This window comes from Methylobacterium sp. E-012 (assembly GCF_057836545.1).
The window spans coordinates 2,814,318-3,032,895 of the sequence record NZ_JBYQEY010000001.1 but is presented as its reverse complement, the minus strand read 5'-3'; the positions used below and the strand labels follow the sequence as shown (position 1 = coordinate 3,032,895).

The window sequence follows — 218,578 nt, the reverse complement described above, 5'->3', positions numbered from 1 at the left end:
CCGCCGGGTCCAGCCCCCCGCCGGTCTGCGCGTAGGCGGCGAGGTGCTTACGCGCGTGGCGCACGCCCATGGCGCGGCCGTAGAGGGACAGGAGCCCGGCATAATGCTCGGCCGCCAGGGCGGCCTGCTCGGCCCGCGACGGCGCCGGGGCCGGCCGGCCGGCGAGCGCCGCCGCGACCTGCCCGACCAGCCAGGGACGGCCCGTGGCGGCCCGGCCGATCATCACCCCCGCGGCCGCCGATTCCGCCAGGCAGGCGCGGGCGCTGGCGAGGTCGGTCACGTCGCCGTTGGCGATCACCGGGATCGACACCGCCTCCACCACCGCGCGGATCGCGGCCCAGTCGGCCGTGCCCGTGTAGAATTGCTGCCGGGTCCGGCCGTGGACCGTGACGGCGTTGAGCCCGAGGCGCTCGGCGCGGGCCGCGAGGTCGGCGGCGTTGCGACTCGCATCGTCCCAGCCCAGGCGCATCTTGACCGTCACCGGCACCGAGACCGCCCCGCGTACCGCGGCGAGCAGCCGCGTCGCGTGGTCGAGGTCGCGCATCAGGGCCGAGCCCGAGGCGATCCCGGTGACGATCTTGGCCGGGCAGCCCATGTTCACGTCGATCACGTCGGCGCCCCCGGCCTCCGCGAGCCGCGCGGCCTCGGCCATCGGCCCGACCTCGCAGCCCGCGAGCTGGACCACGTGGAGATCGACGCCGGAGCCCTCCGCGCGCAGGACCGCCTCGCCGGCGCCGCGGGCGAGCTCGCGCGCCGCCACCATCTCGGAGACCACGGCATCGGCGCCGCAGCGGCGGGCGATCCGGCGCATGTGCAGGTCGGTGACGCCGGACAGGGGGGCGAGCAGGCAGAGCGGAGCGCGCTCCCCCTCCCCGTCCACGGGTCGTCCCCGGCGCAGCGCGCTCAAATAATGATCAGTCGCCATTCTGCACAACAATGAGGCAAACGCGGCCCGCTGGCAAGCGGGGCGACGCGTTGATTTCGGGCCCTCCCCCGCTTAAACGACGGGCATCCTCACCGGCAGGGCATCGGCGGACCGTCTGGCCTGCGTCCGGGCCCTAGCCTGCTCTCCAGATCCCACGAGTTTGCCGCCCATGTCCGCCACCGGCACGCCTGCCAACGGACCCGCCCGCGCGGGGGCCGGTGTCGCCGCGGTGGTGGTGGCGGCCGGGCGCGGGATCCGCATCGGCGGCGGTACGCCCAAGCAGTATCGGCGCGTGGGCGGTCAGGCGGTCCTGACCCGCACGCTGGCCGCCCTTGCCGCCCAGGATTCCATCGACCGGATCCAGCCGGTGATCGCCGCCGACGCGGCCGCGTTCTTCCAGGAGTGCCTCGCGGAACTTGCCGCCGAACTCCGAGACAAAATCGCCGTGCCCGTGGAGGGCGGCACGACGCGCCAGCTCTCCGTCCGGGCCGGACTCGAAGCCCTGGCCGCCGGCGCAGCGCCCGAGATCGTGCTGGTGCACGACGCCGCCCGCCCCTACGTCGACGCGGCGCTGATCGCCCGGGCGATCGGGGCCGGGCGCGACCACGGCGCCGCCGTGCCCGGCGTGCCGGTGACCGACACGGTCAAGCGCGTCGTCGACATCGCCCCGGGCATCGGCCGGGTTCATGAGACCCCGCCCCGCGAGCATCTGCGCGCGGTGCAGACGCCGCAGGCCTTCGCCTTCGCCCCGCTGCTCGGCGCCCATCGCGCGGCCGCCGCGGCGGGGCTCGACGGCTTCACCGACGACGGCGCCCTCGCCGAATGGGCGGACCTGCCGGTGGTGGTGTTCGCCGGCGACGTCGCCAACCGCAAGATCACCCAACCCGCCGACCTCATCGAGGCCGAGCGCGCCTTCGCGGCCGGCACCGCCGAAACCCCAGCGCCGGGAGCCCGCCCCATGACCGCCTACGTCACCCGTGTCGGCACCGGATTCGACGTGCACGCCTTCACCACCGGGGACCATGTCTGGCTCGGCGGCGTGAAGATCCCGGCCGACCGGGGGGTGCTCGCCCATTCCGACGGCGACGTGGCCCTGCACGCGCTGACCGACGCCCTGCTCGGCGCCATCGCGGACGGTGATATCGGCACCCACTTCCCGCCCTCCGAGGAGCGCTGGCGCGGGGCCTCGTCCGATCAGTTCCTGGCCCATGCCTGCGGGCTGGTCCGCGCCCGGGGCGGCCGGATCGACCACCTCGACATCACCGTGCTGGCCGAAGCACCGCGGATCGGCCAGCACCGGGAGGCGATCCGGGCGCGCATCGCCGCCATCGCGGGCGTGCCGCTGACGGCGGTCTCCATCAAGGCGACGACCACCGAGAAGCTCGGCTTCGTCGGCCGGGCGGAGGGGCTCGCCGCCCAGGCCGCCGCGACGGTCCGGCTCCCGGAGGAGGACGGCCCCGCACTCGACGCCGAGGCGGAAACCGCCATGCGCCAGGGGTGAGGCTCAGGCCACCCGCAGCAGCAGCGCGATGGCGGCGATGCCCAGCGCCGCGAGGGTCAGCAGGATGCCGCCGCCCCGGCAGGCGAACTGGCGCGGGGAGTTCGGGGCCGCGAACATGCCGATCGGGTGCAGGATCCGTCCGACCAGGAGGGCGACCAGCAGGCCCTGTACGAGCCCGTGGCCGGCGCCCCCCGCCTCCAGCAGACCGACGAGGATCAGCGTCAGGGGCACGTATTCCGAGAAGTTGGCGTGCGACCTGGCCCGTTTGAGCAGCGCCGCGTCACCCCCGTCGCCGAACAGCACGTTGCCGGAGACCCGGCTCGCCATGACCCAGCCCGAGAGGCCGAGATACACCAGGGCGAGCAGCGCGCCGTAGAGCGCCGTGGTCGCGGGGAAGATCATCGCGTCGTGTCTCCTGTGGAGCCTGCCGGTCCTTGAGCCGGCACCGGCCATACGTCACAACACGAGATAGGGCGACGGCGCCCGAGGGGAGCCCGTTCGCGATGATCGACGACGCAGAGCTTCTCGCGCGCGCGGAGGCGCTGGTGGCGGCCTACGCGGCGGCCGGCCGCACGGTCGCCACGGCCGAATCCTGCACCGGCGGCCTCGTGGCCGGCCTGCTCACCGCAGTACCGGGCTCTTCGGCCGTCCTGGAGCGCGGGTTCGTCACCTACTCGAACGCCGCCAAGGCCGAGGCGATCGGCGTGCCGATGGACCTCATCAACAAGCACGGCGCCGTCAGCGCGCCGGTGGCGCGGGCGATGGCCGCGGGGGCGCTCTCCGCCTCCCGGGCCTCCGTGGCGGTGGCGATCACCGGTATCGCGGGCCCCGGCGGCGGCAGCGCCGAGAAGCCGGTCGGGCTGGTCCATTTCGGGCTCGCCCTGGGGGATGGCGGCGTGCGCCATCTGGAGCGGCGCTACGGCGATCTCGGGCGCGCGGGCGTCCGCCGGGCCGCCGTCGCCGACGCCCTCGGTCTCCTGGAGGAGGCCCTCGGGGCCTGACGATGGAGGGACGGTCCATGGAGACGGTGACGACCCGCCTCTGCATCGTCGGCGGCGGCCCCGCCGGGATGATGGCCGGGCTGCTCTTCGCCCGCGCCGGGCTCGCCGTCACCGTGCTGGAGGAGCACGCGGATTTCCTGCGTGATTTCCGCGGCGACACGATCCATCCCTCCACCCTCGACCTGATGGACGAACTCGGCCTGTCCGAGCGCTTCCACGCCCTGCCCCAGCGGCGCGTCGAGCACTTCTCCGGCGTCGTGAACGGCCGAAGCTATCGGGTCGCCGATTTCAGCCGGCTGCCGACCCGCAACCGCTTCCTGTCCTTCATGCCGCAATGGGATTTTTTGGACTTTTTGGCCGGTGAAGCGGCCGGCTATCCGGGGTTCCAATTGATCCGCCGGACCGAGGCTCGCGACCTCATCGAGGCCGAGGGCCGGGTCGCGGGCGTGCGGGCCGAGGGGCCGGACGGGCCGGTGGAGGTCCGCGCCGATCTGGTGCTCTGCGCGGACGGGCGCCACTCGCGGATGCGCGAGCGTGCCGGGTTCACGCCCCGCGCCTTCGGTGCCCCGATCGACGTCCTGTGGTTCCGTCTGCCGCGCCGGGACGGCGATCCGGAGGCGGCGGCCGGACGCTTCGGGCCGGGACGCATCCTGATCACCCTCGACCGGGGCGATGCCTGGCAATGCGCCTACGTGGTGCCGAAGGGCGGCGATACGGCCCTGCGCGCCGGGGGCCTGCCGGCCTTCCGGGCGGCGGTCGCCGAGATCGCGCCGTTCCTGGCCGACCGCACCGATTCCATCGCCGACTGGGACTGCGTCAAGCTCCTGACCGTCACGGTCGACCGGCTGGACCGCTGGCACCGGCCCGGCCTGCTCTGCATCGGCGATGCCGCCCACGCCATGTCGCCGGTGGGCGGGGTCGGGATCAACCTCGCGATCCAGGACGCGGTGGCGGCGGCCAACATCCTGGCCGGGCCCCTGCGCTCCGGGCCGGTGGCCGATTCCGTCCTCGCCCGGGTCCAGGCCCGGCGGATGGTCCCGGTGCGGGTGACCCAGGCGCTCCAGCGGGTGATCCAGTCCCGGGTGATCGCGGCCTCGCTGGCCGCTCACGCCCCGTTCCGGGCGCCCCTGGCGCTCCGGATCCTCGACGCGCTGCCGCCGCTCCAGGCCCTGCCCGCCCGGATCATCGGGATGGGCGTGCGGCCGGAGCACGTGCACGCGCAGGGCAGTCCGTGATCCGTGTTGACCGCCCTGCCGGCCCGCACGACGCCTACAGCAGGTGCCAATCGGCCAGACGGTCGTTCACGAAGATCAACTCCAGCCTGTTGCCGGCGCCCCGGGCCTTGGCGGATTGGGCCGCCGAGGCGGCGGCGATGGTCTCGACACCGTCGACGGCGCTGCCTGCCCGGTAGAGGGCTTCGCCCGCGCTCGACCCGAGAGGAGTCAGGGACGCGATGACGCCGAGGGTTTCACCGACCCCAGACTTCACCGCCTCGGGCCGGATATAGGTCATGACGCTCCGGTCTCCCGACGGGGAGGCGACGTTGTCCCGGCTCGCCGGAGGCCCGTACAGCGCGAGGACCTCGCCGACCGTGGTGCGCCTGACCTTGAGATGAGCGTGAATGAAGGACGGGCTGAATCGGTCGCCGGCCAGGACGACGGCGCCTGCCGCGGGGGCCGCGCCGGCGGCGGCCGTCACCGGCGCGGAATTCGATCCCGTGCTGTTGCAGGCCGACAGGGCCGTCATGGCCGCTATGGCGAGCGGAATGGCGAACAGTGTCTCCCCGTATTTCATGGTATAACCCCCAACAAATGAAAATACAGCGCCAGATTGGATCCGGTCACCGCGCGTTCTGCTGGCATGGGTTGATCGATCTGTAAAGTTGAAGGTCGCAGCGTGAGCTACGAGTCGACGGCTATGATCGATATAATAATTTACCGATAGCGCGTAATTGCTTATTTATTCTGCGAATTGAATTTTGATATTCATCAAACGAACATGCGGCGTGTACAATAACTGAAAAGCGGCTGTCTCAGATGGATGTCTTTGTCAAGTCGGTCGCCCGGTCTATGCCGCGGAGACCTTAATCTCAGGGCGGTGTGGCAGTCGGGCCCGCTCGGGGGGTCGGATGTAGGGCTCACCGATCCTCGAAGCCGACACCGCACCGCCCGGTCTGCCGCCGCGGTCAGTAAAGGCGCCAGCCGATCCGTTCAGAGTTCAGGAATACCATCTGCAGCCTGTCCCCCCGGCCCTGGGCATGGGATGCGGAAAAGCCGGATGTCGGGTCCATCCGCCTGCCATCCTCGACCACGCTGCGAGTCCGATGGGGTGGGTCACCGTCGGGCATGTTCGGGGACGGGTGGGCACCGAGGGCGCGGCTGGGCGTGTTCGGCACCGGTTTGGTGCAGAGGTTGGTCAGGATCGTCACATCCCAGCCGGGAGGGATGTCTCGGCACGACGGATCTCCATCGAGGGCGTCAGCCCAAGAGATGGTCGTCGATCCGATCGGAAGATACGCATTGCTGCATGCGTCGCTGAACCGGTCCTCATACGGGACCGTGCTGGCCGGGCTTCGGTCGACCGCTTCTTCGGAGGGCGCCTCCGCGGGGCGGATGTCGTCGGCGTCGCTGCATGACGACAGGGCGTGCGTGGCCATCAGCGCAAGGGCCATGGCGGCGAGAGCGTGTCCGTATCGCAAGGCCAATCCCCGCCGCTCTCGGCTCAGTCGCAAATGGCGTGCGTCCGTGGCCTGGCTCGGTGTCGGGGGGGCGGAGATGTGAATTCGACAGCGGCGGCAGTTTTAGAGAGGTTCTGCAGCAGAGAGAGTAAAGCTCGTCAGAAACAGAATGGAATTTGCAAAAATACGAATATCAAATCAACATGATATCAGCCCTTGCTCTGCTGGCGTGTCTCCCCCTGGGGCGCTTTGCCGTGTCAAGGCGGTCCCCCGCTCCAGGCCGCCGGCATGGGATCCTGCCGGCGGCCTGCCGGCTGCGACCGCTCAAGCGGCTCCGTAGATCCGGTCCGCCCGGCCCTCGAAGGCGTCGGTGAACTTGCGGAAGGCGCGGTCGAACATCGTACCCATCAGCAACCCGAGGGTCCGGCTCTTGAACTCGTAGGTGATGAAGAAGTCGACGGCGCAACCGCCGTTCGGCGCCTCCTTGAACGACCAGCGGTTCTCGAGGTGGCGGAACGGGCCGTCGATATACTCGGCGACGATCTTGTGATGGGCCGGATCCAGGCTGACCCGGGTGGTGAAGCGCTCGCGGATCGCCTTGTAGCCGACGCCCATCTCGGCGATCAGCACCTGCCCGCCCTCCGGCATATCCTGGTGCTGGACATCCTGGCGGCGGATCACCCGCAGGGATTCGCACAGCGGCAGAAACTCCGGGTAGCGCTCCACATCGGCGACGAGATCGTACATCTGCTGCGGCGAATGCCGCACCATGCGGGTAACCCGGAAGGACGGCATTTCTGTTCCGACGTGCTCAGGCCGAGAGGGCGGGGGCGTGCGAGGACGCATGTTTGGCGAGCCGGGCCGCCCGAAGCTTGGCGAAGTCTTCGCCGGCATGGTGCGACGAGCGGGTGAGCGGCGTCGCCGAGACCAGCAGGAAGCCCTTGGCGTAGGCGGTGGTCTCGTAGGTCTTGAACTCGTCCGGCGGCACGAAGCGCACCACTTCGTGGTGCTTCTTGGACGGCTGCAGGTACTGGCCGATGGTGAGGAAATCGACCTCGGCCGAGCGCAGGTCGTCCATGAGCTGAAGCACCTCGTTCCGCTCCTCGCCGAGTCCGACCATGATGCCGGACTTGGTGAAGATCGTCGGGTCGAGCTCCTTCACCCGCTGGAGCAGGCGCACCGAGTGGAAGTAGCGGGCGCCCGGCCGCACCGTCAGGTACTTGGCCGGCACCGTCTCCAGGTTGTGGTTGAACACGTCGGGCTTGGCCGCGACCACGACCTCGAGCGCCCCATCCTTGCGCAGGAAGTCCGGCGTCAGGATTTCCACCGTGGTGCCGGGGCTCGCCCGCCGGATCGCCGCGATGGTCTGGGCGAAATGCTGGGCGCCGCCATCCTTCAGGTCGTCCCGGTCCACCGAGGTGATGACCACGTGGTGCAGGCCGAGCTTGGCCACCGAGTCGCCGATTTTTTCCGGCTCCAGGGCGTCGAGGGCGTCGGGCAGGCCGGTGCGGACGTTGCAGAAGGCGCAGGCCCGCGTGCAGGTGTCGCCCATGATCATGAAGGTGGCGTGGCGCTTCTCCCAGCACTCGCCGATATTCGGGCAGCCGGCCTCCTCGCAGACCGTGACGAGACCGTGCTCGCGGACGATCTTCTGGGTCTCGGTCCAGGCCTTGGAGCCGGGCGCCTTGACGCGGATCCAGTCCGGCTTCTTGGCCTGGACCGGCTGATCCGGCCGGTGGGCCTTCTCCGGGTGGCGCAGCCGCGCGGCGCGCGGATCGTTCATCAGGATGTCGAGGACGACGGCCATGGGTCGGGGGCTGCCACACCGCGGGGAAGCGCCCGGGGGCGCGGTCGGGATCGCCTTGACTTAAGGCGCCCGGCCCCGCGCCGCAAACCGCCGCGACGCCGGGACGCCATGCGGCGGTTGAGGGTGTGACGGTTCCGTCAGATCCCGAGCCCCCGCACCAGCAGCCCCGCCAGCGCTGCCCCGACCACCGGGCCGGCCACCGGGATCAGCGCGTAGCCCCAGTCGGAGGAGCCCTTGCCGGCGATCGGCAGCACCGCGTGGGCGATGCGCGGCCCGAGGTCGCGGGCGGGGTTGATGGCGTAGCCGGTGGTGCCGCCGAGCGAGAGGCCGATGCCCCAGACCAGCATGCCGACCATGTAGGGCGCGACGCCCCGCGGGATGGCGCCGCTGGCGCCCAGGGTGTTGGTCACCAGCGCCGAGATGGTGAGGATCAGGAAGAAGGTGGCGATGATCTCCGAGGTCCAGTTGGCCTTGGCGTCCCGGATCGCCGGCCCGGTGCAGAAGCAGGCGAGCTTCAGGTCCTGTTCCGGGGTCGCCGCCCAGTGCGGCAGGTAGTGCAGCCAGACGATCGCCGCGCCCACGAAGGCGCCGAGCATCTGCGCCGGCACGTAGACCGCGAGCTTCGAGACATCCCCCGAACTGACGGCGCCGGCCACGGTCACGGCCGGGTTGAGATGCGCGTCCGGGCTGCCGGTGGCGGTGGCGACGAAGATCCCGGCGAGCACCGCGAAGGCCCAGCCGGCGGTGATGGCGATCCAGCCGGCGTTCTCGGCCTTCGAGCGCTTCAGCAGAGTGCCGGCGACGATGCCGTCTCCCAGCACAATCAGCGTCATCGTGCCCAGGAATTCGCCCAGGAATGGTGAGGTCATGGTTTGGTCTCCCCCGTTTGTTGTTGCTTTTGACAGTTCCGGACCCGCGCGGTGCGCGAGGCCCGGTGGTTGCGTACCGGTCTCCGGCTTGGCGCCTGCCCTCCCTCGCAGAGCTACGCCCACACAGGGCTCCATCTTTGAGCCGACAACGGCATGACTCATGACCGGCGCAGGTCCCCCCTCTCCTGCACGGGAGAGGGGGGGGCGTTGCGGTTTGCAGGAGCGACAGCGCCCCGGCCCGGGTCGGCGGTAGCCCGCTAAGGGGCGTGGGAAAGGGGCCCGTCCTCCTCAATCCTCGTCGCGCTTCCAGTCGAAGGAGCGCTGCACCGCCCGGCCCCAGGCGGCGGCGATCTTTTCGCGTTGGCCGGCATCCATCTTCGGCGTCCAGCGCTTGTCGACGCCCCAGTTGCCCTTGAGGTCGTCGATGCCCTTCCAATAGCCGACGGCGAGGCCGGCCGCGTAGGCGGCGCCGAGCGCGGTGGTCTCGGCCACCTTCGGGCGCACCACGGGCACGTCGAGCAGGTCGGACTGGAACTGCATCAGCGTGTTGTTGGCGACCATGCCGCCGTCGGCGCGGAGTTCCTTGACCGGGATGCCGGAATCCTGGGCCATCGCCTGCAGCACCTCGCGGGTCTGGAAGGCGGTCGCCTCCAGCACCGAGCGGGCGATGTGGCCGCGGTTGACGTAGCGGGTCAGGCCTATGATCAGGCCGCGGGCGCCCTCGTTCCAGTGCGGGGCGTAGAGGCCCGAGAAGGCCGGCACGAAATAGACGCCGCCGTTGTCCTCGACGGTGGTGGCGAGGGTCTCGACCTCCGCGGAATCCTTGATCATGTGCAGGTTGTCGCGCAGCCACTGCACGAGGGCGCCCGTGATGGCGATGGAGCCTTCGAGGGCGTAGGCCGGCTTCTGGCCGTCGAGCCGGTAGGCGAGCGTGGTGACGAGGCCGGCCTTCGACGGGACCGGCTCGGTGCCGGTGTTCATCAGCGCGAAGCAGCCGGTGCCGTAGGTGTTCTTGGCCTCGCCCGGGCTGAAGCAGGTCTGGCCGAACAGGGCCGCCTGCTGGTCCCCGAGGATGCCGGCGATCGGCACGCCCGAAAACGGCGCCCGGGTCTCGCCGTAGACCTCGCTCGACGAGGCGATCCGGGGCAGCATCGCCCGCGGGATGCCGAAGGCCGACAGCATGCCGTCGTCCCAGTCCAGCGTCTTGAGCGACATGAGCTGTGTGCGGCTGGCATTGGTCACGTCGGTGACGTGGAGGCCGCCCTCGGTGCCGCCGGTGAGGTTCCAGACCAGCCACGTGTCGATGTTGCCGAACAGCACGTCGCCGGCCTCGGCCTTCTCCCGGGCGCCGTCGACATGGTCGAGCAGCCAGCGCAGCTTGAGCCCCGAAAAATAGCTCGCCAGCGGCAGGCCGGTGAGGTCGCGGAATCGGTCGCGGCCGCCGTCGCGGGCGAACTCGGCCACCAGCCGGTCGTTGCGAGTGTCCTGCCAGACCAGGGCGTTGTGCAGGGGCTTGCCGGTGCGCCGGTCCCAGATCAGCGTGGTCTCGCGCTGGTTGGTGATGCCCACCGCGGCGAGATCGGAGGGCTGGAGCCCGCCCTTCTCCAGCGCCTCGCGCATCACCCCTTGCGTCTTGGTCCAGATCTCGGCGGCGTCGTGCTCGACATGGCCGGGGGCCGGGTAGATCTGCGCGTGCTCGGCCTGGGCGAGCGTGATGACGCTGCCCGCGCGGTCGAACACGATGAATCGGCTGCTCGTGGTGCCCTGGTCGATGGCCCCGACGTAACGGCTCATCGTTCCCTCCCGTGTTAAGCCCGACCGGTCTCTCGCCGGCTCGGGTCCGAAAAAATCAGGCCGCCTCGGCCCTGCGGTCGAGATAGGCGGAGAGACGGGCGGCGCTCTCCGCGCCCGTGCGCAGGCCGAGCTTCGAGCGCCGCCACAGGATATCCTCCGCGGTGACGGCCCATTCCTCGGTGCGCAGGTAATCGACCTCGGCCGCCGTGAGGCCGCCGTCGAAGGCCTCGCCGAGATCGGCCAGGGACTGCGCCGTGCCGACGATGTCCCGCGCCCGGGTGCCGTAGGCGCGGGCGAGCCGGCGCGCGGTCTCCTCCGGCAGGAACGGCTTTTCCGCCCGGAACTCGGCGAGGAACGGGTCGAAATCCACGTTCGTCATGGCGCCGCCGGGCAGCACCGCGTCGCCGGTCCAGGGCGTCTTGAGCGCCGGGAAGTACGGGGCCAGCTTGTCCAGGGCGTGCTCGGCCAGGCGCCGGTAGGTGGTGATCTTGCCGCCGAAGACCGACAGCACCGCCGCCTTGCCGCCCTGGTCCTCCACGTCGAGGACGTAGTCGCGGGTCACGGCGGAGGCGTTCTCGGCCGCGTCGTCGTAGAGGGGGCGCACGCCCGAATAGCTCCAGACCACGTCGGCCGGGGTGATCGTCGCGTCGAAGGAGCGGTTGATGCAACCGCAGAGGTAGTCGGTCTCCTCCGGGGAGATCGAGACCGGCCCGGGCTCGCCGTCATAGGGCACGTCGGTGGTGCCGATCAGGGTGAAGTCGCGCTCGTAGGGGATCGCGAAGATGATGCGCTTGTCGGGCTGCTGCAGGATGTAGGCCTGGTCGCCGTCGAACAGGCGCTTGACCACGATGTGGCTGCCCTTGATCAGGCGCACCGCCGCGCGGCTGTTGATGCCGAGCGTGCCGCCCAGCGTCGCGCTGACCCAGGGGCCGGCGGCGTTGACCACGGCCTTGGCCCGGACAGTCCGCTCGGCGTTGCTGCGCTCGTCGCGCAGGGTCGCGATCCAGCCGTCACCCGCGCGCCGCGCCGAGACGACGCCCGTGCGCGTGAGCACCGTGGCGCCGCGCTCGCGGGCGTCCATGGCGTTGAGGACCACGAGGCGGCTGTCCTCGACCCAGCAGTCGGAATAGACGAAGCCGCGGGTCAGCCGCTTCTGCAGCGGGGCGCCGTAAGCCGAGCGGCGCAGGTCCACCGAGGTCGAGCCCGGCAGCGTCCGCAGCCGCGCGAGATGATCGTACAGGAACAGGCCGAGCCGCAGCATCCAGGCCGGGCGCAGGCCCTCGTCGTGGGGCAGCACGAAGCGCAGCGGCCAGATCACGTGGGGCGCCTGCCGCAGCAGCCGTTCGCGCTCCGCCAGCGCCTCCCGGACGAGCCGGAACTCGTAATATTCCAGGTAGCGCAGGCCGCCGTGGATCAGCTTCGTCGAGGACGAGGAGGTGAAGCCGGCCAGGTCCCCGCGTTCGGCCAGCAGGACCGACAGGCCGCGGCCGGCGGCGTCCCGGGCGATGCCGGTGCCGTTGATGCCGCCGCCGATGACCAGCAGGTCGTAGGCGTCGGCCGGCTCGCGCTGGCGCGTTGCTGCCGCCATGGGTCCTCCAATCCCGCCCTCGCGGCGGGTTGGAACTATATTGAGCCGGCCGCGAATTTTCGCAAGCGAAAAAACGCGTGTTCGTTACGGTTCGTCGGCCGCCCCGGCGACCACCAGGGCGACGCCCAGCCGCCCGAGCAGGGCGGCGATCTCGGGCGGGGGCTGCCGGTCGGTGAAGAAGGTGTCGATCTGGTCGAGCCGCCCGACCTGGACCATCGGCCGGCGGGTGAACTTGGTGTGGTCGGCCACCAGGAAGGTTTTCCGGGCATGGGCCAGGATGGTCTGCGTCGCCCGCACCTCCTCGTAATCGTAGTCGAGGAGCGCCCCGTCCGCGTCGATCCCGCTGATTCCGATCACCGCCACGTCGACCCGGAACTGGCTGAGCGTATCGCAGGTGAGCTGGCCGAGCACGGCCCCGTCGCGGTTGCGCACGGTGCCCCCCGCCACCACGATCCGGAACTCCGTGGCCTCGGCCAGCGACAGGGCGACATTGAGGTTGTTGGTGATGATGCTGAGGTCGTCGTGCCGGGTCAGCTCCCGGGCGACCGCCTCCGGTGTCGTGCCGATGTTGATGAAGACCGAGCAATGCGACGGGATCCGGCTCGCCGCCAGGCGCGCGATCCGGGTCTTCTCCGGCAGCAGGGTCACCCGGCGGTCGGCGTAGTCGATGTTCTCGACGCTCGAGGGCAGGCCGCCGCCGCCGCGGTAGCGTTCGAGCCGGCCCTCGGCGCTCAGCTCGTTGAGGTCGCGGCGGATCGTCTGGACGGTGACACCGAACTGCGCGGCCAGCGCTTCGATGGTGACGAAGCCCCGCTGGCGCACCGCCGCCACGATGGCGCTGCGTCGCCCCTCGACTCCCGTCGCCTCGATCCTGTCCTCGGACCTGCGGTCGAGCGGTCGCGACATCGATTACCCCTCAAAGCTGTCCCTGGACCGATCGTCTGCCCACCTTCCGTGCGGCGATGTTCGTTTTCGAACATCTTTCGACTGCGTTCGCCGGAGGCGGTGCGCGAACGAACCTGGCCTGCGGGCGCGTGACCGGCAAGACCCCGTCCTGATCGGCGTCGGTACCAGCGGGAGGAATTATGGTTCCGGCAGGCGCGCGGAGGACCGGACATGAAAAAGGCCTGCCGCGGATGCGACAGGCCGGATCGTTCGCGCTCGGCCGCCCTTCGGCGGCGAAGCGGGACCGATCACATCTGGTGATGCATCCGGTGATGGTGGCGCATCCGCTTGTGCTTCATGCGCTTGCGCATCATGGGCCGGGGCGCCGGCGCAGCGCCCTGCTCCATCGCCGCACCCTCGCCGGCGCGCTCCATGCCGCCGCGCGGGCCGCCGGCCTGCGAGCCGGAATTGTTGTAGGGCGCGTTGCCCTGGGCGTAGGCGGAGCCCGCCAGGAGCGTCAGCGACGCGGCGGCCAAAAGAAGTTTCCTCATCGTCAATCCCTGGCATAGACCGGCGCAGGCGAGGCGCCGCCCCTTGTCGGGAGCGTTGCCGCTGCGTCGGAAAATAAGCGGCTGAGGCGAGACTTGGTTCCCCGCGTTCGGTCGCGGGGAGCGGGCGGGGGAGCGGGCGATTGCCGCCGGCACCAACTCGGCCTATGTCGCGACCCGGCTCGGACCGGGCAAGGACAGGGAGGGGTGGCGTTGCCCAGCAGCGGTTCGGCCTATCTCCTCCTCGACGTGGCGGGCACGCCCTGCGCCCTGCCCCGGGCCGCGGTCGCGGAAGTGCTGCCGCTGCCGGACCTCCACAGCCCGCCCGCCGCGGGCGGCTGGCTCGTCGGCTTCCTGAATCTCGGCGGGCGCCCGGTCCCGGTGATCGACCTCGCGGCCCTGCTCGGGCTCCGATCGGACGCCGCCGAGCCCGGCCGGTACGCGCATCTCGTCCTCACCCGTGGAGAGGGCCTCGCCTATCGCGTCGACCGGGCCGCCGACCTCGTCACCGTGCCCGCGGACGCGATCCGCCCCGTGGTCGAATCGGGGACCTTCAATGGCTGCGTCGCGGCCGAACTCGTCCTCGGCGAGCGCCTAATCCATGCCCTGGCGCCGGAGCGCCTCATGACCGTCGAGGAACGGGCTCGGGTCGCGGCGCTGTCGCGGACCGCCGCCGATCGCCTCGCCGCCCTGCCCGAGCCCGTCTGACCCCGCGATGCCCCGTCCGGGTCCTCCCCGCCCCGATCCGGGTGCCGATCCCGCCTACGCGGCCCTGAAGACGCGGATCATCGCGCGCACCGGTCACCATTATTATGCCGACAAGGACGATCTGCTGATCGAGCGCCTGCGCCGGCGCTTCCGCGACGCCGCGGCGGCCGATTGCGCGGCCTACGCCGCCCTCCTGTCGGACGCGGTGCTGGGCGAGGCGGAATGGGCGCGCCTGGAGGCCGAGATCACCGTCGGCGAGACGTTCTTCTTCCGCTATGCCGAGCAGTTCCAGGCGCTCCGCGTGCGGATCCTGCCGGCGCTGATCGCGGCCCGGGCCTCCGAGCGCGTGCTGCGGATCTGGAGCGCCGGCTGCTCGACGGGGGCCGAGCCGTACTCCCTGGCGATCCTGGTCCAGGAACTCCTCGGCGACGCGCTGCCGGACTGGCGGGTCTCGATCCTCGGCACCGATATCAGCCACGAGGCGCTCGCGGTCGCCCGCTCCGCCGAGTACGGCCGCTGGGCCCTGCGCACGATGCCGCCGGCGGAGCGGCTGCGCTACTTCACCCGGCTGCCCGCCGCCCCCGGGATCCGGCGGGAGGGCGGCTACGCCCTGCGCCCGGAATATCGCGGTCTGGTGCGGTTCGAGCGCGGCAACCTGCTGACGCTCGTCGAACCGGTGCGGCCGGAGGGCGAGCGATACGACCTGATCCTGTGCCGCAACGTCCTGATCTACTTCGACGCCCGGACGGTCGCGGCCGTGGTGCGCGGCCTGGCCCGCCGGCTCAAGGAGGACGGCTGGCTGCTCCTCGGCCACGCCGAGCCGAGCCCGGCCTTCTCGGGATTCCTCGACGCCGTCAGCCTGCCCGGGACGGTGGCCTATCGCGCCCGGTCGGAGGCGCCGCCGCCCCTCGCCCCGCCGGCCGGACCGGCGCAGCCGGAAAGGCCGCCGGGCGGCCGCGGCGCGGACGTGGCGGATCGGGACGCATCGGCCGGCCCCGGTGACGAATCCCCGGTGATCCCGGCCGACGAGCCGGCGCCGCGCGATGCCGCACCGGCCGTCGCGTTGGCGCGCCCACCGGATGACCCGCCCGACCGCGCCGAGCCCGTGGACCCCGCGGAGGACTCGGACGCCGTCCTCGACCGGATCCGCATTCTCGCGGATGCCGGGGAGATCGGCGCCGCCTGGCGGGCGTTGCGCCGCGCCCTCGACCGTGACCCGACCGATTCCGGCCTGCGCTTCTACGAGGGCCTCCTCGCCCGGACCCTCGGCCGCGACGCGGAGGCCGAACGGGCGCTGCGGGCGGCCCTCTACCTCGACCGGGGCTTCGTGATGGCCCACTACCATCTCGGGCTGCTCCTGATCGCGCGCGGCCGTCCGGCCGATGCCGCCCGCGCCCTCGACAACGCCATCGCCCTCAGCCAAGCCCTGATCCAGGTTCTCGGGCCGGATACGGCGCTGCCCGAGGGCGACGGCGCGTCCGCCGGGGAGATCGCCGCCGGCGCATCCGCGGCCCGCGCCGCCCTCGACCGCGGCAGCAGGAGATCCTGATGGAGGCAACCCCGAGCCCGCAGGCGGGCCGCGCGCCGACGCGGCCCCGCACGGAGCGGGACCTCCGGGCCGAGCGCACCGCGGCGCTGGCCCGGCGCGGCGTCGCCGCGGCGTCCTCCGATGCCGGCCTCGAGCACCTCGTCTGCGCCTGCGGCGGCGAGCGCTACGGCCTGCCCCTGACGGCCGTCGCGCAGATCCTGCCGATGCGGCCGAGCACGCCCATGCCGGGCGCGGTGCCGGCGCTGATCGGCCTCATCGCCCTCTCGGGCCGGATCGTCGGCGTCCTCGGCCTGGCCCGGGCCCTCGGCCGGCCGGATTCCGAGACCGAGACGGGGCATCTCGTGGTGCTGCGCGGGGCCCCGGCCCACCAGCCCATCGCCCTGGCGGTCGACCGGGTGCTGGGGATCGCCCGCGCCCCCGGTTCCGCCGCCGTCAGCCCGCCGGCTGCCGCGGATCCCGACGGGTTGGGCAACGAAGCGACTTCGGGCTATGCCCCCGGGGCGGCGGGCGGCAGCGGCCCGGATTTCGTCATCGTCGACCTGCCCCGCCTCCTGCGCCGCGCCCTGCCCTGACGGCCCCCGCACCCCCAAACCGGAGCCAGCCCCGCCCGTGATTCTGTCGATCGGACGACGCATCCTCCTCGGCTTCTTCGCCGTCACGGTGGTGATCATGGCGCTCGGGCTCTACGCGCTGGAGCAGATCGGGGCGGTGCGCGACACGACCGACGCGATCGTACGGCGCGACATGACCGTGCTGCGCCAGCTCGACGACCTCGGCAACGAGGCCCGCGACCTCGGGCTCCTCCGCCGCAGCGCCGTGATCGCCATGCTGACCCAGAGCCAGGGGCGGCCGGCCCGCACCGACGACATCGCGGCTGCGTGGCGCCAGACCGCCACCCAGGTGGAGAATCGGCTCGCCACCACGGTCCAGCTCGCCACCGAGTACCGGGCTGCCTCGGCCTCCCCCGAGCGCGTCGCGTCCTGGGATCGGATCATCACGGCGGTCGGCGAGGTCCAGCGCGCCTTCCGGGACGTCAGGAGCCTCAGCGAGCTGCAGTTCGCCGCCATCGCCGCGCGGGATGCCGCCGCGGTGGAGGCCCGCAACGACGAGATCACCCGCCTCCAAGCGCCCTTCCTCGATGGGATCAAGACTCTCAGGAGCCTGCTCGACGGCGGCATGGCCCTGGGTCAGCGCGCCGTCCAACAGGTCTACGACCGCTCGCGTCTCTCGATCTACCTGACCCTCGCCGCTGCGGTGCTGCTGGCGATCCTGATCACGTGGCTGATCAGCCGCGCGGTGGTGCGCCCCCTGGAGACCGTCATGGCCTTCGTGGGCCGGGTCGGGGACGGCGACCTGTCGGGCCGGCTGGAGAATCTCGGGCAGGACGAGGTCGGTCGTCTAGCGGGGACGCTGAACGCGATGGTTTCGGGGCTTTCGGAGCTTGCGCGGACCAACCGTGCGGCGACGGCCGACCTGAACGCGGCGGCGGCGGAGATCCGGGCGTCGGCGCAGGAGCAGGCGGCCTCGGTGGAGCAGCAATTTGCGGCCGTTCAGGAGACCGCCGCTACGGTCGACGAGATCACGCATTCGGGGGCGCAGATCAGCAAGCGGGCGACCGAGGTGATCGCCACCGCCCAGGCGACCGCGCAGACCTCGCGGCAGGGCCTGCGGGCGGTCTCGGACACCGCCCGGGCGATGGAGGCGATCCGGGAGCAGGCGGAGGCTGTGGCAGGCAACATCGTCGGCCTGTCGGAGAAGACCCAGACGATCGGGGACATCATCGAGACGGTCAACGACATCTCGGAGCGCACGCACCTGCTGGCGCTCAACGCGGCCATCGAGGCGGCCGCGGCCGGGGAGAGCGGGCGCAGCTTCGCGGTGGTGGCGTCCGAGATGAAGCTTCTGGCCGACCAGGCGAAGGCGGCCACCGGGCAGGTGCGCGGGCTTCTGGGGGAGATCCAACGGGGGATCAACACCTCGGTGATGCTCACCGAGGAGGCGGTCAAGCGGGCCGCGTCCGGCAAGACCCGCTCGGACACGACGCAGCGGACCATCGAGGAGATCACCGCCCGGGTGGAGGAGAACGTGCAGACCTTCCAGCAGATCGTGGCCTCGACCAACCAGCAGCAGCTCGGCATCGAGCAGGTCATGGGCGCGCTCCAGAACATCCGGCAGGCCAGCCAGCAGACCGCGGCCGGCACCCGCCAGGTCGAGACCGCCTCGGCCAACCTCACCGAACTCGCCCAGGCGCTCATGGCGCTCGCCGAACGATACCGCCACTGAGGTTGGCCGCGCCTTGCCCGAGGACATCCGCCAGCTCCTGCTCGCCGCCTTCGATGTCGAGCACCGGGAGCACATCACGGCGATCCGCGGGGCGCTCGGCAGCGCCGCCCCGGACTGGAACGACGTGTTCCGCCGCGCCCACAGCCTGAAGGGCGCCTCGCGCGCCGTCGATCTGCCCGCCGTCGAGGCGGTCGCCCACCGCCTGGAGACGCTGTTCGAGAAGGTCCGGACCGGCGCGACCGCCCTCGACCGGGACGCGGCCAACGCCGTCCACCTCGCCCTCGACCGGATCGAGGCCTACGTGGCCGGGCTCCAGGACGGCGCCGGACCCGCCATGCCGGCCGATGCCCTGGCGGCCCTGGGCCAGGTCCTCGGGCTCCCGGACGAGGCGTCGCAGGCCGCACCGGCGGCCGGGCCGCCGCCCCAACCGCCGCGGCCCTCCGGCCCGGCTCCGGAGCCGGTCGCTCCCGCGCCGCCGCCGGAGCCGGCCGATCCCGCCGCCGCCTTCCTGCGGGTGCCCGGCGAGGCCGTGGAGGCCGTGGTCCGGGCGAGCCACGACCTCACCAGCACCCTCGCCGGCCGCCTGTCGGCGGCCGAGAGCCTCGCGCGGCTGGCCCGGCTCGCCCGGGACCTGCGCGCCGGCGCGGAGGCGCTCGCCGCCGGGGCGGAGTCGGAGCGGCCCGAATGGCGCGCCTTCGCGGCCGAGATCGGCAGCTTCGCCCGGGAGGCCTCGGACCTGTCCCGGCGCCAGGCCGCCGTCGCCAGCGGGATCGAGGGCGCCGCCGCCCGGGTCCGCACCGCCGCCGAGCGCCTCGCCCTGGTCCCGGCCGAGACGGTGCTGGCCCCGCTGGCGCGGTCGCTGCGCGAGACCGCCCGGGAACAGGGCCGCGAGGTCGATCTCGACCTGCGCGGCCTCGACCTGCCCGTGGAGCGCGGCACCCTCCAGGCGCTGAAGGACCCGCTGCTCCACGCCCTGCGCAACGCCCTGAGCCACGGCTGGCAGAGCCCGGAGCGGCGCCGGGCCGCCGGCAAGCCCGAGGCCCTGGCGCTCGGGCTCGAGGTGGCGGTGCGCGGCGCCCGGCTCCAGGTCACGGTGTTCGACGACGGGCCCGGTCCGGATCTCGCCCGGATCGAGGCCGTGGCCCGGCAGAGCGGCCTCCTCGCCCCGGGGGCGGGCGCCGATCCCGAGACCCTGCTGCGCCTCGTCTTCGAGCCCGGCTTCTCCACCGCGGAGGCGGTCGACACCCTGTCGGGGCGCGGCTACGGACTCGCGGTGGCGGCGGATGCGGCCCGCCAGCTCCTTGGCAGCGTCCGCCTGGAGCCGCGCGCACCCGCCGGCACCGCCCTGGTCTTCACCCTGCCGCTCTCGGCCGCCCGGCGCAGCCTGCTCCTGGTCGAGGCGGGGGGCCGCAGCTACGCCCTGCCGGGGGGCAGCGTGGAGCGCCTGCTGCGCCTGAAGCGGGCCGACCTGCCGGTGGCGATGGGACGCACGATCCTGCGGCTCGGCGCGGGCGACGCGGCCACCAGCCACCCGGTCAGCGCGCTCGCCGCGCTCCTGGGCCAGCCCGCAGCGCCGGAGGAGTCCGAGACCCTGCTGGCCGTCGTGCTGCGGGCCGGGGGCGGCCGGCTGGCGCTCGCCGTCGATCGCCTGCACGATGTCCGTTCGCTCCTCGTCCTCCCGGCCCCCGCCTTCGGGGCCGATCCGGGCCTGATCGCCGGCACGGCCATCCTGCCCGGCGACGTCCCGGTGCTGGTCCTCGACCCCGACGGGCTCGCGGCGCGGGCGGCTGTGGCACCGGCGTTCGGAACGATGGGGCAAGCCCCACGTTCGACGACACGCGCGACGGGTGATGCCGCATCGCGGGCCGCCGCGCGGGCGACCATCCTGGTCGTCGATGATTCGATCACCACCCGGACCTTGGAGAAGGGCATCTTGGAAGCCGCCGGCTACCGCGTGGTCGTCTGCGTCGACGGCCAGGACGCCCTCGAACGGCTGCGCGCCGAGATCGAGCCCGTGGACCTCGTCCTCGCCGACGTCGAGATGCCGCGCCTCGACGGGTTCGGCCTGGTCCAGGCGCTGCGGGCCGACGAGCGGTTCGCCCGGCTGCCGACGATCCTGATGACCTCCCGCGGGGACGCCGCCGACGTGGCCCGGGGCCTCGACCTCGGCGCCGACGCGTACCTGACCAAGCAGAAATTCGACCAGCGCCAGCTCCTCGACACGATCGGACAGCTCCTGTGACCCCGGTCCGCGTCATGCTCGTGGAGGACAGTCTCGTGGTGCGCGAGCTCCTCCGCCACATCGTCTCGCGCGATCCGCGGCTCGAGATCGTCGCCGCGGTCGCCTCCGGCGAGGAGGCGCTCGACCGGCTCCGGACCGCCCGGCCCGACGTCATCTCGATGGATATCCGCCTGCCCGGCATCGACGGGCTGGAGACCACCCGGCGGATCATGGCCGAGCATCCGACCCCGATCGTCGTGGTGGCGGATTCGGTCGAGGATTCGTCGCTCCGCATCTCCATGAACGCGCTCCGGGCCGGGGCCCTGTCGGTGGTCGAGAAGCCCGTGGCCACGACCCATGCCGGCTACGAGGGCGTGGCCGGCGAGATCTGCACGCAGCTGCGGATCATGGCCCAGGTGCCGGTGATCCGCCGCCGCCCGATCGGCGCGGAATGGGCCGGACGCACCACCGCCGCGGTCTCTCCGATGCCGGCGGAGATGCCCGGACAGGCGCCCAGCCTCCTCGGGATCGCGGCCTCCACGGGCGGCCCCCCGGCCCTGGCCCGGGTGATCGGTGCCCTGCCGCGGACCTTTCCCCTGCCGGTGCTGGTGGTCCAGCACATGGGCCCCGCCTTCATGGACGGGTTCGCGAGCTGGCTCGACAGCGTCGTGACCCTGCCGGTCGGGCTGGCCCGGGACGGGGAGCGGGCCGAGCCCGGCCGCGTCTACGTGGCGCCGGGGGACCGGCATCTGGAGATCGGCTCGGGCCGGATCCTCCGGGTGATCGATTCGGCGCCGGTCTCGGGGCAGCGGCCGGCCGCCACCGTTCTGTTCCGCTCGATGGCCCGGCAGGCCGGAGCCTCCGGGATCGGCGTGCTCCTGACCGGCATGGGCGAGGACGGGGCCGTGGGCCTCGCCGACATGCAGAAGGCCGGCGCCCAGACCGTGGCCGAGCACGAGAGCACCGCGGTGGTCTACGGCATGCCGGCGGCGGCGGTGCGGCTCGGAGCGGCCCGGGCCATCCTCCCCCTCGACCGGGTCGCCGACCACGTCCTGCGCCTCGTCGAACCGGGGGCGCGGCCGTGACGGAATCGGCCGGTTCGCCCGAGGGGCCCGCCCGGATCCTGCTCGTGGAGGATTCGGAGACGCAGGCCCTGGAGCTGCGCCTGCTCCTGGAGGCCCACGGCTTCTCGGTGGAACGCTGCGCCTCGTCCGAGACCGCCCTCGATCACCTGAATCGCAGCCAGCCCGACCTCGTGGTGGCCGATTACCACCTGCCGGGCATGAACGGCGACGAGCTGATCCGGCAGATGCGCCTGTCCCTGCGCACCCGGGCGCTGCCGGTGCTGATGCTCACGGGCGGCACCGGCGGCGAGCGCCAGGGGCTGGAGAGCGGCGCCGACGCCTACCTGCCGAAATCCGCCGACCGCGACCTGATGATCCTGCGCATCCGCGCCCTGCTGCGCGAGCGCCGCTCGGCCGGCGACGGCGAAGGCCCGGGGGCGGCCGCCTTCCGGCGCGGCCGGATCCTGGTGATCGACGGCAGCGCCACCTACCGGACCTTCCTGGCCGGCCTGATGAGCCAGGACGGGCACCACGTGACCAGCGCCGACGGGCCGGAGGCGGCGCTCGCCGCCCTGGACGGGGATGCGGGGGGCGAGGCCTTCGACTGCGTCACGGTCGATCTCCTGGGCCACGCCTATGACGGGCTCGCCCTGTGCCGGGCGATCAGCCAGCGCCGGGCCGGCCGGGCGGCCGGGGCCGGCTTCCACCTCGTCGGCATCGCCGGCAGCGATCCGGCCAAGAATTTCCTGGTCGAGGCCTTCGCGGCCGGCGCCGACGACGTCATCGCCAAGACCGATGCCGAGGTCCTGGCGCTGCGGGTCCGCGGCTTCGTGCGCCGCCGCCTGCTGGAAGAGGACGACCGGCGCATCGCCGGCCAGTTCGGCGAGCGCGAGCGGGCGGTGGAGCGCGCCCGGGCCGAGGCCGAGGCGGCGGAGGCCCGGGCCCGGCTCGCCGACGCCCTGGAGCGGGCCAACCGCGACCTCGCCGACGCCAACCGGCAGCTCACCGACGCGCAGGCCAAGCTGGTCCAGGCCGCCAAGATGGCCTCGCTCGGCGAACTCGTGGCCGGCATCGCCCATGAGATCAACAATCCCCTGGCCTTCATCCTGGCCCATCAGGGCACGGTCGAGCGCCTGCTCGGCGACTTGCCCGAGGCGCCGCCGGAGACCGCCGGGCGCCTCGTCGAGAAGGCGCGCCAGCGGGTCGGCTCGATGCGGATGGGCCTGACCCGCATCCAGGACCTCGTGCTGAACCTGAGGAAGTTCTCGCGCCTCGACGAGGGCGAGCGGGCGCTCGTCAACGTACCGGAGGCGATCGAGACCGTGCTCGCCCTGATCCAGCACAAGCTCGGCGACCGGATCGCGGTGGAGCGCACCTTCGCGGGCCGGGCCGAGATCCACTGCACCCCGGCGCTGCTCAACCAGGTGGTGATGAACATCCTGGGCAACGCCGCCGACGCCATGCCGGCGGGCGGCACGGTTCGAATCACGACCTGCTCGAGCCCGGATCTCGACGAGATCCGGATCAGCGATACCGGTCCCGGCATTCCGGATACCCTGCGCGAGAAGATCTTCGAGCCGTTCTTCACGACCAAGCCGGTGGGATCGGGGACCGGCCTCGGCTTGGCGATTGCCTACAGCGTCGTTCAGGCGCATAGCGGCTCGCTCACCGTGGAGACGGCGCCGGGTGGGGGAGCCTGCTTCGTGATCGGGATCCCGCGGCAGGCAGCCAGTGCATGAGTGACGGTACGGCAGGTGTAGGGACGATCCTGGCCGTCGACGACGAGCCGGACATCCTGATCGCCCTGGAGGACCTGTTCGAGGATTCCTACCGGGTGCTGACGACCTCGCGCCCCGCCGAGGCGCTGGAGATCCTGCGCGCCGAGCCCGACATCGCCGTGGTGCTCTCGGACCAGCGCATGCCCGGCCTCACCGGCGATGCTCTGCTCGCCGAGGCCCGCGGCTTCCACGACGCGCAGGCGATCCTGCTCACCGGCTATGCAGACATCACCGCGGTGATCGCCGCCCTCAACCGCGGCGGCATCGTCGGCTACGTGACGAAGCCCTGGGATGCGGGCCTGCTGCGCTCGACCGTGCGGCAGGCCTTCGAGCGCCACCGCCTCGGCCGGGACCTCGCCACCGAGCGCGCGCTGCTCCGCGGCCTCCTCGATCACGCCCAGGACGCGATCAGCTTCAAGGACGCGGACGGCCGCTTCGTGCGTCTGAACGCCCGCAAGGCGGCGCTGCTCGGCCGTGACGTCGCCGCCTGCCTCGGGCGGCGCGAGGACGAGGTCCTCGGCGCTCCGGGCATTCCGGCGACCGAGGCGGACGCGGCGGCGATCCGGGCCGGCACGGTGGCCGAGACCCTCACCAGCGACGGCCCGACCGGGGCCGAGCAGTGGAGCCACGTCACCCGGGTGCCGATCCGCGACGCGGGCGGCGCGATCAGCCACCTGGCGGTGATCGAGCGGGACGTCACCGAGCAGCGGAGCCTGGAGGCGCGGCTGCGCCAGTCCGACAAGATGCAGGCGCTCGGCACCCTGGCCGGCGGCATCGCCCACGACTTCAACAACCTGCTGACCGCGATCCTCGGCAGCCTGGAACTGGCCGCCCCGAAGGTCGCGGGCGAGCCCCGGGTCCAGCGCCTGATCGAGAACGCCCGCGGGGCGGCCGAGCGCGGCGCCTCCCTCACGAAGCGGCTCCTCAGCTTCAGCCGGGCCCACGATCTGCAGGCCCGGGCTGTCGACGTGAACGCCCTGATCGTCGGGATGAGCGACCTGTTCGGGCGCAGCCTCGGCGGCCTCGTCACCGTGCGGACCGACCTGGAGGACGGCCAGCCGGCGGTCCAGGTCGATCCCGAACAGCTCGAACTCGCCGTGCTCAACCTGTGCATCAACGCCCGGGACGCCATGCCCGAGGGCGGCACCATCACGGTGGCGACCCGGCGCCTCGGCATCAGCGGGGATCCCGAGATCGCCGACGGCGCCTATCTCGGCATCAGCGTGACCGATGTGGGCACCGGCATTCCGGAGGAGATCCTGCGCCGGGTGTGCGAGCCGTTCTTCACGACGAAGGCGGTCGGCCAGGGCACGGGGCTCGGGCTCGCCATGGTGTTCGGCCTCGCGCAGCAATCGAAGGGCCGGCTGGTGATCGACAGCGCGGTCGGCCGCGGCACCCGCGTCGAGCTGGCGCTCCCCTTCGCGGAGGCCGGGCCAGAGCGGGTCGCCCCGGTGGCCGATCCGGCGCCCATCTCCGGCCGGCGGGCACGGATCCTGATCGTCGACGACGATCCTCAGGTCCGGCATGTTACGGCCTCGTTCCTCACCGGCTTCGGCCACAGCGTGACGGAGGCGGCCGACGGCGCGGCCGCCCTACGCGACCTCGACCGCGACCGCTTTGACATCGTCGTGGCCGACCTGGCCATGCCGGGCATGAGCGGCGTCGAGCTCGCCGCCGCGATCCGCGACCGGACCCCGAGCCTGCCGGTGCTGATCCTCACCGGCCATGCAGACGCCATGCAGATCCCCGATGATCTGCCGGTCCTGTCCAAGCCGTTCCGCTCGGCCGACCTCGCCGACCGGGTCGGCACGCTCCTCGATCAGGCCGATAGCCGGCCCCGCTGAGCTGGCCCATTTGCCCGGTTCAGCGTCCCTCCGCGGGCCCTGTAGCGCCCGGGTTCCGGAGACATGGTGGACCCTCAAACGCGAGAAGCCGCCCCGGATGGCCCGGAGCGGCTTCTCGCGTTTGACCAGGGACGCCGAATGGCGCCCCCGTGATGGATCAGGCCGCCTCGGCAACCTGGCTCGGACCGGAATCCTTGCCGCGGGCCTCGACGTCGCGGTCGACGAATTCGATCACTGCCAGCGGAGCGTTGTCGCCCTGGCGGAAGCCCGCCTTCATGATGCGGCAGTAACCACCCGGACGGCCCTTGTAGCGCGGGCCGAGCACGGTGAAGAGCTTCTTGACCATGTCGGCATCGCGCAGCTGCGCCATGGCGAGACGGCGGGTGTGGACGCTGTCGATGCGGCCCAGCGTGATCAGCTTCTCGACCACGGGACGTAGGTCCTTGGCCTTGGGTAGGGTGGTGACGATCTGCTCGTGCTTCAGCAGCGCGACCGACATGTTGGCGAACATCGCCTTGCGATGCTCGGCGGTGCGGTTGAAACGGCGACCGCGATAACCGTGACGCATGGTTCTGGCTTCCTTCTGGTCTCGGCCGCCGTGCCACGGTACGGCCGGGCGCCCCGAGAGCGGGGCTGTTCATTCCGCATGACCCCGCGGCGGGAATTCCAACCCGGAACCCTCATCCTGCGGTGCCCGCGTCAGCGGGCCTCGAAGGAGGGCTCCAGGGATCGCTGTGGTTACCGGAGGCCTTCTTGGAGGCCCCCGCTGCGCTCCGGCACCTCAGGATGAGGGCGGAGCTGGGAAGTCCGGCCTAATAGTGCTCCTCGAAGCGCTTGGCGAGATCCTCGATGTTCTCGGGCGGCCAGCCGGGGATGTCCATGCCGAGGTGCAGGCCCATGCCGGCGAGCACTTCCTTGATCTCGTTGAGCGACTTGCGGCCGAAGTTCGGGGTCCGCAGCATCTCGCCCTCGGACTTCTGGATGAGATCGCCGATGTAGACGATGTTGTCGTTCTTCAGGCAGTTCGCCGAGCGGACCGACAGCTCCAGCTCGTCGACCTTCTTGAGCAGCGCCGGGTTGAAGGGCAGCTGCGGCGCGAGCGGAGCGGCCTCTTCCTTGCGCGGATCCTCGAAGTTCACGAAGACCTGCAGCTGGTCCTGGATGATCCGCGCCGCGTAGGCGAGCGAATCCTCCGGCGAGACCGCGCCGTTGGTCTCGACCGTCATGGTCAGCTTGTCCTTGTCGAGATCCTGGCCCTCGCGGGTGGTCTCGACGCGGTAGCTGACCTTGGTGACCGGCGAGAACAGCGCATCCACCGGGATCAGGCCGATGGGTGCGTCCTCCGGGCGGTTGCGCTCGGCCGGGACGTAGCCCTTGCCGGTGGCGACCGTGAACTCCATCCGGATCTCGGCGCCGTCATCGAGCGTGCAGATCACGAGTTCGGGGTTCAGGATCTGGATGTCGCCGACCGTACCGATGTCCCCGGCGGTGACGAGGCCCGGCCCGGTCTTGCGCAGGGTCATGCGCTTGGGTGCGTCCGTCTGCGAGCGGATCGCGATGGTCTTGATGTTGAGGACGATGTCGGTGACGTCCTCACGCACGCCCGGGATCGACGAGAACTCGTGCAGCACACCGTCGATCTGCACCGAGGTCACGGCCGCGCCCTGGAGGGACGACAGGAGCACCCGGCGCAGGGCGTTGCCGAGCGTCGTGCCGAAACCGCGCTCGAGCGGCTCGGCGACGACGGTGGCAACCCGCTTGGGGTCGTCGCCGGTCGTGACCTGCAGCTTGTTCGGCTTGATCAGTTCCTGCCAGTTCTTCTGAATGACCACGATCCTACCTCTCGTCCATGCCCGGGACCCGCGACGCCCGTCCCCCGTGCTTCGGCCGTCCGGCGCAGTCCCCTGGCGCTCCGGACGGTCCCTGAATTCACTGTCTGTTATTCGCCGCCGACCCAGAGGGCCGGCACGAAGCTGTAGCCCGCCCCGTCCCGGTCGACGTAGCCGAGGGCCGGGAATTCGAGATGGCCGCCGGCGATGAGCGTCCGCTCGTGGGCCACCTCGTCCAGGATCGTCTTGCGCGTCTCCCGCGCCTGATCGCCGTCGACATCGAAGCCGACGCCGGCCTCCGGGTTCTTGAACTGGATCGCCGGCATGTGCACCACGTCGGTCCACATCATCAGCGCCTGTCCACCGGAGACGATGCGGAACCCACAATGGCCCGGCGTATGGCCGGGCAGGTGGACCGCCGTGATCCCAGGAAGCACCTCGCCGCCCCGGTGCTCGCGCACCCGACCCGCATAGGGCGCTACCGCCTTCCGCGCGCCCTCGAAATAGGGCTTGGCTCCCTCGGGCGCCTTGGCGAGCGCCTCGTCCGGAAGCCAATGCGCGGCCTCGTCGGCGTGCAGCACGATCTCGGCGTTCGGGTAGCGCGCCGCCCCGTCCTTCACGAGCCCGCCCACATGGTCGGGGTGCAGGTGGCTGACGAGCACCGTGCCGATCTCTTCCGGCGCGACGCCGGTGAGCGCGAGCGCCGCCCCGGCCCGGCCGAGGGTCGGAGCCGGCGCCAGATCGCCGTAGCCCGTGTCGATCAGGGTCGGCTTGAGGCCGGGGCCCGTGATCAGGAAGGCGTTCAGCGTGATCTTGGGCTGCTCGGTGCGAAAGCCGGCCCGCTGCAGCCGCCCGGCCTCCTCCTTCGAGATGCCCGTGACCAGATCGAGGCTCGCCTGAAACCAGCCGTCGTTGAGCGCGGTGACCGTGAGGTCGCCGAGGTTCCAACGCAGCACGCCCGGAAGCGGCTTCGATCCTGTCATGTGCTTCTCCGTCAAAGGGTTTCGCCGGCTTCGATCAGACCCGGCGCCGCTTGCGCGGGCGGCAGCCGTTGTGCGGGATCGAGGTAACGTCGCGGATCGAGGTCACCGTGAAGCCCGCGGCCTGGAGGGCGCGCAGGGCCGATTCACGACCCGAACCCGGGCCCGACACCTCGACCTCGAGGGTGCGCATGCCGTGCTCGGAGGCCTTGCGGGCGGCGTCCTCGGCAGCGACCTGCGCGGCGTAGGGCGTCGACTTCCGCGAGCCCTTGAAGCCCATGGCGCCGGCCGACGACCACGAGATCGTGTTGCCCTGCGCGTCGGTGATGGTGATCATCGTGTTGTTGAACGAGGCGTTCACGTGGGCGACGCCCGACACGATGTTCTTGCGTTCGCGGCGACGGACGCGTTGCGGTTCCTTGGCCATTCGGGTCTCACTCTTCCTTCAAGCGCGCCCGTAATTCCAGGCGCTCGGGATTCTTCTTGGGACTTGGCTGCGGCGCCCGTGCAGGGCGGTCGAGCCTGTGCCGGGGCCGTTGCGGGACACCCAGCGCGACGGAAGAAGGCCGCGCGACGCACGACCTTCCAGGGGCAGGACTTACTTCTTCTTGCCGGCGATCGGCTTCGCCTTGCCCTTGCGGGTGCGGGCGTTGGTGTGCGTGCGCTGGCCGCGGACGGGCAGCTGCTTGCGGTGACGCAGGCCGCGATAGGCGCCGAGATCCATCAGGCGCTTGATGTTCATCGAGACTTCGCGGCGCAGGTCGCCTTCCACCAGGTAGTCCCGGTCGATCGTCTCGCGGATCTGGAGAACCTCGGCGTCGGTCAGCTGGTTGACCCGGCGCTCGGCGGGGATGTTCACCTTCTGGGTGATCTCCTCGGCCTTCTTGGCGCCGATGCCGTGAATGTACTGGAGCGCGATGACGACGCGCTTGTTGGTCGGGATATTGACGCCTGCGATACGAGCCACGATCACTCTCCATGTCGGGCCCGGGGATCCGGGCCGGTGCCGTGCGCGTCCGGTGGAGGCCGGCCCCTGCGCACGTGAAACGACGACGCGGCCCGCAGGCAGCCCTGGACAGGGCACCGCAGACCATCGTTCGGCTGGACGAAGGAGGGCCTGCTAGCGTGCGTGCGGGCCGATGTCAACGACTGAACCCCGAATCCTCGTGCCGCCATGCGTCGCGTGCGGGGCCGAAGCGGGGAAACGGGAGCAGGGATGACGATTGTGACCAGTGACGGCGCCACCCTGCGGGCCTTCGCGGAGGCCGTGCTGCGGGCTGCCACTGAAACCCTGGACGAGGTGGCGCCGGTCGTGATGGCGGTGATCGGCGGAATCCTCGCCGAGGCCGAGCCCGGCTCCATCGCGCTCCAGAGCCAGGACGGCGGCCCCGGCCTGCTTTGGGCGACCTTCGCGGGCCGCAGGATCGTATTCCGGTACAACGCCATGACGGCGATGATCGAGCTGCGCGCCGATACGACCGAGGGCTTCCCGCTGCGCCTGTTCGGCCGCCGGTCGCTCCAAATGGATATCGTAAACTTCTTCGGCGCGCTCCACCGCGAACGCCGGTCGGATCTCTGACGGCCGTGCGTCAGCGAAATCCCTGTTTCTGCAAGCGGCAATAGCCGCCCGTATCCCGGTAGCCGGCCGGGCAGCGGCGGACACAGGTCCCCGCGGCGTATTTGAGCGGCGGGCGGCAGGCGTGCTTGAACCGCTTCTGCCCGTAAACGAAGGATTGGGCCGGACTCTGCGCCGCGGCCGGCAAGATCGGGAACGCGACGGCGAACAGAAGGGCTGCAATGGCGACGATGCGCAGGGGCATGGGGGTGTCCGATCGCCGTTGCACCCGTCAAACCCGCAGAGGTGTGACGCGTTCGGAAGAAGGGTCCAACCGGCGATCGGCAGGCCCCTACGAAGCGACCGGTTCCTCGTGCGGCTCCAGGACCGCCATCAGGTCGGCCGTGACCTTGTCGATCGGCTGCATGCCGTCGATGGTCTCGAGCATGCCCGTCCCGGCATAGTAGGCCGAGAGCGGGGCCGTCTGCGCGCGGTAGGCCTCCAGGCGCTGCTTGAACACCTCGGGCGTGTCGTCCTTGCGGACGGCCTGGCCGCGGGCCTGAGTCTCGGCGGCCCGCCGCTCGATCCGGCCGACGAGCGCCGTCTCGTCCACCTTCAACTCGATCACCGCCGACAGGGTGAGGCCCTTGCCGTCGAGCATGGCCTCCAGGGCCTTCGCCTGTGCCACCGTGCGCGGGAAGCCGTCGAGGATGAAGCCACGCCGGGCGTCCGGCTCCTCGATCCGGTCGGCGACGATCCCGACCACGATCCGGTCGGAGACGAGGCCACCCGCTTCCATCACCGCCTTGGCCTCGAGCCCGACCGGGGTGCCGGCCGCGACGGCGGCGCGCAGCATGTCGCCGGTGGAGAGTTGCGGGATCCCGAAGCGCTGCACGATCCGCTCGGATTGCGTCCCCTTCCCCGCACCGGGCGGCCCGAGCAGAATGATGCGCATGGCGTTATCCTCGTCCGTCCCGACACGGTCGGGCACAAGCGGCGGTGGCGAAGCCTCCCTGGCATCGCCTGGGTCTGGGTTTTCTAGCCGGTCCGGGCCACGGAAGCATCCGGACCTTGGTGCCAGAGGCCGGCGCGTTCTTAATGCCGGGCCGCCTCTGTAGCAGGGTCAGCGCCGGCGTTGCGTGGTCGAGGCGCCACGCAGCTTGGCCTTCTTCACGAGGCCCTCGTACTGATGCGCCATCAGGTGCCCGTGGATCTGCGCCACCGTATCCATCGTCACCGAGACCACGATCAGCAGCGAGGTGCCGCCGAAGCCCAGGCTCGCCGAGGCGTAGGACGACAGGATCTCCGGGCACAGGCAGACAAGGGTCAGGTACAGGGCGCCGATCACGGTGATGCGGGTCAGCACCTTGTCGATGAAGGCCGCGGTGCGCTCGCCCGGGCGGATGCCCGGGATGAAGCCGCCATGCTTCTTCAGGTTGTCGGCCGTCTCCTGCGGATTGAACACCACCGCCGTGTAGAAGAACGTGAAGAAGATGATCAGCGCCGCGTAGAGCACCAGGAACAGCGGCGTGCCATGGCCGAGATAGGCCGTGACCGTGCCGAGCCAGCCGGCACTGCCGCCATTGGCCGAGAAGCTCGCGGCGGTGGCCGGCAGGAGCAGCAGCGACGAGGCGAAGATCGGCGGGATCACGCCCGAGGTGTTGAGCTTGAGCGGCAGGAACGAGGTCTGGCCCTCGTACATGCGGTTGCCGACCTGGCGCTTCGGGTAATTGATCAGGAGCCGGCGCTGGGCGCGCTCCATGAACACGATGAAGTAGACCAGCGCCACCGCGGCCACGGCCACGCCCAGGATGATCGCCGGCGACAGCGCGCCGGTGCGGCCGAGTTCGAGGGCGCCCGCGATCGCCACCGGCAGATGGGCGACGATGCCGGCGAAGATGATCAGCGACGAGCCGTTGCCGATGCCGCGCGAGGTGATCTGCTCACCGAGCCACATCAGGAACAGGGTGCCGCCGGTCAGCGTGATCACCGTCGAGGCCAGGAAGAACGGGCCGGGATCGATGGCCGCCGACGAGCTCTGCAGGCCGATGGCGATGCCCCAGGACTGCACCAGGGCCAGGACCACCGTCAGATAGCGGGTGTACTGGTTGATGACCTTGCGGCCGGATTCGCCCTCCTTCTTCAGTGCCTCCAGGCTCGGGATCACTGAGGTCAGGAGCTGCACGATGATCGAGGCCGAGATGTACGGCATGATGTTGAGGGCGAAGATCGCCATGCGCTCGACGGCGCCGCCCGAGAACATGTTGAACAGGCCGAGCACGCCGCCGGACTGCTGCTGGAAGTTCCGGGCGAACTGCTCCGGGTCGATGCCGGGGATCGGGATGTAGGTGCCCAGCCGGAACACCACGAGCGCGCCGAGGGTGAACCAGATGCGCTTCTTCAGCTCATCGGCCTTGGCGATCGCGCCGAAATTGAGATTGGCGGCAAGCTGCTCGGCGGCTGAGGCCATAAGCGTCGCGTCCTGGACATGTCGCCGGGCGATCGGGCCCGGATGAAATGAAAGCGGCGGCCCGCGTGGTCGCAGGGCCGCCGCTCGAAGGAGTGGCTTAAAGGGTGCGCGGAGCCCGCGCAACGGGTCCCGCGGCCGCCCCTTCGGCCGCCGTCAGGCCGTGGCCGCCTCGCTGCCGCCGCGGGTGGAGACACCCTGGGCGTGGACGACGCTGACCGAGCCGCCGACCTTCTCGACCGCCTCGACGGCGGACTTGGAGGCGCGGGTCACCTCGAAGCTGAGCTTCGCGGTGATCTCGCCGACGCCGAGCAGCTTCACGCCGTCACGGCGACGGGCGATGATGCCGGCGGCGACGAGGCTCTCCACCGTCACGGTGGCGGCCTTGTCGAGCTTGCCGGCGTCGACCGCCTCCTGGATCCGGCCGAGGTTCACCTCGTTCAGATCCTGGGCGTAGAGGTTGTTGAAGCCGCGCTTCGGCAGGCGCCGGTGGAGCGGCATCTGACCGCCCTCGAAGCCCTTGATGGACACGCCGGTCCGGGCCTTCTGACCCTTCACGCCGCGGCCCGCGGTCTTGCCCTTGCCGGAGCCGATGCCCCGGCCGACACGCATCCGGTCCTTGGTGGCGCCGGGATTGTCGCTGATCTCGTTGAGCTTCATCGGAACCTCCTCACGCCACGTCGCCGTGGACGCGCACGAGGTGCGCAACCTTGCGGATCATGCCGCGCACGGAGGGGGTATCCTCCAGCTGGGACACGCGGTGGAGCTTGTTGAGCTTGAGGCCGATCAGCGTCTGGCGCTGGCTGGCCTCGCGGCGGATCGGCGAGCCGATCTGTTCGATACGGACGGTCTTCTGTGCCATCGGACCCTCCCTTACGCGACCGCGGCTTCGGACTGGTCGGCCGGGTCGGCATCGCGGCGGCGCGACTGGAGCGTCGACACCTTGATGCCGCGGCGGGCCGCCACGGAGCGCGGGCTGTCCTCGTTCTTGAGCGCCTCGAAGGTGGCGCGCACAAGGTTGTAGGGGTTCGACGAACCCAGCGACTTGGCGACCACGTCCTGCATGCCCAGCGTCTCGAACACGGCGCGCATCGGACCGCCGGCGATGATGCCGGTGCCCTGCGGGGCCGCGCGGAGGATCACCTTGCCGGCGCCGTGACGTCCGTTGACGTCGTGGTGCAGGGTCCGGCCCTCGCGGAGCGAAACGCGGATGAGGCCGCGCTTGGCCGCCTCGGTGGCCTTGCGGATCGCCTCCGGCACCTCACGGGCCTTGCCGTGGCCGAAGCCGACGCGGCCCTTCTGGTCGCCAACGACGACGAGGGCCGCGAATCCGAAGCGACGGCCGCCCTTCACCACCTTGGCGACGCGGTTGATGTGGACCAGCTTGTCCACGAACTCGCTGTCGCGCTCCTCGCGATCGTCGCGGCGGCCGCGGCCCCCGCCTTCCCGTTCACGTGCCATCGTTTTCTACCTGTTCATCTCACTGGCGCAGGCCCGAAGACCCGCTCGCTCGATTTTCCCCTCCCCCGTGTGGGGAGGGGTAAGGGGTGGGGGTGGTGCAGACGGCACCGGAGTGCCTCGCCCGCACCACCCCGACCTCCGGCTCCTCCCCGCAAGGGGGGAAGAGAGGTTCCTCAGAACTCCAGGCCGCCTTCGCGGGCGGCCTCGGCGACGGCCGCGACGCGGCCGTGATAGATGTAGCCGGAGCGGTCGAAGATCACCTTCGTGACGCCCGCGGCCTTGGCGCGCTCGGCGACGAGTTTGCCCACCGCCTTGGCGGCGGCGACGTCGGCGCCGGTCTTGAGTTCGCCCTTGAGTGCCTTGTCGATCGACGAGGCGGCGGCCAGCGTCTTGCCGGCCGCGTCGTCGATGACCTGCACGTAGATCTGCTTCGACGAGCGGAACACCGAGAGCCGCGGACGGCCGTTGGCGGCCGCCCGCAGCGCGCGGCGGACGCGCGCCTTGCGGCGATCGAGGGCTTCGAGCTTGCGAGACATGATGCCCTCCTTACTTCTTCTTGCCTTCCTTGCGGAAGATGAACTCGCCCGCGTACTTCACGCCCTTGCCCTTGTAGGGCTCGGGTCCGCGGTAATCGCGGATCTCGGCGGCGACCTGACCGACCTGCTGGCGGTTGATCCCGGTGATCGTGATCTCGGTGGGCTTCGGGGTAACGATCGTGATCCCCGTGGGGATCGCGTATTCGATGTCGTGGCTGTAGCCGAGCGAAAGCTTGAGCGCCTTGCCGGCCATCGCCGCACGATAGCCGACGCCCGTGATCTCGAGCTTCTTCTCGAAGCCCTTCGACACGCCCTCGGCGATGTTGGCGATCTGCGCCCGCGACGTGCCCCACAGGGACCGCGCCGGCTTGGACTGGTTGACCGGCTCCACGGCGATGGCGCCGTCCTTCATCGCCACGCTCACCAGAGCGGGGACGACGAATTCCAGCTCGCCCTTGGAGCCCTTCATCTTGACGGTCTGGCCCGTGACGGTGGCGGTGACGCCGGCCGGCACGGGAACGGGCTTCTTGCCTACGCGAGACATGGGATAACCTCCTCCGTCCCGATCAGAACACGGTGCAGAGCACTTCACCGCCAACGTTGCGCTCGCGCGCCTCGTGGTCGGCCATGACGCCCTGCGGGGTGGAAACGATGGTGACGCCGAGGCCGTCGGCCACGTGCGGCAACTCGCCGACCGACGAGTAGACCCGGCGGCCGGGCTTCGACACGCGCTTGATCTCGCGGATCACCGGGCGGCCGTCGTAGTACTTGAGCTCGATGGCGAACTCGGTGCGGCCGTTGCCGAGGTCGGTGGCCGCGTAGTCGCGGATGTAACCTTCGGACCTCAGCACGTTGAGGACGCTGGCGCGCAGGCGCGAGCCGGGCGTCTGGACCACGTTGCGACGGCGCAGCTGGCCGTTGCGGATGCGGGTGAGCATGTCGCCCACGGGATCGTTGACCATGGGGACCTCCTTACCAGCTCGACTTGACCAGGCCGGGGATCAGCCCCCGGTTGCCAAGCTCGCGCAGCGCCACGCGCGAGATGCCCATCTTGCGGTAGAAGGCGCGCGGACGGCCGGTGATGCCGCAGCGATTGCGGATCCGGGTGGCCGACGAGTTGCGCGGCAGTTCCGCGAGCTTGAGGCGCGCCTCGAAGCGCTCCTCCATCTCGAGGCCATCGTTGTTGGCGATCTCGAGGAGCGCCTTCCGCTTGGCCGCGAAGCGCTTCACCAGCGCCTTGCGGGCCTCGTTCTTCTCGACTGAGCTTTTCTTCGACATGGGATCTATCTCCGGTGTCCGCGTCTGAGGCCCGAGGGCCTCACTGCCGGAACGGGAACTGGAAGGCGGCGAGCAGGGCCTTGGCTTCGGCATCGGTCTTGGCGGTGGTCGCCACGACGATGTCCATGCCCCAAGTCTGCTCGGCCTTATCGTAGGAGATCTCCGGGAACACGAGGTGCTCCTTGAGACCCAGCGCGTAGTTGCCGCGGCCGTCGAACGAGCGCGGATTCAGGCCCCGGAAGTCACGCACGCGCGGCAGCGCGATGGTGATCAGCCGATCCATGAACTCGTACATGCGCTGCTTGCGCAGCGTCACCTTGCAGCCGATCGGCATGCCCTCGCGGACCTTGAAGGTCGCGATGGCCTTCCGGGCCCGGGTGATCACCGGCTTCTGGCCGGCGATGAGCGAGAGGTCGCCCGCCGCAACGGTGGCCTTCTTCGAATCCGCGGTGGATTCACCGACGCCCATGTTGATCACGATCTTCGTGATCTGCGGCACTTCCATCGGGTTCTTGTAGCCGAACTCCTCGATGAGCTTCTGGCGAACCACCTCATCGTAATGCTTGCGCATACGCGGGGTGTAGGCGTTCTTGTCGGCCTCAGCCATCGATCTGATCCCCCGTGGTCTTGGCGAACCGGACCTTGCGCCCGTCTTCGAGGATGCGGAAACCCACGCGGGTCGGCTTGCCGTTGGCATCCGCGACCGCGATGTTCGAGAGCTGGATGGCGGCCTCCTTGGAGATGATGCCGCCTTCCTGGTTCTGGGTCTGCTTCTGGTGCTTCTTGACCAGGTTGACGCCGCGCACGAAGGCCCGGCCTTCCTTCGGCAGAACCTGGATCACCTCGCCCGAGCGGCCGGTATCGCGGCCGGTGAGCACGACGACCGTGTCGCCCTTCTTGATCTTCGCGGCCATCACAGCACCTCCGGGGCCAGGGAGATGATCTTCATGTGGTTTCGCGCGCGCAGCTCGCGCGGCACCGGTCCGAAGATGCGGGTGCCGATCGGCTCCTTCTGATTGTTGATCAGAACGGCGGCGTTCTTGTCGAAGCGGATCACCGATCCGTCGACGCGCTTCACGGCCTTGGCCGTCCGAACGACGACCGCCTTCATGACATCGCCCTTCTTGACGCGACCGCGCGGGATCGCCTCCTTCACGGAGACGACGATGACATCGCCGACGCCGGCATATTTGCGCTTCGACCCGCCGAGAACCTTGATGCACATCACACGGCGTGCACCCGAGTTGTCGGCGACGTCCAGATTCGTCTGCATCTGGATCACGTGCGGGACTCCTTGTTTCAGGCGGGTTTCCGCACACGGGCGGTATTGCCCGGCGGACGACGCCTGATGGGGATGTTAAATCCCCGGCTCATGTGTTCGACCGCGCTGGCGGTGTCGTGAGACACCGGCGCGGTCACCGCGTTCGCAGGGTGCGAGCACCCATCGGAAATGTCGCGAAGGCCGGGCGCATACTACGCTCAGCCGGCGATGGCAAGCGTGACGGACCGTAATCCGAAGGGCGCGGGCGCGGCGGTGACGCGGTTTTACGGTCGGCGGACTGCGGCCCCGGCCCGACCGGCTACGGGCAATACGCCTACGGAGTCGGCGTTCGATCGTCGGGAAAAGATCGCCGCCGGGAACGGGGCTGGCCCGTTACGCGGGACGCGCCTGGCGGGACAGATATGACCGGCGCGCATCGTGGCGCGTCGAGCCTTCCTGCGGGGGGCCTCGACGAGTCGGGATCGCCGAAGCCCGATAACGGGGGCGATCAGGCAGGCTGGCCGGCCGGCTCGAACAGGAAGCCTTCCAGGCTCGGAATGGTCACCGCCGTGCCGCAGGCGGGTTTCGACAGGCGCCAGGGATGCTCGGAGCGGGCGCGGATCGCCTCGGAGGGACGCAGCCGCCGGACGGTCCCATCCGCCCGCAGCTCCTCGATCGCCAGGAAGCCGTAGACCTGGAGGCGCGAGGCCGTGAGCTTGGTCGCGCGGTCGTCGGCCGCCAGGACCATGCTGCCGGTGGCATAGACCGCGTCCAGCAGCGACCGCTGCTCGCTGCGGCGGCGATCCCGCGCGTCCCGCTCACTGGGGGCCTGGGCGGGGATGGGCCGCCGGAACGGAACGACGTTGCTGACGGCGACGCAACCCATACGCAGAATCCTTGACGCGAACCCGGAGCACCCTTCCGGCCGCCCGACGATCGCGACATTTCGACGGATCGCTTTAATCTTCCGTAGACCGTGACGGCGCGCCCCTGCCCCGATCCGGCACGGTACCGGCGCGACACGCCGTTGCGACCCGGATCCTGCGGCTCCGAACGCGGCACCGCGTGGGGAGATACAACGCGGCGGAGATGGGACAGTCGAAGGCGCCGAGAGAATCGCCGCTCCCCGCCGATCCGACTCACATCACACCGGCCCTCGTGTGCGTAAGCAGTTCTAAAGTCGACGAGAGGTTTTGCATTGAAGATCGTCCGCCTCTCTCGTTCGACCGTCAGATCCCGCGAGCCGAAAGGAGGCCTTTCAACGATACGTGGTGCTGTTCCGGCATTGCCGAATGTGGATCGAGCCGACGCGATCTCCGGAATGAACGTCAGCGTTGTGTCACCGCACCCGGTAAGCGCCAGGGCGTCGCCGAACAGGCTGACGACTCAGATCCGATCCACCCTGCTCAGAACCGCTGGAGTTGCCGGGGCGCGGGCCTCCGGAGGTCCGAAAGGCCGATCTTCGCCAGAACCGGAAAGACCGTGCCGGAGACCGGCCGCTCGACGTGATCCGCCAATGTGCCGGGGCGTACCCCTCCCATCACGCCGTGCTCGCCGGCATCCCACCGCGGATCGAATCGCCCGAGATTGACGACCCCGGTGGTCGCGGCGGATTATTCGAAATCGGGCACGTTCGTCAGGCGCGTCACCGCGCCTTGACCGATCTTTAACCTCCTGCGCGGCGCAGATTTCTGCCCTCGGTGCATTGACCTGCCGGGCAACCGCGTCTAGAAGCGCGTCCACTTCGGACGGCCGTCGGCTGCCGACGGTCCCTCGGGTTTGCCCTCGGAAACCGTCGCCATCGCCCGCGCACCGAGGGATCAAATCGCCTGACGCTGTAAGTCAGATCCGTAGGTACGAGCGCGTCCGTTTCGGGCGTGCTCCTCTACCCACACCGCGCCGAGGGTCCATGACAGGGCCTCCGGCGCATATTCGTTTTGCGGATTGCCCTGGGCAATCCGGCCAAGGTGACCGAGGAAGAGGGCACAGGATGCCGACGATCAACCAGCTGATCGCCCAGCCGCGGAAGATCCAGCGGAGCCGCAACAAGGTTCCGGCGCTCGACGCTTGCCCGCAGAAGCGCGGCGTCTGCACCCGGGTCTACACGACGACCCCGAAGAAGCCGAACTCGGCCCTTCGTAAGGTCGCCAAGGTCCGCTTGACCAACGGCTTCGAGGTGATTGGCTACATCCCGGGCGAGGGCCACAACCTTCAGGAGCACTCCGTGGTGATGATCCGCGGCGGCCGCGTGAAGGATCTTCCGGGCGTGCGCTACCACATCCTGCGCGGCGTGCTCGACACGCAGGGCGTGAAGAACCGCAAGCAGCGCCGCTCCAAGTACGGCGCCAAGCGGCCGAAGTAAGACCGGCGACCGGAGTTTATCCGGTCGTTTCCAAGCGTTTCCACGGCCTCGTAAGGATGTCGCCGGCTTTCTCCGGAAAGCCAAGGCGGCCTGCGCGGGGTGCTTAAGTCAGACTCGTTTGAGAGTTGTAAGAGATGTCCCGTCGCCACTCTGCCGAGAAGCGTGAGATCATCCCGGACCCGAAGTACGGGGACGTGGTGCTGACGAAGTTCATGAATTCGATCATGTACGAGGGCAAGAAGTCGACCGCCGAGCGGATCGTCTACGGTGCCTTCGACATCGTCGAGAACCGCGCCCGCGCCAACCCGATCGAGGTGTTCCGCGCCGCCCTCGACAACGTCGCCCCGATGATCGAGGTCCGCTCCCGCCGCGTCGGCGGCGCGACCTACCAGGTCCCGGTCGAGGTCCGCACCGAGCGCCGCCAGGCCCTGGCGATCCGCTGGCTGATCCAGGCCGCCCGGTCGCGCAACGACCGCACCATGGTCGAGCGGCTCTCCGCCGAGCTGCTCGACGCCGCCAACAACCGCGGCAACGCCGTCAAGAAGCGGGAAGACACGCACCGGATGGCGGAAGCCAACCGCGCCTTCTCGCACTACCGCTGGTAAGCGGTTCCGCCGTCTCTCAGGAGCAATCCGATGCCCCGCACGCACGCGATCGAGGACTACCGCAACTTCGGCATCATGGCCCACATCGATGCCGGCAAGACCACGACCACGGAGCGGATCCTCTACTACACCGGAAAGTCCCATAAGATCGGCGAGGTCCATGAGGGCGCCGCCACGATGGACTGGATGGAGCAGGAGCAGGAGCGTGGCATCACGATCACGTCCGCCGCGACGACGTGCTTCTGGCGCGACAAGCGCTTGAACATCATCGACACCCCCGGCCACGTCGACTTCACCATCGAGGTGGAGCGTTCGCTCCGCGTGCTCGACGGCGCCGTGTGTGTGCTTGACGGCAACCAGGGCGTCGAGCCCCAGACCGAGACCGTGTGGCGCCAGGCCGACAAGTACGACGTGCCGCGCGTCGTGTTCGTCAACAAGATGGACAAGATCGGCGCCGACTTCTTCAAGTGCGTGGCCGACATCATCGACCGCGTCGCCGGCAAGCCGGTGTGCCTGCAGCTGCCGATCGGTTCCGAGTCGAACTTCCAGGGCGTGATCGACCTCATCAAGATGAAGGCGATCGTCTGGTCGGGCGAGGCGCTGGGCGCCAACTTCGACGAGATCGAGATCCCGGCCGACCTGAAGGATCAGGCCGTCGAGTATCGGACCAAGTTGGTCGAGGCCTGTGTCGAGCTCGACGACGAGGCCATGGGCGCCTACCTCGACGGCACCGAGCCGGACGAGGCCAGCATGCGCAAGCTCGTGCGCAAGGCCGTGCAGCTGCGCGCCTTCCATCCGGTGCTGTGCGGCTCGGCCTTCAAGAACAAGGGCGTGCAGCCGCTCCTCGACGCCGTCGTGGATTACCTGCCCTCCCCGGCCGACCGCGGCGAGATCAAGGGCATCGACTTCAAGACCGAGGAAGAGACCGTCCGTCACCCGACGGATTCGGATCCCTTCTCCATGCTCGCCTTCAAGATCATGGACGATCCCCACGTCGGCACGATCACCTTCTGCCGCGTGTATTCGGGCAAGGTCGATTCGGGCGCTAACGTGCTCAACTCCTCGCGCGACAAGAAGGAGCGCGTCGGCCGCATGCTCCTGATGCACGCCAACAACCGTGAGGACATCAAGGAGGCCTTCGCCGGCGACATCGTCGCCCTGGCCGGTCTCAAGGATACCCGCACGGGCGACACCCTCTGCGATCCGCAGAAGGCTGTGATCCTCGAGAAGATGGAGTTCCCCGAGCCCGTCATCGAGATCGCCGTCGAGCCGAAGTCTAAGGCCGACCAGGAGAAGCTCGGCATCGCGCTGGCGAAGCTCGCCGCCGAGGATCCGTCGTTCCGCGTCTCCACCGACCAGGAATCGGGCCAGACCATCCTCAAGGGGATGGGCGAGCTCCACCTGGACATCAAGGTCGACATCCTGCGCCGCACCTACAAGGTCGACGCGAATATCGGCCAGCCGCAGGTGGCCTATCGCGAGAAGCTGACCCGTCGTCAGGAGATCGACTACACGCACAAGAAGCAGACCGGCGGTACCGGCCAGTTCGCTCGCGTGAAGTTCGTGGTCGAGCCGAACGAGCCGGGCGCCGGCTTCGCCTTCGAGTCGAAGATCGTCGGCGGCGCAGTGCCGAAGGAGTACATCCCCGGCGTCGAGAAGGGCCTGAACTCGGTCCTGGGCGCGGGCGTGCTCGCCGGCTTCCCGGTGGTCGACGTGAAGGTCGAGCTGATCGACGGTGCCTACCACGACGTCGACTCCTCGGCGCTGGCCTTCGAGATCGCCTCCCGGGCCGCCTTCCGCGAGGCCCTGCAGAAGGGCGGCTCGGTGCTGCTTGAGCCGGTGATGAAGGTCGAGGTCGTCTCGCCGGAGGAATACACCGGTTCGGTCATCGGCGATCTGAACTCCCGCCGCGGCCAGATCCAGGGCCAGGACATGCGCGGCAACGCCAACGTCATCAACGCGATGGTGCCGCTGGCCAACATGTTCGGCTACGTGAACCAGCTGCGCTCCTTCTCCCAGGGCCGCGCCAACTTCACGATGCAGTTCGACCACTACGAAGAGGTGCCGCGCGGCGAGGCCGACAAGGTCATCGCCAAGTACGCCTAAGGTTTTACGCCTAGACATCTCTTCATCCGCAACACGAATTCGAATTTAGGAGGCTCTGATGGGCAAGGAAAAGTTCGCTCGCACCAAGCCGCACTGCAACATCGGCACGATCGGGCACGTGGATCACGGCAAGACGTCTTTGACGGCGGCGATCACGAAGGTCCTGGCCGAGACGGGCGGGGCGACGTTCACGGCCTACGACCAGATCGACAAGGCGCCGGAGGAGAAGGCGCGCGGGATCACGATCTCGACGGCGCACGTGGAGTACGAGACGGCCAACCGGCACTACGCCCACGTCGATTGCCCCGGCCACGCCGACTACGTGAAGAACATGATCACCGGGGCGGCGCAGATGGACGGCGCGATCCTGGTGGTGTCGGCGGCCGACGGCCCGATGCCGCAGACCCGCGAGCACATCCTGCTGGCCCGCCAGGTCGGCGTCCCGGCGCTGGTGGTGTTCCTCAACAAGGTCGACATGGTCGACGACGAGGAGCTGCTGGAGCTGGTCGAGCTCGAGGTGCGCGAGCTCCTGTCGAAGTACGACTTCCCGGGCGACGACATCCCGATCACCAAGGGCTCGGCGCTGATGGCGCTGGAGGACAAGGAGCCCAAGATCGGCAAGGAGGCGGTGCTGGCGCTGATGGCCACCGTCGACAGCTACATCCCGCAGCCGGAGCGGCCGATCGACCTGCCGTTCCTGATGCCGATCGAGGACGTGTTCTCGATCTCGGGGCGCGGCACGGTGGTGACGGGCCGGGTCGAGCGCGGGATCGTGAAGGTCGGCGAGACGGTGGAGATCGTCGGCATCCGCGACACGCAGACCACGACGGTGACCGGCGTGGAGATGTTCCGCAAGCTGCTCGACCAGGGCCAGGCGGGCGACAACGTCGGCGTGCTGCTGCGCGGCACGAAGCGCGAGGACGTGGAGCGCGGCCAGGTCGTGTGCAAGCCGGGTTCGGTGAAGCCGCACGCCAAGTTCAAGGCCGAGGCCTACATCCTGACCAAGGAAGAGGGCGGGCGGCACACGCCGTTCTTCACGAACTACCGGCCGCAATTCTACTTCCGCACGACGGACGTGACCGGGATCGTGACCCTGCCGGAGGGCACCGAGATGGTGATGCCGGGCGACAACGTGACCATGGACGTGGTGCTGATCGTGCCGGTGGCCATGGAGGAGAAGCTGCGCTTCGCCATTCGCGAGGGCGGCCGCACCGTCGGTGCCGGCGTCGTCGCCGCCATCAACGATTGATAGCAGAGAAGCATCCTTAGCAGGGCGCGGCGGGGGCTTGCCTCCGCACTCCCCGCCGTCCCTCTCAAGGTTCCAGGAACATGAACGGTCAGAACATCCGCATCCGCCTGAAGGCGTTCGATCACCGCATCCTCGATGCGTCGACCAAGGAGATCGTCTCCACGGCCCGGCGTACCGGCGCGACCATCCGGGGCCCGATCCCGCTTCCGACGCATATCGAGAAGTTCACCGTCAACCGCTCGCCGCACATCGACAAGAAGTCGCGCGAGCAGTTCGAAATGCGCACGCACAAGCGTGTGCTCGATATCGTCGATCCGACGCCGCAGACCGTGGACGCGCTGATGAAGCTCGACCTCGCCGCCGGCGTGGACGTGGAGATCAAGCTCTGAGTCCCGCCGGGACTTAGAGCTTACCGTTTCATCGCGCGAGGGAGAGACCTATGCGCTCAGGCGTCATCGCACAGAAGGTCGGGATGACCCGCGTCTTTACGGACGCGGGGGAACATGTCCCCGTCACCGTGCTCAAGATCGATCAATGCCAGGTGGTTGCCCACCGCACCGTCGAGAAGAACGGCTACGTCGCGCTGCAGGTCGGCGTCGGCAAGGCCAAGGTTAAGAATGTCTCGGCTGCCGAGCGGGGCCGCTTCGCGGTCGCCAAGGTCGAGCCGAAGAAGAAGCTCGCCGAGTTCCGCGTGTCCGAGGACGCGCTGATTCCGGTTGGTGCGGAGATCACCGCGGACCACTTCATCCCCGGCCAGTTCGTGGATGTCACCGGCACCACCACCGGTAAGGGCTTCGCGGGCGGTATCAAGCGCTGGAACTTCGGCGGCTTGCGCGCCACCCACGGCGTGTCGATCTCGCACCGGTCGATCGGTTCGACCGGCGGCCGTCAGGATCCGGGCAAGACCTTCAAGAACAAGAAGATGCCGGGTCACCTCGGTGTCGAGCGGGTCACGACCCAGAATCTGCGCGTGGTGCGCACCGATCCCGAGCGCGGCCTGATCCTGGTCGAGGGCGCGGTGCCGGGCGTCGCCGGCGGCTGGATCCAGATCCGCGACGCGGTGAAGCGCAAGCTCCCCGCCGACGTGCCGCTGCCGGGCAAGTTCCGTGAGAACGGCGCTGCCCCCGAGTCCGCCCAGACTGCCCCCGAGGCCCCTGCGGCTGAGGAGACCGCCTGATGAAGCTCGATATCACCACCCTCGACGGCGCCGGCGCCGGTTCGGTCGAGCTGAACGAGGACATCTTCGGCCTTGAGCCGCGAGCTGACCTCCTTCAGCGCATGGTCCGCTGGCAGCTGGCCAAGCGCCGGGCCGGCACCCATGCCGTGAAGAACCGCTCGGCTGTGAACCGGACCCGCAAGAAGCTGTACAAGCAGAAGGGCACCGGCAACGCCCGCCACGGCGCGGCCTCGGCGCCGCAGTTCCGCGGCGGTGGCCGGGCCTTCGGTCCGGTCGTTCGCGACCACAGCCACGACCTGCCCAAGAAGGTCCGGGCGCTGGCTCTGCGTCACGCCCTCTCGGCCAAGGCCAAGGCCTCGACCCTGATCGTCGTCGACGACATCAAGATCGAGGATCACAAGACCAAGGGTCTCGTCGAGCGCTTCGGCAAGATGGGCCTCTCCAACGCGCTGATCATCGGTGGTGCCGAGGTCGACGTGAATTTCGGCCGGGCCGCCCGCGCCATCCCGCAGATCGACGTGCTGCCTGTGCAGGGTATCAACGTCTACGACATCCTGCGCCGCGACACGCTCGTCCTGACCAAGGCCGCCGTCGACGCGCTGGAGGAGCGTTTCAAATGAGTGCCGATCCGCGCCACTACGACATCATCGTCTCCCCGGTCATCACCGAGAAGGCGACGAACCTGACCGAGCAGAACAAGGTTGTCTTCCGGGTCGCCCCCAAGGCGACCAAGCCTCAGATCAAGGAGGCCGTGGAGAAGTTGTTCGACGTGAAGGTCACGGCCGTGAACACCCTTGTCACCAAGGGAAAGAAGAAGATTTTCCGCGGACTCCGCGGACAGCGCTCCGACGTGAAGAAGGCGATCGTGACCCTGGCCGAGGGCCACACGATCGACGTCACGACCGGGCTCTGAGGACGGGTTTTAGGGATCCAAGCCGATGGCCTTGAAGACATTCAAACCGGTCACGCCGAGCCTGCGCCAGCTCGTGCTCGTCGACCGCCGTGAGCTCTACAAGGGCAAGCCGGTGAAGGCGCTGACGGAGGGCAAGTCGTCCTCCGGCGGCCGGAACAACCTGGGCCGGATCACCGTCCGCTTCCGCGGCGGTGGCCACAAGCGCGTGCTGCGCAACGTCGACTTCAAGCGTCGCGAGCAGCTCGGTGTCGCCGCGACCGTGGAGCGGATCGAGTACGATCCGAACCGCACGGCGTTCATCGCGCTGATCAACTTCCCCGACGGGAAGCAGAGCTACATCCTGGCCCCGCAGCGGCTGCAGCCGGGCGACAAGGTCGTGGCCGGCGAGGGTGTCGACATCAAGCCGGGCAATGCCGGTCCGGTCGGCTCGATGCCGGTGGGCACCATCGTCCACAACATCGAGCTGAAGATCGGCAAGGGCGGCGCGATCGCCCGCTCGGCCGGCAACTACGCGCAGATCGTGGGCCGCGACCAGGGCTACGTGACGCTCCGCCTGAATTCCGGCGAGCAGCGCCTGGTCCACGGTCAGTGCTTCGCCAGCGTGGGCGCGGTCTCGAACCCGGACCACATGAACATCTCGCTCGGCAAGGCCGGGCGCAACCGGTGGCTCGGCAAGCGCCCGCATAACCGCGGCGTGGCCATGAACCCGGTGGATCACCCGCACGGCGGCGGCGAGGGTCGCACATCGGGCGGCCGCAACCCGGTCACGCCCTGGGGCGTGCCCACCAAGGGGAAGAAGACCCGGTCCAACAAGCGGACCGACGTGTTCATCCTGTCCAGCCGCCACAACCGCAAGAAGTAATCGCTATGGCACGCTCTCTCTGGAAGGGGCCGTTCGTCGACGGCTACCTCTTCAAGAAGGCCGAGGCGGCGCGGGGCTCCTCGCGCTCCGAGGTCATCAAGATCTGGAGCCGCCGCTCCACGATCCTCCCGCAGTTCGTCGGGCTCACCTTCGGTGTGCACAACGGGCAGAAGCACATCCCGGTCTACGTCACCGAGGAAATGGTCGGGCACAAGTTCGGCGAGTTCTCGCCGACCCGCACCTTCCCGGGCCACGCGGCCGACAAGAAGGCGAAGAGGCGCTGAGATGGGCAAGCAAGCCACCCCCCGCGCGCTCCCCGAGAACGAGGCCAAGGCGGTCGCGCGCATGCTGCGCGTCAGCCCGCAGAAGCTCAACCTCGTGGCGCAGATGATCCGCGGCAAGAAGGTCGACACCGCGTTGGCCGACCTGCAGTTCTCGCGCAAGCGGATCTCCACCGAGGTCAAGAAGTGCCTAGAGAGCGCCATCGCGAACGCCGAGAACAACCACGACCTGGACGTGGACGACCTCGTCGTCTCCCAGGCCTTCGTGGGCAAGGCGCTGGTTCTCAAGCGCTTTCACGCCCGCGCCCGCGGCCGCGGCGCGCGTATCCTGAAGCCCTTCTCGAACCTCACCATCGTGGTTCGCGAAGTCCGCCAGGCCGAAGCGGCCTGAGGAGGATCTGATGGGCCAGAAAGTCAATCCGATCGGTCTCCGGCTCGGTATCAACCGGACCTGGGATTCCCGCTGGTTCGCCACCAAGGGCGACTACGCGAAGCTCATGCACGAGGACGTCGCGATCCGCGCCGCCCTCATGAAGCAGCTCAAGCAGGCGGCGGTCTCCAAGATCGTCATCGAGCGACCGCACCGGAAGTGCCGCGTCACCATCCACTCGGGCCGTCCGGGCGTGGTCATCGGCAAGAAGGGCGCGGACATCGAGAAGCTGCGCAAGCTCGTCGGCACCATGACCAAGGCGGACGTGACCATCAACATCGTCGAGGTGCGCAAGCCCGAGATCGACGCCACCCTGGTGGCCGACTCGATCGCCCAGCAGCTCGAGCGCCGCGTCGCCTTCCGACGGGCCATGAAGCGCGCCGTCCAGTCGGCGATGCGTCTGGGCGCCGAGGGCATCCGGATCAACTGCTCGGGCCGTCTCGGCGGCGCCGAGATCGCCCGCCAGGAATGGTACCGCGAGGGCCGCGTCCCGCTGCACACCCTGCGTGCGGACGTGGATTACGGGACCGCCACGGCGTTCACGACCTACGGGACCTGCGGCATCAAGGTGTGGGTGTTCAAGGGCGAGATCCTCGAGCACGACCCGATGGCCCAGGACAAGAAGGCCCAGGAAGAGGGCGGCCGCTCCGGCGGGCGCCGTGAGCGCGATGGCGAGGGCGGCCGCGAGCGCGGACGCCGCGAGCGCGAGCACGCGTAAGGTAGGAAGCCATGCTGCAACCGAAAAAGACCCGCTTCCGCAAGCAGTTCAAGGGCCGCATCCACGGTGCGGCCAAGGGCGGCTTCGAGCTGAACTTCGGCCAGTTCGGCCTGAAGGCGGTGGAGCCCGAGCGCGTCACCGCCCGCCAGATCGAGGCGGCCCGCCGCGCGATCACCCGCGAGATGAAGCGCCAGGGCCGCGTCTGGATCCGGGTGTTCCCGGATGTGCCGGTCTCCTCGAAGCCGACCGAGGTCCGCATGGGCTCCGGCAAGGGCGCCCCGGACTATTGGGCCGCCCGGGTGCATCCCGGCCGGATCATGTTCGAGGTCGACGGCGTCGCCGAGGCCATCGCCAAGGAGGCGCTCCGCCTTGGTGCCGCGAAGCTCCCGATCCGCACGCGGGTCGTCCAACGCATCGCCGACTGAACGGAGGCTATCGTGAAGTCGACCCAGAGAGTGTCTGATCTTAAGGCGTTGTCGCCGGATCAGCTGAACGACGAGTTGCTGAACCTCAAGAAGGAGCAGTTCAACCTGCGCTTCCAGGGGGCCACCGGCCAGCTCGAGAACGTCGCCCGCGTCCGTGAGGTCCGCCGCGACATCGCCCGCGTCCGCACCCTGCAGCGTTCGAAGACGCTGCAGGCGGCCAAGAGCTGACGAAGGGCTTAGGAGAACATCATGCCGAAGCGCGTCCTGCAGGGCACCGTCGTCAGCGACAAGGGCGAGAAGACCATCGTGGTGAAGGTGGAGCGCCGCTTCACGCACCCGGTGATGAAGAAGACCGTGCGCCGCTCGAAGAACTACCACGCCCATGACGAGGCGAATGTCGCCAAGGTCGGGCAGACGGTGTTCATCGAGGAGTGCCGTCCGTTCTCGAAGACCAAGACCTGGAAGCTGGTCGAGGGCGAGGCTGCCCCTGCTGAGGCCGGCGAAGCCGCCTGATCCGGACGGGGTCGGGTCGCGGGTGGCCCGATGCATTCTGGGCCCGCGAAGGCTCTCGGGAAGCGATCGGTGGAAGCCTCGCGGCGACGCGGGGCTTTCGCGTTTGCGCCGTCGGTGACGGTCCGGATGTCGCGCGCTCCGTCATCGCGAGCGCAGCACGGTGACCGGCGCGCGCGCGGACCGGGACGCGTCTGACGCAAACGGCCCCGGAGAGGCTCCGGGGCCGGCCTAGCGTTCGCGTTGTTAACTCTGCCGCGATCCTCTCGGACTGGCGGCGGCGCGGCTTAAGCCTCGCCCTCGTCGAGCTCGTCCGGCGTCGGCGCCGCGTTCTCGAGGATCTTCTCGGCGACGAGTCCCGAGTTCTGCCGGATCGAGGTCTCGATCTCAGCGGCGATCTTTGGGTTGTCGCGCAGGAAGCCCTTCGAGTTTTCGCGCCCCTGGCCGAGGCGCTGGCTGTTGTACGAGAACCAGGCCCCGGACTTCTCGACGATCCCGGCCTTCACACCGAGGTCGATGAGCTCGCCGACCTTTGACACGCCCTCTCCGAACATGATGTCGAACTCAACCTGCTTGAACGGCGGGGCGACCTTGTTCTTCACCACCTTGACGCGGACTTGGTTGCCGATCGCCTCGTCGCGGTCCTTCAGGGTCGAGATGCGGCGAATGTCGAGGCGCACCGAGGCGTAGAACTTCAGGGCGTTGCCGCCCGTGGTGGTCTCCGGGCTGCCGTACATCACGCCGATCTTCATCCGGATCTGGTTGATGAAGATCACCATGCAGTTCGAGCGGGAGATCGAACCGGTCAGCTTGCGCAGGGCCTGGCTCATCAGGCGGGCCTGGAGGCCGGGCTGGCTCTCGCCCATCTCGCCCTCGATCTCGGCCCGCGGGGTCAGCGCGGCCACCGAATCGACCACCAGCACGTCGATGGCGCCGGAGCGCACCAGCGTGTCGGTGATCTCGAGGGCTTGCTCGCCGGTGTCTGGCTGGGAGATCAGCAGGTCGTCGAGATTGACGCCGAGCTTGCGGGCATAGACCGGGTCGAGGGCGTGCTCCGCGTCGATGAAGGCGCAGACGCCGCCCTTCTTCTGGGCTTCCGCGATGGTGTGGAGCGCCAGGGTCGTCTTGCCGGACGATTCGGGTCCGTAGATCTCGACCACCCGTCCGCGGGGAAGGCCGCCGACGCCGAGCGCGATGTCGAGCCCCAGCGAGCCGGTGGAGATCGTCTCGACCTCCTGCACCTTGTCGTTCTTACCGAGCCGCATGATCGAGCCCTTGCCGAAGGCGCGCTCGATCTGGGACAGGGCGGCGTCGATCGCCTTGGACTTGTCCTTGTCCTTATCCTTGTCCACGGGGGGCATGTCGGCCACTTTCAATGCGGGCTGGGCCATCTGGCGGGCTCCTTATGAAGGGGTTGGGCGCCATTCACAACGCGCGGCAACACCGCGTCTTTGTGCCCGTTTTGTTCTATTTTTGCAAGGGCGCAACGGGGGAGATGGCGCCGCGATGCCGGCGATGCGCCGGTTCTCCACTGCGGCGAACCGCGCCGGGCCGTCCCCGGCCCGGCGCCCTCCCTTTCAATCGGCCATGGTCTTCTTCACGGTCTCGACGAGCTGCTTCAGGCTGAACGGCTTGGGCAGGAAGTTGAAGGTCTCGCCCTCCGGCAGGTTCTTGCGGAAGGCGTCCTCGGCATAGCCGGAGACGAAGATCACCTTCAGGTCGGGCTGGTGCTTGCGCACCTCCCGCAGGAGTGTCGGGCCGTCCATCTCGGGCATGACCACGTCGGAGACCACTAGGTCGATCGGCTGGGCGCCCTCGCGGACGATCGCCAGGGCTTCCAGGCCCGAGGCCGCCTCCAGCACCGTGTAGCCGCGGGCCGAGAGGGCCCGGCTGTTGACCGCCCGCACCGGATCCTCGTCCTCCACGAGCAGGATGATCCCCTGCCCCGTATGGTCGGCGGCGGGCTTGCGCGGCGCGGGCTTGTCGGGCTTGCCGGACGGGTCGCCGGCGGGCGCGCCGGCGTCGCCGCGCCCGCCCTGCTCCGGCGCCGTGAACGGTCCGGTCCGCGGCAGGGCCGCGGCCGGCGGCGGCACCTCCTCCGGCTCGGCCACGGGGACGTGGCGCGGCAGGTAGATGCGGAAGGCCGTGCCCGCCCCCATCGTCGATTGCACGTCGATGGTGCCGCCGGATTGCTTGACGATGCCGAACACCGTCGAGAGCCCCAGCCCCGTACCCTTGCCGATCTCCTTGGTGGTGAAGAACGGCTCGAAGATCTTCTCCATCAGCTCGGGGGGAATGCCCTGGCCGGTGTCGCGGACCTCGATCAGCACGTGGTCGCCCGTCGGTGCCCCGCCGCGCCCCTCGACCGCCGAGGCCGGCCCCGGATCGGTGACGTTCTCGGTGCGGATCACCAGCTTGCCGCCCTCCGGCATCGCATCCCGGGCGTTGACCGCGAGATTCACGATCACCTGCTCGAACTGGTTGACGTCGGCCTTCACGGGCCAGACCTCGCGGCCGTGCTTCAACTCTAGGGCGACCCGCTCGCCGAGCAGGCGCTTGAGCAGCAGGGTCAGTTCCGAGAGCGCCTCCCCGACATTCATCACCTCCGGCCGCAAGGTCTGGCGGCGGGAGAACGCCAGGAGCTGGCGGACGAGGCCCGCCGCCCGGTTGGCGTTCTGCTTGATCTGCATGATGTCCTGGAAGGCCGGATCGGTCGGCCGGTGGCTCGCCAGCAGCAGGTCCGAATAGCCGATGATCGCCTGCAGCACGTTGTTGAAGTCGTGGGCGATGCCGCCCGCGAGCTGGCCCACGGCGTTCATCTTCTGGGCCTGGGCGACCTGCTGCTCCAGCTGGCGCTGGGCCGTGGTGTCGAGGGCGTACAGGATCACCCGCTCGGCCTCGTCGGTCTTCTGCCCCGGGTCGCCGCCGTCGGCCGGGCTGAGCCAGACCCGCGCCGAGCGGCCGCCCGGACCGTTGAGCTGGACCTCGATCGGCTCGGGGTCGGTCCGGCCGCTCGCCGCGCGGGCGAGCCCGGCCTCCAGGGCGGTGCGATCGGTCACCGAGTCGGCGACGTTGGGCTCGGCCCGGGCCGTGCCGTCCCCGTCGAGCGCGCCGTCCTCGGCCTGGCGCGGGACCGTGCCGAACAGCCGGGTGAACGAGGCGTTGGCCCGGGCGATCCGCCCGGTCCGGTCGAGGGTCGCGATGGCGATCGGCGAATTGTTGAGGAACCGGGCGAGGCGCACCTCGGCGGCGCGCTGCGGCTCGTCGGTCTCGGCCCCGGCGGAGCGGTTGATCACGAAGGTCCGGGAGGATCCGGGCTTGCCGTCCTTGCCGAAGGCGATCCGGTGGTAGAGCCGCACCGGCAGGGTGTGGCCGTTGCGGCGGCGCAGGTCGAGGTCGAAGCGGTCGGTGCGGACCTCCCCGGGCAGGCCGGCGGCGCGCACGAGGACATCCGCCTCCGGGGCGATCTCGGTGAGGTGGGGGCCGCCGTGGCCGACGCTCGCCAGATCGTAGCCGAGCCAGGCCGCCAGGGTGGCGTTCATGTAGACGATGGCGCCGGCCGGATCGATCGACAGGAAGCCCGCCGGGGCGTGGTCCAGGTAGTCGATCGCGTGCTGGAGTTCCTGGAAGACGTTCTCCTGCCGCTCGCGCTCGGCGGTGATGTCGGCCACCGTCCAGAGCGAGGCGGCCCGGCGCGGGCGCGCGAGCGGCCGGACCGAGACCCGGTACCATCCGAAGCTGCGCTCGCCGGCGACCGGGCCCAGCGGCGGCGACATCCGGACCTCCTCGGTGTGGGCCCTAGCGTCGCGCGAGGCCTGCGACAGGCGGTAGACCGCCTCCGAGACCTCCGGCGGCCCGACCAGGATGCGCTCCATGGGCACGAGGTTCGAGAAGGTGTCGCCGCCGGCGATCCGCAGATAGGCCTCGTTGGCGTAGATCAGCCGGCCGCCATCCTCGACGACCAGCGCCCCGTCGGGCGAGGCGTCGACGATGCCCTTGGTGATGTCGTCCCGGGCGGCGCTGCCGCTGAGCTGGAGCGCCCCGATCGCCAGGGCGAACAGGAAGAACACCCCCGCCATCGCCAGCAGGGCCAGCAACCAGACGATCAGCGACTGCGCCTGCTCGTTCGCCACGAACGACAGGCCGATGGCGGCCCCGACCAGCAGGCCCGCCAGCACCAGCAGCAGACCGACCCGGCCCGGCTGTTCCGAGCGGTCGATGGATCCGGTCGCCTGCGGCGCAGCCGCCGGCGAACCCGGACCCTGCGTGCCGGGGACCGGCAGCCCGGGATTCTGCGGGCCCGCGGCGGGCGCCGGAGGTCCAGTGACGTCGGCCATCGGCTTCATTCCAGAACGAGTCCCCCGTTAGGCCCGCCGGCCCTATCAGGGCAAGGGCGGCGCGGCACTACGCGCGTCGCGCCAAGTTTCAGTTCAGCCTCGCGAAAAAAGGTGGACGAAGCGTGGCTTTCCGTACCCCGCGTCCGCGGCCGTGATCGTCGCGCGCCTGGACCGGAGGCTAGCGCATCAGGCCGGACACCGGAACCGGCACGATGCGCTAGATTATTGATCGGCATCGTCTTTTTCCGGAAGCCGGCAGCCACCTCCCGGGGTGATGCCCTAGGTGTATGGTCCCGGGATGAGGTGTGACGGGTCGATCCTGAAGCGATTAGGCTCTTTCGTCCAGGCGTTCAGGATGAACTCGGTGGGTGTCTGGCCCCGCAGGGTCTTGAGCCTGCGGGCGTGATTGCAGGGATCGACGAACAGGTGCGGATGCGTTCGAAGCTGGTCGTGGCTGTCGTAGTGGTGGCGCTGGACCGTCGCATCCTTGATCGTGCGGTTCATTCGCTCGACCTGTCCGTTGGTCCAAGGATGGTTCAGCTTGGTCGGCCGATCCCGCGCGGCATGGTGGTCAACCGTATCACCGCACCGCGGGATCAAACACCTTGAGCTTCCTCGGCCGGCCGCCCTTGCGCCCACGGGCGAGCGCTGCCTTCAGGCCCTCCATGGTGCGCTCGCGGTTGAGGTCGAGGAAGTACTCGGCCATGGCCCCGTGCATCTGCAGGGCGAAGCGGCCGTGGGCGGTGGTGCTGTCGAACTGCTCGGTGAGCGAGCGGAAGTGGACGTCCTTCACCCGCAGCCCGTCGATATGAACTCGGTAGGTGTATGGCCGCGTAGGGTCTTGAGCCTATTGGCATGGTTATAGATATTGACAATTAAAGACATTTTATTTCTAAGACAATCATTATTATCATAATAATGATAAAGTATAATTAATTCCACCCGCCGCCCAGTGATTTATAAAGCGTAACGATATTTTGAGCTGCAGCGAGACGATCGCTGATCAGCGTCAGTCGCGCGCTGAACAGGGAACTTTGGGCGACGAGAACGTTGAGATATGTATCGGCTCCCGACTGGAAGCGTGCTTTTGAAAGGTCGGTGTAGCGCGATGAGGATTCAACCAAGCGTTCCTGCGCATTCACCTGTGCCACATAGTTGGAACGTGCAATTAGAGCGTCCGATACGTCGTGGAAGGCCGATTGAATGGCTTTGTCGTAGTTCGCCTGCTCAATCCGTTTCTGCGTCTCGGCGATATCGAGATTAGCAAGGTTGGTCCCAGCGTCGAAGATCGGAACCGTCACGTTGGGCTCGAATGACCATGAGCCCTGGCCGGGCCGAAAAAGTCGCTTTAACCCGCTGCTAGCCGTCCCGCCGCTTGCCGTCAGCGTGACCTGGGGGAAGAACGCGGCCCGGGCAGCACCGATATCGGCATTGGCGCCAATCAAGGTGTGCTCGGCCGCGCGGATATCTGGCCTGCGGGTCAGTAGATCGGCGGGCAGGCCGGGCCGCAGAATTGGAAACCGCGCGCCGGCATCAAGCCCGTGCGCGTGCGACATTCGTCCCACGAGGGCCTCCGGGAGAGAACATCCAACCAGCAAGACAATCTGGTCCAGATCCTGCCCGACTTGGCGGGTATATTGCGCGACGCTCGATTGCGCAGTGCGCAGAGTGATATCCGCCTGGGCCAATTCGAGGTCGGTCGATGCCCCGGTTGTGGCCTTCGCGCGGGTCAGACGCACCGACTCGGTTTGAGCCCGCACGGTGGATTCGGCGACGCTCAATGCTTCACGGTCGGCAAGCCAGGTGAGATAAGCGGAGGCGATCTGCGCGCTCAAAGACAGCTCGGTGCTCCGGCGTGTCTCTACATCCGCGAGGAAGGTCTGGCGCGACTGTTCGGCCTGACTGCGGATACGCCCGAAGAAATCGAGTTCCCAGGAGGCGGCGCTGGCACCGAAGCTGTATTCCCGTATGCGCTGGGGACTGGTGGAGCCGTAGATATCCCCCGGCGTTGTCGACTGCAAGTAGGATGTCTTTGCGTCGATACTTGGAAAAAGGCTTGCGCGACTTACGGCGTAGGACGCCAACGCCGATTGCACGTTGAGAGCTGCGACCCTCAAATCCCGGTTGTTGGCAATGCCGAGGGCAATCAAGTCCTGCGTGGTGGGATCGCGAAAGAAGTCGCGCCAATCGAGAGGCGTGCCCGGCTCCGAGACCACCTCGACCGTCTTTGCCAGCCGTCCTGGATAGTTTGCCGCGACCGGCAGGAGCGGGGACTGATAGTCTGGGACCAAGCTACATCCGGCCAGGGCTAGAGCAAGGCAACTGAGGGGGACGAGGGCGCGCATGTCTCAAACCTCTTCAAGGGCGAGAGCCGGGGCCGTGCGCCGTGGTTTGACGCGGAAGAGGGTGAGGACGCTCACGAAAAAGACCGGCACGAAGAGGATCACCAGGAAGGTTGCGGTGACCATTCCGCCGACCACAGCTGTGCCGATTGCCACGCGGCTCGCCGCGCCGGCGCCCGTCGCGAAGGCCAGAGGGAGCGTCCCGAAGACGAAGGCGATCGAGGTCATCAGGATCGGGCGCAGCCGTTCCTGTGCGGCTTTCAGAGCAGCTTCGGGCAGTGCGGTTCCGGAATCGAAGAACGCCTTCGCGAACTCGACGATGAGGATCGCGTTCTTGACCGCCAGACCCACGGTGGTCAGCAAGCCGACCTGAAAATAGACGTCGTTGGCGAGGCCATGCAGCAACGTCGCAAGGATGGCTCCGAGCGCCCCAAGAGGCACCACCAGCAGCACCGCCAGCGGCACCGGCCAGCTCTCATAAATCGCGGCCAGGCACAGCAGTACCGCCACGAAAGAGATGGCATAGAGCGGAGCTGTCTGCGAACCGGACTGGACTTGCTCGTAAGACAGCCCTGTCCATTCATATCCGATGCCGGGGGGAAGCGTCGCCGCGATGGCCTCGATTGCCGCCATCGCAGTACCGCTGCTGACTCCCGGCGCTGGCATACCGAGGATTTCGCTGGAAATCAGGCCGTTATAACCCTCGACCTTCTGCGCGCCCGTGGTCCAGCTGGCCGATAGAAAGGCGTCGAAAGGCACCATCCCGCCGGAGCTGTTGCGCACATACCAGCGTGCGAGATCTGAGGGCAGCATCCGGCTGTCCGCATTTCCCTGCACGTATACCTGCTTCACGCGGCCGGAGCGGTTGAACTGATTGACGTAGGTCGATCCGAAGGCCCCCTGAATCGTCGCGTTTAGATCTGCAGTCGCGACACCGAGGGCGTTGGCTTTGGCGTGGTCGATCTCGAGCCGGTATTGCGGCGCGTCCTCTAGCCCATTAGGTCGCACACCGACGAGGCCTTGCGTGCGGGCGGCCGCGCCTAACAACTGGTTGCGTGCCGCGATCAGGGCTGCGCGACCGACTTGCCCACGGTCCTCAAGCTGGAGGTCGAACCCTGTCGCGTTGCCGAGCTCCATTACCGCAGGCGGCTGGAAAGCAAAGATCATCGCCTCCCGAGCCGACCCGAAATGCTGCATCAGCCTGCCCGCCACGGCGGCGGCCGCCTGTGCTGGTGCCGTGCGTACGGACCAGTCCTTCAGCTTGACCACCAGGAAGCCGGCATTCTGTGCCTGGCCGGAGAAGTTGAAGCCCACCACAGAGAGCACGGAATCAACATTCTTCGTCTCGGAGCCGAGCAGATAATCTACCACCCGAGCGTTGACGGCGGCGGTTTGTTCGGCAGTCGCGCCCTGTGGCAGCGCCACCTGTCCGAACAACATCGCCTGGTCTTCCTCCGGTAAAAAGCCCGATGGCAGTTTCAGGAACAGCGCTGCCGCGGCCGCGGAAAGGGCAGCAAAGCCGAGTAAGGCGAGGTGGCGGCGGCGCACGAGCTTAGCGACGATGCGCGCGTAGCGGCCGTTGACCGCGTCAAAACCTCGGTTGAAGGCTGCGCCCAGTCCCCTTTCAGTGGACGTTTCGCCATGAGGCTTCAGTAAGGCCGCGCACAGCGCCGGAGTCAGAACCAAGGCGACGGCCACTGAGAGGAGCATCGCCGCGATGATCGTGACAGAAAACTGCCGGTAGATCACACCCGTAGACCCACCGAAGAACGCCATGGGAAGGAACACGGCCGACAGGACCAGACTGATGCCGATCAAGGCGCCGGAGATCTCGTCCATCGACGCGCGGGTAGCGTCACGGGGCGAGAGATTACGCTCCCGCATTAGGCGCTCGACATTCTCGACGACGACGATGGCATCGTCAACGAGTAGGCCGACGGCAAGTACCATGGCGAGCATGGTCAAGGTGTTGATTGAGTAGCCGAATGCTGTCAGGACGCCGAAGGTGCCGAGAAGCACGACCGGCACCGCGATTGTCGGGATCAGCGTGGCGCGAAGGTTCTGAAGGAAGACCAGCATCACCACAAAGACGAGGGCGATTGCTTCAAGCAGCGTCTTCACCACCTCCTCGATCGACAGGGTGATGAATGGCTCGGTGTCGAGGGGATAGACGAGTTCTAGGCCGGGCGGGAAGAAGCGAGATAGGCGATCAAGTTCTGCCTTCGCAGCGCGTTCCGTAGTGAGCTGGTTGGCGCCCGCTGCGAGTTTCAAGGCGAGCGCGCCCGCGGGTTTGCCGTTGTAGGACGAGGTAGTGGCGTAACTCTGCGCGCCGATTTCAATTCGCGCCACGTCTCGCAGGAGTACCTCCGACCCACCCTGCGCGACCTTCAGCAGAATGGCACCGAACTGTTCGGCCGTGGTCAGGCGCGCCGGACCGATGATCGTGGCATTCAGGCGCTGACCGGCCCGCGCGGGGAGGCCACCCAGTTCGCCCGCAGAGACTTGGATGTTCTGGGCGGTCAGCGCCGTGGTGACATCGGAGATCGTGAGCGCGTACTTGAAGAGCTTGTCGGGATCAAGCCATATCCGCATGGCGTACTCGGCGCCGAAAAGAGTAAAATCGCCAACACCGGGAATTCGCGTTAAAGCGTCTTGAAGATTAGAAGCGATGTAATCATTGATGTCGTAGCCGGACATGCTGCCGTCGACGGATCGAAGCCCGACGATGAGCATGAAGTTGCGCGTCGCCTTGGCGACCCGGATCCCCTGCTGCGTGACCTCGCTGGGAAGGCTCGCCTGGGCTAGGGAAAGCTTGTTCTGAACCTGCACCTGAGCAATGTTGGGATCTGTCCCCTGCACGAAGGTGCAGTCGATCTCCATAGAGCCGTTCGCCTGCGTCGAGGAGGCGATGTACTGCAGACCGTCGAGCCCAGTCATCTGCTGCAGGATTGGCCGCACGACGGTGTCGGCCACGGTCTCGGCGGAGGCACCAGGGTAGGTGACCGAAATCGAGATCTGTGGCGCTGCGATGCTCGGATACTGGGCGATTGGCAAACGGGTAATCGATAGTCCGCCGATCAGCATGACGGCAAGGCCCATGACCCAGGCGAAGACCGGTCGATCGATGAAAAAATGCGACATTGATGTCTTCCGACTAATCAGATTCTCGGAGCGACGCTCTCGATTAAGGCTGGAGCGGATCCAACGGCGCACTGGCAGACGGGGCCGGTTGCACCCGGGCACCCGGCCGCACCTTCATCAGATTGTCGGCGATGACCTTGTCGCCGGCCTTGAGGCCGCCGGTGATCAGCCAATCGGTGCCGATAGCCGGCCCGGCCTGGATCGCCCGCAACTGCGCGGTATCGCCATCGCCGAGCACGAGGACTGTGGGATCACCGTGAGCGTTGCGCGACACCACCGTCTGCGGCAGTAGGATGCCCTGGTGGTCGACGCCTTCCTGTATTTCCGCCCGCACGTACATGCCGGGCAGAAGAAGGTGATCGGGGTTCGGGAACACCGCTCGGACGAGCACGGTGCCGGTCCCCTGGTCGACGGTGACTTCACTGAAGGCGAGCTTGCCGGCTTGAGGATAGAGACTGCCGTCTTCGAGCAGTAGGGTTACCTTGGCACCCCCGTCTGAGTCGCGAGCGATCTCGCCAGACGCTAGTTCGCGGCGGAGCCGGAGCAGGGTCACCGTCGATTGATTCAGGTCGACATAGATTGGATCGAGCTTGGTAATAGTTGCTAGCGCGCTGGTCTGATTGGACACGGCAAGCGAGCCCGCCGTGACAGTCGACCGGCCGATACGTCCAGAGATCGGCGCCAGGACCTTAGTGTATTCAAGGTTGATCCGTGCCTGCTCTACACTGGCACGCGCCGTTTGAATATCAGCAGTCGCCTCTTTCGCACTCGCGACGGCGTCATCGTAATCCTGGGAGCTGACCGCCCGCATGCCGACGAGGGACTTGTAACGGCCAGACTTGACCGTCGCCGTGGTGAGGCTCGCCTCGTTATGGGCAAGTGTTCCCCGCGCGCTGTCGAGCGCGGCTTGATAGGTTGCCGGGTCGATTTGATAGAGTTGCTGCCCCTCGGTGACGTCAGATCCCTCGATAAAAAGGCGCCTCAGGATCACACCGCTAACCTGGGGCCGCACGTCGGCCGTCATAGTGGCCGCCGTGCGGCCCGGAATCGTGATTGTGCGTGCAACGGACCGGGGCGTAACCGTCAATACCGATACGTTCGGAGGCCCGCCTTGGCCGTGATCGCCAGGCGGATTTCCGTTGGGCTGGCAGGCAGCCAAGCCGGCAGCCAGAAGGCCGCAGCCGACCAGAACTACAGCGGCTGGATATAAATTTTCGCAAGTAACGAATTTCATCACCCATCACCTCGTGGCAAAATTTTTAGCGGGAGACGCGGCTTAGGAAGCGGATTTGACGCTGATACGCGAAGATCCGCTCAGACCGCTCCCGTTGCGCGATGAGGAGGGGCTCAAAAGCATGCGTGAAGCAGTCGAAAATCGCTGCTCCTGTCTCCTCGCAATTACCAGCTGATATCTCTCCAGCTTGCATGCCTTGCCTAATTAGACGCACGAAAGCTTCTTTAATAGAGGCGCGAAAATCTTCGATGAAGCGCCACTTGTTAGTAAACCGTGCCACTTCGACGTCGATCAATCCGACGATGAACTCGGCGTCAGTCGCCGCGTCAGGTGCCAAGGATTGACGATCGAGAAAGTGATCGAGTCGCATCACGATTTTCTCAATTCGATCCCAAATGGAGGAGTCCATCGCGACGACCAACTCAATCTCGTTCAGGACCACGGCGGTTTTTCGAATACCGATAGCTTCGAGAATTTCACTCTTGCTGCTGAAATGCTTGTAAACATTGGCCGGCGACATGGCCAAGTCACGGGCGATGTCGGCAATGGTCATCTTTGCCGGTCCGAAGCGACGCGCCAGTACATCGGCTGAGTCGAGAATGCGCTCGCGCATACCGACCGCGATAGAGCTCGACTGTACGGGGCTCATGCGTCCGCCTCAGTGTCAGGTGATGAATTTCATCACCTCCCTACAGGATGCGTGGCGGTTTGGATAGAGTGCGTTCGGAGCTGGCCCTGGACGCTTCGGAGTGGGACGTCACCCAGCGCAGGCCCCGTGATGTGATTCCTCCTACGGACCAGGGTATACGAACTGGCCTTCGGCAGCCTCTGTAACGAGGCAAGCGTGCTGGGCCTGTCGCAAACGCGTGGCGTTTACCCCGCGTTGACCATCTGGCCTGCATGGCGCCTCCGTTTTCGGAGACCGACCATGATCCTGTCCGCCGTTGCAGAACCGCCTACTCGAGTTCTGCTTCGGACCTCAGGTGGTTAACAAAACCCAACAACAAGACGGACCTTGCCTCTGCTGCGGCCTGCCTGTCGGTTTGCGACAGGCCCCGCACGATTGCCGGACGCGGGCGGACCGGACGCAATGTGCGTGAATATCGGTTCTGATCCCGAGTTGCCCTGGATATCGCGTGCCGTAAGGACCGCGAGGTGGGTGTCACCGGCGCCGACCCGTATCCCGGGCGTATGCTAACGGGGCCTGCCACGAACGCGGCTGCCGGGGCGCGGTGTGCAACGGATAGTGCGCCTCGTTCCGTAGCGTGCCCTTATGCGAATGCAGCACTACCTAGGCCGCCCGTTTCCGCAGGCGCAGGACGAAGCCGATCACCTCGGCCACCGCGCGGTAGTGCTCGGCCGGGATCTCGCGGTCGATCTCCACGGTCGCGTGCAGCGCGCGGGCGAGCGGCGGGTTCTCGATCACCGCGACGCCGTGCTCGGCCGCCACCGCGCGGATTCGCAGGGCGAGGCTGTCGATGCCCTTGGCGACGCAGATCGGCGCCGCCATCCCGGTCTCGTAGCGCAGGGCCACCGCGAAGTGGGTCGGGTTGGTCACCACCACGGTGGCGGTGGGCACCGCGGCCATCATCCGCTTCTTCACCCGGGCCATCCGCAGCTGCCGCAGGCGCCCCTTGACCTCCGGGTTGCCGTCCGACTCCTTCATCTCCTGCTTCAGCTCCTCCTTCGACATGCGGTGGCGCTTGCGCCAGCGGAACCGCGCGTATAGGGCGTCGCCCAGCGTGATCGCCAGGTGCATGCACAGCATGCCGACGAGCAGCCGCAGGCTGAGGGACAGGATCGCCGGCAGGGACGTGGCGGGGTCGATCTGGGCGAACGCCTCCAGCCGGTCGCGGTCGTTCCACAGGAGGACGCCGCCGACCACGCCCACGGCGCCGATCTTGGCCAGCCCCTTGCCGAACTGGAACCACGCCTCGACGCCGAGCAGGCGCTTCACGCCGGCCATGGGCGAGAGACGCTCGAATTTCGGCATCAGCGTCTCGGGGCTGAAGACCAGCGGGTGCTGCAGGAGGCCGGCGGCGAGGCCTGCGGCGGCGGCGAGACCCACCGGCACGGCCACCGCCTGGAGCCACAGCCAGAGGCCCTGCACCGCCGCCGCCCGCATGGAGGCGGCGTCGTCCGGGAGGGTATGGGCGTTCGCCAGATAGGCCTTGAGCCCGTGCAGCAGGGTCCGGGCGATGCCCGGCGCCGCGAGCATCAGCGCGAGGGTGAAGGCCCCCAGGATCGCGAAGGTGTTGATCTCGGTGCTGCTCGCGACGTCGCCGCGCTCGATCGCCTGGTCGAGCCGCCGCTGGGACGGCGCCTCGGTCTTGTCCTCGTCGTCCGCGCCCTCGGCCATCCCGCGTCTACCTCAGCGCCCCACCGACTCGGCGAGATACCGCCCCATGTCGTCCAGAAAGACGCCCATCATGACGCCGAGGCAGCCGATCAGGATCACCGTGCCGACCAGCACCGAGGCCGGGACCGCCAGGAAGAACACCTGGAGCTGGGGCATCAGCCGCGACAGCACGCCGAGCCCAAGGTTGAACAGGATGCCGAAGGCGATGAACGGCCCGGAGATCTGCATCGCCAGGGTGAAGCCGCGGGCGAGCGCCCGGGTCGCCAGCATCAGCGCGTCCGAGAAGGCCGGAACCCCGTCGGGGGGCAGCACCACGTAGCTGTGGGCCAGGCCCTCGATGGCGAGGTGGTGCAGGTCGGTGGCGAAGATCAGCGTGATCCCGAGGAGCGACAGGAAGTTGCCGATCGCCACCTGCTGGCCGCCCTGGCTCGGATCCACCGTCATGGCGTAGGACAGGCCGAGCTGCGCCGAGATGATCATGCCGGCGGTCTGAAGGGCCGCCAGCACCATCCGCACCGAGAGGCCGAGGACCAGCCCGACGATCGTCTCCCCGAACAGGAGACCGATCAGGCGGGGTCCCGCGAGGCCCTCCGTGCCGCCGAGCAGCGGGCGCACGGTCGGGAACAGCACCAGGGTGGTGAGCAGCGCGAAGGCCAGCCGCAGGCGCGGCGACACCATCTGCTCGCCGATCCCGGGCATCAGCATGATCAGCGTGCCGACGCGCGCGAAGGTGATCAGGAATGCCGAGGCGATCCCGGGCAGGAGCAGGTTCATCGCCGCCCCTATGACACGCCGATTGGGCCCCTGTCGTGACCGGAGCGGGCCTCACTGGCCCGCCGCGATCCGGGCGGCGATGCGGGTCATGTAGCCAGCCATGGCGTCGCCGATGAAGGGCAGCATCAGCAGCAGCGCGGCGAACACCGCCACGACCTTCGGCACGTAGATCAGGGTCTGCTCCTGGATCTGGGTCAGGGCCTGGACCAGCGAGACCGCGAGGCCCACCGCGAGCGAGACCAGCATCAGCGGTCCGGCGATCTTCAGGAACACGAAGATGCCGTCGCGGGCGACGTCGAGGATGGCGAGTCCGGTCATGGTGACGACGGGTCCGAACGGAGGAAAGTCATGGATTCAAAAGGTCCGGGACCCTTTGCGGGAGCAGGGTGGCGCCCTGTTGTCGGCCTATGCCCGACCATATCCGGGCTCCGCCCCGATGCCCCGCCAAAGGGCTTGCCCTTTGGGATCCCCATCAGATCTGCATCCGCATGATCTCCTCGTAGGCGGAGATCATGCGGTCGCGGACGGCGACCATGGTCTGGAGGGCGGTCTCGCTCTCGGCCACGGCGGTGACCACGTCCACGACGTTGGCCTTGCCGGCGGCGGCCGAGACCGCCTGCGCGTCGGCCCGGCGCCCGGCATCGCCGACGCTGTCCAGGGTCTGCCCCAGGAACTGCGTGAAGTCGGTGCCGGTCTCGGCGGCCGATGGCACCTTGGGAACCGGCCGGCCGGCGGCGAGGCCCTGGACGGCCGCGTAGGCGCCCGCGGCGAAGTTGCTCGAAGCCATCGCTACGCGTCCTCCCCGATCACTTCAGGATCCCGAGCGTCTGGGACAGCATCTTGCGCGTGGCGGTGACCATGTTGAGGTTCGCCTCGTAGGAGCGCTGGGCCTCGCGCAGGTCCATGTTCTCGATCAGCGCGTTGACGTTGGGCATCTGCACCTCGCCCCGGGCATTGGCCGCGGGGTTGCCGGGCTCGAACTTGGTCCGGAAGGCCGAGGGGTCGCGCCGGACCCGGCCCGCCTCCACGAGCCGCGCGCCGGTCTCGTCGTCGAGATGGCTGGTGAAGCTCGGGATCTTGCGCCGATAGGGCTCCGCCCCGGCCGAGGCCGGCGCGGAATCGGCGTTGGCGATGTTCTCGGCGATGATCCGCATCCGGCCTGACTGGGCCTTGAGGCCGGCCGCCGCCACCGCCATCGACTTGCTGAATTCCATGGTTCAGGCCCCTCCTGCCGCTCCCGGGCGCTCGACGTCGCGGACGCTCAGCTCTTGCCGATGGCGATCTTCAGGGTCGTCAGGCTGTGCTGGTAGAGGGAGGCGGCGAGCTGATAGTCCGACTGGTTGTCGCCGGCCTTCATCATCTCGTCCTCGAGGTTGACGCCGTTGCCGCTCGGCCGGATCTCGAAGCCCTTGGCGCGCTTGGATTCGGTGCTGTCCCCCCCCTGCCCGGCGGGGGCCAGATGGGCCGGGCTGGTCAGCGCCAGGGTGGTCGAGCCGGAGGCCAGGGCCCCCGTGGCCCGGTCGAAGCGCGGCTCCACGAGGTCGCGCGGCTTGAAGCCCGGCATGTCGGCATTGGCCACGTTCTCGGCGATCAGGCCCTGGCGGGCCTGGGCCCATTGCATCCGGGTGCGCAGCATGCCGAGCACGGGCAGGTCGGTGAGGGCCATGGTCGACTCCGGTCTGGCGTCGCCCCGCGCCGGAACGAGCGGGCTCGGCAAAATCTGCCGTGCCCATGGTTAACGGCGCGTTAAGCCCGCCTCGCCCACGGGGTCGGAACCGGAATCGGCCTCGTCGCAGCGGGCGAAGAAGCAGCCGGGCACGGGGGCGGCTTCGGGCGCGTAATGGCCGAAGGGGCTCGACTCCCCGTAGGGCGCGATCGGCGCGTCCAGGCGCGCGGCGATCGCGACATCCCGGCCGTAGTCGCAATTCGGCGCATAGGCGATCGCGCAGACTGCCCGGACCTGTCGGTTGCAGTCGTTGTAGACCTGGAAGACGTACCACCGGGCATCGCCGGCCCTCTGGGCGCCGCGCCTGTAGGCCAGGCACCGGGCGGGAGCCCCGTCGGTCCGCGCGCCGCGCTCGTAGGTGGTCCAGCTCGGAGGCTGCGGTGCCGCCGCGGCCGGCAGGTTCGCGGCCAGGAGGATGAGGAGAGGGGCCGGGCGGGTGCGGTGCATCTCGGGAGGCTGTCGGCTACCCGCGGGGGCGGGCGAACGCCCCGGGTCTGCCCGCCCGATGTATCGCGGATGTCTCCGGCCTCCGCTGGCCGGGAGCCATGCCGTCCGTCCGTTCCGAAGCCCGCGCGGCTTCGGCAACGCTTCGCCGCCGCGACGGGCGTCGCGCGGCCGATGCCGCTTCGCCGAGACCGCGAGATGACGGCCCAAAGCATCATTTCACGACGTATTGTCTTGATAGCGATGATTTAAAAGGTCTGTTAACGAGCCCTTAACGTCGTTTGCCCTGCAGCCCCCCTGGCGTGGTATGGACAAGCCCTTGCCGGGCGCGGACCTGCGGCGGCCGGAACGTGCGAGTGCGTAACCTTGCGATGGCTGCAATCCGTGTTCGGTTCTGACGGCTCCCCCATCGTGCAATATGTCGTGATCTTCGCCGTCATCTTCACGGCGCTCGCGGCCATCGTCTTCACGGTACGCCGCCTGACCGGTCGCAGCGTGGCGTTGCCCGGGCGCGGCGGCGGCCGGGGGCGCCAGCCGCGGCTCGGGATCGTCGACGTCTACGAGCTCGACCGCGCCCGTCAGCTGATTTTGCTGCGCCGGGACAATGTCGAGCATCTGCTCCTCGTCGGCGGGCCCAACGACGTCGTGGTCGAGCGCAACATCCAGCGCGCCCAGCGCCCGCTGCCGGAGGCGTCCCTGCGCGGGGACGCGGGCACGGAGTCCCTGGACGAGCCGTTGCCGGACCCGCTGGTGCAGGGGGGACGCCTCCCCGAGCCGCCGCGCGCGCTGCCCGAGACGGCCGGGCGGCGCGCCGAGCCCCTGTTCGATCCGGGCTTCGAGATGCCGGTGATCGTGCCGCCCCCCGTGCCGCGCTCCGCGGCCGGCCCGTCCCTGACCCTGCCCCTGGATCCCGCGCTGCTCGGCGGCGACGAGCCGGGCCAGGATGTCTCCGCGCCCCTGTCGCCTGCGCCGCCCGTCGCCGCGCCGCCGGCCGCGCCGGTCCGGGAGCCCGCCGCCCCGCGCCGGATCCTGAGCCGGACCGCGCCGCCCCTCGTCGATCCGCGGCCGGCCACGGTCTCCGAGCGCCCCCCCGAGGCCGTGCTGGCCGCGGAGCCGGCGGCGCGGCCTGCCCCGAGCCTCGCCGTTCCATCCGATCGCCGGACCGTCGATCCGGCGGTCCTCTCCGATATGGCCCGCCAGCTCCAGGCGGCGCTGTCGCGCCCCACCTCCGCGGTCACCCCGGCGCCGCCGCCTGCCCCGCCGCCGGCTGCCCCGTCGCCCCTCGCCCCGGCCCCCCTCGCCCCGTCGCCCCTCGCCCCGGCCCCCCTCGCCCCGGCCCCCCTCGCCCCGTCGCCCCTCGCCCCGCCGCAACCGGACCCTCCCGCCCCGCCGGACGCTGTCGATCCGCTGGCCGCCGCGATGGCGTCCGCCCCGCCGGTCGCGCCGGCCGAACCGGTGCCGACCGTCGCCACCCCCGCGCCGCCGGTCCTCCCGGCCACTGTTCCGGCTGCCCAGCAGAATCCCCCGCCGCCGCAGCCGCCGTCCCCCGTCCCGCTCCCGCCCGCAGTGCCGCCGAAGGCACCGCCGGTGTTCCGGCCGCCACCCGCGCCGCAGCCGGCACCGTCGGCGCCCAAACCCGACGCCAAGACCTCGGGCAACCCGTTCTCCGTCGAGGAGATCGAGGCCGAGTTCGCCCGCCTCCTGGGGCGCCCGCTGGACAAGCAGGGCTGACGGTTTTCTCAGGGCCCGGCGATGTCCGCCTCGGGGACCGGGGAGGCCTCCGTTGGAGGGCTCGGATCGCACCGGGACACGCGATCCCGCACCAATCCGGTCCCCATGGCGGCCGATGTTCACGCGGCGCTGCCGGATGGGGGTGACGGCGGGTGCGAGGCGCGTCTCCCCCTCCCCCTTGCGGGGAGGAATCAGGGGTGGGGGTGGTGCAGACGGCACCGCACCGTTCGATCCTCCACCACCTCCAACGCCTCGGATGGTCCCGGCCGCGCCGATGCGAGCCGGGCGCGCGCCGTTCACGATCGGTTAACCCTCTGCTGGAACGCTCCGGTGCGATGGAGGAGCCGATGCTCGCATTGAATGCCGATACCGCCCGTCGCAGCCGCGCCTATCGGGTGTTCAAGCTCGACCGCGCCGGACGCGTCGCCTCCGCCGAGATCGTCGCGGCCGAGGACGACGGCCAGGCGCGCCGTCAGGTCCGCGCCATGGTGGGGCGCTGCACGATCGAGCTCTGGGAGCGGACCCGGTTCCTCGGCCGCTTCGAGCCCGCCGCGCCGGGGCGGCCCTGAGCCGGGCCGCGCCACTCAGCGGCCGGATGTCTCCGGCATGGCCAGGACCGCGAGGAAGCTGAGGATCGCGGCGGCGGCCAGATAGACTCCGACGAAGCCGATTCCCCCGACGGCGACGAGTTCCTGGGCGATGTAGGGCGCCCCGGAAGCCCCCAGGATCCCGGCGAGGTTGTAGGTGACCGAGGCCCCGGTGTAGCGGACCCGGGTCGGGAACAGCTCCGGCAGGACGGCGCCCATCGGGCCGAACACCCAGCCCATGGCCAGGAGGCTGAGGCACAGGAAGCCGAGGACCGGTGGCCATGACCCGGTCCCGGCGGCCGTGCCCAGCATCGGCCCCATGAGGAAGCCCAGCAGGAACACCGCACCCATCCCGGACAGCAGGACTGGCCTGCGACCGAACCGGTCCGCCGCGGCGCCCGACGCGACGATGCCCAAGGCCATGAAGCAGACCGCGATGCATTCGAACAGCAGGAAGGTCGGCCGCGGGTAGCCGAGGGTGCCGGTGCCGTAGCCCAGGGCGAACACGGTGGAGAGGTAGAACACCGCGTAGACCGCCACCATCGCGAAGGTGCCGACCAGGACCGCGCGCCCGTGCTGCGTCAGCATGGTGGCGAAGGGGACGCGCTCCGGGCGCGCCTGGCTGAGGGCCGCCCTGAAGGCCGGCGTCTCGGTGAGCTTCAGCCGGACGTAGAGCCCGACGCCCACGAGCGCGGCCGAGGCTAGGAACGGCAGGCGCCAGCCCCAGGCCTGGAAGCTCTCGGAGGACAGGCCGAAGCTCAGGGCTAGGAAGCCGAGATTGGCCAGGACGAAGCCCACTGGCGCGCCGAGCTGGGGGAAGATGCCGTACCACGCGCGCCGGCCCGGCGGCGCGTTCTCCACGGCGAGCAACGCCGCCCCGCCCCATTCCCCGCCGAAGCCGATGCCCTGGCCGCAGCGCAGCACGCACAGGGCCGCCGGCGCCCACCAGCCGACGGCGGCATAGCTCGGCAGGCAGCCGATCAGGACGGTGGAGAGGCCCATGATCAGGAGCGAGGCCACCAGGGTTGCCTTGCGGCCGACCCGGTCGCCGAAATGCCCGAACAGGGCCGCCCCCACGGGGCGCGCTACGAAGGCGATCGCGAAGGTCGCGAAGGCGCTGAGCTGCTGCACGCCCGGCGCCCCGGCCGGGAAGAAGACCGGTCCGATCACCAGCGCGGCGGCAGTGGCATAGATGTAGAAATCGAAGAACTCGATCGCCGTGCCGACGAAGCTCGCGGCCAGGATCCGGCCGGCGCTCGGTGCCGCGCCTGTCGCGTCGGCGGTCTCTACGGTCTGCAGCATGGTTCCGGCGGAAACGGATCGGGATCGGTCGCGGCGCTTTCGCACGCGGCGGGGCGCGCGGGAACCCTGAATCCGGCGGCCGGACCTGAGAAGGGCCACGTTCGCGGACCGACGCGCGCCTGCTCAGGGTTATGATCGAGCGCGGGTTCCCGGCGCAAAACCGCGGGGCTCCTGTGCGAAACCCGCTCGGGTCGCTGTGCGGTGCACCCGCGCCGGCCTTGCGTTCCCCGGTCCCGTTCGCCAAGCTGAACGGCCATATTCCGCGACGGATGCCGGCCGCGGCGCCGTCCCCACCACTCGAGTATTGCGATGAGAGTCACTGTCGAGCGCGCGGCCCTGCTCAGGTCGCTCGGCCACGTGCACCGGGTCGTCGAGCGCCGCAACACGATCCCGATCCTCTCCAACGTGCTCCTGCGCTCGGAGGGTTCGAGCCTGCAGCTGCGGGCGACCGATCTCGACATCGAGGTCACCGAGAGCGTGCCGGCCGACGTCGCCGATGCGGGCGCCACCACCGTGCCGGCGCACGTGATCTACGACATCGTCCGCAAGCTCCCCGACGGCGCCCAGGTCTCCCTGGAGACCGGCGGCGAATCCGGCCAGATGACGATCCGCTCCGGACGTTCGCGCTTCGCCCTGGGCGCCCTGCCGGAGGGCGATTTCCCGGATCTCGCCGCCGGCGAGATGCCCCACGGCTTCGAGATCGCGAGCGCCGACCTCAAGCGCCTGATCGACAAGACGCAGTTCGCGATCTCCACCGAGGAGACGCGCTACTATCTGAACGGCATCTACCTGCACACGCTGGAGACCGAGGGCGGCCCGGTGATGCGCGCGGTGGCCACCGACGGACACCGGCTGGCCCGGGTCGAGATCCCGGCCCCGCAGGGTAGCGTCGGCATGCCGGGCGTGATTGTGCCCCGCAAGGCGGTGGCCGAGATCCAGAAGCTCCTCGACGACGGCGGCGAGACCGTGGCGGTCGACCTGTCGCCCGCCAAGATCCGCCTGCGCTTCGCGGGCGGCCTGACCCTGATCTCCAAGCTGATCGACGGCACCTTCCCGGATTACCAGCGGGTGATCCCGGCCAACAACGACAAGCGTCTGACCATCGAGCGCGACGCCTTCGCCAAGGCGGTGGACCGGGTCTCGACGATCTCGTCCGAGCGCGGGCGGGCGGTGAAGCTCGGGCTCAGCGAGGGGCGCCTGGCGCTCTCGGTCAACAACCCGGATTCGGGCAGCGCCACGGAGGAGCTCGACGTCGACTACGAGGCGGCCGGCCTCGATATCGGCTTCAATGCGCGGTACCTCCTCGACATCACCGCGCAGCTCGAGGGCGACACCGCGCTGTTCAAGCTCGCCGATCCGGGCTCGCCGACGCTGATCCAGGACCGCGAGGGGGCGCCGGCGCTCTACGTGCTGATGCCGATGCGGGTGTAGGTGCAGGCTGCCATGCCGAAAACCGTCATCCGCGATCCCGGTCAGGAAGCCTCACGCGATCGCCTGATCGCGGCGGGGCGCGACCGTTCGCCGGAGGAGGCGGTGGCGGCCGGTGTCGCGTTGCTCCGCCCGCACGAGGATCGCCTCGCGACGATGCCTGAGGCTTGGCGGGAGGGCGTCGCGAGTGGAGATCACGAGCCGCTCGGCGCCACGCCGGATGCCTTGGCGGCGCGCTATGCCGCCATGGAAAAGGCCGGCCCTTGAGGCCTGTCGTCGTGTGGCGGCGAGCCCGAACCGATCGGCGCGAGATCGGTGACTTCATGGCGGCCGACAATCCGACGCGCGCCCGCAGCGTCGTCCCGGAGCTGCGCACCCGTTGTCAGGCGCGCGGTCGCCGGCCGATGATGGGCAGGCCCGCCCCGGAGATGGCTCTCACCATACGGATCCTCATATTCCGATCTTCCTTGATCCTTTATCCCAACCTCGACGACCGCATTTCGATCGATCGCGTGCTGCACTCGGCGCGCGACCGCTCCATCGTGCCGCCTTATGAGTGAACTCGACACGGCTCGATCCACACGCCTCACCCGGTTGATCGCCCGCGACTTCCGCAATCACGCCGATCTCGAACTGAACCCCGGCGCCCGCTTCGTGGCCCTGGTCGGCGAGAACGGCGCCGGCAAGACCAACCTGCTGGAGGCGATCTCCCTGTTCGTGCCGGGCCGGGGCCTGCGCCGGGCCGAGTTCGCCACCATGGCGCGATCGGGCGGTCCCGGGGGCTTCGCGGTGTCGCTCACCCTCGACCGGGACGGCGCCGAGCACCGGCTCGGTACGGGGCTGGAGCCGCCGGGTCCGGACGGCCGCACGAGCCGGCTCTGCCGGATCGACGGCGCCCCGGCCTCCTCTCCGGTGGCCTTCAGCGAATTCGTCCGGGTGGTCTGGCTGACGCCGGATCTCGACGGCCTGTTCCGCGGCGCGGCGGGCGACCGGCGCCGGTTCCTCGATCGCCTCGTGCTGGCGGTGGATGCCGGCCACGGCGCCCGGGTCTCCGCGATGGAGCGGGCCCTGCGCTCGCGCAACCGCCTCCTGGAGGACCGGACCGACGACGATCGCTGGCTCGACGCGGTGGAGCGGGAGGTCGCCGAACTCGGCGTCGCGGTGGCGCTCGCCCGCCGCGAGACCGCGGAGCGCCTGGACCGGCTGATCGCCGAGACCCGGGACGATGCGCAGCCCTTCCCCTGGGCGTCGATCCGCCTGGAGGGCGACCTCGACGACCTCGTGGCGGTCTGGCCGGCCATCGAGGCCGAGGACCGCTTCCGCCTCGCCCTGCGCAACGGCCGCCACCGGGACCGGGCGGCGGGCCGCACGCTGATCGGGCCGCAGACCAGCGATCTCGTGGTCCGTCACGGCCCCAAGGACGTGCCGGCGGGCACTGCCTCGACCGGCGAGCAGAAGGCCCTGCTGATCGGCCTCGTCCTCGCCCATGCCCGGCTGGTGCGGGCGATGAGCGGCATCGCCCCCGTGATCCTGCTCGACGAGGTGGCGGCGCATCTCGATCCGCGCCGCCGGGCCGGCCTGTTCGAGGCGCTCGATGCCTTGCCCGGCCAGGTCTGGATGACCGGCGCCGACCCGGCCGCCTTCGCGCAGGCCGGCGACCGGACCGAGGTGCTGCGGATCGGAGCCTAGATTCCCGGCAGAGCCGCCTGAACGGTGGGGGTTGGGTCTCGTGACGCTACGCTAGGCGGCCCGGATCGTGGCCAGGAAGCGGGACACCTCGGCGCTGAGATACTCGGACTGGCGCGACAACTCGCCGGCCGCGCCGAGCACCTGGCTGGCGGCCGCACCGGTGGCTTCCGAGGCCTGGGCCACCCCCGTGATGTTGCTCGTCACCTGATCCGTTCCGGTGGCCGCCTGGGAGACGTTGCGGACGATCTCCTGCGTCGCCGCGCCCTGCTCCTCCACGGCGGCCGCGATGGTCGTGGCGACCCCGTTGATCTCCCGGATGCGCGCGGTGATCGTGTCGATGGCTGAGACCGCCTGACCGGTCGTCCCCTGGATCTGGCCGATCTGCTGGCTGATCTCCTCGGTGGCCTTGGCGGTCTGCGCTGCCAGTTCCTTGACCTCGGCCGCCACCACGGCGAAGCCGCGGCCGGCTTCACCGGCGCGCGCCGCCTCGATCGTGGCGTTGAGCGCCAGGAGGTTCGTCTGGCTCGCGATGTTGGAGATCAGCCCGACCACCTCGCCGATGCGGCTGGCCGCCTGGCTCAGCTCCTGCACGAGGTGCTGGGTCTGGTCGGCCTCGCCGACGGCCGTCTGGGCAAGGTTGGCCGAGCCGAGCACCTGCCGGCCGATCTCCTGCACCGACGAGCCCAATTCCTCGGCGGCCGCCGCCACGGTCTGCACGTTGGCGGAGGCCTGCTCGGCCGCCGCCGCGACGGTGGTGGACTGGTTGGCCGTCTCGGTGGCGCTCGACGTCATGCTCTGGGCGGTGGCCTGCAGTTCCGTGGCCGAGGATGAGACCAGCCCGACGATGCCGCCGACCGCCCGCTCGAACCCGTCCGCCAGCTCCAGCATGGTGCGCTTCCGCTCGGCCATGGCGGCCTCGTCGGCGCGCCGCTTGACCTCCGCCTCCTCGGCCGCCTTCCGCGCCACCATCGCCTTGATGCCCTCGACCGCCTTGCCGACGGCGCCGATCTCGTCGCGGCGGGCCGCTTCGGCGATCTCGGCCTCGATCTCGCCCTTTGCCATGCGCTGCAGAACCTTGACCAGGCGATCGAGCGGTCGCGTGATGCCGAATGCCGCGATGAACACCGCCGCGACCAGGCCTGCCAGCATCCCCAGGGCGCTGAACATCATCAGGTTCTGCCGCGTTTCGTTCGTCTGATTGGTCAGGTCGTCCGACGATTTCGACGTATAGGCTGCAATGTCCAGGGCGAGCTGGCTGCCGTCGGCCAGTAAGATCGAGAAGATCGGATCGATCGCCGCATGGACCAGCGCAATGGCCTTGTCGTTCTGGTTGGCGGAGCCGAGTCGGCGCACCTCGCTCACGTCGCGCAGGTAGCGTTCGATGCGGGTCGCCTGTTCATCGATGCGCGTCGCGAAAGTCGGCGCATGAGAACGCAGGACAGGCAGCAACGCCTTCACCTTGGGCACCGCGGCCTCGAAGCCTTTATTGGCGTCCTGAATCTGGTCCGGTTCGGTCTCCGCGATGACGCGATAGATCCAGTAGTTGAGTTCCGTCATCAGGCGGTTCAGGTAGCGCGTCTCGGCGACGGCCGCCGCCTCGTTGACGATGAAGCTGCTGTATGCGTCGTCGATCTTCGTCATGCGCGATTGTGCGTACCAGACGCATCCGCCGACGATCAGGCTGATCAGTGCGATGACGGCCGCCAGCTTGGGCAGCACCTTGATGTTCGACAGCCGCAGCATAGCCTTGCCCTCCGGGTTTGGCACTCTGAGAAGGATTCCGTCCTTTTTAGATTCTGTATCTTAAAAATCTGCGAAAAATCGAATTATCCGGTCAATATATTTACAAATATCTATGGAGATCTATATCAATTTATACGCTCATGATCGAATGACTTCCGCGATACACCCGAATTTTCTGGAACTTTGACAATTATAAATCCGAAGTCAGACGGTTCTTGCGAAAGAGATACTGAAAACACGCGTTCAGGAACGATCGACCGGCATGCTCGAGACGGACGACAGCGGCTTGTGCCGATCTGTCCGTCCCCTGATGGGCCGGGATGGAGGTGGCGGAACCGGTGCGCGGCCCTCTCACCCGCCGGGCGCGATGATCCTCCGGAACGACCGCTCTTTCCGCCGGCGCGGTCCGGCGCCACATGTGCCGGGCACCGCCCTCTCCGCCAGAACACGGAACTGTCGAAGCATGTCCAAGCCCGTCCACGCCATGATCCGCGTCCTCGACGAGACGCGCGCGCGCGACTACTACGCCCGCGCCTTCGGACTGGAGGTGTCGGACCGCTACGATTTCCCGGACTTCACCCTCCTCTACCTGCGTGATCCCGCCTCGCCGTTCGAGCTGGAGCTGACGGTGAACAAGGACCGGGACAAGCCCTACGACCTGGGCGACGGCTACGGCCACATCGCCTTCGTGGTCGACGACGTGGAGGCCGAGCACGCGCGGCACCGGCGCGAGGGCTTCACGGCCACGGACGTGAAGTCGCTCAAGCACGGCGCGGATGTGCTGGCGCGGTTCTTCTTCGCGACGGATCCGGACGGGTACAAGATCGAGGTCATCCAGCGCGGCGGCCGCTTCGCCTGACCGCATCCGGATCGGCGGCCATCCGCCGGGGAGCCGCGCGCATCGTCCCGAACGGCGGGTCCAGGCCGTCGGGGAAAAGACGGTCTGCGTCGAAAAGCCAGCGCATCGTCCCGGTTCCGATTTTCGGGACGATGCGCTAGCCGGGATCCATGCCGCACAAGACCCGCATCCTCTGCATCCGCCACGGACAATCGACGTTCAACGCCGCCCACCGGCTCGGGGGTGGTGATCCCGGCTTGCCCGACGCGCGGCTGACGCCCGAGGGCCGCGCCCAGGCCCGGGCCGCGCGGGAGCGGCTGCACGCGGTCCCGTTCGATCTGGTGGTGGTGTCGCCGCTGACCCGGGCGATCGAGACCGCCGCGATCCTATTCGGCGACCATCCGCGCCGGCCGCGGGTGCTGGTCGAGGTGCTGCACCGCGAGTGCCAGGAGAGCAGCTGCGATGTGGGGCGGGCCGCCTCGGAGATCGCGGCCGAGTTCCCGCATCTCGATGTCGGGCATCTGCCCGAAGTCTGGTGGCATGCCGAGCCCGGCTGCGAGGTCGGCGGCTATCCGGTGGAGCCGCGTCCCCTGTTCGATGCCCGGGTCGCGGCGTTCCGGGACTGGCTGCGGGCGCGGCCCGAGGACACCATCGCGGTCGTAGGGCACGGCACGTTCTTCTATCACCTCACCGGCACGTTCCTGGAGAATTGCGGCTCCATTGAGCTCGACCTCGACGCCGCACCCGCCGCCGCGTGATCAGGCCGGGGTTAGCGCCCGCGCCGCATCGAGGCGCTCCCGGGCTCCCGCGAGGGCGATCTCCGGCGCCTGCCGTCCGATCGACAGGGCCGCGTCGAGGATCGCGCAGGCCCGAAGCCACGTGTCGGGCATGAAGGGGGCGGCCTCCTCGGCGACCTCGGCGGCGCAGCGCGCATCCGCCCCCGCGGACTGGGCCGCCGTGGCGGTCCGGGAAACGGCCGCGGTCAGGGCGCCGGCGCGCCAGCGCCGTGCCCGGGCCGCCGCCTCGGACAACGTCCCGGCGCGCCATGCCGCCGCCTTGGCGGCCGCCAGCGCCGCTTCCAGGTCCGGCGCTGCGGTGCAGGCCGCCGCGTCCTCGGCCATGCCGGCCAGGACGCAGAGGGGCGCGAGAATCGCGCGGACGCTGTCCAGGGCGAGGCGTCCGGTTCGGGCGCTCTCGACCGCGGGGGTATCGGCGCTGCCCGCGAGGCGCAGCACGAAGGCGATCAGGTGCGGTCGGACCGCGTCCGGCATGGCGTCGTTGAGCCCCAGGGCGTAGGCCGCGATCGGCCGCGAGAAGCACGGCGGACAATCCGCGCTGGAGCGGATCGCCCGGTAGGGCAGGCCCGCGGCCACGATCGCCGCCTCGTTGATGCAGGTCCCGCCGTCCGGGCCGGGGAAGGGATGCGACCCGGGCAGCAGGCGCCAGTTCAGGATCGGCTCGAAGTCGGCGTGCATCGGCGCTGCCCTCGTCGGAGGCGACCAGCCTCGCACGGCGCGGACCCGTTGGCGAGGGCCCTCAGCCGCCCAGGCCCGGCGCGAGTCCGGAGAGCATCGCGACCCCGAGCACCAGCACGAAGGCGGCGGCCAGGAGTTCCAGGCCGCCGAGCGCCAGGATCCCCGCCCGACCCCGCCCGCCGGCGAGGCGCAGCGCCGCACGCTTGGCGAAGACCGCGAGGCAGGCGAGCGCCGTGGTGGTCAGCGCCGTGCCCAGCGCCATGGCCAGGACCGCCAGGATCCCCGCCCCCGGCACGCCCTGCGACACCGCGAAGACCAGGACCAGCACCGCCCCCGCGCAGGGGCGCGATCCCGCGGCCAGGACAACCCCGGCCCGGGCCCGCCAGGTCTCCAGGGTGTCGAGGGCCTCCGGCCCCGGCAGATGGCTGCAGCCGGGGCCGCAGGCGGCGCCGAGTCCGGCGAGGCGCCCGGCCTTGCGCCAGGTCAGAACCAGCCCGACCAGGGCTACGAGCGTGAAGCTCATCGTCTCGATCAGCGTCCCGGCCCGGGTGATGCTCGCCGCGGTGGCGTCGAGGATCAGGCTGCCGATCCCGACGATCGCCCCGGCCACGCACGCCTGGAGCAGGGCGGCGCAGAGGCTCAGCGCGCAGCCGCGCCGGAGCGCCCGCTCCCCCGCCAGGATGTAACCGGCGATCACCGCCTTGCCGTGACCGGGGCCGGCGGCGTGGAACACCCCGTAGGCGAAGGCGAGCCCGATCAGCGGGCGCCAGTCGCCGCCGCCCCTGAGCGCGCTCACCGCGACGTTGAGGCTGCGGGAAAAGCTCGCCTGCAGGGCCAGGATGATTCCGCCGAGGCCGGTCGTGATCGGGGCGGCTTCGCGAAAACCGATCCCGAAGGGCGAACGCGGCGGCGGCACGGCGAGGCCCGGGGCGACGAGCCACGCGATTCCGGCGGCCAGGAGCGCGGCCAGTCCGACGGCGAGGGCCATGAGGCCGAGCCTCAGCGCCAGACGCCCCGTCCCGGCGATCCCGATGCCCAGCGCATCGCCCCCAACCGAAAGCCGGCGGCCATCCTTCGGGGCGATGCCTAGGGACATGCCACCAGCACCCGGCTGGCGAACTGCACCCCGTAGCCGGAGGCGGCGGTGAGCGCCTCGAAGAACGCCTCGGTCATGCCCGGGGACCCGGCCTCCGCGGTCTCGGGCTGCGCGATTTTGGGCGGCTCGGTCTTCGGGCGCGTGACGGTGGCCGCGCAGCCCTGGGGGGCGCCAGCGAGGGTGGCCGCGTCGGACCCGTCCGCGAACGCGAACGCGACGAAGTAGGTCGGGTCGTAGACCTCCAGGGCGGCGACCCCCCGGCCCTGCTGGACCGGGTTCTTCAGCGGCAGCAGGAAGGTCATGACCAGGGCCCCGTCCTCCATCCGCGCCGCCGGCTCCTCCGGTTCGGCGAAGGCCTGTTCCCGGCCGCCGACCTTCAGCTTCGTGAAGTAGCCGAACTCGGCGAGGTTGGCGGCGTTCTCGGCCGCGAGCCCGGCGAGTTCGTCCGGGCTGAGGGTGCCGTCCTTGTTGGCGTCGAGGCCCTGCGTGACGAAGGCGGTGTATTCCGGATCGAAGCGCCAGGTGTCGCGCACGCCGACCAGCCTGCCGTCCGCATAGACGAGCTGCGCCTTGGCGGTCACCCAGACATGGGGATGGGCCGAGGCCGCCGAGGCGGCGCAGGCGAGGGCTGCGGCGAGCAGCGCTCGCAGGGTCGGGCGGTGCGCGGCGATCAGCATGGGGCGGGGGCACGCTCGCGGCGGGTGGGAGGCTGTCGAAGCGGTCCCTCCTCGCCCGCCGGTGGGGCGAAAGCGAGGCGCCCCGGCCGCTCACTCCCCCGTGTCGAGGCCCATCAGCTGGAAGCTCACCCGCAGGTCGTTCGACATCGGGATGTCGAGGCGTTCGCCGTTCGGCAGGCGTTTGAGGAACCAGCGCTCGTAGGTCCAGCGCAGGGCCCGGGATTCCGCCAGCCGGGTGAAGGTCTGACTGACGATCCCGGCCAGTCCCGGATCGTCCTTGCGGAACATGATGCCGTAGGGCTCGTAGGAGAGCTTGTCGGGCAGCACCGTGTAGTTCGCCCCGTCCCGGGCGTCGGTGGCGATCAGCCCATAGAGCAGCACGTCGTCGGTGGCGAAGGCATCCGCCTGGCCGGCCTTCACCATCGCGTAGGAGGCGGCGTGGTCGGGGGCCGTCACCACCTTCGCGTCGATCTTGAGCCGGCCGAGCAGGTCGCGCACGGCCTTCTCGTTGGTGGTGCCGGCGGTGACCACCACGGTCCTGCCGCCGAGGTCGCGATAGGAGGCGATCCCCCCTGCCCGCTTCACGAGCAGCTGCGTGGCGCTGATATAGTCCACCGGCGAGAAAGCGACCTGCCGGCGCCTCTCGGCGTTCGCGGTGGTGGAGCCGCATTCGAGGTCGATCTGGCCGGATGTCACCGCGGCAATGCGGTTCTCGGCGGTGATCGGCGCGTAGCGGATCTTCACCGGCCGGCCGATCGCCGCCTGGACGTCGTCGGCGACCTCGCCGCAGAGGTCGAGGGCGTAGCCGATCGCCCGGGGCGCACCGTCCGGGTTCTTGCCCTCCACGAAGGAGAACGGCACCGAACTCTCCCGGTAGCCGAGCACGATCTCGCCGCGCTCGGCGACGCTCTTGAGGGTGCCGGTGAGCACCTCGACCGCCGCGGCCGGGTGCGCGCCCGCCAGCGCCAGGACCAGAACAGCCACGGACCGCATCGCCATCACCCGCCCTCCCAACCGCGCCCCGCCGCTATTCCGCCGGCGACGGCACGGTGCCGACATGGTCGAGGCGCTGGTCGGTGGCGGTGAGCTGCCCCTCCCACTTGGCCACCGCAACGGTGGCGACGCTGTTGCCCAGCACGTTGGTGGCCGAGCGGCCCATGTCGAGGAACTGGTCGATGCCGATGATCAGCAGCAGCCCGGCCTCCGGGATGTTGAACTGCGCCAGGGTCGCCGAGATGACCACCAGCGAGGCGCGCGGCACGCCGGCCATGCCCTTCGAGGTGACCATCAGCAGGAACAGCATCGTGAGCTGCTGACCCCAGGTCAGCGGGATGTTGTAGGCCTGGGCGATGAACATCACCGCGAAGGTGCAGTACATCATCGAGCCGTCGAGGTTGAACGAGTAGCCCATCGGCAGCACGAAGGACGTGATGCGGTTGGGCACGCCGAATTCCTCGAGGTTGGTCAGCATCTTCGGATAGGCCGCCTCGCTCGACGCGGTCGAGAAGGCGAGCACGAACGGCTCCTTGATCAGGTTGATCAGCCGCATGATGCCGTTGCCCCCGAGCATCAGGAAGCCGACGAACATCAGCAGCGACCAGAGCACCCCGAGGCCGATGTAGAATTCGATGAGGAACTTGCCGTAGGTGATCAGCACGCCGATTCCCTGCGTGGTGATCGTCGCGGCGATCGCCGCGAACACCGCCACCGGGGCGAACATCATCACGTAGCCCGTCACCTTGAGCATGACGTCGGCCAGGCCCTCGATGCCCTTGGCCAGGAATTGGCCCTTCTCGCCGAGCGCGGCGAGCCCCACGCCGAAGAAGATCGAGAAGACCACGATCTGCAGGATCTCGTTGTTGGCCATCGCCTCCACGGCGCTCTTGGGCACGAGGTGGGTGACGAACTCCTTGAGCGAGAGCGAGGCGGTCTTGAGGCCGGTGCCGGCCCCGACATCGGGCAGCGGCAGGTTCAGGTTCACGCCCGGCTGCATGAGATTCACGAGGATCAGGCCCAGCATCAGCGAGCAGAACGAGGCGCCGACGAACCACAGCAGCGCCTTGCCGCCGACGCGGCCCACCGCGGCCGTATCCCCGAGATGGGCGATGCCGACCACCAGCGTCGAGAACACGAGCGGCGCGATGATCATCTTGATCAGCCGCAAGAACACGTCGGAGATCAGCGCGATGTAGCCGGCGATCTCCTTGGCGGTCTGCGGATCGGGCCAGGTGATGCTGCAGGCGTAGCCCACCGCTATCCCCAGGAGCATGCCGATGAAAATCATCGTCGTGAGCCGCGAACCCGTCATCGGTACTGCTCCTCGCCTGGGCTCGGGATGATCGAGCATAAAGTTCGTTAACGTGAAGCACGATCTACGCCATACGCAAGCCCATCCGGGGGATGTTACTCGGCTAGTCGACTGTTTTCACGCGACGCCCGCGCGGGGATGAAACCTGTGGCCCTCGTGCTACGGCTGCGGTACGGGACTTGCCCCGCCGTGCGGCCTGCGCTCCGCGCGGGCGGCACTGAAACCAGCGTGCGCGAGAGTTCATGGACGTCTTCGTACAGCAGTTGATCAACGGGCTGACCCTCGGCTCGATCTACGGCCTGATCGCCATCGGCTACACCATGGTGTTCGGCATCATCGGCATGGTGAATTTCGCCCACGGCGACGTCTTCATGGTCTCGTGCTTCATCGCCCTGATCACCTTCCTGATCCTGACTACGTGGCTCGGGGTCAGTTCCATCGCCCTGGCCTTCCTGGTGGTTCTGGTGGTCGCCATGGTGCTCACCGCCCTGTGGGGCTGGGCGATCGAGCGCGTGGCCTACCGGCCGCTGCGCGGCTCGTTCCGGCTGGCGCCGCTGATCTCGGCGATCGGCGTGTCGATCTTCCTGTCGAACTTCGTCCAGGTGGTGCAGGGCGCGCGCAACAAGCCGACGCCTCCGATGCTGTCGGGGGGGATCACCCTGTTCGAGCGCGACGGCTACGCGGTGTTCCTCGCCTGGAAGCAGGTGCTGATCATGGTGGTGACCGCGGTGCTGCTCACGGGGTTCTGGTACCTCGTGCAGCGGACCCCGTTCGGACGGGCGCAGCGCGCCTGCGAGCAGGACCGCAAGATGGCGGCGCTCCTGGGCATCGACGTCGACCGCACGATCTCCCTGACCTTCGTGCTCGGCGCCGCGCTGGCGGCGGTCGCGGGCGTCCTCTACCTGATGTATTACGGCGTCGTGTCGTTCTCGGACGGCTTCGTTCCCGGGGTGAAGGCCTTCACCGCGGCGGTGCTCGGCGGCATCGGCTCGCTGCCCGGGGCGGTGCTCGGCGGGCTGATCATCGGCCTGATCGAAACCTTCTGGTCCGCCTATTTCTCCATCGAGTACAAGGACGTCGCCGCCTTCTCGATCCTGGCGATCGTGCTGATCTTCATGCCCTCGGGCATTCTGGGCCGGCCGGAGGTCGAGAAGGTCTGATGGCCCGTTCGCAGACTGCGCTCCCCGGCTCGGTGATGGCCGGAATCCTGCGCGACGCCGGGCTCTACGCCCTCGTGGCCTTCGGCCTGTGCGTACCGATCATCGCCTACCGCACCGATCCGGGCCCCGGAACCGACCTGGTGCTGGTGCCGCGCTGGGGGCTCGTGGCGGCCCTGTGCGCGGCGATCTTCGTGGTCCGCCTCATCCAGCGGCTCGTGCTCCTGCGCCGGGACGCCCGGCGGGCCCTGACCCCGGCCCCGACCCAGGCCACCGAGGCGGTTCATGGCGAGCCGGCTGCGGGCCAGAAGAACGCCAAGCTCGGCGTCTGGCTGTTCATCGGCATCGCCCTGACCCTGCCGATGATCGCGGCGCTGGCCACCGGCGGCCTGTCCTCGGCCCGCTACTGGATCGACCTCGGCATCCTGATCCTCACCTACGTGATGCTCGGCTGGGGCCTGAACATCGTGGTCGGCCTCGCCGGCCTCCTCGACCTCGGCTACGTGGCCTTCTACGCGGTCGGTGCCTATTCCTACGCCCTGCTGTCGACCACCTTCGGCCTGTCGTTCTGGATCTGCCTGCCGCTGGCGGGCCTGTTCGCCGGGCTGTGGGGCATGATCCTCGGCTTCCCGGTGCTGCGCCTGCGCGGCGACTACCTCGCCATCGTGACCCTGGCCTTCGGCGAGATCATCCGCCTCGTGCTGATCAACTGGACCGACGTGACCGGGGGCGGGGCCGGCATCTCGTCGATCCCGCGGGCGACCTTCTTCGGGATCCCGTTCACCGCGGGGGAGGACGGATTCGCGGCCCGGTTCGGCATCCCCTACGATTCGATGCACCGGCTCGTGTTCCTGTACTACCTGATCCTCGGACTCGCCCTGATCACCAACTTCGTCACCCTGCGCCTGCGCCGCCTGCCGATCGGCCGGGCCTGGGAGGCTTTGCGCGAGGACGAGATCGCCTGCCGGTCGCTCGGCATCGACACCACGGCCACGAAGCTCACCGCCTTCGCCCTGGGGGCGGCCTTCGGGGGCGTCGCCGGCTCGTTCTTCGCCGTGCGCCAGGGCTTCATCAGCCCCGAGAGCTTCAACTTCCTGGAGAGCGCCATCATCCTGGCGATCGTCGTGCTGGGCGGCATGGGCAGCCAGGTCGGCGTCGCCATCGCCGCGGTGGCGATGGTCGGCGGGCCGGAGATGCTGCGCAACCTCGGCTTCCTCAAGGCCGTGTTCGGCGAGGGCTTCGATCCCAACGAGTACCGGCTGCTGCTGTTCGGCCTCGCTATGGTGGCCATGATGGTCTGGCGGCCCCGCGGGCTGATCTCGGTGCGCCTGCCCTCTGTGTCGCTCGGCGAGCGCCGCGCCGTCTCGGGCGCGCATGTGAGCGAGGGGCACGGCTGATGGCACATCATCCGGATCCCCGGGCGCAGGCGCAGGCCTCCGCCCCGCCGGTGCTCGCCGTGGAGCACCTGACCATGCGCTTCGGCGGCCTGACCGCCGTCTCCGACCTGTCCTTCGTGGCAAGGCGCGGCGACATCACCGCGCTGATCGGCCCGAACGGGGCCGGCAAGACCACCGTGTTCAACTGCATCACCGGCTTCTACAAACCCACCGAGGGCATGCTGAGCCTCGCCCACGCCGACGGGGCGACGCATCTCCTGGAGCGCCTGCCGAACCATGCGGTGAACAGCACCGCCCGGGTGGCCCGCACCTTCCAGAACATCCGCCTGTTCCAGGGCATGACCGTGCTGGAGAACCTGTTGGTCGCCCAGCACAAGCCGCTGATGCGGGCCTCGGGCTACACGATCCTGGGGCTGCTCGGCCTGAAGACCTACCGGGACGCGCAGGCCGCCGCGATCGAGCGGGCCAAGGCCTGGCTCACCCGCATCGACCTGATGGACCGGGCCGACGACCCGGCGGGCGCCCTGCCCTACGGCGCGCAGCGGCGGCTCGAGATCGCCCGGGCGATGTGCACCGACCCGGTCCTGCTCTGCCTCGACGAGCCGGCCGCCGGCCTCAACCCGCGGGAATCGGCGGAGCTGAACGGGCTCCTGCGCCACATCCGCGACGCGCACGACACCTCCGTGCTGCTGATCGAGCACGACATGTCGGTGGTCATGCAGATCTCCGACCACGTGGTCGTGCTGGATTACGGCCAGAAGATCGCCGACGGCACGCCCGCGGAGGTGCAGTCCGACCCGAAGGTGATCGCCGCCTATCTCGGCGTCGAGGACGAGGAGGTGGAGGCCGTGGAGGCCGAGGTCGGCATCACCGTGCCGCATGCCGCGGGCCCGCGGGCCGGCGCACCGGCAGGAGCGTCCGTATGAGCGTCGCCGGCATCAACGTCCTGGTCGAGGAGACCCGGGCGATCCAGGCGGGGGCCAAGCCGCCGCTCCTCGCGGTCCGGGACGTCTCCACCTATTACGGCAGCGTCGCGGCGCTGCGGGGCGTCGATCTCGACGTGGCCGAGGGCGAGATCGTCACGCTGATCGGCGCCAACGGCGCCGGCAAGTCGACCCTGATGATGACGGTGTTCGGCAGTCCCCAGGCGCGCTCGGGGACGATCACCTATGACGGGCGCGACATCACCCGGCTGCCGACCCACGCCATCGCCCGGCTGGGCATCGCCCAGTCGCCGGAGGGCCGCCGGGTCTTCCCGCGGATGAGCGTCTACGAGAACCTCCAGATGGGTGCCGCCCTCCATGACGGCCGCTTCTTCGCAGAGGATCTGGAGAAGGTCTGCACCCTGTTCCCGCGGGTGAAGGAGCGCCTGAACCAGCGGGCCGGCACCATGTCGGGGGGCGAGCAGCAGATGCTGGCCATCGCCCGGGCGCTGATGAGCCGCCCGCGCCTGCTCCTCCTCGACGAGCCGTCGCTCGGCCTCGCCCCGCTGGTGGTGAAGGGCATCTTCGACGCGATCCGGGAACTGAACCGGACCGAGGGGATGACGATCTTCCTCGTCGAGCAGAACGCCTACCACGCCCTCAAGCTCGCCCATCGCGGCTACGTTCTGGTCAACGGCCGGGTGACGATGAGCGGCACCGGGCGGGCGCTCCTCGACGATCCGAACGTCAAGGCGGCCTATCTGGAAGGGGGCCATGCCGGCCCGGTGGGGGCATGAGCATGTTGCAGGGGCTCCTGTACGAGGAGGACTCGGCCTGGCTGTTCCTGTTCGTCACCGTGGTGATGGGCGGCTGGGCCGGCTGGATGGCGGCGCGCGGCATCGCCCGGGGCTGGCGGCCGTTCTGGCACTGCGCCCTGGCGCTGCTGCTCGTGGCGGCCGCCGTGCGCTTCATCCACTACGCCCTGTTTTCCGGCACGCTGCTGTCGCTGCACTACTATGCGGTCGACGCGGTCGTCGTCATGATCATCGGCGCGGCGGGCTTCCGCTACACGCGGACGCGCCAGATGACGAGCCAGTACCGCTGGCTCTACGAGAAGACCTCACCGCTGACGTGGCGTGCGCGTGCACCCGAGGCGGGCGAGGTCGTATGAGTGCGGCCGGATCCGCACGTGCGGTCCTGACAACATGGGGATGTACGCGATGAGATCGATTCTGCTCGCCGGGCTCGCGCTCGGCGCCATGGCGGCGGCCGCGCAGGCCGCCGAGGTCAAGCTCGGCATCGCCGCGCCGATCACCGGCAACAGCGCCGCCATCGGCGCACAGCTCAAGAACGGCGCGAGCCAGGCGGTGGAGGACCTCAACAAGGCCGGCACCCTCAAGGGCACGACGCTCTCCGTCACCGTGGGCGACGACGCCTCCGATCCGAAGCAGGGCGTCTCGGTGGCCAACAAGTTCGCCAGCGACGGCGTCAAGGTGGTCGTCGGGGACTACAATTCCGGCGTCTCGATCCCGGCCTCCGACGTCTATCTCGACGCCGGCATCATCCAGGTCACCCCCGCCTCCACGAACGTGAAGTTCACCGAGCGCGGCATGTGGAACACGTTCCGCACCTGCGGCCGCGACGACCAGCAGGGTGCGGTGGCCGGCACCTATCTCGCCACGCACTTCAAGGACAAGAAGATCGCCTTCGTCCACGACAAGACCCCCTACGGCAAGGGTCTGGCCGACGAGACCCTGATGGTGCTCAAGGCCAAGGGGATCAAGCCGGTGATGTTCGAGGGCATCAATCCCGGCGAGAAGGATTACTCGGCGCTGGTCTCGAAGTTGAAGTCGGCGAATGTCGACGTGGTCTATTTCGGCGGCTATTACACCGAGGCCGGGCTGATCCTGCGCCAGATGCGCGACCAGGGCCTCAAGGCGCCGATGATGGGCGGCGACGGCATGGTCGACCGCGAGCTCGTGTCGATCGCGGGTCCCGCCGCCGAGGGCACCCTGACCACCTTCCCGCCGGACGCCCGCAAGAACCCGAACGCCAAGGGGGCGCTCGCCGCCTTCAAGGCCAAGAACATCGATCCCGAGGGCTACACGCTCTACTCCTACGCGGCCGTGCAGGTGCTGGCCAAGGCGATGGCCGAGACCGGCTCCAGCGACGGCAAGAAGCTCGCCGACTGGCTGCATCAGGGCAAGGCCGTAGAGACCGTGGTCGGCCCGATCGCCTATGACAAGAAGGGCGACATCACCCGGCCGGATTATGTCATGTACGAGTGGAAGAAGGGCGCCGACGGCAAGATCGATTACAGCGGCAACGAACTGACGAAGTAAGCCGCCACGGCGTCCCGCGCCGCCAGCCAGGCCGCCGCCGTCCCGTGCCACCGCGCGGGGCGGCGGCGTCGTTTCGGTTGCGGTGAATTCGTCAGCCTTGATGGGCGATCCGGTCTCGACACCGGGTGCGTCCGCCTAAGAAGTGTGCATGATGCCGCCGGCGCGGGCGACAGGTCGGCTCGGCCGCCGGGAGATGGCCATGGGGACGGCAGGGATCGCCGCGGCGGGCATCCGCATGAGCTTGGCTGCGGCAGCTCCGTACTCGGCCGCAGTTTCCCGCGGCGCCTCGACCCGCCTCCCGGCACCATCATTGCAAAGGCGTCGCCCGAGCGGGCAGGCGCATGCGCCCGGCCGCCAGCCGACGCCGTTCGGCCTGATCCAGGAGTTCCGTACCGATGCAGTCTGATATCGCTCGCCGCGGCGTCGCCGCGGCGCTGGGCTTGGCCCTCGCCTTCGCCCCCCTGAGCCTGCGGGCCGAGGATCTCACCGGCACCCTCAAGAAGGTGAAGGAGACGGGCGCCATCACGATCGGCTACCGCGACGCGTCCGTCCCGTTCTCGTATCTCAGCGGCGACCAGAAGCCGATCGGCTACGCGATGGACATCTGCTACAAGATCGCCGACGCGGTGAAGGCCAATCTGGGCCTTCCCAACCTCGAGGTGAAGCTCAACCCGGTCACCTCCGCCACGCGTATCCCGCTGATGGCGAACGGCACGATCGACCTCGAATGCGGCTCGACGACCAACAACGCCGAGCGCGAGAAGCAGGTGTGGTTCACCAACTCGCACTTCCTCACCGCGACCCGCTACGTCTCGAAGAAATCGGCCAACCTGCACACGATCGAGGACCTGAAGGGCAAGACCGTCGTCTCGACCTCGGGCACCACGAACATCAAGCAGATCAACGAGGCCAACACGGAGCGGAAGCTCGGCCTGACGATCCTGCCGGCCAAGGACCATGCCGAGGCGTTCCTGATGGTCGAGACCGGCCGCGCGGCGGCCTTCGTGATGGACGACGTGCTGCTCGCCTCGCTGGCCGCCTCCTCGAAGGACCCCTCGGCCTACGAGATCTCCACCGAGGCCCTGTCGAAGCCCGAGCCCTACGGGATCATGCTGCGCAAGGACGATACGGCCTTCAAGAAGGTCGCGGACGACGCCACCGCCAAGCTCTACACCAGCCCCGCCGGCAAGGCTCTCTATGACACGTGGTTCACCAAGCCGATCCCGCCGCGCAACATCAACCTCAACCTGCCGATGAGCGCGGATATGAAGAAGCAGTTCACGACGCCGATCGCCAGCCCGGATCCGGCGGCCTACTGAGATCGCGACGACGCAATGACGTGCACCGCGGAGCCCGGCTCCGCGGTGCACCTTTGTAAGATCAGGGCAGAAGCGGCGCGATGAACTACAATTGGAACTGGCGGATCTTCTTCGACGCCTCGCCTGAGGGTAACGGCACCTATCTCGACATGCTGCTCTCCGGGCTCATGTGGACGATCGCGACCGCCCTCTGCGCCTGGGTGATCGCCTTCTTCCTGGGCTCCCTGGTCGGCGTGCTGCGTACCCTGCCGTCGAAACCCGCGAACGCGATCGGCACGGCCTATGTCGAGCTGTTCCGCAACGTGCCGCTGCTGGTGCAGATGTTCCTCTGGTACTTCGTGCTGCCGGAGGTCGTCCCGACCCGGCTCGGCGACGCGATCAAGCAGATGCCCGATGCGCCGTTCTACACGGCGGTGGTCTGCCTCGGCTTCTTCACCGCCTCGCGGGTGGCCGAGCAGGTTCGCGCCGGCATCCAGGCGCTGCCCCGCGGTCAGGGCATGGCCGGCACCGCGATGGGCTTCACCACCTACCAGACCTACCGCTACGTGCTGCTGCCGAACGCCTACCGGATCATCCTGCCGCCGATGACCTCGGAATTCCTCAACAACCTCAAGAACACCTCGGTGGCCCTGACCATCGGCCTTCTGGAACTCACCGCCCGGGCCCGCTCGATGCAGGAATTCTCGTTCCAGGTGTTCGAGGCGTTCACGGCGGCCACCCTGCTCTACGTGATCATCAACCTCGTGGTCGTCACGGCGGCGACCTTCCTGGAAAAGGCGGTCGCCATCCCCGGCCAGCGCTGAGGACCGCCCGCACCCGATCCTCCGGCGCCGCCCGACGGCCACCGCGAACAGGCCCCGATGCTCTCGAATTTCGACTACTCCGTCATCCTGTCGTCCCTGCCCTACCTGTTCGGGCAGGGCATGGTCTTCACCGTGACGCTCACCGCCATGGCGGCCGCGGGTGGCGTGGTCATCGGCACCCTGCTGGCGATGGCGCGGCTCTCGGGCATCCCCGGCCTCAGCCATGTCGCCAAGGGCTATGTCGAGCTGTGCCGCTCGCTGCCCCTCGTGCTGGTGATCTTCTGGTTCTACTTCCTGGTGCCGTATATCGGCGCCTACGTGACCGGCGCCACGACGCCGATCCAGGTCGGGGCCTTCCCATCGGCGCTCATCACCTTCATGGCGTTCGAGGCGGCCTACTTCTCGGAGATCATGCGCGCCGGCATCCAGTCGATCGCCAAGGGCCAGACCGCCGCCGCGCAGGCGCTCGGGATGAATTACTGGCAGACCATGGGCAACGTCGTCCTGCCCCAGGCCTTCCGCAACATGCTGCCGCTGCTGCTGACGCAGACGATCGTGCTGTTCCAGGACACGTCCCTGGTCTACGTGCTCTCGCTCACCGACTTCATGGGGGCCGCCTCGAAGGTGGCCCAGCGCGACGGCCGGCTCGTCGAGATGTATATCTTCGCGGCGATCGTCTACTTCGCGATCTGCTTCTCGGCCTCGTTCCTGGTGCGCCGCCTGCAGCGCCGCGTGGCCATCATCCGCTGACCGACACTGGAGACCGCGTATGACCTCGTCCCCGATGCCGGCCCCGCATGCCGCCGAGCCCGCCCTCGACGCCGCGCACGCCCCGGCGGATGTCGGCCTGCAGCCGGGCGGCCTCGTCTCCGCCGTGCCCGCGGCGGCGCCCGGCGAGACGATGATCGCCATCGACGCCATCAACAAATGGTACGGCGACTTCCAGGTGCTGACGAACTGCACCACCAAGGTCGCCAAGGGCGAGGTGGTTGTGGTGTGCGGCCCCTCCGGCTCGGGCAAGTCCACCCTGATCAAGTGCGTCAACGCCCTGGAGCCGTTCCAGAAGGGCCAGATCACGGTCGCCGGCACCAAGGTCGCCGACAAGGCGACCAACCTGCCCAAGCTCCGCTCGCGGGTCGGCATGGTGTTCCAGCATTTCGAGCTGTTCCCGCACCTGTCGATCACCGACAACCTCACCATCGCCCAGCGCAAGGTCCTGGGACGGAGCGCCGAGGACGCGAAGAAGCGCGGGCTCGACCTGCTCGCCCGGGTCGGCCTCGGCGCCCATGCCACAAAGTTCCCGGGCCAGCTCTCCGGCGGCCAGCAGCAGCGTGTGGCCATCGCCCGGGCGCTCGCCATGAACCCGGTGGTGATGCTGTTCGACGAGCCGACCTCGGCGCTGGACCCCGAGATGGTCGGCGAGGTGCTCGACGTGATGGTGGAGCTCGCCAAGGAGGGCATGACCATGATGGTCGTGACCCACGAGATGGGTTTCGCCCGCAAGGTCGCCGACCGGGTGATCTTCATGGACCGCGGCGAGATCGTCGAGGACGCCAAGAAGGAGGACTTCTTCGGCAGCCCCCGCTCCGAGCGCGCCCAGACCTTCCTGTCGAAGATCCTGCAGCATTGAGGGTCTGAGTTGGTCCAGAGCCAATCGATCGGGATGGCTCGAAACGATGGTGCCGCCACCGCGGAACTTGCCGGGTTTTCCGGCCGCTGTGCGGGTGCGGCCGAAGACGTCCCGGCCCGGTGGTGGTTTGCGGATGCGCTGGAAAGACGCGAGCGGCGCGATCTACGAATGGGACTACCAGCACGGGCACGTTGAGAAATATGATGTGCGCGGCAGCCATCTCGGCGGGTTCGACGCTGCCACTGGTGAGCCGGTGTCGCGAGCTGACAGCAAGAGGCGCGTAGAGCCATGAACGTCGGGCATATCGTGGCCGGATATGACAAGGCCACGGAACGCCTCACCATCGAGCATGATGTTCCTCTCACACTCTTCGCAGAGGTGCGAAGCCTTGCCGAAGTGCCCGATACGGACCGTCAGGCGCTCGGATCGTATCCGCTCAGCCTGTCCGCGGTTCGCAAGATTGCTTCCAAAATGCCGGCTTCCCTGAACGTGGATGCCTACGATTGGTTTTTGGAGCCCGTGCGTTCAGAACTTTGATGGCTCTCAGCGGGAGGCGTGCGACGGTTAAGCCAAAGCCTCCTGCGCAACCCGATAGTCCCGCCCGTGCCGGCAATAGCCCTCGACGATGCGGATCATGGTGGCGCGCTTCTCGGCATCGAGGGGGGCGAGGATCCGCGCCGGACGGCCGCCCCACAGGTAGCCGGCCTCCAGGATCTGGCCGGGATCGGTGGTCGCGCCGGCGGCCAGCATCACGTCGTCGGCGATCAGGGTGCCGGGCGCGATCGCGGCGCCGATCCCGATTAGCGCCCGGGCGCCGATCCGGCTGTCGGCGATCCGCACGTTGTGGGCGATCGTCGTATCGCGGCCGATCACGACGCCGTCGCCCCGTGTGCGGATGACGGTATTGTCCTGGATGTTGGTGTCGGCGCCGATCACGATCGGGCCGACCTCGGCGTTGAGATCGCAGCAGAACAGCACGCTCGAACCCGCACCCAGGCTCACCCGGCCGCGCAGGGTCGCGGTGCGGGCCACGAACACGCTCTCGTCGACCTCCGGCGGCTCTCCGGCCGGCGGAAGGGCGGGGCCGTCGCCCATCCGCTCGCGCAGGCGCTCGGCCCGCTCGGCCACGTCCTCGGGGCTCACCGGCTGGCGCGGCCGCGCCGGGCTTCCCGCATAGGCGTGGCCGCCGGGGAGCTGCGCCCGCGGGAACACCGTGGACCCCGCCTCGATCACCGCACCGTCGCCGATCTCCGCCCCGTCGAGGATCACCACGTCGTCCTCGATCACGACGTCGGAGCCGACGGTGCAGGCATGCACGACGCTGTTGCGCCCGACCGTCACGCGGTCGCCGACCTGCGTGCCCCGCACCAGGGTGCCGATGTGCACCGTGGAGCGGTGACCCAGCCAGAACCGGTCGCCGAGGGTGACGCTCTGCCCGTCCGCCCGGATCACGGCCTCGTCGCCGATCCAGGCCTGCGCGCCGATGCGGGCGGCCCCGATCACCGTGCTGCCGCGGCCGCACCAGACCGGTCGGCTGGCGAAGTCGGGCTGGACGCCGTCGTAGGGCAGGATCAGGTCGGGGGTCACGCGGATATCCTTCTCCACCGCCGGTCGGGGCTCGCGGGGTGATCCGAGCCGGCGGCGAACGATGCGGGGCCAGCGGGGCGCGGCGGACCGTCTCATATAGAGCCGCGCCGCGGTGTGACAGGCGCGGGGCTGGTCGGCGACGCTCCGGACCCCTATGGACCGGAGGATGAGCGCGCCCGTTCCGAGCGTCGGCATCCAGGCCGAGCCCTTCGACACTGCGACCGAGATCGCCCGGGTGAGCGCTGTCCTTGGGGGGCGCGTCGGCGCCATCGTGACCTTCTCGGGCCTGTGCCGCGACGAGGACGGCCGCCTGGCGGCCCTGGAACTGGAACATTATCCCGGCATGGCCGAGGCGGAGATCCTCCGGGTCGCCGAGGAGGCCGCTGCGCGCTGGCCGCTCCAGGCCCTGCGGGTGATCCACCGGCACGGGCGCGTGCATCCGGGCGACGGCATCGTGCTGGTGATCACCGCCTCCAGCCACCGGGTCGCCGCCTTCGAGGCGGCGAGCTTCCTGATGGATTACCTCAAAACCCGGGCGCCGTTCTGGAAGCGCGAGCACCTCGTCGACGGCACCGTCGGCACTTGGGTCGAGGCCATGGCGCAGGACGACGCCGCGGCCGACCGCTGGCGCTGAGCCCGGCTAAACGATCAGCGCGTTGAGCAGCACCGCGAGGGCGCCCCCCGCGATGGCGATGCCCATCAGGATCACGCTGCTGAGCTGATCGCCGGTATCGACTGTCCGGCCGGGGCCGAGGGAGCGGCTCGGCGTCTCGCCATAGGGATCCATCATACCGTCTCTCCTGCCCGCGTCGGCGCTCCGACGCCGGCGACCAACGCGCGAACGGCGTTTCGGTCCCATGCACTGTCGGCGGCCTCGGACGCGCCGGCGGCGCCCCGGCATGCACACGTCCCCCGCCCGCCGCACTTGACCCTGGCGGATCCGCGGCGTTCGTGGGGCCAGGGCTCAGGAGCGGTGATGTCAGACGGACAGGTGCAGGAACTCAAGGGTCCGGTCGGGCCCTGGCGCGGGACGCTACCGCTCGCCGCCTCGGGCATCGCGGTGGTCTGCTTCGCGGCGGCGCTCGCGCTGGCCTGGATGTCGGTGGGCACGCTGCTGCTGATCTTCGCCGGCGTGCTGCTCGGGGTCTTCCTGGACGGTCTGACCCGCGGGCTCGGCCGGGTCCTGCCCCTGCCCCGGGCCCTGCGGCTGACCATCGCCAGCCTCGCGGTGGCGGTCGCGGTGGTCGGCTTCGGCAGCTACGGGGGCGCCACCGTCGTCCAGCAGGGGCGCGATCTCGGCACCACGATCAAGGATCAGGCCGGAACGGTTTCGGGCTGGCTCGCCGAGCGGGGCATCGACGTCCCGAGCCTCGCACCGCAGGGGGGCGGCAAGGACGGCTCGACTGAATCCGGGCAGCGGGAGGGCGGCCTCGGCGGCCTCGCCAACGGCCTGCTGAAGGGCAGCAGCTCGATCGTCTCGGATGCCGGCAGCGTGCTGGGGCCGGCCGCGGCCGTGATCCTCGGGCTGTTCGACGCCCTCGGCAATCTCCTGGTGATCGCCTTCCTGGGGCTCGCCTTCGCGGCCGATCCGAAGGCCTATCGGGACGGGGTGCTGCGCTTCGTGCCGCCGCAGAAGCGCCGGCGCGCGGCCAAGGTCCTCGACGGCGCCGGCGAGACCCTGCGCCACTGGCTGTTCGGCCAGTTGATCATCATGGCCGTGATCTTCCTCTGCACCTGGGCCGGGCTGGCCTTCCTGGGGATCGGCGGCGCGCTGATCCTCGGCCTCCAGGCCGGGCTGCTGGCCTTCGTGCCGACCGTAGGACCGCTGGTGGCCGGCATCGTGATCATCCTGGCGGCCCTGGCCTCGGGCCTCAAGGCGGTGATCGGCGCCGTGGGCGTCTACCTGGCGGTGCAGTGCCTGGAGAGCTACGGCCTGACCCCGTTCATCCAGAAGCGGGCGCTGGACATCCCGCCGGCCACGATCTTCGCCGGGCAGCTGATCCTGGGCGTGATCTTCGGCCTCTGGGGCATCGCCCTGGCGCTGCCGATGATGGCGGTGATCAAGGTCCTGCTGGAGCAGCTCTACGTGGAGGATACCCTCCACGAGCAGCCGAGCAGCTGACCGGCGCGCCGCTCAGCGGCGCAGCGCCGCCTCGATCATCCCGGCGACCGCCAGCGCGCAGCCGTCGTCGCCGAAGCGGCCGATCACCTGCACGCCCACCGGCAGGCGCTCGCCCGGCACCGGTACGTTCACGCAGGGCACGCCCATCAGGGTCCAGAGCTGGTTGAAGCGCGGATCGCCCGTCGAGGCCAGGGTCGCGGGGGCCGGGCCGGGGGCCGAGAAGGTCAGGATCGCGTCGTAATCGGCGAACAGGCCCTTGAGCACCCGGCGGGCCCGGTGGGCATGGCGGCGGGCATCGTCGTAGGCGGCCGGGCCGATCGCCGCGCCGGCCTCGAGGTGCTCCCGGACCCGCGGCGGAAGGGCGTCGGCCTGGGTGTCGTATTCCCAGGCGAGCGCCAGCCGTCCCTCGTAGTTCTGGATGATCCGGTGCCGCTCCCAGGCCTCCGCAAGCTCCGCCGGAAGCGCGAGGTCGGTGACCTGTGCGCCGGCCCGCTCGGCAGCCTGCCGGGCGCGCGTCAGCGCGGCCTCGGCGGCGGGCTCCGGCGCCTCCGCGAAATCCTGCCGCACGAGGCCGATCCGGGGCGCGGATCCGGTCGCGGCGCCCTCGATCTCCGGCCGGCCGGTGACCAGCGCCAGGGCATGGGCGACGTCCGCGACCCCGGCGGCGAACAGCCCGACCGTGTCGAGGGCCCAGGAATAGGTCTTCACACCGACCGTGGGGATCAGCCGGAACGAGGGCTTCACCGCCGCGCAGCCGCAATAGCTCGCGGGCCGGATCACGGAGCCCGCCGTCTGGGTGCCCAGCGCGAGCGGCAGCATGCCGGCGCCGACCGCGGCGGCCGAGCCCGCCGAGGAGCCGCCGGGCGTGTGGCCGGGATCGTGCGGATTGACCGTCTCCGTCGGATCGCTGCTCGCGAAGGCGGTGGTGGTGGTCTTGGCCAGCGCCACGGCGCCGAGTTGCTTCAGCCGCGCCACGATGGCGGCGTCGCCCCGCGGGTGCCAGCCCGCATAGATCGACGAGCCCATCTGGGTCGGCAGGCCGGCGCTGTCGATGATGTCCTTCACGCCGACCGCGATCCCGGCCAGGGGCCCGGCCTCCGGGATGGCGGGCGACGCGTCGAGGGTGACCAGCGCGTGCAGCGCCGGCTCCCGCGCGGCGATCGCCGCGTGGCACAGGTCGATCGCGCCCGTCGGCGTCAGGGTGCCGGCTGCGATGCGGGCGCGGAGGTCAATGAGTGAGAGCATTCTGTATTCACCCGTTGTTCGCTGGGCCTGTCAACCGGCCTGCCACAGGGCGCCGCATTCCCGAAACGCCGTTGACGAACGCTTTACGGGACCGTGCGCATCGTCCGGACCATGTGGCGTGGCGTATCCCTGTTCTCGGCCCTGGCGCTGTTCGGCGCGGGGCTCACCGCCTGCTCGATCAACCATTTCGAGCGGCGCGACCCGTGGCGCGATCAGGCGGAGCAGGTCTGCCTGGCCAAGAAGCTCGTCGAACCCTCGGACTACATCACGCCGATCGCCGCCATGAACGGCCCGGGGCCCTGCGGCATGCAGCAGCCCTTCCGGGTGACCCGGCTGGCCGGCGGCTCCGTGACCCTGAAGCAGCGGATGACCCTGGGCTGCCCGGCCCTCGCCGAGGCGGAGGCCTGGCTGGCCGACACGATCCAGCCCGCCGCCAATCTCTATTTCGGCGTGCCGGTCGCGGAGATCAACGCCGGTTCCTATTCCTGTCGCGGCCGCAACAACCAGCCCGGCGCCAAGCTCTCCGAGCACGGCTTCGGCAACGCCATCGACGTCATGTCGGTGAAGCTCGCCGACGGCCACGTGATCACCGTCAAGGGCGGCTGGCGCGGGACGGAGGCCGAGCAGGGCTTCCTGCGGGAGATCTTCCTGGGGGCCTGCCAGCGCTTCACCACCGTGCTGGCCCCTGGCTCGAACGTGTTCCATTACGACCACATCCACGTGGACCTCGCCCGGCACGACCCCCGCGGCCTGCGGCGGATCTGCCAGCCGCTGATCAAGTTCACCCCGCAGCTCGGGACCGGCATCGAACGGCCCCTGTCTCGCCCGGTGCCGCCGCCGCGCCAGCCGGCCGCGCCGCAGGCCCCGGTGGATATCGAGGAGGACGATCCCTACGGCCTCTCGCCGATGTCGAAGGCCGGGAGCCCGACCCAGGTCGCCCGCGCCCCGGCGCGCCCGCCCGCCGCCTCGGCCTACACGGCCGCGCCGCCGGTGCGGCCGGCGCCGCGGGTCGCCACGGCCGTGCCCGAGGAGCCCGCTCAGGATTACGACGAGCCGCTCCAGCTCGGCGCGCCGCCGCCGAGCACGGGGCCGATCTACTGAACGGGCCTGCGGGCCTCCCCATCGACCCCTCCGCCGGCGGCCGGTCACTGTAGCGGCCGCGCCGCACCGCGCGGCAAAGCGTCGTCGCGGCCGAGCTTGCGCTTGACTGGCGGTGCGGCCGGTTCATCGTTCCGGGATGCAGGACCGCACATCCGCCGAGACCCGCGCCATGCGCCCGATCCGTCACGGCCTCGCCCTCGGGCTGGCCCTCCTCGCCCTGGCGCAGCCGGCGCTGGCACGCACGGCCCGCGAGGATATCGAGCCCGCCGAGGAGCGGGAATTCCCGTTCGACGCGCAGATCCCGGGCTGCCAGGACCCGTCGGTGCTGGAGCGGGTCTCGACCAACTTCGCCGAGAAAGAGGCGAAGTACTGGAACTCGTCGATGACGATCCTGTCCTTCGACACGATCGAGCGCACCGCCTGGCGGCCCTGGGGCCTCGACACCTACCCGCGCCGGTTCTGCAGCGCCACCGTGACCACCTCGGACGGGGTGCGCCGGAAGGTCGACTATTCCGTGCGCGAGAGCCTCGGCATCATCGGCGCGACTTGGGGCGTCGAGTTCTGCGTCCACGGCCTCGACCGCGATCTGGCCTACGCCTACGCCACGGCCTGCCGGATGGCGCGTCCCTGAGGATGCGCGGCCCCGCCGCCTGCCTCGCCGCCCTGCTGCTGGCCGGGCCGGCCACCGCCCAGGATTACGGCGGCTTCACCCGCCGCGGCACCCCCGGCGAGTTCGATTTCTACGTGCTGGCCCTCTCGTGGTCGCCAAACTTCTGCGCCGCGGCGGGCGGGCATCGGGACGACGTCCAATGCACCCCGGGCCGCGGCCTCGGCTTCGTCGTCCACGGGCTGTGGCCGCAATACAGCCGGGGCTTTCCCGCGGGCTGCTCCGCTTCGGTGCGCGCGCCGACCCGACAGGCGATCGAGGTGGCCGGGCAGGTCTATCCGAGCGAGGGGCTCGCCCGGCACGAGTGGCGCACGCACGGCACCTGCTCGGGGCTCGACCCCGTGGCCTATTTCACCGCCGCCCGGGACGCCCGGCTGGCCGTGACGATCCCCGACAGCCTCAAGGGCGGTTCCCCGCCGCAGACCCTGGCGCCCATCGAGATCGCCCGGCAATTCGTGGCCGCCAATCGCGGCCTGCGCCCCGACATGATGGCGGTCACCTGCACGCACGGCCAGTTGCAGGAGGTCCGGATCTGCTTCGGCAAGGATTTGCACGGCTTCACCCCCTGCCCCGAGGTCGCCCGCGGCAATTGCCGGGCGCCGGAGATCACCCTCGACGCCGCGCGCTGAGATTTTTTGGGCCCCCTCGGCGTTCGGCGCTGGACCCGGGCGGCCGGATCGGCTTCACCGCGCTCCCATGAATTATCGGCATGCCTTCCACGCCGGCAACCACGCCGACGTGCTCAAGCACCTCGTGCTGGCGCGGGTGCTCGACCACCTGCGCCTCAAGGACAAGCCGTTCCGCGCGCTCGACGCCTTCGCGGGCCTCGGCGTCTACGACCTCGCGGCCGACGAGGCGACCCGCACCGGCGAATGGCGGGATGGCTGGGGCCGGATGGACGCGCCCTTCGCGCCCGCCGTGGAGGCGCTGCTCGCCCCCTACCGGGCGGCGGTCGCGGCGGTCCGGGCGCGCCACGGCGCCACCGCCTATCCGGGCTCGCCCGCGCTGATCCGCGAGGCGCTGCGGCCCGGGGACAAGGGCGTGTTCGTGGAACTGCACCCGGCGGACGCCGACATCCTGCGGGCGCGGTACGCGCGCGACCCGCGCACGAAGGTCATGAGCCTCGATGGCTGGACGGCGGTCAACGCCCAGGTCCCGCCGCCCGAGCGGCGCGGCCTCGTGCTGATCGATCCCCCCTACGAGGTGCCCGGCGAGATCGAGCGGCTCGGCGCCCACCTCGCCCGGGCGGTGACGAAATGGCCGACCGGCCTGTTCCTGGCGTGGTACCCGATCAAGGATGCGGCCGCCCTCGACCGCATGATCCGGGACCTCGACGGCGCCCTGCCCCGCCCGGCGCTCCGACTCGACCTGCTGATCGATCGGCCGGACGACCCGACGCGCCTCACCGGCAGCGGGCTGATCGTGGTCAACCCGCCTTGGCGTCTTGCGGAGGAGGCGACGGTCTTCCTGCCGGCACTGGCCGAACGTCTGGCTTTGCAGGACTTCGGCGGCTTTCGCTGCGACCCGATCGGCCGGAATGATTGATTCGCCAACATCGAGCCGCGTTCCAGGACGCTGATTCCTTCGATCGGACGAAGATGAGGGTTCGCCCGCGATTCTGATTGTTGCGGCAACGACACATTTCTCCGGCGAACGTGTCCTCGAGCACAAAATTGCTCAAAAAATATGCAACTGCTCCTTGTTTGATTTTGTGTCATTTATCTCTTGATGTCAGCTTGGCCGTGAGTGAACCGGAACGAGCTGCGACCCATGCTGAAGCGATCCACCCTGGCCGGCCTGGCGACCCTGCTGTTGTCCTCGACCAGCATCCTCGCGGCGGATCTGGCGGCGCCCGCCCCCGCCCCCGTGGCGCCCCCGGCGGAACCCTGCAAGGCCACGCTGCTCGGCCCGACCTACGGCGGCGTGATCAAGGCCAACCCGACGCCGACCTGCTTCGCGGCCGGCCCGCTCGGCGACCTCTATGTCGGCGGCGCGGTGACGGGTTACGGCTACGTCCAGACCAACCCGTTCGCGTCGTTCTCGACCCCCGCCGCGCCCAACGACCGGGACCGGGCCGCGCGGTTCGACTTCTCCAACATCCAGGGCGTCATCCAGAAGCCCGAGGGCGGGTTCCAGTTCTACGTCCAGGCGGGCGGCTACTCGATCCCGCAGCTCGGCTTCCCGACGCTGGGCACCTTCACCCAGACCGATCTGCTCTTCGGGCCGGTCCCGGTCGCCTACGGTAAGGTCCAGATCAACGACGAGTGGTCGATCCAGGGCGGACGGATGTTCACCCTGATCGGGACCGAACTGCTGTTCACCTATCAGAACCTGAACATCAACCGCGGCCTGCTGTTCGTGCAGGAGAACTTCATCAACCAGGGCGTGCAGGTCAATTACAGCAGCGGCCCGCTCTCGGTGTCGCTGGCCGGCACGGACGGGTTCTTCTCCAACGAGATCACGTGGTTCACCGGCAACGTCGCCTACAAGCTCGACGACTTCAACACCATCGGCGTCAACGGCGGCCTGAACCTCGGCCGCACCAACGCCCTGGCCCGCAGCCCGCGCTACCAGTTCGCCACGCCGAACCTCCAGCAGAACAGCGGCATCTTCGACATCAACTACACCTACGCGAACGGTCCGTGGATCGTCTCGCCGTACTTCCAGTTCACCAACGTCGAGCGGGATCCGCGGGTGGGGATCTACAACTCCGCCTCCACCTACAGCGGCGCGCTGCTGGCGGCCTACTCGTTCACCGACCACTTCTCCCTTGCCGGCCGCGTCGAGTACATCGAGCAGACGGGCGTGCGGGGCTCCGGCACCACGAACCTGCTCGGCTTCGGCGCCGGCAGCAACGCCTTCTCGGTGACCGTCACGCCGACCTTCACGTTCGACCGGTTCTTCTTCCGGGTCGAGTACGCGCATGTCGAGCTCGGCGGCATCACCCGGGCGAACATCTCGGATACGGGCCTGCTCACGCCCGGCACCGGCTTCGGCCGCACCGGCAACCGCACCGCGCAGGACCGCTACATGGTCGAGACCGGAATCACCTTCTGATCCGATTCGCATCCCGGCCGCGAGGCCGGTTCGGACAAGCCCCCGGCCTGAAGCCGGGGGCTTTTTTGTTGCTTGTAATGGCTCGCACTACATGTGATCCAATATTTCTTAAAGCGGCAGCAATATCTCGGCATTGATCAAGTTAGGCATGCGCGTTTGATTATCGCTGTGGCTCATGGGACGTGAGCTGCGGTGACCGGTTCTGTCGAACACTTGAAATGTCACCGCTCCGCCATGTATTCCTCGCCCTGCGCCGGCCGTTGCCGGATCGGGGGGTTAGTGAATGACTTCGATCGAGGCTCTGTCGGCGACCCTGTGGAGGGTGGCGGCGCCAGGCATGACGCCGAAGGCGCTGCGCGCCGCTGTCCGCGAACACCATCCGGAGGCGTCCAAGAAGCATGTCGTTCGCGCCGCCTTCTACGCCCTGATCGACGCCCGCTCCCAGGATGGCCTGACCTTGGACGCGTTGCATGGGTTCGCCCTCAACGAGCGCACACCCTCCGACGAACCGCCGGTGACGATCGGCAAGTCTCGGAGGCAGAAGCACCGCCGTAGCCCCGAGCGGGCCGTTCTCGAGGCCCCCGCGGTCCCGGAAGCCTCCGAGCGTCCCGAGGCCGCTGCGGCGGCCTGAGGGGCACGGTCGCCGGGTCCGCTGCGCGGAGGCGCGCCCACGCCCTGAACCGGCCGCCGATCGAGGGCGGAGATCGGGGCATCGTCCCGGAGACGAGACCACCCTCCGGGACGATGCGCTAGGCCCGCCGGAGCAAACGGCGGCCGGGGCGGTGGCCCTCCTCGCCCGTATCGCGGAAGCCAAGCTTCTCCAGCAGCCCCCAGGACGCGATGTTGGCGGGGCGGCACTCCGCCACGATGGTGCGGCCGGGGAACCGGCCGCACAGGAGGCCGATGATCGCCGCCACCGCCTCGAACGCGAAGCCGCGCCCCCGCGCGGCGCCGCCGATCCAGTAGCCGATCTCGATCGCGCCCGTTCCCCGCAGGTGCGTGCCCACCACGCCGACGAGTTCGCGCCCGACCGGATCGGATGGCGTCTGCGTATCGCCGTCACCGCGAAGCCAGGCGCCGAGAAAGCAGTCCTGGCCCCGGGCACCGCTGCGGATCAGGTCCTGAGCGTCCTGCAGGGTGAACGGCGACGGCAGGAAGTCCACCGCTGCGGTGATCGCGGGGTCGTCCGTGAGCCGGCGCAGGGCGTCCGCGTCCTGGATGTGCAGGGCCGCGATCGACAGGCGCGGGGTTTCGATCCCGGGCAGGTCGACGAGGCTGGCACGGGCGGCGCGGATGGTAAACATCCCTCGGATGTGGGGTGCCCGCCGGTGCGGAAAAGGCACGTGCATGGGCCCCACTCTCATCCCCGGGACGCGGCGAGGACGCCCTGTTGTCCTTCGCGCGACGGTCGCAGACAGGCCGGACGGGAACGGTTGCTTAACCTGAATCCGTCTTCATTGGGGCATCAAGTTGCGTCAGGCAAACGGGTGCGTCGATGCGGGTGCGCGGTACGGGTCAGATGTTGCGGACGCTGTCGCGCGTCGCCCTCATCGGCATCATCGGCGGGGCTGCGGCCGCCTGTTCGTCGGATGCCTCGCGGCTGAGCAATCCGTTCACGAACCCGTTCGAGGGGGAGCCCGCCGCCACCGGCAGCCTGCCGGACGGCAGCCTCAAGCCGGCACCGGTGATCCGCACCGGCCGCATCCAGTCGGAGGCGCTGAGCCCACCGGCAGCCTCGCGTCCGGTCTCCGCGGCCAATCCGGTGGCGACCCATGCCGCCGCGCCGGCGACCCGCGTCGCCTCGACCGGACCGGTCGGCTGGAGCGCCCAGGGCGGCACGCAGATCACCGTGTCGCAGAACGACAGCCTGAACCAGATGTCCACCCGGTTCGGCGTCCCCGCCTCGGCGATCCTGTCGGCCAACGGCCTGACCAGCGCCAGCCAGATCACCCCCGGCCGGCAGATCGTAATCCCGGTCTACAACGCGTCGGGCATGAATCCCGCCGCGGCCCCCATGACCGCCCGCCCGGCCCGGGCGGCGGAGGAGAAGCGCGAGGACGCCAAGCAGGTCGAGGGCAAGCTCGCCGCCAAGCGCGAGGAGGCCGCCCGGGACGCCAAGCGCGAAGAAGCCAAGCGGGACGAGGCCAAACGCGAGGAGGCCAAACGCGAGGAGGCCAAGGAAGCCGCCAAGGAAGCCACCCGGCGGGCTGCCGACAAGGAGGCGGACCGCAAGGAGGCGCTGGCCCGCGATGCCGCTGCCCGGAAGGTCGCCGACGCCAAGACCCACAAGGAGGTGGCGAAGGCCGACGACAAGCCGCGGCACGTGCGGCCCGGCCAGGTCGCCAAGGCCGAGGAGCCCAAGGCGGATCCGAAGGCGGAGGCCAAGGCAAGCGCCAAGGCGGACGCGAAGGCCAAGGCCGACGCGAAGGCCGCCGAGGCGAAGGTCGAGGCCAAGGCCGCCGCGAAGGCGGAGGCGGTCCAGAAGCTCGCCGAGGCCAAGGCCGCCAAGGAGGCCGCGCAGAAGGCCGCCGCCGCGGAGAAGGTCGCCGCCAAGGAGGCGCCGAAGCCGGTCGCCGCGGCAGCGCCCGCCAAGCCCGAGCCCGCCGCCACCGGCTCCGTCGCCGACGCCACGCCGTCGGAGAGCTTTCGCTGGCCCGCCAAGGGCCGGGTGATCTCGGGCTACGGCACGTCGGGCAACGAGGGCATCAACATCGCGGTGCCGGAGGGCACGCCGGTCAAGGCCGCCGAGGAGGGCACTGTCGCCTATGCCGGCTCGGACGTGAAGGGCTACGGCAAGCTGGTGCTGGTGCGCCACGCCAACGGCTTCGTCTCGGCCTATGCCCATAACGGCGAGATCGACGTGAAGCCCGGCGACAAGGTCAAGCGCGGCCAGACGATCGCCAAGTCCGGCGCCTCGGGCAACGTGACCTCGCCGCAGCTGCACTTCGAGATCCGCAAGGGCGGCGCGCCGGTCGATCCGATGTCCCAGCTCGCCAGCAACTGAACGGCGCCTGCAGTCTGAGATCAGCGGCGGTCCCGGAAGGGGCCGCCGTTTTCGTTGGCCGCCCTAGGATTTGGGCTCCTGCAGCGTGCCGTCGGGGCTGTGGTGATCCACCGCCTGCGGCAGCGTCTGGGCGAGGGTCGGGAACAGCTGATCCACCGGGACGCCGAGCTTCTGCGCCATCTGGCGGACCTGCTCGTTGTCCAGGACCTTGCGCAGGTCGTCGGCGGTGATCGGCTCGTTGGGGCCGCGGCCCAGCCAGGAATTCACCTGGCTCTCGTAGCCGGAGCGGCGGAGCTGGTCGAGCAGCGCGTTGAGGCCGCCGGGCAGCACCTGCTGGATGACGCCCGGCAGCGCCTTGAGTGCCATCTGCCCCAGCGAGCCACCGAGGGAATCGAGCAGACTCATCCTGTTCTCCTGTCGGTCACGCCGTCCCATCGGATTTTAGGGCGGCCTCCGGGAAACGGGAGAGGGCGCGGGCCGCCGCGTCGCGTGAACCGCAATTTAATCGACAGCGCCTGGATGTTGGCCCGGTATGCCGCCTCGGAATCCATCCACGGTCATGCGGTCATGCGATCTCTGGTGCTGTCTGTCGTGCTGATCGTCGCGGCCGACGCGGCGCTGGCGGTGCCCGACGAGATGTCCCGTCCGGTCCACGTGGAGCGGGCCCTCGCGGACGCCGTCTTCGTCCGGCCGCTCTACGGCGTGTACCGGCATTGCGGCGGGGCCTGCCTCAAGAGCGGCGCGCTGACCTGGTACTGCTTCGCCAAGCAGAGCTGCTCCCTGAGCTGTGCGACGGCGCCGCCCCAGATGAAATGCGCGACGCCCTAGTGCCGCGCCCCCGGAACGACGCACGCTTGTCAGGGCCCGCTCAGCGCACCTGAGTGCTGAAGTTCGGCTGTGGCTTCAGCCGGCCGTCCACGCTCTGCCCGGCGACCGCGGCCGGCAGGAACTCCGAGAGGACCGTGGCGACGCGGCCCTCCGGCAGGCCGAGATCGTAGGCGAGGCGCTCGGTGACCGCCTTGGGCAGACAGGTCGCCATGGCGGCGGCCGGGACGGTCTGCCGTTCCCCGGGGGACAGCCAGGAATCGACGGCGGCCCCGTGGCCATCCGCGCGCAGGCGGTCGAGGAGGCCCACGAGGCCCCCGGGATAGAACTTCGCCAGCGCCATCGGGAGCTTGCCGCTGCCGGTCTCCTCGAGCGCGCGGTCGACCGCTGCGACGACATCGCCGATCAGATTCTTCGCACCGTCGAGCAGGCCCATGATTCTCCACCGCATCGCGCTTCGAGGGCTTCGAGAATTCGGGCGTGATTGGCCGCCGGCAAGCGCGTGCGGCAATTGCGCGGTGGATCGCCGCGTGGGTCCCGCGCGCAGGCGAGCACCGGCTCGCTCCGGGCGCGCGACCGATCAAAGGCTTAGCCGGGGTTGCGATGGCAACACATTCGCGCCCGGTTCTGGAGCCTCGTCCCGAAAGGTGGCCGCGGGCGTTCGGAGAAGGACGACGCGGAATCAAGGACCCACAGCCTCGTGCCGGGCCCAGTTCCCGAAAAAAAGATGATGCAGGACCAACGACCTAGCGCATCGTCCTGATTCCGCTGGTCAGGACGATGCGCTAGGATGCGCGCCTCGAAGCTCCGGGAGCCATCCATGAAGCGCGTGCATGCGGGCGTGCTGGACGTCGCCTATCGGGAGGTCGGACCGCCGGACGGGCCGCCCGCGGTGCTGCTCCACGGATTCCCCTACGACGTCCACGCCTGCGACGCGGCGGCCGAGCACCTGGCCGGCGCCGGGGTGCGCTGCCTGATCCCGTCCCTGCGCGGCTACGGGCCGACCCGGTTCCTCGACCCCGCGACGCCCCGCTCGGGCGAGCAGGCGGCGCTCGGGGCTGATCTCCTGGCCTTCCTGGACGCCCTCGGGATCGAGCGGGCCGTTCTCGCCGGCTACGATTGGGGCGGCCGGGCGGCCTGCGTGGTCGCGGCGCTCTGGCCGGACCGGGCCAGGGGTCTCGTCAGCTGCGGCGTCGGCTACAACATCCAGAACATCCCGGCCTCCGGGCAGCCCGTCGCCCCGGAGGCCGAGCACCGGCTCTGGTACCAGTACTACCTGCACGGGGAGCGCGGCCGGGCCGGGCTCGCGGCGAACCGCGAGGCCTTCTGCGGCCTGCTCTGGCGCCTGTGGTCCCCGACCTGGGCGTTCGACGCGGCGACCTTCGCGGCGACCGCCCGATCCTTCGACAACCCGGATTTCGTCGACGTGGTGGTGCATTCCTACCGGCACCGCTTCGGCCTGGTGCCGGGCGATCCGGCCCTCGCGGAGATCGAGGCGCGGCTGGCCGCGCAACCGGAGATCGCGGTGCCGTCGATCGTGCTGCTCGGCGCCGACGACGGCGTCGGGCCGCCGCCCGAGACCGACACCGATGCCCGCCACTTCACCGGCCCGTATCGGCGCGCGATCGTCCCGGGGATCGGGCACAATTTCCCCCTGGAGGCGCCGGAGGCCTTCGCGGCGGCGGTGCGCGCCCTGCTGTGACGGCGATTCGGCCGCGCGTCGCTTCGGCGTTGCTTTCGGGAAGCCCCTGGCTATAGTCCGCGCGCTTTTCGACAGGTCTGCAGACGCCGCAACCGGCGGCAGGCCTGCGTGCCAATCGCAGGAGACGCTCGTTGATCACCCCCGCCTTCGCGCAAGGGGCCGCTACGGCCGCTGGCGGAGCGGAGATCGCCTTTCAGGTGATCCCGTTCGTCCTGATCTTCGTGATCATGTATTTCCTGATCCTGCGGCCGCAGCAGAAGCGGGTCAAGGACCACCAGGTGCTGCTCAAATCCGTGCGCCGGGACGACACGATCGTCACCAACGGCGGCCTGGTCGGGCGTGTGGTCAAGGCGGTGGACGACCAGCCGGAGATCGAGGTCGAGATCGCCCCGAACGTCCGTGTGCGGGTCGTGCGGACGATGATCTCCGAGGTCCGGGCCAAGGGCTCGGTGAAGGCCGCCTGAACTTCCAGTTGAACCGGCCGGCGTAACGCGCCGGCCCACAAGAGAAAAAGACGGCCGATGCTGCGCTTCTCCCGTGCGAAGATCATCGCGACGCTGGGCCTGATCCTGGTCGGCCTGATGCTGGCCGTGCCGAGCTTCTTCTCGCCCGAGCAGCGCAAGGGCTTCGTCGCCAGCCTGCCCTCCTGGTTCCCGAGCTGGGTGGTGCCGACTCGCGCCATCGTGCTCGGCCTCGATCTCCAGGGGGGCTCGCAGCTGCTGCTGGAGGTCGATCAGAACGAGCTGATCGCCTCCCAGGCCAAGGCCCTGCGTGACGACGTCCGCCGGGTGCTCCAGCAGGAGAGCGTCCGCGCCGACGGCGGCATCGGCCTGCTCCAGCGCGGCGTCCAGGTGAAGATCGCGGATGACGCGGCCCGCGCCAAGGTGCTGCCGAAGCTGCAGGAACTGGCCCTCCCAATCACCACCTCGCTGGGCCAGACCGCCGCCCGTACCCTGGACGTGTCCGAGCAGCCGGGCGGCCTGGTCCGCCTGACGCTCACCGATGCCGGCATCACCGACCGCACCCGACGCGCGGTGAGCCAGGGCATTGAGGTCATTCGGCGGCGCCTGGATTCCACCGGCACCACCGAGCCCTCGATCCAGCAGCAGGGCGCCGACCGCATCCTGATCCAGGTGCCGGGCGAGCAGAACCCGGAGCGGCTGGAGAAGCTCCTCGGCTCCACCGCCAAGCTCGAATTCCGCATGCTCGCCGACAGCCCCTCGGGCGATGTCGACATGCTGCCCTCCAAGGACGAGAAGGGCGCCAAGGTCCCGGTCGAGCGCCGGGTCATGGCCGATGGCGGCGAGCTGACCGACGCGCAGCCGGCCTTCGATCAGCAGTCCCACGAGCCGATGGTGAGCTTCAAGTTCAACCTGCGCGGGGCACAGCGGTTCGGCCAGGCGACCTCCGAGAATGTCGGTCGGCGCATGGCGATCGTGCTGGACAACGAGGTGGTCTCGGCCCCGGTGATCCGCTCGGCGATCACCGGCGGCTCCGGCCAGATCACCGGCAACTTCACTGTGCAGCAGGCCAACGACCTGTCCGTCCTGCTGCGGGCGGGCGCGCTGCCGGCGAAATTCACCGTGGTCGAGCGCCGCGTCGTCGGGCCGGGGCTCGGCCGCGATTCCATCGAGGCCGGCAAGCTCGCGACCCTCGTCGCGGCGGGCCTCGTCGTGGCCTTCATGTTCGCGACCTACGGGACCTTCGGCTTCATCGCCAACATCGCCCTGATGGTCCATGTCGGGCTGATCCTGGGCCTGATGTCGGTGCTTGAAGCCACCATGACGCTTCCGGGCATCGCCGGCATCGTCCTCACCATCGGCACCGCGGTGGATTCCAACGTGCTGATCTACGAGCGCATGCGCGAGGAGAGCCACGCGGGCCGCTCACTGATCTCGGCGCTCCAGGCGGGCTTCGACCGGGCCTTCGCCACCATCATCGACTCGAACTCGACCATGGCGATCGCCGCCCTGATCCTGTTCTTCCTCGGCTCGGGCCCGGTGAAGGGTTTTGCCGTGGTCTTCATCCTCGGCATCCTGACCACGGTCATCACCGCGGTGACGCTGACCCGGATGATGATCGCGGTGTGGTACAAGACCTTCCGGCCGAAGGCCCTGCCGTTCTGAACGCGTTCATTTTCGGGAGATCGATCACCGTCGGCAAAGGCTGCTCCAAACCACGCCCTCATCCTGAGGTGCCCGCGCCAGCGGGCCTCGAAGGAGCCCTCCAGCAGGCGCCGTGAGCTCTGGAAGCCTCCTTCGAGGCCTCCGCTGCGCTCCGGCACCTCAGGATGAGGGTGAGGATGGGATGAGCGGGTCGGCGCTGTGACTCCCCAAACGTTAGGTCCGAAACGATGCGCCTGCTCCGCCTCTGGCCCGATGAATCGCATTTCGACTTCATGCGATTCCGGCGCTTCACCTTCCCGCTCTCGGCGGTGCTCTCGCTCGCCACCGTGGTGCTGTTCCTGACCGTCGGGCTGAACTTCGGCATCGACTTCAAGGGCGGCACCCTGGTGGAGCTGCAGGCCAAGTCGGGCACCGCGGATGTCGCGGCGATCCGGCACACGGCCGTCGGCTTCGGCTACGGTGAGCCGGAGGTGCAGGAACTCGGCAACCAGGGCACCGTGCTGGTCCGCCTGCCGCTCCAGCCCGGCGAGCAGGGCCAGACCGCGGTGATGAACAAGGCGCACGCCGCCTTTGATCAGGATTACGATTTCCGCCGCACCGAGACCGTCGGCCCGCGCGTCTCCGGCGAGCTCGTCCAGTCCGGGACGCTCGGCGTCCTGCTCTCGGTCGTGGCGGTGCTGCTCTACCTCTGGTTCCGGTTCGAGCGGGAGCTGGCGCTCGGCGCCATCGTGGGCACGCTCCACGACATCGTGCTCACCGTGGGTGTGTTCATCATCACCCGGATCGAGTTCAACATGACCTCGATCGCCGCGATCCTGACCATCGTCGGCTACTCGCTCAACGAGACCGTGGTGGTGTTCGACCGGACCCGCGAGCTGATGCGCCGGTACAAGACCATTCCCACGGTCGACCTCCTCAACCTGTCGATCAACTCGACCATGTCGCGCACGGTGATGACCTCGATCTCCTCCGGCCTGTCGCTGCTGGCGCTGGTCCTGTTCGGCGGCGAGGCGATCAAGGGTTTTGCCACCGTGATGCTCTGCGGCGTCCTGATCTGCACCTACTCGGCGATCTTCATCTCGACGCCGGTGCTGATCTATCTGGGCCTGATGCTCTCCGGCGCCCGCGCGGCCGCCGAGCGCGCCGGCGTCCCCCAACCGGCGGAGTAGCGTGTTTCGGACATGGCCGAGCAGGAGACCTCGAACGGCTTCGAATCCGGCTTCGTGCCCGGGCGCCACATCATCGACACCTACGGCAACGGCGGCTTCCGCTTCGCCGGGATGTCGCATCGGGGCTCGATCCTGCTCCTGCCCTCGGGGGTGCGCGCCTGGGACGTGACCGCACCCCGGGCGATCGACCGGACGGCCCTGCGCCCGGTCCAGGCTGAGGCCGCCGGAATCGAGCTGCTGCTGGTCGGCACCGGTCTCGACATCGCGGCGATCGACCCGAGCCTACGCGGCTGGCTCAAGGATTTCGGCGTCGGCCTCGACGTGATGCAGACCGGCGCCGCCGCCCGCACCTACAACATTCTGGTGGCCGAGAACCGCAAGGTCGCGGCCGCCCTGATCGTGGTCGATTGATGCCGGAGGTCGGCGACAAGCCCGCGGAGAGCGGCTTGGCCTTCGCGCAGTCCCATTGCGAGCAGCTGGTTCGGGAGGGCGACCCCGACCGCTACTACGCGACCCTGTTCGCCCCGGCCGCCGCCCGCCCGCACCTCTTCGCGCTCTACGCTTTCAGCCTGACCGTCGCCCGGGTGCGCGAGGCCGCCTCGAACCCGATGGCCGGCGAGATCCGCCTGCAATGGTGGCGCGACGCCCTCCAGGGTGAGGCCCGGGGCGATGTCCGTGCCAACCCGGTGGCGGCGGCCCTCGAAGAGGCGATCCGCGTGAACCGCCTCGGCCGCCAGCCCTTCGTGGACCTGATCGACGCGCGGGTGTTCGACCTCTACGAGGACCCGATGCCCCGGGTGAACGACCTGGAGGGCTATTGCGGCGAGACCGCCTCGGCCCTGTTCCGGCTGGCGAGCCTCGTGATCGGCACCGGCGCCGAGCCGGGCGGCGCGGGGGCGGCCGGCCATGCCGGCGTCGCCTACGGGATCACTGGGCTGCTGCGCGCCCTGCCCTGGCACGCCCGTTCGGGCCAGGTCTACCTGCCCGCCGACATCCTCGGCCGCTACGGCGTCACCCGCGAGGACATCACCAGCGGCCGTGGCGGCCCGGGCCTGCGCCGAGCCTGCGCCGAGCTGCGCGACCTCGCCCGGACCCATCTCACAGCGTTCGAGGCCGCCCGCCCGGCCATCGCGCCGCTCGCCGGCACGGCGTTCCTGCCGGTGGCCCTGGTCGAACCCTACCTCGCCGCCATGGACCGCGCCTCCTACGACCCGCTCAACACGCTCGTCGACCTGCCGCGCTGGCGGCGGCTGTGGCGCCTGTGGCGGGCGTCGCGGCGGATCGGGTGAGCGCCTTCGGAGGTCCCACTTCCCGCCTCATCCTGAGATGCCCGGCGGTCGAACATCGCCGCCGGGCGTCGGAGGAGCCCGCCAGGGAACGCCGCGATACCCGGGGGGCCTTCGAAGCCGACGCCACACTTCGGCATCTCGGGATGAGGGGGGATTTGGAGATGCGGATCTCTTGGTCGTCTCCGATGGTAAGGCCCACACCGTCCCTGCGAGCATAGCGAAGCAGCCCAGGGCGGCGCGCGATCTCAGAACGTCGGCGTTTTCCTGTGTCGCGTCGCCGCGCGTGAGAAATGACGGCGCGAAGCAGGCGGTCTTACAGCACCCGCGCCAGCCCCGGCACCAGCGCCCCTAAACGCGTCGGCGGGCCGAGTTCCGGTTCAGCCTCGGGGGTCGCCAGGATCGCGATCTGGCATCGGCCGCCCTGGGTGAGGCCCGTCACCAGCCGTCCGCCCGGTTCCAGGGCGGCGCGCCAGTGCGGCGGGATCGCGTCGACGCAACCCTGGACCAGGATGCGGTCAAAACCCCCGTCCGGCAGCTCCGGGGCGAGGCCGTCGGCCCGGACGACATGCACCTCCGACAGGGCGGCGAGCCGCGCCGCGGCGTCGGCGGCGAGGGTGGCGTAGCGCTCCAGGCTCAGAACCGCGCCGGCCCCGAGCCGGGCGAGCAGCGCCGTGACGTAGCCCGAGCCGGTGCCGATCTCCAGGACCCGCTGGCCGGCCTCGAGCCGCAGCAGCGCCAGCATCACCGCCACCGTCGAAGGCGCCGTCATGGACGCGCCGCAGGGCAGCGGCAGGCCGATGTCCCGCCGCGCGTGATCCCGATGCCGGGGCGGCGCGAAGGCCTCCCGCGGCACCTGCTCCATCGCCCGGAGCACCGCGGTGTCCCGCAGGCCCCGGCCCCGGAGCGCCATCACGAAGGCCGCGTTCCCGGCAGCCGCCTCCAGGCTGCCGAGGTCGATCACGCGTCGAAGGCCTGGGCGAAGCGCGTCAGCGTCGGCTCGTCGGTGAGATCGAGGCGCAGGGGCGTCACCGAGATGCGCTTCTCGGCGATGGCCTTGAGGTCCGAGCCGTGGCCCGGCTCGAACCGGGCCTTGGCGAAGGCCAGCCAGAAATACGGGTTGCCGCGCCCGTCGACCCGGGCGTCGATCGACAGCAGCGCCTGATTGCGGAACCCCTGCGCCGCCACCGCGACGCCCTGCACGGCGTCGGGCTCGCAATCGGGGAAGTTGACGTTGACCAGGATGCCGGGCTCGATCCCGGTCTCCAGGATCTTGCGCACCACCGTCGGCCCGTGCGTCCGGGCGCAGTCCCATTTGAGGGCGCCGCGCCCGCCCGCCCCGTAGGCCTGGCTCATCGCGATGGAACGGATGCCCAGGATCGTCCCCTCCATGGCGGCCGCGATGGTGCCCGAATAGGTCACATCCTCGGCGACGTTCTGGCCGCGATTGACCCCCGACAGGACGAGGTCCGGCCCGTGCTCGGCCAGGATGTGGCGCACGCCCAGGATCACGCAGTCAGAGGGCGTGCCCTTGACGGCGAAGCGCTGCTCCGAGACCGGCCGCAGACGCAGCGGGTCGTTGAGGGAGAGCGAGTGCGACACGCCGGACTGGTCGCTCTCCGGCGCCACCACCCAGACGTCGTCGGACAGCTCCCGGGCGATCTCCTCCAGGGTGGCGAGCCCCGGCGCGTGGATGCCGTCGTCGTTCGTGACCAGGATGCGCATCAGCGGGCCCCTTCGATCCGGTTGAGCCCGCCCATGTAGGGCTGGAGCACCGACGGGATCGTGATGCTCCCGTCCGGGTTCTGGTAGTTCTCCATCACGGCGATGAGCGCGCGGCCGACCGCGACCCCCGAGCCGTTGAGGGTGTGGACATAGGCGGGCTTGCCGTCCTTGCCCCGGTAGCGGGCGTTCATCCGCCGGGCCTGGAACTCGCCGCAGACCGAGCACGACGAGATCTCGCGGTGCGTGCGCTGGCCCGGCACCCAGACCTCGATGTCGTAGGTTTTTTGGCTCGCGAAGCCCATGTCGCCGGTGCACAGCGTCATCACCCGGTAGGGCAGATCCAGCTTCTTCAGGACCGCCTCCGCGCAGGTGAGCATCCGCTCGTGCTCGTTGACGGAGTCCTCCGGCGTCGTGATCGAGACCAGCTCGACCTTGTTGAACTGGTGCTGGCGCAGCATGCCGCGGGTATCCCGCCCCGCCGCCCCGGCCTCGGCCCGGAAGCAGGGGGTGAGTGCGGTGAAGCGCAGGGGGAGTTCGTCCGCGGAAAGAATCGACTCGCGGACGAGGTTCGTCAGCGGAACCTCGGCGGTGGGGATGAGCCAGAACTTTTCGGCGCTGCCCCGCTCGGCTTCCGCCTCAGTCTGGTCCCGCTCCGCTGCCCGCCCGTCCTGTTTCGCAGCGTCGAGGCCTTTGAAAACGGAGAACTGATCGTCTTCAAACTTCGGCAGCTGTGCCGTGCCGAACATGGCGGGGTCGCGCACCAGCACCGGCGGCGCGACTTCCAAATACCCGTGCTCCTGCGTGTGCAGGTCGAGCATGAACTGGCCGAGCGCGCGCTCCAGCCGGGCGAGCTGGCCCTTCAGCACCACGAAGCGCGAGCCCGACAGCTTGGCCGCCGCCTCGAAATCCATCAGCCCGGCAGCCTCGCCGAGCTCGAAATGCTCGCGGCCCTCGGTCAGCCGCTCGCGGGTCGAGGCGTGGCTGCGATAGAGGACGTTGCCGTGCTCGTCCGCGCCGTCCGGCACGTCGGCCTTGGGCCGGTTCGGGATCGCGGCGAGTTTTTCGGCCAGCGCCGCGTCCGCCCCGTCCTGCGCCGCCTTCAGTTCCGGCTCGGCGCTTTTCAGCGCGGCGACCTCCGCCATCAGGGCGGCGGCGCGGTCCTCGTCCTTCGCCTTCTTGGCACCGCCGATCTCCTTGGCCAGCGCGTTGCGCCGCTCCTGGTTGGCCTGCGCGGCCGAGACCGCCGACTTCCGCGCCTCGTCGAGGGCGATCAGCGCGGCCGAGAGCGGGGCGAGGCCCCGGCGGGCGAGGTCGCGGTCGAAGGCGTCCGGGTTGTCCCGGATGGCGCGGATGTCGTGCATGGATTCGGCTCGGGTCGTCGGCGCGGCGTCGGCGCGCGGGCCCCGCTTTGCCGCATCGTGTCCGGTGGGACAAGCGCGTGGGCGTCAGGCCTTCGGGGGCGCGATCTTGAGCTGGTCGATCGCCCAGAGCCAGGTGCCGTCCGCCTGCTCCCGGGCGAGCTCCACCGACAGTGACCCGTTGGGCAGCAGCGCGAAGGTCATGGCGAGGGGACCGTTGCGCAGGGGCGGCAGCGTCTCCGGCAACGCGAAGTCGGATTTCCGCGCCAGGAGGTCCGCGTAGAAGCGCCGGATCTCGGCATGGCCGGTGGCCACGACCCGGCCGGCGGCCAGCACCGCGGCGGGCTCGTAGAGGGCGACGAGACCCTCGACATCGCCCGCATTGGCCCGGCGGTTGAACAATCCGGCCAGCGCCTCCGGCGCGCGGGCTGGCTCTCGCGTCTCATCCGACATGGCGTCTCCTCGTCCGGTCGCCGCGACCGGTTCGTGCTGCGGGAATGCGCCGGGTGGCCGTTCTTTCCGCGGGGCGGGTCATTTCAGGCGCGTGCCGTCGCGATCCGTCACCGAGACAGCCACCGGGATCCCGGCCTTCACGCTCTCCGAGACGGTGCAGAACCGCTCGAACTGCTCCAGGACCCGCTCGATCCGCGGCATCTCCGCGATCGCAGCACCGAGCCGGATGCGCACGTCGATCCCGGCGAGGCGGAGACGACCCTCGGCGTTACGCGCCACCCGGCATTCCGCCTCGGCGGCGACGCCCCGCGCATCCTGCCGGAACTTGCCCAGGGCGAAGACCAGGCTGGCGCAGAGGCAGTTCGCCACGCCTGAGATCAGCAGCTGCTCGGGGACGGGCCCGGTCCCGCCGCCGATCGGAGCCGCCTCGTCGGTGAGCAGGTCGGGCAGGGCGGCGCCGAAATCGACGGTGAAGACGTATGCCCCGACCTGGGTGATCCGAATCGTCGGTCCCGCGTCCATCGGTGCCCTCCCGGGCTCCCGCCCTCGCGCAGGATCCAACGCCCGATCCGGGGCCGCGTTCGGCACCGGGTCGAAGCCATCGTCGGCCGGGTGATTTCCGCAGCCGAACGCCGTAGTACGGTCGCGCGACAGAACCGGCAGCGAACCCCCCGATCCGATGACGAGCCCCGCGACCCTCGACACCCTGATGCCGCTCCTGGAGCGCATCGCCGCCGCGCTGGAGCGGGCCGCCCCCCCTGCCCCGCCGGCCTTCGACCCCGACGCGGCCGACGCCTTCCTGTGGGGCCCGGAGCGCCGGCTCACCCCGGTGCCCCAGGTGGCCCGGGTGGAGATGGGGCTGCTCACCGGCATCGACCGGGCGCGCGACACCCTGGTGGAGAACACCGAGCGCTTCGCCCGGGGCCTTCCGGCCAACAACGCCCTGCTGTGGGGCGCCCGCGGCATGGGCAAGTCCTCCCTGGTCAAGGCGGCGCATGCCGAGATCAACGCCCGCCGCCCCGCGGGCAGCCGGCCGATGAAGCTCGTGGAGATCCACCGCGAGGACATCGAGGCCCTGCCGGACCTGATGGCCCTGCTCCGGCCGGACCCGCATCGCTGGCTCGTCTACTGCGACGACCTCTCCTTCGACGGCGACGACACCTCCTACAAGTCGCTCAAGACCGCGCTCGACGGCGGCATCGAGGGCCGGCCGGCCAACGTCCTGTTCTACGCCACGTCCAACCGCCGCCACCTGCTCGCCCGCGACATGGTCGAGAACGAGCGCTCGACCGCGATTAACCCCGGCGAGGCGGTGGAGGAGAAGGTCTCGCTCTCGGACCGGTTCGGCCTCTGGCTCGGTTTCCACAAATGCAGCCAGGACGAGTATCTGGCGATGATCCGCGCCTATGCCGACCGCTACGGCCTCGACCTGCCGCCGGAGCGGCTGCGCGCCGAGGCGCTGGAATGGGCGACCACCCGGGGCTCCCGCTCGGGCCGCACCGCCTTCCAGTTCATCCAGGATCTGGCGGGGCGGCTGGGCAAAGTGATGGATTGAGACGGCCAGCCGGCTCGACGCGCGAAATCCAACGCTCACCCACGTCCTGTTCCAAGCTCACCCTCCTTCGAGGTCTCCGCCGCGCTCCGGCGCCTCGGGATGGCGGCGTGGATGGGAAGGACCCGTCCGATGCGCGCTTGATCCGGATCGCGCTCCACCGCCGCGTCTCAGAAATCGACCGCGGCCGACAACCACACCGTCCGCGGCGCCCCGAGGATGAAAGCGCCGTTCGGGTTGCCGATCCAGAAGTGGTTGTCGGCGACGTTCGTCACGGTCGCGCGCAGCGTGACCGGCTTGTCCTGCATCAGGGTCGCGTAGCGCAGGCCGAGATCCACCGTCGTCCAATCGGGGATCTTCGAGAAGGCGGCGGCGGTCAGGGTCGTGCCGACGTAGGACTGGCCGGTGTAGACCACCGTGGCGAGGGCCGTGAGACCGCGCAGGAACGGCGTGTCCCATTCGAGCCCGGTGGTCGCCTGGAAGCGCGGTGCGCCGGTGGCGGGGTTGCCGTCGTAGAGGCCGCCCCGGGTCCGGCGCCAGCGGGCATCGAGCAGGGTCGCGCCGGCGATGACGCGCAGGTCCGCGGCGATCTCGCCGAAGACCGTCGCCTCGAAACCGCGGTTGCGCTGGCTGCCGCCGACCCCGAAGGTGTTGGTCAGGGCGTCGATGCTGCCGGCCGGCTGGGTGATCTGGAAGGCGGCGAGGGTCGCCCCGAAGGTCTTGAAGTCGAGCTTCGCGCCGATCTCGTATTGCCGCGACCGGGCCGGCGCGAAGGTCTGGGTGCTGTTGATCGCGCTGCCGGGCGCCCGCAGAGCCGTCAGGCCCTGAACGGCGTTGGCGTAGAGCGCGAGCGCCTCGGTCGGCCGCACCACGAGGCCGAAGGCCGGGGTCGTCGCGGTCTTGTCGTAGGCCGTGTTCAGGAGCCCCGTGGTCGGCGCGTAATTGCCGAGCTCGATCTCCTGCCGCCGCGCCCCGATCATGAACTCGACCAGGCCGTCGGCGACCGACATCGTGTCGGCCACGGCGTAGCTCGTCATCCGGTCGTAGCTCGCTCGGCCGCGGGGATAGGTGCCGTTTGACTTCGGTTGCCCCGGCCAGGCCAGGCGGACCGGCGCGTAGAGGTTCGACGCGTAGTCCGGATAGGTGATCTGGCCGAGCGTCAGATCCTGGTCGAGGCGCGTCGTGGTGAACACGGCCTCGTGCCGGATCCAGCCCGTGTCGAACCGCGCCCGGGCCCCCGCCTCCCCCGACAGCGTCGCGGTATCGCCGGTCTGGAAGACCGAGTTGACCGTGGTGGTGCCGTGGGCATCCAGGAGCGTGAAGGCGGGATTCTCCCGCTTGGCGTAGCTGAAGCGGTTGGCGCCGAGGGCCGCGAACAGCGTGATGTCCGAGGTCAGCTCGAATTCCGCCCGCCCGAGCCCGGTGAGGCTGTCGGCCCGGGAGAAGTCGAAGCGCTGGGACATGTTCCGGCGCGGGTCGGGCGCCCTGGGGATGCGCAGGCCCGGCACCGGGTTACCGCCCCGGGTCTGGCTGTCATAGGCATCGTGCTGATAGATGACGTCGGCGTAGAGCCGGAGCCGGTCGCCGGTATAGTCGAGGGCCAGCGAGCCGACGCCGTTGTGCTGTCCGGTATGGTCGATCGGCGTCTCGCCGCCGAGCCCCGCGCCGTTGATGCGGATGCCGATCTCGTGTCCCTCGCCGTAGCGCCGCGCCACGTCGAACCCGCCCCCGCCGCGGGTGGTCGACACGTAGTCGACGCCCGCCCGCGTCAGCGGCGCGTCGCCCGCGCGCTTGGTGACGACGTTCACCGTGCCGGCGACGCTGCCTAAGATCGGTGTGCCGAACAGGAACGCCGCCGGACCCTTGAGCACCTCGACGCGCTCGAGGGGGGCTGGGTCGATCCGGTAGTCCGGCACGAGGCCGTACAACCCGTTCAGGGCGAACTCCCGGTTGTCGACCCGGAAGCCGCGGATGTTCAGCGCGTCGTAGCGGTTGCCGCTGCCGATCGCGGCGCGGACCGAGGGGTCGGTGCGCGTCAGGAGGTCGCCGACGCTGATCGCCTGCGTGTCGCGGATGGTCGTCTCGGTGTAGCTCGCCGTGCCGAACGGCGTCTCCATGTAGTCCCGGTTGCCGAGCAGGCCGAGCCGGCCGCCGCGGGCCACCTGGCCGCCGGCAAAGGCGGGCGGCAAATCGCCCGCCCTCGCGGGGCCGCGCGCCTCCACGGACAGCGTATCGAGCGGGACCGAGGCGCCGGCCTCGTCGCCGGGCGCGGTCGCGGCCCAGGCCGCGGGCGCGATGGCCGCGACGCCCGTCAACAGCATGGCGCACCGCAAAAACCGTTTGTCTCGTGTCCTTGCGAAGTCGTTTATGGATTTCGGCGCAATTTCGCGCTGCATGTCGTCTCGAATTTCAATGCAAAAGTTCGATCAAGGATTTTTTTGATGCTGCGACCTTGATCTTATCGGCCGGTATCAGCCCATATCCGGGCCGGCAAGATAAAAAACCTAGATTATATTCAAACAAAAAACGAAAGACGGAAAATTATAAAACAAAAATTTGATCAAAATCGAATTTTGAAAGGGATTAATACTGTAAAAAACAACGAGATCGCAGCGACATCAATCGTCGAATTGTCTTGGCGCATCGATCCGAAAAAGCAGCAAGCGGGATCAGACGCTCGATCGTTGTGACGCCTCGGGATGTCTCGAAGGCCGGCACTGCCCCTCGGGGCGACGCATTGTGAGATGGGGGATCATGGTCCCAACCCCGGAGGCCGGCGGATGGGCCGGCCCGACGCATCGGATGCCGCTTGGCGGTGGCGGGGACGACACGAAGCGGCCTCGGCGCACCGGGGAGGGCCGGATCCGGTCGGGCGATGGATCGCCCGAGCCCAGCCGGTGGATCAGCGCCCGCTCGATCCGAACCCGTCCGATCCGCGCCCCGAGCCGGGGCCGGGGTCGCCCGCCAGCACGGTGAGGACCGGCCGGGCGATCCGCGTGAACACGAGCTGGGCGATCCGCTCGCCCGGCTCGATCCGGACCGGGTCCGCCGGGTCCCGGTTCCAGGCGGAGATAAGGAGCGGCCCCTCGTAATCCGCGTCGATGACGCCGGTGCCGTTGCCCAGGACCAGCCCCTCGCGGTGGCCGCGCCCGGAGCGCGGAAACACCAGCCCGCACCAGGCCGGATCGCGGATCAGCACGCAGAACCCCGCCGGGATCAGCACCGGCCGGCTCCGGGGCTCCAGGACCAGGGGCGCGTCCAGGCAGGCATGCAGGTCGAGACCCGCCGCGGCGGCGGATCCCCAGCACGGAAAGCCCCAGCCCGGCAGCCGCGGGTCGAGGAGGCGCAGGCCGATTTCGGGCAGGTTCACGTGGGGCAGGTCGCTCACGCGCCGAGCCGCGCGATCGCGTCGGCGAGGGCCAGTGTCCGCCGGGCCGCCTCGACATGGAGGCGCTCGATCATCCTGCCATCCACCGCGACGACACCGCGGGTGCGGTTCTCCGGCGCTTCGAAGACATCCATCAGCCGGCGCGCCTGCGCGATCGCGTCGGCACCCGGCCCGAAGGCGGTGTTGGCCGGGCCGATCTGGTTCGGATGGATCAGCATCTTGCCGTCGAAGCCGAGATCCCGCCCCTGGGCGCACTCGGCTTCGAAGCCGGCCGCATCGTGGAGGTCGGTGAAGACGCCGTCGATCGCCTCGATCTCGTAGGCCCGGGCGGCGGCGAGCACGGTCATCAGCCAGGGGACGAGGGCCGCGCGCCCCGGCGGCGGGATCCGGGCCGCCTTCAGCAGATCGTTCGGGCCGATCACCAGGGCCGCGAGCCGCCCGTCGACGTCCCGGGCCGCGCCGGCGATCTCGGCGGCGTTCACCACCGCCATCGGCGTCTCGATCATCGCCCAGACCCGGGTCGCCTGCGGCGCCCCGAGCCGGCGCAGGCGCGAGCCCACGGCGATCAGCGTGTCCGAACTGCGTACCTTCGGCACCAGGATTGCGTCCGGGGCGGTCGACGCGAGGGCCACGAGATCGGCCTCGCCGTCGTCGGTCTCGGGCGGGTTGATCCGGACCACGACCTCGCGCTGTCCGAAGCCCCGGGCGGCCAAAGCGGCGGCGACCTGCATGCGGGCCGCCGCCTTGATGTCCGGTGCGGTCCCGTCCTCCAGATCGATCAGGATCACGTCGGCGGGGAGCGTCCGCGCCTTTTCCAGCGCCCGGGCGTTGGAGCCGGGCATCGCCAGGACGCTGCGGCGGGGACGGATCTCGCTCATCACGCTATTCCCGGATCGGCGGCGACGCGCACGCGCTGCGGATAGCCGTCCGCGCCGACCCGGACAAGGACGCAGCGCGGGCCGGGTTCCACGGGGAGAGGATCGCGATGGCGCGGTGGGTGGCGGGGCTGGACGGCTGCCGGGGGGCCTGGGCGGGGGCGCTGATCGATCTCGACGACCCCGCCCGGTACCGCTGCGCCCTGTTCTCGGACGTGGCCGCCCTCCTCGATGGGCCGGAACGCCCCCTCGTGATCGGGATCGACGTCCCGATCGGCCTCCCCGACCGGATCCTCGGCGGCGGCCGCTCCGCCGACCGGGCCGCGCGCGCCCGTCTGGGACCGGGGCGCGCCTCGGTCTTCCCGATGCCGTCCCGGGCGGCCGTCTACGCGCCCGATTACGAGGCCGCCAAGGCCGCCGCGCGGGCCTCGAGCGATCCGCCCTTCGCGCCCTCGATCCAGGGCTACAACATCTTCCGCTACGTCCGCGCGGTCGACGGGCTCCTGCGGGCCCGGCCGGAGCTGCGCGACCGCGTCCACGAGGTCCACCCAGAGGTGGCCTTCCACGCCCTCAACGGCGGTCGGCCGCTCGGCCTGCCCAAGAAGGGACCCCGCGCCCGGGACGGGCTCGACCTGCGGCGGAAGCTCCTCGCCGCCGCGGGCCTGCCCGGCGCCCTGATCGGCCTCCGGACCCGGGGCGTCCCGGAGGACGATCACCTCGACGCCCTGGCGGCCCTGGTCGTGGCCCGCGACATCCTCACCGGCCGCGCCGTGCCGCTCCCGGAGGCGCCGGAGCGCGACGCGTATGGCCTGCCGGTGGTGATCTGGGCGCCGGCCGAGCGGCGCGATGGGCCCGAGACGCCGTAGGGCCGGCCTTTCGCGCGCGACGCGAGTGTCCATCCGCGCCCTGGCGCGCTAGCTGTCTCCCCATGAGCGCATCCTCGCCCCTTCCGATTCGCCACGTGGCCCGGGCGATCGTCCTCGATCCGGAGGACCGGATCCTGCTGATCGCCTACGCTTCGGTCCACGCCAAGGGACCGGACGGCGCGCCGCTCCGGTTCTGGTTCATGCCCGGCGGTGGCCTGGAGCCCGGCGAGGACCACGTCACCGCCTGCCGCCGGGAGCTGGAGGAGGAGATCGGCCGCGGCGACGCTGCGATCGGCCCGCAGGTCGCCGCCTGCGACGGCCCGTTCCACCTGTTTCGCCAGCCCCGGGACGCCCGCGAACGCTATTTCCTCGTCCGCCTGCCCGACGATCGGGTCGATACCGGCCGGCTGGCCGAGACCGAGGACAACCCGGTGCTCGGCACCCGCTGGTGGCCGATCGCGGAGCTGCGGGCGAGCGGCGAACGGGTCGAGCCGGCGGGCCTCGCCGATCTGGCGGCCGATCTCGCCCGCGGGATTATGCCCGCCGCGCCCCGCGTTCTGGCATGGCGACAACCCTGAACTCGGCCGCGCCGAGGCGAATGGTTCAACCGGAGGTGATGCGATGTTTCCCATATACCTGACAGAGGGCTACCGGTCGTTCCTGCAGGAGCGGTTTCCCTCCGAGCGCCGCCGCTTCGCGCAGCTGGCCGATTCGCAGAAGCCGGAGATCCTGGTCATCAGCTGCTGCGACAGCCGGGTCTCCCCCAGCGCGATCTTCGATGCCGGGCCGGGCGAGCTGTTCACGATCCGCAACGTCGCCAACCTCGTGCCGCCTTACATGCCGGACGAGCATTACCACGGCACCTCGGCGGCACTCGAATTCGCCGTCCAGGCCCTGGAGGTGAAGCACATCGTCGTGCTCGGCCACGCCACCTGCGGCGGCGTGAAGGCCTATGCCAACAGGGCCAAGCCGCTCTCCCCCGGCGATTTCATCGGCAAGTGGGTCTCCCTCGTGGGGCAGGCCGAGGCGAAGGCCGGCGATCCCGGGATGCCCGACTATCTCACCCGCCTGGAATACGCCGTCGTCGCGCAGGGGCTCGAGAACCTGATGACCTTCCCGTTCGTGAAGGAGCGGGTCGACGATGGTCGCCTCGAACTGCACGGGGCGCATTTCGGCGTGGCCAGCGGATCCCTGCTCGTGCGCGACGCGCAGACGGGGCAGTTCGTCTCGCCGATCGACCGGACCGGCCTTCCGGTCCGATCGGTCGCCGCCATCGCGTGCGATTGAGAGGCGCCGCGCGCGGAATCACGGATCGAGGTCTTGGCTCTTGCCCGGCGGCCCTCGCTTCGGTTCCCGCGCGGGTGCGGGTATCTCCTCTCCCCGCAAGCAAGCTACCGGATCCACACGGCTCAGTCTGACACCACCACCCTGGAAAAAGAGCGCTTTTCCCCTCCCCCTTGCGGGGAGGGGTCAGGGGTGGGGGTGGTTGAGAAGGCACCGCACTGCTCCATCCTGCACGACCCCCGCCGCCAACGCTTCCCCGCAAGAGTTACTGGCAACACAGGTTTAAGGCACGTGGCCCGAGATGCGGTGTCGAGAGGCCTCCCTCGAAGCCGGCCTCGCCGTGGGCCGGCCGCACGAAAAAGGGCGGCCCGCTCGCGCCGGCCGCCCATTCTTGGGGACCGGCCGGAGCCGGTCCTACGTTGAAGCGCTATGACTTACATCGCGCCCGGCAGGCGCTGGGCCTGATCGTAGTGCATCTGCAGCGCCGGCAGGGCCTGCTGGGCGTAGTTGCGCAGGGCCGGGTTCGGGCCGCCCTGGGCGTAGGCCTGGGTCATCGCGATGGTCATCTGATGGGCCTGGATCTGCTGGGTCGCGTACAGCCGGTCGAAGCGCGGGCCGGCCGGGGTCGCCGACAGCTCGGACAGCATCGCCTGCTGCTCAGGATTCGGCGGCACGATCGTGGAGGCGCCGGTCGCCATCATCTCGCCGCGGCCGAGCTGACCGCCCGCCACAGCCCCGTTCGCCGCACCGGCACCCGCGCCCTGGAGGCCGCCGACCGGACCGCCGGAGAGGGTACCGCCGACCACGCCGGTTGCCGCGCCCACGCCCGCGCCGACGGCGCTGCCCGCCACCGCGATCGGGGCCGTGATCAGGCCGCCGAGGCCCGGATCGCCGGCCGCCATGGCGCCGGACTGACCACCGGCGAGCGCCACATTGGCAGCGCGGTGATCGCGGATCACCTCCTGGGCGTAGGACCGGACCCGCGGGTTGCGCGACTTCGACAGGGCGATCTGCGAGGACTGAACCTCGTAGGCGTTCGCCTGCATCGACTGCACGCGGAAGTCATTGGCGCTCTGCGCCAGAGCCGGGCTCGACAGGGCCAGGACCAGCGCGGAGGCGGCAGCGTAATTCTTCAGCATCAGGAACCTCGTTTCGGAATGGACGCGCGAACTGGCATGGGATGCCACATGCGGAGATCGAGAAACCTCTCGCCAAACGTTCGCGAATTGGTGCGTCAACGGCGCCATCGGCCTATGGTTCCTGTCGTTTTCGCTTCGGACCGTCGCCCCGGATGAGAATCTTGCGCCGCGCGACCCCGGGGGGTGGGACGACGCCGTGGCCCGGTCGCGGCTCGCCGGCGGCGCGACACCGCTCGCAGTTCGACCTGCAGCCGAGCGCCCGATGATCCTCGTCCCGATCCAAATCCTGCGCGCCCTCGCCGCCCTGATGGTGGTCTGGCACCATGCCCGGCACGAGGCGGGATTGCTGGCCGAGCGCGGCGCCGGCCGAGCCCTCGATCCCGGCACGCTCCTGCCCTGGTGGGGCGGCGTTGACCTGTTCTTCGTCATTTCCGGCTGCGTCATCGTCCTGGCGAGCGGGCGCCTGTTCCGGGTGCCCGGGGCCCGGGGCCGCTTCCTCGCCCACCGGATCGCCCGGGTCGTGCCGCTCTACTGGCTGGTGAGCCTCCTCTACCTCGGCCTCGCCCTGGCGCGACCCGATCTCCTCGGCGAGGCCGCCGCCCTGGTCCGCGAGCCCGCCGCGCTCCTGGCCGGCTTCCTGTTCTGGCCGGCCGCCCGGCCTGACGGCATCGTCCAGCCGCTCTACGGGCTGGGCTGGACCCTGAACTACGAGGCCTTCTTCTACGTTCTTTTCGCCGCCGGCCTCGGCCGGCGGGGCGCCGTGGCGTGGCTCGTCGCCGTCCTGGCGCTCCTCGTGGCCGCCGGGGCCGTCCTGCCGGACCTGCCCCTGCCCCTGCGGTTCTGGGCGAACCCGATCGTGCTCGAATTCGCCGCCGGCGCCGGCCTCGCCCTCGCCTATCGGGCGGGTGTCCGGCCAGCGCCGTCGGCCCGAATCGCCCTGGCGGTGCTCGGACTCCTCGGCCTGATCCTGGCGGCCCGCCTGCTCGCCGGCCTCGGCGAGGCCGACGGCGTCCTGCGCCCGCTCCTCGTCGGGGTGCCGGCGGCCCTGCTCGTGGCGGCCGCCCTCGGGCCTGAGCGCGACGCCGCGCAGGTGGCGCGGCTGCCGGGCCCGATGCGTGCCCTCGTGCATCTCGGGGACGCGTCCTACGCCCTCTACCTCGTGCATCCCTTCGCGCTGCGCCTCGTGCGCGAGGGTCTGCTCCGGCTCGGCGTCGCGCCCGCCCTGCACCCGATCGGCGCCATGCTCCTGATGCTCGCGGCGGGCGTCGCGGCCGCCATCCTGGTCCACCGGTTCATCGAGAGGCCGCTGACCCGCCGTCTCCGGGGCTGGCTCGATCCCGGCGACGCGCGAAACCGTGTGCGCGCCGCGCCGGTCCCGGTTCCCCGCGGGGGCCGCCGGGATTAGGGCATCGTCCCGAACGGCGGCCGCCGGCTTTCGGAAAAGCCGATGCGGATCAGAAAGCTACGCATCGTGCCGGTTCCGGTATCCGGGCCGATGCGCTAGCCTCGCCCCCGAGGAGGACATTGCCATGAAGACCCTGCTCGTTCCCGTCGCGATGCACGACGCCCTGCCCTCCGTGTTCGAGACGACGCGGCTCGCGGCGACGCGCTTCGGCAGCCTGATCGAGGGCGTGTCCCTGCGCCCGGCCCTGGCCGAGTACGTGCCGGTCGACATGGTCGGCGGCATGACCTGGCTGCGCGACGAGGAGGCCGACCGGGCCGAGGCCGAGGAGGCGGGCGGGCGCTTCGTCGCCTTCATGGATGCGGCCGGGATTCCCCGTCATGCCCGCGACGGGTTGTGCATACCGGAACGGGTGCCGGATGCCGGACCGCGCTACCGGTGGCGGCAGGACGTGCCGACCGGCGACGCCTTCCTGGGCCAGTATGCGCGGCTGTTCTCGGCGACGGTGGTCGGCCGCCCCGGTACCACCGACAACGCGCCCCGGATGACCACCTTCGAGACCGCCCTGTTCGAGAGCGGCCGCCCGATCCTCCTCGCCCCGCCGGCCCCGCCCGCGAGCCTCGGCACGGCGATCCTGGTCGCCTGGAACGGCTCCACCGAGACCGCCCGGGCCTTGGCCTTCGCGATGCCGTTCCTGCGCAAGGCCGAGCGCGTGCTGGTCCTCAGCGTCGAAGGCGGCATGGTGCCCGGGCCCACCGCCCAGGACCTCGCCCAGGCCCTCGCCTGCGAGGGTGTGGACGCCGCGCACCGCGCCCTGCCGGCAGGGCGGCGCGCCCCCGGCGAGACGTTCCTGGCCGAAGCCCAGGCCTTTGGTTGCGACCTGCTGATCAAAGGCGCCTACACCCAGAGCCGCCTGCGCCAGATGATCTTCGGCGGCGTCACCAGCCACGTGCTGGCGCATGCCGACATGCCGGTGCTGATGGCGCACTGAGCGTCCGGCGGCATCTGCGCGGAACGTCGGTGTTTGGCTTGGCGTTCGGCCCCCGCATCCGGACCGAACCATCAAGAAGGATCCCCGTGACGAGCCCCGTGAAACGCCTCCTCACCGCCCTCCTGGTCATGACCGCCAGCGCCCCCGCCGTCCGGGCGGAGCCGATCGGCATGCGGTTCCGCGGCACGGTCCTCCGGGCGGAGGCCGACCGCCTGGAGATCCGCCGCTCCACCGGGAGCACCCTCACCCTGCGGATGGATCCGCGGACCCGCGTCTATGCGGTGAACCAGACCGACCTGCGGGCGATCAAGCCTGAAAGCTACGTCAGCGTGGTCGGTGCCGCGGGATCGGAGCCCCGGCGGGTCACGGCGGTGACGCTGTACTCGCCCTCCGAACGCGGCTTCGAGGCGGGGAGCCAGCCCTGGGACACCGCCCCCGGCGCGACGCTGACGGCCGGCTGGGTGGCCGATCTGCGGCGCGGCGCGACCCTGCGGCTGGCGCTCGCCTATGGCGGCGGCCAGTCGGCCTTCGAGATCCCCGGGGACACGCCGGTGACGCAATTCTCCCCCGGCGAGAAGGCCCTGCTCGAGCCGGGCGCGGCCGTCACGGTCTTCGCCCGGTCGGATGCGGACGGGGCCCTCGATGCGGGGACGATCGCGGTGGGCCGGCAGGGCGCCGTGCCGGGCCTCTGACGGGCCGACCGGCCGCCCCGGCGGATGGGCTGGGCGGATGCGTCACCGTTCCCGCCGCCGGACCGCGCGCCCGGCGCGAAGCTGCGCTACATCGGTCGATCATGACCGATTCCGCCTTCACCCTCGATCCGCGACTGGCCGCCGACACCGTCGAGATGGGCGACCTCGCCCTGTGCCGCGTGCTGCTGATGGACGATGCCCGGTTCCCCTGGCTGATCCTGGTGCCGCGCCGCGCCGACGTGACCGAGATCACCGACCTGTCCGGTCCGGACTCGGAGGCGCTGTGGCACGAGATCCGCCTCGCCACCGGGGTGATGCAGGGGCTGGCCAAGCCCGACAAGGTCAACGTCGCCGCCCTCGGCAACGTCGTGGCCCAGCTCCATGTCCACGTGGTCGGCCGCTTCCGCTCGGATCCGGCCTGGCCCGGTCCGGTCTGGGGCGTCGGGACCCGCACGCCCTACCCGCTCCACGCCCGTGCCCAGCTCATCGAGCGCGCCGGCGCCCTGTTCTCCGCAGCCTGATCCCTCGCATGACCGATCCCCGCGACACCCTGGGCTTCGTCCGGAACCGCCTCGACCGCCATTCGGCCGAGCAGCCCGAGGAGGCCGTGCCCGCCTTCGATGCGCCCGATGCCCACCTCGTCCTCCTGTGCGGCGACAGGATCGTCCTGCGTGGCGCCACCGCGCTGATCGCCCCCGGCGACGCCGCCGACCTTGCCGACGGCCTGCGGGTCTTCCTCGGCCATCGGGACGGGCGGCCGGTCTTCGCGGCCGCCGCTCCGGCCGAGGTCGCGGAGCGCTTCGCGGGCGACGAGGTCCGGACCCTCGACCTGCGCAGCATCGCCACGGAATCGGCCGTGGAGGCGGAGGAGCTGGGCCTCCTGGCGGTGGCCAAGTCGATGCTCGACTGGCACGCCCGCCACGGCTTCTGCGCCAATTGCGGCACCGCGACCGTGGTGCGGGCCGGTGGCTTCCGTCGGGAATGCCCCACCTGTGCCGCGCACCACTTCCCCCGGGTCGATCCCGTGGTGATCATGCTGGTGCGCCGGGGCGATGCCTGCCTGCTCGGCCGCGGCCCGCACTTCCGACCGCAGATGTATTCCTGCCTCGCGGGCTTCCTGGAGCCCGGCGAGACGATCGAGGACGCGGTGCGCCGCGAGGTGTTCGAGGAGACGCACATCCGCGTCGGCGCCGTCACCTACCGGACCTCGCAGCCCTGGCCGTTCCCGTCCTCGCTGATGCTGGGCTGCGCCGCGGAGGCCCTCGACGAGGCCATCGTGACCGATCCGAAGGAGCTGGAGGATGCGCGATGGTTCGACCGCGCCGCCGTCGCCGCGATGCTGGCGGGGAGCCATCCCGAGGGGATCCAGGCCCCGCCGCCCATGGCGATCGCCCACTACCTGATGCGGGCCTTCGTGGCCGGCGAGACCTGATCGTTCCGCGGCCGGGTCAGCCCGGACCGCCGCTGCTCCGGCTTGGATCGTCGGCGGGGTCGATGTAGTTCAGCCCGAACGGGCCGGAGCCGTTGACCTGCAGCTCCACCGGCTCGTCGGTGGTCCAGAGGGAATGCGGCATGTCCTCCGGCAGGTAGACGAAGCCACCCGCCGTCAGCGCCGCGCCCTTCGTCCTGTCCAGGGTGCGCCCGTGCGCGTGGTAGATCGACCCCGACAGGATCGTCAGCGTCTCGGGCTTCGCATGCGTGTGCGGCGCGATCACCGTGTGGGCCGGGAACTTCAGCCGCAGCACGAACGGCCCGGGCTGGGCGGGATCCCCGGCGACGCGGCTGATCTGCGTGCCCTTGGGCAGGTTCGGCGGCCCCGGCTCGTAGCGGACCGACGCCGCGTCGGGCTTCACCACCATCCCGCCCGCGTCCTGGTCCGCCGCCAGGGCCGGACCGGCCGCCGCGAGCAGGGCCGCAGCACCGAGCCAAAACTGTTTTCTCATCGCGCGCCTCCCGGATCGCTTCAGGGTTCTGTCGCGAGGGTCCAGGCCCCCGCCCCTGTTCTGGTACAGGCCCGGCGGCTTCACAGAACCGGCTGACGAAACACATCGTCGCGGGCCCGCCTGCCCATCGTGACTTTAGCCTCCTCGAACCTGTTGATGCGAGTCGCGACACTCATCGCGTCCGGACCATCCGGTACACCGCTTCCCGGCGGCGCTTGCCGAACGCGATCTCGGTGATCGCCGCGTCGCTGACACGGGAGACCCGCTCAACGCCGAAAGCGCGGCATCGGCGATCAGATCCATCATCGCTTCGTTGGCGGCGGGCGCGACCATGTGGGCCATCACCCGATTGTGGTTGAGGATCGCGACCGTTTCACCCTGCGCCTCGCTCACCACGGCGGCGGGGCTCCTCTTCAGGTCCGATACGCTGACAGCCGCGTTCGCCAGGACGGTCTGCGTCTCACGCCCCGCCGGGTGCTGCGTCGGGCACATTCGATACCGGTTTCAGGGCCGGAATCTGGCGCGGTGCGCGAAGGCTTCAAACCACTTCAGATCGCCACCCGCTCCGGCGCGGTCTCGACCTGCGCGGCGCCCCGCATCTCCGAGAACGCCTCGCCGACCATCAGCAGCGCCGGCCCGTCGAGGCCCGCGGCCTCGACGCGGTCGGCGAGGTCGGCGGCGGTGCCGCGCAGGGCCTGCTGGTTCGGGCGGGTGGCGTTGAAGACCAGGAGCGCCGGGGTCGAGGGGGCCAGCCCCTCCGCCACCGCCCGGGCGAGCAGCGCCCGCAGGGTGCGCTTGGGCATGTAGACCACGGTCGTGACGCTCGGATCGGCCAGCGCCCCCCAGTTCAAGTCGTCCGGGAGGTCGCCGCGGCGGTCATGGCCGGTGACGAACTGGAGCCGGCGCGCGGCGTCGCGATGGGTCAAGGACAGGCCGAGGGAGGCCGCCGCCCCCTGCGCCGCCGAGACCCCCGGCACCACGGTGACCGGGATGCCGGCGGCCCGGCAGGCCTCGATCTCCTCGCCGGCCCGGCCGAAGACCAGCGGATCGCCGGATTTGAGCCGCACCACCTGCTTGCCCGTGCGGGCGAGCTGCACCATCAGCGCGTTGATGTCGTCCTGGCGGCAGGACGGGCCGTGGCCGGTCTTGCCGACCAGCATCGTCCGCGCCTCGCGGCGGGCGTAGTCCAGGATCTCGGGGGCGACGAGGTCGTCGTACAGGATCACGTCGGCGTTGCGGAGCGCCCGGAGCGCCTTGAGGGTCAGGAGTTCCGCGTCCCCGGGGCCGGCCCCAACCAGCGTCACCGCACCGCCCTTCGGTGCGGCCTCGGTCTCCCCGAGCAGCTCGGCGAGGTCCTGCTCCGAGGGTGCCCGGTCGGGCTCCGCGAAGGCGCGCTCGGTGAAGCGCTCCCAGAAGACGCGCCGTTCGGCGAACCCGTGGAAGCGCGCCGTGACGCCGTCGCGCCAGTCCCGGGCGGCCGCGACCCAGCGGGCGAAGCCCCGGGGCAGCATCGCCTCGATCCGGGCCCGCACGGTCTGGCCGAAGACCGGGGCGGCGCCCTCCGTGGAGATGCCCACCACCAGCGGCGAGCGGTTGACGATGGCGCCGAACTTCACGTCGCAGAGATGCGGCCGGTCGACCGCGTTGACGATGGCCCCGGCCCCGCGGGCAGCCACCACGAAGGCGACGCACTCGGCCTCGTCCTCCAGGGCGCCGATGCAGAAGGCCGCGCCCCAGAGGTCGTCGGGGGTCCAGGCGCGCTCGTGCAGCACCACCTGCCCATCGACGATCTCGCCCGGGACCGCGCGCAGCTCCTCGCCGGGCTCGGGGGCGTAGACGTCGACATGGGCGCCGGCCGCGGCCAGCACCTTCACCTTCCAGGGTGCCCCGCCGGAGGAGCCGGCCAGGACCACGCGCTTGCCGCGCAGGGGCACGAAGACGGGCAGCACCGCCAGCGGCTCCAGGCCGGCGGCCTTGGTCTCGCGGGGCGCGCGGGCGGCGCGCAGGGGGGTATCGGTCACGGCTCTGTCCTGAAGTCTGCCTCGTGCCGGTCATCCCGCCGGACACCCTCGTCCTGGGGCGCCGCTTCGCGTCCGCACCCCGAGAGGAGGGGCTGGCGGGACGGGCCGATCGGTCCTCACCGGCGAATATACCAAACAATCACGCAGCGCGGGCGGTTTGCCCGGCGAGCATCTTGCGGATCTCCGGTATGCAGGAGCCGCAATTCGTGCCGGCCTTGCAGGCGGCGCCCACCGTCTCCACGGATCCGGCTCCCGCGGCGATCGTCGCAGTGATCACGTCGGCGCCGACCCCGTGACAGGCGCAGACCACGGGCCCCGCCGAGGCGGTCGCGGCCCGGCCCGAGAGCAGCGCCCGGCGCTCGGCGCTCTCGGGTTCCTCGGCGGCGAACAGGGCCTTGGCCGCCTCCCAGTCCGGCCGCTCCGCCGCGGGCGCGTAGGCGAGGCAGGCGACGAGGCGCGCGCCGTCATAGACCGCGCAGCGGTACCGGTCCCGGGCGTGATCGGCATATTCCGCCAGTTCGCAGCCCGCCAGGGCCTCGCTCTGGATCAGGCCGCGCACCATCAGCGCCATGGCCCGGGAGCTGTCCTGCGTGGCGAACTGCACGCCCCAGCCGCCGGTGATCGCCGCCCGCGCCCACCACCAGCCCTCGGGCAGATCCACCTGCCGGCGGGTCATCAGGAAGCCGCGGGCCCGGTAGGCCACCGGCGCCACGGCGGCCGGCGTCGCCTTCAGCTCGGGCTGGCCGGACACCGGATCGGGCATGCCGCGCACCAGGGCGCCGACCCGGGCCCGCGACGCGAAGGCGCCGCCCCAGTGCATCGGCATGAACACGTTGCCCGGCACCACCGTGTCGGTGACCGTCACCTCCAGCTCCGCCTCGCCGTGCGCGGTGGTCAGCCGCGCGATGCCGCCGTCGGCGAGGCCATGGGCCGCCGCGTCGTCCGGGTGGACCTCGACGAACGGGACCGCGCGGTGTGCGGACAGGCGCTGGCTCTTCCCGGTGCGGGTCATGGTGTGCCAGTGGTCGCGCACCCGGCCGGTGTTGAGCACGAACGGGAACGCCTCAGAGACCGCCAGGGCGAGCCCGGGCGGCTGCACCGCCACGAAGCGGGCGCGCTGGTCGAAGGTGTAGAAGCGCCCGTCGCCGAACAGCCGGGCCTTGCCCTGCGGGGCGCCGCGCGGCCCGGAGCGCTTCGGGATCGGCCACTGCACCGGCAGGTTCACGTCGTAGGCGGCGTCGCTGAGGTCGGCGAGCGCGCCCAGGTCGAAGTCGCGCGTGCCGTTGTTCTCGTAGGCCGAGAGCCCGGCATGCTCGCGGAAGATCGCGGCGGCGGAGTCGAACGCGAAGGCCCGGCCGTGGCCGAGCCGGCGGCCGACCTCCGCGAGTACCGCCCAGTCGGGGCGGGCCTCGCCGGGGCTGTCGAGGAAGCGGCGCTGGCGGGAGATCCGCCGCTCGGAATTGGTGACGGTGCCGTCCTTCTCGCCCCAGCCCTGCGCGGGCAGCAGCACTGTCGTCTTGCCGAGGCCGCGGGCCGTGTCGGAATCCGCCACCGCCTCGGAGACCACGTAGAGGTCGAGACCGCCGAGCGCATCCCGGATCAGGTCGGCCCGCGGCATCGAGACCAGCGGGTTGGTGCCCATCACCCAGAGGGCCTTGATCTTGCCCTTGGCGACCGCCTCGAACAGGGCGACCGCCTTCATGCCCTCGCCGGTGATGATCCGGGGTGCGCCCCAGAAGCGGCGCACCCGGTCGACCTCCTCGGGGGCGAAGTGCATGTGCGCGGCCAGCATGTTGGCCAGCCCGCCGACCTCGCGCCCGCCCATGGCGTTGGGCTGGCCGGTCAGCGAGAACGGCCCCATCCCGGTCTCGCCGATGCGGCCGGTGATCAGGTGGCAGTTGATGATGCTGTTGCCCTTGTCGGTCCCCTGTGCCGACTGGTTCACCCCCTGCGAGAAGGCCGTGACCACCCGGCGGGTGCCGGAAAACAGGGCGTAGAACGCCGCGATGTCGGCCTCCGGCACCCCCGTCGCGGCGGCGACGGCCGCGGCGTCCGGTGCGATCAGGCGGGCGCGCTCCAGGGCGCCGTCGAGCCCGGCCGTGTGGGACTCCACGAAGGCGCGATCGCGAAACCCGTTATCCGACAGGTAGACGAGGAGCCCCGAGAACAGGGCCACGTCGGTGCCCGGCCGGATCCCGAGGAACAGGTCGGATTCCTGCGCGGTCTGGGTCCGGCGGGGGTCGATCACCACGAACTTGGTGCCCCGCCTTGCCTTCGCGTCGGCCATGCGCCGGAACAGCACCGGATGGCACCAGGCGGTGTTGGAGCCGACCAGCACGATCAGGTCGGCCTCGTCGAGATCCTCGTAGCAGCCCGGCACGGTGTCGGAGCCGAAGGCCCGGCGGTGGGCCGCGACCGCGCTCGACATGCACAGCCGCGAATTGGTGTCCACGTGCGGCGTGCCGATGAAGCCCTTCGCGAGCTTGTTGGCGACGTAGTAATCCTCGGTGAGCAATTGCCCCGAGAGGTAGAAGGCGATCGCGTCCGGCCCGTGCTCATCGGCGACCGCGCGGAGCTTTCCCACCACGGTGTCGAGGGCCGCGTCCCATGAGACCCGCGTCCCGTCGACCTGTGGGTGGAGCAGGCGGTTCTCCAGCGACAGGGTCTCGCTCAGCGCCGAGCCCTTGGAGCACAGGCGGCCGTAATTGGCCGGGTGCTCGGCATCGCCCGCGATGGCGGCGCCCCCCTGCCCGTCCGGTGTCGCGAGCACGCCGCATCCGACCCCGCAATAGGGGCAGGTGGTCCGCACTGCCGGGTCTGCCACGGGCTGAAGCATGGCTGGGTCCTCGAAAGTCTCGTGTCCGACGGCGCCCGCAAGAGGCGGGCCGCGTGCTTCCTCCCCCCTCTGCGGGGGAGGGTGGCCCCCGCGTCGGCGAGGGTCGGGAGAGGGGAGCGCCGGATCCGGAGGGGTCGCGTCGGAAGCCAGATCCTGAACCGTCGCGCTGCCCCTCTCCCGCCCCGCATCCGCCGGGCACCCTCCCCCACAGAGGGGGGAGGGTTTTGGCTGATCAGTACACGTCGGCCTGGTAGCGCCCGGCCTTCTTCAGTGCGGCGAAATATGCCACCGCATCCTCGGGGTTCTTGCCGCCGTGGCTGGCCGCCACGTCGATGATCGCCCGCTCCACGTCCTTGGCCATGCGCTTGGCATCGCCGCAGACGTAGAAATGCGCGCCGCCCTCCAGCCACTTCCACAGCTCGGCGCCGTTCTCGCGCATCCGGTCCTGGACGTAGGTCTTCTCCGTGCCGTCCCGGGACCAGGCGAGCGACAGGCGGGTGAGCACCTTGTCGTCCTTCAGCCTGGTCAGCTCGTCCTTGTAGAAGAAGTCCGAGGCCTGCCGCTGGTGGCCGTAGAACAGCCAGTTCCGGCCGGATGCCTGCGTCGCGGCGCGCTCGCGCAAAAACGCCCGGAACGGCGCGATGCCGGTGCCGGGGCCGCACATGATCACGTCCTTCGACAGGTCGGCCGGCAGCCCGAAGCCGTGGGCCTTCTGGAGGTAGACCTTGACCCGGGTCTGCTCGGGGAGTCGCTCGCCGAGATGGGTCGAGGCCACCCCGAGCCGCAGCCGTGAGCGGTGGTTGTAGCGCACCGCGTCCACCGTCAGGGACACGCGGCCGACATCCATCTTGGGTGAGGACGAGATCGAGTAGAGGCGCGGCTGGAGCTCGTCCAGCGCCTCGAGGAAGACCTCCGCGTCGGGCCGCGCGCCGGGGAACTTGTGCAGGGCGCCGAGCACGTCGAGATAGGCGGCGTCGCCGTCGGGATCCTCGCCGGAGGCCAAGGCCTGCGCTTTCTTGCGGGCCGCCCCCGAGGTGAGGAGCGACAGGAGCTGGTAGAGATTGTCGGGTGCCGCGCCCAGGGCGTAATTGATCAGCAGGTGCTCCCGCAGGGTCCTGGCGCCGATGATCCGTTCCGGGCGGGCGCCCAGTTCCGCGATCACCGCGTCCACCAGTGCCGGGGCGTTGGCGGGGAACAGGCCCAGGGAATCGCCGACCTCGTACCGGATCGGCGTGTCGTCGAGGCCGATCTCGATATGCCAAGTCTCCTTCTCGCCGCCCGGCTCGTTGAGGCGGCGGCGGGACAGGAACAGCGCCTCCACCGGGTTCTCGCGGCAATAGCCGAGCGGCCCGAGATCGGCGGCGGCCTTCGGGGACTCGTCGTCCGCCTTCGGGGCAGCGGGTGCGCCGGAGGCGGCCCCGAATTCCTCCTCCAGCTTCTTGAGCATGCGCAGGGTCTCCTTGCCGCCGGGCTGGCAAAGATTCAGGCGCGCCTCGTTCTTGAGGAAGATCGCGTTCGCATAGTCGGCGCAGTTGTAGCCGCACTGGCCGCAATCCTGCTGGGCCATGGCGGCCATGAGCTTCTGCGGCTCGGGCCGGTCCTTGGCCATGTCCATCCGGTCGCCGATCGGGACGGAGGGGTCGTGCCAGGGCGCGTCGTCGTTGTCGGCCAGCCGCGGGCCGCCGGGCGGGGCCTCACCCGGCGCCAGCGCGGTGGCACCCGCGACGGCCGGGCCGAGGAGCGCCGCGAAGTAGCCCGAGAGCCAGGCGCGCTGGTCCTCGTTGAACGGGGCGGTCTCGGGGATCAGGACGAGGGGCGGCGAGACGTGCTGGCTCATGCGGCGACCTTCAGGGCGGGCTGGTCCTCGGCGGCGTCGCGGAGCGCCTCCGCACCGGTGCGGCCGGTGAAGGCCTGGAAGCTCTCCTCGGGCCCCTGGCGGCGGTCGAGATAGGCGCGCAGCAGCGCCTCGACCCGGGAAGGGCAATCCTCGGCCTTCACGGCCTTCCAGATCTCGGTGCCGATCTTCGGGTTCTCGGCGAAGCCGCCGCCGACCACGATGTCGTAGCCCTCGACGGTATCGCCCTCTTCCGAGACGACGACCTTGGCGCCGATCAGCCCGATATCGCCGATGTAGTGCTGCGCGCAGCTGTGATGGCAGCCGGTGAGGTGGACGTTCACCGGCACGTCGAGGTCCGGGACGGCCGCCTCGACATGGTCGGCAATGACCAGGGCGTGGCCCTTCGTGTCCGAGGCTGCGAACTTGCAGCCCCGGGCGCCCGTGCAGGCCACGAGGCCGGAGCGGATGCCCGCCGCCCTGGTGGAGAGCCCCAGCGCCTCGACCCGGGCCTCGACCTCGGCGACCCTCGCGTCCGGCACGCCGGAGAAGATGAAGTTCTGCCAGACGGTGAGGCGGATCTGGCCGTCGCCGCAGTCGCAGGCGATCTCGGCCAGCGCCCGGACCTGATCGCTGGTCATCTTGCCGACCGGCAGGACCACGCCGATCCAGTTGAGGCCCGGCTGCTTCTGCGCGTGGACGCCGACATGGGCGTAGCGGTCGGTCGGCTTGCGCGGCGCCACGTGCTCCGGCGCGACCCGGTCGAATTTGCGGCCGAGCTTCTCCTCGACGGCGGCGAGGTACGTGTCGAAACCCCAGGCGTCGAGGACGTACTTCATCCGGCTCTTGTTGCGGTTGGTCCGGTCGCCGTTCTCGATGAACACCCGGATGATCGCGTCCGCGACCGCGTTGCACGCCTCGGGCTTGAGCACGATGCCGGTGTCGCGGGCGAGGTCCCGGTGACCCGAGATGCCCCCGAGGACGAGGCGCATGTAAATGCCCGGCGCGACCGCGGCGCCCTCCAGCACCTCCACCGCCTGGAAGCCGATATCGTTGGTCTCCTCCAGCGTCGGCATCACGCCGCTGCCGTCGAAGGCGACGTTGAACTTGCGCGGCAGGCCGTAGAGCGAGCGGTCGTTGAGGATCCAATTGTGCCAGGACTTGGCGAGCGGGCGCGTGTCCAGCAGTTCCTGCGCGTCGATCCCGGCCGTGGACGAGCCGGTGACGTTGCGGATGTTGTCGGCGCCCGAGCCCCGGGCGGTCAGGCCGATATCGGTGAGCCCGTCGAGGAACGGCTGGGCGTGTTCCGGGCCGATCTCGCGCACCTGAAGGTTGGCCCGCGTCGTCACGTGGACATAGCCGCCGCCATGCTGGTCAGCGAGGTCGGCGACGCCGGCGAATTGCCAATGGTGCAGGATCCCGTTCGGGATCCGCAGCCGGCACATATACGAGACCTGGTTTGGCGCGACCCAGAACAGGCCGTGGTAGCGCCAGCGGAAGTTGTCCTCGAGCTTCGGCTGCTTGCCGGCGGCGGCCTCCTGGATCAGGCGGTTGTGACCCTCGAAGGGACTCTCCGCGCGCTTCCACTTCTCCTGCTCGCAGAGCTTGCCGCCGTCCTTGACGGTCTTGTCCTGCGCCTTGATGTGGATCGCGTCCGGGCCGGTGGGCTCGGCGGGCGGCGCGGCCGCCCCGGCGCCGCCGGCCAGGCCGCCGGTCATGCGGATTGCGGCGATGCCGGACGCGAAGCCTTCGAGGTAGCGCTTCTGCTCCGCGTCGAAGGCGCTCGCTTCGGTCTGTGTCGGGGTCTCGGACATCCGCGCCTCCTCTAAGCGGCCAGCGGCTCGGACGCGGGGCGCCCGAACATCAGATCGTCGACGTTCTCGATGGGGTCGCCGGAGCGGATCAGGCCCTTGCAGGCGCCCTGTTCGGCGATGTCGCCCACGAAGACGGCACCGATCAGTTTTCCGTCCCGCAGCAGCAGCTTGCGGTAGAGGCCGGCGCCGGGATCGGACAGCACGATCGCCTCGGCATCGTCCGGGGTGTCGACGGTCCCGGCGGAGAAGACCGGAAGGCCCGAGACCTTGAGGCTGGTGGAGAGCGCGGTGCCCCGGTACTCGGCCGGCTGGCCGGCGAGGTGGCGGGCGAGCGTTTCGGCATGCTCGTAGGCGGGCTCGACCAGCCCGTAGACGAGCCCGCGGTGCTCGGCGCACTCGCCCAGGGCGAAGATGCGCGGGTCCGAGGTGGTCAACCGGTCGTCGACCTTGATGCCGCGGCCGATCTCCAAACCCGCCGCCTGCGCCAGCCCCACGGACGGCCGCACGCCCACCGACATCACCACGAGCTCGGCCGGGAGAACGGTCCCGTCCTTCAGGACGAGGCGTTCGACCCGGCCATCGCCTTCGATCCGGTCGGTGTCGGCCTGCAGGATCACCCGGACGCCCCGGGCCTCCATGGCACGTTTGACCAGCCCGGCGGCGTGGTGATCGAGCTGGCGCTCCATCAGCCGGTCCATGACGTGGAGCAGGGTCGTGTCGACGCCCAGGCGCGCGAGCCCGACCGCGGCCTCGAGGCCGAGCAGGCCCCCGCCGATGACGATCGCCCGGGCATGCTGGACGGCTGCCCGGCGGATCGCCGCCACGTCGGCGAGGTCGCGGAAGGTGATCACCCCCGGGAGGTCCATCCCGGGTTTCGGCAGGCGGATCGGGAGCGACCCGACCGCCAGGACCAGTTTGTCGAAGGGAAGGACATGGGTCTCGCCGACCATGACCAGGGCGTTCTCCCGGTCGATCTGCGTGACCGGCGCGCCGGTGATCAGGCGGATGCCGTGGGCCGCGTACCAGTCGAGGCCGCGGAATTCGCAGGCTGCCTCATCGACTTCGCCGCCGAGCAGCGAGGAGAGCAGGACCCGGTTGTAGGCGGCCTGCGGTTCGGCGCCGACGCAGGTGACGTCGAAACGGTCGCGGCAATCCTCGGTCAGGCGCTCGAGGAAGCGCAGCGAGGCCATGCCGTTGCCGACGACGACGAGTCTCTCACGCGGCAGGCCGGTCTCGGCGCGCGCGTCGGGTACGCGGGTGTCCAAAGGGGATGTCGCCATCGCTCGTTCGTGTCTGGAACCTCGATTGCAGGGTCGTTGGCGGACCGCCCACGAAAAAGCCGCTGCCGGTGATCTCCCAGCCGGCTTCAGCCTCAGGAGAACCGGATCAGCGGCCTCGCTGACGGCGCTGCCCGTCGCCGTTGACGGACCCATGTGAGGTAGCAGCTTCCGTGCCAGAGACGGCGCCAGATGGTTAAGTCGCGGACCGGAAAGGCAGGATGCGTTTCGGCCGCAGGGCCGGGATCCGCCTGGGCCCGACCCGTGCGCTGCACAAAAAGCGGGCGCACGCCGGTTAAATGATCAGTCGCCCGGAACCTGAATGACGGCACGCGGCACCGGGGTGCACGGGGCCTGATCCGGAGACGCCGCATGGACGCGACGTTGATCCCGCAGCCTCCGAGCGCATCGGGGCAGGCGCGTGGAACCAGTCCGGTCAGACCGGAGATTCTGATCAGATGAGGGTGGAGAGAACTGCCAGCAGGCCGAGGGTCGGCATCGCTCCGACCAAGAGGACCCAGTACCAGTTGCGGTTGGTACCGGCACGCCGGTTATCGTTGCTCGCCCGCGGGGTCCTGCCGCCCCGCTGGACGTGACGGCGAAGCTCGTCGCGCATCCGCGGATGCGACGGGTACGAGCCAGTATCGAGTTTGCGGCATCCGGGCATGGCATCGACACAACGGGTCGGGCCGCACGACGTTCCAGTCCCTGTCGCCCTGATGAGGCCCGCCGGTGACGAAACTCAGCGGCTGTCGCGCGCCTCAGAGGTCGTCCGCCGCCACCCGAAAGAGATCGGGCCTGTAGACCGTGGGGAGCGCGGCTTCGAAACCGGTCGGATCGACCACCTGCCGCGCGGCCTGCATCTGCGCGAGGAGCCATCGCGCGTCCGCGAAACGCGGCTCCTGGATCGCGGCGCCGAAGCCGAGGGCCGCGCCGGTGGCCGCCGGGGCCGGCGCTCCGCCCGGCAGGGAAAGGCCGACGATCGCCTCATCGAGGTCGAGGTAGCTCCGCCGCGCGAGGCGGTGCGCCAGCTCCGTGCGGTTGTCCGGATCGGCGCACCACCGCCCGGCCCGGGCCACCGCGCGGACCAGCGGGAGGATCGTGCCGTCGAGGCGCTCGGACACCGCCAGCACCTTCTCGGGGGCGTCCGGGGCCAGCGCGCTGCCGAGCACCGCGATCCGCCCGTGCCCGGCTGCCACCGCCACGTCGTTCCACGGCGCACCCGCGCAGAACCCGTCGACCAGGCCCCGGGCGAGGGTCTCGACGCTGTACTGGGGCGGGACCACGACGGTGCGGAACGCGCCCGGGTCGAGCCCGCCGGCCTCGGCGAACAACCGCAGCTGGTAGCTGTGGCACGAGAACGGGTGGACGGTACCCAGGGTCAGCGGCCGGCCCGCGGCGCGGCGCGCCTCCGCCTCCCGGGCGAAGGCCCGGGCGACGTCGCCGGGGCGCTCGCTCTCCGGCGCCATCGCGGCCCAGAGGCTGCGCGACAGGGTGATGGCGTTGCCGTTGACGCTGAGCTGCATCGGAACGATCAGGTCGGAGGGCGGACCCGACAGGGACAAGCGGCTTGCCAGCGCCAGCGGTGCCAGCATGTGGGCGCCGTCGAGATGCCCGAGCGCCAGCCGGTCGCGCAGGGTCGCCCAGGACGGCTCGGCCGTGAGGTCGAGTTCGAGGCCCTCGGCCCGGGCGAAGCCGAGTTCGTGCGCCGCGATCAGGGGGGCGGCGTCGCAGAGCGGGACGTAGCCGAGCTGGAGCCTCATCCGAGCAGGTCCGCGGTGGTGACAATCGCCCGGGCGATGTCGGCGATCTTGCGCTTCTCGTTCATGGCCTTGCGGCGCAGCTGCTTGTACGCCTCGTCCTCCGAGAGGCCCTTCAGGCTCATCAGGATCCCCTTGGCCCGCTCGATCAGCTTGCGGTCGGCGAGCTCGCCCCGGGCCTCCGACAATTCACGCTGCAGGCGCGCGAAGGCGTTGAAGCGGAGGATCGCGATGTCGAGGATCGACTTGATCCGCTCCGCCCGCAGCCCATCCACCACGTAGGCCGAGATCCCGGCATCCACGGCGGCCTGCATCATGGTGGTGTCCGAGCGGTCGACGAACATGGCGACGGGCCGCTCCACCTGCCGCGAGACCCCCGACATCTGCTCCAGGATGTCCCGGCTCGGGCTCTCCAGGTGGATCACCACCACGTCGGGCTTGAGGGCGGTCACGCGCTCCATCAGGTCGACGGTGTCGGGGATGACCACCACGCGGCCGACCCCGGCCGCGCGCAGTCCCTCCTCCAGGATCGCCGCGCGGGCGCGGCTCGGATCGATCACGGCGACGGTCAGGCTTGATTCGGTCATCGGGGCCCGGTTCGGGGCGGGTCGTCTCGGCGGCCCGGTGCGGGCAGGCCGGGCCAAGCAAGGGATATGCCCCCCACCGGGGTTCCGGGGAAGCGCGACCGGGTTTTCTCCCCAACCCTGACCAACCCCCGATCCGAGGCGGCTTGCAACGCCCGCGAAAAGAAACGGTCCCGTTTCCGCCGCATTGTCGGCCCCTCCTGCGGGCATCGGAGCGATCAGGGAGATCGGTGAGTCGGATGCGCAGGCCAGATCAGCCCGCCCTCACGGACGCCGGCACCGCCCGGGTCTCGATGCCGTTCCTGCCCACGCTGATCGTCGTCGCCGTGCTGGGCGCGGCCTCGCTCTATTGCCCGTCGTCAAATCCGGCCCGCCCGGCCTCGCGGGCGGATCTCGCGCTGTCCGATCCGCTGACGACGGAATCCCTCGCGCCGGTCGCGTCCGCACCCACCCCGACCGCCTTCGCGCCGATGACCGCGATTCCCGCCGGACCCGGCCGCCTCCCGGCCGCTCTGGTCTTCGCCGAAGCCTTCCCGCTCGACGCCTCGGCGCCGCGAGCCACCGCGTCGACCCTCCACGCCGGGGTGCCGACCCGACCGGCGCCGCGCCTCGCCGCCGCGACCCGGCGTCCCTGCCCGGGCCGCCGGTGCCCGGAGGCGCCCCAGCGCGGCGCCGATCCGTTCGCGGCCGCCCATGCGGAGGCCGCGGAACCGGTTGAGAGCGGCGCGATCCCGCATCCGGCCCTGCCCTTCGCCGACACGGTCGCCGAGACCCTGGCGCCCGCCGCCGAGGTCCTGGGCGACGCGGCCGAACTCATGCGCAGCGGCGCCGCTGCGGTCCAGGGCTCCGTCTCCCTCGCGGTGGCCGACTGCCTGCGCTGACCGGCCGCCGCCGGGGGCGATCCCCCTGGATCTGCCGGCCGCCCGTCCTAGGTGCATTGCAGCGGACGGCCCTAGCCGGACGCGGACCGGGGCCGGGGCCGGATGGCTGCACGCATCGAGGATTACGCGCTCGTCGGCGATTGCCGCAGCGCCGCGCTGATCAGCCGGCAGGGCAGCGTCGACTGGCTGTGCTGGCCGCGCTTCGACGCGGCGGCCCTGTTCACCAACCTGCTCGGGACCGAGGCGCACGGGTTCTGGAAGATCTTCCCCGAAGCGGAGCACGTCGAGACGCGCTGGTCCTATCGGCCGGGCAGCCTCGTGCTGGAGACGCGCCACGCCACGCGGCTGGGGGAGGTCCTGGTCACCGACTTCATGCCGGTGGGCGACGGATCGCATCTCGTGCGCCTGGTCGAGGGCATCCATGGGCGCGTCGCCATGCGGATGGAGATGGCGGTCCGCTTCGATTACGGCTCGGCGGTGCCCTGGGTGTCCCGCTCGGAACTCGGTGACCTGCGCGCCGTCTCGGGGCCCCACAAGGTCGTGCTGCGCACCGATGTCCACCTGAAAGGCTCGGACGCACAGACCACGACGGCCGAATTCACCGTCCATGCCGGGCAGAAGCACCGGTTCGTCCTGAGCTATGGCCCCTCCCACGAGGACGATCCCGTCGCGATCGAGCCGCGCAGGGCGCTCGACGCCACGGATCAGCACTGGCGCGAATGGTCGAGCCGCTGCACCGGCGGCACGGCCTGGGATCAGATGCTCCAGCGCTCGCTCCTGACCCTCAAGGCGCTGATCTACGAACCCACCGGCGGCATCGTGGCGGCGCCGACCGCCTCCCTGCCGGAGGGTCTCGGCGGCGAGCGCAACTGGGATTACCGCTTCTGCTGGCTGCGCGACTCGACGCTGACGCTGATCGCCCTGATGGACGGCGGCTATATCGACGAGGCGCGCGACTGGCTCGGCTGGCTGCAGCGGGCGGTGGCCGGAAATCCGGAACAGGCGCACATCCTCTACGGGATCGGCGGCGAGCGGCTGCTGCCCGAGATCGAGCTCGACTGGCTGCCCGGCTACGAGAATTCGCGGCCCGTCCGCATCGGCAACGCGGCCGCCGGCCAGTTCCAGATCGACGTCTACGGCGAGCTGTTCGATGCGCTCTACCAGGCCCATGCCCGCGGCCTGCCGGTGAGCGCGGACGGGCTGCGGGTCGGCCTGGCGATCCTCGGCCACCTCGAACGCGCCTGGCGCCGGCCCGACGAGGGCATCTGGGAGGTGCGCGGGGGGGCGCGCCACTTCACCCATTCCAAGGTGATGGCCTGGGTGGCGTTCGACCGCGCCCTGCGCATGCACGAGATGCATGAATCGGGCGCCACGGAGGAGCACGCGAAGCGCTGGCGCGCCGTCCGGGACGAGATCCACGCGGAGGTCTGCGCGAAGGGGTTCGACCCCGCGCTGAACAGCTTCGTCCAGTCCTACGGGTCGAAGGCCCTGGACGCGAGTTTGCTCCTCATCGCCCATACCGGATTCCTGCCGCAGGACGATCCCCGGGTGGTCGGCACCGTCGAGGCGATCGGCAAGGGGCTGATGCGGGACGGCTTCATCCTCCGCTACGAGACCGAAGGGCAGGTCACCGACGGCCTGTCGGGCAACGAGGGGGCCTTCCTGCCCTGCACGTTCTGGTACGTCGACAACCTGATCGGCCTGGGCCGGCGGGACGAGGCAAGGGCGATCATCGAGCGCCTCATCGGCATCTGCACCGATCTCGGCCTCGTCAGCGAGGAATACGACGTGCATGCCAAGCGCCTTGTGGGTAACTATCCGCAGGCGTTCACCCACGTCGCGCTCGTCAACACGCTGCTCAGCTATACGCGCGGCGAAGGGCCGGCGGACCGTCAGGGTGGTAAGGCCAACGGAGCCCCTCCCGCCGTCCTTCGGCAGCGCGAAGCCGCGAAGCGGACCGCGAGAGGCGAACTGGAAGACGCGACATCATGAGCGGTGCTGACACCCCGGCCAAGGCGGCCCTCGCTGAGATCGATACGCTCAGCATCAACACGATCCGGACGCTGGCGATCGACGCGGTGCAGAAGGCCAATTCCGGCCATGCCGGCGCGCCGATGGGCCTCGCCCCCGTGGCCTACACCCTCTGGAACCGCTACCTGCGCTACGACCCGGCGCACCCGCACTGGCCGAATCGCGACCGCTTCGTCCTGTCCTGCGGCCACGCCTCGATGCTGCTCTACGCGCTGCTGCATCTGGCCAACGTCGCCGAGAGCGACGGCGGCAATGCCCCGGCGGTGGCGCTGGAGGACATCAAGAAGTTCCGGCAGCTCGACAGCCGCACGCCCGGCCATCCGGAATACCACTTCACCACCGGCGTCGAGACCACCACCGGGCCCCTCGGCCAGGGCGTGGCCAACTCGGTCGGCATGGCGATGGGCAGCCGCTTCCTCGGCCAGCACCTCAACCGGCCGAACCTGCCGCTGTTCGACTACAACGTCTACGCGATCTGCTCGGACGGCGACCTGATGGAGGGTGTGGCCTCCGAGGCGGCGTCGCTGGCCGGCCACCTGCGGCTGGCCAACCTCTGCTGGATCTACGACGACAACACCGTCACCATCGAGGGCCACACCGAGCTGGCCTTCGGCGAGGAGGTCGCGACCCGCTTCCTGGCCTATGGCTGGCAGGTGCTCCGCGTCGCCGATGCCAACGACCTGCACGCGATCACCGGCTCGCTCGACACGTTCCTCGCCAGCCATGACCGGCCGACGCTGATCATCGTCAAGTCGGTGATCGGCTACGGCGCGCCGAACAAGCAGGGGACGTCCAAGGCCCATTCGGACGCGCTGGGCGTGGACGAGGTCAAGGGCGCCAAGCGCGCCTATGGCTGGCCGGAGGACGCCCAGTTCCTGGTCCCGGACGGCGTCCACGAGAATTTTCGCGATGGCATCGGCCAGCGCGGCGCCGCCCTCTACGACGCGTGGCAGGGCTTCCTGACCCAGGCCCGGGAGGCGGATGCCGCCCACGCCGAGGATCTCGCCGCCCTGCTGGAGGGGCGCCTGCCCGAGGGCTGGGACAAGGACATTCCGGTCTTCGAACCCGACGCCAAGGGGATGGCGACGCGCGAATCCTCCGGCAAGGTGCTCAACGCCATCGCGCAGCACGTGCCGTTCATGCTCGGCGGCTCCGCCGACTTGGCCCCGTCCAACAAGTCGAACCTGACCTTCGAGGGCGCGGGCTCGTTCGGGCCGTTCTCGCCCGGCGGCCGCAACCTGCATTTCGGCGTGCGCGAGCACGCCATGGGGTCGATCGTGAACGGGCTCGGCCTCTCCGGCCTGCGTGCCTACGGGGCGACCTTCCTGGTCTTCGCCGACTACATGCGCCCGCCGATCCGGCTCGCCTCGCTCATGGAGCTCCCGGTCTTCCACATCTTCACCCACGATTCGATCGGCGTGGGCGAGGACGGGCCGACCCACCAGCCGGTGGAACAGCTCCTGTCGCTGCGCTGCATCCCGGGTCTCGTCACCCTGCGTCCGGCCGACGCCAACGAGGTCGCTGAATCCTACCGGGTGATCTTCTCGCTCAAGAACCAGCCGGCCGTGCTGGCCCTCTCCCGCCAGCCGCTGCCGACCCTGGACCGCACCAAGTTCGGCGCGGCCTCCGGCACCGCCAAGGGCGGCTATGTGCTGGCCGATTGTGCGGGCACGCCGGAGGTGATCCTGCTCGGCTCGGGCTCCGAGGTGCAGCTGTGCGTCGGCGCCTACGAGGCGCTGACGGCCGAGGGCGTGAAGGCCCGGGTGGTGTCGATGCCCTCCTGGGACCTGTTCGAGCGGCAGGACGAGGCCTACCGCCATGCGGTGCTGCCGCCGGCCGTCAAGGCGCGGGTCGCCGTCGAGCAGGGCAGCATCATCGGCTGGGACCGCTATGCCGGCTCCGAGGGCGCGATCATCGGCATGAGCACCTTCGGCGCCTCGGCACCGATCAAGGATCTCCAGTCCAAGTTCGGCTTCACCCCCGAGAAGGTTCTGGAAGCCGCCAGGGCGCAGGTGGCCAAGCACAAGCGGTAACGACTGATACGCGACGGCCCCCTCCCCCCTCTGCGGGGGAGGGTGGCCCCCGAAGGGGGTCGGGAGAGGGGAGCGACGGTGCAGGATCGGGCATTGCCCTTCGTGCTGGTCACACCCCTTTCCTGAAGCCGGGTTCCCCTCTCCCGACCCTCGCTGACGCGAGGGCCACCCTCCCCCGCAAAGGGGGGAGGGAGGGCGCCCGGCAAAAAGCGGCACGCGAGACGAGGAAACGACATGAACGCGCTCAAGGCCCTGCACGACGAACAGGATCAAGCGGTCTGGCTCGATTTCGTGGCCCGCGGCTTCATCCAGAAGGGCGAGCTGAAGCGGCTCGTCGAGACGGACGGCCTGCGGGGCGTCACCTCCAACCCGTCGATCTTCGAGAAGGCGATCGGCCACTCGGACGAGTACGATGCCAGCCTCCGGGCCGTGCAGGAGACCGGCGACAGCCGCGTGATCGATCTCTACGAGGGTCTGGCCATCGCCGATATCCAGGCGGCGGCCGACGTGCTCCGCCCGGTCTACGAGGCGAGCGACGGGGCCGACGGCTACGTCAGCCTGGAGGTCTCCCCCTATCTGGCGCTGGACACCGAGGAGACGCTGACCGAGGCGCGGCGCCTGCACAAGGCGGTCTCGCGCGACAACCTGATGGTGAAGGTCCCGGCCACGCCCGAGGGCATCCCGGCGATCCGCCAGCTCACGGAAGAGGGCATCTCGATCAACGTCACCCTCCTGTTCTCGCAGGAGGCCTACGCGGCGGTGGCCCGCGCCTTCATCGACGGGCTCGACGCGCGGGCGAAGGCCGGCCACGACGTCTCGCGGATTGCCAGCGTGGCGAGCTTCTTCATCAGCCGCATCGACGTGCTGGTCGACAAGCAACTGGACGAGAAGATCGCGCAGGCCAACGACCCCGACGAGAAGCTCGCCCTGGAGCAGCTCAAGGGCAAGGTCGCGATCGCCAACGCCAAGCTCGCCTACCAGCGCTACAAGCGCATCTTCGCGGAGTCCAAGTGGACCGCGCTGGCCGAGAAGGGCGCCAACGCGCAGCGGCTACTCTGGGCCTCCACGGGGGTGAAGAACAAGGCCTATTCCGACGTGCTCTACGTCGAGGAGCTGATCGGCCCGAACACCGTCAACACCATGCCGCCGGCCACCATGGACGCGTTCCGCGACCATGGCACCGCGCGGGCGACCATCGAGGAGGACGTGCCGGGGGCGGAAGCCGTGATGGCCCGCCTCGCCCGGGCGGGCATCGACATCGAGGCGGTGGCCGAGCAGCTGGTGCGCGAGGGCGTGCAGCTCTTCATCGACGCGGCCGACAACCTCCTGGGCGCGGTCGCGGGCAAGCGCGCCGCGCTTTTGGGCCACCGGCTCGACGGCCAGACCCTCGTGATGGACGACGCGCTGGCGGCCGAGGCGAAGAAGACCGTCGAGTCCTGGCGCGCCACCGGCTCGATCCGCCGCCTCTGGGCGGGGGACGCCTCGGTCTGGTCGGGGCACGACGAGGCGCGCTGGCTCGGCTGGCTCCACATCGTCGAGGAGGAGCTGGAGAAGGCCGCCGACTACGCCGCCTTCTCGGACTGGGTCAGGGCGGAGGGCTTCACCGACGCCGTCGTGCTGGGCATGGGCGGGTCGAGCCTCGGCCCGGAGGTGCTGAGCCTGACCTACGGCCCGCGCGAGGGCTTCCCGAAGCTCCAGATCCTCGATTCCACCCATCCCGATCAGGTGCGCGCCCTCGAGGCGAGCATCGATCTCGGGAAGACGCTGTTCATCGTCGCGTCCAAGTCCGGCTCGACGCTGGAGCCGAACGTGTTCCGCGACTACTTCCTGGGGCGGGTGAAGGCGACGCTCGGCGACCGGGCCGGCGATCACTTCGTCGCCGTCACCGATCCCGGCTCCGACATGGAGCGCGCGGCGCAGGATGATCGGTTCAAGAAAATCTTCTACGGGGTGAAGCAGATCGGCGGGCGCTACTCGGTGCTCTCGGCCTTCGGACTCGTCCCGGCCGCCGCCATGGGGCTCGACGTCAAGGCGCTCCTCGAGACGGCGCGCATCATGGTCCGTTCCTGCGGCCCGGCCGTGCCGCCGTCCCAGAATCCGGGCGTGCTGCTCGGCACCGCCCTGGGCGCGGCGGCGCTCGCCGGGCGCGACAAGGTGACGGTCGTCGCCTCGCCGCCGCTCGCGAGCTTCGGCGCCTGGGCCGAGCAGCTCATCGCCGAATCGACCGGCAAGCAGGGCAAGGGCCTCGTGCCGGTGGACGGCGAGCCGGTCGGCGTCCCCGCGGTCTACGGACGCGACCGGTTCTTCCTCTACCTGCGCCTGGACGGGCATGCCGAGGCGGCGCAGGACGAAGCCCTGCGCGCCCTGGAGCGGGACGGTCACCCGATCGCCCGCATCACCCTCGATTCCATCGACCAGATGCCCCAGGAATTCTACCGCCTGGAGATGGCCACCGCCGTGGCCGGTGCGGTGCTCGGCATCAACCCGTTCGACCAGCCCGACGTCGAGGCCAGCAAGGTCGAGACCAAGAAGCTGTTCGCGGCGGCCGAAGCCAAGGGCGCCCTCCCCGGGGAGACGCCGCTCTTCGAGGACGACGCGCTCGCCCTCTACGCCGACCCGCAGAATGCCGAGAGCCTGAAGGCGGCACCCGAGGGGCTTGCGGCGGCGCTCAAGGCCCAGCTCGCCCGGCTCAAGGACGGCGACTATCTCGCGCTGCTGGCTTACGTGCCCCGCGACGCCGACACGGCGGCGGTCCTTCAAGAGGCGCGGATCGCGGTGCGCGACGCCCGCAAGGTCGCGACCTGCCTGGAATTCGGGCCGCGGTTCCTACACTCGACGGGACAGGCCTACAAGGGCGGCCCGAACACCGGCGTGTTCCTGCAGATCACCTCCGAGCCGGCACAGGACCTGCCGATCCCCGGCCGGTCCCTGGGCTTCGCCACGGTGGTGGCCGCGCAGGCGCGCGGCGACTTCGCCGTGCTCGCCGAGCGTGGACGGCGGGCGCTGCGGGTCCACATCAAGGGCGATCTCGGTGCCGGTCTGAAGCGGGTTGCGGCGGCGCTGAAGGCGGCGGTTGCGTAGGTCGCCTCAGGCTCCTCCCTGCCCTCAGCGCCCTGCGGGGGGAGGGAGAGGTCTGGGATTGGCCCGTCATAGGGAGCCGCCGCCAAATCAGGCGCCCTGAGCCATAGGGAGAGCCGGGGGTGGTTCCGAACTGAACAGGACGGTGCCGCCAGCCGCACCATCACCCCAGTCCGCTCCCCGCAACGGGGAGGGGAAACCCCGAGGAGACCACGGCAATGCAACTCGGCATGATCGGCCTCGGCCGGATGGGCGGCAACATCGTCCGGCGCCTCCTGCGGGACGGGCACACGGCGGTGGTGTTCGACCAGAACCCCGCGGCGGTCGCGGCGCTGGTGGAGGCCGGCGCGGTCGGCGCATCGAGCCTCGAGGATCTGGTTTCCAAGCTGGAACTGCCGCGCGCGGCCTGGGTGATGCTCCCGGCGGGCGCGATCACCGAGGCGGCCGTCCAGACCCTCGCGGGCCTGATGCAATCCGGCGACTGCATCATCGACGGCGGCAATTCCTTCTACGGCGACGATGTCCGCCGGGGGATCGCCCTCAGGGAGAAGGGCTTGCACTACGTGGATGTCGGCACCTCGGGTGGCGTCTGGGGGCTGGAGCGCGGCTATTGCATGATGATCGGCGGCGACGCCGAGACCGTCGACCGCCTCGACCCGATCTTCAAGACCCTGGCGCCCGGCATCGGCGACATCCCGCGGACGCCGGGCCGCGAGGGCCGTGATCCCCGCGCCGAGCAGGGCTATATCCATGCCGGTCCGACCGGGGCGGGCCATTTTGTGAAGATGGTCCATAACGGCATCGAGTACGGCCTCATGCAGGCCTACGCCGAGGGCTTCGACATCCTCCGCCACGCCAATACCGAGGCCCTGCCGGCCGAGCGGCGGTTCGACCTCGACCTGGGCGACGTCGCCGAGGTGTGGCGGCGCGGCAGCGTCGTCTCCTCGTGGCTCCTCGACCTGACCGCCCAGGCTCTGGCCGGCGACGCGCAGCTCACCGAGTTCTCCGGCCACGTCGACGATTCCGGCGAGGGCCGGTGGACGATCAACGCCGCCATCGAGGAGGGCGTGCCGGCCACGGTCCTCTCCGCCGCGCTCTACCGCCGGTTCCGGTCCCGGGAGCACGAGAGCTACGCCGACAAGCTGCTCTCGGCGATGCGCAAGGGCTTCGGCGGCCATCAGGAGCCGAAGACGTAGGGACGCCCCATGAGCCTTCCCGCCGGCACCCATATCCTGCCCGACCCGCAGGCGGTCGCCCGCGCGGCGGCCGAGCGGCTGGTCGCGGCCTGCGGCGAGAACCACTCCGAGCGGATCGCGATCTGCCTGTCCGGTGGATCGACCCCGAAGGTGCTCTACGGTCTGCTTGCCGGGCCCGACTGGGCCGGGCGCGTGCCCTGGGAGCGGATCCACTGGTTCTTCGGGGATGACCGCGTCGTCCCCTGGGACGACCCGCGCAGCAACGTCCGGATGGTCCGCGAGGCGTTCGGCCACGGCTCCCGGATCGCGTCGACGCACCTGCATTTCATCCCCTCCGACGCGGGGGCGGAGATCGGTGCCCGCGCCTACGAGCGCACGCTGCTGGACTTCTATGGCGCCGACGGCCTCGCGCCGGACCGGCCGCTGTTCGACCTCGTCCTGCTGGGCCTCGGCGAGGACGGGCACACCGCCTCGCTGTTCCCCGGCAAGCCGGCGGTGGACGAGGCGCGGCGACTGGTCGCCCCCGTGCCGGAGGCCGGCCTCGCCCCCTTCGTGCCGCGCATCACCCTGACTGTCCCGGCGCTCGCCTCCGCCCGGCACGTGCTGTTCCTGGTCACCGGCGCGGGCAAGCGGGCGCCCCTCGCCCGCCTCGCCGCCGGGGAGGACCTTCCGGCGGGCCGCGTGACCGGCGCGGGCGCGGTGGCCTGGCTGCTCGACGCCGCGGCCGCGGGCTGACCTCCGGCCGCCGCCGATACGCTCTGGCAAGTTCGCCGCATTATCCTACACTGAACCGAAGCGCCGCACCGTCCGAGTGCGGCGCCGACTTCGCACACGGTCACGTCGGGTGAGATGCACGCGGGCACCCTCGTCCTCTACACCGACCAGCCGCAGGGCCGCGCCGACCTGGTGCGCGCCCTCGAGCAGATCGCCCCCTGTGCGGTCCTGCGCGCCGCCGAGGGGCCGCCCCCCGGCCCCTGCCTCGCCCTTATCGCCGACCTCGACCTGTTGCAGCCCTCGCCGCTCATCGGCCTGCGGGCCCTGATCGCGGCCACCCCCGCCCTGCCCCGCGTCTTCCTGATGCGCAGCATGGGCGAACGGAGCCTGTCGGCGGCGCGCGGTCTGGGCGGGCGGCTCTGCCTGCCCATGGACACGCCGGTCGAGACCGTGATGGAAGCACTCCGGGCGCAGCTCCAGCCCGGGGAGGCCACGCGCAGGTCGATCCGGTCGAAGGCCGGGGAGCCGCTGGTCGTCCAGGCCGCCGACGCGGCGGGCGCGGTCATCGCCGACCTGCTCGACGCCGCGCGCCGGTCCGGAACCGTCGATGCCGCACGCCTCGACGCGGGACTGGACCCGATCCTCGGGGCGATCCGCGCGGGCGGCCTCGCATCCTGGCTCGAGACTGTGCGCGCCTACGACGACGCCACCTACCAGCATTGCCTGCTGGTGGCGGGCCTCGCCGCGGCCTTCGCCATCGACCTCGGCTTCTCGGAGGCGGACCGCCAGCAACTCGTGCGCGCCGCCCTCGTCCACGATGTCGGAAAGGCCAAGATCCCCCTGGCGATCCTGAACAAACCCGGCCCCCTCGATGCGGACGAGCGCGCCGTGATGCGCGCGCACCCGGCCCTGGGCCACGCGATCCTCGTCCAGGCGGGCGGGTTCGACGAGGCCGTGCTCACCGTGGTCCGCAACCACCACGAGATGCTCGACGGTTCGGGCTATCCGGACGGGCTGCGGGACGATGCCATCCCCGACATCGTCCGGCTCATCACCGTGTGCGACGTCTACGCGGCCCTGGTGGAACGTCGCCCGTACCGGCCGCCGATGTCGGCCGCCGAGGCCATGGGGATCCTCCGCGGCATGGACGGCAAGCTCGACCGGATCCTGGTCGACGCCTTCGAGCGGTCCGTCGCCGGGTCCTGATCCTCCCGCGTGGCGACGGCGGTCCACACCCTGCCGCGCCCGCGCAATCACGTTTCTCGCAGAGGCCGGATCGCGCAATGGCGGCGCCGGGAACGGCGGTCTTAGCGTGAAGAACGCAAACATCTGTCGGCCGGCACGCGATAACATCGTCGCAGCTTCAACGAGCGGGGCGCAGGAGATCCCAGATGGTGCCGTCGATCACGTCCGCCGCGGTCGAGGCGATGTTGTCGGATCTCGCGGGATCGGCCCGCCGCGCGCCCGAGGCCTATCTCGCCGCCGCCCGGTCGACGCTGCTGCGCATCCTGTCCCGGCCTGAGTTGCTCGACCCATCGCGGCTGGTCGGCCGGGGCGAGGGCCTGAGCCGCAACCTGCTGTTCGGCACGGAGGCGATCAGCGTCTGGGCGATGGTCTGGCCACCCGGCGTCGCGACGCCGGTCCACGACCACCATTGCTCATGCTGTTTCCGCCTGCTGCGCGGTGCCCTGCGCGAGACCTGGTACCGGCCGATCAGCGACACCCACGCGGTGGCGACCCTGGACGCCGTCCGCCAGCCCGGCTTCGTCGCCTGCATGATGCCGTCAGGGCCGAACCTGCACCGGATCGCCAATGACGGACCGGAGGCGGCCGTGTCGATCCACGTCTACGGCTACGATCACCGGGTGCAGGCCTCCTCGATCCACCGGACCTACGAGATCGCCGAGGGCTGACGGGCGGGGCCGGCCCGCTCAAGCCATGTAGAGCGTCGGGACGGCGGTCGTGTACTTCATCTCCTCCATGGCGATGGAGGAGGACAGGTTCGAGAAGTCGAGCTTGGCGATGAGCCGCTGGTAGACGGCGTCGTAGGCCTCGATATCGGGCACCACGATGCGCAGCAGGTAGTCGATCTCGCCGGTGAGTCGCCACGCCTCGACGATCTCGGGGAAATCGGCGACGATCCGCCGGAACGCCTCGGACCAGTCGGCGGCGTGGCGCGGCGCCTTGACGGCCACGAACACCGTCGTCGGGACATTGACCTTGCGGCGGTCGACCAGCGCGACCCGGCGCCGGATCACGCCCGTCGCTTCGAGCTTCTTCACCCGCCGCCAGCACGGCGCCGCGCTGATACCGACCCGCTCGGCGAGTTCGGCCACCGGGAGCGTGGTGTCCTGCTGGAGGATGTCCAGGATCTTCCGGTCCACCGCGTCCATGCGATCGATGCGTCCGGCTGGCGCTAAAGGAAGAAGTGCTTCGAGAGCTTCAGGCCCTGGGCCTGGTAGTTCGAGCCCGCGCCCGCCCCGTAGAGCGTCTCCGGCTCGGCCAGCATGCGCTCGTAGACGAGGCGGCCGACGATCTGGCCGTCCTCCAGCAGGAACGGCACGTCGCGGGAACGGACCTCCAGCACGGCGCGGCTGCCTGCGCCCCCCGCCCCGGCATAGCCGAAGCCCGGATCGAAGAAGCCCGCGTAATGGACCCGGAACTCCCCGACCAGGGGATCGAACGGCACCATCTCGGCGGCGTGGTCCGGGGGGACCTGGACCGATTCCTTCGAGGCCAGGATGTAGAACTGGCCGGGATCGAGGATCAGGCTGCCCGATCCGTCGGCGGCGAGCGGCTCCCAGAAATCGGCGGCGCGGTGGCGCCCGGGGGCGTCGACGTCGACGAGGCCGGTGTGTCGCTTGGCCCGGTAGCCGATCAGCCCGTCGAATCCGGACAGGTCCACCGAGACCGCGACGCCGCCCTGGAAGGACGGGCTGCCCACATCGACCAGGGCCGAGCGGGCGTGGAGCCGGCCGAGTTCGGCCTCGCTCAGCCGCGGCGCTCCGCGGCGGAAGCGGATCTGGGACAGGCGCGAGCCGGTGCGGACCAGGACTGGGAAGGTGCGCGGGGAGATCTCGGCGTAGAGCGGGCCGTCATAGCCGGGCTCGACCTGATCGAACGCCTCGCCCCGGTCGGTGATCACCCGGGTGAACACGTCGATGCGCCCGGTGGAACTCTTCGGATTCGCCGCCGCCGCGAGATCGCCGGGCAGCGACAGGCGCTCCTGCAACTCCGCGATGTAGACGCATCCGGTCTCGAGGACCGCCCCGGGGCGCAGGTCGATCCGGTGCAGCGACAGGTGCTCGACGCAGGCCTGGACCGTGCGTCCCGCACCCGGCAGGAAGCTCGTGCGCACCCGATAGGCCGTGTCGCCGAGGCGCAGATCGATGCTGGCGGGCTGGATTTGGTCGGCCGCGAACGGGTGCGCGGTGCGGATCCCGCCGGCCTGTGCCAGGGCCGCGATGGCCTGGGCCGGCAGGATGCCGCCGCGGCTCTCCGGGCCCGAATCGGCAGCCCCCGTGCCTGCGCCCGCTGTCATCGCGCCCGTCTCTCCTTCGCGCGCCGCCGGCCGGTCCGCGTCGACCGCCTATTTCCGCCGGGACTGGCTAACGCGGCCTTAATCTGGTCTCCCACCCGTCACAGCGCGTCCCGAGTCGAACCCGCGGTGGCACCCGTCCGGCGTCCGGACCGGGACCGCGCGAGGTAGTCCGCCGCAATTGACGGCGATTCCGCCGCCAACTACCACCGCGCAGGAAGCGCGTTTCATTCTGCTTCAGCGAATCGCATTGTCCGAAAGAAGGGCCAAATAGGGCGATGTACAAGGCCGAGACGCGGGGAATTAGTGTGACCGTTCAGTCCCGTTTCGTCGAGGAGGAATCTTCGCCGAACGAGAGCCGTTATTTCTTCGCCTACACGGTGGAGATCGTGAATAACGGCAGCGAGCAGGTCCAGCTCCGCTCGCGGCATTGGCGCATCATCGACGGGCACGGCGCCTGCCAGGAAGTGCGGGGGACCGGCGTGGTCGGCAAGCAGCCGGTGCTGGAGCCCGGCGAGTCCTTCTGCTACACCAGCGGCTGCCCGCTGAACACGCCCGACGGGCTGATGGCCGGCAGCTACACCATGGCGACGGTGGCCGGTGAGAGCTTCGAGGCCGAGATCCCCGCCTTCTCCCTCGACAGCCCGCACGTCCGCCGAAGCCTTCACTGAGGTCCCGGGCCGGGGCCTCGCCCCGGAGGAACCCATGCCCGCGACCGGCGAGCGGCTGAGCCCGCTCGACATGCTGGCCCGCCTCGTGTCCTTCGACACCGAGAGCGACTCGTCCAACCTCCCGCTGATCGAGGCCGTCTGCGACTACCTCGACGGCTGGGGCGTCCCGTACCTGCACCTGCCGAATGCGGGCTTCGACAAGGCCGCCGTCCTCGCCACGATCGGCCCGATGGTCGATGGCGGCGTCGTGCTGTCCGGCCATACCGACGTGGTCCCGACATTGGGCCAGGCCTGGAGCAGCGACCCGTTCACTTTGCGCGTTGCCGACGGGCGGGCCTACGGCCGCGGCGCGGTCGACATGAAGGGCTTCGACGCCCTGGTCCTGGCGCTGGTGCCCGACATGCTGGCGGCCGACCTGAAGCGGCCGATCCACATCCTGCTGTCTTACGACGAGGAGACCACCTGCCTCGGCTCGATGGACGGGATCGCGCGGTTCGGCGCCGACCTGCCGAGGCCCGGCGCGGTGATCGTGGGCGAGCCCACCGGCATGGAGGTGGCGGACGCGCACAAGAGCATCGTCACCTGCCTCACCACCGTCCACGGCCGCGAGGCCCACTCGGCCCGGCCGGCTCTCGGGGCCAATGCGGTGGCGGCCGCCTGCGACCTCGTCGCCGGCCTCAACCGGATCGCCGACGCCATGATCGAGCGCGGCGACGCCTCCGGCCGGTTCGATCCGGCCGCCACCACGGTCCATGTCGGGACGATCCAGGGCGGCACCGCCCGGAACATCATCGCCAAGGAGTGCCGCTTCCACTGGGAGTACCGCGGCCTGCCGGATCTCGACCCGGCTGAGATCCCGCGGCTCTTCGCCGAGGAGACCGCGCGGGTGACCCGGGAGCGCCTCAACCGCTACGGCGATTTCGGGCGGATCGAGACGCTGCAGGAGGTCGATATCCCGGGGCTCGCCCCCGAGCCCGGCTCGGAGGCCGAGCGGCTGTGCCTGCGGCTCGCCGGGCGCAACCACACCGTCGCGGTGCCCTACGCCACCGAGGCCGGGCGGTTCCAGGCGGCGGGCATCCCGACCGTCGTCTGCGGGCCCGGCGACATCGCCCAGGCCCACCAGCCCGACGAGTTCATCACCCTCGAGGCCCTCAGCCAGGGTGAGCGGTTCCTGCGTAACCTGATCGAGGCCTGTGCGTGATGAACGCGCTCATCGGAATCACCATCAAGCTGCGGCCGCTGGAGCGGGAGGACCTGCGCTTCGTCCACCAGCTCAACAACAACGACAGCATCATGCGCTACTGGTTCGAGGAGGCCTACGAGTCCTTCGCCGAACTGCAGCAGCTCTACGAGCGCAACATCCACAACCAGACCGAGCGGCGCTTCATCGTGGCCGATCCGACCGGCGAGCCGGCCGGGCTGATCGAGCTGGTGGAGATCAACCACCTGCACCGGCGCTGCGAGTTCCAGATCGCGATCCATCCCAACTTCCAGGGCCGCGGCTATGCCTGGCAGGCCACGCGGATCGCCATGGATTACGCGTTCAGCGTGCTCAACATCCACAAGCTCTACCTGCATGTGGACCGGGACAATGCCCGGGCCGTGCGCATCTACGAGCGCTGCGGCTTCCGTCCCGAGGGCGTGCTCAAGGACGAGTTCTTCGTAAACGGGCGCTACCGCGACGCCGTGCGGATGTGCCTGTTCCAGCCGGACTATCTCAAGGCCCGCGGCAGCGGCGACATCGCTGAGCCCGTGCTCAAGGTGTGAGCGGATCCGGGGCGTGCCGCGGATGGCGGGGTGATCGGCCGCTCCTCCCGGGGATGGTTCATACGTCGTGTTTGGGATTCTCGCGCGGTCGATGCGGCCGGCCGTCCGGAACTGCCACGCGCCCGCTCTCCCCCGCAGCGACGAGATTCAAACGTCGCTTCCGAATGAGGGCAGCGGTCGGGCCCACACGCGCCCGCCTTCACAGTCGCGCGCGTCAAGCAGCCCAATGCATACCGGAATTCATCCGGTCCACACGATAATCCCGGCCCTAGTATCGTAAAGAAACCCTGCCATCTCGATCGTGAAGGCAGTGTCTACTGACGAGGCTGCTCCGCGATCTCGGCCTCGACCGCCTGCGGGTCGAGTTCGTAGCGCCGCGAGCAGAACTCGCAGGTGATCACGATGCGCCCGTCATCCGCCACCATGTCATGCCGTTCCTGCGGGGAGAAGGAGCGGATCATGCCCATCACCCGCGCCTGCGAGCAGCGGCAGGTCTCCTGCACGGTCTGGCGGTCGAACACCCGCACGCCGCGCTCGTGGAACAGCCGGTAGAGCAGGCGCTCGCTCGACACGTTGGGGTCGACCAGCTCGTGATCCTCGACCGTCGCCACCAGGGAGCGCGCCTCGACCCAGGCATCGTCCTCCGGCGCCCCCCCCGAGAGGTGCACGTGACCCTCCGGGATGTCCCCCGGCGGCAGGTCGGCGAGGCGGGCCCGGTCCACCGACTGGGGCAGGAACTGCACGATCAGCCCCCCGGCCCGCCAGCGCCCGGTGGTCTCCTCCAGCGACTCAGCGACCGCGAGGCGCACCTGCGTCGGGATCTGCTCGGACTGGCGAAAATACTGATGCGCCGCTTCCTCCAGGCTCTGGCCGTCCAGGGCGACGACGCCCTGGTAGCGGCTGGAGGCGGTGCCCTGGTCGATGGTCATGGCGAGATGGCCCGCCCCGATCAGGTCGCGATCCTTCAGCGGACCCGCACCGAGGGCGGCGACCCGCTCCGGCGCGAAGCGCGCGGTGGCGCGCAGGCGGTCCGGCGCCTCGAAATCCACCACGATCATCGCCACCGGCCCGTCGGTCTTGGTCTGCAACTGGAACCGGCCGTCGAACTTCAGCGAGGAGCCCAGCAGCACCGTGAGCGCGGCGGCCTCGCCGAGCAGCCGCGCGACCGGGTCCGGATAGCCGTGGCGGCGCAGGATCGTGTCCACGGCGGGGCCGAGCCGGACGATGCGCCCGCGCACGTCCAGGGCCTCCACCGCGAAGGGCAGCACCGCGTCGTCTTCACCCGCGTGGCCGTTCCCGGTCGCTGCGTGCTGCGGCTGGGATTGCGATTGATGTCCTGACGTCATGCCCTCTCCGATCGATCCGTCCCGGCGAGGCGTGGGTTCCTCGTCCCGAGGGGCGGGGCGGCGTGAGGAAATGACCTTGGCGGTGCGATCGGATCCCTCAGCCCCGCCTGCGCCCCCGCGGGAGAACGGGCGCGATGCGCCAGATCCGTTGCCGGGATGCCGCCTGCCGGCAGCCGTGATGGGGATGCGGGCCGCCTGCGCGGCCCGCTCAGCCTATATGGTGCGCCGGTCCCGCGAGCGCGAGCCCGGGATCAGAGCCCGCTGGCCCGCAGGCACCAAGCCAGGATCCCCTTCTGCGCGTGCAGGCGGTTCTCGGCCTCATCGAACACCACGGAGCGCGGGCCGTCCATCACCTCGGCGGTCACCTCTTCGCCGCGATGGGCCGGCAGGCAATGCATGAAGATCGCGTCCGGGTTCGCCGCGGCCATCAATTTGGCATTGACCTGATAGGGGCTCAGCAGGTTGTGGCGGTGGGCCTCGTCGTCGTCGCCCATCGAGACCCAGCAATCCGTCACCACGGCATCGGCGCCGGCCACGGCCGCGAACGCGTCGGTCGTCACGTGGACGGCGGCGCCTTCCTGCTTCGCCCAGGCGAGGAGCCCCGGCGGCGGCGCGAGTTCTGGGGGGCTGGCGACGTTCAGGGTGAAGTCGAACCGCGCGGCCGCGTGGACCCAGCTCGCCAGCACGTTGTTGGCATCGCCCGACCACGCCACGGTGCGGCCCTTGATCGGCCCGCGATGCTCCTCGAAGGTCAGCACGTCGGCCATGATCTGGCAGGGATGCGAGACCTTGGTCAGGGCGTTGATCACCGGCACCGTGGCGTGCTCGGCCAGTTCCAGCATCTGCCCGTGGTCGAGGATGCGGATCATGATCGCGTCGACGAAGCGGGACAGCACCTGCGCGGTGTCGCCGATGGTCTCGCCGCGGCCGAGCTGCATCTCTGAGCCGGTGAGCATCAGGGTCTCGCCGCCGAGCTCACGCATGGCCACGTCGAAGGAGACGCGGGTGCGGGTCGAGGGCCGGTCGAACACCATCGCGAGGGTCTTGCCGGTGAGCGGGCGCTCGGCCGCTCGCTCGCCCTTGCGGCGGCGCGCCTTGATGGCGGCGCTGGCGTCGAGGACCTGGCGCAGCTCCGCCCCGGACAAATCCGTGAGATCGAGGAAGTGGCGAGGGCCGGCACCGTTCAGGTGCGGGGCCGGGGCCTCGGCCCGGCCATTCATCTGGGCTTTCATCGCGTCACAATAACTAGAGTCAGCTCAACGATCACCTGATCATGAACGGCACTCTATCTCCTTGCAGGGGCATTCCCGTCAGACACGGCGGGATCGACCGTATCCGGAAACGCTTCAGGCCGCCCGCCGCGGGGCGGCGGACGGTGTTCGACGGTCCGGGAATCGGACCTATTCGGCCGCGCCGCGCACGGCCTCGAAACCAGAGGCGGCCGCGTCGAGGCGGCGGACCGCCTCGTCGATCTCGGCATCGCCGATGGTGAGCGGCGGCAGCAGGCGGACGATGTTGTCGCCCGCCGGGATCACCAGCAGATGCGCGTCCCGGGCCGCGGCGGCGAAATCGGTGTTGGGCACGCCGAGCTTGAGGCCGAGCATCAGCCCCTCGCCGCGGATCTCCTGGAACACGTGGGGGTGGCGGTCGCGCAGGGCCGCGAGCTTCTGCTTGAGCAGCAGGCCGGAGCGGGCGACGCGCTCGAGGAAGCCGTCCGCCAGGACGACGTCCAGCACCGCGTTGCCCACCGCCATAGCCAGCGGATTGCCCCCGAAGGTGGTGCCGTGCGTGCCCGCGGTCATGCCGCGTGCGGCCTCGCGGGTCGCCAGGCAGGCGCCCATCGGGAAGCCGCCGCCGATGCCCTTGGCCACGCTCATGATGTCCGGGGTGATGCCGGACCATTCATGGGCAAACAGACGGCCGGTGCGGCCGACGCCGGTCTGGACCTCGTCCATGATCAGGAGCAGGCCGTGCGCGTCGCAGATCTCCCGCAGGCGACGGAGCTCAGCGTGGGGAATCACCCGCACGCCGCCCTCCCCCTGGATCGGCTCGATCATCAGCGCCGCCGTCTCGGGCCCGATGACGGCCTCCAGGGCGGCGAGATCACCGGTCGGAACCTGATCGAATCCCTCGACCCGGGGCCCGAAGCCCTCCAGGTATTTCTGCTGGCCGCCGGCCGCGAGGGTCGCCAGCGTCCGCCCGTGGAAGGCGCCCGCGAAGGTGACGATCCGGTAGCGTTCCGGATTGCCCCCGGCCGCGTGGTACTTGCGGGCGATCTTGATCGCCGCCTCGTTGGCCTCCGCGCCCGAGTTGCAGAAGAAGACCACGTCCGCGAAGGTCGCGTCCGCCAAGCGCTGCCCGAGATGCTCGCCGCCGGGGATCTCGAACAGGTTCGAGGTGTGCCAGATCCGATTCGCCTGCTCGGTGAGCGCGCCGACGAGGTGCGGATGGGCGTGGCCCAGGCCGTTCACCGCGATGCCCGCGCCGAAGTCGAGATATCGCTCGCCGCCCTCGGTCTCGAGCCAGGCGCCCGCGCCGCGCGCGAAGGCGAGCGGCGCGCGGACGTAGGTCGGCAGAAGGGCTGACGTCACGGGTCCCGTCTCCGTCTCTCGTAATGGCTGGAGCAAGCGTAGCCGGCTCCAAATGAAAGTGCCGCCTCAGTCATGGGCGGCACGCGCGCGATTACTATGAAAGTGCGCGGCGCTGTCAACGTTTCAATGGTCTTTCGCCCCGCGCGGCAGGTCTGCGCGAAGCCCGGGACGGCGCGGTTCTAGCCTGCCCATGGGGTGGCAGCGGGGCGCGGCGGCCGTCCGGGATCTGCCGTGCGCCCCCCTTGCGCCGCGGGGGACGGCCGTGCTCCTGACGGGCACGGATTCGCGGGAACCGAGGGAACGTCCGATGAGCACGGTCAAGGAACGCCTGGAAACGCTGGGCCTCGCCCTGCCGAAGGCGGCGGCGCCGGTGGCCAACTACGTGCCGTTCGTGCGCACCGGCAACCTCGTGGTGATCTCCGGCCAGGTCTGCTTCGGCGCGGACGGCGCCATCGCGGCCGAGCACACGGGCAAGGTCGGCGGCGGCGTCTCCCCGGAGGCCGGCAAGGCGGCCGCCCGGCTCTGCGCCCTGAACGTCCTCGCCCAGCTCGAGGCGGCGGTGGGCGACCTCGACCGCGCCCTCGTCCAATGCGTGCGGCTCGGCGGCTTCATCAACGCGGCGCCGGGCTTCTCGGCGGTCGCGGGCGTGATGAACGGTGCCTCCGACCTGATGGTCGCGCTGCTCGGCGACCGCGGGCGCCATGCCCGCTCCACCGTCGGCGTCGCGGAACTCCCCCTCGACGCCGCCGTCGAGGTCGAGGCGATGTTCGAGGTCCGCTAGCGTGGCCGCCCCCGACTGGCTGACCGCGCGGCCGATCGCCCATCGCGGGTTGCACAACCGGGGGGCGGGCCGGCCGGAGAACACCCTGGCGGCCGCCCGCGCCGCGGTCGCCGGCGGGTTCGCGATCGAGTGCGACGTGCAGCTGAGCGCCGACGGCGAGGCGATGGTGTTCCACGACGCCGCCCTGGGCCGGCTCACGGAGGCGCGCGAGGCGGTGGCGGAGCGCTCGGCGGCCGAACTCGGGACGCTCGCCGTCGCCGGGACCGCGGAGACGATCCCGACCCTGCCGGCCTTCCTGGCGGCGGTGGCCGGGGCGGTGCCAGTGGTGATCGAGGTGAAGTCGCGCTACGACGGCGACCTGCGGCTCGCGACCCGCGCCGCACAGGTCGCTGCCGCCTATGAGGGCCCGGTGGCGCTGAAATCCTTCGACCCGCAGGTGGTGGCAGGCCTACGCCCCCTGTGTCCGGCCACGATCCCCCGGGGCATCGTGGCGGAGACCACCCAGGACGATCCGGTCTACGCGGCGCTGCCGCCGAGCGCCCGCTTGGCCCTGTCCAACCTGCTGCACTTCGCCGAGACCCGGCCCGACTTCCTGTCCTGGCGGGTGGACGACCTGCCCTGTGCGCCGACCTATCTCTGCCGGCTGCTCGGGCGGATCCCCGTCATGGCCTGGACCGTGAGGACCGAGGACCAGCGCGCCCGCGCGGGCGCGCACGCGAACCAGATGGTGTTCGAGGGGTTCGTGCCGTGACAGATAGGATGACAACACGCCGGCGGTTCGCCGGGTGAGCCGGGCTGCAGCCGCGGGGCCTCGGTTCACGGCAGCTTCCGCAATCCATCCAGGAAGCTTGCGACGTCACGCCGGTTCCACGACGCCCCGTTCGCCCAGAAGTCCAGCAGCGCGGCATGGTTCAGGCGCACCCAGGCGATCACCTTCGGCGCCGCAGCGCGCGAAGCCGGGCTCTGAACGAAGTCCTCCCGTATCCCGGGATCGGCGTCGATCGAGACGATCAGGCAGGGCAGCGTCCGCCCGGCCCGATCCGGATACCACTCCACCCGCGGTCCATGCGAGCCGAGCGCAGTGGATATGAATATCGTGCCAGGGACGTTCGTATCCTGCGCATCGAGGTTGCTCATCTCGCACAGAACATCCTCGGCAAAGTCGTCCGGTGGGCGCCCTTCGGGTGCCCTGTGGAATCGGAGGTCTGACTGGGGACGAATCACGCCGGCTCCTGATGTGTCGTCCCTGGTCCGCCGACGATGATTGTGTGACGCCGCCGCCCATCTGCCAAGGCTTCCCGCGCTGCCGCGCGCATCCGCCCGCTTGCCCCTCCTCCGGGTCGGACTAGACTAGGTGCCATGAAGCAAGCACCCGGGCCGATGCCGGAGACCGCCGCGCTCACCGTGCGCGCGCTTCCCGGATTGAAGGAGATCGGCGCGGCGGATTGGGATGCCTGCGCCTTCTCCCCCGAGACCCTGGCGGCCGGCGACGAAACCCACAACCCGTTCGTCTCGCACGCCTTCCTCTCGGCGCTGGAGGATTCGGGCTGCGTCTCGCGCCGGACCGGCTGGCTGCCGCTCCACGTCTCCGTCGAGCGCGACGGCCGGCGGCTCGGCGTCGCGCCCTGCTACCTGAAATCGCACAGCCAGGGCGAATACGTGTTCGACCACGGCTGGGCCGACGCCTATGAGCGCGCCGGCGGGTCGTACTACCCGAAGCTCCAGGTCAGCGTGCCGTTCACGCCGGTGACCGGCCCGCGCTTCCTGATCGCCCCGGGTGCCGATCCGGACGAGGCCACCGCCGGCCTGATCGCCGGCCTGCGGGCGCTGCGGGGCGAGACCAAGGCCTCCTCTGTCCATGTGACCTTCATGCGGGAAGCCGAGTGGGACCGGGCCGGCGAGGCGGGCTTCCTGCAGCGCACCGACCAGCAGTTCCACTGGGAGAACGACGGCTACGCGGGCTTCGACGACTTCCTCGCCGCCCTCGCCTCGCGGAAACGGAAGAACATCCGCAAGGAACGCCGCGACGCGCTGGCCCCCGGCATCACCGTCGAGCACCTCACCGGCGGCGCCATCACCGAGGCGCATTGGGACGCGTTCTACGCCTTCTATACGGATACCGGCTCCCGGAAATGGGGGCGGCCCTACCTGAACCGCCGGTTTTTCTCGCTGCTCTCGGAGCGCATGGCCGACCGGGTGCTGCTGGTGATGGCCAAGCGGTCCGGCGCCTACATCGCGGGCGCCATCAACCTGATCGGCGACACGGCGCTCTACGGGCGCAACTGGGGCTGCGTCGAGGACCATCCGTTCCTGCATTTCGAGGTCTGCTATTATCAGGCGATCGACTTCGCGATCGCCCGGGGCCTGAAGCGGGTCGAGGCCGGGGCGCAGGGAGAGCACAAGCTCGCCCGGGGCTATCGCCCGGTGCTGATGCACTCGGCCCACGACATCGCCGACCCGGCGCTCCGCCGCGCGGTGGCCGATTACTTGCAGCGGGAGCGCGCCCACGTCGCCGAGGCGGTGGACGTCCTCGACACGCTGACGCCGTTCCGGCGCACGGACGGGGACGGTGCCTGCGGCGGCGCGGCGCCGCCCGAGACGTCCGCTCCCGACAGGTCCCCCGAGAGTTCCGACACATGAGCCCGATCGACCGCATCAACACCTATGCCGACGCGCTGACGGCGCTCCGCCGCGACCTGCACGCCCATCCCGAACTCGGCTTCGAGGAGGTGCGCACCGCCGGCATCGTCGCCGACATGCTGGAGACATTCGGCTGCGAGGTGCATCGGGGCGTCGGCGGCACCGGGGTGGTCGGCCTGCTCAAGGGCCGCACCGATAACGGCCGGCGGATCGGCCTGCGCGCCGACATGGACGCCCTGCCGATCGAGGAGGAGACCAACCTCCCCTATCGCTCCACCTATGCCGGCAAGATGCACGCCTGCGGCCATGACGGCCACACCACGATGCTGCTCGGCGCCGCGCGCTACCTCGCCGAGACCCGCGACTTCGACGGCACGGCGGTCTTCGTGTTCCAGCCCGCGGAGGAAGGGCGCGGCGGCGCGCGGGCCATGCTGAAGGACGGGCTGTTCGAGCGGTTCCCCTGCGACGAGATCTATGGGCTGCACAACCAGCCCGGCGGCGGCGCGGGCACGATCAAGCTGCGTCCCGGACCGATCATGGCGGCGGCCGATTTCTTCGACATCCACATCCGCGGCACCGGCGCCCACGCCGCCCAGCCCCATCGCGGCGTCGACCCGATCGTGGTCGCCACCGGCCTCGCCCAGGCGCTGCAATCGATCGTCTCGCGCAACGCCGACCCGCTGAAGTCGATCGTGCTGTCGATCACCCGGATCGAGGCGGGCTCCGCCTACAACGTCATCCCGGAGACGGCCCACCTCGCCGGGACGATCCGGACCTTCGACCCGGAGATCCGCACGCTTGCCGGGACGCGGATGCGGGAACTCGCGGCGGGCTTCGCCGCGGCCTATGGCGCCGAGGTGACGGTCGATCTGCAGGACGTGTTCTCGGTCCTGGAGAACGCCCCCGAGCAGGCCGCCGCCGCCGCCGAGGTCGCGACCGAACTGCTCGGCGCCGACAAGGTCGAGGCGAACGTCGTCCCGAAGATGGGCAGCGAGGATTTCGCCGACATGACCCGGGTGGTGCCCGGCGCCTATGTCTGGCTCGGCGCCGGCCCCGGTCCGGGCCTGCACAATGCGGGCTACAATTTCGACGATTCGATCATCCCAACGGGCAGCGCCTTCCTGGCCCGGATGGTCGAGCGCCGCACCGCCGCCTGAGCCCGCGCCTCAAGCGGTCGCGATCCGTGACCGCAGCGTGGCGAGCCTGCGGGTGAAGAGCGCCGGATCGTCCAGAGCCCGCGCCAGGACGATCGCCCCCTGGATCTGCGCCACGACCTCCTCCGCCAGCGCCGTGCTGGCGGATTCGCCATGCCCGGCGCGGCGCAGGGACGCGGCCAGGGCCTCGATCCACCGGGCGAAGTAGCTCCGCACCGCCGCGGCGAACCGATCCCGGCCGGTGCCCAGCGCCAGGACGCCGACCAAGCAGACGCGCTGTCCGGACCGGAAGTAGCGCTCCACCGCCTCGAACATCGCCGACACGGCCTCCCCGGGGGGCTCCCCCTGCCGCAGGGGTGCGAAGATCTCGGACTCGAACCAGCCATCGATCGCGTCGAGCACGCAGGCGGCCATCTCGTCCTTCCCCCCCGGGAAGAGGCGGTAGAGGCTGCCCTTGCCCAGGCCGGTCGCCTGCGTGATCCGCGACAGGCTCGCCCCCTCGTAGCCGTGCTGGCGGAACGCCTCGGCGAGGGCCGGGAGGATCTCGGCCCGCATGGCTGTCAGAGGTCGAGATCGCTCAGGCCGGGATGATCGTCGGGCCGCCGGCCCAGGGGCCAGTGGAATTTCCGGTCGGCTTCGGGAATCGCCAGATCGTTGATGCTTGCGATCCGGCGGCGCATCAGCCCCTGCGCATCGAACTGCCAGTTCTCGTTGCCGTAGGAGCGGAACCATTGCCCGTCCGCATCGTGCCACTCGTAGGCGAAGCGCACCGCGATCCGGTCGCCGCCGAAGGTCCAGACCTCCTTGATCAGCCGGTACTCGAGCTCCCGCGCCCATTTGCGCTGGAGGAAGGCGACGATCGCCGGGCGCCCCATCAGGAATTCGCTGCGGTTCCGCCACACGCTGTCCGGCGTGTAGGCCAGCGAGACGCGCTCCGGATCGCGCCCGTTCCAGGCATCCTCGGCCATGCGGGCTTTCTGGGCGGCGGTCTCGGTGGTGAAGGGCGGGACGGGCGGGCGGTCCGACATGGCGCGGGCTCACGAATTTGTACCGATCGGTACAGAGGTGCCTATCGGGTGGCGCGCGTCAAGCGATCTCCGTCCGGGATCAGGACGGGCGGCGACGGTCACGGAAGGCGGCCGGGGGCGTTCCGACCCGCCGGCGGAACAGGACGGCGAACCGTTCGGCACATCCGCCCGAGCCGGTCAAAACCGGCGCCGGATCGGCCAAGCCATGTGCGGACGCGCCCCGATCGATGTCGACAGGGGGCGACATCGGTGCGAATCTCCGGCTCGCGGTATCGCGCACAGCCAGCATCGAGACGGGGAGGCCCATGTCGCCGGAAGTACGGGAATCGCGCGCCGCCCTCATCCTCCTGGCCGCGTCGGTCGGCGCCGTGCTGGTCTTCGGCGCGTTCACGCTGCTGACCCAGATCGGGTAGCGCCGTCCCAGCTGCCCACGGAGACCGGCCGGCTGCGGCGTCAGATCGCCACCGCGGGACGCAGCAGGCCGATGCCCGCCGGGTCGAAGGCGGCGCTCTTGACGATCGCGTGGACCGGTTGCCCGACCGCGAGCCCGAGGTCCCGGACCGCGGCCACGGTCAGGCGCGCCACCAGATGCGCGCCGTTGCAATCGATCTCCACGGACATCTCCGCGCCCGACGGGACCATCTTGGAGATCCGTCCGGCCAGGACGTTGCGGGCGCTGAGGCCCTGGGGACGGATGGTGGCGACCAGCACGTCGCGGGCGGGGATCCGCACCCGCAGGCGCGTCCCGGCCGGGCGCATCAGCCCCGGCACCAGCAGGCGCCCGGCCGCGCCGGTCAGGCAGGTGAGGCCGGTTGCCGGATCGGTCGCCGCCACGACCATGTCGAGGAGGGCGCCGGCCTCGGCATCGTGGACCGGCACGAGATCGGCCCGGCGCAGGATCGCCTCCGCCGGGCCGGCGGCGGCCACGCGCCCCGCCTCGAGCACCACCACCGTGTTGGCGAGCCGCGCCACCTCCGAGACCGCGTGGCTGACATAGACGATCGGCACCCCGGCCTCGTCGCGCAGGCGCTCGACATAGGGGAGGATCTCGGCCTTGCGGGCCTCGTCCAGCGCCGCCAGGGGCTCGTCCATCAGCAGGAGGCGCGGTCGCGCGAGGAGCGCTCGGCCGATGGCGATCCGCTGGCGCTCGCCCCCGGAGAGACCGGCGGGCCGGCGGTCGAGCAGAGGGCCGATGCCGAGCATGCCGGTCACAGCCGCGAAGGTCGCCGGGTCGGCCCGGTGCCGGGCGACGAGGCGGCCGTACTCGAGGTTGGTCCGCACGCTGAGATGGGGGAACAGCCGCGCATCCTGGAACACCACGCCGATCCGCCGCCGGTGGGGCGGGAGGAACAGCCCGGCGGCCGTATCGACCAGGGTCGCGCCGTCGGCGACGATCCGGCCCCGGTCCGGCCGGGCGAGGCCGGCGATCAGGTCGATCAGCGTCGTCTTCCCCGAGCCCGAGCGGCCGAACAGGGCGGTGAGCCCCGGCCCGGCCTCGAAGGCCGCGTCGAGGGCGAAGGCTCCCCGGCGGAGGGTGACATCGACCTGAATGCTCACGGCGTGCGACTCGGGTAAGAGCGAGCGCGGCGCGGGCCTGCGCCGGCCGGGACACAGCCCCGATGATCACCGTCCACCATCTCGAGAACAGCCGCTCGCAGCGCGTCCTCTGGCTCCTGGAGGAACTCGGCCTGGCCTACACGGTGAAGCGCTACGCGCGCGATCCGCAGACCCTGCGGGCGCCTCCGGAACTGGTCGCCGTCCATCCCCTGGGCAAGTCGCCGGTGATCACCGACGGTCGGATCGTGGTCGCCGAGACGGGTGCGATCGTCAGCTATCTCACCGCCAAGGCCGGGGGCGGGCTGGTGCCGGCCCCGGGGACGGACGCGCACGCCCGCTACGTCTACTGGCTGCACTACGCGGAGGGCTCCGCGATGCCGCCGCTCCTCCTCAAGCTGATCTTCTCCCGCCTGGCGCCGGGCAGCCCGTGGCTCCTGCGTCCCCTGGTCCGCCGGATCGCCGACACCGTGCTGCGGGGCTTCGTCGACCCCGATCTGCGCCGGCACGCGGCGTTCTGGGAGGCGGAGCTCGCCGACCGACCGTATCTCTGCGGTGCGGATTTCACCGCCGCCGACATCATGATGAGCTTCCCGCTGGAGGCGTTCGCGGCGCGGGGCACCGGGCTCGGCCCGCAGGTCCGGGCATGGCTCGGGCGCATCCAGGCCCGCCCGGCCTATCGGCGGGCGCTGGATGCGGGCGGCCCCTACGCCTACGCCGGGGCGGGCGCGGCCCATACCGGCTGAGGTTCGGGTCACCGGGCCAGCGGCCGTCGCCGGGATGAGGGGTGCGACCGGGGCGGCCATGCGTCAGCCCGCGCCCAGCCGCCGCCCGGCACGGTTCGCCAGGAACTCGGAGACCAGCAGGGCCGTCACCGATATGGCGATCGACACCAGGGTGAGGCGCAGGGCCGGGCCCTCGCCGCCGGGAACCTGGGTCAGCGTGTAGATCGCCGAGGGCAGCGTCTGGGTCTCGCCCGGGATGTTCGACACGAAGGTGATGGTGGCGCCGAACTCGCCCATCGCCTTGGCGAAGGCCAGCACGGCGCCCGCGATGCAGCCCGGCAGGCTCAGCGGCAGCGTCACTGTGAGGAACACCGTGAACGGGCTGGCGCCCAGCGTCCCGGCCGCCTGCTCCAGCCGGCGATCCACAGCCTCGATCGACAGCCGCATCGCCCGCACCATCAGGGGGAAGCCCATCACCGCGCAGGCCAGCGCCGCCCCCGTCCAGCGGAAGGCGAGGACGATCCCGATCTCCGCCAGCGCACCGCCGAGCGGGCCCCGCCGGCCGAAGGCGAGCAGCAGGAGGTAGCCGGTCACCACCGGGGGCAGGATCAGCGGCAGATGGACCAGACCATCGAGGAGCGCCCGCCCGGGGAACCGGCGCCGCGCCAGGAGCCACGCGATCGCGAGGCCGGGGACGAGGCTCGCCAGCGTCGCCACCGTGGCGACCCGCAGGCTCAGGGCGACGGCGGTCCATTCCTCCGGGGTGAGACCCAGCACGGCGGCCGAGCCGCTAGTGGCCGGCTTTGGGCGGCGCGACGACCGTGAAGCCCTGGCGCTCGAAGGCCCCCCGGGCGGCCGGGCTTCGCAGGGCGGTCAGCAGGGCGGCGGCATCGGGATTGTGCGAGTCGCGGATGACGGAAGCCGGGTAGACGATCGGCGGGTGGCTGTCGGCCGGAAAGGTAGCCAGCACGTGGACGCTCGAATCGGCGGCGGCGTCCGTGGCGTAGACGATGCCGAGGGGGGCCTCGCCGCGGGCGACGAGCAGCAGGGCGGCGCGGACATTCTCGGCCTGGGCCACCTGACCCTTCACGGCCTCCCAGGCTCCGAGCTTCTCCAGGGCGGCCTTGCCGTATTTGCCGGCCGGCACGGCATCGATCGTCGCCATGGCGAGCTTGCCGCCGCTGAGCAGTTTCGGCAGCGTCGTCCCGAGATCGGGCGCCAGGGCGATCTGCGGATCGGAGCCGGCGTTCTCGGGGCCCGGCGCGATCAGCACCAGCGCGTTGCGCAGGAGGTCGACCCGCGAGCCCGGCTTCAGGAGCCCGGCCCGCTCGACGTAATCCATCCAGGCCTGATCCGCCGAGATGAACAGATCGGCGGGCGCCCCCGCCTCGATCTGCTTGGCGAGGGCGTTCGAGCCCGCATAGGAGATCCGGGCCGTCTTACCGGACTCTTTCGTCCAGGCCGCCGCCGCGTCGTCCAGCGCATTCTTCAGGCTCGCCGCGGCGAACACCACCACGGGCTCCGCCGCACGCGCCGGCCGGGATGCGGGGGGCACCGCCAGCATGCCGAGCGCGAGCGCGGCCAGGATCCGTCGGGTCAGGCGCATGGAAGCTTCCCTGTCGCGGGCCGTTATATCCGGCCGGGTATGACGGGGATCATAGGGTTGTCGCCGCGCGCGGCCAAGGTCCGCCCGGCCGCGTCCCGTGCGGCCGGCGGTGTCCTGTATTCGAGGGTGTTCCGCCCGGTCTCAGCCGTGCGGGGTCTCACGGGGCTCTGGCGGCGCGGCTTCCGCGCGGTGCAGGCGGCTGAGGAGGACGAGGAGGTGGCCGGGCAGGGGGCCGTCCGGCGTCGGCGCGCCGAAGAGCCGGTCGCGCGGCCGCGACGGTCCGGACGCCTCGTTGACCACCACGGGCCCGCGGGGGCCGGAACGCCTGGACTTGGTCACGCGGTACGCACCCTGCTCAATCGTGATTCACGGCCGAAGCCCGCAAAAACGTGGCTCTGCGCAGCGAGTTCCGTGCGATTCGCCGGAGCCTGTGGTTAACGCGTAGACACCATGCCGCATTCCTGGGCGGCCGATCGTGCGAATCCCGGACGCGACCGATCACCAGGTCCGGAGGTCGGGTTTTTCCATCGATCCGACGTCCGGCAGCCTGTTCATGCCGACCGCCACCAGGAGCCCCCAGAGCCAAGCCGCTCCAGCGGTCGCGAACGCGAAGGCAACGCTGATGAGGAGGGGCGAGGTCATGGATCGCTGGTGCCTGTCAAAACCGGCGTGCCGCCGCGGAATGGACGGCGCGCCCGAGTTGAGGGTTCGGGCTTCGGGAAGCCGAGACTGACTAAGCACAGACTGCGGCCCCGAACACTGATCTGGCTGGCTCGAAGGACAAGTATTTCTGCTTGTGTCCAACCGGCAACAAATGGGCGCCCTGGCCCGGTCCCGCGCCCGGTTCTGGCCCCGGGGAGGATTTTTTCGCGTCGGCCGCCCCTTGCCCCCTGTGATGTCGCGCGCCCGGGCGTTACAGCCCGGCACCATGCTCGAAGGCCTTCCGCCCCACCGCCCGTCCCACGTCCTGCGCCTGCTGACCGACGAGCGCTCGGCGCGGGCGATGACCGATCTGCTGGGGGAGATGTTCGATCCCACCGAGACCGCCGTGGCGGCGTTCGAGGATGCGGACGGGTGCACGTGGCGGCTGGAGGCCTACTTCGCCGATGCGCCCGACGAGGATTACGTCCGCGCGCTGATCCGGCCCGTGATCGGCGCTGCAGCCGACACCGCGGAGTTCCGCACCATCGAACAGCAGGACTGGGTCCGGGCCTCGCTCGAGGGGCTGAAGCCGGTCCGGGCCGGGCGGTTCCTCGTCCACGGCGCGCATGACCGCGATGCGGTGCGCGCCAACGACCTGCCCATCGAGATCGAGGCGGCGTTGGCCTTCGGCACCGGTCATCACGGCACGACTCTGGGCTGCCTCCGGGCGCTGGTCGACGTGCTGAAGCGGCGGCGGCCGGCCCGCGTCCTGGATGTCGGCACGGGCACCGGGATCCTCGCCTTCGCGGCCGCCAAGGCGCTCCGGCAGCCCGTGGTGGCCGGCGACCTCGACGCGGAGGCGGTGCACACGGCGCGGGAGAATGCCCGGGCCAACGGCCTCGGCCCCTATCTCAAGCTCTATCACGGCCCCGGGGTGCGCCACCGGCTCGCGTCCCGGCCCCGCCACTTCGATCTGGTCTTCGCCAACATCCTGGCGCGGCCGCTGCGGCTCCTCGCCCCGTCGCTGACGCGGGTGGTCGCGCCCGGCGGCGTGCTGGTCCTGTCCGGGCTGATCGAGCGCGACGTTCCGGGCGTGCTCTCGGCCTACCGTCTGCAGGGTTTCGCGCTGGTGCGCCGGGGCCTGATCGAGGGCTGGGTCGCCCTCGTGTTGAGACGCGGCGGTGCGGCCGAACGGCCCCTCGGCTGAACTGCGCCCGGGCCGGCACGTTGTCCGGTCATGAGCCAGACGCCGCTCCACGACCCGTCGCCGGATCCGATCAGCGAGGGGGCCCATGCCCGGGCGCGCGGCCGTCCCAGGGACGTCTGTCCGTATCCGGCGAATTCCGAACCCCGGACCGCTTGGCTGGAGGGGTACGACGGCGTGCCGTTCGACCGCGTCCCCGACCCGCCGCACAGAGGCGGCTGAGCCGCCCCGGTCCAGGGCCGCTCAGGCCGCGCGGACCGAGGCCAGGAAGCGGCCGACCTCCTGCCCGAGGGTCTCGAACTCGGCCGACAGTTCGGAGGCGGAGGCCAGGACGCCGTTCGCGGTCGCTCCGGTCGCCTCGACGGTCACGGCGACCGCCGCGACGGTGGAGCTGACGGCGCCGGTGCCGCTCGCCGCCTCGGCGACGCTGCGGACGATCCGCTCGGCGGCGGCACCCTGGTCGCGGACGGATGCGGTGATTTGCGTGGCGAGCGCATTCATGTCGCGGATGCGGACCGTGATCGCGTTCACCGCCGTGACCGCCCGATGCGTGGAGGTCTGGATCCGCCCGACCTGCTGGCCGATATCCTCTGTGGCCTTGGCGGTCTGACTGGCCAGTTCCTTCACCTCGGCGGCGACGACCGCGAAGCCCCGGCCCGCCGTGCCGGCCCGGGCGGCCTCGATCGTGGCGTTCAAGGCCAGCAGGTTGGTCTGGGCGGCCACCGTCGAGATCAACGCCACCACGTCGCCGATCCGCTCGGCGGCCGCGCTCAGTTCCTGGACCAGGGGGACCGCGTCCGCCGCCTCGGCGGCGGTGACGTTGGCGAGCTCTGCGGATCCGCTCACCTGCCGCTCGATCTCACCCAGCGAGGCGCCGAGCTGCGCCGTGGCCGCGGCCGCGGTCTCGGCCGTCTGCGCCGCGTCCCCGGCCGCAGAGGCCACCTCCGACGACCGGCGTGCGGAGTCCGAAGCCGTCGCGGACATGTCGGCGGCAGCCCTGCGCAGGCTCGTCGCCGCCGTCGAGACGTGAGCCAGAATGCCGCCGACGGTCGTCTCGAAGGTCTGGGCCAGCTGCTCGGTGGTGCTCCGCCGGGCCGCATCGAGGGAGCTATGCGCGTCCGCGTTCTCGCGCTCCAGAACGCTGGCGCGGGCAAGCTGGGCCTGCGCCTCCTTCTCGGATCGGCCGAGGGCCTCGAACGACCGGACCGTCATCCGGCAGACCCAGATCAGGATGGCGGCCTCCGTCACCACGATCGCCGCGTGCAGCGCGACGCGCCCGAGGTCGCTGGCGGCGTCCGGGAAGACCAGCGCCGGAATCGCCAGATCCAGGGCGAGATGATGGACCGCGGTGGCCAGTGTCGCCGCCAGGATCACGCGCCAGTCGCACCAGCCGACGAGCACGGCCAGGCAGGCGAAGAAGTACATGTGCAGGTCGATCTGCCAGGGATGACCGGTGAAGACGGTCAGGAACACGGCCGCCATGCCGATTAGGGCAAGGCCGCTGACGATGCGCGTGGCTTGGCCGATCGGGTCGCGGCGCCACAGCAAAGTCGCGGTCCCGGCCAGGATCACCACGGCCGCGATCGGGCCCGGCGCCGGCAGCCCGCTGGTCAGGGCGACTTCGGCGCCCGCGACGATCGGCACATGCGCCCACAGGGTCGCGATGAGCGTGCGGCCGAAGCTGCGCCGGAGGGCGTCGAGATGGTTCATCGTGTGGAATGTCCGGTGTTGGTGTCGTCTCGAGGGGTGAGCGCTGCGCCCTGTCGTCCGCAGCCGTCGGCGAGGCGTCCGTCGAGGACGAGCCAAGCCCCCGCCGCGTAGAGGCGTCCGACGAAGCCGTCGCTGTCCGAGCGGGCGATCAGGATATCTGGCCGGCCGCCGACATTCACGATCGACCCGCCCGCTTCGGCGACCACGCGGGCGAGGTCGGCGGCGTCGGATCCCGGGCCGCGCACGAGGGCCACGACGTCCGATCGGGGGGCGGCGAGGAGCATCAGCGGTACGACGAGGGCGACGGCGCTTCCGACCACGCCGAAAGCCGTCCGATGCCCGGCGCGCGCAGGGCCTTCCCCGGATCCTGTATCGATTGCCGCCGCCATGCTCGCCCGCCACGTCCTTCATCGTCGGGAGATCTGAATCAGCCTATCGGCTTGCGGTGACGATCCACCGACAGGACTAAACCGACAGTTTATGGCCGTAGGGATTTTTTGGGTAGATTTTTTTGGCAAAGAAAACAGATTTTTTAAACTGAATATCTGTCGATGAACACGCATCGATGCGTTTATTGATGGTTTTTATTGTTGTTATCGCAGTGTATAATTGTCTAATAAAACGATTTCTGCTCCGTCAATATAGGAATATGCAGCGATCTTCACGATCACTTCGAGCCTTTCAAGGCCGTGGCCGCGCCGGGGTGCGGGTCCGGCGCAGTGGCGCTGGAGCGCGGCCCGTTTCCCGCCGGCATGGCGCGGCGCGCATTCTGCTTCCCGTCTCGGCTGGGTGGCGAAGGGCTCGGTCGCCGGGGGCTTCCCGAGCGCGCCACGGCGGAGCGGGACGTCTGGAACGAGCCTGACAAGCGATGCGTCCCGCTCATCGACTCAGACCCTGTGTGAGGCAGACATTGGCATCATCGACGACACCGTCCTGGCCCGCGGATCCCTGGAAGACCGTCGATCCCGGTGAGGCCGGGTTCGATCCCGCCCGCCTCGCGGAGGCGGTGGGGTATGCCGCGGCGAACGAGAGCGCGTGGCCCCGCAGCCTGTTCTACCCGGACGGGCGCTACGTCGGGATCGTCGAGTGGAACGAGACCGGACCGTGGAGCGACATCGTCGGGCCGGTGCGCCCGCGGGGCGGTCCGGCGGGCGTGATCCTCAAGGACGGACGCCGCGTCGCCGCCTGGGGCGATACGGGCCGGCCGGACATGACCTTCTCCATCGCCAAGAGCTACCTGGCGGTGCTGTCGGGCCTCGCCCACGATGACGGGTTGATCCCCGACGTGGACGCGCCGGTGCGGGACAGCGTGCCCGACCCGTGTCTCGAGGGGCCGCATAACGGGGCGATCACGTGGCGCCACCTGCTGCAGCAATCGAGCGAGTGGCAGGGAACGCTGTTCGGCAAGTCCGATCAGGTCGACCATTTCCGGCAGATCGGTCCGGGGGCGGACAACAGCCGCAAGGGCCAGCGGCGCGCGCCGAACCCGCCGGGCACCTATTACGAGTACAACGACGTGCGGGTGAACCTGCTGTCCTATTGCCTGATGCGGCGCTTCGGCCGCCCCCTGCCGGAGGTGCTGCGTGAGCGGATCCTGGATCCGATCGGCGCCTCCCGCGACTGGGCGTGGCACGGCTACGACACCAGCTGGGTCACGGTCGACGGCGCACGGATCCCGTCGGTGCCGGGGGGCGGACATTGGGGCGGCGGCCTGTTCATCGGCGCCGACGATCATGCCCGCTTCGGTCTGCTCATCAACCGCGGCGGCGCCTGGAACGGTCGGCGGCTGCTGTCGGAGCGCTGGATCCGCGCCATGCTGACCCCGTCGCCGACCCTCGACAGCTACGGCTATCTCTGGTGGCTCAACCGGGGCGCGACCGCGAAGCCGCATTTGCCGGCCACGTCGTTCAGCGCGCTCGGCGCCGGCAACAACGTGATCTGGTGCGATCCGGACCGCGATCTGGTGGCGGTGCTGCGCTGGATCGACAAATCCGCCCTCGACGGTTTCCTGCTGCGCCTCGCGGCGGCCCTGCGCGTCTGAGCGGGTCTCGCGCGGGCGGCGCCAGAGGATCGGCGAAGACCCGCGCGGGTTCGAAGGGCCGGAGCATCGCCCCGTGAGCACAGATTTCCTCAGCCCTCCGCCAGCGCCGCGATGGTCTGCGCCATCGCCCGCGCGCGGGGGACGAGGCTCGCCACCTCCAGGTACTCCTCGGGCGAATGGGCCTTGCCGCCCACCGGGCCGACCGCGCAGAGGGTCGGGCAGCCGACGCTGGCGGTGAATCCGGAATCGGCGCAGCCCCCGGCGAATTCGCCCGCGACGGGATGGCCCTGCCCCGCGCTCACGCCAGCGTAGGTCTCGAACAGCGCCCGGGAGGCCGCGTCCTGGACGAGTGGAAGGAACGCGCCCTTGACGGTCAGGTGCGCGGTCGTCCCCGGCACCGTGGCATCCGCCACGATGGCGGCGATCCGGTCCATCGCCGCCTCCCGGTCGGGCGGGGTGACGTAGCGCAGGTCGATCTCGCAGGTCGCCCGGGGCGCCACGGTGTTCACCGACTGGCCGCCGGAGACCAGCCCGACATTCACCGTCGTCCCCCTGTCGAGGTCGGTGATCGCGTGGAGCGCGACGGTCTTGTGGGCCAGCGCCAGGATGGCGCTCCGTCCGTCCGCGTAATTGCCGCCGGAATGGGCGGCCTTGCCCAGCACCTCCAGATGCATGAACACGCCGCCCTTGCGGCCGGTGACGACGTTGCCGGTCGGCCGCCCCGGCTCGGAATTCAGCACGGCCCGGGCGCCGCGGGCGGTCTCCTCGATGATCGGCCGGCAGGCCGGGGAACCGATCTCCTCGTCGCTGGTGAACAGGCCGGTGAGCGGCACCCGCGCACCGCCCGCCCGGTGGTAGGCCGCGAGCACGAAGGCGTTCATCACGAGGCCCGCCTTCATGTCGGCGACCCCCGGCCCGTAGGCGCGCCCCGCGGCGATCCGGAACGGCCGCTGCGCGGCCTCGCCCTTCGGGAAGACGGTGTCGCGGTGGCCCATGAGCACGACCGGACGGTTCCCGCCCCCGGAACCGGCGACCTGGGCCCGCAGCGCGTCGCCAAAACCCTCCACCGGGACCGTGGTGACCGGGATGCCGTGGCCGGCGAGGAAGTCGGCGATGCGGGCGCCGACGGCATCGACCCCGGCCTTGTCGTAGGAGCCGGAATCGATGTTCACCAGCTCCTCCAGCAGGGCCAGCATCACGCCCTCCTGCCCGTCGAGCCAGCGGAGGGCGTCGGAGTCGGTTTCGGTCATGGGCTGCGCATACCGTTTTCTGCGGGATCGGGCCGCACGCAAGGACGGCGCCGCGTCCGGCCGGCGCGGCTACTCGACGGTGACCGACTTGGCCAGATTCCGCGGCTGGTCGACGTCTTTCCCCATGAACACCGCCGTGTGGTAGGCGAGCAGCTGGATCGGCACCGCGTACACGATCGGCGCCACGGTGGCGTCGACCGCCGGCATGGTGAAGGTCGCGAGGGTGTCGAGCCCATGCTCGGCCGCACCCTTGGCGTCGCCGATCAGCACGATGCGGCCGCCGCGGGCGGCCACCTCCTGCATGTTCGAGACGGTCTTCTCGAATACCGCGTCGTGGGGCGCGATCACGATCACGGGAACGCTCTCGTCGATCAGGGCGATCGGCCCGTGCTTCAGCTCGCCCGCCGCGTAGCCCTCCGCGTGGATGTAGCTGATCTCCTTGAGCTTCAGCGCGCCCTCCAGCGCCATCGGGTAGCTGGTGCCCCGGCCGAGATAGAGGACGTCCCGCGCCTTCGCGATCTCCCGTGCGAGGCCCTCAATCTCCGGCTCGTGGGACAGCGCTTCGGCCATCAGGCCCGGCGCCTTGATCAGCGCGTCGACGAGGCGCCGCTCGCCGGCCGCGTCGAGGGTGCCGCGCGCCCGGCCGGCCGCGATCGCCAGGCAGAGCAGCACGGTGAGCTGGCACGAGAACGCCTTCGTGGAGGCGACGCCGATCTCCGGTCCGGCCAGGGTCGGCATCACCACGGAGGATTCCCGCGCGATGGTCGAGGTCGGCACGTTGACCACGCAGAGCGTGTGCTGGCCCTGGCTCTTCGCGTAGCGCAGGGAGGCGAGCGTGTCGGCGGTCTCGCCCGATTGCGAGATGACCAGCGTCAACCCGTCCTTCTCCAGGGGCGCCTCGCGATAGCGGGCCTCGGAGGCGACGTCGATCTCCACCGGCAGGCGCGCCACCTGCTCGAACCAGTAGCGCGCGACGAGACCGGCATAGAAGGCGGTGCCGCAGGCCGTGATATAGACGCGGCTGAGCTTGGCGAAGTCGAAGGGCAGCGCCTCGGGCAGCATCACCCGCCCCTGCGCCAGGTCGACGTAATGGGCGAGCGTGCGGCCCACCACCTCGGGCTGCTCGTGGATCTCCTTGGCCATGAAGTGGCGGTACTCGCCCTTGTCGATCCGGTAGGCCTGCGTGGCGATTTTTTGGCGCGGGCGCTCGACGTGGGCGCCGGCCTGGTCGCGGATCTCGGCGCCGTCCCGGGTTAGGATCGCCCAGTCGCCCTCGTCGAGGTAGGTGATGGCGTCGGTGAAGGGGGCCAGCGCCAGGGCGTCGGAGCCGAGATAGGTCTCGCCCTGGCCGAAGCCGACCGCGAGCGGGGCGCCGTGGCGGGCGCCGATCAGCAGATTCTCCTCGCCGGCGAACAGGAAGCCCAGGGCGAAGGCGCCGCGCAGGCGCGGCAGGGCGGCGGCCACCGCCTCGACGGGCCCCATCTGGCGGTCCATGTTGCGGCTGACGAGCTGGGCGACGACCTCGGTGTCGGTCTCGGTCTCGAAGACGATGCCGTCGGCCTCCAGCTCCTGCTTCAGCTCGCGGAAATTCTCGATGATGCCGTTGTGCACCACCGCCAGCCGCCGGGTGGCGTGCGGATGGGCGTTGGTCTCGTTGGGCCGGCCATGGGTCGCCCAGCGGGTGTGGCCGATGCCGATCGTCCCGGTGAGCGGCTCGCGCTCGAGCCGGTTCTCCAGGTTGACGAGCTTGCCGGATGCCCGGCGCCGCTCCAGCCGCCCGTGCTCCAGGGTGGCGATGCCGGCGGAATCGTAGCCGCGGTATTCGAGACGCCGCAGGGCCTCGATCACCTGACCCGCCACCGCGTCGCGCCCGACGATGCCGACGATGCCGCACATGGGATTGTCTCTCGCTCCGACGCCCGGGAGGCCCTGCGCGCAAGGTCCGGGCCGCTCCGCGCAGGGCGCGTCCAAGGGTGGCTTGTACCGGATCCGAGCCGCGCAGGGCCAGCCCCGGCCAGTACGGCAGGGGCCCGGAGGCCGCGGCGCGTCACGCCTTCTTGCGCAAAGCCTTCTCGGCCAGCAAGGCGGCGCGCTTCAGCTTCGCCCAGCCGGGCTTCACCGCCTGCCGGCCGCGGGCGACCGCCATGGCGTCGGCCGGGACGTCGTCGGTGATCACGGAGCCGGAGGCGACGTAGGCCCCCTCCCCCACGGTGACCGGGGCGACCAGGGCCGAGTTCGAGCCGATGAACGCGCTGGCGCCGATCGTGGTCCGGTGCTTGAGCACGCCATCGTAATTGCAGGTGATCGTGCCGGCGCCGATATTGGCCTTCGCGCCGATCTCCGCGTCCCCGAGATAGGTGAGATGCGCGGCCTTGGCGCCCGCCCCCATCCGGGTGTTCTTCAGTTCGACGAAGTTGCCGAGTTCCGCGCCGGTCTCCAGCACCGCGTGCCCGCGCAGCCGCACGAACGGGCCGATCGTCACGCTCGACGCCATCTCGGTCTCGGTGAGGTGCGCGAAGGCCCGAACCGTGCAGCCATCGCCGACCCGCACCCCCGGCCCGAACACGACGTTGGGTTCCACGACCACGTCGCGCCCGAGGACCGTGTCGTAGCTGAGGAACACCGTCTCGGGGGCGACCAGGGTGGCCCCGCCCAGCATGGCGGCGCGGCGCAGCCGGGCCTGGATCGCCGCCTCGGCGACGCCGAGCTGCACCCGGTCGTTGACACCCTGCGCCTCCGCCTCGTCCACCGGCACGGTGGTGACCGGCAGCCCGTCCGCCACCGCGAGCGCCACGGCGTCCGGGAGGTAATACTCCCCCGCGGCATTGTCGTTGCCGATCTGGGTGAGCAGGGCCAGAGCGTGCCGCCCGGCGAGCGCCATCAGGCCGGCATTGCACAGGGTCACGGCCCGCTCGGCCGGGCTCGCATCCTTCTCCTCGCGGATCGCCAGGACGCGGCTCCCGGCGGTGAGAACGCGTCCGTATCCCGCCGGCGTCGCACTCTCGAAGGCCAGCACGGCGACGGCCGCGCCGTCGGCCAGGGGCGCGCGCAGGCGCAAAAAGGTCTCGGCGGTGATGAGCGGCGTGTCGCCGAACGCGATGACCACGTCGTCGTCCGGATCGGTCAGCACCGCACGGGCCGCCAGCACGGCGTGGGCCGTCCCCAGCCGCTCGGCCTGCGGGAAGACCTGCGCGCCGGGGGCCGCCCTCGCGATCTCGGCGGCCACGTCGTCGCGGCCGGGCTCGGCCACGACGGCGATCCGGCCGGCGCCGGCCGCCTGTACGGCGGCGAGGACGTGGCCGAGCATGCTGCGCCCGGCGATCCGGTGCAGCACCTTCGGCAGGTCCGAGCGCATCCGCGTGCCCTTCCCGGCCGCGAGCACGATGGCGGTGAGGCTGCGCGGGGGCGTTCCGGTGGGAGTCATCGCGGATCCAGGCATCGTGAGACGACGGCACGGATGGGCCGGACCGGCGCGGCGCGCAAGCCCGGGCGATCGGCGGCGCGAGACGTCCGGCCTCATCCGGCTGGGTGAATGAACCCTGGACGATCACGAAACTCGCCGCCCTCATCCGGGCGGCCACCGATCTGGCCGGTGGCCGATCGCCCACAGGACGGGAAACCCGTCACCGGCGTGGACGCCCCCAGACGATGATGATTGGATGGCTCCCCGAGCAGTTAAGTCATAGCTCAATGTCTGCAATGGCTTACCTCCCGCACCGGTCATCCACGCCATTATTGCTTTCTAACGGGAATTCTTGATGCCTCCCGCACCGATCTGCTGAGGGGACGCGGATCGGTGCGTCGCTCGAATAGCGCGGATGGGTTCCCCGCCCTCGCCTTTCTGGAGCACGGATCCAACCATGCGCGATGTGATGATCGACCTCGAAACTATGTCGACACGGCCGGATGCCATGATCCGGTCGATCGGTGCGGTCGCCTTCGGGCCTGACGGTCTCGGCGCCGAGCTGTCTCTGGTGATCGACCCGGCTGGGGCTATCGGACACATGGATCCGGAGACGGTCGCGTGGTGGCTCGGTCAGAGTGGCTTTGCCCGGCACGTCTTAAGCGCGGGCTATCCCGGTCGACGCACGCACATCGCCCATGCGTTGCAGGAGTTTCGCTGGTTCTGGGATGCCCTCGAGGCACCACCGGCAGAGATCCGTATCTGGGGTCACGGCGCGTCGTTCGACCCCCCGATCCTTGAGAGCGCGTTCCGCGCCTGCGGTCATCCGATCCCGTGGAGCCGCCGTGCGATCCGCGACACGCGGACCATCCTAGATCTGACCGACGTCAAGATCGCCACCCCGGAGGAGGCGAAGCACGATGCCCTCGGCGATGCCCGTGCCCAGGCGCTTGCGGTGATCGAAGCGGGCCGCCGCCTCGGCCCGCACCGGCTTTGGCCCGAGGTCGCCGTTTAGGCGGGAGGGGAACTCTTTCGAACGGCAACAGGGGAGCACCATGGCCGACAAACCGCAGACCGTAGCGGAAGGCCTCAAAGCCGGGTTTGAGCGATGGTTCGCCGAGCTGCAGGCCCTCACGAACACGCCGCTCGTTCCCGAGGAATGGACCGGCCGATGGTTCAACGGCTTCAAGCCCGCCGAGGCCCTGCCGCTCTGCCCGGAGCAGGACTGAACAGCGCGGAGGGGAAATCCGCCACCCCGTCGACCGGCCGCTTTGGGTGGAATGCAGTCGTTCCGCTTTTGAGCGCTGAAGCCATCGAAGCGGACATAGCCGCGGGTGCCGCTCACGATCCTGAGCGGTCCTTCGCGGGGTCAGGCCGATTAAGCTCAAACCGCAACTCGCCCTGGCGCTCTCAAACTTCGATAACCGCGAGCTATCGATTGCCAGCTTGGCCGGGGTGACCAGCCGTCGCTGAATGGGGGCCTGTCGTCGCATCCCAGGATATGCGCCAAGTGCCGCAGGTTGGTGCTGCAGATCCCAGCGGGAGCGGCTCGATGTCTGATACCACGCGTAGAACCGTCCTCGGGGCCGCTGCCGGTTTGGCTGGCGCACGCCTCGTCACATCCGCATCAGCAGCCGAGAGCCAACCGCCCGCGCTGCTCGGGCGCGTCGAGAACGGCAAGGTCACTCTGCCGCCGCTGCACGCGCCGAGCGAGGGTGGCGAGATGCTGGCCAATCCCGATCCCATGGCCAAACGCCTAGGGATCGCCGTCGTCGGGATCGGCCACCTCACCCTCGAACAGATTATGCCGGGCTTTGCAGAAGCCAAACACGTCCGGCCGGTGGCGCTCGTCAGCGGCGAGCGCGACAAGGCCCGCGCCATCGCCGCACAGTACGGCGTGCCCGAGAAGAACCTCTATGATTACAATACCTTCGACGCGATCCGGGACAACCCTGAGATCGAGGCCGTGTACATTGTCCTGCCGAATGCTCTGCACGCCGAGTTCACGGTGCGCGCTGCCAAGGCCGGCAAACACGTGCTCTGCGAGAAGCCGATGGCGACCTCCGTTGCGGAAGCGGAGCAGATGATCGCCGCTTGCCGGCAGGCGCAACGCACGCTGATGATCGCCTATCGGCTGCAGTACAACACCGCACACCGCACCCTGATCGACCTCGCTAGGAAGAAGACCTACGGCGAGCTGCGCCTCATCGAGGCGGTGAACGCCCAACACGATGCGGCGCCCGGGCAGTGGCGGCAGATCAAGGCCTTGGCGGGCGGCGGCTCGCTGCCGGATGTCGGCCTCTACTGCCTCAACGCGTTCCGGTACATCACCGGCGAGGAGCCGATCGAGGTCACCGGGCGCATCACCCAGCCGAAGGGCGACCCGCGCTTTCGCGAGGTCGAGGACGTCTCACACTTCACGCTGCTGTTCCCCTCGGGCGTGTTCGCCGCCGGCACCGCGGGCTACAGCATGCATGAGAACCGCCGTCTGCGCGCCGACGCGACGGACGGCTGGTTCGGCCTGGATCCGGCGTTCGGCTACGACAACGTCGCTATGGAGATCGGGCACCGGGTTGGCCCAGCGAACGCTCGGGAGCAACGCACCTTCACGCCACGCAACCAGTTCGCCGTTGAGATGGATCACTTCGCTGAGTGCGTCAGGACCGGACGCGAGCCGCACACGCCAGGTGAGGAGGGCTTGCAGGACCAGCGCATCATGGCGGCCATCTATGAGGCGGCAGCCGGTGGTGGGGTCGTGAAGACGCCCGCCAGTGATCGGCTGGACACGACGCGCGGACCGACCCCGGACGCGCAGAACGGCTGATCGATACAGCCATGCCCATCCTGATCGCCCTGATCGCTGCAGCAGCAGGCGTTCTGAACACCGTGCAGAGCGGTGCCAACGCGAGCTTGAACAAGGCGCTGGGCCAGCCGATCCTCGCCGCGCTGATTGTGGCGGCGACGAATGCGGTGGTCTACTTGCTCGCTGTGCCGTTCGTTGGCCTTGCCTGGCCGAGTGGTCGGTTCTCCAACGTGCCATGGTGGGCATGGCTCGGTGGTGCGCTGGGGGCCACCTACGTGCTTGCGATGATCTTCCTAGCGGAGCGCCTCGGTGCCGCAATCTTCACCGGTATCACCGTGACAGCTGCGATCGTCGCCTCCGTCATCCTTGACCACTACGGCTGGGTCGGCTTCGCACAACATACCGCGGGCCCGTGGCGCATTCTTGGGGGCCTACTGATGATCGGCGGCGTGGCGCTGATCTCCCTCTTCTAAGCCCGTGAGGGCATTGCCGCTGCCGCCGCAAACCGACAGCAAGCGTCCCAACCTCGGTCCTGGCATTAGGACATTACTGGCTGCCCGCGCGACCAAGTCGACCGGTCGGCAACTCCACCTCTCTGCCTCGTGGTAGAGAAGTATCCGAGCCGAAGTTGCCGACCGGTCGACGAGTGTCGGCTTTTGGGAAGCGCCGATGTTCGTTCGCATGGCTGACATGGGTCGTTAGGAGGCCGTCCGCTTTTCTCGCCGTACCACTCGTCTGCATTGTTCTAAGCGGCCCGTCCTTGTGAAAGGACGAGCCTTCGTGTCGCTACGCTTTGCCGGCCTTGCATGCGCTACGGAAATGCTTCCGCGCTTTGCCGTGGAGGCCCTTCTGATCTGCCTCAGCCGAACACTCTTTGGACTTGGCCGTGCGGTCAGCCTTGGGGGCCTTCGCAGAGGTGGCGGAGGGAGCGCCCGGGGGTGTTTGGCTCGTTGTGCCCTGGGCGAGGGCCGGACCAGCGAGCAATGCTATCGCAAGGGCTGCGGGCAGGAACTTAGGCATCAGTGCTTCTCCATACTGTGCGCGGCCAGGGCATACTAACCAGGGCAAGTAGGCCCGGCGGGTAGAGATGCGTTCCAGCATCTGCACAGATCCTCGCGAGGTCGTGACGGCAGATCGTCCGCGCGCCCGACGGGTACGGCGCTCGGATAGGGTCTGATGGCCCTGGGTTGATGCTGCCGATGGGGCGGCGAGCGGCTGCCTTGGAGAAGCGCCGATGGCGGCCGCGAGGCAAGGTCGGGTGGATTTCGGCTGGTGCGCTTTAAGGCAGCAATGCATGAAAGCAGACATCGTCGCCTGACCCGTTCACTACCCATAAATGCCATTAAGGACGGACGGTGCATGGTCCCCGGCGATCTCGAACGGATGGCTCGGCGGATCCGAGCCCATACGCGGCAGAACGCTCAGCTGCGTTCTGAACCTCTATAGCCCTGATCCATTACCTGGTGCGGCGCTCGAACGCGTCGAAGCGGGAGGCAGTGAGGCAGTGAGGCAGTGAGGCAGTGAGGCAGTACTGCGCGAGCTGGGTGCTGATTCGCTGTCGGTGCACAATATCGCCAAGCGCGCATGGGGCCCGCCGGAGGTAGTCAGGTTCCCGAAGCGCTTGACGAACCAGGGTTCGCATATGGCGATCAGCACCAGGCCAAGCCCGTCCGACCAAGCTTGGCGCTACCACGTCCTCATCACAAACACTGCTAATTGTTGGCGAGTTGCTCGAACTCTCGACGGCCTATCGGACTACAAAATCAGTGAATTTCAGCCTGATTAAGATTTTGGTAACAAATTTGTCGCGATGGCGCGACCGCCTCAGAGGTGTGTGCTGATGAGGCCCGGACTGGGACCCGACCCTACATATTGCGGCGCGACAAAAATGGTGCATTTCTGCCACTACGGCGTATCGATGCTTGGAACCTGAGCAGTTCGGGCTACCAATCAATCGCTAACCGTAGGATATTTCCTGCGTTGAGACGGGCAGGCTCCGTGGGGGCGCTCGGCAGGTCCGAAGCCGGCAGCCGCGATGAGCGAGCAGACCGGCATGGAAATGCCGGATGCGGGACGGATGCCTTGGGACCTTGGGAAGGAATGAGAAAATGTTGAAGAACTGGCTTGCGGCCGGCGCGGTCGCGCTCACGGTCGGCATGACGTCGACGATCGCGCAGGCGCAATCGACCACGGTACCGGGTGAGCAGGTCGGTCTCGCCGTCGGTGCGCCGCTGCCGGAAGGCCTATACGCCATCAACACGTTCACCTACCGCCGCACCGACGGCCGGAACGACGCCGACACGGCCGTCAACATCCCGGTCCTCGTCTACTCGACCCCGCTGGTGCCGCTCGGCGGCCGCGTCGAGCTGCTCGTGGCGCCCCCGACCGTGTTCGTCTTCACCCGCAACGCGGCGGGCTCGCCTAATAAGGATATCTCGATCAACGTCGGCACCTTCGTTGGCGGCATCTGGGCGTTCGACCTCGGCAGCAACTTCGGCGTCAGCTTGCTCGGCGGCGTGTACCTGAACGACCTCGACGGTGATCGCGGCTCGCTGTTCAACGGCACTACCGCCGCCAACCCGATCTCTGGTGCGGGTCGGATTCCGGTCGGCACGCCTGTGCTGCCGCAGCTTGCCTCGAACACCTACCGCTTCGGTGTCGCCGGCAGCTACACCGGCGACGGCTACAACATTACTGCCAACCTGACCGCCAACATCTACGACTCGCCCGGTCGCTTCAGTGGTTCGGTCGGCAACTTCATCGGCCCGATCCGCATCTCGGATGCCCTAAACTTCGACCTCACCGCGACGAAAAAGTTTGGTAACTTCGAGATCGGTGCTGTCGGCTATGGCACCTACAACTTCGACATCAGCCAGTTCAGCGCGGCAGCCGGCAACCGTGGCCGCTTCGCCCTCGGTGGTTTGATCGGCTACGACTTCAAAATCTTTACTGTCCAGGCCTACGTCGCCCGCGACGTGGTGACCGGCGCGACTCTCACCAATGCGTTCGGCCGCACCCGCAGCGACTACTCCACCGACGGCTGGATCCGGTTCGTTGTCCCGCTGTACTCGCCGGTCGCCGCCGCTTCGCCGATCCCGGCGCCGCTGGTGCGCAAGTACTGAGCGTTACTGAACAGTAGTTCAGAACTACCCACGTTTGGCTCGCACTGGCAACGGTGCGGGCCATTTTCGGTCTAAATCGTAAATATACCTCACCCTATGGAAAAGCATCGCAAAGATCGTATCGAGCGAGCGGCTCAGATTTGCTTCGTGATGCAAGAGATCCGGATGGGTGGAGTTTCTGACCCAGCGAAAATCGCAGATATTCTAAATGCGCGAGGTATTGAAAATCTGCGCGGCGAAAAGTGGACTTGGATCGAGGTGCTTCGATTTGATAAGCGTCCTAAGGAACGTTCAGATCCTACAAAGCGGGCTGATTGGACACAACGCTAGTGTCGCGCGCGTAGCCAAGATGTAGTGATCCACACATCAGCATGCCAACAGGTACGCATCCAACATCATTTGCGCCTGCTCGTTTGTCCGCTTCCGACCCGAGCCGAAGTTGCTAAGGTGGCCGACGAATGACCGCTTCCAGTAAGCGCCGACGGCGATCTGACGGGCCGAGTTGGGTCGGCAGCGGAAGCCAGGTAGAGCTTTACTGAGGGCCGGAATGTGGGGCAGCTGCGCCCCACATCGCAGTCAACACCGCCGAGGCGTTGCTAGAGCGTGCAGGGCCGCCGGGCGGCGTCCGGCCAGTCCGCACAGAATGTGGGGCGGGTCGTGGGGCAAGGCCGATTGTTGCCCCCTCGCGGCGCTCTGAAACAAGGTCTGAGGGGGCATCCCTCGAACGACCCCGTCTGAGCATTGACGACCGCGTTTAAACGCCCTTGTAGCTCGTCACACGGATTGAGCGAAGGGCGACCCCATGGCGGACATTCCGAAGGTCGATGCCGGGCACGGCGCCGGTCCGCGCAACATCGAAATGCGCTTCACGATGCGGGAGATGCTGACGCTCCACAGCGCGCTCGAACGCCGTCACGAGGCGCTATCCAAGGACGCATGGTGGATCGACGGCAGGGGCGACCCGGGAAAGGCAGCCCAACTCCGGGAACACGCGGCCGAATACCGCGACCTCGCCGAACGGCTATTCGATCATCTGCGCGGCATCATGGGCACGAAGCTCTGAGACAGCGCCACCGTCGACCGCCGCCCCGGTCGCTCGCGCTTGCACAGCACACGATAGGTCTGCAGCATCGTGATTGCATTCCGCAGATAGGCCCGCTCCACCGTCTCGAACGCGGCAAGCAACCTGGCGTGGCTGACCTAATCTCCCGTCTCTCGAAAGCGGTGATCGGCTTGCAGCTGTGGCCGCATCCGCCCCGGCCAGTTGCCGCTGCTGCGCGCTTGCAGGTAAGCTACCGCCGGGCCCAGTTGGCTCTTCAGCGCGTAAAGCTGACTGAGCCGCCCGGATCCAACGGTCGGCACAACGTTGGGGTCGCCCGTTTGATCCGTCTGTCATCCCTGGTCCTGGCGAGCGCGTGCCTTGCCTTCGTTCCGTCAGCGCACGCAGCATCAGCCATCACCGCCGCGGCTATCGCGACCGGCCGCCTCTACATCGTCGGGACGACCGACGAGCCCCACATGAGCGTGTCTCTGGACGGCAAGTTCACGGCGGAGTCGGACGACACGGGCAAGTTTCAGTTCGCGCTCGTCTACCACCCCGTCGGCTGCGTCGTTCGAGCGACGATCGACGGCAAGACCATCGAGGCCAAGGTTGAGCAGTGCGGCGAGATCTGTGAGCCGGCACTGCAGGCACGGGCTCCTCGGGGACTGACCCTCGGCTCCGCTCGAATGCTGCCCGAACAACAGTCCGCAGCTCCAGAGGCGCCCGCAACCACCAGCGCGCTCATGCCGCCTGCGCTTGCCATTCCGCGGCCGGGGGCGGACAGCGTTGGCGTGCCGATTCTTGACCCGCCGCTGCCGCCACCACGGCCGACGAATCTGTCGATGGCTTCGGCGAAGCCCGCGGTCCCGGCTCCGAGCCTCGAACGGCCGGCGACGAAGCTCAGGTTCAAACCGCAGCCGCCACAGCCGGATGCGCCGGACGATCGGCCGCGTGCGGAGCCGCCCGACGCCCCCGAGGGATCAGACACCTACTAGGCATGGCTTCGGCGCCTGAGCGGCTGTTCCGTTAGGCTCCGCCCGGATCGGCGTCGACACGGGCCGGCTGACCCGGCCGCTCCCGCCGGCGAACCACGCGCGCGGCCTGCCGCAGCGTGATTTCGCTTCGTGGATAGGCCCGCTCCACGGCCTCGAACGCGGCGAGCGCCCCGTCGAGCGGGTAGATGACGGCGAGCCGCAGCTCGACCCGGCCGCGCTCGTCCCAGACCTCGATCGCGAACGGCCGGCCGGGCGGGACCGGCGGCTCCAGGCTCACCGCCGTCGGCAGCCGAAGGGTGGCGAGGCATTGGCTCTCGTACTTGCGCGCGACCGCGGCCCCAGGATCGCGCTGATGTCGGCAAGAGGCGGTGAGCGCGCGCAGCAGGGCGAGCGTCGTGATCTCCGGGCCGAAGCGGGCCATCAGGCCGTCGAGTCGGTAGCTGCCGTGACGGCGGCACGTCGCGCAGTCCACGGTGAGCCGGTCGCCGGCGATGTCACCCAGTCGCTGCATCGCGTCAGCCGTTTAAACGGCCACGCGCGTAGCCGTGGGAGACCAGACGCCCCTGCCCGGCCGCGTGGCACTCGGCGGCATCGAGATCGGCGAGCGCGTCCGTGATCGCCCGCACGAGCGCCGACCAGCCGTCGCGTCCGGCGGCCGTATAGTAATCCAGCGCGATCGCCTCGGCCTCGGTCAAGCGTATGTCCACAGGCGGTTCGTGCGGTTGAGCGTGCATCGCGGTTCGAATCCCTGCTAGAACATACACAGAACAAAGCGCAGGAACGGCCGCGGTTCAACCGCTCGATCGAGCGGCGCCCGGATCGCTGTGGAGCGCTGTGGACGACGCACGGAAAGGCCAATGCCAGCCAAGCTTTACCGCTTCCACTGCACGGACGGACGCGAGCTGGTCACCGACGGCGCCGGCAGGCGGATGCCGAGCGTGGCGCAGATGCGCGTTCACGCCGAGCGGGTCGCGCTCGCGTTGATGGAGCAGGTCACCGAGCGATTCGACTGGTCGTGCTGGCAGGTCGACGTCTACGACGCGAAGGGTCGGCGGGTGTGGGTGACGGCCTTCGTCGATGTCGACGCCGATCTCGAAGCGGCGTGAGGGGAGGATGGGATCGTGGCGCTCAAGACGACGTACATCGTGCAGCCGTTCGAGCTGCATCGGAAGCGGCTGCGGCCGGCGCGCCAGGAACCGGCGCAGACGGATTTCGGGGCGCTGAAGAAGGCCGAGAACCTCGCCAAGCGGGTGCCGGGCGCGGCTGCCCTCAAGGTGGTGGCCGACGACGAGACTGGCGAGCTGGGGGGTGTGACGATCCTCGGCCAGTGGGGTGAGGTGCCGGAGGATTTCGCCGAGAGCCTTCAGGGCGGTTGACGCTCAGCGACGCCCGGCGAACTCCCAGATTGGGATGCCCGGCTTCTGACTCTTCAGGAAGCGGTAGTCGGAGGTCTGGGTGAGCGAGGTGCGGGGTTGGCTGGGCGGTCGAAGCCGGGCTCAGGTGCTCTACATGCTCGGCATGCCCATGCTCGGCCTCACGCTCCCCCTCCGCATCTGCATCCTCGATGACGCGGCATGCGTTGAGGACGCCAACGGCCGGCGTACCGGGTTCGTCGCCTGGTCGGATGGTGGTGGCGACGCTGGCGATGAACCGTTCACCCGGGCCGAGGCCATCGAGCAGGTCCGCCTGATCGCGAGCGCCTGGGCCAACGCGCTGGTCAGCAGCGGCACGCTCGATACCGGCCCCGCCCTCGAACCCGGCGCGGCCGGTGCTGAGCCATCGCCAGAAGGCTGAGGCCGCCCTCGAAGCCGCCGGCGTCATCTTCATCGAGGAGAACGCTGAGGGGCCGGGGGTGCGGCTGAGGAAAGAGGCGCGCTTTAGTAGGCAAGAACGCAAAAACACTACCGAGGCTAATCGGTAGCTTGCTGCGATGCCCTCATTGCTATCGGCTCAGCCCTCGTTCGTCGTTCCATCCACTGCCTCGGACTCCGCTCGTGGGGGTTGGCTAGCTTCGAGGTCGGCTTCAAAGCCCATGATATCCCCCGTTTGATGAAGTTCCCTCAACCGGTTTGCTATAAGTTTCCGTTTCTCAATCTCACTATTCAAGTACGTCGCTATCGTATAATCGACGAGTGGTTTCGGTCGATTATCAACCCATTCTTTGAAAAACCCATTTTCGTCCTTTCGACGACCGCGCTCGAATAAATCGCGAAAACGCAGCGGCGAAATACCTATGAAGGGAGAAAATTGGACTTTTTTGGTCTCATTTCGGCCAGTGCCGACGTAGAGTGCATCTTGATGTAGCTGTTCGGCATAGCTTTTTGGGTACGGTTCAATGTAAACGACGCGCTTAATGCCAGCAGCAACGACATGTTTAGAGCACATGTGGCACGGAAATGTAGTACAATACAAAGTGCTGTCTTTAATAGATATACCACGACGTGCGGCGTCGGATATTGCAGACATTTCGGCGTGAATTATTCGGCCGAATTCCAGCAAGTCCATCAATTGCGCCCCACGCAGTGGGCTGTTTCTCTTGCCCGACTCGACAATAACTTTCCCAACAACCTCATCTATGTCTATCCCGGCAGGCATAAAGCCAGACTCTCCAAGCCGCCTTACGGTGTCCGCGAGGATAGTTCTTTTAATACGTTCATTCTCGTCGCCTTCAAGCGTGTAATCGCGCGCATCTTCCTCGTCGGAACTCCAATAGGTTCCGCCGCCCGCTTTGGGGACCTCATTACAGCCTAGTGTCTGAACTTCACCATGTGATGAGAAAATGGCAGCGCCTACTTGCCTTGATAGATCAAGAGAACGTAAAGCCGCACTCTTGGCTATGTAGACTCCGTACTCGTCCCGGGTTGGGCTGACTTTATTCGATCCGAAGAATGCCGCCAAAAATCGATCTAGCGTAGAGATTGTATCTTGCTCATTATCCAGATCGACGAATAAATCCGCCAAAGCGAATGCATCTGCAAGTCTTTGCCCGAACGGCTGGCCCTGCTCATCTTCGTCTCGTTGGACCAATCTTTCGGCATCACCTTTATGGTCTACACTTGGCTTGGAAACAACATGATCAGTTGAGATCCGATGGGATAAGTATTTTATCCTAGTTTCTTTGCCTGAGTACAAAGAAATTAAGACAAACGCTTTTTGATAGGTTTGTCTTAGGACCTGGATCTCTTCACCTCTCTTAAACTGATCGAAGATATAGGCTTGGTTCTCAAGATAATTTTTTCCTGCCTTGGTGCGGTAAGCATTAATGGCGGAACAGCAGAGCATCGCTAATGCTCCGTTTTGTTTCGTGATTTCTCGAAGCTTATTAGCATATTTTATATGGCTGTCGTATCTCTCTTCAATAGGCGAGTCTACGACCGGCGTATCTTTAATTTTTACCGACTTCATCAAATCAGTTACTTTGAAGCTTTCTGAATTGTAATGGTATTTTAATAGCGCCGACTTCAAAGTTGCTACAAATTTGGAGTTCTTGGTCCCTATCGGGGAGCAGAGCCCAAATACGAGCTCGGGCGCTTCTGCGGTGGGTAGCATGGCGGACAGACCGAACGTCTCAGGAACAAAAGTGATGAACGGTCGATTACAGCATGTTAGACTCGGAACGTCGAATCAGCAGGCTGAAAAAAAGGGCAATCGGATGGGAGGCTTAGACGCGAACTGGCTCTCCGCGGACCTCGCATTGGTCGATGCCGATGTGGCTGCCTGGAGCGCCGGTCTGAGAGAGTCCTTTGAGGCTTTGTACGGTGAGCGTGACAAGGTTGAAGCGTCTGACGAGGATACCTTGTCAGAGGACTGACCGACAAATAATCATGGCATGGCTGGTGCCCGTCACCGCCCACGGAAATCCATGCTGTCGGCCAAGTCCCTCGACACCGCCATCCCGGCGGCTATTCTGCCGGGATGCGCACAGCCCTCGCCGCCCTCGCTCTCGTCGTCGCTGCTGGGGCGCAGGCGCAGCAGCAAATGCCGACCGTTTCTCAACCGCCGTTGAACTGAAAGTAGCGCAGTAGTGGCGCGCTGGCTTCAGATTTTTATCACATGGGTTTCGCTGATCGTCGGCTTTCCTGCAGCCTTTGCTGCGGGGTATCTCGCGCATTGGCTGGAGGACCTGAGCGGCACAAGATATGCCGCCTACGCCGTTGGTGCAGCCAGCGTCGGCTCCTTCTTTCTAGTTGCAAGGCTTCTTGAGCCTCGAAGGCTAGAGGAAGAGCGACAGACCTGAACAAGCTGCTGCGGCGCAGGTTCAGCTACCCCGGCGGGTTGCCCTTCAAGCGCGCGGTATGAACGGCAGCACGATACGAGGCTCGACGAAGGTGCTGCTGGCTCGCGGGTCGACGCTGTGGAGGCTTGCCCACCGATCGCTGCTTAGGGTTGGCTTAGCCGAGGGCTTAATCTTCCGAAAAATCGCCAGGTCGATTGGGTGCTCTCTCGTCTGCATATCGTCCCCCATGGGTTCGATGCCGGATCGAGCATCCTGGTAGCGACAGGCTTTCGAGATAGTTAACCGCGCGTTGGCGCGCGGTGACGGCCATGAAAAAACCCGCGCCGGCGAACCAGGCTGGCTCTTTACGTTCGGAACGGATCAGCGGGCTGCGGTGCGCTGCATGCAGGTCACGTAGTCCTGAGCGCCGCGCGAAGCCACTCCTGGACGATCAGACCGCATCATCGTGAGTTCGGCGTCGCAGGCATGCTTAGCAGCGGCTGGACCAGCGTCGCCCACGATATGGTTTTTGGCTGCGCACTCGGCGTAGGCGCTGTGACCGATCATGGCCGTGTGCGGCCTATCCGAACGCATCATCGTCAGTTCAGCTTCACACGCGTGCTTGTCTACCGCTTTCACCTCGTTCAGCGACATCTTGTTGTTAGCTGCACATTCGGCGTAAGCGATGTGGCCGGCCGAGGACAGGTTTGGCCTATCCGAGCGCATCATGGTGAGTTCGCTGTCGCACGGTCCGGCAGACGCCGCAGCAATAGACAGCAGGAATGCTGCGCTGCCGAAGGCAGCGCCCATTAGGATCTTCATGATTTCCTCCCAATAGTGTTTTTGCCGTGACAACCGAGCCGGTTTTCGGGAGGCAAACAAGTGCATGCCGACGTCTTCACAAGAGTCCGGCCAAAAATTGTAATCAGACGTGCAGCACCCTCACGCATGCCCATGGTTGGCGGGCATCGCATAGTCGGGTCGCTATCATCCACCCGCTTTCGCCATCTGCCGCCCGTGGTCATGCTCGATGTCGCGGAAGCACCTACGCACAGCTCACGAAAAAGCCCGCGCCGGCGGACCGGGCCGGCTGAAGGTCGTGCGTTCCCGAGGATGATGGAGAGAGCGCCGCCGAAGGGTAGCAGCGCTGGAGGCAAAGGAAAGCCCCGCGCGGCTGCTGCCGGCGGGGCTGAGGAAGTTCGTGGTCTCAGGAACGAACTGGGATGCGCGGGTGCAAAGTCCGTTCCGCAGATGTGGCTGAAGGATCACTTCCCGCTGGGAGCAGCGCCGCTACCGGTGGCGCCATTACCGGTGCTGCTGTCACCAGCGGGTGCACCAGAGGTCGAGGTGTTGCCGTTGGGGGTGCTCTGGGCGGCAGCCATCCCGGCGCTGGCGGCGACGAGGGCGAGGGCGAGAAGGGCGGACTGAACGCTTCGGCTGGTCATGGCACTCTCAGATTGCGATGAGCCGAGCAATGTCGGCACGGCCTGATCAACCGCCTTTACCTGCTGGCGCTCCTTTTCAAGCCTGGTTGATAGAGTCACGCCCCACCATTCGCCTTTGCCACCGGCCGTTCGCGGTTCTACCCACTCGGCGCCGCCATGATCTGCTCACGGGGCGGGGGAGGCGTTACCGATCTGAGCCGCTGAGCAGCTTCTCGATCGTGCCCAAGCCGGCGGCTTGGGCTTTTGCTTCAGTCGGATAGCTGCGGTCGGATCGCTGGGCGAGCTTGCCGTGCTTTCGGATTGCCCAGTTGTAGGCACCACCTTCTTCTCTCGGAGGAGTGACCTCCAGCGTGTAGGGATAGATGTTCGTCTCACTCTGGTTCATGACCGCGTCATGCCACGCGTGCTCAGCGGCGCCAAGGTTGATCTGTCTTCCAGCTGTGCCCACGGGGTGGGGAGCGTCCAATCTCATTTGCCGACCTTGCTGCAGCGGCTATCCTACCGCTATGCGCACAGCCCTTGCCGCCGGGAAGCGCCCTCTGACTGCCGCGGGATGATCATGAGAGCCGTGCTGATCAGATGGCTCTTGGTAGCGCTTACGGTCAGCATGAGCACTGCAGCTGTCGCGCAGCGAAGGCGGCCCCGTAGGATTGGTCCTGATGGGACGATCGAAGCGCCGCAGTTCGCAGACCCTCGACTGCCGACCAGGGGGCTACGACCTCCCGATGACGGCATCATCCATTGGAACACGCCGAACAAGGACGGCAACCTCGGCGGTCCTGGGGCGGGTGGAAGTGGCGGTGGCGGCGGCTAAGCTATTCAGCCTTCGTAATCTGCCGCCCGGAGCTCTGCACCATGTCGCGGATACGGCACGCTACCATAATCGCGTTGGCATGACGCAGGAACGGACCCCACAGCGACCAGTTGGCCTCGTCCAAGAACAGGGCTGGCTGAAGCCAGATCCTCGGCTACTGGAGTGCTGAAATGGCGAACGCTGGCAAACACGGGATGCACCCTGGGGCCCAGGGCAAGGGCTCTGGTGCGGGTGCGATGACCGAACTGCCGGAAGGTGTACTCGGTGAGAATGAGGTGTTGAGCAACCGAGACAAATCTCAGCATGACGACGAGCGTGGCCTCGATGGCAAGGCGGTGCAAACGGAGCAGTACCAGGACCATTCGGCCAATAGAGCGGCCAGCGACGAGGCCGGTGTGAAGCCAGAGCAGCCGTAGGAAGCGCTCGCTCCAGCGAAGGCGAAGCGTCACGATGAACGCAGCGCACGAAAAAGCCCGCGCCGGCGAACCGGGCGGGCTAAGTTGGTCTAGGGAAGAGACCCTTTCCTACATCATCGCTAAATCGTTGCCTCGCCATTTGACACATTTCTCGCCTGCGCGAAACACGCACCGGTTCCGCCCGCGCAGTCGGCCATCTAAGTAAGAGCTTGAAAGCTTGGAGCACTTCAAGAAGAGGCCGACTCAAGAGTGCATGAAGGCTGACAAAGAAAAAGCCCGGCCCCGCATCACGCGAGGGCCGGGCGAAGGGTTGAGCCGAGGAGATCGGGGGCTGAGATCGCCGGCTCATTACGGGGTGAATCCGCGAGCGTGACCGTTGGTTCCCGTCACGCCGAGCGTTTGATCGCGGCGCCCTCGATGCGCCGGACCACGAAGTCGAGGCGCTCGAACAGCGTCTCCGGCGTGCCGTCGTTGAGGACCGGGTAGGCGTCTTGGATCCCCGCCTCGGAGACGTGGCCGCCGGCGATCTGGGTGAGGCCCGGCCGGTCGAGGCGCAGCACGGTGCCGCCGAGTGCCCGCACGGCTGCCGCCTCATTCTCAAACCGGCAATCCTCCGCCACCACGCCCCAGGCGCCGCGCTCCATCGCGGCGACCGACGCGTTCTGCCACGCCTCGACCCAGAAGTCGGGATGCATCAGGTCCCGGCCGAAGCCGGTGCCGAGGTGCTGCATGGCGTAGCGCGGCGAGCGGCCCGCCAGATACGGGCTGGGCAGCTCCTTGAGGCCACCCTCGATCATCGCCTCGGCCACGCTCGGCCCGACGCCGATCTCCGCGAGGTAGGCGCGCAGCATGGCCTTGAGCGGCCCGGCGAACCGGACGCGCGCGAAGCCGTGGCGCTCGGCCAGATAGGCGGCGGCGGTCGATTTTCCGGAGCCGGCGAGGCCCGACAACCCGATGATCATGCGGCCTTACTCCAACTCGACAGTCTACAAATGTAGTCGTACAAAGCTGATCAAGCTGATGAGATTTTTCGGATGCAGTGCTCGGTTGAAGGATGCGAGAGGCCGCACAAAGGACTTGGTCTCTGCAAGCTCCACTACCAACGCTATTGCCGCACCGGCACAACAACCGCGAAGTACAAGGCGCCGGCGGGTGAGCCGCAACAATGGTTGCGGGATCATATCGGACACACAGGCCCTGGATGCCTAACTTGGCCTTACGCCAAGGCTGGTCGCGGATATGGAGGTGTACATTTCCACGGACGCTTGATTACGCCTGCTCGCGCAATGTGTGAGCTTGTCCACGGCGATGCACCGAAAGGATACAACCAAGTCGCGCATTCATGCGGCCGAGGCGCATCCGGTTGCTGCGACCCGCGGCACGTTCGCTGGGCCAATCAATCCAGCAACGAGGCAGACAAGCGGCAGCACGGCACCGATAATTCCGGCGAAAGGAATGGCCAGTCTAAGCTCACCGCGGCCAATGTGCGGGCGATATATGCAGCAACCGCGAGCGACATCGACCGCGTGGTTGCGTGCAGGTTCGGCATTTCACGCGGCACCGTTCAGATGATTAGAACGGGTAAGCGGTGGGCGCATGTCACTAACATCGCTAGCGCAGCGGTGCGCTAGAGAGCTATGCGGCATCCGGCGGCGACAAAATCGGCACGCGGCTGCGGCCGATCTCTCCGCAGGTGCGGTGATAGGTGATTGCGTTGAGCGATCGGCCTGCGCCGTAGCCCATCTTGTGATGCCATCCGTCGGGCGGGACGGGCGTCTGGAAGCTCTCGACCGGCACGCCGCAGGGCTCGATCGCCGTCCGGTTGTGAACGTGCCCTGTGAGGATGGCAGAGAACTTCGCCCGCCCCCACGCCTCGCGCTGGCGCGTCGCCATGATGAGCGGCAACTCGGCCATCTTCGCCGCGTCGCCGTGCGTGGCGCCGAGGAGCGTCGCGCCGAAGCTCCACCACCAGAAATGGCTTGGGTCATCGTCGACCGTGACCGCCGGGTCGTCGCGATAGTAGAGCGCGAGGCCGAGCGCCACCGCGATCGCAGACTCGCCGTCGTGGTTGCCGGGCAGAACGCGGACGAGGACACGCTCGTGCTTGGCGCGCGCGGCCTCGACCGCCTCGATCATAAGGTCGACCGCCGCCCGGAGAATTTTCGGGTAGCGGCCATCCACGTCGAGGACGTTCTTGGATTTCGGGGTTGCGTTGTCATAGCCGTCGGCGTGCAGCAGATCGCCCAGGCCGAGGACGACCGCCTGCCGCGAGGGCGGGGTGAGCGCCACGAGGCGCCCGAAAGCCTCGCGGATGGTAGCGCGGGCGATCGGCAGGTCCCAGTCGGTGCCGGTCTCCCGCCGCCACGTTAACAGGCCCAGGTGGAGGTCCGCCAACGGATACACGGTGGCGAGGTCTGCATCCGCCATGGGCGGAGGCGCCGCCATCGGTGCGCGAGCGGATACGTCCTCGAACGCCTCGCGGATCGCCGCGACCATGTCGGCCGGGCTCATACGCTCCCGGTCGGTCTTAATCCACTTGGCGATCTCGCGGCCCTGGCCGTCTACGAGCGCAGAGACGCCTTTGACCGCCTGACCGGCTGGAAGCTTGAACGGCGCGGCCGAGCGCGCCGGCTTCTGCCGCACCCATTCCCGCTCGACGTTGCCATCGCCGTCGCGCTGGGTCGAGGTCGAGGCGATCTCGTAGCCCGGGAGCACCGGCTTCGTGCCCAGCTCGCCGCGCGCCGCCGGGATCGACCAGTCCGGGGCGATCTCGAACGCGCGGAAGTAGGCCCCGGGCTCCTTCGGCTTGCCGATTCGGTAGGCGAACGACACGCGGTTGATGCCGAGCGTATCGGCCGCCATGCGCGCGGCCGAGCGGGTTGTGTTGTCGCCGGATCGCGCCTCGACGGGGTAGCCGAGCCTGAGGAAGTGGTCGACGCGGGCGACGTGCGCCTGCGCCGTCTCCCGGTCGACGTTGAGATGGGCGGCCATGGTCTCACCCGTGCTTGACGGCGAAGGCGGCGGCCGCGGCGATCGCCGTGAACACCAGCCCGAGGACGGAGCGAATCACCCACGTCTGGTTGCCCTCGACGAGGCCGAGGCGGCGCTTGACCTCCTCGACCTCGGTCTCGGTGGCCTTCTCGGCGACGTCGGCGTCGAGGGAGGTCAGACGCGTGTTGAGGCCGGCGAACGTCTGATCCAGCTCCCGGCGCGGGACGAAGTTGTCCATCGCCTGCTTGATGTTGGCGTGCCGGTGCTCGGCCGCCTCGGCCGAGGCTGACATACGTTCCTCGATCCGGATCAGGGAGAATTTGATCTCCATCACGTCGTTGGGCGTGACGGGCGGGCGCTCGCCGAGGATCGGCAACGGCTCGGGCATGACTGGAATCCCCCGGCCGGCCGGGTTTCCCGGTCGCGACCCGTCGTGCGTGCGGACCGCCCGGGATGGGCGGCCCGTAGTTCGGACTGGGCCGCCTGTGCGGCTGTGGTGACGGGATGCCGTGAGTGTCAGGCGCTCGCCGTCACGCCCAGCGCAGCCGCGCTGGCCGCCGGCTCCAGGTGCAGGGCCGCGAAGATCTTGGCCTTGATCGCGTCCTCGCCCCCGAGGAGCTTGAGCGCGAAGGGCACCTCGTTGACGATCCACTGCAGGGCGCGGGCGAGCACCGCGTTGCCGACGTCGATGGAAAGCGGCTCGCCCTTGGCCGCGCCGGGCACGGCGTTCAGTGCGAGGCTCACGGCCTGGTTGATCAGCTTGTCCTCGCCGTAGAGCTTCAGCGCCCACAGGACCGGTCCGGGCAGCTTGTTCTTTGAGACGGCCCACAGGGCGGCGAGCAGCGACAGCAGGAGGTTGCGGGCGGAGGCGGTCCAGTCCGACACCGGCAGGCTGATGCTGCGGTCGGCGGATGCCTCGGGGGCGGCGACCTTGACCACCACCTGCTGCGGGGCCGCGGGGGAGGCCAGCATCAGGGGCTGGGTCGGCGGCTCCAGCGCGGAGAGCAGCGCCGAGGCCTTGTGGGCGGGCGCGGCCGCGGCCGGCAGATTGAAGCCGAGGAGGATGAGACCCGAGGCGGCGAGCGCGGCGGGGACGAGCGCGATGAGGCTTCGGCGGCCCGCGCATAGGCCGTGGCCGACGATGGTGAGTGCGCCGAAGACGGTCACGGCTTGGACTGCCGTCGCGCCGAGGGCGCCGTAGAGCAGGACAGTGACGAGGGCGGCGCACGCGAGCGCCGCCGCATGTACGAGCAAGCGGTTCATGGATCCGATCCGTGGTGTGAGGATGCGCCGGGAGCCGCCGGCGTGCGGGGTTGGGTCAGCGGCCTCAGGCGGCCTTGCCGGGGAGCAGCGCGCGCAGGCCGTCGGCGAGCGTGGCGAGTAGGCCGGGTGCGGGTGCAGGTGCTGCGGGGCGCGCGTCAGGGGTGACGAACATCGTCGCCTCGCGCTTGCGGCGGGCGACGAGGCCGGGCAGCACGCGGCCGGCCGCCTTGGTCCACATGGCGAAGGCCATGGCGGCGCCGGCGCGGTCGCCGGCGTTGAGCAGCCGGACGACGGACGAGCCGGCGAAGTTGGCCGGCCCGATGTTGAAGCAGAGGTCGACGCAGGCGTCGAACTCGTGCTGGCTCATCGTCACCGTCACCGCCCGCATCACGGCGCTCTCGAATCGGGCAAGGTCGGCGGCAAGGATCTGGTCGGCTTGGGCTGCGGTGATCACCATGCCGGGGACGACCTTGGGCACGCCGGCCGCGGACGTGTGCCCGTAGCCGATCGTCCACGGCTCGCCGCCGGTGGCGGGGTCCGGGTACGCCTTCAGGCGCAGGCCCTCCGCGCTCTCGACGAGCTGGCGGCCTTCGAGGTCGGTCTTCATCGATCGCTCCGGGCGGGATCAGCGGGTGGTGCGGCGCTCGCACAGCGTGCGGGGGTAGGCGCCGTCGGACAGGCGCGCGGGATCGCGGGCCAGGGTGGCTTGGGAGGCCATCGCGCAGGCCATCGGGGTGAGCGCGCCGGGCAGCGCCACCACGTCGAGTGCGGTCTCCCGCGTGCAGTCCTGGACGGGCACGCTGGCCGCGCACACGAGGACGATGGCGACCAGGGGTCCCATGGGCGTCTCGCTCAGAAGTGGACGGTGAGGCGCGCGTGCAGCGGGGCGAGTTCGTCCAGCTCCAGCGTGCGCAAGGCCCCGCCGGGCGCCGCGATCAGCAGGCCGGCGGGCGTGATGTCCGGGGCCCGGGCGAGGCTCGCGAGCGGCGTCCGGCCGGGGCTGCGCTGGCCGAGGGCGGCGTGGCCGGCGCGCGCGGGCGCCGCGGACGTGGCGAGGTGAAGGGCGGCGGCGATCGCGGCCAGGGTGGCGGCGCGCATCACGGCCGCCCCGCTAGATGCAGGCGCCCGAGGCCGGGCCCGAGCACGGTGATTCGCGCGCGGATGACGCCGCGGCGCAGGATGCCGAGCTGGCGGGCCGCGCCGCGGGCGAGGTCGAGTTCCCGGCGCAGCTTCCGGTTCGGGCCGCGGTCGTTGACCCGGACCTCGACGCTGTGACCGGTGGCGAGGTCGGTGACCCGCAGGCGGGTGTTGCAGGCGAGCGTCCAGTGCGCGGCCGTCAGGCCCTCGGGCTCGAACGGCTCGCCGCAGGCCGTCTTGCGTCGGGCCTGGCCGTGCTCGGGGCCGTAGAACGACACCTTGCCCTCGAAGGCCCTGGCCGGTGGGGATGCGGACAGCAGCGTGCAAACGACTGCGGCCCGCAGCGCGAGGCGCTGCAGGAGCATGATGGATCTCCGAAACGAGACGTGGAAAGCGGGGACGGCCGCGCTGCCGCACCGATCCGATCAGCGTTCGGCGCGTTCCGGTGAAGGTGACCGGAGGCGACGATGTCGGCGTGGGTGGTTCGTCAGTGGCAGGTCCAGCGCGATCGGGTCGCGCTGGGGATCATCATCGCGGGCGCGCTAGCGAACGTGGCGATGCTCGGCGCCGTCGGCTTCGGCGTCCTGTACGAGGTCGGCCGTAGTATCGGGCTGACCTACGAGCGGCTTGGATAGCGTCATCAGGCCCGTTCAGGCGGCCCCGCCCTTGACGGTGCCGTGGATCACGAAGGGGCCGATGGTCGTCGGGTAGGGCGGCTTGCCGGGCTCGGTGATCCAAATCTCGTGCTGGTAGAAGCCGAGCGGCGAGAAGCCCGCATAGTCCGCCTGCGCGATCGCGAGGTCGACCATGAACGCGCCGACGACCGCGGGATCGGCGACGATCGGCAGCGGCTTGGTGAACGCGCTGGGCGCGTCTGAGACTAAGAACTGCGGCCCCAACGGGCGCGCAGCCGGGAGCGGCCCGAGCCACCATGTGGCGGTGGCGCCGGTCAAGTCCGGACGGCTGCCGTCCGGATCGGCGATCGGCACAGTGTACGCGACGCCAGCGCCCTGAAAGACGCTGATGCCCTGGTCCCGGGCCGGACCGTTTCGGACGGCGGCCACGGTCAGGCGGCCGGCGCGGCGGCGGCGGCGGCGGCCGGATCTGGCAGCAGCTCGGCGTAGCCCAGCGCGATCAGCTTGGCGGCGCACTTGTCCGGCACGCTCATCTCGGCACCGTTTGGCACCTTCCACACGGCGCCGATCAGGTCGGTGTCCGCGATTGGGTTGGAGCCGATCTCGCGGGCCATGACCTTAGCGAGGTCGTTGAGCGGCACGGGCGGCTCAGTAGTCTCGTGGACGAAGCGATGCTCGACCAATTCTGTGAAGCGAACGTTCTTCATGGTATAGTCTCCAGGGATTTGGAGGAAGAAGCAGCGAATGCTGAGCAAACGGCGCGATCTTGTCGGTGGCTTGGCGCTTTTCACGCTGACGCCAGCGCGTGCCTGCACTGGCGGGGGTGCGCCACGTATCGTACCGCCGCTGCAACTGGTCTTTCCGACCGAACTGCCGATGATGGCCGTCACGAGCGCAGGCGTGGAAGTGATGCAGCTCGGACGGCAGTTCGTGAGGTTCGAACCGGTGCCGAACCGCCCCGGGCGTTACACGACCCGGGGTGCGTCCTTCTCAGCCGCGGAAAGCATCGAGATCCCATGCATTGGGGCCGCGCTGTTTTCGCGAGACGGACGCTGGGTCGCCGACGTTCACGTAACGACACGGACGGGCTACCCACACCTGAGTATGTGGGCCGGGGACACCCTGAACCTCCACGAGGCTCAGATGCCCGCCGAGATCGTCCTCAGCCTGTAACCGCGGTCAGCGAGATCGTGGCATTCAGCACGTCGCCCGACTGCAGAGTGCGGCTGGCCGCGAAATCAGAGGCACCGATGATGGTATCTGTCGTGCTCCCTTTGGCGCTGCTCGTGGCCACGAAGGCCCCGGCGATCACCGTGTTGGCCGCATTGCAGGTGAACGAGGCTAGAGAGGCGCTGTTGTCGATCGAGGAGGTGGCGCCGGTGGTGACAGCGCCGAGCGTGAGCGCCGGGCGCGTGCCGGCCGCGTAGGCCTGCACTTCGGACCAGCCGGCGTGCGAGGCCGAGGTGTCGCCGCCGGCGATGGTGCCGGAGCCCTTGAGGCCCACGAAGAATGAGCCCGTGAAGGCATTCGCCTTCCAGAAGTTGGTCAGCATGTACGCCAGGCCGGCGTAGGTCGTGAGGTTCTCGCCCTCCTCCTCCCAGTTCACCTCGCCCTTGCGTAGGCAGACGATCTTGTGGCGCGTGATCGGGCGGAAGCCGGCGCCGGCGAGCGCCCGGGCGACCATGCGGGCGCGCGTCTCCACATCGGCGACACCGAGGTCGCCGGTCAGCAGATCCTGAAGCATGTCGGGGTCCTTGAAGGCGCGGGTTGTTACCGCGGCGTGATCGTGAGCCGCATGGTGCCGGCGAGGGTGCGCGTGCCCAGACGCCGGCCGTCGAGGGAAAGGGTGATGGTGCGGATGCCCCGGAGCTGCGGCAGGCCCGCGTAGGGATCGCCGAGCTGGAAGGCGGCGGTCAGCGCGGCCTGAGCCGCGAACTGCGCGGCGGCGGCGCCGCTGAGTGTCGTGGTCGCCGCCTGGTCGAGATGCGCCGTGAAGGCGAGGCTCGGACTGGCGGTCACCGTCGAGCAGCCCGCGAAGGCCGGATCGACCGGAAGGGCGAGCGTACCGGTGACGACCAGGCCGCCGGTCGCCAGCACACGGGTCGCGGCCTGGAACGTGGTACCCGCCACTATCGTGAGCGCGGCGGCGGCCGAGGCTCCCGCGCCGGCAGCCACAGCCGCCGCCGCGTTCGCGCCGAGCGCCCCGTTCGGATGCACGCCGACCGATGCCGCGAGGCTCGCGAGTGCCGCCAGCCCCGATCGGCTGTCGGCGGCCTGCAGGGCCGCGGTGGCCAGCGCCACCGTGGACATGAAGACCTGCCCGCCGACGCCGGCGGTGGCGCTCATGGTCTCGGCGAGCGCCGCAGCGGCGACCGCCACAGCCTGCGCCTGACCGCCCATACCTTTGACCTGGGACAAACCGGCCGTACCGGCATACCGAACTGCGGCACCGCCGGAGAGCCCGGGGGATGCCGGCAGGGGCACCGACACCACCGTGGTGCCCGTGCCGCTCGCCGCCTCGATCGCCTGGGCCGTCAGCGCGATGGCAGCGGCGTAGACCTGCGCGCCGCCGGTATCGGCACCCGCGCCGAGCGCTTCGCCCAGCGCAGCCGCGGCGAGCGCCAGGGCCTGAGCTTGGGCGCCGACTCCACTGGTCCCCGCCAGGGCGAGCGCCCCGGAGTAGAGCGCCGCGGCTGACCCCGAGAGGCCGAGGCTCGCCGGTAGCGAGAGCGAGGCGGCGACCGCGCTCGTGCCGGACGCCGCGGCGAGCGCCTGAGTGGTGAGGCCCGCGGCCACGCTATACGCCTGCGCACCGCCCGTTCCAGCACCGACGCTTAGGCTCTCCACCAAGGCGGTAGCACTGGCCATGAGGGCCAGACTGGCCGCGTCCGCCGTCGCCATGACGGGCAGCGCGATCGGCGCCTGCGCGACGGCCTGCGCCGCGCCTGCGACCGCCGGGGCCGCGGCGAGCGCTACGGATTCGGGGACACTGGCCTTCCCGGCCGTCGCGGTCACGGCCGAGGCCGCGATCGTCAGCGCCGAAGCGTAGACCGCCCCGCTGGTGTTCGTCCCCGCCGCGAGCGCCATCGCGAGCGCGGCCCCTTGCGCGGCCGTGATCGTGCTGGTGTCGGTCAGGCCGGCGGCCTGGGCGAGGTTCAGCGCGGACGCCGCGGTGAGGCCGCTGGACGCGGTCTCGGCCGCCAGGGCGGCCAACGTGAGCGCCGTTGCGGCCATAGCCTTGGCCGAGCCGGACAGACCGGCCACCTCGGCCAGAGCCGCGGTGACGGCGACTTTGACGGACGACGCGCCTGCCAGCGCCGCCACGGCGGCCAGTGGCGCCTGTGCTTTGTACGTCGCCTTGCTCGCGGTGGTAGTCGCCCCCACCGATGCCAGTGCAGCCAAACTCACGCCCGATAGCAGCCCGGCCACGGCCTGGGCAGGGGTCAGCCCGAGCGCGATGCTGGAGGCGTAGACCATACTGGCCGTCCCGAAGGTCGGGGCGGCGGACTTGTAAGCATTGGCGGAACTGAGACGGCCGACCAAGACGCCGGCCGTTCCGCCATCACCGTGCCAGGCAAGATAAGCGAAGATCCGATCCAGCTCATCCGATGTGAGCACGCCGATCGTAAGGATGTCTTCGCCGAGGACGCCGTCGTACGGCTCGCCACCGTCGCCGCGCACTCCGACGCCGAGGACTTGAGGCTGAAAATTTGACCCAGCCGTGAATGCCTGAGCGGAGGCGGGGGTGCCATCCGCGTACATCGTGTGGTTCGTGCCGTCGAAGACGGAGCCGACGATATTCGGCGATTGGACAACTGGGACGGAACTTCCAGAAGTGCCGTTGTTGAAATACGCGGACCAGTTGCCCCCGGCATTGTAAATCGGAATTAGGGACGGGGCTTGGAAATCACCACCGCCCTGTGCGAACGAAATCAAACGACCATTACCCGGCACATTGCCGGGATTGATCGCCGCAAACGCCGAGATGACAGACCCAGCGGGGATGGAAAGAGCGCCGCTAAGTAGGGCCGACCCATTAGCCGCTGAGTATGTGAGGCCTGGGCGTCCGTTGAACGAAGTCAGACCTTCAACAGGCTGTTGCGACCCCGTCGTTTGCGAGACGTCAATCCCGTTCGGGCCGCTGTCGGACAGCTTGGGCGTCGATCCCGCCGGGTAGCCGGTCTGCGGGTTGTGCCAGGCGAGGAGCTTGCTGCCAAGATCGGTCGGCACCCATAAGCGCGTCGCCATCAGGCTTGCTCACCGAGGGCGGGCGGCTTCGGCCACCATGCCGGGTCGAACTCTTCGACAGGCACGCTCACGGCGATGTCCTGCGCGACGTAGACCGCGACCGTCTGGGGAGGCGACAGGCCCTCGATGACCGAAAAGGCGAACGGCGCGGCATCCGTGGCCGGGATCACCCATTTGCCGTCGATCCGCTGGCGTGGGATCGCGAACGTCAGCGTGACCGCGCCGGGGATGTCGTTCCCGCTCGCGTCCCTGCTGAGATACCCGCCGGTCGCCGGATCTTCCGTGAACTTCTGCGCGGCGTAGAGTTGTCGCGCCCGCGCATCGATCCCCGCGACGCATGCCTGCGCGCTCGCCTGATCGGGGAAGGTGTAGAAGCGCGGCACGGGCAGACCTCGTTCAAGCGCGAGCGTGCGGACGGGGAGCGGGCGCGCTCGCCGTGGGTAAGGTCAGGGGTGGTGGCCGATCAGCTCGACGGGGTCGCGGGCGCGAACGCGGCGTCGATCTGCGCGGCGGCGGTGATCGTCGGCGGGCTCGCCGCGAGGCCGGAGAGGACGTTCGACATCGCCGTGTAGGTGCCGCTCATCCAGTTACCGGCGGCGGTGGCGAGCGCGATGACCTCGGCCGAGGCAAGGACGGATGAGCCGCCCTCGTTGTCGATCCAGGTCTGCGTGACCGACGTGTTGGCCTGGGCGTTCAGCACCATGAGCGCGAGATCGGCCCGGGTGCTGTTCGTGCCGTCGCACAGGATCATCTTCGCCGCTTGCCCGTCGGCGGCGACGTTGAAGGTCCGGCCGGCGGCGAGGATCGCGGCCTGCTTGGTCCGGGCGTATGTGAGCAAGTCGACGGCCGGGGGCGCGAACGGCGTCGGCGTCACGCCGGCGGCGAGCAGGGCGCCGTACCGGTCCAGAAGTTCGCCGCTCCGCGGGGGGATCGGGCCGTAGAACGTCACCCCGCCGGAGATGATCCGCCCCGACGATCCGTCCGCGCTATCGAGAATGATCGCATCGGCCATCGTCAAAGCTCACTATTCGCGACGTAGGTCCCGGCGGTCAGGCAGTTATTGTAACCGCTGGTCCCGACGGATTGCAGGAGGAAGCCGTTCGTGGAGATCTGGCTGGCACTGCTGCTCGCTGTATTTTGTGCGATTGCTTCGGCGTAATTTACTGACGGAGTTACGCGCTTGGTCACTCGGAAGCAGACCATGGTGCCGAAGTAGCCGCTGCCGCCCGTACAGTTGCCGTAGATGCCAATGGATCCGGTCTCGTAGAACCGGAAACACCGCTCCTGCTCGCGCACGGTCGGCCGCCGCTCGAACGGCTGCACGGCCGAGCCCGGGCGGAGGTCCATGTGGGCGACGTTGACGCTCTTGCCCGCCACCAGCACCCCGGTGGGGATCTGCAACTCGATCTGTAGACCGTTGGCAATATTGGGCAGGCCCGACAGGTCGCCGGTGTAGCTGACTACAGTCCAGGCACCGGGCGCGCAGGACTGTAACGGCAGAAAGTTCGGGCCATATTGAGCCGTCACAGTCGAATAGTTATCGGCCGCCGAAGGCGTCGAGAAGATAAGCAGCGGCGTGAACGCGGCGCCGGTGTTGTTGAAGATCGCGGCCTGAAACGTCGAGGTCCGCTTGATCCGCGGCACCTCGCGCGCCTCGATCCGCTGCAGGCCGACGTTGACCGTGGTGACGGAGGCCGCGCCGGTCACCTGCAGCGAGTAGAGCCCCTTGGAGCCGGTCGGCACGCTGGCCGCCTGCGCCTGAGTGACGGCCGCGCCGGCCGGGTTCACCCAAACGCGGTCGGCGAGGAACGTGCGTGTGTTCACCGGGCAGGAGGTCGAGGCCGTGCCGCGCTGCCACAGATCAAAGGCGCTGTTGTCCAGCACGTTCGGGTCGTCGCTGTTGCCGGCCTCGGCCGCGCCGAGGTTGACCCGCGCGGCCAGCGCGGCCGACGCACCCGCCAGCTCCGACAGATTGTTGGCCGCGAGCAGGGCGCCGGCGCCGACGAGGCTGGTGTAGCCCGTCGGCCAGGCGCCTCCGGCCTTGGGCCCGTACAGGCGCGTGTTGGTCGTATCGAGGTAGAAGTCGCCGTTGGCGCCGAGCGCGTTGGCCGGCGCCCCTGAGCCGTTCTGGACCGTGTTGCCGTTCGTGCCGTTGGTCCCGGGCGCGCCGGCCGGCGATACTTGCAGCCATCGGCCGGCGGCGAGGTCGGTCGCGAACGTGCCGGCGAGGTGCGAGGCTGCGCAGGCGTATGCGGCCCCGTTGTACGAGACGGTCGTGGCAGGCGCTGAGGCGACGCACAGGAGGCCCGTCGCCCACGGCACGATCGGCGCCCAGGCCACGGGTCCGGCCGCGCCGACAGCCCCTTGCGGGATGACGAGGTCGACCACCTGGTTCGGGGCGGTGCCGGAGATCGTCGCGGAGGCAGCCGAGTCCGCCGGGCCGGTCGTGACGCTCCGGATCGTGAGGACGTTGGCCGGGCCGGCCGCGCCGCCCGGGCCGCCGGTGAACAGGCGCTTTCCCTTGCCGTTGAGCATTGCGGCGCCTCAATCCTGGGGCTGGAGGACGGCCTGGTGGGTGATCAGCCCGTAGAAGGCGATCACGCGGCGACCGGTGACCGGATCGGCGGCAAAGATGTTGTACGGGTAGGTCGGCCCGGAGGGCGGGCACGCCGCCATCGCCGCCTGCGGCACCGCCATCGCCACCGTGCCCGCCGCGCCGCCGTTGAGGATCGTCGGGACCGAGCCGTCGGCGGGGGCGGAACTCGCCCGCAGCGCGTAGGTGAGCGAGGCCGGGGACAGCCGCGCGTCCAGGGTGAACACGAGCCCGGTGAGGTCGACCGGGACCGGCAGGGTGGCCACCGCGAAGCTGTCGCCGACGGTGAGCGCGGTCTGGCCCGCCACCTGGTCGACCCGGAAGGTGATCCCGGCGGCGTAGATCGGGAGCCCGACGACGCCCTCGCCGGTCACGGCTCCGTCGAGGTCGGCCACCGCGATCAGGGTCTGGCCGCCTACGATCGCCGTGACGGTGGCGATCTGCGCCCCGGCGAGGTCGGCGCCCGCGTCCACACCGAGCACCGTCACCGCGCCCCGGCCGACGTTGCCCGTGCCCGCGACCGCGCCGCCCGGTCCGGCCTGTGCGATCAGCGGCAGGCCGTCGAGCCAGTCGGCGACTTGGCAGGTGGTGAAGTCCTGGCGCCGGGCCGGGATGAGGGCGAGGTTGGACACGGGCGGCGCCTCACGCGGGACGGGGACGGTCGGGGCGGCTCCGGAGGCTCAATCCGGGTTCGCCGGCCACGCGGCGGAGTCGATCTGGCCGGCGGTGGTGACCGTCGGCGGATCGGCGTGGATCGCGGCGTCGAGCCCATCCTCGACCGCGAAGGCGGCCTGGACGTGGGTGTAAACCGCCAGCGCGATCGCCTTGACCTGGTCGAAGCTCAGCTCGATCCAGCCCGAGGATGCCTTGAACTTGATGGCGGTGGTGCCCGACAGGACCATGCCGCTGTAGGCGTTGGCGACCATCGCCTGACTGGCGCGGTCGGTCGCCACAGTCAGCCCGTTGAGCGTGATGCCGCCGGTCTCGACCGCGAAGCGCTTGGCCGCGGCGTAGTCGATCAGCGCCTGTGTCGGCGACACCAGCGGGGCGGTGGCGTCGTGGGCTGCCACGAGCGCGACCACCTTGGCCCAGTCGGCGTCCGACGTGCCGGACAGCCGGGTCACCCCGAGATTGTTCCAGGAGCACAGGCCCTGAAGGCCGGCGGCCTTAATCTGACCGGCGAAGGTCAGGCCGATCGGCTTGGAGATCGTTTCCATGCGGGCTCGCGAGCAGATGAGGCGCGCGCGGCCGCCGCCCCGGGTGGGGCGGGGCACGGCGCTGACGGGCGGCGGGTTCAGATCGACGCGTCGAGCCGGATGTACTGGCCAGCGTTGAAGTAGCCGATGAACGATGACGAGTTCGGCAGGCCCGAGAAAGCCTGCATGATTGCCATGCCGCCCTCGGAGAAATCGCCAGTATGATCGAACGAGATGTTCGGGCTCGACTGCGTGTAATACGTGTAGCCGGGCAGCATGATCGTCGCGGGACCGGACAGGTTCGCCACCGGCGCCTTGGCCATCGGCACCAAGAACTTGAGCTTTGCCACCACCTGCGAGCCCGACAGGTCCGAGAACGCCTCGAAGTGCGTCAGGGTCTGGAAGTATCGCATCGCATCGGCGTAGGCCCGCCCGTAGGAGGGCGGATCGTAGGGCGCGAGCGCCGTGCCGACGTTCCCACGCGGGGCGGCGATGTCGTAGACCCCGCCGGCCGCCGCCATGGCGTTCGACTGGCCGGCGGCCGCCGGCACGTTGCCGCCCTGCTGGCCGGCCGCGCCCGTGAGGCCGGCGCCCGCGCACAGGGTGATCACGAGGCACAGGCCACGCGCGCCCTTGGCCGTGTTCCACGCGCCCGACTGGTCTCCCGGGAAGGTGACGGTCTTGAGCGTGCCGAGCGCCCCGTCGGACGTGACCGCGAAGGTCACCGGGTTCGAGCGGGTCGAGCCGGCCCCGTCGCCGTTCTGGATCGCCGCGCTGTACGTGCCGGCCGGGAAGCGTGTGTCGAACCCGACGGTGAACGGCTTGGCCGCGGCCGTGCCCCATTCGAGGTCGGCGATGTCGGGCCCCTCGATCGGCAGGACCCAGCCGAGGAAGTCGTTCGAGCCCGGCGCGGCGTTGGCGGTGATGACCGCGATGCGCTGCCAGAAGGCGCCGCCGCTGAACGAGGGGCCGGCGATGCGCTGGACGGTGGCGGCGCCGGTCGCGCCATTGCGCAGGGCGTAGCACCCGTCCGAGGCGTAGGCCCGCACGCCGCTGACGAGGGTCAGGGCGGGCGAGTAGTTCGGGGCGCTGGGATAGTAGCTCTCGGTGTCCGGCAGCGCGCGCTGGGAGACCAGGAAGCCCGGGTCGAGGAACCGGTTGCGCCCGGCCGCCACCGTGGTCGAGCCGCCACCCGAGGCCTGGTCGCTGGCGACCCGCTCGGCGAACCGCCAGTTGCCGCTGGTGTCCTCGTAGAACGCGAACGGGATACCGACCGGGACATCGCCGACGGCGGGCGCCGTGCCGTCGCGCTTGAGCAGCGGCGCGATCTTGACCCCGGCGGCCGTGCCGATCCCCGTCACCGTCAGGCTGACGTTGGTCGAGGTGTTGGTCTGGGACGCGATGCCCCACATCCGCGTCCAGGGCAGGAGGTTGGCCAGATACGGGCGCGGGGTGAAGCTCGGATCGACCCCGGCGCCGATCGTGCCGTTCAGCGAATTGGGATTGGCGCCGAGCGGGCCGACCCAGATCCCGCGGCCGATGTCCTGGGCGAGCTGGGTGACGTCGTCGTTGGTCGGCAGGTTGCCGGCAGCCAGATGCGCGTTCTGGATCTCGCGCTGGGTGTACTCGATCGCGCCCTTGGGCACCTTCGAGCCGTCGGTGCCCGCGGGCACGTTGAGCCCGACGTAAGGGTCGTCCGTGCCGGTTGCACCGGAGGGCGGCAGGTAGCGCGACACGGGCGGATCTCCGGGCGTGAGGGCGTGCGAGCGCGCGGCCCTCGGCGGCCGGCGGCTCAAGCGATGGCGGGGCGCGGGCGGCGGCCTCGGACCGTCAGAGGTCGAGGCGGAACACGAGCACGGTGTGGGTCGGGCAGACGCGGTCGAGCACGCACATGAGGTCGGCCGGCGTGATCAGCCCCTCCAGCGGGTCGCCCTGGCCGGGGACGCCGGTGAGCTGGCCGCCCACCATCGAGTCCTCGGACAGCACGCCCTCGTCGATCTTGAAGAAGGTCTCGCCGAGCGCGGCCACGTGGACCACCCAGTATTTCCAGGCCACCTCGTCGCAGAGCGGCACGAGGCGGGCGGCGGTCAGGGGATCGAGCGGGCGGACCTGCACGCCCTGGGGCGTGGACATCAGCGAGTCCTCGGCCAGCGCGCTCGTGTCGACCGCGAACTGGTCCGGCTCCTCGATCGTGACCGTGTAGCCCAGGCTCTGCGCGAGGCAGATCATGAAGGCCGGCGACTGGCCGCCCTGGCTGGCGAACTTCGAGCGCACGGCGACGAGCCGCGCCGCCGTGCCGCCCTGGCCGGTGTTGCAGGCGTCCGGCAGGCCCAGCTCCCGCTCCCAGTCGTCGAGCGTGTAGCTGATCGCGGTCGGGAAGGTCTGCGTCGCGGCCGTCCAGTCGAGCCCGAGATGGTCGGCCGCCCACGCGGCGAGCGCCCGCCAGAACTGGCGCTGCACGGGCGAGGCGCCGGAGCCGTCGCCGGTCTCGTCGGTGCCCCACGCCGGCCCGCGCGGGGTCAACGCCAGGATCTGCGGCAGGAGCCCATCCGGGGTGGGCTGCGCCTCCAGGTCGAGGACCGAGGGCGGCACGCTGGGCAGCGCCGCGCACGGCCAGCCGCTCGGGATGTCGCTCACGCGCGGGCTCCGCTACTGGTAGGCGATCGAGCCGAGGACCGGCAGTTGCCCGCTCGTGAAGGTCAGGTCGCCCGGGCTGACGAGGTCGTGGCTGTCCTCGCCGGTCGCCCGGGAGACCGCCTCGTCGAGCCAGGAGGCCGAGAACGCGAAGGCGGCCGACGGCGTGCCGGGCTGGGCGCGGTCGGCGAAGGTCGCGGCGATCTCGGCCTCGATCGCGGCGCGCACCGCGACCGTATCGGGGGTGAGCTTGCCGACGACGACCGCGACCGGTTCGGCCACCGATGCCGAGACGAACACGCGCGCCGTGACCGGGCGGCGGATCGGGTCGGAGGCGTAGGCCTGGGCGGCCGCGACTTGCCCGGCGGTGGGGATGCCGTTCGGCTGGTCGGAGACCAGGAACTGCACCCACACCGCGCGGGCGTCGTTCGAGAAGCTGTCGACGAACACCTGAGTGGCGGTGGGCACCGCCGCCTGCACCCACTCGGCGTAGTCGGCCGCCGAGCCGCCCTGGGGCGGGTTGCGCTTGCGGTAGAGCACGCGCGCCCGGAAACTCTCGATGTCTTCCTCGTCGGCCCCGCCCGACAGGCCGGAGCCGTCGGCGGCCGCGAGCACGGTGATCTGGGCGGGCGTGCCGGCCGGCGCGTCGGCCGGGTCGAGGAGGGTGAGCGTGGTGCCGGCGTCGGTGTTGCCGGAAGCCCCCGCGACGTCGGCCTCCAGGTCGAGGGTGAGCGTGGCGCCGGCGGCGCTCGCCGCCGCGATCACGTCGAACACGACGCCGTCGCCGCGAACGTACTGCAGTCCGGCCGGCACGGGGAGGCCGGCCGGCGCCGGGCCCGAGGCGGTGCCGAGCGCGAAGGCCGCCGGCTCCAGCGTCAGCCCCAGCTCGAAGCCGTGGCGGATCAGCCAGACGCGCTCGGCGGTCGAGGCGAACAGTTGCTTGACCAGCCAGGCCCGGCGCTGCTCCAGCTCGAAGCCCGCGAGCGCCAGCACCTTGGCGACCACCGTGAAGGTGTTGGCCCAGACGCTCGCGACCGCACCGGAGACCGACTGGGTGAAGTACCCGCGCGCGAGCCCGGAGAGCCCGCCCAAGCTGCGCACGGTGTAGCCCGCCATGTCACAGCCCCTGTCGCACCAGATCCCAGAGCGGGTCGAATTTCTTGGCGTAGAGCGTCGCGCCGTCGCGGGCGTAGAGCCCGACGTCGAGCACGGCCCGGTCGTTGATGAGATCGACCGCGCAGGCGGCGGTGACCTTGGCGACCGCCGCCTGGCCGACCAGCGGCCGGAGGCAGCGGCGCGCCTCGGCCGCCAGCTCCAGACCGATCTGCTCGGATAGCTCGGCGCGGCGGTAGACCCAGAAGTAGGAGCCGAGCGGCGCCTCGCCCTGCGCCGCCTGCACGTCGAAGCCGTCACCGGGCCAACCCCGGGCGTCCTTGATGCCGAAGCGGCGCAACAGCTCCGGGGGCGGCGCCGCGTCGGTCCACATCAGCAGGTGGACCGCGGTCGCCAGCGGCATCCGGGCCACGAGGCCGCCGGCCCCGCCCTGCGCCTGGGTGGTGGCCACCGCGAAATCGTAGCGCACCCCGTACTCGCCCGGCGCGCACGGGGTGCCGTCGAGCCGGAGCATGACGAGGTCGGGCGGCAGGGTCACCGCGCCGAGGTCGGCGAGCGGTGAGATGTCGAGTTGCATGCCGGCCTCGCGGGTGCGGATCTCAGATGACGGCGAACACGCGCGTGGACGGGCCGGCCGCCGTCATCACCGCCTGGGCGTTCTGGAGGCCGCCGAGGTAGACCTTACCGCCCTTGAGCACGACCTCGGTGCCGTCGGTGAGCCGCACCGTCGTCTGGTCCTTGCCCTCGACCACGGTGGCGTGCCGGCCGGTGACCCGCAGTTCCTTCTGGACCAGGGAGATCAGGTTGCCGTTGGCGTCGTAGAGGGCCGAGGATCCGACGTCGCGATCGCGCGGCCGGTAATCCTTGTGCTCGCCGCCGAGGTAGGCGTTGAGCGTCCGGCCGCCGTAGCCGAACTGCAGGCCCATGCCGTGGCTACCCACCGGGACGCTGGAGTGAAAGCCGAACGGCTGCACCCGGTGGACCCGCTTCAAGGTCTCGCCGGGCTGCCCATAGAGCGTGACCGTCTGCAGGTCGCCCGTGTCGTCGGTCTCGACGTGCTCGGCCCGGAACAGGCGCCCGAGTGCGTGCATCAGGCGTGCCCCTTGGCCGTGAAGGCGTTGTAGTCGATCGTGCTGTCGTCGAGTTGCGCGTCGTCGAGGCCGGCGCCGAAGTCCGAGCCCTCCGCGCCGCCGCCGTTGCCCGCGCCCGAGCCCGAACCCTTGCCGGCCGCGTCGGCGCCGAGCGTGCGCGGATCGACCAGCGTGAGGTCGGCCCAGGTGCCGGCTTCGCTCTCGCCCTCGCCCACGCCCTGATTGAACACCACGGTGGCGATGGCGAGGTCCTGGTCGATCTCCTCGTCGTCCCACTGGACGGCCACGAGGTGGGTCGGCTCCCAGAGCTTGCCGGCCTCGTCGCGCCAGGTCGCAACCTTGACCTGGATCGAGATGCCGGAGCCGGAGCGGCGCAGCATCTCCCATTCGGCGCGTCGCTTGAGTTCCTTGTCGACGTGGTCGCCCTCGTGGTGGACGATCAGCGGGCGGTGGCGCCCGACGCTGTCGTCCTCGGCCTGCTCCTCCTGGCGCAGCGCGTCCGCGTCCGTGCCGAGCGAGCGCTGGCCGCGCACGTGGACTTTGGAGCGCTTGTTCTCGATCGAGCAGTTGAGCTTCCACCGCTTGCACGGAGCTTGCCCGTGGACGAGCGCACCCGCGTGGCGGTTCTTGCCGGCGCGGGTGATCTTGACGCCGCCGTCGGGCTGGCCGGTGAGCAGCACGCCGCAGTGGCGCGCCTCCCGCTCCAGGGTGGAGAACAGCGGCTCGCCCGGCACGAGCTGGATCTCACGGAGCTTCGTGAGCACTTGATCCGAGGTGAAGTTGATCCCCCACTCGTCGAAGGCCTTGGCCGCCTCCAACAGGGTCTTGTTCTCTTCCAGTCCGGTCTTGTGCTTGACCGGCGGGCAGTCGATGGCGTCGCCCGCCTTCGAGCGGCCGGAAATCCCGACGTCGTGCGTGCCCGGCGCGCTCTCGACCTCATAATCGTCGGCGTAGCCGGTGCAGAGCAGGTCGGCCTTGGCCGCACTGAAGCTGCCGAACCCGTCCTCGCCCGCGAGCGGGGCAGTGTAGATCTGCACGAGCTTGCCGCGGCGCACGAGCCGCGCCTGGGCCGACCACGCCGGGTTCGAGGCGCGCAACGAGAAGGCGATCGCCGCGCCCTTGGCCGAGCGGGTCACGTGGACGCCTTGCCAGCCCTGGAGCACCTGCCCGTCGACCGTGAGCGTCACCAGTTCCGGTTGGAAGCCCACGGGCGCGCTCCGGTCAAGGCGAGGTCGGCGTCAGCGCCTCGAAGGTGGTCGGCATGAACAGGCTCGTGCCGGAGCGATTGCGCGCCACGAGGTCGGGCGCGCGCGCCGGGTCCTGATAGAGCGCCCAGGCGAGCGCGGTGGACGGCATCGACTTCGCCGATTTCACCCGGGCGATCGGCTGGAGCGTGGCCGACTCCGTCACGAGGTACGCGCTCGTCTGCCGGGCGGCGGTGCCGAGCACGTCGATGGCGGCCGGCCCGAGGGCGGCGGCGATGCGGTCGGTGGCGCCGTCCATCGCCGCGCCGATCCGGGCGCGCGCGGCGGTGGCCGATTGCCGGTCGGCGAAGTCGGTGCGCGCCTCCGCCAGGAACGCCTCGCCCAACGCCGCCGCCTCGACCGCGACGCAGAGCGCCCGGGCGAGGCTGTAGGCCTGCGTCAGGACCGGCGAGGCCGAGGTCGGCGCGCAGGCTTGCGTCGCCGAGGCGGCCGCGTAGAGCCCGGCGGCCGCGTCCGACGGCGTCGCGTCCCGGGCGAGCGCCTGGAGCCCGCCGACAAGGCTCGCGGCGATCGCGGCGGCGTCCGACAGGGCCACGAGGCGCGGCGCGCGGCTCTGCGCGATCCGGCGGGCGAGCGCGCGCACGCTCTGCGCGGTCGCGGTCGGCACCGGCAGCGTCCCGGCGAGTTCGCCGAGCACGCCGGCGAGCGCCTGGGCCGCCACCGCTGCGCCGGCGATGGCCGAGGACGGGGGCGCGGCCATGGCGGCTCCGATCGGGGGGTTAGAAGCCGGGCAGGAACCCGGCGACGGCGTCGGGCACGAAGGCGCCGATCGCGCTGGAGACGACGTCGGCCAGCGTGTCGAGCGCGCCTTGCGCGATGCGGTCGCCGATCTGGACGGCGGGATAGCCGCCGCCCTGGCCGCCCGCGTCGACGAACTCCAGGTCGAGGGCGACCTTGCCCTGCTGGCTCTTGTCCGAGTTCCAGGCGCCGTTGACGGGACGGACCGTCGCGGGCGGCGTGATCGGCAGGATCAGCGTGCCGGTCCCGCCGGTCGACATCTCCTCCAGGAAGGCGTCGGCCTGGGTGTCCGCGTCGTCGCCCACGATGTAGGCGGTGACCCGGTAGCGCCGGACCTTGCGGCCCGTATCCTCGGTGTCGTGGGTCTCCGCCCCGGCGTAGGTGTGGACGGCGACGTATCGGCCGGCGCCGTCGCCGCCCTCGCGCTCGACCTCGAAGGGAAAGCCCCGGAACGAGGCGCCCGGGACCGTCTGGGGCCAGTTGCGCATCTACCGGGTGCCTCCGGGCAGGAGCTTCATCAGCTCGGCGGCGATCTCGCCGGGCAGGTCCTGCTCGATCGTGTCCAGGAATGCCTTGCGCGTCTCGCCCGCGACCATCTCGGTCGGGATCCAGAGGCCGGACTTCTCGACGCGCAGATCCTCCTTCACGCCCCACTTGCCGGAGGTGGAGTAGAACACCTGCCCGTTGAGCCGACGCACCATGAACCGGCCGGGCGACTTGCCCGACCGGCGGAAGTAGTGGCCCGCCAGGGTCTCGACGTGGCCGCGCTCGGTGTACTGGACGCCGCCCGCGACCTCGTGCGCCCCGAAGTAGCGCAGGGACACCTCGCCACCCTTGGTCCAGAGATAGCCGCGCGCGCCGTTCGTGGGCGAGGCGCGGGCCATCTGCACCGCCTTGACGATGATCCGCTTGGTCAGCCCCGTCTGCTGGACCAGGGCGGGGATCACGCGGGCCTTGGTCCGCGTGAGCACCCGGTTGACCACCAGCGCCTGGGCGTTCGGCAGCTTCGGGCCGAAGCCCGCCAGATCCCGGGCGAGCTTGGCGATCGCGGCCTGATCGGCATTGACCTCCAGCATCGCGACCCCCGGGTGTCGGGAGATCGGGCGGCTACCCGATCTCCGTCTGCGGCATCGAGATGCCCATGTTGCCGCGCACCGGACCGTCGGTCTGCATGCGCAGCTTCTTCGTGCGGGCGGTGACGCCCGGTCCCGCATTCACCTCGACGGTGTGGTGCGAGCGCCAGGTCATGTCGCCGAGCCGGTCGATGTGCCGGCCTAGGTCGGCGACGTGCTCGCGCATCTCGCCGTGACCGCCCAGGCCCGCTTTCGGCGGGTCTGGCACCGTGCGCTCCGGCATCCGCGGCGACCCGCCCCCGCTCGTGATCGAGCGGATCGAGCCGTCCGGCATCTTCATCGTGCCGTCGCCGAGGTCGAGCCCTTCCTTGCCGTCGAGCCCGCGCACGAGGTGCGGGTCGAGGGCGGCGGGATCCTTGGCCGGGGCCGCACCAGGGAGATCCCTGGCGGCGACGGGGCCGGCGACCGCATCGGCGCCGAACCGCGCCCGCTCGCCTCGGCGCAGTGCGCTGGCCACCTTTGGCGTCCAGTTGCCGATGCCGCTGCCCCGCAGCAGGTACAGAGCGACGCGCGCCTGATCGGCGTGGCTCGCGGACATGGCGCTGGGCGCCGTGATCCCGAGTTTCGGCGCGATGTTGCGCCAGTTCGTGTTGGTGATCTGGTAGTAGCCCTGCGCGGTGTGGCGCCGATCGAACATATAGTTCGGGACGTTTCGACCGCCGCTCTCGTACTTTTGGATGAGCCCGAGCTTGTTGCGCTCGGCGTCGCTCGCCTGAACCGATGCGGGGATCTCCAGCGCCGATCCGCCGCCGCCACCGCCGCCGCCGCCCGATCCACCGCCCAGGCCGCCGCCCAAACCACCGCCGCCCAGGGAAGCCTTGCGGATCATGCCGCCGAGGCCACCTTCGCCGCCGCCGAAGCTCGCCGTCTGGATCCCGGAGCCGCCGCCCATGCCCGAGCCGTCGAAGCTCATCTGCAGCGGGATCGCGATGCCCTGCTTGAAGATCTGAGAGAGCGCGTCGAACAGGCCCTGCGCTCGGTCGACGACCTCCGGTGTCTTGGCCGTAATCCCGTCCTTGATGCCATCCCCGACCTTCTCGCCGGAGGCCGTGCCGGTCTCCTTGGCCTTGACCTCGACTTGGCCCAGGTCCGGGGGCCGGACCGGCGGCAGCGGCATGGCCGCGGCATCCTTGATCTTCGCGTCGATGGCGGCGAGTTGCGCCTCCATCGCGACGATGCTCTTCTCAGACTCGGCCTTGAGCGCGTCGCGACGCTTCTGCCGCTCCTCGCCGCTGCCGATCCCGAGCGCGTCGAGGCCCTGGGTCAGGTATCCCGGGTCGTCGGGCTTAGCGAGGTTGTCGCGGACCTCGCGCTCGCGCGTGAGGTTGTCGAGCACGTTGGCGCGCTCGCCATAGAGGGCGCCCTTCTTGCGCTCGGCCTTCTGCTCAGCGAGGTAGCGGGCGGCCTTCTGCTGGTCACTCTCTTGGCCCGTGACAAGCCCGAGCGCGCCGGTGTTGCCGCCGAAGTTGGTGTCGAGCCAACCGCCGGCGAGGGCTCCGGAGGCGATCACGCCGCCGGTCACGACGCCGCCGAGGGTCAGGCCACCGGCCGCGGCGGCCTTGGCCACCTCGGTCGTAGCGCCGCCCGCGCCGAGCTTCGTCGCCGCGACCTCCAGAGCCAGCGCCGAGTGGTCGAGGGCGACCGCCGAGCCCTTCAACCCGAACCCGCCGGAGAACGCCTTCCAGGCCAGTACCGACATGGTGCCGGCACCGGCGAGCCCCGCGGCCGCGGCGGCCGGCGCCTCTGCCTTGGCGAGGTCCGGGTGGGCCTTGTTGAAGGCGGCGAGCCTGAGCGACCACCCGGAGATCGCGGTGGCGACATCGTCGAGACCGTGGGCGGCATTGACCATGATCGGCGCCGTCACGACGCCGAGGAAGGTCTCCAGGGACTTCGACACGGCGCCGAGCGCGGCGATCGGATCGGAGCGGTTGTACTTCGTCCCCGCAAGGCCGCTCGCATCGCCGTACATCCGACCGTGCGCCTCGAAACTCTCCCGCTGCGTGATGAGCTTGGAGATAACGTTCGCGCCGCGACCGGTGAAGGCCTTTTGCACCCAATCGAGCTGGTCGCTCTCGGACTTGATGCCGTGATCCCGCAGGTGCGGCAGCAAGACCTCGTAGACCCATTTATCGAGATCGGTCGCCGCCAGAGTATCGCCCTTGATGGCGTGCTTGACGCCCGCTTTGGTTCCCTTGACTTCACCGTTAACGATGTCGAGCGCCTTCTCGTTTACGAGGCCGACGCGGGCGAACTCCTTAGCTTTGGAATGCAAGTTCTGCATCCCGCCGACGATCTGCTTGGTCACCATATCGATCGACTCGCCGGCCGTCGAACCGCCCATCTCCTGGCCGAGCGACTGCGCCGTGGTCATGATGAAGCGGTCGGACCAGCGGGCGCCGGAGGTCTTCGAGTACTTCTGCATCTCGAAGATGCCTTCCGGGGTGATGGTCGAACCCATCACCTGCATCGCCTTGACGTAGCTATCAAGAAGCTTGGTAAAGCGGACCGGATCCTTGGCGGCCCCGATGTTCTCGGCACCCTTCACGAGCAGATTGAGGCCGTGCGAGGCGCCGCCGCTCGGATCCTTGGCGTCGAGCAACGATTTCGCCCGGACCATCGGGTCGATGACTTCGTTGACCTCATGCGGGTCGGTCATTACCGACCGCATCTCCTTCCAGAGTTCCATCACGGAAGCCTGGGTCACGTTCTTGTACTTCGCGGCGAGCTTGAGCGACTCGTCGGTAATGTGTTGGCGCTCCTCGAAGCCGATACCGGCCTTGGCCATGTCGACGCGGGTGCTCTGCACCTCGGCGCCGGCCTTGGCGGCGTGGCCGATCACGTGGGTGACGCCGTGGACGCTGACCGCACCGGCGGCGAGCGAGCCCGCCGCGCCGACCACGCCGTGCTGGCGCATATGCCTGGCGGCCTCGGCCTGCTCTTGGGCGTGGTGCTTGGCCGCGCGCGCGGCCCGCTCCTCGACCTGGATCTGGCGGCGCATGGCCTCCGAGGTCCGGTCGAACTCCTGCGCGAGGTGGCGCTGGTGCTGCTCCAGCGCCTGCAGCGGCACGTTGACGGCCGCGGCCGCCCGCTCGGCGTCGCGCAGGGCGCGGGCCTGTTGCTCGGCCGCACGTGTCGCCTGGGCGACCTCGCGGCTGGCCGACTTCTGCGCCTTCTCGGCCGCCGCTGCCGCCTTGGCCGCCTCGGTCAGTTGCTTGGCCAGATCCGAGCCCTTGGCGGGCCTCTGGCCGTCGAAGGCGGCGACCGCCGTGCGCGCCTTGTCGAGCGCGGTCTTGGTCTCACCGGCGGCCGTGGTGACCCGGTGGAGGTTCGCCTCGGCCGTGGCGGCGCCGTTGCGCGCACCCATGACCGCGTTGACCGCGGCCTGCTGTTTCTCGACATCGAGCAAAGCCTTGGCGACCTGCTCGGCGCCCTTGGACATGCCCTTGCCGGCCTTCTCGGCCTGCTCGTAGGCCTTGACCACCTGCATGACGGCGGCCGACGCCCCCGCGTCCTTGCCGCCCAGGACGAGCTGCGCCTCGACCGTCTTGATCGGCATGGTGGGCGGTCCCC

General features: G+C 69.8%; 229 protein-coding genes and 3 pseudogenes (1 of these 232 running past the window's edge). 105 read left to right on the top strand and 127 right to left on the bottom strand.

All coding sequences use genetic code 11. From position 1 onward, the window contains the following. A protein-coding gene (dusB, locus tag AC3IF1_RS14720; RefSeq protein ID WP_489218189.1) for a tRNA dihydrouridine synthase DusB crosses the window boundary here: on the bottom strand, positions 1-925 show its 5' portion. It extends 101 nt beyond the left edge of the window; the window shows 925 of its 1,026 coding nt (coding positions 1-925); the start codon lies at positions 923-925; its stop codon lies beyond the left edge, outside the window. Between the two features lie 169 nt (positions 926-1,094). On the opposite strand from dusB, the gene AC3IF1_RS14715 reads away from it, so the two are divergent. Further along, the gene (locus tag AC3IF1_RS14715) at positions 1,095-2,426 is read left to right on the top strand and encodes a bifunctional 2-C-methyl-D-erythritol 4-phosphate cytidylyltransferase/2-C-methyl-D-erythritol 2,4-cyclodiphosphate synthase (protein ID WP_489218188.1); all 1,332 of its coding nucleotides are present in this window, start codon (positions 1,095-1,097) and stop codon (positions 2,424-2,426) included. Between the two features lie 3 nt (positions 2,427-2,429). Here AC3IF1_RS14715 and AC3IF1_RS14710 read toward each other — a convergent pair whose 3' ends face one another. After that, the gene (locus AC3IF1_RS14710) at positions 2,430-2,828 is read right to left on the bottom strand and encodes an MAPEG family protein (RefSeq protein WP_243969605.1); all 399 of its coding nucleotides are present in this window, start codon (positions 2,826-2,828) and stop codon (positions 2,430-2,432) included. Positions 2,829-2,929: 101 nt separating this feature from the next. Between AC3IF1_RS14710 and AC3IF1_RS14705 the strand changes: the two genes are divergently transcribed. Together AC3IF1_RS14705 and AC3IF1_RS14700 are read left to right on the top strand one after the other, a co-directional pair. Beyond that, on the top strand, positions 2,930-3,427 hold the full coding sequence (locus tag AC3IF1_RS14705; protein ID WP_489218187.1) for a CinA family protein: 498 nt from the start codon (positions 2,930-2,932) through the stop codon (positions 3,425-3,427). 17 nt (positions 3,428-3,444) lie between these two features. Continuing rightward, complete coding sequence (locus tag AC3IF1_RS14700) at positions 3,445-4,662, top strand: FAD-dependent oxidoreductase (protein ID WP_489218185.1); 1,218 nt, start codon at positions 3,445-3,447, stop codon at positions 4,660-4,662. Positions 4,663-4,696: 34 nt separating this feature from the next. Here AC3IF1_RS14700 and AC3IF1_RS14695 read toward each other — a convergent pair whose 3' ends face one another. The 9 genes from AC3IF1_RS14695 to AC3IF1_RS14655 all read right to left on the bottom strand — a co-directional run bounded on the left by AC3IF1_RS14695 (position 4,697) and on the right by AC3IF1_RS14655 (position 13,598). Further along, positions 4,697-5,221: a hypothetical protein gene (locus tag AC3IF1_RS14695; RefSeq protein WP_243969599.1), complete on the bottom strand. Its 525-nt coding sequence runs from the start codon at positions 5,219-5,221 to the stop codon at positions 4,697-4,699. 391 nt (positions 5,222-5,612) lie between these two features. After that, on the bottom strand, positions 5,613-6,098 hold the full coding sequence (locus tag AC3IF1_RS14690) for a hypothetical protein (protein WP_489218184.1): 486 nt from the start codon (positions 6,096-6,098) through the stop codon (positions 5,613-5,615). A 330-nt stretch (positions 6,099-6,428) separates the two neighbouring features. After that, on the bottom strand, positions 6,429-6,899 hold the full coding sequence (locus AC3IF1_RS14685; protein ID WP_489218183.1) for a type II toxin-antitoxin system RatA family toxin: 471 nt from the start codon (positions 6,897-6,899) through the stop codon (positions 6,429-6,431). Between the two features lie 16 nt (positions 6,900-6,915). Then, positions 6,916-7,911, bottom strand: coding sequence for a lipoyl synthase (lipA, locus tag AC3IF1_RS14680; protein WP_489218181.1), 996 nt, complete (start codon positions 7,909-7,911; stop codon positions 6,916-6,918). Positions 7,912-8,048: 137 nt separating this feature from the next. Beyond that, positions 8,049-8,780: an MIP/aquaporin family protein gene (locus AC3IF1_RS14675; RefSeq protein ID WP_489218180.1), complete on the bottom strand. Its 732-nt coding sequence runs from the start codon at positions 8,778-8,780 to the stop codon at positions 8,049-8,051. 288 nt (positions 8,781-9,068) lie between these two features. Beyond that, entirely contained in the window at positions 9,069-10,574 is a 1,506-nt protein-coding gene (gene glpK / locus AC3IF1_RS14670) for a glycerol kinase GlpK (protein WP_489218179.1), read from the bottom strand. 55 nt (positions 10,575-10,629) lie between these two features. Further along, a complete protein-coding gene (gene glpD / locus AC3IF1_RS14665; protein ID WP_489218178.1) occupies positions 10,630-12,162 on the bottom strand; it encodes a glycerol-3-phosphate dehydrogenase in 1,533 nt (510 codons plus the stop codon). 84 nt (positions 12,163-12,246) lie between these two features. Next, positions 12,247-13,068, bottom strand: a complete 822-nt coding sequence (locus AC3IF1_RS14660) for a DeoR/GlpR family DNA-binding transcription regulator (protein WP_489218177.1) — start codon at positions 13,066-13,068, stop codon at positions 12,247-12,249. Between the two features lie 287 nt (positions 13,069-13,355). Then, complete coding sequence (locus AC3IF1_RS14655; protein ID WP_243969585.1) at positions 13,356-13,598, bottom strand: hypothetical protein; 243 nt, start codon at positions 13,596-13,598, stop codon at positions 13,356-13,358. A 210-nt stretch (positions 13,599-13,808) separates the two neighbouring features. Between AC3IF1_RS14655 and AC3IF1_RS14650 the strand changes: the two genes are divergently transcribed. Genes AC3IF1_RS14650 through AC3IF1_RS14615 form a run of 8 tightly spaced genes read left to right on the top strand, consistent with a single transcriptional unit; the run spans position 13,809 to position 25,042 of the window. Further along, positions 13,809-14,303 carry a chemotaxis protein CheW gene (locus AC3IF1_RS14650; protein ID WP_489220393.1) on the top strand — a complete coding sequence of 165 codons (495 nt, stop codon included), beginning with the start codon at positions 13,809-13,811 and terminating at the stop codon, positions 14,301-14,303. 7 nt (positions 14,304-14,310) lie between these two features. Beyond that, on the top strand, positions 14,311-15,852 hold the full coding sequence (locus tag AC3IF1_RS14645) for a CheR family methyltransferase (protein WP_489218175.1): 1,542 nt from the start codon (positions 14,311-14,313) through the stop codon (positions 15,850-15,852). Continuing rightward, entirely contained in the window at positions 15,852-16,424 is a 573-nt protein-coding gene (locus tag AC3IF1_RS14640) for a chemotaxis protein CheW (protein ID WP_243969581.1), read from the top strand. The genes AC3IF1_RS14645 and AC3IF1_RS14640 overlap by 1 nt, the downstream gene beginning before the upstream one ends. A gap of 37 nt (positions 16,425-16,461) precedes the next feature. Further along, on the top strand, positions 16,462-18,135 hold the full coding sequence (locus AC3IF1_RS14635; RefSeq protein ID WP_489218173.1) for a methyl-accepting chemotaxis protein: 1,674 nt from the start codon (positions 16,462-16,464) through the stop codon (positions 18,133-18,135). 13 nt (positions 18,136-18,148) lie between these two features. Further along, positions 18,149-20,377 carry a hybrid sensor histidine kinase/response regulator gene (locus tag AC3IF1_RS14630; RefSeq protein ID WP_489218172.1) on the top strand — a complete coding sequence of 743 codons (2,229 nt, stop codon included), beginning with the start codon at positions 18,149-18,151 and terminating at the stop codon, positions 20,375-20,377. Positions 20,378-20,391: 14 nt separating this feature from the next. Then, positions 20,392-21,441, top strand: coding sequence for a chemotaxis-specific protein-glutamate methyltransferase CheB (gene cheB / locus AC3IF1_RS14625; RefSeq protein WP_489220392.1), 1,050 nt, complete (start codon positions 20,392-20,394; stop codon positions 21,439-21,441). Then, positions 21,438-23,159 carry a response regulator gene (locus AC3IF1_RS14620; protein WP_489218171.1) on the top strand — a complete coding sequence of 574 codons (1,722 nt, stop codon included), beginning with the start codon at positions 21,438-21,440 and terminating at the stop codon, positions 23,157-23,159. The genes cheB and AC3IF1_RS14620 overlap by 4 nt, the downstream gene beginning before the upstream one ends. Next, the gene (locus tag AC3IF1_RS14615; RefSeq protein WP_489218170.1) at positions 23,156-25,042 is read left to right on the top strand and encodes a response regulator; all 1,887 of its coding nucleotides are present in this window, start codon (positions 23,156-23,158) and stop codon (positions 25,040-25,042) included. The genes AC3IF1_RS14620 and AC3IF1_RS14615 overlap by 4 nt, the downstream gene beginning before the upstream one ends. Positions 25,043-25,199: 157 nt before the next feature. Here AC3IF1_RS14615 and rplQ read toward each other — a convergent pair whose 3' ends face one another. From rplQ to rpsM, 5 genes are all read right to left on the bottom strand, one after another. After that, on the bottom strand, positions 25,200-25,610 hold the full coding sequence (rplQ, locus tag AC3IF1_RS14610; RefSeq protein ID WP_243965067.1) for a 50S ribosomal protein L17: 411 nt from the start codon (positions 25,608-25,610) through the stop codon (positions 25,200-25,202). A gap of 244 nt (positions 25,611-25,854) precedes the next feature. After that, complete coding sequence (locus tag AC3IF1_RS14605) at positions 25,855-26,874, bottom strand: DNA-directed RNA polymerase subunit alpha (RefSeq protein WP_243920233.1); 1,020 nt, start codon at positions 26,872-26,874, stop codon at positions 25,855-25,857. A gap of 107 nt (positions 26,875-26,981) precedes the next feature. Next, the gene (locus AC3IF1_RS14600) at positions 26,982-27,854 is read right to left on the bottom strand and encodes an MBL fold metallo-hydrolase (RefSeq protein ID WP_489218169.1); all 873 of its coding nucleotides are present in this window, start codon (positions 27,852-27,854) and stop codon (positions 26,982-26,984) included. Positions 27,855-27,888: 34 nt separating this feature from the next. Next, positions 27,889-28,278, bottom strand: a complete 390-nt coding sequence (gene rpsK, locus AC3IF1_RS14595; protein ID WP_007557606.1) for a 30S ribosomal protein S11 — start codon at positions 28,276-28,278, stop codon at positions 27,889-27,891. A gap of 171 nt (positions 28,279-28,449) precedes the next feature. Next, entirely contained in the window at positions 28,450-28,818 is a 369-nt protein-coding gene (rpsM, locus tag AC3IF1_RS14590; protein WP_012319166.1) for a 30S ribosomal protein S13, read from the bottom strand. 249 nt (positions 28,819-29,067) lie between these two features. On the opposite strand from rpsM, the gene AC3IF1_RS14585 reads away from it, so the two are divergent. Beyond that, complete coding sequence (locus AC3IF1_RS14585) at positions 29,068-29,430, top strand: hypothetical protein (RefSeq protein ID WP_489218168.1); 363 nt, start codon at positions 29,068-29,070, stop codon at positions 29,428-29,430. Positions 29,431-29,440: 10 nt separating this feature from the next. Here AC3IF1_RS14585 and AC3IF1_RS14580 read toward each other — a convergent pair whose 3' ends face one another. The 14 genes from AC3IF1_RS14580 to AC3IF1_RS14515 all read right to left on the bottom strand — a co-directional run bounded on the left by AC3IF1_RS14580 (position 29,441) and on the right by AC3IF1_RS14515 (position 37,295). Continuing rightward, positions 29,441-29,671: a hypothetical protein gene (locus AC3IF1_RS14580; protein WP_489218167.1), complete on the bottom strand. Its 231-nt coding sequence runs from the start codon at positions 29,669-29,671 to the stop codon at positions 29,441-29,443. 87 nt (positions 29,672-29,758) lie between these two features. After that, entirely contained in the window at positions 29,759-30,361 is a 603-nt protein-coding gene (locus AC3IF1_RS14575) for an adenylate kinase (protein ID WP_243965074.1), read from the bottom strand. Between the two features lie 168 nt (positions 30,362-30,529). Beyond that, positions 30,530-31,876, bottom strand: a complete 1,347-nt coding sequence (gene secY / locus AC3IF1_RS14570) for a preprotein translocase subunit SecY (RefSeq protein ID WP_489218166.1) — start codon at positions 31,874-31,876, stop codon at positions 30,530-30,532. A gap of 153 nt (positions 31,877-32,029) precedes the next feature. Further along, positions 32,030-32,533 carry a 50S ribosomal protein L15 gene (gene rplO / locus AC3IF1_RS14565; RefSeq protein WP_489218165.1) on the bottom strand — a complete coding sequence of 168 codons (504 nt, stop codon included), beginning with the start codon at positions 32,531-32,533 and terminating at the stop codon, positions 32,030-32,032. A gap of 10 nt (positions 32,534-32,543) precedes the next feature. After that, entirely contained in the window at positions 32,544-32,735 is a 192-nt protein-coding gene (gene rpmD / locus AC3IF1_RS14560; protein ID WP_489218164.1) for a 50S ribosomal protein L30, read from the bottom strand. A gap of 11 nt (positions 32,736-32,746) precedes the next feature. Continuing rightward, entirely contained in the window at positions 32,747-33,334 is a 588-nt protein-coding gene (rpsE, locus tag AC3IF1_RS14555) for a 30S ribosomal protein S5 (protein WP_043355033.1), read from the bottom strand. Between the two features lie 173 nt (positions 33,335-33,507). Continuing rightward, a complete protein-coding gene (gene rplR / locus AC3IF1_RS14550) occupies positions 33,508-33,870 on the bottom strand; it encodes a 50S ribosomal protein L18 (RefSeq protein WP_238293230.1) in 363 nt (120 codons plus the stop codon). Between the two features lie 10 nt (positions 33,871-33,880). Next, the gene (gene rplF, locus AC3IF1_RS14545) at positions 33,881-34,414 is read right to left on the bottom strand and encodes a 50S ribosomal protein L6 (RefSeq protein WP_243965079.1); all 534 of its coding nucleotides are present in this window, start codon (positions 34,412-34,414) and stop codon (positions 33,881-33,883) included. Positions 34,415-34,436: 22 nt separating this feature from the next. Further along, positions 34,437-34,832, bottom strand: a complete 396-nt coding sequence (rpsH, locus tag AC3IF1_RS14540) for a 30S ribosomal protein S8 (protein WP_243965080.1) — start codon at positions 34,830-34,832, stop codon at positions 34,437-34,439. 10 nt (positions 34,833-34,842) lie between these two features. Then, on the bottom strand, positions 34,843-35,148 hold the full coding sequence (gene rpsN, locus AC3IF1_RS14535; protein WP_243965082.1) for a 30S ribosomal protein S14: 306 nt from the start codon (positions 35,146-35,148) through the stop codon (positions 34,843-34,845). A 40-nt stretch (positions 35,149-35,188) separates the two neighbouring features. Further along, the gene (rplE, locus tag AC3IF1_RS14530) at positions 35,189-35,755 is read right to left on the bottom strand and encodes a 50S ribosomal protein L5 (protein ID WP_243965083.1); all 567 of its coding nucleotides are present in this window, start codon (positions 35,753-35,755) and stop codon (positions 35,189-35,191) included. Then, positions 35,748-36,062 (bottom strand): 50S ribosomal protein L24, encoded by a 315-nt coding sequence (gene rplX, locus AC3IF1_RS14525; RefSeq protein WP_243965084.1) that lies wholly within the window; start codon positions 36,060-36,062, stop codon positions 35,748-35,750. Before rplX ends, rplE begins: the two co-directional genes overlap by 8 nt. Continuing rightward, the gene (rplN, locus tag AC3IF1_RS14520) at positions 36,062-36,430 is read right to left on the bottom strand and encodes a 50S ribosomal protein L14 (protein ID WP_007557579.1); all 369 of its coding nucleotides are present in this window, start codon (positions 36,428-36,430) and stop codon (positions 36,062-36,064) included. The genes rplX and rplN overlap by 1 nt, the downstream gene beginning before the upstream one ends. Positions 36,431-36,917: 487 nt before the next feature. Beyond that, positions 36,918-37,295 carry a hypothetical protein gene (locus tag AC3IF1_RS14515; RefSeq protein WP_489218163.1) on the bottom strand — a complete coding sequence of 126 codons (378 nt, stop codon included), beginning with the start codon at positions 37,293-37,295 and terminating at the stop codon, positions 36,918-36,920. Positions 37,296-38,399: 1,104 nt separating this feature from the next. Here AC3IF1_RS14515 and rpsL point away from each other — a divergent pair. The 15 genes from rpsL (at position 38,400) to rpsQ (ending at position 48,050) form a co-directional block, all read left to right on the top strand. Next, positions 38,400-38,771 (top strand): 30S ribosomal protein S12, encoded by a 372-nt coding sequence (rpsL, locus tag AC3IF1_RS14510; RefSeq protein WP_007557568.1) that lies wholly within the window; start codon positions 38,400-38,402, stop codon positions 38,769-38,771. 134 nt (positions 38,772-38,905) lie between these two features. After that, positions 38,906-39,376 carry a 30S ribosomal protein S7 gene (gene rpsG / locus AC3IF1_RS14505; RefSeq protein WP_012319183.1) on the top strand — a complete coding sequence of 157 codons (471 nt, stop codon included), beginning with the start codon at positions 38,906-38,908 and terminating at the stop codon, positions 39,374-39,376. A 30-nt stretch (positions 39,377-39,406) separates the two neighbouring features. Continuing rightward, a complete protein-coding gene (gene fusA / locus AC3IF1_RS14500) occupies positions 39,407-41,482 on the top strand; it encodes an elongation factor G (protein WP_489218162.1) in 2,076 nt (691 codons plus the stop codon). 58 nt (positions 41,483-41,540) lie between these two features. Next, on the top strand, positions 41,541-42,731 hold the full coding sequence (gene tuf, locus AC3IF1_RS14495) for an elongation factor Tu (protein WP_489216691.1): 1,191 nt from the start codon (positions 41,541-41,543) through the stop codon (positions 42,729-42,731). Positions 42,732-42,811: 80 nt separating this feature from the next. Continuing rightward, entirely contained in the window at positions 42,812-43,120 is a 309-nt protein-coding gene (gene rpsJ / locus AC3IF1_RS14490; RefSeq protein ID WP_043351245.1) for a 30S ribosomal protein S10, read from the top strand. A 50-nt stretch (positions 43,121-43,170) separates the two neighbouring features. Next, complete coding sequence (gene rplC, locus AC3IF1_RS14485; RefSeq protein ID WP_489218160.1) at positions 43,171-43,908, top strand: 50S ribosomal protein L3; 738 nt, start codon at positions 43,171-43,173, stop codon at positions 43,906-43,908. Then, a complete protein-coding gene (rplD, locus tag AC3IF1_RS14480) occupies positions 43,908-44,528 on the top strand; it encodes a 50S ribosomal protein L4 (RefSeq protein WP_489218159.1) in 621 nt (206 codons plus the stop codon). Before rplC ends, rplD begins: the two co-directional genes overlap by 1 nt. Then, complete coding sequence (locus AC3IF1_RS14475; RefSeq protein ID WP_243950844.1) at positions 44,525-44,821, top strand: 50S ribosomal protein L23; 297 nt, start codon at positions 44,525-44,527, stop codon at positions 44,819-44,821. Before rplD ends, AC3IF1_RS14475 begins: the two co-directional genes overlap by 4 nt. Positions 44,822-44,846: 25 nt before the next feature. Beyond that, the gene (rplB, locus tag AC3IF1_RS14470) at positions 44,847-45,683 is read left to right on the top strand and encodes a 50S ribosomal protein L2 (RefSeq protein WP_489218158.1); all 837 of its coding nucleotides are present in this window, start codon (positions 44,847-44,849) and stop codon (positions 45,681-45,683) included. Positions 45,684-45,688: 5 nt separating this feature from the next. Continuing rightward, on the top strand, positions 45,689-45,967 hold the full coding sequence (gene rpsS / locus AC3IF1_RS14465; RefSeq protein ID WP_012319190.1) for a 30S ribosomal protein S19: 279 nt from the start codon (positions 45,689-45,691) through the stop codon (positions 45,965-45,967). A gap of 1 nt (position 45,968) precedes the next feature. Beyond that, positions 45,969-46,355, top strand: a complete 387-nt coding sequence (gene rplV / locus AC3IF1_RS14460) for a 50S ribosomal protein L22 (RefSeq protein ID WP_058194329.1) — start codon at positions 45,969-45,971, stop codon at positions 46,353-46,355. A 10-nt stretch (positions 46,356-46,365) separates the two neighbouring features. Beyond that, positions 46,366-47,112, top strand: a complete 747-nt coding sequence (gene rpsC / locus AC3IF1_RS14455) for a 30S ribosomal protein S3 (protein WP_243967303.1) — start codon at positions 46,366-46,368, stop codon at positions 47,110-47,112. Positions 47,113-47,123: 11 nt separating this feature from the next. Beyond that, a complete protein-coding gene (rplP, locus tag AC3IF1_RS14450; protein ID WP_091719330.1) occupies positions 47,124-47,537 on the top strand; it encodes a 50S ribosomal protein L16 in 414 nt (137 codons plus the stop codon). A 12-nt stretch (positions 47,538-47,549) separates the two neighbouring features. Continuing rightward, the gene (gene rpmC, locus AC3IF1_RS14445) at positions 47,550-47,765 is read left to right on the top strand and encodes a 50S ribosomal protein L29 (protein WP_243971952.1); all 216 of its coding nucleotides are present in this window, start codon (positions 47,550-47,552) and stop codon (positions 47,763-47,765) included. Between the two features lie 21 nt (positions 47,766-47,786). Beyond that, positions 47,787-48,050, top strand: a complete 264-nt coding sequence (gene rpsQ / locus AC3IF1_RS14440; RefSeq protein WP_489218156.1) for a 30S ribosomal protein S17 — start codon at positions 47,787-47,789, stop codon at positions 48,048-48,050. Between the two features lie 284 nt (positions 48,051-48,334). Here the strand turns inward: rpsQ and recA are convergent, their stop codons facing one another. The 16 genes and pseudogenes from recA to AC3IF1_RS14360 form a co-directional block, all read right to left on the bottom strand. After that, positions 48,335-49,408: a recombinase RecA gene (gene recA, locus AC3IF1_RS14435; RefSeq protein WP_409564788.1), complete on the bottom strand. Its 1,074-nt coding sequence runs from the start codon at positions 49,406-49,408 to the stop codon at positions 48,335-48,337. A 216-nt stretch (positions 49,409-49,624) separates the two neighbouring features. After that, a complete protein-coding gene (gene cckA, locus AC3IF1_RS14430) occupies positions 49,625-52,384 on the bottom strand; it encodes a cell cycle histidine kinase CckA (RefSeq protein ID WP_489218155.1) in 2,760 nt (919 codons plus the stop codon). Between the two features lie 279 nt (positions 52,385-52,663). Beyond that, positions 52,664-52,936 (bottom strand): annotated as a pseudogene (locus AC3IF1_RS14425) (integrase core domain-containing protein); the annotation flags it as partial. A gap of 43 nt (positions 52,937-52,979) precedes the next feature. Then, a pseudogene (locus tag AC3IF1_RS14420) lies at positions 52,980-53,192 on the bottom strand (recombinase family protein); the annotation flags it as partial. Next, positions 53,192-53,305 (bottom strand): annotated as a pseudogene (locus AC3IF1_RS14415) (IS481 family transposase); the annotation flags it as partial. The pseudogenes AC3IF1_RS14420 and AC3IF1_RS14415, both read right to left, overlap by 1 nt. An 11-nt stretch (positions 53,306-53,316) precedes the next feature. Beyond that, positions 53,317-54,729, bottom strand: a complete 1,413-nt coding sequence (locus AC3IF1_RS14410; RefSeq protein WP_489218154.1) for an efflux transporter outer membrane subunit — start codon at positions 54,727-54,729, stop codon at positions 53,317-53,319. Positions 54,730-54,732: 3 nt separating this feature from the next. Next, complete coding sequence (locus AC3IF1_RS14405; RefSeq protein WP_489218153.1) at positions 54,733-57,867, bottom strand: efflux RND transporter permease subunit; 3,135 nt, start codon at positions 57,865-57,867, stop codon at positions 54,733-54,735. A 43-nt stretch (positions 57,868-57,910) separates the two neighbouring features. Then, the gene (locus AC3IF1_RS14400; RefSeq protein WP_489220391.1) at positions 57,911-59,026 is read right to left on the bottom strand and encodes an efflux RND transporter periplasmic adaptor subunit; all 1,116 of its coding nucleotides are present in this window, start codon (positions 59,024-59,026) and stop codon (positions 57,911-57,913) included. Between the two features lie 100 nt (positions 59,027-59,126). Beyond that, complete coding sequence (locus AC3IF1_RS14395) at positions 59,127-59,750, bottom strand: TetR/AcrR family transcriptional regulator (RefSeq protein WP_489218152.1); 624 nt, start codon at positions 59,748-59,750, stop codon at positions 59,127-59,129. A 642-nt stretch (positions 59,751-60,392) separates the two neighbouring features. Beyond that, a complete protein-coding gene (gene flhB, locus AC3IF1_RS14390) occupies positions 60,393-61,460 on the bottom strand; it encodes a flagellar biosynthesis protein FlhB (protein WP_243967312.1) in 1,068 nt (355 codons plus the stop codon). Positions 61,461-61,472: 12 nt separating this feature from the next. Then, a complete protein-coding gene (fliR, locus tag AC3IF1_RS14385; RefSeq protein WP_243967313.1) occupies positions 61,473-62,234 on the bottom strand; it encodes a flagellar biosynthetic protein FliR in 762 nt (253 codons plus the stop codon). 51 nt (positions 62,235-62,285) lie between these two features. Then, positions 62,286-62,552 carry a flagellar biosynthesis protein FliQ gene (gene fliQ, locus AC3IF1_RS14380; RefSeq protein WP_243967314.1) on the bottom strand — a complete coding sequence of 89 codons (267 nt, stop codon included), beginning with the start codon at positions 62,550-62,552 and terminating at the stop codon, positions 62,286-62,288. A gap of 154 nt (positions 62,553-62,706) precedes the next feature. After that, positions 62,707-63,021, bottom strand: coding sequence for a flagellar hook-basal body complex protein FliE (gene fliE, locus AC3IF1_RS14375; protein ID WP_243967315.1), 315 nt, complete (start codon positions 63,019-63,021; stop codon positions 62,707-62,709). Positions 63,022-63,040: 19 nt separating this feature from the next. Next, positions 63,041-63,448: a flagellar basal body rod protein FlgC gene (flgC, locus tag AC3IF1_RS14370; protein WP_243967316.1), complete on the bottom strand. Its 408-nt coding sequence runs from the start codon at positions 63,446-63,448 to the stop codon at positions 63,041-63,043. A 47-nt stretch (positions 63,449-63,495) separates the two neighbouring features. Then, positions 63,496-63,900 carry a flagellar basal body rod protein FlgB gene (flgB, locus tag AC3IF1_RS14365; RefSeq protein ID WP_489218150.1) on the bottom strand — a complete coding sequence of 135 codons (405 nt, stop codon included), beginning with the start codon at positions 63,898-63,900 and terminating at the stop codon, positions 63,496-63,498. A gap of 69 nt (positions 63,901-63,969) precedes the next feature. Further along, complete coding sequence (locus tag AC3IF1_RS14360) at positions 63,970-64,407, bottom strand: hypothetical protein (protein WP_489218148.1); 438 nt, start codon at positions 64,405-64,407, stop codon at positions 63,970-63,972. Positions 64,408-64,788: 381 nt separating this feature from the next. Here AC3IF1_RS14360 and AC3IF1_RS14355 point away from each other — a divergent pair, with 381 nt between their 5' ends. Further along, on the top strand, positions 64,789-66,135 hold the full coding sequence (locus tag AC3IF1_RS14355; RefSeq protein ID WP_489218147.1) for a hypothetical protein: 1,347 nt from the start codon (positions 64,789-64,791) through the stop codon (positions 66,133-66,135). Positions 66,136-66,482: 347 nt separating this feature from the next. Further along, positions 66,483-66,704, top strand: coding sequence for a hypothetical protein (locus AC3IF1_RS14350; RefSeq protein ID WP_489218146.1), 222 nt, complete (start codon positions 66,483-66,485; stop codon positions 66,702-66,704). 15 nt (positions 66,705-66,719) lie between these two features. On the opposite strand, the gene AC3IF1_RS14345 is transcribed toward AC3IF1_RS14350, so the two are convergent. Then, positions 66,720-68,024, bottom strand: a complete 1,305-nt coding sequence (locus AC3IF1_RS14345) for an MFS transporter (RefSeq protein WP_489218144.1) — start codon at positions 68,022-68,024, stop codon at positions 66,720-66,722. 309 nt (positions 68,025-68,333) lie between these two features. Between AC3IF1_RS14345 and dnaN the strand changes: the two genes are divergently transcribed. The 4 genes from dnaN to recF are packed head-to-tail and all read left to right on the top strand — an operon-like array spanning position 68,334 to position 71,141. Continuing rightward, a complete protein-coding gene (gene dnaN, locus AC3IF1_RS14340) occupies positions 68,334-69,455 on the top strand; it encodes a DNA polymerase III subunit beta (protein WP_243968153.1) in 1,122 nt (373 codons plus the stop codon). Positions 69,456-69,467: 12 nt separating this feature from the next. Next, complete coding sequence (locus AC3IF1_RS14335) at positions 69,468-69,719, top strand: type II toxin-antitoxin system ParD family antitoxin (RefSeq protein WP_489218143.1); 252 nt, start codon at positions 69,468-69,470, stop codon at positions 69,717-69,719. Between the two features lie 56 nt (positions 69,720-69,775). Then, positions 69,776-70,012 (top strand): type II toxin-antitoxin system RelE/ParE family toxin, encoded by a 237-nt coding sequence (locus AC3IF1_RS14330; protein WP_489218142.1) that lies wholly within the window; start codon positions 69,776-69,778, stop codon positions 70,010-70,012. Continuing rightward, complete coding sequence (gene recF / locus AC3IF1_RS14325; RefSeq protein WP_243968157.1) at positions 70,005-71,141, top strand: DNA replication/repair protein RecF; 1,137 nt, start codon at positions 70,005-70,007, stop codon at positions 71,139-71,141. Before AC3IF1_RS14330 ends, recF begins: the two co-directional genes overlap by 8 nt. Before the next feature lie 51 nt (positions 71,142-71,192). Here recF and AC3IF1_RS14320 read toward each other — a convergent pair whose 3' ends face one another. Beyond that, positions 71,193-72,884: a methyl-accepting chemotaxis protein gene (locus AC3IF1_RS14320; protein WP_489218141.1), complete on the bottom strand. Its 1,692-nt coding sequence runs from the start codon at positions 72,882-72,884 to the stop codon at positions 71,193-71,195. Between the two features lie 463 nt (positions 72,885-73,347). Here AC3IF1_RS14320 and AC3IF1_RS14315 point away from each other — a divergent pair, with 463 nt between their 5' ends. Both AC3IF1_RS14315 and AC3IF1_RS14310 read left to right on the top strand, forming a co-directional pair. Then, a complete protein-coding gene (locus AC3IF1_RS14315; RefSeq protein WP_489218140.1) occupies positions 73,348-73,743 on the top strand; it encodes a VOC family protein in 396 nt (131 codons plus the stop codon). 149 nt (positions 73,744-73,892) lie between these two features. Then, positions 73,893-74,480 (top strand): histidine phosphatase family protein, encoded by a 588-nt coding sequence (locus tag AC3IF1_RS14310; protein WP_489218139.1) that lies wholly within the window; start codon positions 73,893-73,895, stop codon positions 74,478-74,480. Here AC3IF1_RS14310 and AC3IF1_RS14305 read toward each other — a convergent pair whose 3' ends face one another. From AC3IF1_RS14305 to AC3IF1_RS14285, 5 genes are all read right to left on the bottom strand, one after another. Beyond that, positions 74,481-75,197, bottom strand: coding sequence for a hypothetical protein (locus AC3IF1_RS14305; RefSeq protein WP_489218138.1), 717 nt, complete (start codon positions 75,195-75,197; stop codon positions 74,481-74,483). 61 nt (positions 75,198-75,258) lie between these two features. Beyond that, on the bottom strand, positions 75,259-76,185 hold the full coding sequence (locus tag AC3IF1_RS14300; RefSeq protein WP_489220390.1) for a nickel/cobalt transporter: 927 nt from the start codon (positions 76,183-76,185) through the stop codon (positions 75,259-75,261). Positions 76,186-76,283: 98 nt separating this feature from the next. Then, on the bottom strand, positions 76,284-76,970 hold the full coding sequence (locus AC3IF1_RS14295; protein WP_243968162.1) for a DUF1007 family protein: 687 nt from the start codon (positions 76,968-76,970) through the stop codon (positions 76,284-76,286). A 90-nt stretch (positions 76,971-77,060) separates the two neighbouring features. Next, positions 77,061-77,969 carry an amino acid ABC transporter substrate-binding protein gene (locus AC3IF1_RS14290; RefSeq protein WP_489218137.1) on the bottom strand — a complete coding sequence of 303 codons (909 nt, stop codon included), beginning with the start codon at positions 77,967-77,969 and terminating at the stop codon, positions 77,061-77,063. A gap of 28 nt (positions 77,970-77,997) precedes the next feature. Next, positions 77,998-79,278: a dicarboxylate/amino acid:cation symporter gene (locus AC3IF1_RS14285; protein ID WP_489218136.1), complete on the bottom strand. Its 1,281-nt coding sequence runs from the start codon at positions 79,276-79,278 to the stop codon at positions 77,998-78,000. Positions 79,279-79,520: 242 nt separating this feature from the next. Between AC3IF1_RS14285 and AC3IF1_RS14280 the strand changes: the two genes are divergently transcribed. The 12 genes from AC3IF1_RS14280 (at position 79,521) to AC3IF1_RS14225 (ending at position 89,386) form a co-directional block, all read left to right on the top strand. Next, positions 79,521-80,438, top strand: a complete 918-nt coding sequence (locus AC3IF1_RS14280; protein ID WP_243968166.1) for a branched-chain amino acid ABC transporter permease — start codon at positions 79,521-79,523, stop codon at positions 80,436-80,438. Continuing rightward, positions 80,438-81,832, top strand: coding sequence for a high-affinity branched-chain amino acid ABC transporter permease LivM (livM, locus tag AC3IF1_RS14275; RefSeq protein ID WP_243968167.1), 1,395 nt, complete (start codon positions 80,438-80,440; stop codon positions 81,830-81,832). The genes AC3IF1_RS14280 and livM overlap by 1 nt, the downstream gene beginning before the upstream one ends. Continuing rightward, positions 81,832-82,758: an ABC transporter ATP-binding protein gene (locus AC3IF1_RS14270; protein WP_489218135.1), complete on the top strand. Its 927-nt coding sequence runs from the start codon at positions 81,832-81,834 to the stop codon at positions 82,756-82,758. Before livM ends, AC3IF1_RS14270 begins: the two co-directional genes overlap by 1 nt. Continuing rightward, entirely contained in the window at positions 82,755-83,552 is a 798-nt protein-coding gene (locus AC3IF1_RS14265; RefSeq protein ID WP_243968169.1) for an ABC transporter ATP-binding protein, read from the top strand. The genes AC3IF1_RS14270 and AC3IF1_RS14265 overlap by 4 nt, the downstream gene beginning before the upstream one ends. Before the next feature lie 5 nt (positions 83,553-83,557). Further along, positions 83,558-83,926 carry a DUF6867 family protein gene (locus AC3IF1_RS14260; protein WP_243968219.1) on the top strand — a complete coding sequence of 123 codons (369 nt, stop codon included), beginning with the start codon at positions 83,558-83,560 and terminating at the stop codon, positions 83,924-83,926. A gap of 49 nt (positions 83,927-83,975) precedes the next feature. Beyond that, complete coding sequence (locus AC3IF1_RS14255; RefSeq protein ID WP_489218134.1) at positions 83,976-85,097, top strand: branched-chain amino acid ABC transporter substrate-binding protein; 1,122 nt, start codon at positions 83,976-83,978, stop codon at positions 85,095-85,097. A 395-nt stretch (positions 85,098-85,492) separates the two neighbouring features. After that, entirely contained in the window at positions 85,493-86,416 is a 924-nt protein-coding gene (locus tag AC3IF1_RS14250) for an amino acid ABC transporter substrate-binding protein (RefSeq protein WP_243968171.1), read from the top strand. A gap of 80 nt (positions 86,417-86,496) precedes the next feature. Continuing rightward, positions 86,497-87,219, top strand: a complete 723-nt coding sequence (locus AC3IF1_RS14245; protein ID WP_243968172.1) for an amino acid ABC transporter permease — start codon at positions 86,497-86,499, stop codon at positions 87,217-87,219. Between the two features lie 57 nt (positions 87,220-87,276). After that, entirely contained in the window at positions 87,277-87,969 is a 693-nt protein-coding gene (locus tag AC3IF1_RS14240) for an amino acid ABC transporter permease (protein ID WP_243968174.1), read from the top strand. Positions 87,970-88,120: 151 nt separating this feature from the next. Continuing rightward, positions 88,121-88,849, top strand: a complete 729-nt coding sequence (locus AC3IF1_RS14235; protein ID WP_243968221.1) for an amino acid ABC transporter ATP-binding protein — start codon at positions 88,121-88,123, stop codon at positions 88,847-88,849. A gap of 46 nt (positions 88,850-88,895) precedes the next feature. Beyond that, entirely contained in the window at positions 88,896-89,141 is a 246-nt protein-coding gene (locus tag AC3IF1_RS14230) for a colicin E3/pyocin S6 family cytotoxin (RefSeq protein ID WP_409564801.1), read from the top strand. After that, complete coding sequence (locus AC3IF1_RS14225) at positions 89,138-89,386, top strand: DUF7683 domain-containing protein (protein ID WP_243968176.1); 249 nt, start codon at positions 89,138-89,140, stop codon at positions 89,384-89,386. The genes AC3IF1_RS14230 and AC3IF1_RS14225 overlap by 4 nt, the downstream gene beginning before the upstream one ends. 27 nt (positions 89,387-89,413) lie before the next feature. Here AC3IF1_RS14225 and AC3IF1_RS14220 read toward each other — a convergent pair whose 3' ends face one another. Beyond that, on the bottom strand, positions 89,414-90,436 hold the full coding sequence (locus tag AC3IF1_RS14220; protein WP_489218132.1) for a gamma carbonic anhydrase family protein: 1,023 nt from the start codon (positions 90,434-90,436) through the stop codon (positions 89,414-89,416). 166 nt (positions 90,437-90,602) lie between these two features. On the opposite strand from AC3IF1_RS14220, the gene AC3IF1_RS14215 reads away from it, so the two are divergent. Beyond that, positions 90,603-91,070, top strand: coding sequence for a molybdenum cofactor biosynthesis protein MoaE (locus tag AC3IF1_RS14215; protein ID WP_489218131.1), 468 nt, complete (start codon positions 90,603-90,605; stop codon positions 91,068-91,070). Between the two features lie 6 nt (positions 91,071-91,076). Here AC3IF1_RS14215 and AC3IF1_RS14210 read toward each other — a convergent pair whose 3' ends face one another. Beyond that, positions 91,077-91,226: a hypothetical protein gene (locus AC3IF1_RS14210; protein ID WP_243968227.1), complete on the bottom strand. Its 150-nt coding sequence runs from the start codon at positions 91,224-91,226 to the stop codon at positions 91,077-91,079. Positions 91,227-91,412: 186 nt separating this feature from the next. On the opposite strand from AC3IF1_RS14210, the gene AC3IF1_RS14205 reads away from it, so the two are divergent. Next, a complete protein-coding gene (locus AC3IF1_RS14205; RefSeq protein ID WP_243968179.1) occupies positions 91,413-92,558 on the top strand; it encodes an AI-2E family transporter in 1,146 nt (381 codons plus the stop codon). Positions 92,559-92,570: 12 nt separating this feature from the next. Here the strand turns inward: AC3IF1_RS14205 and AC3IF1_RS14200 are convergent, their stop codons facing one another. Continuing rightward, positions 92,571-93,803 carry an amidase gene (locus AC3IF1_RS14200; protein ID WP_489218129.1) on the bottom strand — a complete coding sequence of 411 codons (1,233 nt, stop codon included), beginning with the start codon at positions 93,801-93,803 and terminating at the stop codon, positions 92,571-92,573. Positions 93,804-93,914: 111 nt separating this feature from the next. On the opposite strand from AC3IF1_RS14200, the gene AC3IF1_RS14195 reads away from it, so the two are divergent. The 6 genes from AC3IF1_RS14195 to AC3IF1_RS14170 all read left to right on the top strand — a co-directional run bounded on the left by AC3IF1_RS14195 (position 93,915) and on the right by AC3IF1_RS14170 (position 99,259). Continuing rightward, positions 93,915-94,904: an extensin-like domain-containing protein gene (locus AC3IF1_RS14195; RefSeq protein ID WP_489220389.1), complete on the top strand. Its 990-nt coding sequence runs from the start codon at positions 93,915-93,917 to the stop codon at positions 94,902-94,904. Positions 94,905-95,073: 169 nt separating this feature from the next. Continuing rightward, positions 95,074-95,535 carry a hypothetical protein gene (locus tag AC3IF1_RS14190; RefSeq protein WP_243968181.1) on the top strand — a complete coding sequence of 154 codons (462 nt, stop codon included), beginning with the start codon at positions 95,074-95,076 and terminating at the stop codon, positions 95,533-95,535. A 2-nt stretch (positions 95,536-95,537) separates the two neighbouring features. After that, the gene (locus AC3IF1_RS14185) at positions 95,538-96,200 is read left to right on the top strand and encodes a ribonuclease T2 family protein (protein WP_489218128.1); all 663 of its coding nucleotides are present in this window, start codon (positions 95,538-95,540) and stop codon (positions 96,198-96,200) included. 67 nt (positions 96,201-96,267) lie between these two features. After that, positions 96,268-97,116: a 23S rRNA (adenine(2030)-N(6))-methyltransferase RlmJ gene (locus AC3IF1_RS14180; RefSeq protein WP_489218127.1), complete on the top strand. Its 849-nt coding sequence runs from the start codon at positions 96,268-96,270 to the stop codon at positions 97,114-97,116. Positions 97,117-97,341: 225 nt separating this feature from the next. Further along, complete coding sequence (locus AC3IF1_RS14175; RefSeq protein ID WP_243968184.1) at positions 97,342-98,628, top strand: outer membrane beta-barrel protein; 1,287 nt, start codon at positions 97,342-97,344, stop codon at positions 98,626-98,628. A 283-nt stretch (positions 98,629-98,911) separates the two neighbouring features. Further along, positions 98,912-99,259 carry a hypothetical protein gene (locus AC3IF1_RS14170; RefSeq protein ID WP_243968185.1) on the top strand — a complete coding sequence of 116 codons (348 nt, stop codon included), beginning with the start codon at positions 98,912-98,914 and terminating at the stop codon, positions 99,257-99,259. Between the two features lie 118 nt (positions 99,260-99,377). Here the strand turns inward: AC3IF1_RS14170 and AC3IF1_RS14165 are convergent, their stop codons facing one another. After that, on the bottom strand, positions 99,378-99,932 hold the full coding sequence (locus tag AC3IF1_RS14165; protein WP_489218126.1) for a GNAT family N-acetyltransferase: 555 nt from the start codon (positions 99,930-99,932) through the stop codon (positions 99,378-99,380). A gap of 191 nt (positions 99,933-100,123) precedes the next feature. Between AC3IF1_RS14165 and AC3IF1_RS14160 the strand changes: the two genes are divergently transcribed. Then, a complete protein-coding gene (locus AC3IF1_RS14160) occupies positions 100,124-101,632 on the top strand; it encodes a peptidoglycan DD-metalloendopeptidase family protein (protein WP_243968187.1) in 1,509 nt (502 codons plus the stop codon). Positions 101,633-101,695: 63 nt separating this feature from the next. Here AC3IF1_RS14160 and AC3IF1_RS14155 read toward each other — a convergent pair whose 3' ends face one another. Further along, positions 101,696-102,037, bottom strand: a complete 342-nt coding sequence (locus AC3IF1_RS14155) for a YidB family protein (protein WP_243968189.1) — start codon at positions 102,035-102,037, stop codon at positions 101,696-101,698. A 174-nt stretch (positions 102,038-102,211) separates the two neighbouring features. Here AC3IF1_RS14155 and AC3IF1_RS14150 point away from each other — a divergent pair, with 174 nt between their 5' ends. Continuing rightward, positions 102,212-102,460 carry a hypothetical protein gene (locus AC3IF1_RS14150; RefSeq protein ID WP_409564802.1) on the top strand — a complete coding sequence of 83 codons (249 nt, stop codon included), beginning with the start codon at positions 102,212-102,214 and terminating at the stop codon, positions 102,458-102,460. A 40-nt stretch (positions 102,461-102,500) separates the two neighbouring features. On the opposite strand, the gene AC3IF1_RS14145 is transcribed toward AC3IF1_RS14150, so the two are convergent. Continuing rightward, entirely contained in the window at positions 102,501-102,893 is a 393-nt protein-coding gene (locus tag AC3IF1_RS14145) for a YidB family protein (RefSeq protein WP_489218125.1), read from the bottom strand. Positions 102,894-103,277: 384 nt separating this feature from the next. Here AC3IF1_RS14145 and AC3IF1_RS14140 point away from each other — a divergent pair, with 384 nt between their 5' ends. The 6 genes from AC3IF1_RS14140 to AC3IF1_RS14115 all read left to right on the top strand — a co-directional run bounded on the left by AC3IF1_RS14140 (position 103,278) and on the right by AC3IF1_RS14115 (position 108,743). Beyond that, positions 103,278-104,159, top strand: a complete 882-nt coding sequence (locus AC3IF1_RS14140; protein WP_489218124.1) for an alpha/beta fold hydrolase — start codon at positions 103,278-103,280, stop codon at positions 104,157-104,159. 131 nt (positions 104,160-104,290) lie between these two features. Continuing rightward, entirely contained in the window at positions 104,291-104,623 is a 333-nt protein-coding gene (gene yajC / locus AC3IF1_RS14135; RefSeq protein ID WP_243968193.1) for a preprotein translocase subunit YajC, read from the top strand. A 57-nt stretch (positions 104,624-104,680) separates the two neighbouring features. After that, positions 104,681-106,285: a protein translocase subunit SecD gene (gene secD, locus AC3IF1_RS14130; RefSeq protein WP_243968194.1), complete on the top strand. Its 1,605-nt coding sequence runs from the start codon at positions 104,681-104,683 to the stop codon at positions 106,283-106,285. Positions 106,286-106,512: 227 nt separating this feature from the next. Further along, positions 106,513-107,454, top strand: a complete 942-nt coding sequence (gene secF, locus AC3IF1_RS14125; RefSeq protein WP_489218123.1) for a protein translocase subunit SecF — start codon at positions 106,513-106,515, stop codon at positions 107,452-107,454. Positions 107,455-107,466: 12 nt separating this feature from the next. After that, the gene (locus AC3IF1_RS14120) at positions 107,467-107,865 is read left to right on the top strand and encodes an Mth938-like domain-containing protein (protein ID WP_489218122.1); all 399 of its coding nucleotides are present in this window, start codon (positions 107,467-107,469) and stop codon (positions 107,863-107,865) included. Next, positions 107,865-108,743 carry a phytoene/squalene synthase family protein gene (locus AC3IF1_RS14115; RefSeq protein ID WP_489218121.1) on the top strand — a complete coding sequence of 293 codons (879 nt, stop codon included), beginning with the start codon at positions 107,865-107,867 and terminating at the stop codon, positions 108,741-108,743. Before AC3IF1_RS14120 ends, AC3IF1_RS14115 begins: the two co-directional genes overlap by 1 nt. 313 nt (positions 108,744-109,056) lie before the next feature. Here the strand turns inward: AC3IF1_RS14115 and AC3IF1_RS14110 are convergent, their stop codons facing one another. The 5 genes from AC3IF1_RS14110 to AC3IF1_RS14090 form a co-directional block, all read right to left on the bottom strand. Continuing rightward, positions 109,057-109,704 carry a protein-L-isoaspartate O-methyltransferase family protein gene (locus AC3IF1_RS14110; protein WP_489218120.1) on the bottom strand — a complete coding sequence of 216 codons (648 nt, stop codon included), beginning with the start codon at positions 109,702-109,704 and terminating at the stop codon, positions 109,057-109,059. After that, on the bottom strand, positions 109,701-110,465 hold the full coding sequence (gene surE / locus AC3IF1_RS14105) for a 5'/3'-nucleotidase SurE (RefSeq protein WP_489218119.1): 765 nt from the start codon (positions 110,463-110,465) through the stop codon (positions 109,701-109,703). Before surE ends, AC3IF1_RS14110 begins: the two co-directional genes overlap by 4 nt. After that, positions 110,465-111,826, bottom strand: a complete 1,362-nt coding sequence (gene serS / locus AC3IF1_RS14100; RefSeq protein ID WP_489218118.1) for a serine--tRNA ligase — start codon at positions 111,824-111,826, stop codon at positions 110,465-110,467. Before serS ends, surE begins: the two co-directional genes overlap by 1 nt. An 84-nt stretch (positions 111,827-111,910) precedes the next feature. Continuing rightward, entirely contained in the window at positions 111,911-112,276 is a 366-nt protein-coding gene (locus tag AC3IF1_RS14095) for a YybH family protein (protein WP_489218117.1), read from the bottom strand. A 78-nt stretch (positions 112,277-112,354) separates the two neighbouring features. After that, the gene (locus tag AC3IF1_RS14090) at positions 112,355-112,798 is read right to left on the bottom strand and encodes an OsmC family protein (protein ID WP_489218116.1); all 444 of its coding nucleotides are present in this window, start codon (positions 112,796-112,798) and stop codon (positions 112,355-112,357) included. A gap of 157 nt (positions 112,799-112,955) precedes the next feature. Between AC3IF1_RS14090 and AC3IF1_RS14085 the strand changes: the two genes are divergently transcribed. After that, the gene (locus AC3IF1_RS14085; RefSeq protein ID WP_243968203.1) at positions 112,956-113,831 is read left to right on the top strand and encodes an ATP-binding protein; all 876 of its coding nucleotides are present in this window, start codon (positions 112,956-112,958) and stop codon (positions 113,829-113,831) included. A gap of 167 nt (positions 113,832-113,998) precedes the next feature. Here AC3IF1_RS14085 and AC3IF1_RS14080 read toward each other — a convergent pair whose 3' ends face one another. The 3 genes from AC3IF1_RS14080 to AC3IF1_RS14070 form a co-directional block, all read right to left on the bottom strand. After that, positions 113,999-116,149 carry a TonB-dependent receptor gene (locus tag AC3IF1_RS14080; protein ID WP_489218115.1) on the bottom strand — a complete coding sequence of 717 codons (2,151 nt, stop codon included), beginning with the start codon at positions 116,147-116,149 and terminating at the stop codon, positions 113,999-114,001. A 581-nt stretch (positions 116,150-116,730) separates the two neighbouring features. After that, a complete protein-coding gene (gene dut / locus AC3IF1_RS14075; protein WP_243968205.1) occupies positions 116,731-117,216 on the bottom strand; it encodes a dUTP diphosphatase in 486 nt (161 codons plus the stop codon). Beyond that, positions 117,213-118,094, bottom strand: coding sequence for an HpcH/HpaI aldolase/citrate lyase family protein (locus tag AC3IF1_RS14070; protein WP_489218114.1), 882 nt, complete (start codon positions 118,092-118,094; stop codon positions 117,213-117,215). Before AC3IF1_RS14070 ends, dut begins: the two co-directional genes overlap by 4 nt. A 107-nt stretch (positions 118,095-118,201) precedes the next feature. On the opposite strand from AC3IF1_RS14070, the gene AC3IF1_RS14065 reads away from it, so the two are divergent. The 3 genes from AC3IF1_RS14065 (at position 118,202) to AC3IF1_RS14055 (ending at position 120,244) form a co-directional block, all read left to right on the top strand. Then, the gene (locus tag AC3IF1_RS14065; protein ID WP_489218113.1) at positions 118,202-118,957 is read left to right on the top strand and encodes a DUF429 domain-containing protein; all 756 of its coding nucleotides are present in this window, start codon (positions 118,202-118,204) and stop codon (positions 118,955-118,957) included. Positions 118,958-119,019: 62 nt separating this feature from the next. After that, positions 119,020-119,535, top strand: coding sequence for an NUDIX hydrolase (locus AC3IF1_RS14060; protein ID WP_489218112.1), 516 nt, complete (start codon positions 119,020-119,022; stop codon positions 119,533-119,535). 43 nt (positions 119,536-119,578) lie between these two features. After that, a complete protein-coding gene (locus AC3IF1_RS14055) occupies positions 119,579-120,244 on the top strand; it encodes a carbonic anhydrase (RefSeq protein ID WP_243968209.1) in 666 nt (221 codons plus the stop codon). Between the two features lie 431 nt (positions 120,245-120,675). Here AC3IF1_RS14055 and AC3IF1_RS14050 read toward each other — a convergent pair whose 3' ends face one another. Further along, positions 120,676-121,380 carry a DUF4142 domain-containing protein gene (locus AC3IF1_RS14050; RefSeq protein ID WP_489218110.1) on the bottom strand — a complete coding sequence of 235 codons (705 nt, stop codon included), beginning with the start codon at positions 121,378-121,380 and terminating at the stop codon, positions 120,676-120,678. 262 nt (positions 121,381-121,642) lie between these two features. On the opposite strand from AC3IF1_RS14050, the gene AC3IF1_RS14045 reads away from it, so the two are divergent. The 5 genes from AC3IF1_RS14045 (at position 121,643) to nudC (ending at position 125,897) form a co-directional block, all read left to right on the top strand. After that, a complete protein-coding gene (locus AC3IF1_RS14045) occupies positions 121,643-122,785 on the top strand; it encodes an acyltransferase family protein (protein WP_489218109.1) in 1,143 nt (380 codons plus the stop codon). Between the two features lie 124 nt (positions 122,786-122,909). Beyond that, entirely contained in the window at positions 122,910-123,773 is an 864-nt protein-coding gene (locus tag AC3IF1_RS14040) for a universal stress protein (RefSeq protein WP_243968214.1), read from the top strand. Positions 123,774-123,859: 86 nt separating this feature from the next. Then, the gene (locus AC3IF1_RS14035) at positions 123,860-124,465 is read left to right on the top strand and encodes a hypothetical protein (RefSeq protein WP_489218108.1); all 606 of its coding nucleotides are present in this window, start codon (positions 123,860-123,862) and stop codon (positions 124,463-124,465) included. Between the two features lie 101 nt (positions 124,466-124,566). Then, positions 124,567-124,986 carry an HIT domain-containing protein gene (locus AC3IF1_RS14030; protein ID WP_243968216.1) on the top strand — a complete coding sequence of 140 codons (420 nt, stop codon included), beginning with the start codon at positions 124,567-124,569 and terminating at the stop codon, positions 124,984-124,986. Positions 124,987-124,994: 8 nt separating this feature from the next. Continuing rightward, positions 124,995-125,897: an NAD(+) diphosphatase gene (gene nudC, locus AC3IF1_RS14025; RefSeq protein WP_489218107.1), complete on the top strand. Its 903-nt coding sequence runs from the start codon at positions 124,995-124,997 to the stop codon at positions 125,895-125,897. A 16-nt stretch (positions 125,898-125,913) separates the two neighbouring features. Here the strand turns inward: nudC and AC3IF1_RS14020 are convergent, their stop codons facing one another. From AC3IF1_RS14020 to AC3IF1_RS13985, 8 genes are all read right to left on the bottom strand, one after another. Next, positions 125,914-126,408: a cupin domain-containing protein gene (locus AC3IF1_RS14020; RefSeq protein ID WP_489218106.1), complete on the bottom strand. Its 495-nt coding sequence runs from the start codon at positions 126,406-126,408 to the stop codon at positions 125,914-125,916. Between the two features lie 548 nt (positions 126,409-126,956). Continuing rightward, on the bottom strand, positions 126,957-128,429 hold the full coding sequence (cysG, locus tag AC3IF1_RS14015) for a siroheme synthase CysG (RefSeq protein WP_489218105.1): 1,473 nt from the start codon (positions 128,427-128,429) through the stop codon (positions 126,957-126,959). Between the two features lie 139 nt (positions 128,430-128,568). After that, positions 128,569-131,265: a nitrate reductase gene (locus tag AC3IF1_RS14010; protein ID WP_489218104.1), complete on the bottom strand. Its 2,697-nt coding sequence runs from the start codon at positions 131,263-131,265 to the stop codon at positions 128,569-128,571. A gap of 232 nt (positions 131,266-131,497) precedes the next feature. Continuing rightward, positions 131,498-133,102, bottom strand: a complete 1,605-nt coding sequence (locus tag AC3IF1_RS14005) for a sulfite reductase subunit alpha (RefSeq protein WP_489218103.1) — start codon at positions 133,100-133,102, stop codon at positions 131,498-131,500. After that, entirely contained in the window at positions 133,099-134,913 is a 1,815-nt protein-coding gene (locus tag AC3IF1_RS14000; RefSeq protein WP_489218101.1) for a NirA family protein, read from the bottom strand. Before AC3IF1_RS14000 ends, AC3IF1_RS14005 begins: the two co-directional genes overlap by 4 nt. A gap of 11 nt (positions 134,914-134,924) precedes the next feature. Then, a complete protein-coding gene (locus tag AC3IF1_RS13995) occupies positions 134,925-136,193 on the bottom strand; it encodes an NAD(P)/FAD-dependent oxidoreductase (protein WP_489218100.1) in 1,269 nt (422 codons plus the stop codon). A 758-nt stretch (positions 136,194-136,951) separates the two neighbouring features. Then, positions 136,952-137,953 (bottom strand): CmpA/NrtA family ABC transporter substrate-binding protein, encoded by a 1,002-nt coding sequence (locus AC3IF1_RS13990; protein WP_489218098.1) that lies wholly within the window; start codon positions 137,951-137,953, stop codon positions 136,952-136,954. Further along, positions 137,950-138,537: an ANTAR domain-containing response regulator gene (locus AC3IF1_RS13985; RefSeq protein ID WP_243967558.1), complete on the bottom strand. Its 588-nt coding sequence runs from the start codon at positions 138,535-138,537 to the stop codon at positions 137,950-137,952. The genes AC3IF1_RS13990 and AC3IF1_RS13985 overlap by 4 nt, the downstream gene beginning before the upstream one ends. 236 nt (positions 138,538-138,773) lie before the next feature. Between AC3IF1_RS13985 and AC3IF1_RS13980 the strand changes: the two genes are divergently transcribed. The 8 genes from AC3IF1_RS13980 to AC3IF1_RS13945 all read left to right on the top strand — a co-directional run bounded on the left by AC3IF1_RS13980 (position 138,774) and on the right by AC3IF1_RS13945 (position 150,380). Then, the gene (locus tag AC3IF1_RS13980) at positions 138,774-139,415 is read left to right on the top strand and encodes a hypothetical protein (RefSeq protein WP_489218095.1); all 642 of its coding nucleotides are present in this window, start codon (positions 138,774-138,776) and stop codon (positions 139,413-139,415) included. Positions 139,416-139,517: 102 nt separating this feature from the next. After that, positions 139,518-141,407: a glycoside hydrolase family 15 protein gene (locus tag AC3IF1_RS13975; protein ID WP_489218094.1), complete on the top strand. Its 1,890-nt coding sequence runs from the start codon at positions 139,518-139,520 to the stop codon at positions 141,405-141,407. Next, on the top strand, positions 141,404-143,479 hold the full coding sequence (gene tkt / locus AC3IF1_RS13970; protein ID WP_489218092.1) for a transketolase: 2,076 nt from the start codon (positions 141,404-141,406) through the stop codon (positions 143,477-143,479). The genes AC3IF1_RS13975 and tkt overlap by 4 nt, the downstream gene beginning before the upstream one ends. Positions 143,480-143,713: 234 nt before the next feature. Beyond that, a complete protein-coding gene (locus AC3IF1_RS13965) occupies positions 143,714-146,560 on the top strand; it encodes a bifunctional transaldolase/phosoglucose isomerase (RefSeq protein ID WP_489218091.1) in 2,847 nt (948 codons plus the stop codon). 215 nt (positions 146,561-146,775) lie between these two features. Next, complete coding sequence (gnd, locus tag AC3IF1_RS13960) at positions 146,776-147,753, top strand: phosphogluconate dehydrogenase (NAD(+)-dependent, decarboxylating) (protein ID WP_489218089.1); 978 nt, start codon at positions 146,776-146,778, stop codon at positions 147,751-147,753. Positions 147,754-147,762: 9 nt separating this feature from the next. After that, complete coding sequence (gene pgl, locus AC3IF1_RS13955) at positions 147,763-148,488, top strand: 6-phosphogluconolactonase (RefSeq protein WP_489218088.1); 726 nt, start codon at positions 147,763-147,765, stop codon at positions 148,486-148,488. A gap of 114 nt (positions 148,489-148,602) precedes the next feature. Then, positions 148,603-149,673, top strand: coding sequence for an HD-GYP domain-containing protein (locus tag AC3IF1_RS13950; protein WP_489218087.1), 1,071 nt, complete (start codon positions 148,603-148,605; stop codon positions 149,671-149,673). A gap of 185 nt (positions 149,674-149,858) precedes the next feature. Continuing rightward, positions 149,859-150,380 (top strand): cysteine dioxygenase, encoded by a 522-nt coding sequence (locus AC3IF1_RS13945; RefSeq protein WP_489218085.1) that lies wholly within the window; start codon positions 149,859-149,861, stop codon positions 150,378-150,380. An 18-nt stretch (positions 150,381-150,398) separates the two neighbouring features. Here the strand turns inward: AC3IF1_RS13945 and AC3IF1_RS13940 are convergent, their stop codons facing one another. Next, positions 150,399-150,860 (bottom strand): Lrp/AsnC family transcriptional regulator, encoded by a 462-nt coding sequence (locus AC3IF1_RS13940; protein ID WP_489218083.1) that lies wholly within the window; start codon positions 150,858-150,860, stop codon positions 150,399-150,401. 23 nt (positions 150,861-150,883) lie between these two features. Continuing rightward, on the bottom strand, positions 150,884-152,008 hold the full coding sequence (locus AC3IF1_RS13935; RefSeq protein ID WP_243967569.1) for a 2'-deoxycytidine 5'-triphosphate deaminase: 1,125 nt from the start codon (positions 152,006-152,008) through the stop codon (positions 150,884-150,886). A gap of 275 nt (positions 152,009-152,283) precedes the next feature. Between AC3IF1_RS13935 and apaG the strand changes: the two genes are divergently transcribed. From apaG to speG, 3 genes are read left to right on the top strand one after another with little or no spacing between them, the layout of a single operon-like run. Continuing rightward, a complete protein-coding gene (gene apaG / locus AC3IF1_RS13930) occupies positions 152,284-152,676 on the top strand; it encodes a Co2+/Mg2+ efflux protein ApaG (protein ID WP_043355208.1) in 393 nt (130 codons plus the stop codon). Positions 152,677-152,710: 34 nt separating this feature from the next. After that, a complete protein-coding gene (gene argE / locus AC3IF1_RS13925; protein ID WP_489218080.1) occupies positions 152,711-153,877 on the top strand; it encodes an acetylornithine deacetylase in 1,167 nt (388 codons plus the stop codon). Continuing rightward, positions 153,877-154,443 carry a spermidine N1-acetyltransferase gene (gene speG / locus AC3IF1_RS13920; RefSeq protein ID WP_243967571.1) on the top strand — a complete coding sequence of 189 codons (567 nt, stop codon included), beginning with the start codon at positions 153,877-153,879 and terminating at the stop codon, positions 154,441-154,443. The genes argE and speG overlap by 1 nt, the downstream gene beginning before the upstream one ends. Before the next feature lie 314 nt (positions 154,444-154,757). On the opposite strand, the gene AC3IF1_RS13915 is transcribed toward speG, so the two are convergent. From AC3IF1_RS13915 to AC3IF1_RS13905, 3 genes are all read right to left on the bottom strand, one after another. Further along, complete coding sequence (locus AC3IF1_RS13915; RefSeq protein ID WP_489218079.1) at positions 154,758-155,789, bottom strand: Hsp33 family molecular chaperone; 1,032 nt, start codon at positions 155,787-155,789, stop codon at positions 154,758-154,760. Positions 155,790-156,040: 251 nt separating this feature from the next. Further along, entirely contained in the window at positions 156,041-157,021 is a 981-nt protein-coding gene (gene argF, locus AC3IF1_RS13910) for an ornithine carbamoyltransferase (RefSeq protein ID WP_243967574.1), read from the bottom strand. A gap of 168 nt (positions 157,022-157,189) precedes the next feature. Further along, positions 157,190-158,380, bottom strand: coding sequence for an aspartate aminotransferase family protein (locus AC3IF1_RS13905; RefSeq protein ID WP_243967575.1), 1,191 nt, complete (start codon positions 158,378-158,380; stop codon positions 157,190-157,192). Positions 158,381-158,687: 307 nt separating this feature from the next. On the opposite strand from AC3IF1_RS13905, the gene AC3IF1_RS13900 reads away from it, so the two are divergent. Together AC3IF1_RS13900 and AC3IF1_RS13895 are read left to right on the top strand one after the other, a co-directional pair. After that, a complete protein-coding gene (locus tag AC3IF1_RS13900; RefSeq protein ID WP_489218077.1) occupies positions 158,688-159,161 on the top strand; it encodes a RidA family protein in 474 nt (157 codons plus the stop codon). Between the two features lies 1 nt (position 159,162). Further along, positions 159,163-159,912 (top strand): glycerophosphodiester phosphodiesterase family protein, encoded by a 750-nt coding sequence (locus tag AC3IF1_RS13895; protein WP_489218076.1) that lies wholly within the window; start codon positions 159,163-159,165, stop codon positions 159,910-159,912. A gap of 65 nt (positions 159,913-159,977) precedes the next feature. On the opposite strand, the gene AC3IF1_RS13890 is transcribed toward AC3IF1_RS13895, so the two are convergent. Next, entirely contained in the window at positions 159,978-160,298 is a 321-nt protein-coding gene (locus AC3IF1_RS13890) for a hypothetical protein (protein WP_489218075.1), read from the bottom strand. 222 nt (positions 160,299-160,520) lie between these two features. On the opposite strand from AC3IF1_RS13890, the gene AC3IF1_RS13885 reads away from it, so the two are divergent. Both AC3IF1_RS13885 and AC3IF1_RS13880 read left to right on the top strand, forming a co-directional pair. Beyond that, a complete protein-coding gene (locus AC3IF1_RS13885; RefSeq protein ID WP_489218073.1) occupies positions 160,521-161,801 on the top strand; it encodes a GNAT family N-acetyltransferase in 1,281 nt (426 codons plus the stop codon). After that, positions 161,798-162,958 carry a M20 aminoacylase family protein gene (locus AC3IF1_RS13880; protein WP_489218071.1) on the top strand — a complete coding sequence of 387 codons (1,161 nt, stop codon included), beginning with the start codon at positions 161,798-161,800 and terminating at the stop codon, positions 162,956-162,958. The genes AC3IF1_RS13885 and AC3IF1_RS13880 overlap by 4 nt, the downstream gene beginning before the upstream one ends. 9 nt (positions 162,959-162,967) lie before the next feature. On the opposite strand, the gene AC3IF1_RS13875 is transcribed toward AC3IF1_RS13880, so the two are convergent. The 3 genes from AC3IF1_RS13875 to modC form a co-directional block, all read right to left on the bottom strand. Then, positions 162,968-163,510 carry a TetR/AcrR family transcriptional regulator gene (locus AC3IF1_RS13875; protein ID WP_489218070.1) on the bottom strand — a complete coding sequence of 181 codons (543 nt, stop codon included), beginning with the start codon at positions 163,508-163,510 and terminating at the stop codon, positions 162,968-162,970. A 5-nt stretch (positions 163,511-163,515) separates the two neighbouring features. Next, a complete protein-coding gene (locus AC3IF1_RS13870; protein WP_489218069.1) occupies positions 163,516-163,983 on the bottom strand; it encodes a nuclear transport factor 2 family protein in 468 nt (155 codons plus the stop codon). 453 nt (positions 163,984-164,436) lie between these two features. Next, entirely contained in the window at positions 164,437-165,540 is a 1,104-nt protein-coding gene (modC, locus tag AC3IF1_RS13865) for a molybdenum ABC transporter ATP-binding protein (protein WP_489218068.1), read from the bottom strand. A 62-nt stretch (positions 165,541-165,602) separates the two neighbouring features. Between modC and AC3IF1_RS13860 the strand changes: the two genes are divergently transcribed. Next, complete coding sequence (locus tag AC3IF1_RS13860) at positions 165,603-166,283, top strand: glutathione S-transferase (protein WP_489218067.1); 681 nt, start codon at positions 165,603-165,605, stop codon at positions 166,281-166,283. Between the two features lie 63 nt (positions 166,284-166,346). Here the strand turns inward: AC3IF1_RS13860 and modB are convergent, their stop codons facing one another. The 4 genes from modB to AC3IF1_RS13840 form a co-directional block, all read right to left on the bottom strand. Continuing rightward, complete coding sequence (gene modB / locus AC3IF1_RS13855) at positions 166,347-167,039, bottom strand: molybdate ABC transporter permease subunit (RefSeq protein ID WP_243967585.1); 693 nt, start codon at positions 167,037-167,039, stop codon at positions 166,347-166,349. 13 nt (positions 167,040-167,052) lie between these two features. After that, a complete protein-coding gene (gene modA / locus AC3IF1_RS13850; protein WP_489218066.1) occupies positions 167,053-167,868 on the bottom strand; it encodes a molybdate ABC transporter substrate-binding protein in 816 nt (271 codons plus the stop codon). A gap of 141 nt (positions 167,869-168,009) precedes the next feature. Next, entirely contained in the window at positions 168,010-168,207 is a 198-nt protein-coding gene (locus AC3IF1_RS13845; RefSeq protein ID WP_243967587.1) for a hypothetical protein, read from the bottom strand. A gap of 159 nt (positions 168,208-168,366) precedes the next feature. After that, entirely contained in the window at positions 168,367-168,510 is a 144-nt protein-coding gene (locus tag AC3IF1_RS13840) for a hypothetical protein (RefSeq protein ID WP_489218065.1), read from the bottom strand. 286 nt (positions 168,511-168,796) lie between these two features. Between AC3IF1_RS13840 and AC3IF1_RS13835 the strand changes: the two genes are divergently transcribed. Continuing rightward, positions 168,797-169,717 carry a 50S ribosomal protein L11 methyltransferase gene (locus AC3IF1_RS13835; RefSeq protein WP_243967589.1) on the top strand — a complete coding sequence of 307 codons (921 nt, stop codon included), beginning with the start codon at positions 168,797-168,799 and terminating at the stop codon, positions 169,715-169,717. A gap of 30 nt (positions 169,718-169,747) precedes the next feature. After that, the gene (locus AC3IF1_RS13830; RefSeq protein ID WP_489218064.1) at positions 169,748-169,936 is read left to right on the top strand and encodes a ribosome modulation factor; all 189 of its coding nucleotides are present in this window, start codon (positions 169,748-169,750) and stop codon (positions 169,934-169,936) included. 21 nt (positions 169,937-169,957) lie between these two features. Here AC3IF1_RS13830 and AC3IF1_RS13825 read toward each other — a convergent pair whose 3' ends face one another. Further along, complete coding sequence (locus AC3IF1_RS13825; protein WP_489218063.1) at positions 169,958-171,424, bottom strand: methyl-accepting chemotaxis protein; 1,467 nt, start codon at positions 171,422-171,424, stop codon at positions 169,958-169,960. Next, positions 171,421-171,744, bottom strand: a complete 324-nt coding sequence (locus AC3IF1_RS13820; protein ID WP_489218062.1) for a hypothetical protein — start codon at positions 171,742-171,744, stop codon at positions 171,421-171,423. The genes AC3IF1_RS13825 and AC3IF1_RS13820 overlap by 4 nt, the downstream gene beginning before the upstream one ends. 590 nt (positions 171,745-172,334) lie before the next feature. On the opposite strand from AC3IF1_RS13820, the gene AC3IF1_RS13815 reads away from it, so the two are divergent. Beyond that, positions 172,335-173,465 carry a serine hydrolase domain-containing protein gene (locus tag AC3IF1_RS13815; RefSeq protein WP_489218061.1) on the top strand — a complete coding sequence of 377 codons (1,131 nt, stop codon included), beginning with the start codon at positions 172,335-172,337 and terminating at the stop codon, positions 173,463-173,465. Positions 173,466-173,554: 89 nt separating this feature from the next. On the opposite strand, the gene AC3IF1_RS13810 is transcribed toward AC3IF1_RS13815, so the two are convergent. The 3 genes from AC3IF1_RS13810 to glmU all read right to left on the bottom strand — a co-directional run bounded on the left by AC3IF1_RS13810 (position 173,555) and on the right by glmU (position 178,139). Further along, positions 173,555-174,715: a M20 family metallopeptidase gene (locus AC3IF1_RS13810; RefSeq protein ID WP_489218060.1), complete on the bottom strand. Its 1,161-nt coding sequence runs from the start codon at positions 174,713-174,715 to the stop codon at positions 173,555-173,557. Positions 174,716-174,784: 69 nt separating this feature from the next. Beyond that, positions 174,785-176,611: a glutamine--fructose-6-phosphate transaminase (isomerizing) gene (gene glmS, locus AC3IF1_RS13805; RefSeq protein WP_243967596.1), complete on the bottom strand. Its 1,827-nt coding sequence runs from the start codon at positions 176,609-176,611 to the stop codon at positions 174,785-174,787. A 151-nt stretch (positions 176,612-176,762) separates the two neighbouring features. Continuing rightward, on the bottom strand, positions 176,763-178,139 hold the full coding sequence (glmU, locus tag AC3IF1_RS13800; RefSeq protein WP_489218059.1) for a bifunctional UDP-N-acetylglucosamine diphosphorylase/glucosamine-1-phosphate N-acetyltransferase GlmU: 1,377 nt from the start codon (positions 178,137-178,139) through the stop codon (positions 176,763-176,765). A 436-nt stretch (positions 178,140-178,575) separates the two neighbouring features. On the opposite strand from glmU, the gene AC3IF1_RS13795 reads away from it, so the two are divergent. The 4 genes from AC3IF1_RS13795 (at position 178,576) to AC3IF1_RS13780 (ending at position 181,394) form a co-directional block, all read left to right on the top strand. Then, on the top strand, positions 178,576-179,133 hold the full coding sequence (locus AC3IF1_RS13795) for a 3'-5' exonuclease (protein WP_489218058.1): 558 nt from the start codon (positions 178,576-178,578) through the stop codon (positions 179,131-179,133). A 40-nt stretch (positions 179,134-179,173) separates the two neighbouring features. After that, on the top strand, positions 179,174-179,347 hold the full coding sequence (locus tag AC3IF1_RS13790) for a hypothetical protein (protein WP_489218057.1): 174 nt from the start codon (positions 179,174-179,176) through the stop codon (positions 179,345-179,347). A 323-nt stretch (positions 179,348-179,670) separates the two neighbouring features. Continuing rightward, on the top strand, positions 179,671-180,942 hold the full coding sequence (locus AC3IF1_RS13785; RefSeq protein WP_489218056.1) for a Gfo/Idh/MocA family protein: 1,272 nt from the start codon (positions 179,671-179,673) through the stop codon (positions 180,940-180,942). An 11-nt stretch (positions 180,943-180,953) separates the two neighbouring features. Beyond that, entirely contained in the window at positions 180,954-181,394 is a 441-nt protein-coding gene (locus AC3IF1_RS13780) for a DMT family transporter (RefSeq protein ID WP_489218055.1), read from the top strand. Between the two features lie 313 nt (positions 181,395-181,707). On the opposite strand, the gene AC3IF1_RS13775 is transcribed toward AC3IF1_RS13780, so the two are convergent. Then, positions 181,708-181,941 (bottom strand): PsiF family protein, encoded by a 234-nt coding sequence (locus tag AC3IF1_RS13775; protein ID WP_489218053.1) that lies wholly within the window; start codon positions 181,939-181,941, stop codon positions 181,708-181,710. Between the two features lie 1,088 nt (positions 181,942-183,029). On the opposite strand from AC3IF1_RS13775, the gene AC3IF1_RS13770 reads away from it, so the two are divergent. The 3 genes from AC3IF1_RS13770 (at position 183,030) to AC3IF1_RS13760 (ending at position 186,080) form a co-directional block, all read left to right on the top strand. Further along, on the top strand, positions 183,030-184,043 hold the full coding sequence (locus AC3IF1_RS13770; protein WP_489218052.1) for a transporter family protein: 1,014 nt from the start codon (positions 183,030-183,032) through the stop codon (positions 184,041-184,043). 802 nt (positions 184,044-184,845) lie between these two features. Continuing rightward, positions 184,846-185,106, top strand: coding sequence for a hypothetical protein (locus tag AC3IF1_RS13765; protein WP_489218051.1), 261 nt, complete (start codon positions 184,846-184,848; stop codon positions 185,104-185,106). Positions 185,107-185,561: 455 nt separating this feature from the next. After that, positions 185,562-186,080, top strand: a complete 519-nt coding sequence (locus AC3IF1_RS13760; protein WP_489218050.1) for a hypothetical protein — start codon at positions 185,562-185,564, stop codon at positions 186,078-186,080. Positions 186,081-186,111: 31 nt separating this feature from the next. Here the strand turns inward: AC3IF1_RS13760 and AC3IF1_RS13755 are convergent, their stop codons facing one another. After that, positions 186,112-186,591 (bottom strand): hypothetical protein, encoded by a 480-nt coding sequence (locus AC3IF1_RS13755; protein ID WP_489218049.1) that lies wholly within the window; start codon positions 186,589-186,591, stop codon positions 186,112-186,114. A gap of 4 nt (positions 186,592-186,595) precedes the next feature. Then, positions 186,596-186,775, bottom strand: a complete 180-nt coding sequence (locus AC3IF1_RS13750) for a hypothetical protein (RefSeq protein WP_489218047.1) — start codon at positions 186,773-186,775, stop codon at positions 186,596-186,598. 162 nt (positions 186,776-186,937) lie between these two features. Here AC3IF1_RS13750 and AC3IF1_RS13745 point away from each other — a divergent pair, with 162 nt between their 5' ends. The 3 genes from AC3IF1_RS13745 to AC3IF1_RS13735 all read left to right on the top strand — a co-directional run bounded on the left by AC3IF1_RS13745 (position 186,938) and on the right by AC3IF1_RS13735 (position 187,874). Then, a complete protein-coding gene (locus tag AC3IF1_RS13745; protein WP_489218045.1) occupies positions 186,938-187,186 on the top strand; it encodes a DUF6894 family protein in 249 nt (82 codons plus the stop codon). 15 nt (positions 187,187-187,201) lie between these two features. After that, a complete protein-coding gene (locus AC3IF1_RS13740) occupies positions 187,202-187,456 on the top strand; it encodes a hypothetical protein (protein WP_489218044.1) in 255 nt (84 codons plus the stop codon). A gap of 79 nt (positions 187,457-187,535) precedes the next feature. After that, a complete protein-coding gene (locus tag AC3IF1_RS13735) occupies positions 187,536-187,874 on the top strand; it encodes a hypothetical protein (protein ID WP_489218042.1) in 339 nt (112 codons plus the stop codon). Positions 187,875-188,030: 156 nt separating this feature from the next. On the opposite strand, the gene AC3IF1_RS13730 is transcribed toward AC3IF1_RS13735, so the two are convergent. Then, complete coding sequence (locus tag AC3IF1_RS13730) at positions 188,031-189,629, bottom strand: anti-phage dCTP deaminase (protein WP_489218040.1); 1,599 nt, start codon at positions 189,627-189,629, stop codon at positions 188,031-188,033. Here AC3IF1_RS13730 and AC3IF1_RS13725 point away from each other — a divergent pair. Next, the gene (locus tag AC3IF1_RS13725) at positions 189,628-189,891 is read left to right on the top strand and encodes a hypothetical protein (RefSeq protein ID WP_489218038.1); all 264 of its coding nucleotides are present in this window, start codon (positions 189,628-189,630) and stop codon (positions 189,889-189,891) included. The genes AC3IF1_RS13730 and AC3IF1_RS13725 overlap by 2 nt on opposite strands. A gap of 786 nt (positions 189,892-190,677) precedes the next feature. Here AC3IF1_RS13725 and AC3IF1_RS13720 read toward each other — a convergent pair. Both AC3IF1_RS13720 and AC3IF1_RS13715 read right to left on the bottom strand, forming a co-directional pair. Next, positions 190,678-191,118: a hypothetical protein gene (locus tag AC3IF1_RS13720; RefSeq protein ID WP_489218036.1), complete on the bottom strand. Its 441-nt coding sequence runs from the start codon at positions 191,116-191,118 to the stop codon at positions 190,678-190,680. 807 nt (positions 191,119-191,925) lie between these two features. After that, positions 191,926-192,126 (bottom strand): hypothetical protein, encoded by a 201-nt coding sequence (locus AC3IF1_RS13715; protein ID WP_489218034.1) that lies wholly within the window; start codon positions 192,124-192,126, stop codon positions 191,926-191,928. A 599-nt stretch (positions 192,127-192,725) separates the two neighbouring features. On the opposite strand from AC3IF1_RS13715, the gene AC3IF1_RS13710 reads away from it, so the two are divergent. Then, a complete protein-coding gene (locus AC3IF1_RS13710) occupies positions 192,726-192,971 on the top strand; it encodes a hypothetical protein (protein WP_489217831.1) in 246 nt (81 codons plus the stop codon). Between the two features lie 386 nt (positions 192,972-193,357). Here the strand turns inward: AC3IF1_RS13710 and AC3IF1_RS13705 are convergent, their stop codons facing one another. The 8 genes from AC3IF1_RS13705 to AC3IF1_RS13670 all read right to left on the bottom strand — a co-directional run bounded on the left by AC3IF1_RS13705 (position 193,358) and on the right by AC3IF1_RS13670 (position 198,727). Then, positions 193,358-193,933, bottom strand: a complete 576-nt coding sequence (locus AC3IF1_RS13705; protein WP_489218033.1) for a deoxynucleotide monophosphate kinase family protein — start codon at positions 193,931-193,933, stop codon at positions 193,358-193,360. Positions 193,934-194,606: 673 nt separating this feature from the next. Continuing rightward, complete coding sequence (locus AC3IF1_RS13700) at positions 194,607-195,962, bottom strand: hypothetical protein (RefSeq protein ID WP_489218032.1); 1,356 nt, start codon at positions 195,960-195,962, stop codon at positions 194,607-194,609. A 4-nt stretch (positions 195,963-195,966) separates the two neighbouring features. Then, positions 195,967-196,350: a hypothetical protein gene (locus tag AC3IF1_RS13695; RefSeq protein ID WP_489218031.1), complete on the bottom strand. Its 384-nt coding sequence runs from the start codon at positions 196,348-196,350 to the stop codon at positions 195,967-195,969. Positions 196,351-196,478: 128 nt separating this feature from the next. Further along, entirely contained in the window at positions 196,479-197,225 is a 747-nt protein-coding gene (locus AC3IF1_RS13690) for a hypothetical protein (RefSeq protein ID WP_489218030.1), read from the bottom strand. 64 nt (positions 197,226-197,289) lie between these two features. Next, on the bottom strand, positions 197,290-197,832 hold the full coding sequence (locus tag AC3IF1_RS13685; protein WP_489218029.1) for a lysozyme: 543 nt from the start codon (positions 197,830-197,832) through the stop codon (positions 197,290-197,292). A gap of 18 nt (positions 197,833-197,850) precedes the next feature. After that, positions 197,851-198,066 carry a hypothetical protein gene (locus AC3IF1_RS13680; protein WP_489218028.1) on the bottom strand — a complete coding sequence of 72 codons (216 nt, stop codon included), beginning with the start codon at positions 198,064-198,066 and terminating at the stop codon, positions 197,851-197,853. A gap of 11 nt (positions 198,067-198,077) precedes the next feature. Continuing rightward, entirely contained in the window at positions 198,078-198,323 is a 246-nt protein-coding gene (locus AC3IF1_RS13675) for a hypothetical protein (RefSeq protein WP_489218027.1), read from the bottom strand. Next, positions 198,323-198,727: a septal ring lytic transglycosylase RlpA family protein gene (locus tag AC3IF1_RS13670; RefSeq protein ID WP_489218026.1), complete on the bottom strand. Its 405-nt coding sequence runs from the start codon at positions 198,725-198,727 to the stop codon at positions 198,323-198,325. The genes AC3IF1_RS13675 and AC3IF1_RS13670 overlap by 1 nt, the downstream gene beginning before the upstream one ends. Positions 198,728-198,829: 102 nt before the next feature. On the opposite strand from AC3IF1_RS13670, the gene AC3IF1_RS13665 reads away from it, so the two are divergent. Next, the gene (locus AC3IF1_RS13665) at positions 198,830-198,997 is read left to right on the top strand and encodes a hypothetical protein (RefSeq protein ID WP_489218025.1); all 168 of its coding nucleotides are present in this window, start codon (positions 198,830-198,832) and stop codon (positions 198,995-198,997) included. Positions 198,998-199,012: 15 nt separating this feature from the next. Here AC3IF1_RS13665 and AC3IF1_RS13660 read toward each other — a convergent pair whose 3' ends face one another. Next, a complete protein-coding gene (locus tag AC3IF1_RS13660; RefSeq protein WP_489218024.1) occupies positions 199,013-199,426 on the bottom strand; it encodes a hypothetical protein in 414 nt (137 codons plus the stop codon). 2 nt (positions 199,427-199,428) lie between these two features. Next, positions 199,429-199,704 (bottom strand): hypothetical protein, encoded by a 276-nt coding sequence (locus AC3IF1_RS13655; RefSeq protein WP_489218023.1) that lies wholly within the window; start codon positions 199,702-199,704, stop codon positions 199,429-199,431. A gap of 37 nt (positions 199,705-199,741) precedes the next feature. Between AC3IF1_RS13655 and AC3IF1_RS13650 the strand changes: the two genes are divergently transcribed. Continuing rightward, entirely contained in the window at positions 199,742-200,170 is a 429-nt protein-coding gene (locus AC3IF1_RS13650) for a hypothetical protein (RefSeq protein WP_489218022.1), read from the top strand. On the opposite strand, the gene AC3IF1_RS13645 is transcribed toward AC3IF1_RS13650, so the two are convergent. From AC3IF1_RS13645 to AC3IF1_RS13565, 17 genes are all read right to left on the bottom strand, one after another. Then, entirely contained in the window at positions 200,160-200,741 is a 582-nt protein-coding gene (locus AC3IF1_RS13645) for a hypothetical protein (protein WP_489218021.1), read from the bottom strand. The two genes, AC3IF1_RS13650 and AC3IF1_RS13645, sit on opposite strands and share 11 nt — an antisense overlap. A gap of 26 nt (positions 200,742-200,767) precedes the next feature. Beyond that, positions 200,768-203,245, bottom strand: a complete 2,478-nt coding sequence (locus AC3IF1_RS13640) for a hypothetical protein (protein ID WP_489218020.1) — start codon at positions 203,243-203,245, stop codon at positions 200,768-200,770. Further along, positions 203,245-203,628, bottom strand: coding sequence for a hypothetical protein (locus AC3IF1_RS13635; RefSeq protein ID WP_489218019.1), 384 nt, complete (start codon positions 203,626-203,628; stop codon positions 203,245-203,247). Before AC3IF1_RS13635 ends, AC3IF1_RS13640 begins: the two co-directional genes overlap by 1 nt. Positions 203,629-203,708: 80 nt before the next feature. Continuing rightward, a complete protein-coding gene (locus AC3IF1_RS13630) occupies positions 203,709-204,257 on the bottom strand; it encodes a hypothetical protein (protein WP_489218018.1) in 549 nt (182 codons plus the stop codon). Between the two features lie 2 nt (positions 204,258-204,259). Next, a complete protein-coding gene (locus tag AC3IF1_RS13625) occupies positions 204,260-205,780 on the bottom strand; it encodes a hypothetical protein (protein WP_489218016.1) in 1,521 nt (506 codons plus the stop codon). A 9-nt stretch (positions 205,781-205,789) separates the two neighbouring features. Beyond that, a complete protein-coding gene (locus AC3IF1_RS13620; protein ID WP_489218015.1) occupies positions 205,790-206,470 on the bottom strand; it encodes a hypothetical protein in 681 nt (226 codons plus the stop codon). A 48-nt stretch (positions 206,471-206,518) separates the two neighbouring features. Then, on the bottom strand, positions 206,519-207,055 hold the full coding sequence (locus AC3IF1_RS13615) for a DUF4376 domain-containing protein (RefSeq protein WP_489218014.1): 537 nt from the start codon (positions 207,053-207,055) through the stop codon (positions 206,519-206,521). 77 nt (positions 207,056-207,132) lie between these two features. Next, on the bottom strand, positions 207,133-208,770 hold the full coding sequence (locus AC3IF1_RS13610; protein WP_489218012.1) for a hypothetical protein: 1,638 nt from the start codon (positions 208,768-208,770) through the stop codon (positions 207,133-207,135). 94 nt (positions 208,771-208,864) lie between these two features. Beyond that, positions 208,865-209,671: a putative phage tail protein gene (locus tag AC3IF1_RS13605; protein ID WP_489218011.1), complete on the bottom strand. Its 807-nt coding sequence runs from the start codon at positions 209,669-209,671 to the stop codon at positions 208,865-208,867. Positions 209,672-209,683: 12 nt separating this feature from the next. Beyond that, a complete protein-coding gene (locus tag AC3IF1_RS13600; protein WP_489218010.1) occupies positions 209,684-210,784 on the bottom strand; it encodes a baseplate J/gp47 family protein in 1,101 nt (366 codons plus the stop codon). 1 nt (position 210,785) lies between these two features. After that, entirely contained in the window at positions 210,786-211,358 is a 573-nt protein-coding gene (locus AC3IF1_RS13595) for a phage GP46 family protein (RefSeq protein ID WP_489218009.1), read from the bottom strand. Between the two features lie 22 nt (positions 211,359-211,380). Next, on the bottom strand, positions 211,381-211,872 hold the full coding sequence (locus tag AC3IF1_RS13590) for a phage baseplate assembly protein domain-containing protein (RefSeq protein ID WP_489218007.1): 492 nt from the start codon (positions 211,870-211,872) through the stop codon (positions 211,381-211,383). Further along, a complete protein-coding gene (locus AC3IF1_RS13585) occupies positions 211,872-213,080 on the bottom strand; it encodes a phage baseplate assembly protein (protein WP_489218006.1) in 1,209 nt (402 codons plus the stop codon). The genes AC3IF1_RS13590 and AC3IF1_RS13585 overlap by 1 nt, the downstream gene beginning before the upstream one ends. Before the next feature lie 13 nt (positions 213,081-213,093). Beyond that, on the bottom strand, positions 213,094-213,837 hold the full coding sequence (locus AC3IF1_RS13580; RefSeq protein WP_489218004.1) for a hypothetical protein: 744 nt from the start codon (positions 213,835-213,837) through the stop codon (positions 213,094-213,096). Positions 213,838-213,856: 19 nt separating this feature from the next. After that, positions 213,857-214,363: a DNA circularization N-terminal domain-containing protein gene (locus AC3IF1_RS13575; protein WP_489218003.1), complete on the bottom strand. Its 507-nt coding sequence runs from the start codon at positions 214,361-214,363 to the stop codon at positions 213,857-213,859. Continuing rightward, entirely contained in the window at positions 214,364-214,951 is a 588-nt protein-coding gene (locus tag AC3IF1_RS13570) for a hypothetical protein (protein ID WP_489218002.1), read from the bottom strand. 31 nt (positions 214,952-214,982) lie between these two features. Continuing rightward, positions 214,983-218,564 (bottom strand): hypothetical protein, encoded by a 3,582-nt coding sequence (locus tag AC3IF1_RS13565; RefSeq protein ID WP_489218000.1) that lies wholly within the window; start codon positions 218,562-218,564, stop codon positions 214,983-214,985. Between the last annotated feature and the right edge of the window lie 14 nt (positions 218,565-218,578).

What these genes read in the sequence shown, in the direction of transcription:
- AC3IF1_RS14715 (WP_489218188.1), top strand. Translation starts at nt 1,095, where the DNA reads ATGTCCGCCACCGGCACGCCTGCCAACGGACCCGCCCGCGCGGGGGCC.
- AC3IF1_RS14710 (WP_243969605.1), bottom strand. Translation starts at nt 2,828, where the DNA reads ATGATCTTCCCCGCGACCACGGCGCTCTACGGCGCGCTGCTCGCCCTG.
- AC3IF1_RS14705 (WP_489218187.1), top strand. Translation starts at nt 2,930, where the DNA reads ATGATCGACGACGCAGAGCTTCTCGCGCGCGCGGAGGCGCTGGTGGCG.
- AC3IF1_RS14700 (WP_489218185.1), top strand. Translation starts at nt 3,445, where the DNA reads ATGGAGACGGTGACGACCCGCCTCTGCATCGTCGGCGGCGGCCCCGCC.
- AC3IF1_RS14695 (WP_243969599.1), bottom strand. Translation starts at nt 5,221, where the DNA reads ATGAAATACGGGGAGACACTGTTCGCCATTCCGCTCGCCATAGCGGCC.
- AC3IF1_RS14690 (WP_489218184.1), bottom strand. Translation starts at nt 6,098, where the DNA reads ATGGCCCTTGCGCTGATGGCCACGCACGCCCTGTCGTCATGCAGCGAC.
- AC3IF1_RS14685 (WP_489218183.1), bottom strand. Translation starts at nt 6,899, where the DNA reads ATGCCGTCCTTCCGGGTTACCCGCATGGTGCGGCATTCGCCGCAGCAG.
- lipA (WP_489218181.1), bottom strand. Translation starts at nt 7,911, where the DNA reads ATGGCCGTCGTCCTCGACATCCTGATGAACGATCCGCGCGCCGCGCGG.
- AC3IF1_RS14675 (WP_489218180.1), bottom strand. Translation starts at nt 8,780, where the DNA reads ATGACCTCACCATTCCTGGGCGAATTCCTGGGCACGATGACGCTGATT.
- glpK (WP_489218179.1), bottom strand. Translation starts at nt 10,574, where the DNA reads ATGAGCCGTTACGTCGGGGCCATCGACCAGGGCACCACGAGCAGCCGA.
- glpD (WP_489218178.1), bottom strand. Translation starts at nt 12,162, where the DNA reads ATGGCGGCAGCAACGCGCCAGCGCGAGCCGGCCGACGCCTACGACCTG.
- AC3IF1_RS14660 (WP_489218177.1), bottom strand. Translation starts at nt 13,068, where the DNA reads ATGTCGCGACCGCTCGACCGCAGGTCCGAGGACAGGATCGAGGCGACG.
- AC3IF1_RS14655 (WP_243969585.1), bottom strand. Translation starts at nt 13,598, where the DNA reads ATGAGGAAACTTCTTTTGGCCGCCGCGTCGCTGACGCTCCTGGCGGGC.
- AC3IF1_RS14645 (WP_489218175.1), top strand. Translation starts at nt 14,311, where the DNA reads ATGCCCCGTCCGGGTCCTCCCCGCCCCGATCCGGGTGCCGATCCCGCC.
- AC3IF1_RS14640 (WP_243969581.1), top strand. Translation starts at nt 15,852, where the DNA reads ATGGAGGCAACCCCGAGCCCGCAGGCGGGCCGCGCGCCGACGCGGCCC.
- cheB (WP_489220392.1), top strand. Translation starts at nt 20,392, where the DNA reads ATGCTCGTGGAGGACAGTCTCGTGGTGCGCGAGCTCCTCCGCCACATC.
- AC3IF1_RS14615 (WP_489218170.1), top strand. Translation starts at nt 23,156, where the DNA reads ATGAGTGACGGTACGGCAGGTGTAGGGACGATCCTGGCCGTCGACGAC.
- rplQ (WP_243965067.1), bottom strand. Translation starts at nt 25,610, where the DNA reads ATGCGTCACGGTTATCGCGGTCGCCGTTTCAACCGCACCGCCGAGCAT.
- AC3IF1_RS14600 (WP_489218169.1), bottom strand. Translation starts at nt 27,854, where the DNA reads ATGACAGGATCGAAGCCGCTTCCGGGCGTGCTGCGTTGGAACCTCGGC.
- rpsK (WP_007557606.1), bottom strand. Translation starts at nt 28,278, where the DNA reads ATGGCCAAGGAACCGCAACGCGTCCGTCGCCGCGAACGCAAGAACATC.
- AC3IF1_RS14585 (WP_489218168.1), top strand. Translation starts at nt 29,068, where the DNA reads ATGACGATTGTGACCAGTGACGGCGCCACCCTGCGGGCCTTCGCGGAG.
- AC3IF1_RS14580 (WP_489218167.1), bottom strand. Translation starts at nt 29,671, where the DNA reads ATGCCCCTGCGCATCGTCGCCATTGCAGCCCTTCTGTTCGCCGTCGCG.
- AC3IF1_RS14575 (WP_243965074.1), bottom strand. Translation starts at nt 30,361, where the DNA reads ATGCGCATCATTCTGCTCGGGCCGCCCGGTGCGGGGAAGGGGACGCAA.
- secY (WP_489218166.1), bottom strand. Translation starts at nt 31,876, where the DNA reads ATGGCCTCAGCCGCCGAGCAGCTTGCCGCCAATCTCAATTTCGGCGCG.
- rplO (WP_489218165.1), bottom strand. Translation starts at nt 32,533, where the DNA reads ATGAAGCTCAACGAGATCAGCGACAATCCCGGCGCCACCAAGGACCGG.
- rpmD (WP_489218164.1), bottom strand. Translation starts at nt 32,735, where the DNA reads ATGGCACAGAAGACCGTCCGTATCGAACAGATCGGCTCGCCGATCCGC.
- rpsE (WP_043355033.1), bottom strand. Translation starts at nt 33,334, where the DNA reads ATGGCACGTGAACGGGAAGGCGGGGGCCGCGGCCGCCGCGACGATCGC.
- rplR (WP_238293230.1), bottom strand. Translation starts at nt 33,870, where the DNA reads ATGTCTCGCAAGCTCGAAGCCCTCGATCGCCGCAAGGCGCGCGTCCGC.
- rplF (WP_243965079.1), bottom strand. Translation starts at nt 34,414, where the DNA reads ATGTCTCGCGTAGGCAAGAAGCCCGTTCCCGTGCCGGCCGGCGTCACC.
- rpsH (WP_243965080.1), bottom strand. Translation starts at nt 34,832, where the DNA reads ATGGTCAACGATCCCGTGGGCGACATGCTCACCCGCATCCGCAACGGC.
- rpsN (WP_243965082.1), bottom strand. Translation starts at nt 35,148, where the DNA reads ATGTCGAAGAAAAGCTCAGTCGAGAAGAACGAGGCCCGCAAGGCGCTG.
- rplE (WP_243965083.1), bottom strand. Translation starts at nt 35,755, where the DNA reads ATGGCTGAGGCCGACAAGAACGCCTACACCCCGCGTATGCGCAAGCAT.
- rplX (WP_243965084.1), bottom strand. Translation starts at nt 36,062, where the DNA reads ATGGCCGCGAAGATCAAGAAGGGCGACACGGTCGTCGTGCTCACCGGC.
- AC3IF1_RS14515 (WP_489218163.1), bottom strand. Translation starts at nt 37,295, where the DNA reads ATGGGTTGCGTCGCCGTCAGCAACGTCGTTCCGTTCCGGCGGCCCATC.
- rpsL (WP_007557568.1), top strand. Translation starts at nt 38,400, where the DNA reads ATGCCGACGATCAACCAGCTGATCGCCCAGCCGCGGAAGATCCAGCGG.
- rpsG (WP_012319183.1), top strand. Translation starts at nt 38,906, where the DNA reads ATGTCCCGTCGCCACTCTGCCGAGAAGCGTGAGATCATCCCGGACCCG.
- fusA (WP_489218162.1), top strand. Translation starts at nt 39,407, where the DNA reads ATGCCCCGCACGCACGCGATCGAGGACTACCGCAACTTCGGCATCATG.
- tuf (WP_489216691.1), top strand. Translation starts at nt 41,541, where the DNA reads ATGGGCAAGGAAAAGTTCGCTCGCACCAAGCCGCACTGCAACATCGGC.
- rpsJ (WP_043351245.1), top strand. Translation starts at nt 42,812, where the DNA reads ATGAACGGTCAGAACATCCGCATCCGCCTGAAGGCGTTCGATCACCGC.
- rplC (WP_489218160.1), top strand. Translation starts at nt 43,171, where the DNA reads ATGCGCTCAGGCGTCATCGCACAGAAGGTCGGGATGACCCGCGTCTTT.
- rplD (WP_489218159.1), top strand. Translation starts at nt 43,908, where the DNA reads ATGAAGCTCGATATCACCACCCTCGACGGCGCCGGCGCCGGTTCGGTC.
- AC3IF1_RS14475 (WP_243950844.1), top strand. Translation starts at nt 44,525, where the DNA reads ATGAGTGCCGATCCGCGCCACTACGACATCATCGTCTCCCCGGTCATC.
- rplB (WP_489218158.1), top strand. Translation starts at nt 44,847, where the DNA reads ATGGCCTTGAAGACATTCAAACCGGTCACGCCGAGCCTGCGCCAGCTC.
- rpsS (WP_012319190.1), top strand. Translation starts at nt 45,689, where the DNA reads ATGGCACGCTCTCTCTGGAAGGGGCCGTTCGTCGACGGCTACCTCTTC.
- rplV (WP_058194329.1), top strand. Translation starts at nt 45,969, where the DNA reads ATGGGCAAGCAAGCCACCCCCCGCGCGCTCCCCGAGAACGAGGCCAAG.
- rpsC (WP_243967303.1), top strand. Translation starts at nt 46,366, where the DNA reads ATGGGCCAGAAAGTCAATCCGATCGGTCTCCGGCTCGGTATCAACCGG.
- rplP (WP_091719330.1), top strand. Translation starts at nt 47,124, where the DNA reads ATGCTGCAACCGAAAAAGACCCGCTTCCGCAAGCAGTTCAAGGGCCGC.
- rpsQ (WP_489218156.1), top strand. Translation starts at nt 47,787, where the DNA reads ATGCCGAAGCGCGTCCTGCAGGGCACCGTCGTCAGCGACAAGGGCGAG.
- recA (WP_409564788.1), bottom strand. Translation starts at nt 49,408, where the DNA reads ATGCCCCCCGTGGACAAGGATAAGGACAAGGACAAGTCCAAGGCGATC.
- cckA (WP_489218155.1), bottom strand. Translation starts at nt 52,384, where the DNA reads ATGGCCGACGTCACTGGACCTCCGGCGCCCGCCGCGGGCCCGCAGAAT.
- AC3IF1_RS14410 (WP_489218154.1), bottom strand. Translation starts at nt 54,729, where the DNA reads ATGCGCGCCCTCGTCCCCCTCAGTTGCCTTGCTCTAGCCCTGGCCGGA.
- AC3IF1_RS14405 (WP_489218153.1), bottom strand. Translation starts at nt 57,867, where the DNA reads ATGTCGCATTTTTTCATCGATCGACCGGTCTTCGCCTGGGTCATGGGC.
- AC3IF1_RS14395 (WP_489218152.1), bottom strand. Translation starts at nt 59,750, where the DNA reads ATGAGCCCCGTACAGTCGAGCTCTATCGCGGTCGGTATGCGCGAGCGC.
- flhB (WP_243967312.1), bottom strand. Translation starts at nt 61,460, where the DNA reads ATGGCCGAGGGCGCGGACGACGAGGACAAGACCGAGGCGCCGTCCCAG.
- fliR (WP_243967313.1), bottom strand. Translation starts at nt 62,234, where the DNA reads ATGAACCTGCTCCTGCCCGGGATCGCCTCGGCATTCCTGATCACCTTC.
- fliQ (WP_243967314.1), bottom strand. Translation starts at nt 62,552, where the DNA reads ATGACCGGACTCGCCATCCTCGACGTCGCCCGCGACGGCATCTTCGTG.
- fliE (WP_243967315.1), bottom strand. Translation starts at nt 63,021, where the DNA reads ATGGCTTCGAGCAACTTCGCCGCGGGCGCCTACGCGGCCGTCCAGGGC.
- flgC (WP_243967316.1), bottom strand. Translation starts at nt 63,448, where the DNA reads ATGGAATTCAGCAAGTCGATGGCGGTGGCGGCGGCCGGCCTCAAGGCC.
- flgB (WP_489218150.1), bottom strand. Translation starts at nt 63,900, where the DNA reads ATGGCCCTCACCGACCTGCCCGTGCTCGGCATGCTGCGCACCCGGATG.
- AC3IF1_RS14360 (WP_489218148.1), bottom strand. Translation starts at nt 64,407, where the DNA reads ATGCACCGCACCCGCCCGGCCCCTCTCCTCATCCTCCTGGCCGCGAAC.
- AC3IF1_RS14350 (WP_489218146.1), top strand. Translation starts at nt 66,483, where the DNA reads ATGCTCGCATTGAATGCCGATACCGCCCGTCGCAGCCGCGCCTATCGG.
- AC3IF1_RS14345 (WP_489218144.1), bottom strand. Translation starts at nt 68,024, where the DNA reads ATGCTGCAGACCGTAGAGACCGCCGACGCGACAGGCGCGGCACCGAGC.
- dnaN (WP_243968153.1), top strand. Translation starts at nt 68,334, where the DNA reads ATGAGAGTCACTGTCGAGCGCGCGGCCCTGCTCAGGTCGCTCGGCCAC.
- AC3IF1_RS14335 (WP_489218143.1), top strand. Translation starts at nt 69,468, where the DNA reads ATGCCGAAAACCGTCATCCGCGATCCCGGTCAGGAAGCCTCACGCGAT.
- AC3IF1_RS14330 (WP_489218142.1), top strand. Translation starts at nt 69,776, where the DNA reads ATGGCGGCCGACAATCCGACGCGCGCCCGCAGCGTCGTCCCGGAGCTG.
- recF (WP_243968157.1), top strand. Translation starts at nt 70,005, where the DNA reads ATGAGTGAACTCGACACGGCTCGATCCACACGCCTCACCCGGTTGATC.
- AC3IF1_RS14320 (WP_489218141.1), bottom strand. Translation starts at nt 72,884, where the DNA reads ATGCTGCGGCTGTCGAACATCAAGGTGCTGCCCAAGCTGGCGGCCGTC.
- AC3IF1_RS14315 (WP_489218140.1), top strand. Translation starts at nt 73,348, where the DNA reads ATGTCCAAGCCCGTCCACGCCATGATCCGCGTCCTCGACGAGACGCGC.
- AC3IF1_RS14310 (WP_489218139.1), top strand. Translation starts at nt 73,893, where the DNA reads ATGCCGCACAAGACCCGCATCCTCTGCATCCGCCACGGACAATCGACG.
- AC3IF1_RS14305 (WP_489218138.1), bottom strand. Translation starts at nt 75,197, where the DNA reads ATGCACGCCGACTTCGAGCCGATCCTGAACTGGCGCCTGCTGCCCGGG.
- AC3IF1_RS14300 (WP_489220390.1), bottom strand. Translation starts at nt 76,185, where the DNA reads ATGGCCCTCGCCGTCGGACTGGCCGCGCTCCTGGCCGCCGGAATCGCG.
- AC3IF1_RS14295 (WP_243968162.1), bottom strand. Translation starts at nt 76,970, where the DNA reads ATGCTGATCGCCGCGCACCGCCCGACCCTGCGAGCGCTGCTCGCCGCA.
- AC3IF1_RS14290 (WP_489218137.1), bottom strand. Translation starts at nt 77,969, where the DNA reads ATGGCGATGCGGTCCGTGGCTGTTCTGGTCCTGGCGCTGGCGGGCGCG.
- AC3IF1_RS14285 (WP_489218136.1), bottom strand. Translation starts at nt 79,278, where the DNA reads ATGACGGGTTCGCGGCTCACGACGATGATTTTCATCGGCATGCTCCTG.
- AC3IF1_RS14280 (WP_243968166.1), top strand. Translation starts at nt 79,521, where the DNA reads ATGGACGTCTTCGTACAGCAGTTGATCAACGGGCTGACCCTCGGCTCG.
- livM (WP_243968167.1), top strand. Translation starts at nt 80,438, where the DNA reads ATGGCCCGTTCGCAGACTGCGCTCCCCGGCTCGGTGATGGCCGGAATC.
- AC3IF1_RS14270 (WP_489218135.1), top strand. Translation starts at nt 81,832, where the DNA reads ATGGCACATCATCCGGATCCCCGGGCGCAGGCGCAGGCCTCCGCCCCG.
- AC3IF1_RS14265 (WP_243968169.1), top strand. Translation starts at nt 82,755, where the DNA reads ATGAGCGTCGCCGGCATCAACGTCCTGGTCGAGGAGACCCGGGCGATC.
- AC3IF1_RS14255 (WP_489218134.1), top strand. Translation starts at nt 83,976, where the DNA reads ATGAGATCGATTCTGCTCGCCGGGCTCGCGCTCGGCGCCATGGCGGCG.
- AC3IF1_RS14250 (WP_243968171.1), top strand. Translation starts at nt 85,493, where the DNA reads ATGCAGTCTGATATCGCTCGCCGCGGCGTCGCCGCGGCGCTGGGCTTG.
- AC3IF1_RS14245 (WP_243968172.1), top strand. Translation starts at nt 86,497, where the DNA reads ATGAACTACAATTGGAACTGGCGGATCTTCTTCGACGCCTCGCCTGAG.
- AC3IF1_RS14240 (WP_243968174.1), top strand. Translation starts at nt 87,277, where the DNA reads ATGCTCTCGAATTTCGACTACTCCGTCATCCTGTCGTCCCTGCCCTAC.
- AC3IF1_RS14235 (WP_243968221.1), top strand. Translation starts at nt 88,121, where the DNA reads ATGATCGCCATCGACGCCATCAACAAATGGTACGGCGACTTCCAGGTG.
- AC3IF1_RS14230 (WP_409564801.1), top strand. Translation starts at nt 88,896, where the DNA reads ATGGTGCCGCCACCGCGGAACTTGCCGGGTTTTCCGGCCGCTGTGCGG.
- AC3IF1_RS14225 (WP_243968176.1), top strand. Translation starts at nt 89,138, where the DNA reads ATGAACGTCGGGCATATCGTGGCCGGATATGACAAGGCCACGGAACGC.
- AC3IF1_RS14215 (WP_489218131.1), top strand. Translation starts at nt 90,603, where the DNA reads ATGAGCGCGCCCGTTCCGAGCGTCGGCATCCAGGCCGAGCCCTTCGAC.
- AC3IF1_RS14210 (WP_243968227.1), bottom strand. Translation starts at nt 91,226, where the DNA reads ATGATGGATCCCTATGGCGAGACGCCGAGCCGCTCCCTCGGCCCCGGC.
- AC3IF1_RS14205 (WP_243968179.1), top strand. Translation starts at nt 91,413, where the DNA reads ATGTCAGACGGACAGGTGCAGGAACTCAAGGGTCCGGTCGGGCCCTGG.
- AC3IF1_RS14200 (WP_489218129.1), bottom strand. Translation starts at nt 93,803, where the DNA reads ATGCTCTCACTCATTGACCTCCGCGCCCGCATCGCAGCCGGCACCCTG.
- AC3IF1_RS14195 (WP_489220389.1), top strand. Translation starts at nt 93,915, where the DNA reads ATGTGGCGTGGCGTATCCCTGTTCTCGGCCCTGGCGCTGTTCGGCGCG.
- AC3IF1_RS14190 (WP_243968181.1), top strand. Translation starts at nt 95,074, where the DNA reads ATGCGCCCGATCCGTCACGGCCTCGCCCTCGGGCTGGCCCTCCTCGCC.
- AC3IF1_RS14185 (WP_489218128.1), top strand. Translation starts at nt 95,538, where the DNA reads ATGCGCGGCCCCGCCGCCTGCCTCGCCGCCCTGCTGCTGGCCGGGCCG.
- AC3IF1_RS14180 (WP_489218127.1), top strand. Translation starts at nt 96,268, where the DNA reads ATGAATTATCGGCATGCCTTCCACGCCGGCAACCACGCCGACGTGCTC.
- AC3IF1_RS14175 (WP_243968184.1), top strand. Translation starts at nt 97,342, where the DNA reads ATGCTGAAGCGATCCACCCTGGCCGGCCTGGCGACCCTGCTGTTGTCC.
- AC3IF1_RS14170 (WP_243968185.1), top strand. Translation starts at nt 98,912, where the DNA reads ATGACTTCGATCGAGGCTCTGTCGGCGACCCTGTGGAGGGTGGCGGCG.
- AC3IF1_RS14165 (WP_489218126.1), bottom strand. Translation starts at nt 99,932, where the DNA reads ATGTTTACCATCCGCGCCGCCCGTGCCAGCCTCGTCGACCTGCCCGGG.
- AC3IF1_RS14160 (WP_243968187.1), top strand. Translation starts at nt 100,124, where the DNA reads ATGCGGGTGCGCGGTACGGGTCAGATGTTGCGGACGCTGTCGCGCGTC.
- AC3IF1_RS14155 (WP_243968189.1), bottom strand. Translation starts at nt 102,037, where the DNA reads ATGAGTCTGCTCGATTCCCTCGGTGGCTCGCTGGGGCAGATGGCACTC.
- AC3IF1_RS14145 (WP_489218125.1), bottom strand. Translation starts at nt 102,893, where the DNA reads ATGGGCCTGCTCGACGGTGCGAAGAATCTGATCGGCGATGTCGTCGCA.
- AC3IF1_RS14140 (WP_489218124.1), top strand. Translation starts at nt 103,278, where the DNA reads ATGAAGCGCGTGCATGCGGGCGTGCTGGACGTCGCCTATCGGGAGGTC.
- secD (WP_243968194.1), top strand. Translation starts at nt 104,681, where the DNA reads ATGCTGCGCTTCTCCCGTGCGAAGATCATCGCGACGCTGGGCCTGATC.
- secF (WP_489218123.1), top strand. Translation starts at nt 106,513, where the DNA reads ATGCGCCTGCTCCGCCTCTGGCCCGATGAATCGCATTTCGACTTCATG.
- AC3IF1_RS14120 (WP_489218122.1), top strand. Translation starts at nt 107,467, where the DNA reads ATGGCCGAGCAGGAGACCTCGAACGGCTTCGAATCCGGCTTCGTGCCC.
- AC3IF1_RS14115 (WP_489218121.1), top strand. Translation starts at nt 107,865, where the DNA reads ATGCCGGAGGTCGGCGACAAGCCCGCGGAGAGCGGCTTGGCCTTCGCG.
- surE (WP_489218119.1), bottom strand. Translation starts at nt 110,465, where the DNA reads ATGCGCATCCTGGTCACGAACGACGACGGCATCCACGCGCCGGGGCTC.
- serS (WP_489218118.1), bottom strand. Translation starts at nt 111,826, where the DNA reads ATGCACGACATCCGCGCCATCCGGGACAACCCGGACGCCTTCGACCGC.
- AC3IF1_RS14095 (WP_489218117.1), bottom strand. Translation starts at nt 112,276, where the DNA reads ATGTCGGATGAGACGCGAGAGCCAGCCCGCGCGCCGGAGGCGCTGGCC.
- AC3IF1_RS14090 (WP_489218116.1), bottom strand. Translation starts at nt 112,798, where the DNA reads ATGGACGCGGGACCGACGATTCGGATCACCCAGGTCGGGGCATACGTC.
- AC3IF1_RS14085 (WP_243968203.1), top strand. Translation starts at nt 112,956, where the DNA reads ATGACGAGCCCCGCGACCCTCGACACCCTGATGCCGCTCCTGGAGCGC.
- AC3IF1_RS14080 (WP_489218115.1), bottom strand. Translation starts at nt 116,149, where the DNA reads ATGCTGTTGACGGGCGTCGCGGCCATCGCGCCCGCGGCCTGGGCCGCG.
- AC3IF1_RS14070 (WP_489218114.1), bottom strand. Translation starts at nt 118,094, where the DNA reads ATGAGCGAGATCCGTCCCCGCCGCAGCGTCCTGGCGATGCCCGGCTCC.
- AC3IF1_RS14065 (WP_489218113.1), top strand. Translation starts at nt 118,202, where the DNA reads ATGGCGCGGTGGGTGGCGGGGCTGGACGGCTGCCGGGGGGCCTGGGCG.
- AC3IF1_RS14060 (WP_489218112.1), top strand. Translation starts at nt 119,020, where the DNA reads ATGAGCGCATCCTCGCCCCTTCCGATTCGCCACGTGGCCCGGGCGATC.
- AC3IF1_RS14055 (WP_243968209.1), top strand. Translation starts at nt 119,579, where the DNA reads ATGTTTCCCATATACCTGACAGAGGGCTACCGGTCGTTCCTGCAGGAG.
- AC3IF1_RS14050 (WP_489218110.1), bottom strand. Translation starts at nt 121,380, where the DNA reads ATGCTGAAGAATTACGCTGCCGCCTCCGCGCTGGTCCTGGCCCTGTCG.
- AC3IF1_RS14045 (WP_489218109.1), top strand. Translation starts at nt 121,643, where the DNA reads ATGATCCTCGTCCCGATCCAAATCCTGCGCGCCCTCGCCGCCCTGATG.
- AC3IF1_RS14040 (WP_243968214.1), top strand. Translation starts at nt 122,910, where the DNA reads ATGAAGACCCTGCTCGTTCCCGTCGCGATGCACGACGCCCTGCCCTCC.
- AC3IF1_RS14030 (WP_243968216.1), top strand. Translation starts at nt 124,567, where the DNA reads ATGACCGATTCCGCCTTCACCCTCGATCCGCGACTGGCCGCCGACACC.
- nudC (WP_489218107.1), top strand. Translation starts at nt 124,995, where the DNA reads ATGACCGATCCCCGCGACACCCTGGGCTTCGTCCGGAACCGCCTCGAC.
- AC3IF1_RS14020 (WP_489218106.1), bottom strand. Translation starts at nt 126,408, where the DNA reads ATGAGAAAACAGTTTTGGCTCGGTGCTGCGGCCCTGCTCGCGGCGGCC.
- AC3IF1_RS14010 (WP_489218104.1), bottom strand. Translation starts at nt 131,265, where the DNA reads ATGCTTCAGCCCGTGGCAGACCCGGCAGTGCGGACCACCTGCCCCTAT.
- AC3IF1_RS14005 (WP_489218103.1), bottom strand. Translation starts at nt 133,102, where the DNA reads ATGAGCCAGCACGTCTCGCCGCCCCTCGTCCTGATCCCCGAGACCGCC.
- AC3IF1_RS14000 (WP_489218101.1), bottom strand. Translation starts at nt 134,913, where the DNA reads ATGTCCGAGACCCCGACACAGACCGAAGCGAGCGCCTTCGACGCGGAG.
- AC3IF1_RS13995 (WP_489218100.1), bottom strand. Translation starts at nt 136,193, where the DNA reads ATGGCGACATCCCCTTTGGACACCCGCGTACCCGACGCGCGCGCCGAG.
- AC3IF1_RS13990 (WP_489218098.1), bottom strand. Translation starts at nt 137,953, where the DNA reads ATGAGGCTCCAGCTCGGCTACGTCCCGCTCTGCGACGCCGCCCCCCTG.
- AC3IF1_RS13985 (WP_243967558.1), bottom strand. Translation starts at nt 138,537, where the DNA reads ATGACCGAATCAAGCCTGACCGTCGCCGTGATCGATCCGAGCCGCGCC.
- AC3IF1_RS13980 (WP_489218095.1), top strand. Translation starts at nt 138,774, where the DNA reads ATGCGCAGGCCAGATCAGCCCGCCCTCACGGACGCCGGCACCGCCCGG.
- AC3IF1_RS13975 (WP_489218094.1), top strand. Translation starts at nt 139,518, where the DNA reads ATGGCTGCACGCATCGAGGATTACGCGCTCGTCGGCGATTGCCGCAGC.
- tkt (WP_489218092.1), top strand. Translation starts at nt 141,404, where the DNA reads ATGAGCGGTGCTGACACCCCGGCCAAGGCGGCCCTCGCTGAGATCGAT.
- AC3IF1_RS13965 (WP_489218091.1), top strand. Translation starts at nt 143,714, where the DNA reads ATGAACGCGCTCAAGGCCCTGCACGACGAACAGGATCAAGCGGTCTGG.
- gnd (WP_489218089.1), top strand. Translation starts at nt 146,776, where the DNA reads ATGCAACTCGGCATGATCGGCCTCGGCCGGATGGGCGGCAACATCGTC.
- pgl (WP_489218088.1), top strand. Translation starts at nt 147,763, where the DNA reads ATGAGCCTTCCCGCCGGCACCCATATCCTGCCCGACCCGCAGGCGGTC.
- AC3IF1_RS13950 (WP_489218087.1), top strand. Translation starts at nt 148,603, where the DNA reads ATGCACGCGGGCACCCTCGTCCTCTACACCGACCAGCCGCAGGGCCGC.
- AC3IF1_RS13945 (WP_489218085.1), top strand. Translation starts at nt 149,859, where the DNA reads ATGGTGCCGTCGATCACGTCCGCCGCGGTCGAGGCGATGTTGTCGGAT.
- AC3IF1_RS13940 (WP_489218083.1), bottom strand. Translation starts at nt 150,860, where the DNA reads ATGGACGCGGTGGACCGGAAGATCCTGGACATCCTCCAGCAGGACACC.
- AC3IF1_RS13935 (WP_243967569.1), bottom strand. Translation starts at nt 152,008, where the DNA reads ATGACAGCGGGCGCAGGCACGGGGGCTGCCGATTCGGGCCCGGAGAGC.
- apaG (WP_043355208.1), top strand. Translation starts at nt 152,284, where the DNA reads ATGTACAAGGCCGAGACGCGGGGAATTAGTGTGACCGTTCAGTCCCGT.
- argE (WP_489218080.1), top strand. Translation starts at nt 152,711, where the DNA reads ATGCCCGCGACCGGCGAGCGGCTGAGCCCGCTCGACATGCTGGCCCGC.
- speG (WP_243967571.1), top strand. Translation starts at nt 153,877, where the DNA reads ATGAACGCGCTCATCGGAATCACCATCAAGCTGCGGCCGCTGGAGCGG.
- AC3IF1_RS13915 (WP_489218079.1), bottom strand. Translation starts at nt 155,789, where the DNA reads ATGACGTCAGGACATCAATCGCAATCCCAGCCGCAGCACGCAGCGACC.
- argF (WP_243967574.1), bottom strand. Translation starts at nt 157,021, where the DNA reads ATGAAAGCCCAGATGAATGGCCGGGCCGAGGCCCCGGCCCCGCACCTG.
- AC3IF1_RS13900 (WP_489218077.1), top strand. Translation starts at nt 158,688, where the DNA reads ATGAGCACGGTCAAGGAACGCCTGGAAACGCTGGGCCTCGCCCTGCCG.
- AC3IF1_RS13890 (WP_489218075.1), bottom strand. Translation starts at nt 160,298, where the DNA reads ATGAGCAACCTCGATGCGCAGGATACGAACGTCCCTGGCACGATATTC.
- AC3IF1_RS13885 (WP_489218073.1), top strand. Translation starts at nt 160,521, where the DNA reads ATGAAGCAAGCACCCGGGCCGATGCCGGAGACCGCCGCGCTCACCGTG.
- AC3IF1_RS13880 (WP_489218071.1), top strand. Translation starts at nt 161,798, where the DNA reads ATGAGCCCGATCGACCGCATCAACACCTATGCCGACGCGCTGACGGCG.
- AC3IF1_RS13875 (WP_489218070.1), bottom strand. Translation starts at nt 163,510, where the DNA reads ATGCGGGCCGAGATCCTCCCGGCCCTCGCCGAGGCGTTCCGCCAGCAC.
- AC3IF1_RS13870 (WP_489218069.1), bottom strand. Translation starts at nt 163,983, where the DNA reads ATGTCGGACCGCCCGCCCGTCCCGCCCTTCACCACCGAGACCGCCGCC.
- AC3IF1_RS13860 (WP_489218067.1), top strand. Translation starts at nt 165,603, where the DNA reads ATGATCACCGTCCACCATCTCGAGAACAGCCGCTCGCAGCGCGTCCTC.
- modA (WP_489218066.1), bottom strand. Translation starts at nt 167,868, where the DNA reads ATGCGCCTGACCCGACGGATCCTGGCCGCGCTCGCGCTCGGCATGCTG.
- AC3IF1_RS13840 (WP_489218065.1), bottom strand. Translation starts at nt 168,510, where the DNA reads ATGACCTCGCCCCTCCTCATCAGCGTTGCCTTCGCGTTCGCGACCGCT.
- AC3IF1_RS13835 (WP_243967589.1), top strand. Translation starts at nt 168,797, where the DNA reads ATGCTCGAAGGCCTTCCGCCCCACCGCCCGTCCCACGTCCTGCGCCTG.
- AC3IF1_RS13830 (WP_489218064.1), top strand. Translation starts at nt 169,748, where the DNA reads ATGAGCCAGACGCCGCTCCACGACCCGTCGCCGGATCCGATCAGCGAG.
- AC3IF1_RS13825 (WP_489218063.1), bottom strand. Translation starts at nt 171,424, where the DNA reads ATGAACCATCTCGACGCCCTCCGGCGCAGCTTCGGCCGCACGCTCATC.
- AC3IF1_RS13810 (WP_489218060.1), bottom strand. Translation starts at nt 174,715, where the DNA reads ATGACCGAAACCGACTCCGACGCCCTCCGCTGGCTCGACGGGCAGGAG.
- glmS (WP_243967596.1), bottom strand. Translation starts at nt 176,611, where the DNA reads ATGTGCGGCATCGTCGGCATCGTCGGGCGCGACGCGGTGGCGGGTCAG.
- glmU (WP_489218059.1), bottom strand. Translation starts at nt 178,139, where the DNA reads ATGACTCCCACCGGAACGCCCCCGCGCAGCCTCACCGCCATCGTGCTC.
- AC3IF1_RS13795 (WP_489218058.1), top strand. Translation starts at nt 178,576, where the DNA reads ATGCGCGATGTGATGATCGACCTCGAAACTATGTCGACACGGCCGGAT.
- AC3IF1_RS13790 (WP_489218057.1), top strand. Translation starts at nt 179,174, where the DNA reads ATGGCCGACAAACCGCAGACCGTAGCGGAAGGCCTCAAAGCCGGGTTT.
- AC3IF1_RS13785 (WP_489218056.1), top strand. Translation starts at nt 179,671, where the DNA reads ATGTCTGATACCACGCGTAGAACCGTCCTCGGGGCCGCTGCCGGTTTG.
- AC3IF1_RS13780 (WP_489218055.1), top strand. Translation starts at nt 180,954, where the DNA reads ATGCCCATCCTGATCGCCCTGATCGCTGCAGCAGCAGGCGTTCTGAAC.
- AC3IF1_RS13775 (WP_489218053.1), bottom strand. Translation starts at nt 181,941, where the DNA reads ATGCCTAAGTTCCTGCCCGCAGCCCTTGCGATAGCATTGCTCGCTGGT.
- AC3IF1_RS13770 (WP_489218052.1), top strand. Translation starts at nt 183,030, where the DNA reads ATGTTGAAGAACTGGCTTGCGGCCGGCGCGGTCGCGCTCACGGTCGGC.
- AC3IF1_RS13765 (WP_489218051.1), top strand. Translation starts at nt 184,846, where the DNA reads ATGGCGGACATTCCGAAGGTCGATGCCGGGCACGGCGCCGGTCCGCGC.
- AC3IF1_RS13760 (WP_489218050.1), top strand. Translation starts at nt 185,562, where the DNA reads ATGAGCGTGTCTCTGGACGGCAAGTTCACGGCGGAGTCGGACGACACG.
- AC3IF1_RS13755 (WP_489218049.1), bottom strand. Translation starts at nt 186,591, where the DNA reads ATGCAGCGACTGGGTGACATCGCCGGCGACCGGCTCACCGTGGACTGC.
- AC3IF1_RS13745 (WP_489218045.1), top strand. Translation starts at nt 186,938, where the DNA reads ATGCCAGCCAAGCTTTACCGCTTCCACTGCACGGACGGACGCGAGCTG.
- AC3IF1_RS13725 (WP_489218038.1), top strand. Translation starts at nt 189,628, where the DNA reads ATGGCGGACAGACCGAACGTCTCAGGAACAAAAGTGATGAACGGTCGA.
- AC3IF1_RS13730 (WP_489218040.1), bottom strand. Translation starts at nt 189,629, where the DNA reads ATGCTACCCACCGCAGAAGCGCCCGAGCTCGTATTTGGGCTCTGCTCC.
- AC3IF1_RS13720 (WP_489218036.1), bottom strand. Translation starts at nt 191,118, where the DNA reads ATGAAGATCCTAATGGGCGCTGCCTTCGGCAGCGCAGCATTCCTGCTG.
- AC3IF1_RS13715 (WP_489218034.1), bottom strand. Translation starts at nt 192,126, where the DNA reads ATGAACCAGAGTGAGACGAACATCTATCCCTACACGCTGGAGGTCACT.
- AC3IF1_RS13710 (WP_489217831.1), top strand. Translation starts at nt 192,726, where the DNA reads ATGGCGAACGCTGGCAAACACGGGATGCACCCTGGGGCCCAGGGCAAG.
- AC3IF1_RS13705 (WP_489218033.1), bottom strand. Translation starts at nt 193,933, where the DNA reads ATGATCATCGGGTTGTCGGGCCTCGCCGGCTCCGGAAAATCGACCGCC.
- AC3IF1_RS13700 (WP_489218032.1), bottom strand. Translation starts at nt 195,962, where the DNA reads ATGGCCGCCCATCTCAACGTCGACCGGGAGACGGCGCAGGCGCACGTC.
- AC3IF1_RS13695 (WP_489218031.1), bottom strand. Translation starts at nt 196,350, where the DNA reads ATGCCCGAGCCGTTGCCGATCCTCGGCGAGCGCCCGCCCGTCACGCCC.
- AC3IF1_RS13690 (WP_489218030.1), bottom strand. Translation starts at nt 197,225, where the DNA reads ATGAACCGCTTGCTCGTACATGCGGCGGCGCTCGCGTGCGCCGCCCTC.
- AC3IF1_RS13685 (WP_489218029.1), bottom strand. Translation starts at nt 197,832, where the DNA reads ATGAAGACCGACCTCGAAGGCCGCCAGCTCGTCGAGAGCGCGGAGGGC.
- AC3IF1_RS13680 (WP_489218028.1), bottom strand. Translation starts at nt 198,066, where the DNA reads ATGGGACCCCTGGTCGCCATCGTCCTCGTGTGCGCGGCCAGCGTGCCC.
- AC3IF1_RS13675 (WP_489218027.1), bottom strand. Translation starts at nt 198,323, where the DNA reads ATGCGCGCCGCCACCCTGGCCGCGATCGCCGCCGCCCTTCACCTCGCC.
- AC3IF1_RS13670 (WP_489218026.1), bottom strand. Translation starts at nt 198,727, where the DNA reads ATGCTCCTGCAGCGCCTCGCGCTGCGGGCCGCAGTCGTTTGCACGCTG.
- AC3IF1_RS13665 (WP_489218025.1), top strand. Translation starts at nt 198,830, where the DNA reads ATGTCGGCGTGGGTGGTTCGTCAGTGGCAGGTCCAGCGCGATCGGGTC.
- AC3IF1_RS13655 (WP_489218023.1), bottom strand. Translation starts at nt 199,704, where the DNA reads ATGAAGAACGTTCGCTTCACAGAATTGGTCGAGCATCGCTTCGTCCAC.
- AC3IF1_RS13650 (WP_489218022.1), top strand. Translation starts at nt 199,742, where the DNA reads ATGCTGAGCAAACGGCGCGATCTTGTCGGTGGCTTGGCGCTTTTCACG.
- AC3IF1_RS13645 (WP_489218021.1), bottom strand. Translation starts at nt 200,741, where the DNA reads ATGCTTCAGGATCTGCTGACCGGCGACCTCGGTGTCGCCGATGTGGAG.
- AC3IF1_RS13640 (WP_489218020.1), bottom strand. Translation starts at nt 203,245, where the DNA reads ATGGCGACGCGCTTATGGGTGCCGACCGATCTTGGCAGCAAGCTCCTC.
- AC3IF1_RS13630 (WP_489218018.1), bottom strand. Translation starts at nt 204,257, where the DNA reads ATGGCCGATGCGATCATTCTCGATAGCGCGGACGGATCGTCGGGGCGG.
- AC3IF1_RS13625 (WP_489218016.1), bottom strand. Translation starts at nt 205,780, where the DNA reads ATGCTCAACGGCAAGGGAAAGCGCCTGTTCACCGGCGGCCCGGGCGGC.
- AC3IF1_RS13615 (WP_489218014.1), bottom strand. Translation starts at nt 207,055, where the DNA reads ATGGAAACGATCTCCAAGCCGATCGGCCTGACCTTCGCCGGTCAGATT.
- AC3IF1_RS13600 (WP_489218010.1), bottom strand. Translation starts at nt 210,784, where the DNA reads ATGGCGGGCTACACCGTGCGCAGCTTGGGCGGGCTCTCCGGGCTCGCG.
- AC3IF1_RS13595 (WP_489218009.1), bottom strand. Translation starts at nt 211,358, where the DNA reads ATGCAACTCGACATCTCACCGCTCGCCGACCTCGGCGCGGTGACCCTG.
- AC3IF1_RS13590 (WP_489218007.1), bottom strand. Translation starts at nt 211,872, where the DNA reads ATGCACGCACTCGGGCGCCTGTTCCGGGCCGAGCACGTCGAGACCGAC.
- AC3IF1_RS13580 (WP_489218004.1), bottom strand. Translation starts at nt 213,837, where the DNA reads ATGGCCGCGCCCCCGTCCTCGGCCATCGCCGGCGCAGCGGTGGCGGCC.
- AC3IF1_RS13575 (WP_489218003.1), bottom strand. Translation starts at nt 214,363, where the DNA reads ATGCGCAACTGGCCCCAGACGGTCCCGGGCGCCTCGTTCCGGGGCTTT.
- AC3IF1_RS13570 (WP_489218002.1), bottom strand. Translation starts at nt 214,951, where the DNA reads ATGCTGGAGGTCAATGCCGATCAGGCCGCGATCGCCAAGCTCGCCCGG.
- AC3IF1_RS13565 (WP_489218000.1), bottom strand. Translation starts at nt 218,564, where the DNA reads ATGCCGATCAAGACGGTCGAGGCGCAGCTCGTCCTGGGCGGCAAGGAC.